Consider the following 230,686-nt stretch of genomic DNA (forward strand, 5'->3'; position numbering starts at 1 on the left):
CTCCGGCTCCGGACGCCGATTGAAAATGAAACGTGCAGCCTCCTTCGTGGAGGCTGCACGTTTTTTCGGAGATTGCCGGATCAGTGGAAGATCGTCTTGACGATGATGTCCGTCGCACCCTGATGGCGCGTGGTGTAGTCCTTGGCGATGCGGCTGGTCTTCTGGAGGAACTCTTCGTTGTCGCGCAGGGGGACGAACCACGCCCGCAGCTGCTCGTAGTCGGTGACCGAACGCGCCGCGCCGAGCGTCACCAGATCGCGGGCCTCCTTGAATTTCTGGTAGTTGGGGCCGAATGCCACCGGAAGGCCGAACGTCGCGGCTTCGAGCGTATTGTGGATGCCGACGCCGAATCCGCCGCCGATGTAGCTCCATGTGGCGTAGCCGTAGACCGATGCGAGGATGCCCACGGTGTCGAGGATCAGCACCTGGCGCGACCCGTACGAGGTGCGGGGCGTGCATTGCGTGTAGCGCAGCGCGCCGCCCTTGACCTCGGACATCAGGTGCGCGATGCGCCCCTCGTCCATCTCATGAGGCGCGACGACGAATTTCACGCAGGGATTGTCGTTGATAAGCCGGATCAGCAGCTCTTCGTCGGGCTCCCACGTGGAGCCTGCGACGAACAGCCGGTCGTCGGCCTTGAAGCGTTCGATGACATCTATCTGCTTGGCCGTCCGGGCGATCTCGGCGACGCGGTCGAAACGCGTGTCGCCGGCCACCAGCACGTTGTCGAATCCGAGCGTCGCCAGTAGTTTTTTCGACTCCTCGTTCTGCACGAACATCACGTCGAACGACTCCAGCGCCTGCCGCCACATGCCGCCGTAGGGGCGGAAGAAGACCGAATTGCGCCGGAAGATGGCCGACACGACGTAGGTGCGGACCTTGCGGCGGCGCAGTTCGCGCAGCAGGTTGAGCCAGTATTCGTATTTGACGAAGATTGCGATTTCGGGACGGGCGATGTCGAGGAACCGGCGGGCGTTGCGCGGCGTGTCGAGCGGCAGGTAGAAGATGTAGTCGGCGCCCTTGTAGTTCTTGCGGATCTCGTAGCCCGAGGGCGAGAAGAAGGTGACGAGGATCTTGTATTCGGGACGGGTCTTGCGGATCTGTTCGATGATGGGGCGTCCCTGCTCGAACTCCCCGAGCGAGGCGACATGCACCCAGACGATCCGGGCGGAGGGGTCGATTGCTTCCCGCATGCGGCGGAAAAGGTCTTTGCGGCCTTCGAGCCAGAGCCGGGCCTTCTGATGACGCGGCGCTACGAGGCGTATGGCCCATACATAGAGAAGCAGACCGAAATTATAGAACCACATCGGTATTTACGGTGTTGAGGTTTTCAGTTTCTTGTTCCCTGTGCTCCGGCCGTTCGCGGCTCAGCGTCAGGAAGTTCTTTTTTCAGTCCGGCAAAGATAGCACAATTTGTCGGAACTGCAAAATTACCAGTTGTATTCCAGCGCATTTTCGATCAGCTCGACGCGGATCGTTCCGTCGGGAAACGCCTCGGCCGCAGCCAGGTCGAACTGCACTTCGCCCTCCCAGCCCGTCGTGCGCAGGTAGCATTCGGCGGCGCGGCTCAGGGCCCGGAATTTCCGCTGCGTGGCGGCCGCTTCGGGCGGCGTGAGCGATCCCGCCCGACGGGTTTTGACCTCCACGAAGTGCAGCACGCCCTCTTTCAGGGCCACGATGTCCAGTTCGTAGCGGCCCTGCCGCCAGTTGAGGGCGCGGATGTCGTACCCCTCGCGGCGGAGGTGTTCGGTCGCGGCCCGCTCGCCGGCCTGTCCCGTTTCGGCCGTCGTCGTCAATGGATGATGCGTTGAATGGTGTTGGCGCGCTCCATGGCGTTTTTCAGCCCCTCGGCGTCGTCGCGTTCGAGCATCCGGCGCATGATCTGCAACTGGTGGATGTGCTCGCGCAGGACATCCAGCACGTTGTACTTGTTTTGCAGCAGGATCGGCACCCACGTCGCCGCGGAACTCTTGGCCAGACGCACCGTGCTCTCGAAACCGCCGCCCGCCAGGTCGAAGATGTGGCGCTCCTCGCGCTCCTTTTCGAGCACCGTGAGGGCCAGCGCGAACGACGTGACGTGCGAGATGTGCGAGACGTAGGCTGCGTGCAGGTCGTGTTCCTCGGGGTCCATGTAGACTGCCGGGCAACCCAGCGTGCGGAAGATCCGCTCGACGACCGCCAGCGCGTCCTTGTCGCTGCGGACGGTGTCGCACAGCACGACGCTGCGCCCCGTGAAGGCGCCCCGCTGAGCGGCTTTCGGGCCGCTGTACTCCGTGCCCCACATCGGGTGTGCGGCGACGAAGCGCCCGCGGTGCGCGTGCATCGAGATCACCTCGCACAGCTCGCTTTTGATCGAACCCATGTCCATCACCACCTGCTTGTCGTTCACGCGGTTGAGGGCCTTGACGGCCATCAGCGGAATGGTGTCGGCGGGGGTGGCCAGCACCACGAGGTCCGCCTCGGCGACGCCCTCTTCGAACGTCACCATGCGGTCCGCCAGCCCCAGTTGCAGGGCTTCGGCGGCGTGTTCTTCGGAGTTCTCCACCCCGAGTATCTCCTCCGCGAGTTCGTGGTCGCGCAGGGCCAGGGCGAACGAGCCTCCGATGAGGCCCATGCCCGCAATCAGTACTTTCATAGCGGATATACCTATTTATAATAAAAAAGAGAGATCGCCGCCGGGTTCGACCTCGAACGTTTCGACACCCTTGCGGAACATCCGCATCGGGCGTTTGCCGATCAGCTCCAGTTTCCCGTTCTCCAGCCGCAGCATGCACCCTTCGCGCAGTCCGGCCACCCAGCGGCGCGGATTGGCCTCGATGTACTCCAGAATGCGCTGATCGCGCGTCTCGCCCGCGTGTCCCGCGGGGTTGGCGTCGAGGTAGTGGGGGTTGATCTGGAACTTCACGGCCCCGATGGCCCCGAACGATTCGGGCTCCACGATGGGCATATCGTTGGTGGTGCAGATCGTCGGACAGCAGACGTTGCTGCCGGCGGACCATCCTACGTAGGGGGTTCCGGCCTTGATTTTGCGGAGGATGGCCTTCATCAGCCCCTGCTGCTGCATCTTTTTGGCCAGGGCGAAGGTGTTGCCGCCGCCCACGCAGACGGCTTCGGCCGTGCGGATCAGCGCGGCGGGGTCTTTGGCCCGGTGGACCGAGCGGACGCGGATGCCGAGTTCGGCGAAACGCGCCTGCACCTTCTTCTCGTATTCGGCGTAGGAGAAGGTGACCGCGGCATAGGGCACGAAGACCGCTTCGCGCACCCCGTCGAGAAACCGGCCTATTTCGGGCAGCGGATAACGCAGATATTCTTCGCCGGCATTGGTCGAATTCGAGATCAGAAGCAATTTCATAAGGATATGGTTTTGAACGTATTAATTAAAATTTTGTGCTAAATGTCGAAAAAGTTGTGAATAAAAAATCGGGCCGTTTTGTCAAAAGTAATAAAAAAAGTGTTACTTTTGCGCAAAATTGCTCTGGAAATGTATATGAACTATTTCCAAATAATTGTTTAACTAAAAAATTAAAATTATGTCAGAAGTTCAATCAAAAGTTGTCGAGATCATCGTCGACAAACTGGGTGTCAAGGAGTCGGAGGTAGTACCCGAAGCAAGCTTCACCAACCACCTGGGCGCAGACTCGCTCGACACCGTAGAGCTGATCATGGAGTTCGAGAAGGCTTTCGATATCCAGATCCCGGATGAGGACGCTGAGAAGATCGCTACCGTAGGTGACGCCATCAAGTACATCGAGGAGCACAAGAAATAATTTTTTCTTTTAGAATTTCGTTCACGGCCAACAAAGCCTTAAATTTATGACGGGAAGAAGAGTAGTTGTTACGGGCATCGGTACGATCAACCCGCTCGGTAATAATATAGAGGAGTTTTTTTCGAATCTGGAGAAGGGAGTCAGCGGTGCCGCACCGATTACTCATTTCAATGCCGAAAAGTTTAAGACCCAATTCGCTTGTGAAGTAAAGAATTACGACCCGGCTCAGTATTTCGACCGCAAGGAGGTTCGCAAATACGACCTGTTCACCCAGTATGCCCTGATCGCCGCCACGCAGGCCGTGGAGGATTCGGCCCTCGATCTCGACAAGGTCGATAAGGAGCAGGTGGGTGTCATTTGGAGCTCGGGCATCGGAGGAATCAAATCTTTCTTCGATGAGTGTCTGGGCTGGGCCGCCGGGGACGGAACCCCGCGGTTTAGCCCATTCTTTATTCCCCGCATGATCTCCGACATCGCTGCCGGTTTCATCTCCATGAAGTACGGCTTCATGGGGCCGAACTACTGCACCGTGTCGGCCTGCGCTTCGTCGAACCACGGCATCATGGCCGCTTTCGACGCCATCCGCTACGGCAAGGCCGACGTGATGGTGGCGGGCGGTTCGGAGGCTGCGGTCAACGAGCCTTCGGTCGGCGGCTTCAACTCCATGCAGGCGCTTTCGACGCGCAACGACGATCCGCAGCACGCTTCGCGTCCTTTCGACAAGGACCGCGACGGATTCGTGATCGGCGAGGGCGCCGGGGCGCTGATCCTCGAGGAGTATGAGCACGCCAAGGCGCGCGGTGCGAAGATCTACTGCGAGGTCGTCGGCGGAGGCGCTTCGGCCGACGCCTACCACTTCACGGCTCCCCACCCCGAGGGCAAGGGTGCCATGAAGGCGATGCGCGACGCCATCAAGGACGCCGGCATCAAACCCGAGGACATCGACTATGTGAACGTGCACGGAACCTCGACCCCCGCGGGCGACATTCCCGAGCTGAAAGCCGTAGCGGGCGTTCTGGGCGAGCACGTGTACGATGTCAACATCTCCTCGACCAAGTCGATGACGGGCCACCTGCTGGGTGCCGCCGGAGCCGTCGAGGCCCTGGCCTGCATCTTTGCGATGACGCACGGCGTGGTGCCCCCCACGATCAACTGCGAGAACCTCGATCCCGGGATCGACCCGAAGCTGAACCTGACGCTCAACAAGGCGCAGAAACGCGATGTGAAATGCGCGCTGAGCAACACGTTCGGATTCGGCGGTCATAACTCGACGATCATTTTCCGCAAGCTCTAACCCCGTTGACGACCCGTTGCCGTGATTGATTTTCTATTGCGTCCGCTGCGGCGGAATTACGGGCGTGACCGGGCGTATTACAGAATTGTCGATGATCTGTTCGGATTCATTCCGCACAACATCGAACTTTACAAGCTGGCTTTGATTCACAAGTCAGCTTCTTTGGTTTTGGAGGACGGCCGTTCGATCAACAATGAGCGCCTGGAGTATCTGGGCGACGCGGTGATCGAGGCCGTGACTTCGGACTATCTCTTCATCGAATACCCCGACCGCGACGAGGGGTTCATGACCCAGCTGCGGTCGAAGATCGTCTCGCGCCAGTCGCTCAATGCGTTGGCGGTGAAACTGGGGCTGGATGTCCACGTGATCTCGAACGGCGGGGCGGGCATCTCTCAGAAGCATATCTACGGCGACGCCTTCGAGGCGATGATGGGGGCGGTCTATCTGGATCAGGGGTATGAGTTCGTCAACCGCCTGCTGATCAACGATATTTACCTGCGGTTTCTGGATTTGGAGGAGCTTACCGAGTCGGAGACCGATTTCAAAAGCCGCCTGATCGAGTGGAGCCAGAAGAACCGCCACCGGATCGAGTTCCGCACGGAGCACGACAAGGAGTATGCGTCGAACCACCCGGTGTTCTGCTGTACGGTGCTGATCGACGACATGGAGGTGGGGCACGGCGCCGGGGAGTCGAAAAAGGAGGCCGAGCAGCATGCGTCGTTCTCCGTGGCGCAGTATCTGAGCGACGAACAGTGCGCTTCGCTGTTGGACAAGGTCGATCGTCTGAGAGCCCATGAAAAATATTCGCGATAAAATGGCCGCACGGGGTGTGGAGGCTTTGGACGATGCCGAGCTGCTGACCCTGCTCATCGAGGACGGGCAGGCGGCCCGGGCGTTGCTGGAGGCTTACGACGGTTCGCCGGCGCGTATCGCCGGGGAGTCCGAAGCCCGCCTGCGCATGGTCGGCGGACTGGGTCTGAAACGGGCGCGGATGCTGCTGGCGGCTGCGGAGTTCGGACGCCGCGCGGCAGCGGACCGAGCTGCGGAGGCTGATTCCGTGGCGACGAGCGACGACGTGGTGCGGCTGTTCCGGCCGCAGCTGCAACGCCTCGCCCACGAGGAGTGCTGGGTGGTTTACCTCACTTCGTCGAACCGCATCATCGAGCGTCAGCGCGTGAGCCAGGGCGGGGTGACAGGCACGGTGGTCGATCACCGGCTGATCGTCAAACGGGCGCTGGAGCTGCTCGCCACGCAGTTGATCCTGATCCACAACCATCCTTCGGGCACCCCCGAGGCGAGCGGGCAGGACAAGGCGCTGACCGAGCGGGTCGCGCGCGCTGCGGAGCTGTTCGACATCCGCCTGCTGGACCACATCATCATCGCCCGCGAGGGGGATTTCTCGTTCCGCCGCGAAGGGTTGATGGGGCGGTAGGTCTCCCGGGGGGGGTAAAATAAACGGCGGTCTTACAAAGACCGCCGTTCGGTTTTCGGGAGGAAAGTCCGTCAATAGAAAATCCGGTGCGTTTCGGTCTCCTTGTAGCCTCGTTCGGAAAGGATCGTTTCATTGTCGCCTTTTCGCTGGAAACACTCTACCTCCTGAGACCAGATGACCTCGGTGATCCGTCCATCGACCTGCTTCCATTCGATCCGCTCGTTCAGGGCTCTGAAACTGATAATTGATCCGTCGGGTAATGGCTCGACCGAGAACATGCTCTCGTCCGGATAGCTGTTCGTCAGATGGGCGCTGCGTTTGCCCAGCCGCCCGATTCCGGAGAGTACCGCTCCCATGGAGAAGTCGGTGTCCTCGATGTCGGGGCATACGTCGAACAGGAGCGCATTGAGGTCGAGGTTGCACAATGCGGGCGTGTTGGGCCGGTCGGTGTGGTATTCGAATTCGTAGCTGAAATCGAGGTCCTGCTCCCGGTAGATGTCGAGACCGGTGAGGTCGTTGCCGCTCCAGCGGCAGACCGTGCGCGGGTAGTAGTGGGTTTCGTCGCCCTCGTAGGTGCACTCCTTGCAGTAGCCGTTGCCGTCGTAGGCGAAGGTCCAGCGTTCGGGACCGTCGTCGCTGTGGGCGGCGACGGCGCGCCCTGCATCGTCGAGCGTGACGGTGTACGATTCCTTTTCGGGCGATTCCGTCGTTTCGGCGGACAGTTTCAGGGTCTTAGCGTCGGGATAGCTGATCCGGAGGACCTCATCCATGGCGTTGTCCGTGTTCTCCGGAGTGTCGTCCCATTCGTAACTCGTGAGACGTCCGGCATCGTCGTATGCGAAGTGGCTGGTCGAAGTCCATCGCTCCGGGTCCGAATCGCCGCTGTTTCGGATTGTCTGCTGGCGGCTTTCGATACGTGTTATCCGGTTGGCCGGCATCGGTTCGACGGGGTTGTCCGTACCCTCCTGCGTGACGGTGATCTCGATCTTCGACGTGCCGCAGTTGATGACGATTGTCGCCGTGCGGGACTCCTCGGAATCGTTGGGCTGGAGGGTGATTTTCAGCGTGTAACTGCCTGCGGCGTCGCCGTGGTCGGGCGAGATTCCGATCCAGTCGGGGGCTTCGGCGCGGGTCTTTTCGGCGATTGTCGAGGTCCATGCCCCTTCGGTGGTGAAGGTCACGCCCCGGGCGGTCTGCGTGTCGTCGGCCGTGACGGTCTGTTCCAATTGCCGGGTGTCGGGGACTTTGATCTGCCCGAAATCGCCCGAATAATCGTTGTCTTTGTCGCTGCATGACGCGAGCAGCGCGGCGGCCATGAAGGCCATGAAGAATTTTGCTGTTTTCATTTTTATTTTGTTAAAGGAGTTGTTGCTTTTCCGCTAACAAAAGGCGCAGGCAAAATTCCACATCCACGGGTGAGGTATTGGACGACCTAAACAGTAGAATGATGGAATATGCCCACGCTGAAAAACAGCGAGAGCATCAACCTTTATTCCTTACTGCTTAGCGAAAGTGTCCAATTTTCACCCCGTAAGAAAAAAGCCGATGCGCTTTTTATCGTCGTATGTCGGCGGCCCTCACAGGCTGCCGACACAAATATAGAAATAAAATCCGTACCGGCGAGGGCTTTTTCCATTTATTTTGTACTTTTGTAATTCGGTAAATCAGTAAAGTAAAACAGATTGCGATGACTCAGGAAGAACTTTTCAAGAAACTTGTCGCCCATTGCAAGGAGTACGGCTTCGTATTCCCTTCGAGCGAGATATACGACGGACTCGGCGCCGTGTACGATTACGGGCAGAACGGCGTGGAGCTGAAGAACAACATCAAGCGCTATTGGTGGGATTCGATGGTCAAACTGCACGAGAACATCGTCGGCATCGACGCCGCGATCTTCATGCACCCCAAGACCTGGGAGGCTTCGGGACACGTCGCGGCGTTCAATGACCCGCTGATCGACAACAAGGATTCGAAGAAGCGCTACCGTGCCGACGTGCTGGTCGAGGAGTGGCTGGCCAAGCAGGACGAGAAGATCGAAAAGGAGGTCGAGAAGGCCCGCAAGCGTTTCGGCGCCGATTTCGACGAGGCCAAATACCGCGAAACGTCGCCCCGTGTGGCGGAGACCGCGGCCAGACGCGACGAGGTGCACAAGCGGTTCGCCGATGCGCTGAACGCCAACGACCTCGCGGAACTGCGCCAGATTATCATCGACTGCGAGATCGCCTGTCCGATTTCGGGCACCCGCAACTGGACCGAGGTGCGGCAGTTCAACCTGATGTTCTCGACGCAGATGGGCTCCACGTCCGAGGGCGCGAGCACCATTTACCTGCGTCCCGAGACGGCGCAGGGTATCTTCGTCAACTTCCTGAACGTCCAGAAGACCGGCCGCATGAAGATTCCGTTCGGCATCGCGCAGATCGGCAAGGCTTTCCGTAACGAGATCGTGGCCCGTCAGTTCATCTTCCGCATGCGCGAGTTCGAGCAGATGGAGATGCAGTTCTTCGTGCGCCCCGGGACCGAGATGGGGTGGTGGAACGAGTGGAAGAACACCCGCATGGCCTGGCACCGTGCGCTGGGCTTCGGCGACGACAACTACCGCTTCCACGACCACGACAAGCTGGCGCACTACGCCAACGCCGCCACGGACATCGAGTATAACTTCCCGTTCGGCTTCAAGGAGGTCGAGGGCATCCACTCGCGGACGGATTTCGACCTGGGCAGCCATCAGAAGTTCTCCGGCAAGAAGATCCAGTATTTCGATCCGGAGACGGGCGAAAGCTATGTCCCCTATGTGGTCGAGACCTCGATCGGCGTGGACCGCATGTTCCTGCAAGTGATGTCGGCGGCCTACACCGAGGAGCAGCTCGAAGGCGGCGACTCGCGCGTCGTGCTGAAATTCCCGCCCGCACTGGCCCCGATCAAGGTCGCCGTGCTGCCGCTGGTCAAGAAGGACGGCATGCCCGAGGTGGCGCAGAAGATCGTCGATCGGCTCAAATACGACTACAACGTCGTTTACGACGAGAAGGATTCCGTCGGCAAGCGTTACCGCCGTCAGGACGCCATCGGCACGCCGTTCTGCGTGACGGTTGACGGACAGACGCTGGAGGACGGCACCGTGACGGTCCGCCACCGCGACACGATGCAGCAGGAGCGCGTCAAGATCGAAGAGCTGCATGCGATGGTCGATGAGGAGTGCTCCTACCGCAAGCTGTTCAAAATGCTGAATCTCTGATTTGGGCCGCATTCTTGCCATAGACTACGGGACCCGGCGCACGGGGATTGCCGTGAGCGATCCCCTGCGCCTGATCGCCGGAGGTCTGGAAACGGTCCCGACGAAGGAGCTGGAGGCGTGGCTGGCGAAATATTTCGCCCGGGAGGACGTTAGTACGATAGTTGTGGGAAAACCCTCGCGGATGGACGGCACGCCCTCCGAGACGTGGAGGTTCATCGAACCGCTGGCCGGACGCCTGCGGCGGGCATGGCCCGACAAGGAGGTGGTTTTCTACGACGAACGCTTTACCTCGGTGATGGCCCACCGCACGATGCTCGAAAGCGGCATCGGCAGGATGGCCCGCCGCGACAAGGCGTTGGTGGACAAAATATCTGCAACGATCATATTGCAGAGTTATATGGAATTTAACAAATGATCTATCCGATTGTAATTTACGGGGATGAGGCGCTTCGCAAACGCTGTGAAGAGATAACGCCCGACTACCCCGACGTGAAAAAACTGGCCGAGGATATGTTCCTCACGCTCGAAGAGGCCGAAGGAGTCGGCCTTGCCGCTCCCCAGATCGGCAAGAACATCCGTCTGTTCATCGTCGATTGCACGCCGTGGGGCGAGGAGGACCCCTCGTGCGCCGACTACAAGCGTGCTTTCATCAACCCCGAGATTTACGCCTATTCCGAGGAGAAGAGGACCTACAACGAGGGATGCCTCTCCTTCCCCGGCATCCATGCCGACGTGTCGCGGTCGCTGGCGATCCGCATGCGTTATCTGGACACCGATTTCGTCGAGCACGACGAGGAGTTCACGGGGCTCAAGGCGTGGGTCATCCAGCACGAGTACGACCATATCGAAGGCGTGGTCTTCACCGACCGCATCGCCCCGCTGCGCCGCCAGCTGCTCAAAGGAAAACTGTTGAATCTGGCGAAGGGGAAATACCGCTGCGCCTACAAAACCAAATAATGCGATTATGAAAAAAATCTTTACGCTGGCATTCGCGGCCATGATGTTCGTCGGATGTGTCAAGTCTCCGCTCGTGGGAGGCATCTATACCGATGTGAAGGACGGGCTCGCCGTTACGGGCAACGCCGGGTCGAGCAAGGTGGGCACCGCCGAGGCCAAGGGCTATGTGGGCGTCGTCGCTCTGGGCGATGCGAGCATCCAGGCCGCAGCCCGCGAGGCCGGCATCACGCGCATCCACCACGTAGACTATCAGGCCAAGTCCTATGTCGGGGTCTACACGATCTACACGATCATCGTCTACGGTGACTAAACTCGGGCTGCTGGCTGCGTTTTGCGCCGTCGGGGGCGTGCTGACGGCCTCGGGGCAGAACATCCGCAGCCACTACGTCTCGAAGGCCGAGAGCGACGGCGTGATTTACCACACCTTTCCGGTGACGCTCTTCGAGAGCCGGGAGGCGGGCGACCTGACCTTCGACATCACCTATAAGGAGCACCGCGGCGGCCGTGCGACGATCAATTTCACGTGCCGCATGGCGCAGGCCGTTCCGGTCGATTCGGTGCGTTTCGTCTCGGGACGGGTGGTGCTGGCGGGGCCTGTGGAGAAGCTCTACCTCGAACCGGAGAAGAAGGGGTGGAAACACCGCTACACTTTCGACGCCGACGGGTCGCTGCTCTGCGGATTCTTCGACGAGGGGGCCGAGCCCGAAGTGACGCTTTATGCCGGGGAGCGGCCTTATGTCTATCGGGCGAAGCGTTCGGCGTGGCGCAGTTACGCCCCGATCGGATATAAGATTTTCGAGATGATCCATGTGAACGAGAGGCGCTGAGCGCCGCCGGTGACAAAATGAAATCCCGGAAACCTCGAAGGTTTCCGGGATTCGTTTTATCCGGTATCCGGCTTAGAACTTGTAGGCCGCGCCGATATTGATGATGATCGGGTTTTTCCAGTACTGGTGGGTTTGGATCATCCATTTGAATCCGGCTGAAATATCCCAGTTGCGGGCTACGGCGAAGTCCGCACCGCCGCCGAGATTGATGCCGCACGACCAGTCGCCGATGTCATTGGCGCTCAGACCGGCCTGCGGGTAGAGCGTCCACGAGTCGGAGATCTGGAACAGGTACTGCACGTCGGCGCTGATGTCCACCGAGCAGTATTTCTTGCAGAGGGCGGTGATTGCCGGCTGGATGCGCCATGTGTCGGTGAAACTGTAACGGGCCTTGGCTCCGATGCCGAAGATGGCGCCGTCAGCACCTGTGTTGGTGTAAATTCCGATCTGAGGGCCTACTGCCCAGTTTCCTTTGTCCTGCGCCGACACTGCCGATACTGCGAACAGCGCGACGATCGCCGAAAATAAGAACTTTTTCATTTTTCCGTTTTTTATATGAATAGACGTTATTCAAACTGTTTGCCAAACAAAAATAGAAAATTTTCCCATAACGACCAAACATATTCAACGAACCGCGGGGTTTTGCCGACGAAAAGAAAACCCGCAGCCGTCGCGCTGCGGGTTTTCCGAAATCGTACCGGGCTGTTCCCGGCATCGGACCGTTATTTCTGGTTGAGCGCTGCGTGTGCGGCTGCCAGACGTGCGATGGGCACGCGGAAGGGCGAGCAGCTCACGTAGTTCAGACCTGCGTAGTGGCAGAACTCCACCGACGACGGCTCGCCGCCGTGCTCGCCGCAGATGCCGCATTTGAGCGTCGGGCGCGTGCCGCGGCCCTTGAATACGGCTTCGCGGATCAGCTGGCCCACGCCGTTGCGGTCGAGGATCTGGAACGGGTCGTTCTTCAGGATGCCTTTCTCCAGGTATACGGGCAGGAATTTGCCGATGTCGTCGCGCGAGAATCCGAGGGTCATCTGCGTCAGGTCGTTGGTTCCGAACGAGAAGAACTCGGCGACCTCGGCGATCTGGTTGGCCGTCACGGCGGCGCGCGGAACCTCGATCATCGTGCCGACCATGTAGTCGATCTTGTCGTTGCGCTCCGAGAACACCTGTTCGGCCGTCGCGTCGATGATGCTCTTCTGATAGCGCAGCTCCTTGTGGTTGCCCACCAGCGGCACCATGATCTCCACGTGCACGGGCATGCCCGTAGCCTTGACGTTCATGGCAGCCTCGATGATGGCGCGGGCCTGCATCTCGGTGATCTCGGGATAGGTGTTGCCCAGACGGCAGCCGCGGTGTCCCAGCATGGGGTTGAACTCGGCCAGCGACTCGACCTTGGCGACGATCTTTGCCAGGGGCACGCCCATCTCGGCGGCCATCTCCTTCTGACCTTTCTCATCGTGGGGCACGAACTCGTGCAGAGGGGGATCGAGCAGGCGGACCGTCACGGGGTATCCGTTCATGGCCTTGAACAGCCCCTCGAAGTCGCCGCGCTGAATCGGCAGCAGCTTGGCCAGCGCCACGCGGCGTCCGGCCTCGTCGTCGGCGAGGATCATCTCGCGGAACGCCTTGATGCGGTCGCCCTCGAAGAACATGTGCTCCGTGCGGCAGAGGCCGATGCCCTCGGCGCCGAACGCGAATGCCTGTGCGGCGTCCTTCGGGGTGTCGGCGTTGGCGCGGACCTTCATGACGGAGTATTTGCCGGCGAGCTCCATCAGCTTGCCGAAATCGCCGCTCAGGTCGGCGGCCTTGGTGGCCACCTGGCCGAGGTAAACCTCGCCCGTCGAGCCGTTGAGCGAAATCCAGTCGCCCTCCTTCACCGTGAATCCGTTGACCTGGATCGTGCGGGCCTTGTAGTCGATCTGCAACTCGCCGGCGCCCGATACGCAGCACTTGCCCATGCCGCGGGCCACGACGGCTGCGTGCGAGGTCATGCCGCCGCGTGCGGTCAGGATGCCTGCCGCGTCGAGCATGCCTTTCAGGTCCTCGGGCGAGGTCTCGATGCGCACCAGAATGGCGCGTGCGCCGTTTTTGGCCAGCACCTTTTCGGCGTCCTCGGCGAAGAACACCACGGGACCCGTCGCGGCGCCCGGCGATGCGGGCAGACCCTTGGTGATGACCTGTGCGCTGGAGATGGCCTTCTTGTCGAAGACGGGGTGGAGCAGTTCGTCGAGCTTCGCGGGCTCGCAGCGCAGCACGGCGGTCTTCTCGTCGATCAGACCCTCGCGGAGCATGTCCATGGCGATCTTGACCATCGCGGCGCCCGTGCGCTTGCCGTTGCGGCACTGCAACATCCAGAGCTTGCCGTCCTGAATCGTGAACTCGATGTCCTGCATGTCGGTGAAATACTGTTCCAGGTGGTGCTGGATGTCGAACAGCTCCTTGTAAACCTCAGGCATCACCTCTTCGAGCGAGGGGTATTTCGCCTTGCGCTCCTCTTCCGAGACCTTCTGAGCCACGGCCCAGCGCTTCGAACCCTCGATGGTGATCTGCTGCGGGGTGCGGATGCCGGCCACGACATCCTCGCCCTGGGCGTTGATGAGGTATTCGCCGTTGAAGAGGTTTTCACCCGTCGCGGCGTCGCGCGAGAAGGCCACGCCCGTCGCGGAGTTGTTGCCCATGTTGCCGAATACCATGGCCTGTACCGATACGGCCGTGCCCCACTCGGCGGGGATGTTGTTGAGCTTGCGGTAGAGGATGGCGCGCTCGTTCATCCACGAACCGAACACGGCGCAGACGGCGCCCCAGAGCTGGTCCCACGGATTGGTCGGGAAGTCCTCGCCGGTCTGCTTCTTCACGGCGGCCTTGAAGCTCTTCACCAGCTCCTTCAGGTCGTCGGTCGTCAGGTCGGTGTCGTTCTTGACGCCCTTCTTCTCTTTCTGCTCTTCGATGATGACCTCGAACGGATCGTGATCCTCCTTCGAGACGGGCTTCATGCCCAGCACCACGTCGCCGTACATCTGTACGAAGCGGCGGTACGAGTCCCATGCGAAACGCGGGTTGCCCGTGCGCTTGGCTACGGCCTCCACGGCCTGGTCGTTCATGCCCAGGTTGAGGATGGTGTCCATCATGCCGGGCATCGAAGCGCGGGCTCCGGAGCGGACGGAAACGAGCAGCGGCATCTCCTTGTCGCCGAATTTCATGCTGGTCAGGTTCTCGATGTTCTTCATCGCCTTCTCGACTTCGGGGCGGAGCAGTTCGATGACGGCCTCCTTGCCGTGTTTGTAGTACTCCGCACACACTTCCGTGGTGATGGTGAATCCCGGGGGAACGGGGATGCCGATCAGGTTCATCTCCGCGAGGTTGGCACCCTTGCCGCCGAGCAGTTCACGCATTTTGCCGTTTCCTTCGGCCTCTTTGTTGCCGAAGGTATAGACCCGTTTTACGTCTGCCATAGTTTTTTGATTTTTTTTAATTGGTATGTGTATGTAAATTTTTTTCTAACACGTTTCCCCGGAACTTAAAAAATAGCGGTAACGCCGCCGCGACCGCAACCCGAAAATTTTATTTTCGTCCGAGGGATTGCGAAAATACGAAAACTTTTCGAAATTTCCAAAAAAATCTACCGGATGTATACGAACACCGGGAGGGAATATCCGTAACCGCCCCGGTAGACCCCTCGGGAGTAGGTTGCGAGGGGGTTACCGCTCTTTTGGTCAACCAGATAGCGGCGTGCGAAAACGTCGCCTTCGGAAGTCCGCAGCGCCGTGTCGGCCCAGATCCGGTCGCGCATCCGCCATTTCCGGGCGCTCCGGACATTGCCGTGGCCCGATTTTTCGGCCCGCAGGGTTCTGTCGCGGAGTCCGTGGCGGGGTGTGAAAAATGATCCCGTGCGGCCCATGACGAGCAGTTTCGCATGCGGGCGCTCCTCGCGCAGGTCGCCGATGAGCCACCGGGCCGTGCGCGGGTCGGAGCACAGCACCAGCCCCACGGTGTCGCGTCCCAGCTCGCCCTCGACATAGAGGTAGCCGCGGCCCGATTCGTCGTAAACGGGGTAGAAGAGGTCTCCGTAATAGAGCAGCGCAAAATCCATTCCGTCGAGCGAATTGAGCGTGCGGTGGAGGTAGGAGTAGTCGCCCCGGCAGGCTGCCGAGAGGTCGCGCACGACCTGCTCGTTCTCCACGCCCCACAGCGCCACGATCGGCAGGGCCATCGAGTCGATGACGGCCGCCGTGTTGCGGATCTTGCGTTCGTAGCGCGCCGCAGTCCACCGCAGGCGGCCTTCGGGCGTGTAGTCGGAATCGTCGTAGAAGAGCGCCGGAACGGTGTCGTAGAGGCGGTCTACGTCGTAGTAGGCGACGCCCACGGGACGCTGGCCGAGGGCGCCGCAGCATGCGGCACAGAACAGAGCGGTGAAAATCGGGCGGCGCATTGTCATAACCGGATGTCAGAGGGGTTTTTCGGGCATGAAATCGCGGGGCGAACGGCCCAGAAACTTGGCGATCTCGTTGATATGGTGCGGACTGTACTTGATGTCGCATTTCGGGCTTTCGGCCTGTCCAATGAAACTTTTGGATACCCCGATTCCAAAGGCAAGCATTGACTGGGAGATGTTCTGTCGTTTCCTCTCCTTGCGAATGGCGTCAATTATATATTGGTCGATAGGATGTATCACAGGCATGTTTTTGATTCTGTAAAGCTAAAAAACATGCCATTATTGCCGATTGTGTATACATAATCGATGCTTAGTTATAACTAAGCGCCGTATTTCTCGTCTGCCCCTCCCTCGGCTCCCCTGAAAGAAAAGCCCTGCGGAAAACCGCAGGGCCCGGTCGGAGAGAGTTTTCTCCGGTGTTATCGGATGCCGTATTTGCGCAGGATTTTCCGGATGTGCGGCAGCCGTTCGCGGATCATACGGTCGTATCCCAGGTCGGAGCCGTGGTCGCAGTCGATGGTTCCTTCGCAGTCTTTGCCGTAGTACCACTCGCCGTCGAGGAAGTAGACGTTGTCGTATTGTTTCGCCAGCCGACGCATCATCCGGTCGGCGGTGTCGATCCGCTCGCGGTGGAACCGCGCGGCTTTGTTGTTGAAGTTGCCCGCCTCGTGCCAGTGGGTCTGCATGAAGATCAGCGGTTTGTCGGGGTGCGCCTCGACGAGCGCCGCGACGAACGCGTCGAGCCGCTCGCGGATCAACTCCGGGGAGGGGTTCGAAAAGGCGTCAAAGAGAAAGGCGTCGGCGTCGGTTTCGGCGAGCAGCCGTGCGAATTCGGGCTGGAGCTTGCTGTTGCCGCTGTACCCCAGATTGACGAACTCGATGCCTGTCATGCGGCTCATGCGCGCCGGATAGGCCATGCCCGGACGGCTGGCCGAGGCTCCGTGGGTGATGCTCGACCCGAAGACGATGACGCGGTGCTTGTAGGGCGATGCGAGCGGCGTGACGGTGGCGTCGTCGTCCACGCCGATTTCCAGCGTCAGCAGTTCGCTCCACGTCGGCAGGTAGAGCATGCACTCCCGGGGCTGCCGGTCCATGTGCTCGACGATGGTGCCGGAGTGCCGGTCTTCCAGTCCGGGGCGCGCTGCGCCGGCCATCGTCCAGATTCCGTCCCGGCGGATGTAGAGGTCCATGCCGCGCTGCATGACCGGGGTCATGTTCCAGCCGTAGCTGCGCGGGGCCGTGGTCCAGCGGGCCTCGATGGAGCGGCTGTCGGTGGTGAAGAGCACGGCCACGCCGGCCGGATAGCCGCAGTAGCGGCGGATGGTGGCGTTGTCGAAATGGTAACGGGCCGTATCGACCCGGTAATAGGGATTTCCCTCCATCGGGCAGGTGCGGCCGATGAGGGTCAGCGTCGAAGCATCGACGTACTTGCGGGCTGTGGCGGTGTGCAGGCAAAGCACTCCGGCGGCGATCAGTGCGAGGTGTTTTATCATGATGGGTTCAGTTAGGTTATTTCTCGATCACTCCCGAGCCGACCAGTTCGTCGCCGTCGTACCAGGCGGCGAACTGCCCCGGGGCGATGCCCCGCTGGGGTTCGTCGAAGAGGATATACATGCCGTTCGGGCGCATGTGGAGCGTGGCTCCCTGCAAGGGCTGGCGGTAGCGGATGCGCACGGAGAACCGGGCGTTCGTGCCGGGCGCCATTTTGCGCGAGGGGTTGACCCAATGCACCTCCTCCGGGACGATGTGCAGCGCCGGACGCCACAATCCCGGGTGTGCGTCGCCCTCGCCGACGTAGATCGCGTTCTGCGCCACGTCCGTCCCGATGATGAACAGCGACTCCTTGCGTCCCCCGATGCCGAGGCCCTTGCGCTGACCGACGGTGTAGAAATGGGCGCCGTTGTGTTCGCCGATCTTCTTGCCGTCGCGCACGGTGTAGTGCCACGGTTCGGCCTGCGCGGCCAACTGGTCGTCCGAGGGCTCCGAACCGTCGGCAGGGGCGGCCTCGCGGCGGAATTTGGGCCATGCGGGGAGTATCTCGTGCACATTGCCCCTTTTGCGGGCGAGTTTCTGTTGCAGGAAGGTCGGCAGGTCCACCTTGCCGACGAAACAGATGCCCTGCGAATCCTTGCGTTTGGCTGTGGCGAGCTGCTGCTCGGCGGCTATGCGCCGCACCTCGGGCTTCAGCAGGTCCCCGACCGGAAACAGCGCATAGCGCAGCTGCTCCTGCGAGAGCTGGCAGAGAAAATAGCTCTGGTCCTTGTTAGGGTCGCTGCCGGCCAATAGTTTATAGACCGTGCGGCCGTCGGGCAGCACTTTTTCCGCCTTGCGGCAGTAGTGGCCCGTGGCGACGTAGTCGGCCCCGAGTTTGAGCGCTTCGCGCAGGAAGACATCGAATTTGATCTCCCGGTTGCACAGCACGTCGGGATTGGGCGTGCGCCCCCGTTCGTATTCGGCGAACATGTACTCGACGACCCGTGCGCGGTATTCGTCCGAAAGATCGACCACATGCAGGGCGATGTCCAGCTTCTTGGCCACCAGTTCGGCGAAAACCCGGTCGTCGTGCCACGGACAGTCGCCTTCGAGCGTGCCTGTGGTGTCGTGCCAGTTGATCATGAAGAGCCCGATGACCTCGTGTCCCTGCTGTTTCAGCAGCCAGGCCGCCACCGACGAATCGACGCCGCCCGAAAGTCCGATCACTACCCGTGCCATTCTATTCCAGTGTCAGAAGTCCTTCGGGCAGCACGAGGTGCATCGTGCGGGCCTCGAAGTCGATGTGTGCGATGAACTCCTCGGCGGCGGGGACCAGCACCTGCCGTCCGCCGATCTCCAGTTCGAACAGCGGATTGACATCGCTGTCGTAATAGTCCGAGACGGTTCCTTTGAATTTTTCCGGCGTTCCGGTCTCCTTGGCCTCGACGGCAAAGCCGATCAGGTCTTCGAGATAGAACTCGTCGTCCTCGCCCTCCTCTTCCGGTTCGATGCGGAATTCGAGTCCCAGCAGCTCCTGGGCCCGGCGTTCGGTGTCGAAATCGGCGAACGTGGCGGTGGCTCCCGACTGGCCGCGGCGTTCGAAATGCTCGCACCAGAGCGGCACCTCCAATGCGTCGATGGTGACCATCAGCGGGGTGTCGGTCGTGAAATCGTCGGGGAAAGCGGGGTAGAGCGAGAGCATCACTCCGCCCTCGGTGCCGAAAAGTTTGTTGATTCTGCCTGCGGGAACAGTCATAGGATTGAGAATTACGGTGTAAAAATACAAAAAAACGATAAACCGCCCAAGGGACGGTTTATCGTTTTTTTATCGGAGCGGGAAACATCTGCGGCCCCCGCCCTCCTGCGGCGCCTTATTCTGCGGCGGGAGCTTCCGGAGCGGCCTCCTCGGCGGCAGCTTCGGTCTCGGCAGCGGCTTCAGCAGCAGCCTCGCGGGCAGCGGCCTCGGCGGCAGCCTTCTTCTCGGCGATTGCGGCGGCGCGCTCCTCCTTGATCTTGGCCTCGGCAGCCAGACGAGCTTTCTCGGCCGACTTGGCGTCGGTCGCCAGCTTGTTGGCCTTGGCTTCGATCTTACCGGCTTTGGCTTCCAGCCACTTGTTGAAGCGTGCTTCGGCCTCGGCCTCGGAGAACGCACCCTTGGCGACACCGCCCAGGAGGTGTTTCTTGTACATTACGCCCTTGTAGGAGAGAATAGCCCGACAAGTATCCGTAGGTTGTGCGCCTTTCTGTAACCAATCCAGGGCTTTCCCGAAGTCCAGGTCGATCGTAGCAGGATTCGTGTTGGGGTTGTAGATGCCCAACTTTTCGATGAATTTACCATCACGTGGCGCTCTGCTATCTGCGGCAACGATGTGATAGAAGGCATAGCCCTTCTTACCGTGACGTGCCAGACGAATTTTAACAGCCATTTGCTATAAAATTTTGTTATAAGTTATTAAAAACGCTCACCCATTCGGGCTTTTAAGCCTGCAAATGTAGGGAAAATATTCCGCCCGGCAAAATAAATGCTGCAAAAATGCGCATTTTGCGCCTGCAAATCTGCGGTCGGGATGTCGGATGCCGCGGAAAAATGAAAAACTTTTCCTATCTTTGCATCCGCAATTCGCATGGATATGCGTCGTGTGCGTTGGTTCCGTAGCTCAGTTGGATAGAGCAACAGCCTTCTAAGCTGTGGGTCGAGCGTTCGAACCGCTCCGGAATCACATCCGGAAAACTTTCGGCCGGGGCCGGAAGTTTTCTTTTTGCCGTCGTTTTCGATTGTCGATAAATTATCGTACTTTTTGGGTGTCGAAAACAACTGACTATGGGACGGGCGAAAGAAAACTTCAACGATGTGAATTTCAAGGATGAATCGGGCGATTTCGTGCCATTCGGAACCCGATTCGACGTGCTGCGCAATATCTTCTGGAATATTATGGACGGACATGCGCTGGTCCGGGAATCCGTGCATTGCCGCTACTCGATCGAGGCCCGGGGAAAGCGGTGTTATCTGGTCGAGGAATATAAGACCGGAGGAATTTCCGGACGCTACGAAATCCTGAACTGCACCTATGGAGAGCTGAAATGCAGAATAAACCGCAAACTGCCGGAGTGATCTGCCGTCATTCCCTCTCTTTGGCCGACGGACTGAGAAAACCGCACGGTGCGATGATTTCGTCCATGCGCTGAATCATGCGTGCCACGGCGTCGATGAACTGCGCGGCGTTCTCATAGACGGTTACGATGAGCCGTCCGTTTTCCTCGATGCTTTTGTAGCTGATTTGCCGGTACCAGGCGAGTTTCTCGGCCATGCCGTCCGCATACGACGGATTGTCCGTCATGCCGAAGTGTTCCCAGTAGAAGACCGTGTTCGTCCGTTTGTTCCGGATCGTGAAATCGGGGTATCGGGTTTGCCCCCGGGCGGTCAGCGGACGTTCGTAATAGACATCGAAATGCCGGACGGCCAGCAGCCGGTTCATAATGTACAGTTCGGCCTTCGAACGTACCGTCACGCCGTTCGACGCTTTGAACGATTTGGTCTGCGGCAGGAACCCGGGGGCGGCGTCGGGATGCGAGGTCGCTTCGTTCCGGTCGTTTTCGGTCGTCTTTTCGGGAACGCTCTTCTCTGCGGGAAAGAATCTCCACTGATACCTCGAATGGCAGGAGGTGTCAACCTCGTAATTTTTGATGAACTGCCGCATCAGGCCGCAGTCGTGCATTTTCCGCAGGAAACGGCTGAATTCTGTCGAATCGGGGATCGACTGCCGGAATTCAGGCTTGTTCTTTACGTAATCGTAAATGTCCGAAGCCCTCGCAGGTTCTTTCTCCTGCCGGAACTCGAAATACTCCGCGATGCGGCGTTTCAGTTTCAGAAGCAAACCGGTTTCGGGTGGTAGCGGTTCCATATATATTCGTTCGGGATTTGTTTGCGCGGCAGGGTCCGCCGCTTTCCGGCGTTCGTGCGGGCTGGGACGATATGGATAAAAAAAGCAGACCGGACGAATCTCCGGCCTGTTTTTTCGGGAAAGAGGGCCGCCGAAGCCGCTATTTGAGGTATTTGTCGAGATACATTTTCAGTTCGCGCGGCATGACGGGCTTGGTGATGAATCCGTTGCATCCGGCCTCCTCGGCGGTGCGCCGGTCGGTGTCGAAGGCATAGGCCGTCTGCATGATGACGGGCAGTTCGGTCGTGCGGAGGCGGATCTCTTTCAGCGCTTCGATCCCGTCCATCACCGGCATCTTGATGTCCATCAGCACGGCGTCGGGATGCTCTGCGAAAGCGTACTCCACGGCTTCCTTGCCGTTTTTGGCCCACAGCAGATCGTACTCTTTTTTGAGGATTATTTCCAGCAGCTTGTAGTTGCTCTCGACATCTTCCGCAATCAGGATCAGCGGTTTACGTTCTGATGTATTGTTGTCGCTCATTTCGCTTAGTGTTACGATTATCGCAAATATAGCAATTTTTTCACAATCCCTTGCGCGTTACCGGTAAAATGTGCCCTTGAAGTGTGCCGTATTGCCGCATCCGTCCCTCACCGAGAGCTGCACGTCGTGCCTGCGCCGCTGCGGCGGGGCGTCGAAAAAGTGGACGAGCGTGCCCTTCACGGGGAACCGGTCGCAGGGGACCCATTCGCCGTCGATGCGCAGCGTCCACGAGGCGATGCCCGAGAAATTGTCGGCGGCGCGGAAACGCAGGCTTTCGGATTTCGAGAGGTCGGCGCCCTCGGCGAAGAGGGGCCGGACCGCGGGTGCGAGCGTGTCGGCCACCGCGACCAGGTCGCCCGTGGCGTAGGTCGAGGCCGTCACGGCGCCGTTCGCATAGGAGCCTCCGACCCACGCCAGCCGGCCTTTGCGGTTGCGCACGGCCAGCGCGGTCCGGAATTGCAGCCGCCGCGGTACGCGGGTGCGGACGGTGACGGCTGCGGGATGCCGCAGCGGTGTGTCGGGGCTGAGGAACCGGTAGGCGGGCGAGAGCACCACGACGCCCGAATCGGCCTGCGGGGTCTCGCGGCGTTCGGGTTTCACGAATATAGGTTCGTAGAGCGCCCCTTCGGGGATGCTGGTCCGGGCTTCGCGTCCGACCTGCACGAGCGAGGTCCGGTCGGGGTAGAGGGCGACGGCCGCCGTGTCGGCTTCGGCCCGGAAACTCTCCGAGCGTCCGCGGACCGTGAATTCCAGCGCCGAGCGGTTGCCGCAGTCGTCTTCGGCCTCGATACGGATGCGGCGCAGCTGCCCCTCGGCCGTGCGCACCACGCCGCGCTCCTCCATCACCGGGTAGAAACAGCCGGGCGAACCGGCCAGCCGGGCCAGGCGGATCACTTCGTTGCGCGATGCGGGTTGGAGCGAATAGCAGCTCACGGCGTCGCAGCAGCGCGACAGGTCGTGGGTGAAGCCGTCCATGCGGTATTCGAAATAGGGGACGCCGTCAACCGAGGCCGTGACACGCCAGATGCCGAACGTGTTGTGCACGCCGTTGCGGCGGTCGGTGACCTCGGCCACGAAATAACCCTTGCGTCCCGCGCCGACGGGCTCTTCGCGCGTCAGGCGGTAGCGGCCTTCGGCTTCGCGGACCACGGCGTAGCTCTCCATACGGCTGCGCACCGGAACGCCTTGCAGGGTGTCCACCTCGACGTAGTGCAGACGCATGATGCGGGGCGGCAGGTCGTCTTCGGGGCGGATGACCCCCTCGCGGACGACGTTGTAGAGCCGCTGCGTCGGGGTGTCGCGGATCTCGAAGTGGAGGTGCGGGCCCATCGACGAGCCGCTGTCGCCCGAGAATCCGATCACGTCGCCCTGCTTCACGGGCCACGTCCCGGGACCGAAGAAGAGGTTGACGCCGTTCGCCCGGCGGGCCGTGCGCTCCTGCCGGACGTGCTCCTCGATGTCGTCGCGGAAGCGCTGCAAGTGGCCGTAAACGGCTGTCGTGCCGTTGCGCAGCGTGAGGTAGACGGCTCTGCCGTAGCCGCCCGCCGCGAGGCTCACGCGCGAGACGTAGCCGTCGGCGACGGCCACCAGAGGTTTGCCCTCCGCGCCGTCGGTCTTGATGTCGATGCCCGCGTGGAAATGCCCTGGGCGCATCTCGCCGAAATTGGCCGAGTAGAGCCGTGCCACGTCGCGTATGGGATAAATGTAATCGCCGGGATCGAGCCGCTGGGCCTGCGCCCCGGCACCGATCGCGCTGAACAGCAGGACGGTCAAAAATCTTCGCATGTATCTGTCTCCCTCACCATTGCCGAGGCGGCTTCGAGCACCGCCTCGTATTCGTATCCGAGCGAAAGCCCGTAGCGTATCAGTTTCGTTTTCAGTTCGTAGGGCGTGGCGGCCCGCACCGTCCGCGCCTTGCGGGCGAGCATCTGCGCCAGGCGTTCGCCCATGTCCGCGCCTTCGGCCTGCGCCAGCGCCGCGTCGATCAGCTCCCGGCGGATGCCCTTGCGTTGCAGCGCCGTGCGGATCTTGTATGCGCCCCAGCCGCTCAGCCGCAGCTTTTCGCGCACGAAGGCTTCGGCATAGCGGCCGTCGTCGATGAAACGGTCGCGGACGAGTTTTCCGAGCACCTGCTCGGCGTCCCGTTCGGCCAGCCCCCAGCCGCGCATCAGCCGCCGGGCGTCGCTCTCCGACTTCTCGGCCCGGGCGCAGAGCCGCATCAGCGCGGCGAGCGCTTGTTCGGGGGTCTTGTCGCGTCGTTTTTTCACTTCAGCCGGCAGCATATCATGCGGGGTTTGTCGAAAAGGTCCCTATGGACCGCGATGTCGGTATATCTTTCGCCCTCCAGCATGCGGACGATTTCGTCCGCGGCGTGTTCGTAAATCTCGAACCAGAGCCGTCCGCCGGGTACGAGCATCCGCCGCCCTGCCTGCGCGATGGCCCGGTAGAAGCGGATGCGGTCATCGTCCGGGACGAACAGCGCCACGGCGGGTTCGTGGTCGCGGACGTTGGGGTGCATCTCCGCGCGGTCGCTTTCGGGCACATAGGGCGGGTTCGACACGATCGCGTCGAAACGCTCCGGGAATGCCTCCGCCAGTCCGCCGAGCGCGTCGGCCTTGCGGAGCGTGACCCGGGCGTCGAGCGTCCGGAAATTCTCCGCGGCGACGGCCAGCGCGTCGTCCGAAATATCGGCCGCGAAAATCTCCGCGTCGGGAAGCCCCAGCGCCAGCGATGCCGCGATACAGCCGCTTCCGGTCCCCACGTCGAGAATCCTCCGGGACCCGCGCTCGCCGCGCAGCACCCGGTCCACCAGCTCCTCGGTTTCGGGGCGCGGAATCAGCACCCCCGCGCGCACGGCGAAGCGGCGCCCGTAAAATTCGGTGTGTCCGACGACGTATTGCAGCGGCTCTCCGGCCGCAAGACGCTCCGCGACCTCCTCCGACCGCTCCGCGGCGAACTCCGCCCCGGGATCGGTCAGCAGCGCCGACAGCGGGATTCCCGCGAGCTCTGCGACGGTGTTGCGGGCTATTGCGCGGGCTTCGCGCTCCCCGTAGAGGGGCACGAGGCGTGCGGTCAGTCGGTTGACGGCATCGCGGCGGGTCATCGGCGGATGAAGTTGGCCAGGGCGATGGCCACGGCGGCCTCGACGACCACCGCACCGCGCAGGGCGACGCAGGTGTCGTGGCGGCCGCGGATTTCCAGCGGCTCCACCCGGCCGGTGGCCTCGTTGTAGGTCATCTGTTCGCGGCTGATGCTCGGCGTGGGCTTCAGCGCCGCGCGGACCACGATCTCGTTGCCGTTGGTGATGCCGCCGTTGATGCCGCCGGCACGGTTCGTCGCGGTCGTGCCTTCGCCGTCCGTGAAGCAGTCGTTGTTCTCGGAGCCGCGCAGACGCGAGCCCGCGAATCCGCTGCCGAACTCCACCCCCTTGACCGCCGGAACGGCGAACAGCAGGTGGGCGATCATGCTCTCCGCCGAGTCGAAGAACGGCTCTCCCAGCCCCAGCGGAACGCCCTGCACGCGGCATTCGACGACTCCGCCCACTGAATCGCGGTCGGCGGCCGCTGCGCGCAGCACCTCGTCGAATCCCGCCGGGTCGGTGCATCCGCCGATCTCGGTGAGCCGTGTGGCGAAGCGCACCCCGGCGGGCAGTATCTTTTTGGCGACGACCCCCGCGGCGACCAGCCCCAGCGTCAGGCGGGCCGAGAAGTGGCCTCCGCCGCGCGGGTCGTTGAACCCGCCGAACTTGTGACGGGCCACCAGGTCGGCGTGCGAGGGGCGGTAGTGGAGCACGACGTTGGAGTAGTCCTGCGACCGGGTGTTGGTGTTGGCGAACTCGACGGTCAGCGGGGCTCCCGTCGTGCGGCCGTCGTAGATGCCCGAGACGATTTGCGGCAGGTCCGGTTCGCGGCGCGGCGTGGTCCCGGGGGCTCCGCTGCGGCGGCGTGCGAGGTCTTCGGCGAAATCGGCCTCCGAGAGGGGTATTCCGGCCGGAACGCCGTCCATCGAGACGCCGATCTGCGCTCCGTGCGACTCACCCCAGAGGGTGAGCCGGAAATTGTGTCCGAATTGGTTCATGGGCAAACGGGTTTAATACCGGATGTGTTCGAGGTCCTCGAAGAATCCGGGATAGCTTTTGGCGACGCTTTCGGCCCCCTCGATCGTGATCTCGCCGTCGGCGCGCAGCGCTGCGACGGCCAGCGACATGGCCATGCGGTGGTCGCCGTGGCTCCGGGTGTGCGCTCCGTGCGCCTGTCCGCCGCGTATGCGCATCAGGTCCTCTTCCGAGGTATCGACCTCGATGCCCAGCTTGGCGTATTCGTCGCGGATGGCCTCGGCGCGGTTGCACTCCTTGTATTCGAGGCGCGAGGTGCCGCGGATCTCGCTCACGCCGTCGGCCGCTGCGGCGAGCGCGGCGAGCGCCGGAAAGAGGTCGGGGCAGTTGGTGGCGTCGAACTCGAAGGCGCGGAGCGGACGGTGCTGCACCGTCACCGACTCCGGCTCGTTGATGACCGCCGCCCCGGCGCGCACCAGCGCCGTGCAGATGGCCGTGTCGGCCTGCTTGGAAAGCATCGAGACGTTGCGCACGGTGACCTCTCCCGCCGTGGCGCCCGCCACCAGCAGCATGGCCGCGGCGCTCCAGTCGCCCTCGATGCTGAAATAGGTCGAACGGTAGTGCTGGCGTCCCGGGATGTAGAACTCCTCGTAGTCGCGCTGGCTGATCTCCACGCCGAAGCGGGCCGCCGTGTCGAGCGTCATATCTAAATAAGGTGTCGATACTGCGCCGTGTACGTGCAGCGTCGTGTCTTGTCCGGCTTTGGGCAGGGCCAGCAGCAGCCCCGTGATGAACTGCGACGAGACCGATCCGTCAACCTCGACCTCCCCGCCGCGGATCGGGCCGCGGACCTCGACCGGCAGGTAGCCGTCGTTGTCGCGGACCGTCACGCCCAGCCGGCGCAGCGGTTCGAGCATCATTCCCATCGGGCGGCGCAGCAGCGAATCGCGCCCCTCGATGACGATGGGCGTGGAGCAGAGCGATGCCAGAGGGGTGAAGAGGCGTGTCGCAAGCCCCGATTCGCCGACATCGAGCCGGCTGACCCTGGGGTCGAGCCCCCCTTGGATGGAGAGCGTCGTGGGGTCCGCCTGACGGACCCGGGCGCCCAGCGCCTCGATGCAGCGCAGGGCCGAGCGGGTGTCGTCGCAGAATTCGAGGTTGCGCAGCACCGAAACCTCCTCCGAAAGCAGCGCCGCCGCGAGGGCGCGCTGGGCATAACTTTTCGAACAGGGCGGCGTCAGTGTGCCTTTGACGCGGCCCGGGCCAGCCGTTTTGTCCATAATTACTCCTTCGTCTCCTGTCCTTTGCGGTTTTTCATCTCCTGGGTGAGCTGGTGGCTCTTCTTGAGCTCGAAATGCTGCCCGAGGTAGACCTTGCGGACCATCGGGTCGGCGGCCAGCTCCTCGGCCGTACCGGTTTTCAGAATCTTGCCCTCGTAGAGCAGGTAGGTGCGGTCGGTGATGGCCAGCGTTTCATCGACGTTGTGGTCGGTGATGATCACGCCGATGTTCTTGTGTTTGAGCGTCGCCACGATCGACTGGATGTCCTCCACGGCGATCGGGTCCACGCCGGCGAACGGTTCGTCCAAAAGGATGAAGGCCGGGTTGATGGCCACCGCGCGCGCGATCTCCGTGCGCCGCCGCTCGCCGCCCGAGAGCTGGATGCCGAGGCTCTTGCGCACCTTTTGCAGGCGGAACTCCTCGATCAGCGCCTCGACCCGTTCGGCCTGGTACTCCTTCGAATAGGAGGTCATCTCCAGCACCGCGCGGATGTTGTCCTCGACCGAGAGGCGGCGGAACACCGACGCCTCCTGGGCCAGATAGCCCACGCCTAACTGGGCGCGGCGGTAGACCGGGAAATCGGTCAGCTCGGTGGCCTCTCCTTCGTCGCTTTCGAGGAAGATGCGTCCTTCGTTGGGCTTGATGAGTCCGACGATCATGTAGAACGTAGTGGTCTTGCCGGCTCCGTTGGGGCCCAGCAGTCCGACGATCTCGCCCTGGTTGACATCGATTGACACGTGGTCCACGACCGTGCGGGCCTTGTATTTTTTTACGAGTTCACTGGTGTAAAGACGCATTGCGTATCGGCGATAAAATTTTTTACAAAGTTATGCTTTTTTCCGAAAAGTTTTTTATCTTTACATTGAATTTTCCGATTTATAAAAGATTAAAGCAGACAAACGGCGAAATGAAACAATTCGATTCATCCCTGTTGCATGACAAGCTGAAAGAGTATTTCGGCTTTTCGTCGTTCAAGGGGAACCAGGAAGCGGTGATCCGCAACGTGCTGGAAGGCAAGGATACCTTCGTGCTGATGCCCACGGGCGGCGGCAAGTCGTTGTGCTACCAGTTGCCGGCGCTTCTGATGGACGGGGTCGCCATCGTCATCTCGCCGCTGATCGCCCTGATGAAGAACCAGGTCGATGCGATGAGGACCTTTTCGGCCGAGTCGGGGATCGCGCATTTCCTCAATTCGTCGCTCAACAAGACCGCCGTGGCGCAGGTCCGCGCCGACGTGCTCGCCGGGAAGACCAAACTGCTCTATTTCGCCCCCGAGTCGCTCACCAAGGAGGACAACGTGGCGTTCCTGCATAAAATAAAGGTGTCGTTCTACGCCATCGACGAGGCGCACTGCATCTCGGAGTGGGGCCACGATTTCCGCCCCGAGTACCGCCGCATCCGACCGATCATCAACGAGATCGGCACGGCGCCGCTGATCGCTCTCACGGCCACGGCCACGCCCAAGGTGCAGATGGACATCCAGAAGAACCTCGGGATGTCCGACGCTTCGGTCTTCAAGTCGTCGTTCAACCGTCCGAACCTCTACTACGAGATCCGTCCCAAGCGCAACGTCGATCACGACATCATCCGCTTCATCAAGCAGAACGAGGGCAAGAGCGGCATCATCTACTGCCTGAGCCGCAAGAAGGTCGAGGAGCTCACCGAACTGCTGGTGGCCAACGGCATCCGCGCGCGGGCCTACCACGCCGGGATGGACGCCGCGACGCGCGCCGCCAATCAGGACGATTTCCTGATGGAGCGCGTCGAGGTGATCGTCGCCACGATCGCCTTCGGCATGGGCATCGACAAGCCCGACGTGCGCTACGTCATCCATTACGACATCCCCAAGTCGCTGGAGGGGTATTATCAGGAGACGGGCCGCGCCGGCCGTGACGGCGGCGAGGGTCATTGTCTGACCTTTTACAGCTACAAGGATATTCAGAAACTCGAAAAGTTCATGCAGGGCAAGCCCATCGCCGAGCAGGAGATCGGCAAACTGCTGCTGCTGGAGACGGTCTCCTATGCCGAGAGTTCGATGTGCCGCCGCAAGACGCTGCTGCACTATTTCGGCGAGGACTACACCGAGGACAATTGCGGCAACTGCGACAACTGCCGCGACCCGAAGCCGAAGATCGACGCCCGTGCGGCGCTCAAAATGGCCCTCGAAGCCCTGCGCGACATCGGCGACAAGTTCAAGGCCGATTATCTCGTCAACGTGCTGGTGGGCAAGACCACGGCGCTGATCAAGAGCTACGGCCACAACAAGTCGAAATGGTTCGGGGCCGGCGCCGACCACGACGCCCGCTTCTGGGGCGCGGTGCTGCGGCAGGCGCTGATTCTGGGGCTCGTGGACAAGAACATCGAGAATTACGGCCTCATTTCGATCAACAAGAAAGGCGAGGGGTATATCGCCCTGCCGTTCCCGGTGACCGTGACCCTCGACCACGATTACGACGAGGAGGAGAAGGAGGCCGAGTCCGTAACCCCGATGGGCAAGGGCGGAGCCGCCGACGAGGAGCTGTTCTCGATGCTCAAGGACCTGCGGAAGAAGGTGGCCAAGCAGCACGGGCTGCCGCCGTTCGTCATCTTCCAGGACCCGTCGCTGGAAGACATGGCCGTGCAGTACCCGATCACCATCGAGGAGATGCAGAACATCACGGGCGTGGGCGTGGGCAAGGCCCGCAAGTTCGGCGAGGAGTTCGTCAAACTCATCAAAGCCTACGTCGAGGAGAAGGAGATCATCCGTCCGCAGGACATGGTCGTCAAGGGCGTGGCCAGCAAGTCGGGCAACAAGATCTTCATCATCCAGTCGATCGACCGCAAGATGGATTTCGAGGACATCGCACGGGCCAAGGACCTCGATTTCGACGAACTGCTCACCGAGATCGAAGGTATCGTCAATTCGGGTACGAAACTCGACATCTCCTATTACCTGAAGGGGTTCATGGACGAGGACAAGATCGAGGATATTTACCTCTATTTCAAGGAGGACGCCGAGAGCGATTCGCTCGACGCGGCCATCGAGGAGCTGGGGGCGGACTATACCGAGGAGGAGATTCGCCTCGTGCGCATCAAGTTCATGTGCGAACAGGGAAACTGATCGGACAGCATACAACCTATATTTAGACGCCTATGAACAAGAAAACTTTTACTTTAGCCGTGATTTTTCTGATTTGCGCGCTGGGGTGGCTCGGAGCCAATGTCTATTGGCGCGTGACGCGCTCCAACTGCGTGAATGTGTTCGATCTGGTCGTGGGCGTGCTGTTCGTCGCGGCCGGAATCGGAATGGTTTACAACGAAATGAAAAAGAAAAGGTGCCGCCATCTCGACGAGGTGAACCGGCATCAGATTCCGTAGCCGGATGCGTGCGATAGACCGTTTTCAGGCGATTATGGCCGCTGTTTTCTTCGTCGCTGCGGTCACCGCGTCGTGGCGTGTGGCCGTCGCCGGCGGCCGGGACATCTGGTATGTTCCGCTGCTGTTGGCCGTCGCCTCGGCCCTGATGACCCTCGGAGCGCTCCGGCACCGGAAAAACAGACATGCTCAAAACGAGGATTGATATGAAGAACAATCTTATGCAGCTCGTGCGCCTGGTGGCGATGGTGCTGGCTGTCGCGGGCATCATCTATGCCCTCGAATTCATGGAGCGCGGCATTGCCGTGTGGTTTTGGATCACGCTGTTGGGCGTGGGATTCGTGGGATTGCTCTATACGTTCCGCCTGACGCAGCGGCGTGCGGCCCGTGCCCGGCGCGAGCAGGAGCGCCTCGAAAAGAAGCGCAGCCGCCGCAGGAGACGCTGAGGCACTCCGCAGGACGGATTTTCGGGGGCGTATGGCGATGACGGCGGCGACGGTTCGTGCTTCCGGTGCCGCAATGACGCCTTTGACTGTCGGAAAGTTTTGCCGGACTCTGTGCGATTCGGTTTTGTCCCGTCCGGTTTTTTGCTACCTTTGTATCCTGTTTGAAAGGAATTATGACAGAAGTAAGGGCTAAAAAGGCGCTGGGACAGCATTTTCTCACCGACCTGAACATTGCGCGCAAGATCTGCGACTCGCTTTCGGGCGGCACCTCCTCTGCGCCGTGCCCGGTGCTGGAAGTGGGGTGCGGCATGGGCGTGCTGACGCAGTTTCTGCTGCGCCGCGGCGATATAGTGACGTGGGGAGCCGAGATCGACTCGGAGAGCGTCGCCTACCTCCACGCACACTACCCGGAGTTCTCGCCGCGGCTGATCGAGGGCGATTTCCTGCGGATGGACCTCCGCGAACGCTTTCCCGAAGGGCTGCGGATCATCGGCAATTTCCCTTACAACATCTCGTCCCAGATTTTTTTCAAGGTGCTGGAAAACCGCGACCTCGTGCCCGAATGCGTCGGCATGATTCAGAAAGAGGTCGCCGTGCGGCTGGCCGAGCCTCCCGGATCGAAGGAGTACGGCATCCTCTCGGTGCTCTTGCAGGCGTGGTACGACATCGAATATCTCTTCACCGTCAACGAGACGGTTTTCAATCCGCCCCCGAAGGTCAAGAGCGCCGTCATCCGCCTGCGCCGCAACGCCACGGAGCGCCTGGGGTGCGACGAGCCGCTGTTCGTCAAGGTGGTGAAAGCCTCCTTCGGCCAGCGGCGCAAGATGATCCGCAACTCGCTGAAATCCGTGTTCGGCGACTTCGGCGGTGCCGAACATCCCTTCTTCACCCGGCGCGCCGAGCAGCTCTCGGTGGCCGATTTCGTGGAACTTACGAATTGGGTTGCCGCGCACCGGCAATAACCGTCACCAAATCCTCTTTCGCCAGATATTTCCGGGCCAGCCGTTGTACGTCGGCGGGCGTCATTTGCCGGATGCGGCGGATGTTTTCGCCGATCACCGTGTTGTCCGTGCCGCAGAGGATGTTCTCGATCGTCACGTCGGCGATGCCGAACGGTCCGTCGAGAATGCGCATCATCTCGCCCGTCATCATGTTCTTCACCAACGCCAGCTCCTCTTCGGGCATCGGCTCCGTGCGGAGGCGTTCGATCTCCTTGCAGATCTCCTGCAAAGCCTCCTGCGTGACGCCGGTTCCGACCTGCGCCGCCACGGCGAAATAGCCCTCGCGCTCGAAATTGACCATCGCGGACACCACGCCGTAGGTGTATCCGTGCTCTTCGCGCAGGTTCTGCATCAGCCGCGACCCGAAGTATCCGCCCAGTGCCGTCGCCACGACCTGCATGCCCACGAAATCGGGATGCTGGCGCGGGAACAGCAGGCGTCCCAGCCGCAGCGACGACTGCACCGCTCCGGGATGCTCGACGAACGCCGTGTGCGTGGTCTCGGGCGCCGGGAACCGGATCGCCGTTTCGGCCTCCCCGTGGGGGAGCTGCGCCGCGAGGGCCCCGACGGCCTGCAATTCGTGCTCCCCGATGCGGCCGCTGCATACGACGAAACAGTTTTCGGCGGTGTAGAACCTCCGGTGGAAATCGGCCACGGCTTCGCGCGTGAGGTTGTCGTATTCGCGTTCGTCCGACGAGATGCCGTAGGGGTGGTGCGCCCCGAACAGCGCCCGGGCGAAGGCTTCGCGGGCCTCGACATCGACTTTCGTGCGGTCGATCGCCAGCCGTTGTTTGCGTTTGGCGGCGTAGGTGCGCAGCTCCTCTTCGGGGAACACGGGGCGGAGCAGAATCTCTTCCGCCACGGCGAGCGTCCGGTCGAAGAATTTCGAGAGGGTGGCGAAATTGATATAGGCGTAGTCGCGGTCGATGTTGACATCGTACCACGAGCCGTAGTAGTCGAGTTGTTCGGCGATCTCGCGGGCCGTCATGTTGCGCGTGCCTTCGGCGAGCAGATTGGCCGCCGCCGATGCCGAGAAGGGCACCTGCTGGAGGGCCGATCCGGCCCGAAAGACGAACGAGATGCGCAGCACTTCGAACTCCTCCGAAGCGAGCGTGTAGAGGGCGACGCCGTTGGGCAGCAGCGTCTTTGCGGCTTCGGCGACCTCGACCTCCGAGGGGGTTATGCGGGGTTGTGTCATTTTTTCGTGTTGTAAATGAGTGTGGAACTGTTTTCGGGCCGGAACGTGCGGCTGCTGAACGAACGGATGTCGTCGTCGCCGACGGCGCGGTAGAGGCCGACCTCGCGGTTGATCAGGGCGAGGTCGCCCAGCATCTCGTAGAATCCGAGGTTCATCGCCTTGTTCATGACGTTCAGTTCGCCGAAGAGCGTGTTGGCTTCGAACTTGTTCTTGACCTTTTCGATCTCGCGGGCGGCCGCGGATGCGGTTTGCAGGGTTTCGATCTCCTCGCGGAACGCCGCTTCGGCCTCTCCGGGCGTCACGCCCGGAAGTAGCTGGCCCGTGAAGACGAACAGCCCCGGGTCCACGTCGCCCGTGACATAAGCGTTGACGCTCGACAGCAATCGGCGTTCCTTGACCAGATGCGTGTAGAGCCGCCCCGAGTCGCCTCCCGCCAGCAGGTCCGAAACCAGGTCGGCCGTGTAGAATCCGGCGTCCGTGCGCCCGCCCATGTGGTAGGCCACGGTGACGGTCGGCGCCGGCACGTCGCGTTCGACCTCCTCGCGGCGCGCTTCGGTCTGTGCAGGTTCCTGCGGGATCGGCGCGGCGTCGGCCGGGCGGTCGGCGAGGGGTGCGAACCACTTTTCGGCCAGTTCCAGCATCCGTTCCTCCTCGATGTCCGCCGAGATCGACAGCACGGCGTTCGACGGACGGTAGTGGGTGCGGTAAAAAGCCTCCACATCCTCCAGCGTGGCTTCGGCGATATGGTCCGTCGTGAGGCCGATAGCCGCCCAGCGGTAGGGATGGACTTTGTAGGCCAGCGCCCGCAGCAGCATCGTCTGGTCGCCGTAGGGCTGGTTGAGGTAGCGTTGGCGGAACTCTTCGATCACCACCTTCTTTTCGGCTTCGAGCTTCGCGGGGGTGATGTCGAGCCCCTCCATGCGGTCGCTTTCCAGCCAGAGGGCCGTTTCGAGGTTGTCCTTCGGGAGCGTGATGTAGAAATCGGTATAGTCGTTGTTCGTGAAGGCGTTGTTGTCGCCCGAGGCCATCTGCACCGGGAGGTCGAAGTTGGGGATTTCGCGCGTGCCGCGGAACATGAGGTGTTCGAACAGGTGGGCGAATCCCGTGCGCCGGGGATCTTCGTTGCGCGCTCCGACCTTGTAGAGGATGTTCACGGCGGCGAGTTTCGAGGCCCGGTCGCGGTTGACGACGACGGTGAGGCCGTTCGGCAGTATTTTTTTAGTGTATGGAATCATAATGTGCAAAGGTAATAAAAATACCGGACGGAGGACAGGCTCAAATTGCGTGCAGTTTTGCAAGACATACCAGCAATATGAAGTGTCGTTACGACACCAAAAGTACAAAAAAGCGGGAACGAGGGCAAAACCGGGTTGCGTGCGGTTCGTCAAAACGTCCCGACCGGTAAAAGTGCCGTTACGGCACCAAAGGTAATAAAAATACCGGACGGAGGACAGGTTCAAATTGCGTGCAGTTTTTCAAAAAGCAGCGGCGGGGAGCACAAGTGACGCCTCATTGTTTTCAGAAAAATGGATTCGGTGACTATGAAGAAGTTTGGGATGTAGAGAATCCATCGCTCCCGCCGCTGCATGTTTTTCATTCATGACCGGCAGAAACGAGAAGAGTGCTGCCGACAGTCTGGCTCCTGCGGCTCTGGTAAGCCTGTAAACCCTTCGCATCAGCACGCACCCTTAGGTACGATCATTGTGGGTTTACAAAAATTTACCAGATTTCAGGAGCCCCAATACAATCGTCTTTTATATCCGATTATTCAAGAACGGTTGCGGATAACGGAATATCGCGCGGACAAAGTTAACAATTTTTCCGGACATGAACGCTGCTGATCCGAAAGTCTTATTTTTAGGTCCGTATTTTGCGTCGGACTCCGGTTTCCGGTGTGCGCTCCGGGTTAACGCGCTATCGGATAGAACGTTCGTCAACTCAGTGATTTTCCGCGACTTTTCTGTTAGCTAAATAACAGATTGATTGTTATTTCAATAACATTCGAAAAGGTAAAAATTTACACTTTTTTGTGAAAAAATCGACATCGTTTTTCGGTCGAAATTCGTATCTTTGCATCGCTCGTTTGTCCGGGCTGTGTCTGAATCGTTAGGAAATGCACACAAATATCATCTAAAATTTCAACAAAAATGGCAGAAAAGAAATTTATCACCTGTGATGGTAACTACGCTGCGGCCCATGTGGCTTATATGTTCTCGGAAGTCGCAGCCATCTATCCCATCACGCCGTCATCGACGATGGCCGAACTCGTGGACGAGTGGGCTGCCCAGGGACGTAAAAATATTTTCGGCGAGACCGTCAAGGTCGTTGAAATGCAGTCGGAGGCCGGCGCTGCCGGCGCCGTGCACGGATCGCTGCAAAGCGGTGCCCTGACTTCGACTTTCACGGCCTCGCAGGGCCTGCTGCTGATGGTCCCCAACATGTATAAGATCTCGGGCGAGCTGCTCCCGGGCGTGTTCCACGTTTCGGCGCGTGCGCTGGCCGCACAGTCGCTGTCGATCTTCGGCGACCATCAGGACGTGATGGCCACGCGCCAGACCGGATTCGCCATGCTGGCCACCTCGTCGGTGCAGGAGGTCATGGACCTCGCCGGCGTCGCACACCTCGTGTCGCTGAAATCGCGCGTGCCGTTCCTGCACTTCTTCGACGGCTTCCGCACGTCGCACGAGATTCAGAAAATCGAGCTCATCGACGAAGCCGCGCTGACGGCCATGCTCGACCGCGACGCCCTGAAAGCGTTCCGCAACCGGGCCCTGAACCCCGAGCACCCCGTGACCCGCGGTACGGCCCAGAACCCCGACATCTACTTCCAGACGCGCGAGGCTTCGAACAAGTTCTACGACGCCGTGCCCGACATGGTGGCCGACACCATGAAGGAGATTTCGAAAATCACCGGCCGCGACTACAAGCCGTTCGTCTATTACGGTGCCGAGGATGCCGAGAACATCGTCGTTGCGATGGGTTCGGTGACTGAGACCCTCAAGGAGACGGTCGATTATCTGACAGCCAAAGGCGAGAAGGTGGGTGTCGTCACCGTACACCTCTACCGTCCGTTCTCGGTGAAATACCTGATGGCGGTGCTTCCCGAGAGCGTGAAGCGCATCTGCGTGCTCGACCGCACGAAGGAGCCGGGAGCCAACGGCGATCCCCTCTACCTGGATGTCGTCGAGGCGTTCGCAACCTGCCCGTGCGACAAGAAACCGCTCATCATCGGCGGCCGCTACGGACTTTCGTCGAAGGACACCACCCCGGCGCAGATGCTGGCCGTGTTCGAGAACCTGAAGATGAACGAGCCCAAGAATCAGTTCACGGTGGGTATCGTGGACGACGTGACGTTCCGTTCGCTGCCCGTCGGCGAGGAGATCTCGCTGGCGAAGCCCGGCACGTTCGAGGCGCTCTTCTTCGGTCTGGGCGCCGACGGTACGGTGGGTGCCAACAAGAACTCGATCAAGATCATCGGCGGCACGACCGACAAGTACTGCCAGGCTTATTTCTCCTATGACTCGAAGAAATCGGGCGGTTACACCTCGTCGCACCTGCGTTTCGGCGACCTGCCCATCACGTCGCCCTATCTGGTGACCACCCCCGACTTCGTGGCCTGCCACGTTCCCTCGTACGTTGACAAGTACGACGTGCTGAAGGGCCTGAAGGCCGGCGGTTCGTTCCTGCTGAACTCGGTGCACGACGCCGAGACCACCTGCGCGACGCTGCCCGACCACATGAAGGTCTTCCTCGCCAAGAACAAGATCAACTTCTATATCATCAACGCCACGAAGATCGCCGCCGAACTGGGTCTGGGTTCGCGTACGAACACCATCATGCAGTCGGCGTTCTTCAAGATCGCCAACGTCATCCCGTTCGACAAGGCTGTCGAGGAGATGAAGAAGGCCATCCTCAAATCCTACGGAAAGAAGGGCGAGGACATCGTCAACATGAACTATGCGGCCGTCGATGCCGGCGGCAACGCCGTCGTGAAGATCGACGTTCCCGCCGAGTGGGCTTCGATCGAGGACAAGGGCTTCGAACACGCTTCGAACGCCTCGTATCCGGAGTTCGTGCGCAAGATCGTCGAGCCGATCAACGGCCTGAAAGGCGACATGCTGCCCGTTTCGGCCTTCAACGGCCGTGAGGACGGCACGTGGGACAACGGCACGGCCGCCTACGAGAAGCGCGGCATCGCCGTCAACGTTCCCGAGTGGAAGATCGAGAACTGTATCCAGTGCAACCAGTGCGCCTATGTCTGCCCCCACGCCGTGATCCGTCCGTTCCTCGCCACCGAGGAGGAGGCCGCCGCTTCGGGCGTGGATTGGAAGCAGGGCCTGGGCGAAACCAAGGAGTACAAGTTCCGCATCCAGATCTCGCCGCTCGACTGTACGGGCTGCTCGAACTGCGTCGATGTCTGCCCCGCCAAGGAGAAGGCGCTCGTCATGCGTCCGCTGGAGGAGCAGATGCCTCAGCAGAAGAACTGGGACTACATCACCAAGCATATCGGTTACAAGCAGGTCGTGGACAAGACCAAGTCGGTCAAGAACCTGCAATTCGCACAGCCGCTGTTCGAGTTCTCGGGCGCCTGCGCCGGCTGCGGCGAAACCCCTTATATCAAGGCTATTTCGCAGCTCTTCGGTGACAAGATGATGGTCGCCAACGCCACGGGATGTACCTCGATCTATTCGGGTTCGGCTCCCTCGACGCCCTACTGCACCAACGCGGAGGGCCACGGTCCCGCATGGGCCAACTCGCTCTTCGAGGACAACGCCGAGTTCGGTTTGGGCATGCACGTCGGTGTGGAGAAACTCCGCGACCGCATCCAGCTGGCGATGGAGGATGCCATTGCCAACTGTGCGAAGTGCTCCGACGAGCTGAAAGGCGTGATGAAGGAGTGGATCGAGAACCGCGGTTCGTCGGCCAAGTCGGCCGAGGTTACGGCGCGTCTGATTCCTCTGATGGAGGCTTGCGGCTGCGACGCCTGCAAGAAGATTCTCGAACACAAGGAGTGGCTCGTGAAGAAGTCGCAGTGGATCATCGGCGGCGACGGCTGGGGCTACGACATCGGTTACGGCGGTGTGGATCACGTGCTGGCTTCGGGTCAGGATGTGAATATCCTCGTCGTGGACACCGAGGTTTACTCCAACACCGGCGGCCAGTCGTCGAAATCGACCCCCGTGGGCGCCGTCGCCAAGTTCGCATCGAGCGGCAAGCGCATCCGCAAGAAGGACCTCGGCGCAATGGCCATGACCTACGGTTATGTCTATGTGGCCCAGGTTTCGATCGGCGCTTCGCAGCAGCAGCTGTTCAACGTGCTGAAAGAGGCCGAGGCTTATCCCGGACCGTCGCTCGTGATCGCCTACGCTCCGTGTATCAACCACGGCATCAAGGGCGGCATGACCCGCACGCAGACCGTCGGCAAGGAGGCTGTGGCCTGCGGTTACTGGCACCTGTGGCACTACAACCCGATGCTCGAAGAGCAGGGCAAGAATCCGTTCGTGCTGGATTCGAAGGAGCCCGACTGGTCGAAGTTCCGCGAATTCCTGATGAAGGAGGTTCGTTATACGTCGCTCCAGAAGGCATTCCCCGCCGAGGCCGACGAGTTGTTCGCCGCTGCCGAGGAGAACGCCAAGTGGCGCTACAACGGTTATGTGCGTCTTTCGAAGATGGAGTTCTGAGACCTCCGTTGAGTGATAAGTGCGAAAGCCGCGGCAGCAATGCCGCGGCTTTTTTTCGGCTCCGCAGCCGGTTTTCGGATTCCGGCGAAAAGGTTCGTGATGAAAACACTCCGGTTCGTGATGTCTTTCCCCCCCCCGATTGAATTTATTTGCCCGTAATATCTCTTGGAGGTATTTTTGCCGGGCAAATTGAATTCTAATACACCTTATTATGAAAAGACTTTTCACACGCGCAGCGATGCTGCTGACCGTTGCCGCGACGGCATTTACCTTTACCGCATGCAACGACGACAATGACGGTCCCGAACCGTTCAAATCCGAACTGATCGGCAGCTACAAACCGACTCCCGTCACGATGACCATTCCCGATGTGGTCGATGATCCTTCGGATTTTTATTTCATCCTGCTCCCGACGTGGTCCGATCCGGAGAATATCCCTGGCATCGACATGTCGGAGTCGATGGGGATGCCTGCCGGTTCCTTCGTTATGCCGATGAATACGATTTGCGGTTTGATTCAGAGTATGGCATCTGCCATCGTCAAAGGCGGTTTGGATCAGTTGGACCTCGGCAACGACGGTTCGTTCGGCGCGAATTACTACGATCTGGTCATCAAAACGGACGGAAGCGGGGAGCCGGATATCATCAGCTCGCTGATGGACCCCACTTTCGGGACCGAACTGAAAACTTTCCCCGGTGCCGCTACTGCCGAACTGCTTCCCGAAGGGGCGCTGGGCTATTACACGAAGAATTCCCGCTTCTATTTCACGATCAGCAAGGATTTCCTGAAAGGAGTGTCTGCCGAACTTGACGTGCTGTCGATCGTTGACGAGATGATCAAAACCTATAAGCTCGATATCGTCTCGACGGACGCTTATTACGGAATTCCTTTGAAATACAGCGTCAAGGACGGCGTGACCAAACTCTATGTCGATCGTGCGATGATCCTCTCTTTCCGCGGGGTGCTCGATATGGTGTTCTCGCTGCTCGGTGACGATGCCGCGTTCATGGGCGTCAAACTCGGAGATATCGTCAATAAGGTTCTCGATAACACGACGGAACTGGAGATAGCTCTTCCCCTGAAGCGTATCTGATCGGCCGCCTGCCGATACGGTAACGGTCCGGATTTTCCGGGCCGTTTTTTGTGCCGTTCGGACCGATGATTTGGACGCCGGCCGGAAAATTGCTATCTTTACTGCTGAAACGCGTTTGGCGTATAAATTGCTCGGAACGGAGAATAACTTATAACGATATGATGAAAAAGATTTTCGCAGCCGCCGTGCTGCTCGGAACGATGACCGCCTGCGGCGGCTCGCAGCAGAAAGCCCTGCCGTTGGAGGGTACCCAATGGAAACTCGCCAGGATGGAGGCCATTCCCGCGAAGGCCGTCGCCGCCGAGGCCGATTTCTTCACCCTGGAATTCAACGCTGCCGATACGATGGTGGCCGGACGCACCAACTGCAACCGTTTCTTCGGCAAATACGAGCTGAAAGGACAGAAGTTGTCGTTCGGAAATCTGGGCATGACCCGGATGGCCTGCCCCGACATGCAGTACGAAGATGCTTTCGTGAAGATGCTCGACGAAGTGGACAGCTATGCGATCGAAGGTTCGGAGCTGAAATTCTACGACGACAAGAAGGTCGTCGCCGAGTTCCGCGCCGTGCCCGCCCCGGCCAAGAAGTAACCGTCCGGATTCGTCCGGCGAATGAACTCGCCTCCGGTCATTCCGGAGGCGGGTTTTGGTTTTGCCTAACAGCCCCGAAAAGGAAACGGCCTCCCGATTTCGGGAGGCCGTTTCCTTATGCTCTTGACGCTGTGCTTATTCGCTCAGCGGAGATACGCTTACATACGATTTGCCTTCGCCTTTTTTGCAGAACTCCACGGTTCCGTCTACGAGAGCGAAGAGCGTGTGGTCCTTGCCCATGCCTACGTTTTCGCCGGCATTGTGTACCGTTCCGCGCTGACGAACGATAATGTTGCCCGCCTTTGCGAACTGACCGCCGAACAGTTTGATGCCGAGTCGCTTGCTTTCCGACTCACGGCCGTTCTTCGAACTACCTACACCTTTCTTGTGTGCCATGTTGATTCAGTTTATAAAGGTTTATGCAACGATTTCCTCGACGAGAATCTGGGTGAGGTACTGGCGATGGCCGTTGCACTTCTGGTATCCCGTGCGACGTTTTTTCTTGAACACCAGAACCTTGTCATCTTTCAGATGCTTCAGGATCTTGCACTTCACTGCGGCGCCTTTCACTACAGGTGCGCCGACTTTGACCTGACCGTCGTTGTCTGTGAGCAGGACCTTGTCGAAACTTACGGACGAATTTTCCTCGCCCGGAAGACGGTGGACATAAAGTTTCCGACCTTTCTCAGCCTTAAATTGCTGACCTGCAATCTCTACTATAACGTACATTGAATTCGGTTATGTATTTGAACATAAATTCGGAGTGCAAATATACGCATATTTATCTTATAAACAACACGTCCGGCAATTTTTTTTGTCCGCACGGCGTTCTGGCACGATTTTGGGCGTGCCATTCCCGGCCGGCAAAGCCGGCATGACGCCCATGCACCGAATATTGATCGTATCCGAAGAGGAGTTTCTGAGCGATGTGATCCGCCTGTCGCTGGCCGACATGCGGACCGACGTGCGCTGTGTGTCGGGGGTGGCCGCGATGGAACGTCTGTCGCGGCGCATGCTTTTCGACCTGGTGATCGTCGTGGGTACGTCGCTTTTCTTTTCGGGCTGCGACGTGGTCCGCCTCCTGCGTCCTCCGGGACTGCGGAGGCCGTTGGTCTACGTCGTGGCGTGGCAGCAGGCCGAGCAGTCGGTGCTGAGCCTGCTGGAATGCGGCGTCGATCAGTATCTGACCTTTCCCGTGAGCTTGCAGCGGCTGCGGACGAAGGTCGCCAACGAATTGGACCGCCAGTTATGACCGAACGACTTCTGATCGCCTATACGGCGCTTGCGGCACTCGCTACGGCCGCATTGCTCGCGGCATTGTGCATCTCGGAGCTTCGCTCCCGCCGCCGGAGCGGCCGCGATACCGTGCTGAGAAGCAGATACCTGCGCATTCTGATGCTTTACCTGCTTTCGGGCGCGGGTCCCGTGCCGCGCTTCCCGATGATCCGCCGTGCCGGGGCGCAGCGCCTGCTGGCCGAGACCGTCGCCGGACTGACGGGCGTGACCTGCGGACTCGATGCCGCGCCTCTGCGGCGCGTCGTCGCGGCATACGGCCTCGACCGCTGGCTGCTGGGCCGCATCCGTCTCGCCTCCGGATGCCGCCGGGCCCGCGGGCTGATGCTGCTGGCCCGTCTGCCGCTCGACGAAGCCGTGGCGGCCCGGGCGGCGCGTTACGTTCGGAGCCGCAACCGCTGGGTCCGCTTCCAGGCGTTGATGGTGCAGCTGTCGGCCGACCCTTCGACGGCCCTGCGGCTGATGGCCGAATATCCCGCGCCCTTTTCGGCCTGCGAGGTGGGGGAGATTCTGATCCTGCTGCGGCGCGGTATGCTGCCGATCGCCTACGGACCGCTCGTGGAGTCGCCCTGCCGCAACCTGCGGATCGTGGGGCTGGGCATCGTGCGGCAGTTCGGCATCGAGGAGGCCGAGCGGCAGTTGCTGCGGATCGTCGCCGGGGACGACGCGCCGGAGCTGGGACGCGAGGCGCTCTATACGCTCTGCACCCTGCGGCGTCCGCTGACGCGCCGCCGCGTCGGCCGCCGCCTGACCGCCATGAGCCCCGCCGAACGCAAGGCCCTGATGCGCTACATGGCTGCCGAAGGGTACTCTCCGGGACTTCTCCGCCGGCTTTTCGACGCCCGTGAACGCAACTACTGCGAATCGCTCGTGCAATCCTATAAACGTTCCCTGGCATGAAACTTTTTCTGCTTCTGTTTTTCGTCGTCGCGGCGGGGTGCGCCTGTGCATTGCTGCTGGCCGTCCTGCGGGCGCGGGACCGGCGTCTGCTGGTCGCCGCTGCGCGCACCGCGTACAGCGACGCTCCCGACGGCATCGGCATCTCGGTCCTTTGCAGCGGCGTGACCGACCCTGCGCAGCTCGAAAACCTGCTTTCGTCCGAATACTCCCGCTACGAAGTGGTCGTCGTGCTCGACTCCCGGCGTCAGGCCGCGGAGTTCGGGGCGCTGGTCGCCCGCTACCGCATGATCCGCGTCGAGTGGACCTTCGCGGGGGAGCTGGAGGTTACGGGGGTGCGGGCGCTGGGGCGTTCGCGCAAGCGGTGCTTCCGGCGGCTGGTGCTCGTCGATCGCGTGTTCGACGGTGCTGCGGGCGATCTCGACGCGGCCGCCGCCGTGGCCACCTACGATTACCTGCTTCCCGTCGGCAGGGGGCAATGCCTGCTTCCCGGGACCGTCGAACGCCTCGTCGCGGAACTGGGCTCCGAACCGCCCGGATCGCTCGACCTCGTGCGCTCGCATCTGGGCGAACCCGCCGCGCTCCTGAGCCGCGAGGCGCTGGTCGCCGCGGGCGGCTTCGGAATGCGGCCTCTGCGGGGGATTCCCCGCAGCCGGCGGCGGATTCTTTGGGAACCGCTGCTGGCGCCGTCCGAAGCCCGACGGAGCCTGCCCCGGAGGTGGCTTTTCCTGCCGGCGCTGCTGCTGGCCGCAGCGTTCGGCCTGTCGGTCGCCGCAGGACGGTGGACGGCTGCGGCCGCCGTCGTGACCGCCGCGCTGGTGTGGGCTGCCGCCGCATGCGTCTCGCGGGCCGTCTCCGGAGAGGCTTGGTCCGGACTCCGGCGTTTCATACCAATACGGCGTATTTTCCGTTACTATTAAGGACCCGAAATATTTCACCATATCATAAATTCTTGTTACCTTTACCATGGCAATAAAAGTATCCGACCCCAAAATAAGAGTTTCGATGATTAACGACAAGGTGAGAATGTATCTGCTGCCGCCTCTGTTCAACGCAGCGGTCCGAGCCGGAGCTTCGATAATGAACGTATACAAGAACCTCGACGATTACGATATAAGCCTCAAGGAAGATAAAACCCCGATCACGGTGGCCGACCGCGTGGCTCACAAGACCATCCGCGAATACCTCGGCACCACGCGCATTCCGGTCCTTTCGGAGGAGGGCCGGGAGATGCGCTACGAAGAGCGCCGCAACTGGGAGCTTTACTGGCTGGTCGATCCGCTGGACGGCACGGTCGAATTCATCAAGGGCAACAACGAATTCACGGTGAACATCGCCCTGATGGAGAACAACGTCTGCATGGGGGCGGTTATTTATGTTCCCTATTTCGAAAAGATGTACGTGGCGGGGCGCGGCGGGGGCGCCTTCCTCAAAGAACACGTCGCGCCCGACGCGGCAGCGGCCTTCACCTACGACGAGATCGTGCAGGACTGGACGCCTCTGCCGCTCGCATCCGAGATGAACCACGGACATCCGGTCGTGGCCGTGTCGCGGTCGCACCAGACCCCCGAGACTCACGAGCACATCGCACGCCTGCGCGAAACGCACCCCGATCTGGAGATCGTGGAGCAGGGGAGTTCCTACAAATTCTGCCTGCTGGCCGAGGGACGGGTCGATTACTACGTCCGCACGACGCACACCTACGAATGGGACACCGCGGCCGGGGAGCTGATTCTCGCCGAAGCCGGCGGAAGCACGCGCACGCTGCCCGGCGGCGGGGAGCTGCTCTACAACGAACCGGACCTCCGCAACCCGTGGTTCGTCTGCCGGTCGAAATTCTGCAAGCTGTGAAAAACGAGGAGCCCGGGCGGGGCTCCTCTCCTGTTTCCGCGCGAGGCGCTATTTCCCCGCCTCGTGGGACTCGATGTCGCACGCTCCGCAGTTGCCCGAACAGCCCGCGGGCTGCCCGTCGGCGCAGTCTGCGCTGCCGTCCGCCTCGCGGGTTTCGTGCACGGCGCATTTGATGCCCAGCCGCTGCATGTTCTTGTTGGTCGATATTTCGGAGTCGATGTGGTGGCCCTTGATCATCAGGGTCAGCGACATGCCGACGACGAACAGCCCGACGGCCGCGACGGCACACAGTATGACGATTAACCAGGTTGGCATGGGATTCTGTTTTTTAGTGCCCGAAATTTGGGGTTTCCGGGACAAATGTATACATTTGTAAGATAAATTGCAAAAATGTTGCCCGTACGTTCGGGACCGGGCGTATGGAGCGCAACCCAATAATGTTGTATCTATGAAAATCGTGATAGCGGGTGCGGGCGAGATGGGCAGCCACCTGGCGCGGATGCTCAGCGGAAACGGCCACGACATCACCGTCATCGACGGCGATCAGAAGTTGCTTTCCGAAGTGAGCAGCCTGGCCGACGTGATTACGGTCGAGGGCGATTCGACGATCTTCGCCGTGCTGCGCAAGGCTTCGGTGCGCAAATGCGACCTGTTCATCGCCGTCAACCACGAGGAGAACGCCAATGTCGTGGCGGCGATGCTGGCCAAGAAGCTCGGGGCCAAGAAATCCATCGCCCGCATCGACAACAACGAATACCTCGAACCCAACAACAAGGAGATGTTCATCGACATGGGCATCGACTACCTGTTCTATCCCGAGAAGGTCGCGGCCCGCGAGGTCATCAACCTGCTGGGACACACTTCGACCACGGAATACGTCGATTTTTCGAGCGGCAAGCTCTCGCTGGTGGTTTTCCGCCTCGAACCGGCCTCGCCGCTGGTGGGGCAGGTGCTCACGGGCTTCGCCGACGAAACGCCGCTGAGTTACCGTACGGTGGCCATCACGCGCGGCGGACAGACGATCATCCCCCGCGAGGGCGAGCAGTTCATGGAGGGCGACACGGTCTATGTCATCGCCCGGCAGGACGCCGTTCGGGAGGTGATGGAGTTCTCGGGAAAGTCCAACATCGAGATCAAGAACATGATGATCCTCGGCGGTTCGCGCATCGGCATCCGCATCGCCACGGAGTTGCAGGACGAGGTGAACATCAAATTGGTGGACTATAATGCCGACAAAGCCTACCGGCTGGCCGAGATGCTCGACAAGACGCTGATTATCAACGAGGATGGGCGCAATACGGAGGCCATGATGGAGGAGGGGCTCGCCAATATGGACGCCTTCGTGGCCGTCACGGGCCGCAGCGAGACCAACATCCTGGCGGCGATGCTCGCCAAGCGTATGGGGGTCAAGAAGGTCATCGCGGAGGTCGAGAACATGAACTACATCAACCTCGCCGAGTCGATCGGCATCGACACGATCATCAACAAGAAACTGGTGACGGCGTCGAACATCTTCCGCTTCACGATGTCAACCGACGTGCAGGCCATCAAGTGCCTGACGGGCAGCGACGCCGAGGTGCTGGAGTTCATCGTGAAGCCCAACTCCCCGGCCACGAAGTCCCGGATCAAGGACCTCGGGCTGCCCGAGGATACGATCATCGGCGGCATCGTCCGCGGCGACAAGGTCTTCATCGCGGTGGACAACATGGAAATAAACCCCTACGACCGGGTGGTGGTCTTCGCCATGCCGGGTGCCGTGGGGAAAGTGGGATATTACTTTAATTAGAAATTAAGAATTAAAAATGGCCAATGCAGTCGCAGGCAAATTTTCAATTCTTAATTTTTCATTTTTAATTCTTAATTGCGTAGCGAAATGTCTTTCCGCAGTGTAATTCTCAGGGCGTGGTTTTCGCAGCGCGAACGGTCGATCGACCGGTTCCGCCGTCGGCCCGTCGAAACGCAGGAACGTATGTTCCGCCGGCTGTTGCGCCGGGGGCGGCTGACGGAGTTCGGCGACCGCTACGACCTGCGGCATATCCGCTCGGTGGAGCAGTTCCAGTCGCAGGTCGAGACCTTCGACTACGAGACCTTCAAACCCTACGTCGAACGGATGATGGAGGGGGTGCGGAGCGTCGCCTACCCGGGCCGGGTGTCGTTGTTCGCCCGTTCGTCGGGCACCACCTCGGACCGGAGCAAATATATCCCCGTGACGATGGAGTCGTTGTGGTGGAATCATACGCTGGGCATGCGCGACGTGGCGACGGTCTTTTCGGCCAACTATCCGAAGTCGCGGGTTTTCGAGGGCAAGACCCTGACGCTGGGCGGCTCGTGCAGCCGCGAGGGGCGCAACCTGGTGGGGGACCTCTCGGCGCTGCTGATCCACGAGACGACGTTTTGGAGCGGCTGGTTCCGGGCTCCGCGGACCGAGACGGCGATCATTCCGGATTTCGACGAGAAAGTCGAGGCGATCTGCCGCGAATGCGTCGGCGAACGGATCACGGCCTTTGCAGGCGTGCCGTCGTGGAATCTGGCGATGATGCGCCGCGTGCTGGAATACACCGGCAAACGGAATCTGCTGGAGGTGTGGCCCGATCTGGAGATGTTCGCCCACGGGGGCGTGGAGTTCGCGCCCTACCGGGCGTCGTTCGAGGAGCTGATCCCCTCGGAGCGGATGAAATACATGGAAACCTACAACGCCTCGGAGGGTTTTTTCGCTATGGCCGACGATCCTGCGCGCAGCGACATGCTGCTGATGCTCGACTACGGCACCTTCTTCGAGTTCCGCAGCGGGACGCAGATCGTGCCGCTGGAGGGCGTGGAGTGCGGGAAGGTCTACGCCGTGCTCATCACGTCGAACAACGGACTGTGGCGCTACGAGATCGGCGATACGGTGGAGTTCACCTCGACGAATCCCTACCGCATCCGTTTCGCGGGCCGCACGCGGCAGTATATCAACGTCTTCGGCGAGGAGCTGATCGTCGATAACGCCGAGCGCGCCCTGCTGGCGGCCTGCCGCAGGACCGGGGCCGCGGTGAGCGAATACAGCGTCGCGCCGTGCTACATGTCGCTGCGCGAACGCGGAGCCCACGAGTGGATCGTGGAGTTCGAACGTGAGCCTGACAGCCTCGAACGTTTCGCCGGGGTGCTGGACGAGGAGCTGCGGGCCGTCAATTCGGACTACGACGCCAAGCGCCGGACCACGCTCGAACGCCAGCGTCTGACGGTGGCGGAGCGCGGGACGTTCCTCGCGTGGATGCGTGCGCGGGGCAAGAACAAGGTGCCGCGGCTCGTGAACGACCGCCGTGTAGCTGACGACCTGGCGGCTTTCCGGGCGGAGCCGGCGGGAACGGAGAGATAAACAAATACCTATACTACTATGTACATAGCCATAGCCGGAAACATCGGGAGCGGGAAAACCACGCTGACCCAGATTCTCACGAAGCGCTACGACGCCAAGTGTTATCTCGAAGAGTGCGACAACCCCTACATCGGCGATTTCTACGAGGACATGAACCGCTGGGCGTTCAATCTCCAGATCTCGTTCCTCGGGAGCCGCATCCAGCAGACGATGGACATGCTGGCCGACTGCCGTTCGGGGGTGATCTTCCAGGACCGCACGATCTACGAGGATGCGCACATCTTCGCCGACAACCTGCATGAAATGGGGCTGATGGCCACGCGCGACATCGAGACCTACATGAAAATCTTCCGGCTGGTGACTACGCTCATCCCCAAGCCCGACCTGCTGATCTACCTCAAGGCGAGCGTTCCGACGCTCATCTCGCAGATCCGCAAGCGCGGCCGGGAGTATGAGATGAATATCGACGAGTTGTATCTCAAACGCCTGAACGACAAATACAACCATTGGATCGACCACATTTACGGGGGCGAGGTGCTCGTCGTGGACAAGGATCATGAGGATTTCGTGTCGAATCCGGACGTGCTGGAGAAGATCTGTGCGCGGCTCGATGCGATCAAGGCCCGAAAACGCTGAGGATGACGCTGCCTGCGAAATTCGTCGAACGGGTTCTGTACGACCTGGGTGAGGCGGAGGGACGCGCCCTCTGCGCCGCGCTCGACGGGGTACCGCCGGTGTCGGTGCGGGTCAATCCCGTGAAAGCGGCTCCCGGTGCGTTGCCCGCGCTGGAGATCGCCGGACAGGTGCCGTGGTGCCGCGACGGGCGTTACCTTGCCGTGCGTCCGTCTTTCACGCTCGACCCCGATTTCCACGCCGGGGCCTACTACGTGCAGGAGGCTTCGTCGCAGTTCGTGGGACACCTGTTGGAGGGCGTGCGGACCGAAGGGGTCCGCATCCTCGACTTGTGTGCGGCTCCGGGCGGCAAGACGACGCTCTACGCCTCGCTGGCCGGGCCCGGCGGACTGGTCGTCGCCAACGAGATCGACCGCCGCCGCGCCGCCGTGCTGGCGGACAACGTGCGCAAGTGGGGCACGGGCAACGTGGCCGTCACGACCTGCGAACCGCGTATGCTGGGCGACTTCGAGGCGTGGTTCGACATCGTGGCCGTGGACGCCCCCTGCTCCGGCGAGGGGATGTTCCGCAAAGACTGCGAGGCCCGCGGCGAATGGAGTGAGGGGAGTGTGAAACTCTGCGCGGCGCGTCAGGACGGCATCCTGCGCGAGGCGTGGCGGGCTCTGAAGCCGGGCGGAACGCTCGTTTACAGCACCTGCACGTTCAACCGCGACGAGGACGAGGGGGCGTTGGAGCGGATGCTCGCATGGGCCGGCGACGAGGTCGCCGAATCGGACGAGATCGCCGTGGAGGATGCGTGGGGCATCGTCTGCGGGCGTGTCGGGGCGTTCCGGACGTTCCGGTTCTATCCCCACAGGGCCTGCGGCGAGGGATTCTTCGCCGCCGTGGCCCGCAAGTCGTTCGACGCCGGGGGGCGTGCACGCACGCCGAAGGCGCGGCGCACGGTATTTGCGGCGGCGGATAGGAAGACCTCCGCCGAACTGGCCCGCTGGGTCCGGGAGCCGGACCGGATGTGTTTCGCGCAGGTCGCCGACACGTTCTATGCGTGGTATGCGGCGCAGTCCGACGCCGTGCGGGCGTTGTCCGAGGCGCTGCCCGTCATTTGTTCGGGCGTGGCGCTGGGGCAGGTCTTCAAAGGGACGCTGAAACCCGATCCCGCGCTGGCTCTCTTCGACGGGCTGAACCGCGGGGCGGTGCCCGTCGCGGAGCTGGACGAAGCGGAGGCGCTGCGCTACCTGCGCAAGCAGGAGATCGCCGCCGCAGGGCTGGCCGAAGGGGTGAATCTCGTCTGCGCGCGGGGGCGTGCGCTGGGATTCGCCAAGCGGATCGGCGCCCGGGTGAACAACATGTATCCCAATTCGTTGCGAATCATAAAACAATAGATATGGCCGAAAAACTTTATTATTCGATGGGCGAGGTGGCCGAGATGTTCGATGTCAATACGTCGCTCATCCGCCACTGGGAGTCGCAGTTCAGCATCCTCCGCCCCAAGCGCAATAAGAAAGGCAACCGCCTCTTCTCGCCGCAGGACGTTGAGAATCTGAAGCTGATCTACCATCTGGTCAAGGAGCGCGGCATGACGCTCGAAGGGGCCCGCAAGGCGCTCCGCAAGGGGCCTGCCGGGAGCGGCGTGGACCGCGACGCCGAACTGATGGAACGTCTGCAACACATCCGCGCCCTGCTGGTCGAGGTCCGCGAGGACCTGAAAGCCGGGGAGGGGGAGATCGTGGCCGATACGGACGACGCCGCTGAGGACGGGACGCCGGAGGCCGCTCCCGTGCGCCGCCGTGCCAAGGCTGTGGTGAAGATCGACGAATCGACGGGCGGGGAGCTTTCCGATGACGGACAGGCCGCTGCCAAACGCACCGTCCGCAAGCCCCGCCGCAAGAAGGAGGAGGTCGAGCACAAGGAGCTGTTCGCGTTCTACGAACAATCGTTGTTTTAAGGAAAAACCTATGAAGATCAGTCAGATAACCGAAGTCATCGAACGCTTCGCCCCGCTGGGCTGGCAGGAATCGTATGACAATGCCGGACTTATCGTCGGGCGTCCCGACGACGAGGTCCACAAAGCCCTGCTGGCCGTGGATGTCACGGAAGAGGTGCTGGACGAGGCCGAAGCCGAGGGGTGCGACATCGTGCTGACGCACCATCCGATCGTCTTCCATGCGCTCAAGCGTTTCAACTCCGCGGACCCCGTGCAGCGGTGCGTCGAGCGGGCCATCCGCAGCCGGATCGCCCTCTATGCCTGCCACACCAACCTCGACAGCGCCCCCGGAGGGATGAGCTGGCGGCTGGCCGGGATGCTGGGCGTCGGGAACCTCGAAGTGCTGCAACCCGCGGAAGTCGGCGGAGGCGTGGGGTTCGGCGTGGTGGGTGATCTGCCCGAAGCCGTCGATACCGTGGAGTTCATGCGGTTCGTCCGGCGGAAGCTCGGAGTGAAGGTCGTCAGACACAGCGACGTGGCGACTCCCGAGGTGCGCCGCGTGGCGGTCTGCACCGGTGCCGGGGCCTCGCTGATCGGCGACGCACGCCGCGCCGGAGCCGGAATCTACATCACCGCGGACTTGAAGTACAACGACTTCATGACACCCGATAAGGCCCTCACGGTAGTGGATATAGGCCATTTTGAGAGCGAATATTGCGTAATTGAGCTATTATTTGATATTTTATCGAAAAATTTATGTACCTTTGCGGTTCGCAAGAGTGAACACTCTCGCAATCCGGTGAATTATCTGGTGCAAGTCTAAACTATACAGTACATTATATGGCAACACAAAAGAAGACGGCCGAGGTTGATTACTCGATGCAGGAGAAGATCCTGGCGCTCTACGAGCTGCAAAAGATCGACAGCAAGATCGACGAGATCAACAAGGTGAAAGGTGAACTGCCTCTTGAAGTTCAGGATCTCGAAGACGAGATGGCCGGGATGAAGACCCGCATCGAGCACATCAACGCGGAGATCGAGGAGCTCAACACGCTCTCCAAGCAGCGCAAGCGCGAGGTGGACCAAGCCAAGATCATGATCGGCAACTACAAGGAGCAGCAGAACAACGTGCGCAACAACCGCGAGTTCGACGCCATCACCAAGGAGATCGAGTATCAGGAACTCGAAATCGAGCTGGCCGAAAAGCGTCTGAAAGAGTATGCTGCCGGTGTGAAGGTCAAGAAAGCCCAGCTGGAGGAGGCCGAGGCGCTCTCGAAGGAGCGCACCGCGGACCTCGGGGCCAAGAAGGCCGAGCTGGAGGGCATCGAGGCGGAAACCGCGCCGCTGGTGGCGGAGTATTCCGTGCAGGCCGACGGCGTCAAGGAGAAGATCGACGAGCGGCTGCTCGCCGCCTACGAGCGCATCCGCCGCAACGTCCGCAACGGACTGGCCGTGGTGACCGTGAAGCGCGATGCCTGCGGAGGGTGTTTCAACCGCATCCCGCCCCAACGTCAGGTGGACATCCGCCAGGGTAAGAAGATCATTATCTGCGAGTACTGCGGCCGTATTCTGGTGGCCGATCCCGAAGAATCGCAGGAATAGGGATTGCAGCGACGGCGAAAGGCTTCCGGTTTTCCGGGAGCCTTTCGTTCGTTTTTAAGAATTTTTGTAAATGGAAGAATGTTAATTTATTAACATTGAAATTTCTTCCGACTTTTGCAAATAATCCTTAACTTTGCGGAGTTGTAATGCCCCGACTTAAACTATCGCCATGAAAATAGCTATTGCCCAGTTGAATTACACGATCGGAGATGTGGACGGCAACGCATCGAAGATCATCGACTCGATCAACAAAGCGAAAGCACAGCGCGCCGACCTGGTGATCTTCGCCGAACAGGCCGTGAGCGGAACCCCTGCCTTCGACCTGCTGCGGAAAACGACCTTCCTCGAATTGTGCGAGGACGCATTGGTCGAGATCGCCTCGTGCTGCGACGGCATCGCCGCCATCGTGGGATTGCCGATCCTCACGAACAACGGCACGATCAGCGCCGCGGCGCTGATCCAGGACCGCAAGGTGCTGCGCTACGTCGGCAAGAAATACATCACGGCGCGCCGCGAGATGGGCTTCCTGACCCCCTCGAAGGGCTTCGAATACGCCACCATCAAGGGCCACAAGTGCGCCATCATCGTGGGCGACGATCTGAGCCGCGAGCACGATTTCGACCAGTCGGTCGAAACCGTCATCTCGATCAACGCCCGCAAGTACGGCAAGGGAACCATGACCTACCGGTATGAAATGATGCGCCATCTGGCGTTCGTCGAGGGCAAGAACCTCGTGCTGGTCAACCAGGTGGGCGGTTCGACCGACATCGTGTACGACGGTACGTCGGGGGCGATGAACGGCCGCGGCGAAGTGGTGCTGATGATGAAGAATTTCGAGGAGGATTTCCAGATCTTCGACACCGAGGCCGCTGCGGAGCCGATCGCTCTCCCCTCGACCTACAACGACCGCACGCGGCTGGTTTACGAGGCGGCCCGCTGCGGACTGCGCGATTTCTTCCGCAAGAACGGCTACAAAAAGGCTTCGATCGGCCTCTCGGGCGGTATCGACTCGGCCGTGGTGGCCTGCATCGCCGCCGATGCGCTGGGCGCGGAGAATGTCCGGGCGCTGCTGATGCCCTCGCCGTTCTCCTCTTTCGAGTCGGTGGAGGACGCCAAGGAGCTGGCCCGCAACCTCGGCATCGAATACAACGTCATTCCCATTTCCGAAATCTATACCAGCGTGGTGAACACCCTGAAACCCGTCATCGGCGGCACGGAGTTCGACGCCACGGAGGAGAATATCCAGACCCGCATCCGCACGGTGTTGCTGATGGCCTTGCAGAACAAGACGGACTACATCCTGCTGAACTCCTCGAACAAGAGCGAGAACGCGCTGGGACTCTGCACCCTGTACGGCGACACGGCGGGGGCGTTCAGCCCCACGGGCGACCTCTACAAGAGCGAAATGTACGACGTGGCCCGCTACATCAACCGTACGCAGGGCAATCCGATTCCCGAAAGCATCCTGACGAAAGAACCCTCCTCGGAACTCCATCCGGGGCAGAAGGACAGCGACATCCTGCCGCCCTACGAGGTGGTGGACGCCATTCTGACGCGCATGATCGAGGAGGGACAGCACCGCGAGGAGATCGTCAACGCGGGATTCGATTCGGAAGTCGTGGAGAAGATCCACGCGATGATCATGCACAACGAGAAGAAACGCTACCAGTTCCCGCCCGTGCTGCGGTTGTCGTCGTGCACTTTCGGTCACGAGCGGCTGATGCCCCTGACCAATAAATACGGAGATTAGCGGCGTGGCGGAACTGATCGAACACAGCGGCGTGGTGGAACGTACGGAGCGCGGCGCGGTCCATGTGCGTATCACCTCCCGGAGCGCCTGCGGAAGCTGCAAGGCCCGTCAGGCGTGCGGATTGGCCGAGGCTCAGGAAAAGGTCGTCGTCGTGGCGACCCCAGAGGCCGCGTCGTTCGCGGCGGGCGATGCCGTGTCGGTCGGCGTGCGTCGAAGCGCAGGCATGCGGGCCGTCGTGCTGGCATACGTCGGCGCCCTGGCGGTGCTCATGGCGGTGCTCGTGGCGGCCATTGCCGGCATGGGGTGGAGTGAAGGCGCAGGCGCCCTCGCGGCGATCGCCGGCGTGGGCGTCTACTATTTCGTGCTGTGGCTCTTCCGCGCGAAAATCGAACACACAATTCAATTTACAATAACTAAAATCTGATGGAAGTATTACTTTACACGATCCTGACGCTGTGCGCGCTGGGCGTGCTCTCGGCGGTGATCCTCTATTTCGTGGCCCAGAAGTTCCGGGTCGAGGAGGACCCGCGCATCGACGAGGTGGAGAAGATGCTCCCCGGCGCCAACTGCGGCGGCTGCGGATTCGCAGGCTGCCGGGGTATGGCCGATGCGCTGGTCAAGCAGGATGACATTTCGTCGCTGTTCTGCCCCGTGGGCGGCGGCGACTGCATGAAGGCCGTGGCTGCGTACCTCGGAAAGGCCGCTGCCGAGAAGCAGCCCGAAGTGGCGACCGTCCGCTGCGGCGGTACGTGCGAGAAGCGTCCCCGGACGAACGATTTCGACGGGGCCAAGTCGTGCGCCGTGGCTTCGTCGCTCTATGTGGGCGAGACGGGCTGTGCGTTCGGCTGCCTCGGATTCGGCGACTGCGTCGCGGTCTGCGCCTTCGACGCCATTCACATCAATCCCGCGACGGGGCTTCCGGAGGTCGATCCCGACAAATGTACGGCCTGCGGCGCCTGCGTGAAGGCATGTCCGAAAATGATCATCGAACTGCGCAAGAAGTGGCCCAAGAACCGCGCGGTTTACGTGTCGTGCGTCTCGAAAGACAAGGGTGCCGTGGTGATGAAAGCCTGCAAGGCCGGGTGTATCGGCTGCGGCAAGTGCGTGAAGGTCTGCGCCTTCGACGCCATCACCGTGGAGAACAACCTCGCCTACATCGACCCGCAGAAGTGCAAGCTGTGCTGCAAGTGCGTGAACGAGTGCCCCACGGGCGCCATCCGGCTGGTCGGCATGGACCCGCTGCCCAAGGCCCCGAAGGCCGCCCCTGCGGCTCCGGCTGCCCCTGCGGCTCCCAAGGCCGAAACGGCCCCTGCGGCGGAGAAACCTGCGGCTCCCGCGGCCCCGAAGGCCGAGGCTGCGCCTGATACGAAAGTTCCGTCGGAGTCGTGATTTTCCGCTGTAAGCGGACTTAAGTCCCCTCCGAAGAGGGGATTTAGGGAGGGTCGGAATAAAGACGCCGCCTTGGCGGCGAATGGTAAAACCCTCCGGTCCGGAAAAGTGGAACGAAAACAAATTCGGTTTTAGAAACGTAAAAACGAACCAATAATATATGAAGACATTTCCAATGGGCGGAGTCCATCCGTCGGAAAATAAGCTGAGCTGCGCCAAACCGATCGAGGTTCTGCCGCTGCCCGAGGTGGTGACGATTCCCCTCGCGCAGCACATCGGGGCTCCCGCCGTGGCCAAGGTCGCCAAGGGCGACAAGGTGCTGACGGGACAGCTCATCGCCGAAGCCGGCAGCTTCATGTCGGCGAACATTCACTCCCCGGTGTCGGGAACGGTCACGGCCGTGGATATGGTTCCCAACGGCCAGGGCCTGCGCCAGATGATGATCACGATCAAGCGCGAGGGCGACGAGTGGGCCGAGGGCATCGACCGCTCGGAGACGCTGGTGAAGGTCTGCCCCCTCTCGGCGCAGGAGATCGTCGCCAAGATCAAGGACGCCGGTATCGTCGGCATGGGCGGCGCGACGTTCCCTACGCACGTGAAGCTCTCGGTGCCTCCCGGTAAGAAGGCCGAGTGCGTCATCATCAACGGCGTGGAGTGCGAACCCTATCTCACTTCGGACCATCGCACGATGCTGGAGCACGGCGAGGAGCTGGTGGTCGGCGTGACGATCCTGATGAAGGCCGTGGGCGTGGAGAAAGCCTATATCGGCATCGAGAACAACAAACCCGACGCCATCGCGCACCTGAAGCAGATCGCGGAGGGATACAAGGGTATCGAGGTGGTGCCTCTGAAAGTGAGGTACCCGCAGGGCGGTGAGAAACAGCTCATTGCGGCCGTCACGGGCCGTCAGGTGCCGCCCCCGCCCGCGCTGCCCATCGACGTGGGCGCCGTGGTGTGCAACGCTTCGACGACCGTGGCCGTCTACCGCGCCGTGCAGAAGTCGATGCCGCTGATCGAGCGCGTGGTGACCGTCACGGGCAAACGTCTGAAGGAGCCCAAGAACCTGCTGACCCGCATGGGTACGCCGGTTTCGGCATTGCTGGAGGCTGCCGGGGGTGTTCCCGACGAGCCTGCGAAGGTGATCAACGGCGGTCCGATGATGGGTCGTGCGATGGTCAACCTCGACTCGCCCGTCACGAAGGGGTGTTCGGGAATCACGGTCCTTTCGGGCCGCGAGGCCGTGCGCCGCGAAGCCGCGCAGTGCATCAAGTGCGCCAAGTGCGTGTCGGCCTGCCCGATGGGTCTGGAACCCTATTACCTCTCGAAAATGACGCAGAAGAAGGGATGGGACGTGCTGGAACAGCAGATGATCACCTCGTGCATCGAGTGCGGATGCTGCCAGTCCACGTGCCCCTCGTACCTGCCGCTGCTGGACTGGATACGTCTCGGAAAACAGACCGTGATGGGAATTATCCGCGCACGCGCTGCCGCAGCGCCGAAAAAATAAGGGTGGATTTCCGTTCCGAAGATTCCGGCCCGGCGGCCGCTTGCGGCCGTAAGTCCCTCCCGAGGGAGGGGTTTAGGGTGGGGCAGGATTTGTAAACGCGGCTGCAAGCCGCGGGATGATGCCTCGGGAATGGCAGGAACGGTCCGATAATACGAAGAATGTAAAATTATAGTATAACTTATGGCAAACAAACTCATTGTAGCTCCTGCGCCGCATGTCCAGACCTCGCAGTCAACGGCACGGATCATGCGCGACGTGGTGATCGCGCTGATGCCTGCGCTGGTCGTCTCGACCGTGGTGTTCGGAGCCGACGTGCTGCGCGTTACGGCCCTTTCGGTGGCGGCGTGCGTGGCGTTCGAGTACCTGATTCAGAAATTCCTGGTCCGCGGCGCGGTGACCGTCACCAACTGGTCGGCCGCGGTGACCGGCGTGCTGCTGGCCTTCAACCTTCCGGCGTCGATTCCCTGGTGGATCGTCGTGATCGGCGCGTTCGTGGCGATCGCCATCGCCAAGATGACTTTCGGAGGTCTCGGCAAGAATCCTTTCAATCCTGCGTTGGTGGGCCGCGTGTTCCTGCTGATCGCCTACCCGGTGCAGATGACCACCTTCCCGATGCCGGTGAACGGCGCGTTCGACGCCCTTTCGGGCGCCACGCCGCTGGCCGCCGTGAAACAAGGGGTTTTGGACTCCGGGGCCGTAGGCACTCAGGAATTGCTGCTGGGTAACATCCCCGGTTCGATGGGCGAGGTGGCCGCGCTGGCGCTGCTGTGCGGCTTCGTCTACCTGCTGTGGCGGCGCGTCATCACGTGGCATATTCCCGTGACGGTACTCGTGACGATGGCTGTGTTCGCATTCATTGTGGCTTGTTTCAAAATTGATTCGGCTTTTCAATACGCTAGTGTGGATGAATTGAAGCTTCATGCGGTAATGTCTGATATGTCGTTTTTTGACTATTATCTGTCGTTTCTGAAACCTTATGCGCCTTATTTCGGCTTTGCTTTGTTCCACGTGCTGGCTGGAGGTGCGGTCCTCGGAGCCGTGTTCATGGCGACGGACTATTCCACGTCGCCGATGACCGTCAAAGGCGGGGTGATCTTCGCCGTGGGAATCGGCGCGATCACCATGTGCATCCGTCTGTGGGGCGCCTATCCCGAGGGCATGTCGTTCGCCATCCTCATCATGAACGCCTGCGTGCCCCTGATCAACAAGTATGTCAAACCCAAGCGCTTCGGCGTGAAATAACGGAGGTGGCAGTATGAAAAGCACACTTTTGAACATGACGGCCGTCCTCTTCGGCATCACCCTCGCGGCTTCGGCGGGAGTGGGCGTCGTCAACATGATTACCGAAGAGCCGATCGCCGCGGCCAAGGAGGCGGCGACGAAGGCGGCGCTTACGGAGGTACTCCCGGCGTTCGATGCGACGGAGGCCGAGGAGCTGACGATCGACGAAATGCCGATTACGGTCTATACGGCCACCAAGGAGGGCGCCGTGAGCGGATATGCCGTGCAATCGATGACTAAGCAGGGATTCGGCGGCGTGGTGCGCCTGATGGTGGGCTTTACGCCCGAGGGCGAGGTGGTGAACGTCAACGTGCTGGAGCAGACCGAGACCCCGGGTCTGGGAACCAAGATGGCCGACGAGGGCAACGTCCTGCTCGCCAGCGTCAAGGGACAGAAACTCGAGGAGAAGAAGCTCGTGAACGGCAAACTGGCCGTGAAGAAGGACGGCGGCGATGTCGATGCGCTGACCGCTGCGACCATCTCTTCGCGCGCCTATGTCGATGCGATCAACCGTGCATGGATGGCTTATAAGAGCGTCGTGACGGGCGAAGCCCCGGCGGACGCGGCATCCGGAGCGACGGCAGCGGCCGCCGCCGAACGAACCAACGGGCCTGAGGCTCAGGAAGGAGGTCAAAATGAATAAGTTGCAGATTATTTTGAGCGGTATCGTCAAGAATAACCCGACGTTCGTGCTGGTGCTGGGCATGTGTCCCACGCTGGGAACGACCACTTCGGCCGGGAACGGCATGGGCATGGGGCTGGCGACGATGGCCGTGCTGATCATGTCGAACCTCGTGATCTCGCTCATCAAGAACATCATTCCCGACAAGGTCCGCATTCCGGCGTTCATCGTCGTGATCGCCTCGTTCGTGACTATCATCCAGATGCTGATGCAGGCTTTCGTGCCGGCGCTGTACGATGCGCTGGGCGTCTTCATCCCGCTGATCGTGGTGAACTGCATCATCCTGGGACGCGCCGAGGCGTTCGCCTCGAAGAATTCGCCGTTCGACTCCGCGCTGGACGGCGTGGGCATCGGTCTGGGATTCACGCTGTCGCTGACGGTCGTCGGCGCCGTGCGCGAGATTCTCGGCAGCGGGGCCATCTTCGGCGTCAGCCTCGGAATCGCCGACTACACGCCGCTGATCTTCGTGCTGGCTCCCGGTGCATTCCTGGTGCTCGGATACCTTATGGTCTTGTTTAACAAATTAGCCAAGAAATAGTTATGGAGATTTCCTATTTTGCAATCATCATCGGCGCCATCTTCGTCAACAACGTCGTGCTGGCGCAGTTCCTCGGCATCTGCCCCTTCCTGGGCGTGTCGTCCAAGGTCGAGACCTCGATGGGCATGGGAGCCGCCGTAACCTTCGTGATGGCCATTGCGGCCGTCGTGGCGTGGCTGATCCAGACCTATGTGCTTGTGCCGCTGGACATCGTCTACATGCAGACGATCGTCTTTATCCTCGTGATCGCGGCCCTCGTGCAGATGGTCGAGATCATGCTCAAAAAGATGTCGCCGTCGCTCTATCAGGCGTTGGGTATCTTCCTGCCTCTCATCACGACCAACTGCGCCGTGCTGGGCGTTGCGATCCTGATGATCCAGAAGGAGTTCAACCTCTTGCAGAGCGTCACCTACTCGGTGGCCACGGCCCTGGGCTTCGCACTGGCGCTGGTGCTCTTCGCCGGCATCCGCGAGCGTCTCGATTTCGAGGACGTTCCCAAGGCGTTCAAGGGCATTCCCATCGCGCTGATCACGGCCGGAATTCTGGCTATGGCGTTCATGGGATTCTCCGGTCTGGTCTGATTCCGACGGTTGCGGCGCCGGTCGCCGCATATTCCCCGAATTTCCGAACGGGCCTGCCCGGCAGGTTCCGCCCGTTTTCAAGCAGGGTTGCAGCTTCGAAAGCTGCAACCCTGCTCGCATATGGCCGCTGTTGGTCGGTACGGAACGGCTCCGATCGGCCTGCGCGGCGGGTTCTCCGCCTCCTTTCGGCATGGCCTCCTCTATGGATACGACAAGCCCCGGGGATCGTCGGTTTTGAGAACCTGCGAATCCCCGGGGCGATTTGCCGTCGGCGCGTTTATTCGGGCTTCGAATCTCTTCGGGCCGCGACGGATATTTCGGGCGGCCCGAAGAGCAGGGGCCGAATCCCGGATCAGAGGCGCGGCGATGCGGCCTGATTCGACGGATAGCCGTCATTGACCAGCGGCCAGCCGTCGGTCCAGTTCACCCGGTCGAGCATCAGGGTGCGGCTGCTCGGGCTGTTGACCCAGTAGGCGTGGTAGAGGAGCCAGTCCGTGCCGTCGCGGTCGGTTACGATCTCGGCGTTGTGCCCCGGTCCGGCGAAGGCTCCGTTGCCCTTCAGGACTGTTTCGTAATGGTTCGAGAGCATCTCCTCGCCGTTGCGGTCCACATAGGGGCCGAAAAGATTCTCGGAGCGTCCCACCACGACCGAATAGGTGCTGTTCAACCCGGAACAGCAACTGCCGGTTGAGGCGAAGAGGTAGTAGTAGTTTCCGCGTTTGTGGATGTATGTGGCCTCGAAAGCCGTGCCGGCGACCGGCTGAATGGTCGAGGTGTCCAGCGTGAGCCCGTCGTCCGACAGCCGGGCGCCCCAGATGCCGCGGAAACTCCCCCAGAAGAGGTATTTCGCGCCGTCCTCCTCGATGAAGAACGGGTCGATCGAGTTCAGACAGCCGATCTCCTTGCTGATGAACAGCTTGCCGTGGTTGATCCAGGGTCCTTCGGGCGTCTCGGCCTCGGCGACGCCGATGCCGCAGTCCTCGATGCCGCCCCACGAGGAGAGCGAATAGTAGAGCAGATAGCGGTCGCCGACATAGTTGATGTCGGGGGCCCATATCTCGCCGCCCTCCGTGAAGTCGGGGCGCGTGGCCTCGGAGAAGACCGTGCCGCACAGCGTCCAGTTGACCAGGTCGCGCGATTTCATGATCGGCACGTTGCGGACGGCCTCCGTCGCATAAAGATAGAACGTGTCGCCGTCGCGGATGACCGTGGGGTCCGGCATCTTCTGTGTCGTGACCGGGTTTTTGTAGGTGGACGGGTCGTATCTGTCGCCGGATGCCTCGTCGCACGAGGTGATTGCCGCCAGAGAAAGGGTCAGAAAGAGAAACAAATCGGTTCGCATAGGAATATTTTTATGGTTTTTTGTTATTTCAATCGTCCGCATACGGTCGCGCCCTGCATGGCGTCGCCGTCCGGAAGGCTGAGGCTGGCCGTGCGCCGCCTTTTTCCGTCCGACAGCGATACGTTCAGCGCGGACGCGCACGGCGAGGAGGCCGCAATGCGTTTCGTGCGCAGGTCGATCGCTACGACGGCGGGGGCATCGACGCGGAGCGTCAGTCCTCCGGCCCCGACGCTCCCGGGCCTGCGGAACACCGCGCAGACCGTGCGGCCGTATTTCACGGCCTGGCAGGCGTCGTCGTTGCGCAGGAGCTCCACCGGGCGTTTGGCTGCCGTGCGCGCCGTCTGCTTCGCATTCCGGCAGGGCAGGATCGCATAGGCATAGCTGCCGGCCGTGTCGCAGCGGTGCTCCACCCAGCATTTGAAGATCCGGGCCGAGTCCGCGCGGTCGCGGTAGAAGGGGTCGATCGGGTCCCATTTGCCGTGTTGCATGGCGGTCGAGAGCCGCACCTCCTGTTCGTCGAGCAGGAGATAGCCGCGTCCGTCGTGGTGAATCCACTGCACCTCTCCCGGCCGGAAACTGCGCCCGGTCGGTCGCTCCTCCGGAATACTGAGCCTGCCGCCGGAGGTTCCCGCGACGACCTCGCCGCGCAGCCGGTTCTGTTCCAGCGTCGTGAAGAGCTCCCGCGGCGGCGCGTCGTTCCGGATGCCGGCGCCCACCGCCACGACGATCTCTTCGAACAGGAAGTTCGATTTGACGGCCCGGAGGCTGTCGCGCCGCAGCTCCATCGTCGTGCAGAGCAGGCCGTCGGCGGCCAGACCGCCGACCCACCGGGAGCGGTTCCGCTTTTCGTCGGCGTCGTCGCTGCACTTGATCGGAGCACCGTCGTCGTAGGCCGTGGTTCCCGGGATGCGCCGCCAGTCCCAGCAGGCGAAAATATTCTCGTATTCCGCCCCGTGTTGCATGGTCAGCAGCGCACCGTCGGCCGAGAAATTCGCCAACAGGTTCTCCCGGTTGGTCATCTCGAATCCGACCGTGCGTTCGGAGTGCATCCGCACGGAGGCGTACCATCGTTTCGAACGGTGGATGCCGCAGTCCGAACGCCAGTAGTAGCTGCTGCCCGCAGCCTCCCGGCTTCCCGGCCGGAGATTCCGCTTTGCGATGCGGGCGAACTCCCGGCTTCCGGGACGCCCCGTCGCCGCCATGTTCCGGGCCGTTACGGCCAGCGACAGCGCTTTGCCCCGTCCGGCGTCGATGAAGACCTGACGGCCGCAGAAGCTCGGGTCCATCGTGCCCTGCCAGACGCTTCGGCAGATGCCGTCGGTCAGCAGCCTCCGCACGATGTCGTACTGCTCCGCCGGGAAGGCATAGGGCGAACCCTCCAGCACCCGGAACCAGAACGAGATGCTCTCGGCGTAGGCCAGTCCGTAGTTGCCGAACTGAATTTGCGGACCGTGCTGGTGGAACGACCAGTCCGGCTGGATGCCTTCGCCCGTGGTGAGCCGGATCTCCTCGGCGATAGCGTCGCGGGCCCGCTGCACCAGCTCCCCGTCGTCGGTCAGCAACCCCTTCATGAGGTTGTTGCCTGCGAGCCAGACCTTGTTCTGGCCGGTGCGTCCGAACTGCGACCGTTTCAGAATCCGCAGTCCTCCTGCGATCTCTTCGGGGGTCGCTTCGTCGCCGAGCATCAACAGAATGGCGGTCAGCTTTTTCGGAACGCCGATTTCGTTGTGCCACCAGTTCGGACACCGGGGGTCAATCCGCAGCCAGAGCCCGATGCCGGCATGGAGCACGTCGCGCAACCGCTGGCTGCGGTAGCTCTCCGAACCGGGGTCCGCCCAGAGTTTGGCCAGGGCGTAGAGCCGCGTCAGGTGGAGCGTCGGCTGCCAGCGTCCGCGGGTGCGGTCCGCGTAGTCGATGTCGCTCCAGCGCCCCTGCTCGTCGATCAGGCCGAGCAGACGCCGTACCTCCTCCGCCGGAAGATGTACGGACATGTAGAGCTGCAACAGCAGCACGTCGTTGGCGCGGCCGCTGTCCGAGCACTCGATGAAGCGTTCCGCGAGCTGCCTGTCGGGGGCGTACGATGCTGTCGAGGCCCGGACGAACGCCGCACGGAGGGCGTCCAGGGACCCGGTGCCGGCATGAACGGCGGAACAGGCGAGCAGAGCGGCGTATGTCAGAAAGCGTTTCATGATCCGCCGGTCAATCGTAATGGGCGGGGTCGCTGTCCTGCCATTCGTTCACGCCGTCGTGCATGCGGTTGCGGAACGTCAGCGTGTCAATCACCTCCGTCGAGGTTCCGTCCCCGTTGGGATAGCGGTAGTGCAGGAAGATCTTGCGGTCCTGGAGCAGGCGGGCCCGGTTGTAACCGGACCCCAGATCCTCGACGGAGATCGAAGACGACGAGACCGTGACTTTATCCCCGTCGAGCGTCAGCCGCAGCGATCCCTGTTTGGTGCCGTTTCCGATGTAGTCCGTTTCCACGGCGTCGGGAGCCACCGTGGTCAGCGTATAGACGGCGTGGGTGCCCTCCTGACTCGGGATCGTCGTCGGATAGACCTTGGTCGCCGTTATCTGTCCTGCCGCATTGACCGTGTGCATCTTTCCGCCGTGGTAGTAGTGCCCGAAAAGCATGTTTTCATAGCGCACGGCGACTACCTGATAGGATTTGGCGATCAGCACGGTGTCGGCATCGGCGCTCGTGAGGCGGAATCCGATGGCGTAGTACGGATCGTGGCTCATGTTCGGATCTGCGAGCAGAGCCTCCGGATCAGCCGTTACGGTGACCGTGCCCGTATGCCGGCCGCGCGGAATCGAGATCTTCCGGTCGTCGCTGACCGTAAAATACTCCCGCGGCAGCGGCGTCAGCCGGCCGATGCCGCTCGCTTTTACGGCCTCGGTGACATAGGACTGGCTGATGCCGGAGACCGTGACGGCTCCGCTCATCGCCTGCCATGCCGTGAACGGCGATGCGGCTCCGCTGTAAGGCGAGAGGTCGCCATCGACCAGATCGTCGTCGAGGACGTAGTAGACCGAACGGTCGCGTTCGTTCTCTATCACGCCTCCGAGTACCGAACCGATCTCGAACGACATCTCCTCGCCCACGATGAACGAGCGCAGATCGTACTGATAGGCGACATAGACGCCGCTGTGGTCGTAATCCTCGACATAATCGTCGTAACAGCCCGAGCAGAAGAGTGCGAGCAGGAGCGGCAGCGCTGCAATTCTATTTTTCATAATGCGTTGTTTTTTATTCCCAGTTGGACCATCCTTCGTTCTGCACCATCTTTTCCATGCGGATCATCTCCGTGTAGGGGATGGGCACCCATAATGATTGGTAGCTGCGCTTTTCGACCTCGACGCGGTTGATCTGCGCGGCGGAGATGACCGGCTTGCTCACCGAGCCGTTCAGTGCGGTGGCGTCCGTCGCCCAGCGGCGCAGGTCGTAGAAACGCTGCCCCTCGAAGCAGAGTTCGATGCGGCGTTCGTTGCGCACGAGCTTCTCGAACTCCTCGGGGCCCGCGGCGGCGCATTCGTCGAGATAGGGGTCCGCCGTCGCCCCGACGCCCGGCATTCCGTCGTTGGTGGGGCGGCTTCGCAGATAGGCGAGGACCTGCTTGGGGGTGTAGCCGTAGAGTTCCGTCATCGGGCCCGACACCCGGTTGGCCGCCTCGGCGAACGTGAGGCACATCTGAGCCCAGCGGATGAAGAAGATCGACTTGGGCATGGTCTGGATCGACTCGTCGTTGCCGTTCCACCCCAGGTAGAGGTACTTGCGGATGTAGTAGTTGGTCATCGAATTGTTGATGCCTCCGGCCTCGTCGCGTCCGCCGACCGAGGTGTCGAAGGTGTACATCACTTCGCCGTTGCCGACACGGCAGACATCCGCCCCGTTATGGAATATAGCGCTGTAAAAGCGCGAATCCCGGTCGGCATAGGGCCGGAGCGGATCGTAATTCGACAGGGGATGGTCGATCGGATAGCCGTTGGCCGCCGGGAAGGCATCGACCAGCTCCTGGGTGGGGCCCAGGCTGCCGGTCCCGAGAAATCCGGCCGGGTAGAAGAGCTTCTCCAGCGTGCTGCCTTTCGAATAGTCGGACGACCAGATGATCTCGGGACTGTTGGGATCGGTCCAGGCGAACGCCGCTGCGGGATCGAATCCGTGGGCTCCGTCCTGCGTGAGTTTGAAATCCATCACTTCGGCGGCGTATTTCGCCGCATTCTCCCAACGCGAAAGGTCGTTGTCGGGGTTGAACGCCGGAGAGGCCCATTGCAGGTAGACCAGCGCCTTCAAGGCTTTGACGGACAGCTGGTCGAAACGATGCCAGCGGATCGCCCCTTCGAGGTTCGTATTGGTCGTGAGCCAGTCGCGGTTGGCCTCCGGGAGGTATTCGAGCGCCCGGTCGCAGTCGTCGAGAATCTGCTTCACGCACTCCTCGTAGGTGGCGCGTTCGAACGAGCCGGCGTCGGCGTTGAAGACATCTATGGCCTCGGTGACGATCGGGAATCCCAGCAGCCGTCCGTCGGTGCCCCGGCCTCCCCATTTGCGCAGCAGGTCGTACTGCCACCAGGCCCGCAGGGCGTAGGCGTCGCCTTGCAGGTTCTTCTGCAACATCCTGTTCTGCTCCTCGTTGATCATATAGCGCGTGGTGAGGCCCAGATCGTTGTCCAGAAACTTGTTCACATACATGATGCCCTGGTAGTCGCGTATCCAGTAGGTCTTGAACGGGTCGCTGGCGGGCGTTCCGGTGCCGAGGGCGAAGCTGCGCATCGCATGGTTCCGCTCCGTTATGACCAGGTCGTCCGTCGCACCGTCGAGATAGAGATACTCCGCTTTCGTGTAGGCCGTAGGCAGCAGGTCGTAGCTTTTTTCGACGAAACCGCGGATCATGGAGGGGTATTCATTCAGATTTTCGTCCGTATAGTGGCCGTTGGGCAGCGGATCGAGGAAGTCGGAGCATCCGGCCAGCGCCAGCAGGGCTGTCAGCCCCCAAATTGTATTTTTCATGATCGGAAACATTTAGAAAGAGAGTTTGAACCCTGCCGTGAAGGTGCGGTAGAGCGGATACTCGGTCACTCCCGAGTTGATGTTTTCTGGATCGACATCCTTGATTCCGCTGATGGTGCAGAGATTGGCGCCGCGCAGGAAGACGCGCAGCCCCTTGAAGACCGACTGGCTGCGGAAGCGGAGGTTGTAGCCCAGCTCGACGTTCTGAATCTTGAAGTATCCGCCGTCGCGCAGCCAGAACGAGGAGTTCTGGAAGTTGTTGTTCGACTTGACGTAGGCCAGGCGCGGATAGTCGCCGCCGATGTTGTCGCGCACGAAGGTCGAATAGTTGTCGGTTCCCCAGCCGTTCCAATACCAGCTGTTGGTCAGCGCCGTGTCGAATCCGGCCCGGCCCGTTCCGACGATCGTCAGGTCGAAATTCCGGTAGCGCAGGTTGATGCTCACCGAGTAGTTCACTTTGGGCGTCGTGTTGCCGATCACCCGCGTGTCGTTGCTGTCGATGAGTCCGTCATCGTTCAGGTCGGCGTATTTCAGGTCGCCGACCTGCACTTCGTCGTCGAAGAGCTGCCGGGGCGAGGTGTCGATCTCCTCCTGCGAGGTGAACTTGCCCAGGCAGACATAGCCCCGGTAGGAACCCGTCGCCGATCCCGTGACGCGCTGGTAATCGTAAACCACGTTTTCGGAGTAGCGCAGGTATTTGCCCTTGAGCGTCGAGATGCTGCCGCCTACGGTGTACTCCACCTTGCCGATCCGGTCGGACCAGTAGAGCGCGGCCTCCCAGCCCCGATAGCGGATGTCGTTGTAATTCTCGTAGGTGCCGATGCCGTCCATGCCGTAGAGTTTCGGCAGTACGGAACTCATGTTGGTGATGATGCCCTCGCGCTTCGTGTTGAAGTAGTTGACCTCCAGCGAGAGCCGTTTCCGCAGCAGCAGCACGTCGATGCCCGCGGTTATCTCCTTGCGTTTCTCCCAGGTCAGGTCGGGATTGCCCAGCCGCGAGATGGTATTGATGTAGGACTGGTAGCGGTTCGAGGAGCCCAGCCATTGGTAATTCGTCGTGTAAGACCCGAAATTGATTCCCTTGCTTTTCACGTAGTAGTCCTCGTAGAGGTCCTGCGAGCCGAACGTGTCGTAGCCGATCACGCCCGCCTGACCGCGCACCTTGAGGTAGTCGATCCATTTCACGTCCTGCATGAATCCCTCTTCGGATATGACCCAGCCCACGCCGAACGATGGGAAAACCCCGAAGCGTTTCCCCGGCCGGAACATCGACGAACCGGCGTAGTTCACGACGGCCTGAAAGAGATACTTCTCCCGGAACGCATAGTCCAGAGAGCCGATCAGCGCCAGCTGGCGTTCGCGGTAGGAGTTTCCCGAGCGCTCGACCGTCTCCAGATAGAAGACCGCCGCCGCGCCGACCCGGTGGTCGTCGTTCCGGTAGTCGTAGCTCAGCTTTTCGTGCAGGAAGAGCCCCTGATGGGTCCATTTGCCCATGATGGACTTGCCGGAGACCTGCGCCCCTTCGTGCGGGGTCTTGATGGTCGAACCGGTCGATTGGTCGTAGATCACCGCCGTGTAGTCGGGATTCTTGCCGATGCGGGTCATGTTGAAGAGGTCGAGCGCCGCATAGGACTGGAACTTCAGCCCCTTGAGCAGGGCGTGCAGATCGTAGGTCAGTGTGGTCGCAACGGTGCCCGACCGTCCTTTCTCCGTGAAGAAGCCGTTTTCGGTGAGTGCGGCGTAGGGGTTGGTTCCGTAGTTCTGGCTGACGCCGTAGACGACGTTTCCGGTCGTCTCGTCGCGCGAGACGATCAGCGGAAATTCCACCGCGGGCGTGCGCACGGCCCCGACGAACGCATTGTCGAACTCCGCGGCGGAAGCCGCTCCGCTGTTGCCGTAGCGCGGGGAGCGGCGGAAGCTCAGGCCGCCGGCGAATCCGAAGTCGATCTTCAGGTCCCGCGTGATGGCGGCGTTGAGGTGCGTGCGGACGGTCAGCCGGTTGAAGTCGGCCGTGCTCCCGACCTTGAAGATGTCCCCTTCGCCGGCATACCCCAGGTAGGTGCTGTATGCGAGCCGTTCCGATCCGCCGTCGAACGAGACGTTGGCCTTGTAATAGGGTTTCGTGTCCTTGAACATCAGACTGCGGTAGTCGGCGTTCGGCGCCGTGAGGCTGTTCGCATCGCGGAGCGTGAACCCTTCGATCGTTTCGTTGGAGTAGAGCGGCGCGTATCCGCTGTTGATGCGCGCCTGATTCTGCAGCTGCGCGTATTCGACGCCGTTGACCCACTCGGGACTGCGGTCCACCACGCTCACGCCGCTTTCGAACCCCACGCGGATGCGCCGTTCGCCGGGATGTCCGCGGCGGGTGGTGATGTTGATTACGCCGCCGCTGGCGCGCGATCCGAAGAGGGCCTTGTCGGCGATGTCGCGGACGAACGTCATGGATTCGATCTCCTCGGGATCGAGTTGCAGCTGCGAAAGGTATATCGGCATGCCGTCAACGACGAACGTCGGCGTGAATCCCCGGCTGGTGATCGACCCGCGGAGCGACTCCTCCCCGTAGTGCAGCCCCGGCATGCCGCTCCGCTCGGTGACCGTCAGTCCGTCCACGACGCCTGTGAAGGCGTTGCGCAGGTCGTTTGACGGATATTTGTCCAGGTCGTTTTCGTAATAGGCCGCGGTGCTGCTCGTCGAACTGCGCTTGTCGAGCGTGCGGGCGAAAGGCATGTCCAAAGTCTGATAGATACGCAGGACGCGCCGGGCGCGAATCGCGGAGTCCGTCCGAATCGCGGAATCGGACATCGCGGCGACGCGGTTTTCCGCCTCTTCCGGATGCGGAGCGCCTTGAATCGTTCCGATGACGCATACCGTCAGGATGCCCCATAGGTATATGCAGGTGTTCTTCATGATGTGGTTCTACCAAATTTCGTTGTTGACAAAGTTCTTCATCTTGTTGGCCTCCTCCGTGGGGAACGGGATGTAGTACATGGCATCCTTCCACGATGACTGCCGGTTCTGCGGAATCGCACGGCGCGTGTAGATGCGGCCTTTCGGATACTGTTCCGAGACATCGGTTTTTTCGATGTACATGCCCGTCAGGGTCGCGGTCATCTTTTGCGGGGCGATCATCCAGCGGCGGATGTCGTGGTAGTAGTGGTGGCCTTCGAAGGCCAGTTCGACGCAGCGTTCGTTGCGGATGCGTTCGCGCAGCAGCGGTGCGCTGCCCGTGAATTTGTCGAGCACGTCGGGCATTCCTATCCGGTTGCGCACCTTGTTCACGGCCTCCAGCGCCGTCAGCGAAAGGCCGCCGGCCGTGCCCTGCGGTCCGGATACCTCGTTCACGGCTTCGGCGTAGTTGAGGTAGAGCTCCGCCATGCGGATCAGCGGGTCGGTGTGCTCGGTCCTCGATGCGGTGCCCGATCCGTAACCGCCGTTCCACCACTTGTTTATGTAATAGCCCGTATTCGAATATCCCGTGGATTTGCTGTCCATCGAGCCCCATGCGATTCCGAACTGGCGCGACTGGCTGTTGATCACCGTCATCGGATAGGTTCCCGTCGAGGGGTCGTAGTGGATGTTGATCCCGGTCGGACACATCGACACGACGCTGCCGTCGTGGACGACCGTCAGATCCAGACGCGGGTCGCGGTTCGAGTAGGGGTCCTGTTCGTCGTAGTGTCCCTGGGCGATCGCCTCCTGACGCTCGGCCTCGGTCTCCAGCGGGTCGCCCCAGACGGTCTCGAAAAGATCGACGCAGTTCTGCGTCGGGCACTCTCCGCTGGATTTGGAGAAATTCGCCTGCGGATAGGCGAAGACCGCCGACCAGACATCCGTCTGGTAGTAGCTGCCGCTTCCGTAGTTCCAGGCCCAGATGTGTTCGTTGGTGTAGGCGGCGCCCCAGAAGTTGCTGGACCACTCGCTTCCCGGAACCAGGTCGTAGCCGTACTCTTCGGCGATGCGGATGGCTTCGCCGCAGGCTTCGGCGGCATCCTCCCAGTCGCTCTGGCCGTGCAGGTTGTTCAGCTTGCTGGCCGCATAGAGCAGTGCGCGGGCTTTCATCGCCTTGGCCGCCACGCCGTTGGGATAGGCCATGTCGGAACTCGTCAGATGGCCTTCGGTTCCGGGAGCGGCATCCCGGCGCACCTTGCCGGCGGAGACGAAGCACTCGTAGGCGCGGTCGAAATCCTCGGCGCACCGCGAATAGGTTTCCCAGGCCGTCAGACGCGCCATGTCCCACTCGTCGTTCTCGTCGAGCGCCTTGTCGAGATAGGGCATGCCGCCGAAGATCCGGCACAGCGTGAAGTGGGCGTATGCGCGGACGAAATAGGCTTGTCCGAGCAGGTCGTCCTTGTTCTCCTGTTTGACGTTCTGCACGCGGCCGATGTTCTCGATGCACTTGTTGCAGACGCGGATGATGCGGAACATCGAATAGGAGATCGCCCGTCCGGCCGTCGAAGTCGTGAATTCCGCGGCGTTCTCGCCCATCGTCCCCGACTTGATCTGCTGGCAGCGCAGCAGGCGGCCGGCGTCGCTCAGATCGGTGAACTGATACCAGGTGTAGCGGCGGGCGTTCATGTCGAGATAGAGCGGATAGGCACAATGGATTCCCGTCGGTGTCGTGTAGATATTGTAGTAGTAGGACTTGAAGTTGTCCCATACGGTGAACACCTGATCCTCGTCGAGACCCATCTCGGGGTTGATGTCCAGGTAGTTGCATCCCGAGACGCTCAACGTGAGGGTCGAAAGAATGGATATGATCGCTTTTTTCATGCTCTTTTCTTGGTTAGAATCTTAGAATCCGATTTTTACGCCCAGTTTGACGCTGGTCATCATGGGGTAGAAGCCCGTGGTGAAGGTGGTGCTCTTGGGGTCGCCCTCGATCAGGTCGGAGAGCGTCAGCAGGTTGGTGCCCGTCAGATAGAGGCTCAGGTTGCGGAATCCGGCGCGTTGCAGCACCCGTTTCGAGCGGAACGTGTAGCCCAGATAGACCTCTTTCAGACTGATGTAGTCGGCCTTGCGCCACGTGCGGCCTTCGAGCATCATCGTCGAGCCGGCGCCGGTGGTTCCGGCCCACGAGTACATGGGGTGGCCGGACGAGCCGCCGAAGACCAGCGTGGCGTGGTTGGCATCGGGATTGGTTGGGCTCCAGTTGTCGAGCTGCGACTTGGAGGCGCGGTAGTCGCCCTTCGTGAACTCGATCTCCCAGCTGTTGTTGTAGTTGACGTACTTGCCGAAGTCGGCGGTCCACAGCATGTTGAATTCGAGCCCCTTGTATTCGAATCCGCCCCGGAACGAGCAGCTGACCGGCGGATACTGGCTACCGGCGATGGCGTGCAGGTCCTGCGAGTTGAGGGAGCCATCGACCGCATAGTCCAGGTATTTGTACGATCCGATATTGACATACAGCCAGTTGTCCGAGTAGGCGGGGTAGTTGTGGATGTCGTTGACGTTTTCATAGTACCCCGAATCCACGACGCTCATGCCGCCGGTCTGCCCCATGTAGGCTTTGCCGGCCACTTTCTGATAGTCGGGGGCGTAGGGTGCGTCCTCGTAGTTGGTGATGCGGTTCTCGTTGAGCGACAGCAGGGCCGTCAGGTGGTAGTTGAAGCCCGATTTCGTCCGGTCGTTCCAGCCCAGTTCGATGTCGATGCCGTGCTTCTTCATGCTGCCCCGGTTCACGACCTTGTACTGCGTGCCGACGAGCATCGTGACGTTGGGTTCCACCAGCATGTTCGTGCGCTTCTCGTCGAAGAGGTCGAGGTTGAGCGTCAGCCGGTTGTCGAGCCACCCCATCTCGATGCCCAGGTCGCGTTTGCGGGCCTCCTCCCATTGGGCTTCGAGGTTGGCGCTCTTGTCTTCGGTGATGTTGCCGCTGCTGTCGCTGACGTAGCTCGTGTAGTAGAGCCAGCGTTCGGCCGCGCTGTCGCTTCCGACCAGACCGTCGGAGTAGCGGATCTTCATCTTAGACCACCAGGGCATCGCCTCTTTCCAGAAACGCTCCTGCGAGGGCACCCAGCCTATGGCCACCGAAGGGAAGAAGCCGTAGCGGTTCTTCGGCGAGAACTGCTCTGAGCCGGTGTAGCCGATGTTGCACTCGAAGAGGTATTTGTGCTTGTAGTCGTAGGTGGCGCGCGCCACGAGGCCCTGCGAGTGGTAGGGGAAATCCACGACCTTGGCGTTCTCGCGCTGGTTGAAGAGCGCCAGCGCCGTCACGGTGTGGTCGCCGAAGGTGCGGTTGTAGTTGAGCGCCGCCTCCCAGTAGAAGGTCGTATAGTAGTTGTCCTGCATGACTCCCGTCGTGACGGAGTACGGATCGCGCTCGTACACGTAGTCGCTTTGCGTGGACAGCACCCATGGATTGCCCTCGCCCGAGTCGTAGGCGTCCCAGTCGATGTAGTACATCGGGTTCGCGCTGCTCGCCTCCTGGGAGACACGCGAATAGTAGGTGCTCAGCGAGACGTTGGCCTTCAGCGAGAGCCCCTTGGTGATGAAGTCGAGTTTCTGCTCGAAAACGAGGTCCGTATAGAGTTTGTTGCTCGTCGTCTGCTGGTAGTCGCCCGTCGAGAGCGTCGTCTTGGCATTGCCGTAGAAACTGCCTTTCGAACTGGCCAGCCGCTCTCCCGAGGCGTCGGGGTAGTCCGGGTCGGAGACCATATCCAGCATCCAGGCGGGGTAGTAGGCCGGGAACATCATCGGCGAGGCCGAATACATCATGTTGAAGAGCCCCGAGACCGAAGCCCCCGTGGGGGCCTGACGGATGCTCAGCACGCCGCCGACCTTCACGGAGAGCCGGGTGCTCTTCGTTACGTCGAAATCGAAGTTCGAACGGTAGTTGATGCGGTCGTAGCGGAAGTTGGCTGCGGTCCACTCCGAGAAATCCTTGAAGATCGAACCCTCGTGGTTGTAGCCGAGCGACAGGAAGTATTTGACGCGCTGCGAGCCGCCCGAAACGTTGTAGTTGGCCGTGATCGTCTGGGCGCATGTGCGCATGGTCAGGTCGAACCAGTCGGTGTCGGGGTAGCGGATCGTGTTGATCTTCGACGACGGACGGGCGTATTCGTCGATCTGCCATTGGGGAATCAGCGATCCGAAGCTCTGCGTGTTTTTCAGCGCCACGTTCAGCAGCTCGGCGGTTTTCGCGGAGCTGACGTGGTCGGGGATGTTCGTCGGGAAATCCAGACCGTAGGAGAGCGAGATGTTCATCTTGGGTTTGCCGGTGTTTCCGGAGCGCGTGGTGACGATGATGACGCCGTTGGCGCCCTTCGCTCCGAACACGGCCGTCGCCGAGGCGTCTTTCAGCACCGAGATCGTGGCCACCTCGTTCGGATCGAGGTCCGAGAAGCTGCGCTCGATGCCGTCAACCAGCACGAGGGGGTCCGAGCCGTTCCAGCTCGATACGCCGCGCACGTAGAGCTGCACGTCGTTGTTGCCGGGCTGGCCGCTCGTCTGAATGCTCGTGATGCCCGAAAGTTTGCCGGTGATGGCCTGCGTGATGTTGGCCGTTCCCGAATTGACCAGTTCGTCGGTGCCGACCTGGGAGATGGCGCCCAGGACGCTCTCCTTCTTCTGGACGCCGTAGCCTACGACGACGACATCATCGACCTGCTGAGTCTGTTCGACAAGCGTTACGGTCAGGGGTTTCCCCCCCCCTATCGCGCTGATCTCCCGGGATTCGTAACCCAGGAACGAGACTTGCAGCGTCGCACCCTGGGGAACCGTCAGTTGGAAATTCCCCTGCGCGTCGGACACCGTGCCTGCTGATCCGTTCTTCACCAGAACGGTCGCCCCGGCGATCACGAAGCCTTTGGAATCGACGACCCGACCGCTGACCCGAATTTTCCGTCCCGAATCCGCCGATGGCTGGGCCGAGGCGGGCAACAGCAGCAGCATGCAAAGAACAATACACAGACATCGCAATCCGCCCGACAATACAGCGGTGGATAAATTTTTCATGCTCGGTTGTATTTTAGGTTTGTAGGAAATCGAGAACCTGCCGGCAGCCCCCTCTTGCGGACTGCCGGCGGTTCTGCAATGAATGTTATTTTATTTGCCAGATCGAGATCGCGTTCTCGGCCGGAACCGTGTTGCTGCGGCCGTATCCGCTCAGGAAGATCCAGCCGTTGTAGGGACCTTCGGCCTCGGTGCGCTCTGTTTTCGACGAGTAGCTGGTGTGGGTCGCGTCGGAGCAGCGGATGCGGAACCAGAGTGCGCCGTTCTCGATGTCAACGGGGATCGTCGCCGTCTCGCTGATGTCTATGTAGCGGTAGGGGCTGCTGAAAGCCGCCGTCTCGTTGGGCATCGCATAGGTCGCGTCGAAGTACATGTTCTTCGAGTTCTGGCCGCTCGTGCCCAGCCACGGGAACGACGAGATGCTGGTGGGTGTCCACACACCGTCGCCGGCAGACCATTCGACGACCCAGAAACGGGGCATCTTCGAGCCGTTCATGGCCACGGAGTAGCGGATGTTGATCTGTGCGCCGGCACCCATGTTCTCGACGGGCACGTAGATCAGCAGGTGGTCGTCGTTCCAGATCTTGTTGAAGCTGTACGCCGTTCCGTCGTTGCTGATCTTGAAGGAGGCCGTATAGCTGTTGCCTCCGACCGTCGCGTTGACCTGCTGCCAGGCCGCGACGGCTCCGGTACCCTCCGGCAGGTCGGCTTTCATGCGTCCGTCCGCGGCGAAGTTCGGATTGTAGGTCTTCCAGGGCACCGTGTCGTCCATCGTCCACTGAGCCAGCAGCCGTTTGTTGGCGTCCTGCGTGACGGTGATCGTCACGTCTTCGATCGCGTCGTCGTAGACATGCAGGGTCAGCCGGCCTTCGAGCGGTTCGTAGAGCTCGTTGTCGCGGGCCGTGAGGGCGACCTCCACGGGAATCAGGCTGCTGCGTCCCGAAGAGGGCTCGACGGTGAGCCAGTCGAGATTCTCGCCGGTGATCTCCCAGCGGCGGTTGCACTGAACGGAGAAGGTGAAGGGGGCTTCCGGCGCGTTGGCGAACGCGACCTGCCCGTCCTTGATCCCCGAGACGATGAGCAGCGGCGTCGGATCGACGGCCTCCTGCGAGACGTTCACCACGAGCGGCTCTTCCAGCCCCTCGCCCGTGAACGTGATCGTACCGCTGCGCTCGTCGCCTTCGTTCGGGGTCGGGGTTACGACGATCTCGGTCTCCTGCTTGCGTGCGCCCTCCAGCGGAGCGACTTCGGCCCAGCCGTCGAGGCCCGATGTCGAAGCCTGCCACGCGATGTTGCTGTAAACCGTGAAGGTTACGGGCGCGGCGTCGGTGTAGCTGAACCGCAGCGTCTTGTCGTCCGGCAGCCCGGAACGGAGCGTAATTTCCGGAACGATCGGGAACGCCTCCTGCACGATCGTCACCCGGCGGGTGGTGGCGCCGGCATAAACGGTCAGTATGCCGCTGCGCTCCAGGTCGTCGTTGACCGAGGGGGTGAGGAGCACGGTGCTCGGATATTTCGAGCCGCCGTTCATCTGCGACACTTCGAGCCAGTCGAGGTTGCTTTTGGCGATGGACCAGGTCTTGTTCGAGACGATGCTGAACGCCAGGGGCTCCTCGGAATCGTAGGCGAAACAGATCTCGTCCTGAAGATTGCGGACCTCCACCGAATCGGCCGCCTCGACCTCGGGGTCGGAGGAGCACGAACTCATCGACATGCCCGCGGCCCATGCTGCGAGCAGAAGCAATCGGGATATGCGTGTTTTCAGGGAAATCATGGCTTATGGTGTTTTGGTTGGTTATTCCGAATGGGTTTCGCTGCGGCGTTGCGGAGGATCACATCTTCACGATCTCCGAAGCGGCCAGCAGGAAGGCGCCGACGCCGTAGCCTTCGGTCTGATCCGGCTTGGTGATGCGGGGCCGGGCGCCTACGGGCTGCACGTACTCCATGCGGCCATCTTCGCGGACATAGGAGCAGAGCGTTTTCCACGACCGTTTGGCGGCCTTGCGGTAGACCTTCCCTTTCAGGATTCCGTGGTTGACGCCCCATGCCAGGCCGTAGGTGAAGAATGCCGATCCGCTGTTCTCGGGCGTCGGATAGACCTCCGGATCGAGCAGGCTGGGGCGCCAGGAGCCGTTTTCGTCCTGGCAGGCGAGGAGCGCATCGGTCATTTCGAGGAACAGACGCCGGTAGAAGTCGTACGACGGATCGTTCTCGGGAACGGTCTCCAGCAGGATCGCCAGTCCGGCGTACACCCAGCCGTTGCCGCGGCTCCAGAAGACTTTCCGGCCGTTGGGTTCGCGCATGTCCATGAAGCTCGCATCGCGGTAGAAGAGACGCTCTTCCGTATCGTAGAGCTTGCTGGTCGTCGCGTAAAATTCGGCATTCATGAATTTCAGGTACTTGGGGTCGCCGGTGATGCGGGTCAGCTGTGCGTAGACCGGGGGAGCCATGAAGAGCGCGTCGCACCAGCTCCAGCGCTTCTGCCCGTCTTTGGCCTTGATGTGGAGCTGCGTTTTGGCCGGATGGTCAACCACCAGATCGGCGCGCTCCTTCACGGGTGCCAGCATCGCCGGGTCCCGGTATTTCTCGTAGAGCAGCAGGTAAGCCTGCCCCACGCAGATGTCGTCGGCATGATACGGACGGGTGTCCATGCTCCAGCCGGTGCGGCGGCCGATCTCCATGACGAAATCCTCGCAAGGTTTGTAGCCCGAGGTCTCGCCCCAGACCACCATGCCGCGGTAGAGGGTTCCGTTGACCCAGTTCTGGTCGCGGCGCGTGCCGGATTTCGAGGAGATGTATTTGCCGAAGTTGTCGATCTGCCATTGCGCCACGCGATTGGCGATCTCTATGTCGGCTTTCCGGCCGGCTGTGGATACGTGGGGGATGCCGGCGAAGAGAGCGGTAAGCATCAGCAAGGAAAAAATTCTTCTGTACATGGTCTGTTTTTTTGGGTTGTAAGTTAATCGTTTACGGTTTGATCGTCTGCGGTCAGTCGCGGGGTCTGCCGCCGGGTATCGGTTCGGGTTTCTGCCACTCGGACTGCATCGTGTAGGGCATCCGGAACAGATCGCCGCGCTCGTTGCAGAAATAGAGCCGGGAGATGCTCATGTTGTCGGGGTCTCCGTCGGCCCAGAAGGCGTAGAAATCCGGATGCGCGTGGACCGGACGCCGGGCGTAGGAGTGGTTGCGCGGACTGTCGTGGGTCAGCGCCCGCACCCGTTGCCAGCTCTGGCCCTTGTCGCGGCTGCGCCACATCACCATCTCGCCGCCCGTGCCCCAGTATTGAGGACCGGCATCGGTCGGAGCGATGACGGTCCAGACATCGTCGTCGTCGATCCAGATGCTGCCGCTGTCGTAGCAGTGCGTCGAGGTCGTCAGGTCCCGGAAGTGCCACTGCCGGCCGTCCCAGTGGGCCGTCTGCCAGCTTCGGACCCCGCCGGCCGGGCCGGTCAGGTAGTTGTCGCTGGTCAGATAGAGGATCACGGGGTTGCCGTCGGAACCGAAGTTGATGTCCTTGATGTAGCAGTTGCGGCGTTCGGACTGGAAATCCCGGATCAGCGAGATGTCGTTCCGGCGCGTGACGGGGAGCGCGACCCGGCGTCCGTCCGCCGTCGTCCACGTCCGGCCCCAGTCCTCCGACTGAATGTAATAGATGTTCGTCCGCGTGTCGCAGTTGCCGTCGATGTGGCGGTTGAAGCAGCACATCAGCTTTTTGCCGCAGAGCGTCGAGAACTGGTAGTGTCCCGATTTGGTTTCGCCCGGCTCCATGATGGAGGCCAGGGATCGGTAGTCGGTCCACTCGACGCCGTCGGGGCTCGACTGGTAGAAGAGCCGCCGCTTGCCGTCGTAGCGCGTGAAGAAGAGGAAGAAGCCTTCGTCCGGGTGGTAATGTACCTGCGGATAGGCCATGATGCTCTCGTTGACGTAGTCGAAGGCGGAGATGTCGTAGGGTTTCCGGCTGCGGTAGCGGATGCCCGGGCGGGTGTTGCCGCGCCCGGCGACGAAAATCCAGACGTACCCCTCCTTGTCGATCTGGATCGTGGGGTCGTCGTGCGGATCGTGCACGTTGTTCACGCCCTTGTCGCAGACTACGACGGGGCGGCGCAGCATGCCCGTCTTGTGGTCGTAGCAGCCGACCGTGCAGAGCAGGTATTTGCGGTCGGCGGCCGGGGTTCCGCCGTAGACGAAGAAGGTCTTGTCCGCCTCCGCCGCGTAGACGGCGACCGGGATGTGCTTCATCGTATAGGTGCCGAGGCCGCCCGAATATTTGGGGCCGAATCCCGACCGGGCCTGCCCGATGGTGAACCAGATGCCGCGATAGCCTTCGGCCTCGGTGCCGGTGAGCGACCGGGGTTCCTGCGCGCCTGCATGCCAGCAGAACATCAGGGCGAAAACCGCGAAATTCAAAAATCTTTTCATGGAGGTTTTTTATTTGTTATCGTATCGCAAAATTATTCGCCCCGGACGGAACTTTCTGTCGAAGGAGTCTTAAAAAGTTTCGTAAAACCGCGAATACGCGCATGTCAGGGCCGGAAATTACGACCGGGAGGCGTATTCCCTCGGCGACATGCCGAATTGCTGTTTGAAACAGTAGGAGAAGTGCGATTGGGTGGAGAATCCCAGCATGTCGGCGATCTCGTTGAAGCGGTATTCGCGGCTGCGCACCATCTCGGCCGCACGGTTCAGGCGGTAGATCAGGATGAAGCGGTTCAGGGAGACGCCCGTCAGCGACTTGATCTTGCGGAACAGGCTGGCGCGGCTCATGCACATGGCCGTACAGACGGTGTCGGTGCTGAGCGAATTGTCCGAAATGTTCTCGTCGATGATTCCGCAGAGCTTGTCCATGAAGGTCCTGTCGGCGGCCGACAGATGGATTTCCCCGTTCTCCGGTTCCGCCTCCTGCGGCCTGCGGGCCTGCGAAAGCAGCATGTCGCGCAGCCGTTTGCGCGAAGTGAGGAGGTTGTCTACGACCGTCTGCAACAGCTCCGGACTGAACGGCTTGGTCATATAGACATCGGCCCCTTCCTGGTAGCCCGTGATTTTGTCCTGGTCGGAGATCTTGGCCGTGAGAATGACGACCGGAATGTGGCTCAGAGCCAGGTCGTGCTTGATGCGGTGGCAGAGTTCGTACCCGTCCATCTGCGACATCAGGACATCGGTGATCACCACGTCCGGCATCTCGTCGTGGATCAGCGTGAGCCCGTCGGCGCCGTTGTCGGCCGTCAGCACGCGGAAGCGGTGCGCGAAGATCATCTTGCAGTAGTACAGCAGCTGCAAATTGTCCTCGACGATGACGATTTTCGGGAGCGTTCCGACCTCCGCTCCGTCCGGTTCCGGTGCGAAATCGGGGACGATGGGTGCGGCGGAGCCGAGTCCGTTGATGAATTCGGCCGGGGTCGCCGGCTCGGCCGTCAGCTCGTAGAGCGATTCGTCCACGGGGATGGCGAACGTGAAACGCATCCCGCCCTCGGGGCGCACCTCCGCCGCGATGCTTCCCTTGTGCACCAGCAGCAGCTGTTTGACGTAGTGGAGCCCGATTCCCGTGCCGGCCGTGCTTCGTTCGCTGTGGGTCAGCCGTTTGTAACGTTCGAAAATGCGGGAGACATCCTCTTCGCTCATTCCGATGCCGTTGTCCGTTACGCTGACCGTCAGATACTGCGCCGCCGGGACCGCTTCCGCAAGTGCCGCCGGGAGTTCCGTTTCGAGGGAGATGCGCACCTCCACGTGCCCCTCCTTCGGGGTGTATTTCAGGGCGTTGGAGACCAGGTTCGACAGAATCTTGCCGAACTTGTCGATGTCCACGGCGACGACGAGCCGTTCCGCAGGGAGATCCAGATCGACCGTGATCTCTTTCTCGCGGGCATAGCAGGTGAAGCTGTTCATCAGCCGCCGGACGTGGGGCAGAATGTCCTGCCGGCAGACCGAGAGGGGCAGCGTGTCGTTTTCGATGCGGCTCAGCGCGAGCGTCTGATCGACCAGATCGAGCAGTTTCTGGACATTGTAGTTGATCAGGCCGATCAGCTCCCGCATCCAGTTCTTGTCGGTCACTCCCGGCAGCATGTTGACCGGGCCGTAGATCAGCGACAGGGGAGTCCGCAGTTCGTGGGAGATGTTCGTGAAGAAGTTGATCTTCATGTTGGTGAGCTCCTCCTCCCTTTTGAGTTTCGTGCGCGCCAGCTCCAGTTCCATCTTCTGCCGCTTCCGGTGCAGATAGAGCCGGTTGGCGAAGCCCGTGCCCCCGATTATGACGAGCGCATAGACGAGAAAGGCGTACCACGTCAGCAGCGGCGAGGGCCGGACGACGATCTCCAGCCGCCGCGGCTCCTCGTTCCAGAACCCGTCCGGATTCCGCGCCTTCAGTTCGAAGACGTAATGCCCTGCCGGCAGGTGGGAGTAGTTGGCCATGCTCAGGTTCTCGACGTATTGCCATTCGTTATCGACATTGCGGCCGCACAGCCGGTAGGCGAAACGGATCTTCTCCGGCGAGAGGAACGCCACGGCCTCGTAGCTGATGTCGATGTTGCGCTGCTTGTGCCCGAGCACGATGCGTTCGGTGTCGTTGAGCGGCTTCGTCAGAGGGCCCGTTTTCGAAGGCGTCAGGGCCACGCTGTTGACCCGGATCTCCCGGAGCACCAGCGGTACGGGCTGCTGCGAGATCTTCGACAGAATGCGCTGCGGCGAGAACTGGGCCAGTCCCGTGTTGCCGCCGAAGTAGAGCGCCGTCGGCGATGAGAGGCTGCAATGCGGGCAGAACTGCTGGGTCTGCAACCGGTCGGACTGGAAGTAGGTGATGACGTGCTCGAAGGCGGGCGAAATGAGCGAGAGTCCGTAGGAGGTGCTCACCCATACGTTTCCGATGGCATCCTCGGTCATGTCGGAGATCTCGTTGCTGGCCATTCCGCTGTGGAGCGTGTACGAGCGGAAACCCTGCCGGGGATCGTAGCGCACGACCCCGTCGAAGCGGGTGCCGATCCACAGCGAGCCGTCGCTTCTCCGCAGCAGGCACGACGGGCGGCGCAGCGCCCCGGCCGTCATGCTGTCGGTCGGCTGGAGGTAGAGGCTGCTGCTGAAATCGCGCGTGCTGACGGTGAAGATGCCCCGGCCCGATACGGCGGCCAGCAGTCTGTCGCCGTCGAGCGGGATGATGTCCTGCACGTCGCAGCCGGCGAAGAGCCGGCCCGCCGGAGCGTCGTCCTTCCATACGAAAATGCCCTTTTCGGTCGCGGCCCACATCCGTTTGCCGGAGTCTTCGCAGAACCGGTTGACCGTGGCGCGCTCCGCCAGCAGCGTGTGTCCGGTGATGCGGCTGCGATCCGTCGTGCAGACCACGATGCGGTCGTTGATGTTGATCCACAGCCGTTCGTCCGAGCCCGTATGCAGTGATTCGATGCCGTTGCTGGCGATCCGCGACATGAAATCGCAGTTCGAGACGGTGTACCACAGCGCCGGAGCGTCGGGATTGTAGGCCAGCAGCCCCTTGTAGCGGCTCCCGATCCACAGCGTGCCGTCTTTCCGGGCGGAGACGGCGTTGATGTATTTGCCCTGCGTCAGCCGCGCAAGGCGGGAGGCGGAGTTGAAGTTCTTGCGCTGCGAGTGCCTCACCGCGTAGCCCCGGTCTCCCGTGCCGATCCAGATGTTGTTCTCCGAGTCGCTGAACCCGCACCGGAAATCGCTCGTATGGCTCAGATGGAACCGATAGGCGATGTTGTATTCGGCGACGCCGTTCGGGACGTTGAACATGTGGATGTTGCTGCCCTGGGTGCCGATGTGGACCGTTCCGGACCGATCCGGAAAGAGCATGGTCACGCAATGGCCGGACATCCGGTTCGCGCAGCGCGTCAGGGCGGGGTCGGCCGCGGCCTGACGCGTCTCGGGATCGAGTACGAAGATTCCCTGCTGCAACCCGAACCAGATGCGGCCGAGCGTGTCGCGGCAGCTGCTCCGGAATTCCGTCGCGCGGGGCAGGGCGGCCGAGTCGCAGAGGTTCAGATCGCGGTCGTAGCGGAGGAGTGCGGAGCGCTTGCCGGGCAGCCCGCCCCACAGATGCTCTTTTCCGTCGGATTCGAGCACGGCGGGGCAGTGGCGGGGAGCGTGTTTCCGTTGCAGGACCGTGCGGTCCGCGGCGTCCACGAGCACCATGCCGCCCGTGCCGTAGCAGACGATCCGGGAGCCCAGCGGAACGATGCCGTGCAGCCCGCTGCCGCGCAGGACGCTCTCGAATCCGTCGTGCCCCGAATCGTAGGTGCTGATGCCGCTGTCGGAGACGATCCACAACACGCCGGAGTCATCGACGTGAAGGGCATGGACCCGGTTGTCGGGAAGCGAATAGGGCTCTTCCGATTCGTGCTGATAGTAACGGTACACCTGGCCGTTGTAGCGGCAGAGCCCGTTGTTGGTGGCGATCCACACGTACCCGACCTGATCCTGCACGAATCCGTTGATCGTCAGATTGGGCAGATGCCGGATGAGCTGCGGCCCGGCCTGCGCCTCCGTGCGGAACAGACCCGAACACAGCAGGGACAGTACGATTGCTGCTTTCGAAAGATAAAGGTTTCCCATTCGTAATCGGATATTGAAAATCGGCGGATATCGTACTCAAATATAACGAAACCGAACGGAATATGCCGATTTTCAGGAAAGAGAAAGTTTTTCGACGAAGAGGGCGGGCGCCGGATCACAGCTCCCGGGCCAGCTTCGTCCGGAACGTCACGCTCTGTCCGGCCGGAACCGTCGCCTCGTAGCCCACGATGCTGACGGTCGGAAGCGGCGTTTCATAATCGGTCGAGGGTTCGTCGGGGAAACTTCTGTAAGTGACCGGCGTCTCTCCGGCTTCGGCCGCGAGGAACATCGTCTTTCCGTTGGTCGCCGTCAGCACGATCCGCGTCTCTTCGACCGTCGGCGCGGTCTCCGTCACCAGCGTCCAGCGGATTCGCGCCTCCTTGTCGGCGCGGGCCGTCACCTCGTCGATGATCAGCAGATAGTCGTTGTTGACGATTTTGCCCGTCCGGACCACCGAGGCGGCCTCGTCCGCGAAGACCGGCGACAGGTTGAGCGTCCCGCCCTGTTCCGTCTCGGTGTCGATGACGGACACGATCGGGGCGAAGCCGTCAACCAGATGTTTCGAGTCGTTTATCGTCAGCGTGTTGTGCTGCCGGTTGTTCAGTTTGAATACGTCCCACCGCAGGGAGTTCTGCGTCATGTCCCATGTCGGGCCGTTGCCGATGTTGACTTCGAGGGTCGTGTAGTTTTCGCTGCCGAGATCCGTGGCCCAGCGTACGTTTTCAGCGTCGTAGACGAACGAACCGGCATCCATGTGACCGTGGCTCGTGGAGGCTTTGCCGCCTTTCAGCCCCAGGAAACGGTCCGTTTCGTCCCAGGCCCAGCCGGTGCGGACCAGCACGACCGGGGTTTTGCCGTTGCCTGCCCATACCTTGTCCGACGGCGGCGGCACCGTGCCCGGATTCAGCCGGCTGACGAACGGCATCACCATCGGCAGCAGCCGCTTTTCGGCGCACGAACTGCGGTGAGGCTGGATGTCCAGCATGCGGAGCTCGTAGTGCAGCAGGGAGACATCGCCGAGTTTGTCGGCGAAGTACCACATCGGGAGCTCCGTATAGGCGGCCGAGCCGTTGTCCGAGTAGTTGAAACTGCCGTTCCGGCCGATCATGTGGAGCATGTAGTTCCCCGTGCGGGAGAAGCCGGGGGAGGTGCTCAGTCCGTTGTCCGTCCCCACGGTGCTGTCCAGGAGCGCCATCATCAGGCACTCGAAGGTCGTGCCGTAGCCCCAGTAGCTGTAACCTTCGGGGTAGTTGCCGTCGGGGGCGTACATCTCCAGCAGGATGTTGAGGTTCGAGTCGATGCTCTTCTCGATCAGCGCCGCGGCGCGTGCGGGGCAGGTTTCGTAGATGGCCAGCGCCCCGCAGACCATGCCGCAGTTGCAGACCTGATTCCAGTTGCTGCCGGACTCGTAGAAATTGAGGTTCCAGACCTTGTCCTCGGCGGGCTGGAAGGCGTACTCCTGCAATGCACGTTCGGCATTGGCCCGGGTTTCGGGCTTCAATTCATGGTAGAGCCAGTCGTAGCCCAGTCCCACGGCCACCGACAACTCGGCAACGTCGAGGAAATGCCGTTTCGCGTTCCAGCTTTCGAAATCGCAGACTGTGTTGATGTCCCGTTCCGCATGTTCCAGATATTTCGTGTCGCCCGTGATCCGGTAGGCGTAGGCGCAGGTGAAAATGCGTTGGAGAGCCTCCCGGGCGACGGTGAGAATGCGTTTGCCCGAGGCGTCGAGCTCGAAGGCCAGTTCGCTGTCCGACATGCCCCATGCGTCGGCCACGACCATGCACTCGGTGTGCATGCGGGCCAGCAGCGATGTCGGGTCGGCGACGGCCAGCTGGGCTTTCAGCGTCTCGAAATCCGAGGAGTCCATCAACAGGCGGGGATGGTTCCCGGCGGTCAGCCGGCGGCTGTCGAAACGTCCGAAATAGCTCTTGCCGTACAGGAATTTCATGCCTCCGCGCACGATATATATGCCGTATTCGCTGCTCGCCAGATTGTCCGGCAGCGTGACGAGCAAACCGTCTCCGGTCTGTTCGTATTGCATCGTATAAGTATTGTGCGAAATGCCCGTGTCGATGAACTGCACGATGTCGCCCGATTCGTATCCGCTGCCCGGAAGCTCGATTCGTTTGTTGGCGTAACTGTCGTAGAAACGCTCCAGTTCCGCGATGTCCGCTATGGAAAACGACTTTTCCGGGGCGGCGGTGTCGTCGGCGCAGGCGGAGATTCCCATGCAAAACATTCCTGCGGTCAGCAGAGATTTCACGAGCCGCTGCGGAAATATACTTTTAATGGCATTCATTTTTGATGATGTATTTTGGTTTGGTATGCAAATTAACTGTAATTCCCGGAGTATTTTTGTCGATCGCATATCAAAAATTTACGATTTTCGCGTGCCGTTTTCACGAATCGTCCCTCCCGGCGCGGGCGGCATTTGCAATTCCCGGGGCGTATCGGGCCGATTCCGCATCGACCGTGCTTGTTTTGCATCCGTCTTGCCGTATTATTGCAGGATAATCAAAGAAGTGACAGCAATATGGCAACCGTAAAACCTAAATTCCGGCCCTCGACCGTCGATGGCAAGGAGGGCACTCTGTTCTACCGGATCATCCACAACCGCCGGTCCCACCGCATCCGCACCGGCTATAAACTCTTCCCCTCGGAGTGGGACGAACGCTCGGGAGGCATTCTCATCCCGCCGGGCTCCGATGAAGGGCGTAAAAACTACCTCGCCGTGCTGCAAGACCGCGTCGCCGGGGATACCGACCGGCTGAACCGGATCATCGCCTCTTACGAGCAGGAGCTGAGAACCTATACGTACGCCGACATTCTGGCGGATTATTCGGCCCCGGAGGGCGCCGATACGCTGTTCGGATTCATGAAGGAGATGATCGGCCGGCTGCGCCGGCAGGGACGGATACGGACCTGCGAGACCTACGATACGACCCTGCGCAACTTCACCCGTTTCCGAAAAGGACGGGACATGCGTTTCGGGGAGATCGACTCGGAGATCATGGTCGCGTATGAACTGCATCTCAAAATGACGGGCGTGAGCAAAAACACCTCGTCCTTCTACCTCCGCATCCTGCGGGCGGTGTACAACCGGGCCGTGGAGGAGGGTTTCTGCACGCAGCGGCATCCGTTCAAACACGTCTACACCGGCATCGCCAAGACCGCGAAACGGGCCCTGGCGCTCGATGCGCTCCGGCGAATCCGCGACATGGAACTGGCGTCCCGCCCTCAGATGGACTATGCCCGGAACATGTTCCTGCTGAGTTTCTACCTGCGCGGGATGTCGTTCGTGGACATGGCCTACCTGAAAAGGGAGGACCTGCAAAACGGCATGCTCACCTACTGCCGGAAAAAGACCGGGCAGCGGCTTTCGATCCGCTGGGAGCCCTGCATGCAGCAGATCGTGGAGCGCTATCCCAACGGAAATCCGGCCTACCTGCTGCCGATTCTTGTCCGCAGCGACTCCGACGAACGCCGGCAGTATAAGAATGTCGGACACTTGATCAACCGCAACCTGCGGAAACTCGGCCGGGAACTGGGGCTGGCCGTTCCGCTCACCATGTACGTCGCGCGCCACACGTGGGCGAGCGTCGCCCGCAGCCGGAATATCCCGCTTTCGGTCATCAGCGAGAGCATGGGCCACGATTCGGAGGCCACCACGAGGATTTATCTCGCTTCGCTGGATACGGCCGTCGTGGATCAGGCGAACCGGTTGGTTATAAATTCGTTGTCGGAAGAGGATCTGGGATGAGAGATCGAATCTCCTTTTAAGAGATATGCTTTCGCAGGCAAAGGTAGGCAAAAAATCGTTACGATCAATATCCGGGCTTATAATTTTGAAGTCCCGATTGCAAAAACGTTCGCATAAAAGGGCGATTGTTGACCCAAAAACGGCCTGAAAAAATCATTAACGGCCATCCTTACAGTGCTTACAATCCGTAAGTATATCTCTTAAAAGGAGATATTAAAGGTTTTATTAACTCAAACTTAGGCTTATGAGAAAATTTGTACTACTCATTATGATCGTTTTGAGTGCAGGTGCATTGGCCCTGGCGCAAAATAAACGGATCTCCGGTACGGTCAAGGGTGTGGACGGCAGGCCGATCGCCGGCGCTACCGTGCTCGTAGAGGGGACCTCGATCGGAACGACCACCAATGCCGACGGCCGCTTTTCCGTGCAGGCTCCCGCCGACGGCACGCTGGTCGTTTCGTTCATCGGCTATGCCTCGAAAAGTGTGAACATCGCGGGGAAAACGCGCCTCGACATCGCGCTGAAGGAAGATACGCATGCCATCGACGACGTGATCGTCGTCGCTTACGGTACGGCCAAGAAGGAGTCGTTCACGGGTTCCGTCGCCGTCGTCAAGGGCGAGGAGCTGGAACACCGCAAGGTTTCCAACGTCACCAAGGCGCTGGACGGTCTGGCTCCGGGCGTGCAGGTCACTTCCGGCTCCGGACAGCCCGGATCGGGCACGACGGTCGCCATCCGCGGCTTCGGCTCGATCAACGCTTCATCGACGCCGCTCTACGTCGTGGACGGCATTCCCTACGACGGAGCCATCTCGGCCATCAACCCCGACGACATCGCCAGCATCAGCATCCTGAAAGACGCTTCGGCGTCGGTGCTCTACGGTGCCCGCGGCGCCAACGGCGTCGTGCTCATCAACACGAAGAAAGGCAATCGCAACGAGACGAACGTGGAGCTGAAAATCAACGTGGGCGTCTCTTCGCGGGCCATTCCCCGCTACGAAACGGTCGGGGCCAGGGATTTCATGGAGATCATGTATTCGGCCTTCTACAACGACTACGGTAGCAATGCCGTCGCGCAGATGGCATCGGGCTCGAAACGCATTTTCGGCAGCAATGAGATGTACAATCCCTACGACGTTCCCCTGGCGCAGCTCTTCACCGCCGACGGCAAGGTGTGCGACGATGCGAAACTGCTGTGGGACGAAGACTGGCTCGATGAAGTGACCGACAACGCCGCGCTCCGGCAGGAATACGGCGCCAGCGTTTCGGGCGGCAACGAGAAGACCCAGTATATGTTCTCGCTGGGTTACCTGAACGAGGACGGCGTGCTTAAAACGACCAACTTCGAACGCTATTCGGGGCGTCTGAACGTCGAAACGCAGGCGAAGCCCTGGTTCGCGGCGGGCATGGGCGCGAACTTCGCCCGCAATTCGACCAACTCCTCCCAGACCTCTGCGAGCGCTACTTCCAACGTGTTCTTTTCGGCGCAGATGATGGCCCCGATCTATCCGGTCTACCAGCGCGATCCCGAGACGGGCGACTATCTGCGCGACGCGAACGGCCGGAAGCAGTTCGACTACGGATCTTCGCGTCCTTCGGGCCAGCAGACCAACTTCAACAGCATCGCCACGCTCTACGACGACAAATATGCGCAGACCTCCTATTCGCTTTCGGCTCGCGCGCATATGGATTTCATGGGCATCGGCGACCACTGGAGCGAGGGGCTGAAATTCCAGCTCAACTTCGGCACCGACTACTACAACTCGCAGTCCATGACCTATTATAACCCCTTCTTCGGGAACGCCGAGTCGGTCGGCGGACGTATCCAGAAAACGAACACCACGTCGCTCGGCTATACGTTCAACCAGCTGCTCTCCTATAACCGCACGTTCGACCGGCACAATATCGACCTGCTTCTCGGACACGAGTACTACGCCTATACGACCTCGGACCTCTCCGGCCACAAGACCGGGCTTCCCGGCGGCGGCATCTACGAACTGGATGCGGCGGCCGTCATCGTCGGCACGGGCAGCTCGACGGACGAAGACCGCATCGAATCGGTCTTCTCGCGCATCGGTTACAGCTACGACGACAAGTACTATCTCTCCGGAAGCTGGCGCACCGACGGTTCGTCGCGCTTCGCCCGCAGCACCCGCTGGGGCAACTTCTGGTCCGTGGGAGCTTCGTGGCGCATGTCGCAGGAGGCGTTCATGCGCGACATCTCGTGGCTGAACAACCTGACGCTGAAATTCTCCTACGGCGTGCAGGGCAACAACAGCGTGGGTTCCTACTATGCCTATCAGGCGCTGTATGACACCGGCTCTCCGAATGCCACGCTTCCCGGTGCGACCATCAACGACGTGGCCAACGAGGACCTGACCTGGGAGTCGAACCACAATCTCAACGTCGGTCTCGAAGCCCGCCTGCTGGACCGTATCGACCTGAGCTTCGAGTTCTACAACCGGAAGACGACCGACATGCTGCTGAGCTATCCGCTCGCCTCCTCGTCGGGCTTCGACAGCTACTACCGCAACTCGGGCGAGATGCGCAACCGCGGTATCGAATTCGCCGTCACGGGACGGATCTTCGACCGCCGGGATTTCCAGTGGAGCGTGACGTGGATGGGATCGACCGTCAGCAACAAGGTGCTCAAACTGACCGAGGACGGCAAGGACATCATCGGTTCGACGCAGATCATCCGCGAAGGCGAAACGCTCTACTCCTACTACGTGGCCCGTTCGGCCGGAGTCGATCCGATGACCGGCGAGAAGATGTATTGGGCGACGGACAAGGACGGCAACGACTACATCACCAAATCGACGACCGTGGCCCAGGCGAACCGCGTCATCGCCGGAAGCCGCATTCCCGATCTCTACGGGTCGCTCTCCACGTCGCTGCGCTGGAAGAACCTCGATTTCTCGATCTCGACGAACTATTCGATCGGCGGCAAGAACTACGACGGCGTGTATTACGAATTCATGAGCTGCTACTACACGGCACAGGCCAAACACAAGGACATGCTGCGTGCATGGCGGAAGCCGGGCGACGTGACGGACGTTCCCAAATACACGATCGGCGAAACCCCCATCGTCACGGACGACAAGCTGGTCGATGCCTCCTATTTCTCGATCAAGAACATCACGCTGGGCTATACGCTGCCCCGGCGGTGGACTTCGAAAATCGGCTTCAAGGCGGCCCGTGTCTCGGCTTCGGTGGACAACCTCTGCATCTTCACGCATCTGAAGGGCATGGACCCGCAGTATTCGCTCACCGGCGGCACTTCGTACGCCTATGCTCCGACGCGCACCGTATCGTTCAATCTCGATCTCAAGTTCTAATTAAATTCGGACAACCATGAAAAAAATACTCTATATTCTTATCATAACGGGTTGCGCCGCACTCCTTTCCGTGTCCTGCTCGAAGGATATGCTGGATACGGCTCCGGCCGGTTCGCTTTCGGGTGCGGAAATATTCGGGGACGCCGGCAAGGCCCAGAGCGCCGTGGATGGCATTTACCGGCTGATGTACACCAACGGCTGGAGCGTTAACTGGTCGCCGGAACATCCCGGACTGGCCGGCTTCACGCTGGTCCGTTCGCTGATGGGCGAGGACCACTTCCAGTACAGCCAGGGCAACGGCTGGTTCTATTTCGACTATTCGTTCGGCGTAGCTTCCGACTGGACCCACACTTCGGGGCGTCAGTACGGCACGTGGAACATGTTCTATACGTTCATTTCGCAGGCGAACTACATCCTCGACAACGAAGAGGCCGTCAAGGACGACGCCGAATGGCAGAATGTGCTGGGACAAGCCTATGCGATCCGCGCCTATTCCTACTATTGTCTTTACGAGTCGTTCTGCCAGGGCAACTATACCGAAAACAAGGACAAGCCCGGAGTGCCCGTCTATACGAAGGGAACGAACAAGGAGACCGAGGGCGTGGGCCGGGGTACGATCGAAGGGCTCTTCACGCAGATCAACGGCGATTTCCAGCGTGCGGTGGATTATCTGGCTTCGGCCGGAATGCCGCAGGCGCACAGCTCGCACATCGACCTCTACACGGCCTACGGATTGTGGGCCCGGGCTTCGCTGGGGCAGCAGAATTATCCACAGGCTGCGACCTGTGCCGAAAACGCCTTGAAGAAAGACGGACTGAAACGGGTCGCCACGCTTTCGGAGCTGGGGCAGTTCAACAACCGTTCCGTCGGCGACGTGCTGTGGGCTTTCGAATACATCGCCTCGCAGGCCGCTCTGTTCGGCAGCTTCGTTTCGCACATGGCCATCGACGGAACCTACGGCAGTTCGGCTCCGCAATGTTTCGACGACTGGCTCTACGAGGAGGGCATGACCGATGCGGACGAACGCCGTGCGTGGGCCACGCTGCCTGCCGAAAGTCCGCTGGTGGCCGATGATTCCGATTTCAAGGACGCCGAAATTCACTGGCAGACCAAGTTCGGTTATCAGAATGCCTCGACGGGCGTCGCCGACATCATCAACCTGCGGGCCGAAGAGATGCTGTTGACGCTGGCCGAATGCAAGTGCCGCGCCGAAGACTACGACGGGGCCCGGAGCTTGTTGCAGGAGCTTTACGACAAGCGTTACAGCGAGCCGCGCGACATATCCGGTCTGGCCAACTCGGCGAGTGTGAGCCTCGATACGCACGCGCAGCCTCAGACGCTCCTCGATGAGATCCTGCTCCAGCGCCGCATCGAGCTCTGGTGCGAGGGGATGGGCCGCACGCCCGACTTGAGGCGTCTGAATCTCGCATACACGCGGACGGAGACGCAGCCGAGTGCCGTTTCGAAGAAGGCCAACGACCCCAGTTTCATCCTGGCCATTCCGCAGAAGGAGTTCGACACCAATTCGGCGCTCGACCTGTCGAAAGACCAGAATTAGCCCCTCTATTGTTCCACGACACAATCCGATAATGCTATGAAAAAGATAAAAACACTGTTTCTGCTTTCCGCACTCTCCCTTGCGGCCGCCTGCTCCGACGATACGGAGATGACCACGTATGCCGGCCGCGGCGACGAGGCTTTCTTCGGCGACACTGCGTACAGCTATACGGTCAGCGCCGAGCTCGAAGACGCCTATTCGATCGAGGTGCTGCGCGCCACGCCTGCGGGCAATGCGTCGGTGTCCGTCGCCGTCGCTGTGGCGGACGCGGCCGTCGCTTCCGCCTTCACGGCGCCCGCGACCGTCGAGTTCAAGAACGGGGCATATGCCGCGCCGCTGAAAATCTCGTTCGACCGCGCGAAACTGACGATCGGCAAGGAGAATGTCGTCACCGTCACCCTGCAATCCGAAACCGATCTTCCCTACGCCACCGAATGTTCGCTGACGGTGACGAGGGATTATACGTGGAAAAATTACGGAAAGGGCGTCTATACCTCGCCCATCCTCTCCGGTATGTTCGGACAGACCGTTTCCTGGGAGCAGCCGATCGAGGTCGCCGAGGAGAACGCCTCACTCTACCGCCTGCCGGGATTGTACCACAATGCCGGCACGAGATATTCCGTCGCCGGTTATAACATGCAGTTCACCTGGGACGGAGGCGCCGCGATCGCTTTCACGGTTCCCGCGGACGCAGATGGCTGCGTGACGATCCCGTCGGGATTCTCTCATCCGAGTTACGGCATGGTGTCGCTCTATATCGACCCGTCGCCCGAATATTCGGGCTACGACAGCGCGAGCCGGACTTTCACATTCAACTGCTGCGGACTGGTGCCCTATGGCGGCTCTTTGGCCCAGTTGACAGATTGGGACGATGATACTTTCGTATTGAGCGAATGAATGCGATACATGAACATTTCTTACCATAAGCGATAAAATAAAAAGTTCAAGATTTATCGGAAATGTTCATCCGGAGGGGCGCCGTGACGGTCAGCCCCTCCTTTCGCATCCGGGGCCGTCCGCATCCGTCGGGAGGGGCGGCGGACGCGTCGGAATCCGGTCCGGCGAAAAAAGAACGTCCGTTTCTTCGTTTGTTTCGGGCAAATAGTTATTTTTGCAGTTATTAAACTATAATCCCGTACTTTAATGGAGAATATCATACAACTTCACGACCGGAAATTCAGGATCATGATTCCCGCCGCGAAAATCGACGAGGCCGTGGAAGCCGTGGCGCAGCGCATCAACGCCGACTACGCCGGAAAGGAAACCCCGCTGTTCCTGGGTATTCTGAACGGTTCGTTCATGTTCATGAGCGACCTGATCAAGAAGATCGAGTTCCAGAACGAACTTTCGTTCGTCAAACTGGCGTCGTACGACGGAACCAGCTCGACGGGCTGCGTCAAGAGCCTGATCGGCCTGAACAACTCGATCGAAGGCCGCCACGTCATCATCGTCGAGGACATCGTGGATACGGGCGAGTCGATCGAACACATGATTCACGATCTGGAGGCCCGCAAACCCGCGTCGATCGAGGTCTGCACGCTCTTCTTCAAACCCGGATCGTACCGCAAGACGCTGCCCATCAAGTACCGCGCTATGGAGATCGGCAACGAGTTCATCGTGGGCTACGGGCTGGATTACGACCAGTTGGGCCGCAGTCTGAAAGACATTTACGTCGTGACGGAGTGATGGCTGTGACAGTCGATAACGAATTGCTCGACGGCGGGCGCCTGCTGCCGCTGGTCGAGGATTTCTACACCATTCAGGGCGAGGGTTTCCACGCCGGGAAGCCGGCCTATTTCATCCGCCTCGGCGGGTGCGACGTGGGGTGCCGCTGGTGCGACGCCAAGTACACGTGGAATCCGAAACTCTATCCCCCGACCGATGTCCGGACGGTGATCGACCGGGCGACGGCGTGTCCGGCGCAGGCCATCGTCATCACGGGCGGCGAGCCGCTGCTCTATCCGCTGGGCGTGCTGACGGAGACGCTGCACGCGAAGGGGCTGGAGATCTTTTTGGAAACCTCGGGATCGCATCCGTTCAGCGGCGTTTTCGACTGGGTGTGCCTTTCGCCCAAGCGTCAGCAGCCCCCGCTGGAGGAGGCTTACGGGCGGGCCGACGAGCTGAAAGTGATCGTCGAATCGGAGGCCGATTTCGAATGGGCCGAGCGGAACGCCGCGCGTGTGGGCGAAAAATGCCTGCTTTACCTGCAACCCGAATGGAGCGTCGCCGAACGGGTGATGCCCGCGATGGTCGAGTACGCCAAGGCGCATCCCCGGTGGAATATCTCCATTCAGACGCATAAGTATATGCACATACCGTAGATGAAAATTCAGTTCGGACGCAGATTCTGGATCGCCGCCACGGCGGCTATCGTCGTCTTCACCGTTTTCATGGTGGGGCGCAACGCCCTGCATGCCGTGAAGATCAAACGCCAGATCAACCTGCTGACCCGCGAGCAAGCCTACTACACGGAGAAGATCGGACAGGACAGCGCCTTGCTCGAAAGGCTGAAATACGACGATTATCTGGAGGAGTACGCCCGCGAGAATTACCGCATGCAGCGGCGCAACGAACACGTATATATTATGAAGGAATAGAGAAGGCAGCCCCGCGGGGCTGCCTTTGCCGTCAGTAATGTTCGAACCCGTGCCACTCCAGCGGCTCGGGTTTTCCGTTGCGGAGCCACACGAGACCCGGTGCGGCGGTGATGCGGCCGATGGGGTGGAGGGGGTTTCCGAAGCGGGCCGCGAACTCCGCGGCGAGGCGTTCGGCGGCCTCGGGAGCCGCGGTGAGCAGCAGTTTGTAGTCCTCGCCCGCGCAGGCCGCCGTGCGGACATCGGCGCCCGGAGCGACGGGGATGCGTTCGACCTCCACCTCGGCGCCGACCCCCGACCGGTCGAGGATGTGCCGCAGGTCGGAGGCGAGACCGTCGGAAAGGTCCATCATGGCGTGCACCTCCTGCCGGGTCCCGAACCAGAGGCCCTCGGCGACCTGCGGCTGCGGGTTGCGGTGCACGGCGGCCAGCGGGGTGTCGCTGTGTCCGGCGAGGATGTCCCGGAGCCCGGCTCCCGAGGCGCCCAGCTCGCCTGCGGCGAAGATCACGTCGCCGGGGCGCGCGTCGCTGCGGCGTTTGAGGTTCGCCGAAGGGGCGCGGCCGATGGCCGTGACGTTGATCGTGATGCCCGACTCCGAACGGGTCGTGTCGCCTCCTATGAGGGCCGTGCCGAACGTTTCGGACAGCTCCCGGTAGCCCTCCATGAACTCCGCCGCCCATGCGCCGGCGGCGTCGGCCGGAAGGGCGATGGAGAGGAGCGTGGCGACGGGGCGGGCGCCCATCGCGGCGACATCGCTGAGGTTTACGGCAAGGGATTTGCCTCCCAGCTCCCGGGCCGTAGTGGCGGCGCGCAGGAAGTGGACGCCCTCGGTCAGCAGGTCGGCGGTGAAGACCAGCGATTCGCCGCCGCCCAGGGGCAGCACGGCGCAGTCGTCGCCGATGCCTTCGAACCCGTTGTCGGGGAGGGAGGCGAAGCGGGTGCGTATCTGCTCGATAAATCCGAATTCGGTCATGTGTATTTCATGTTGTTACGGGCAAAGGTACCGAAATTTGCCGAAAATAGCTATCTCCGGCAGCGCCGAAGATACTCCCGCTCGGCAATGTTCAAATAAATTTGACATTGCCCTTGCTTATTCGTATCTTTGCGGAGGTTTGACAGACCGCAAGTTAGGGACAAAAACAGCAGAAAACATGAAAATATTGATTCTCAACGGCCCGAACCTCAATTTGCAGGGGCGGCGCGACACCGGAGTTTACGGATCGCAGACTTTCGAATCCTATTTCGAAGGGCTGAAGGCACACTATCCGGAGGTGGAGTTCGCCTATTTCCAGTCGAACATCGAAGGCGAACTGATCGACGCCGTGCAGCAGGCCGACGGCCGCTACGACGGTGTGGTGCTCAACGCCGGCGGTTACACGCACACCTCCGTGGCGCTGCGCGACGCCGTATCGGCGGTGTCGGTGCCGGTGGTCGAGGTGCATATCTCGTCGATCCTCGCCCGCGAGGAGTTTCGCCATGTTTCGCTGCTGGCCCCCGTGGCCGCGGGGTCGATCATGGGATTCGGACTGAATTCCTATCGGTTAGGTGTCGAGGCGTTGCTGCTCGGTAAGCGATAAGCGGTTCTGCTGTCATTCCGAGCGAACGACAGCGAGCGTGGGAATCCGGATAGGTGTCGTAACTTTCCGGCTTTTGCCGCAGATTGCCGCGGCATCTGGCGATGCCTCGCAATGACGTCCGGCTGAGAGCCGGATACTGGAAAGAGCCTCTGAGATCAAAAGCAAAAAAGATTAAAAGAATAAAATATTACTCTCTATGTATCGCATGAAAAAGACCAAGATCGTCGCCACCATGTCGGATTTCCGCTGCACCGAGGAGTTCGTCTCGAAACTTTTCGACGCCGGAATGGACGTGATCCGTATCAATTCGGCCCACGTCTCGGAGGAGGGCGCCACCCGCATCGTCGAGATCGTGCACCGGGTCAATCCGGCCATTCCGATCATGATCGACACCAAGGGCCCCGAGATCCGCGTGACGACGATCGCCGACGAATACGGGAACAGCATCAATTTCCGCGCGGGCGACCGGGTGGCGGTGTGCGGTTCGGACGGTTCGGACCTCACCACCCGCAAGGTGGTCTACATGAATGTTCCCTCGATCGTGCGCGACATTCCGGTCGGGGCGCGGATGCTGATCGCCGACGGCGAACTGGAGATCCGCGTCGTGGGCAAGACGGACGAGGAACTCGACTGCGAATTCGTCGTGGGCGGCGCCATGCGGTCGCGCAAGAGCGTCAACGTGCCGGGCGTGTCGATCGACCTGCCGTCGGTGACGGAGAAGGACCGCCGCTTCATCGAGTGGGCCGTGAAGAACGATGTCGATTTCATCGCGCACTCGTTCGTGCGCTCGGCCCGCGACATCCGGGCCGTGCAGGAGATTCTCGACGCCCGCGGCAGCAACATCAAGATCATCTCGAAGATCGAGAACCAGGAGGGGCTGGACAACATCGACGAGATCATCGAGGCGTCGTACGGCATCATGGTCGCCCGCGGCGACCTCGGGGTGGAGCTCCCGGCCGAGGTGATTCCCAACACGCAGCGGCGCATCGTCGAGAAGTGCATCTGCGCCAAGCGTCCCGTGATCATCGCCACGCAGATGCTCTATTCAATGGTCAAGTCCCCGCGCCCGACGCGCGCCGAGGTGAGCGACGTGGCCAGCGCCATCTACGAGCGTGTGGACGCTGTGATGCTGAGCGACGAGACCGCTATGGGCGATTTCCCCGTGGAGTCGGTCGAAACGATGGCCCGCATCGCCCGCGAGATCGAACGCGACGAGACGCATTTCAAACCCATGATCGATATGGACATGGTTTCGGTGAACCACGAGATTACGGCCCAGCTGGCCCGTTCGGCCGTGCGCGCCTCCACGAACCTGCCGATCAAATATGTGGTGCTCGACACTAAGACGGGCCGCACGGGCCGCTATCTGGCGGCGTTCCGAGGCCGCAAGACCGTGATGGCCGTCTGCTATCAGCTCCATGCCCAGCGCATTCTGGCCCTGTCGTACGGCGTGGTGCCGATCCTCCGCAACCAGGAGCTTACGGACCGCTATCACTTCCTGGTCGATGCGCTGGAGTTCATCGACCAGTATAAGAAATTGCAGGACGAAGACCTGCTGGCCATCGTGGGCGGCAGTTTCGGTCCCGACGGAGGCGCCTCCTACGTCGAGATCGCCAACGTGCACAACATCCGCAAGCGCAACGAGGAGATCATCGCCGCACAGGGCAAGTAAAAACAGGACCGTTGGGGGGACAGCTCAGAGAGAAGGTCGCGCAGGGCGTGGCGTGGAGTATGGCCGAGAAGATCGGTTCGATGCTGCTGGCTATGGCCGTGCGGCTGGTCATTCTGCGCCTGCTGACGCCCGACATCCTCGGATTCATGTCCATCCCGTCGGCCGTGGCGACCATCCTGCTGGTGGTCGTGGACAGCGGCTTTTCGCAGAGTCTGATCCGCCACCGCGACCCCTCGCAGAGCGACTACAAGTCGGTATTCCTCTTCAATATGGCCGTGTCGCTGGCGCTCTACGCTGCGCTGATGGCGCTGATGCCCTTTGCGGCGCGCTGGTACGACATGCCCCAGATCGCGCGGATCGCTCCGGTGTTTTTCCTGCTGCTGCCGCTGAACGCCCTGTGCGCCGTGCAGAACACGATCTTCATCCGTCAGTTCCGCTTCGCGCTGTTGTCGAAGGTGACTTTCACGTCGTCGCTCGTGGGCGGATTCGCGGCCATCGGCTGTGCACTGGCCGGGTGGGGCATCTGGAGCCTCGTGGCCGAGCGGGTGATAACCGTCGGCGCGAGGACTGCGATCCTGTGGTGGCTGAGCGACTGGCGGCCCCGCGGGCGGTGCAGCGTGAAGCCCCTGCGCGAGATGGCGCCTTTCGGGTGCAGTCTGATGGTGACCGATCTGATTTCGAATTTCTACAACAAGATACCTCAGTTTTTCCTCGGAAAGCTCTATCCTGCGGCGACACTCGGATCGTATGACCAGGCGGTCAAGCTGAAGGACATGCCCGCGACGACTGGGATGCAGGCGGTGCAGAATGTCACCTTCCCGGCCTTTTCGAAGATCCGGGACGACGCCCCGAAACTGGCCGAAAGCTACCGTCAGGTGGTGATGGTCGTGGCGTATGTGATGTTCCCGATCATGGCGGGGATGTCGGCCGTGGCGCACGACATGTTCGCCGTTCTGCTGGGGGAGGGCTGGATGTCCACGGCGCCCTATTTCGAGGTGGTGTGTCTGGCGGGGCTCTTCTCACCGATCGCTGTGATCGCCTATAACATCCTGAAAGTCCGCTGCTCGGGGCCGCTGCTCGTGCGCCTCGAAGTGGTGAAGAAGCTGCTGATGACGGCGATCTTCGCCGTGACCATCCCCCGCAGCGTGACGGCCGTGGTGTGGGGACTGGTGGCCATTGCGTTCTGCGAAATGGCGGTCAATTTCCTCGCCACGACCCGTTTCACGACGCTCTCGTGCGCACGGTTCGCGCGGACGTTGCTGCCTCCGGCGTTGCTTTCCGCGGCGATGTACGCCGTCGTGCGGCTCACGGCGGCGGCGGTTCCCGGCAATGACCTGTTGCGGCTGGTCGCCGAGATCGCGGCGGGGGCGCTCTGTTACCTGCTGCTCTCGGCGCTGTTCCGGTTGGAGGCTTTCCGCGAGGTGGTCGCCATCGTGCGCCGGCAGCTGAAAAAGAAAGACCGCCCCGTTTAGGCGGTCTTTTCGTTTTCCGGATGGATGATGCGGGCTATTGGTAGACCTTCGGGGTGATGACGCCCCGAAGTACGACCAGTGCGTTCATGACCAATGCTTCGAGCTCGTTCTCCCCGGGGTAGACCTCGACGGGTGCGATGAAGCCGCAATGTTCGCGGATATACTCCACGATGGGTTCGTTGTAGGCGATGCCGCCCGTGAGCAGGATCGCCTGAACCTTGCCCGAAAGGGCTCCGGCCATGGCGCCGATCTGTTTCGAGATGTTGTAACACATGGATTCCAGCACCTTTTTGGCCCGCTGGTCGCCTTTTTCGATGCGTTCCATGACCTGAATGACCGAATTGGTCCCCAGGTAGGCCACCAGACCGCCTTTGCTCGAAATGAATTTCAACAGCTCCTCTTTCGTGTACTGTCCCGAGAAGCAGACCTTGATGAGCTCGCTCGACGGGATGCTGCCCGCACGGTCCGGGGCGAAGGGCCCGTCGCCGTCGAGGGCGTTGTTGACATCGACGATGCGGCCCTGTCTGTGCGCCGCGACCGAGATGCCGCCGCCCATGTGGGCCACGATCAGGTTCGATTCTTCGTAGGTCCAGCCCATGCGGCCGCAGTGCAGGCGCGCGATGGCCTTCTGGTTCAGGGCATGGAAGATCGGCTTGCGCGGGCACATCGGCATACCCGTGATGCGGGCTGCGTCGTCCATCTCATCGACCACCGGGGGATCGGCTATGTAGGCTTTCACGCCCGCCATGTGGGCGATCTGCGCCGCGAGCAGTCCCCCGAGGTTGCAGGCGTGCTTCATCGGGGCGTTGCGCAGGTCGTAGCGCATCCGGGAGTTGACCTCGTAGACTCCGGCAGGGATGGGGCGTATCAGTCCTCCGCGGCCGATCACGGCCGACAGATCTTTCAGGTTGAACGACTGTTCGCGCAGGGCCGAGAGGATCAGCCCCCGGCGCCAGTCGAGCTGGTCGATGACATTGGCGAATCGGGAGATCTCTTCGGTCGAGTGGCGCAAGGTCAGATCCAACAAAGGCCGCTCCTCGTCGTAGAGGGCGACCTTCGTGGATGTTGAGCCGGGATTTATCGCTAAAACTTTGTAGCCCATAAGTTCTCGGTTCGTTAATGGTTTGGGTTAGCCCCGTGTCCGGGTTTTATTTTTTCACTGCCAGGCAGGCCAGGGCGATGGAGAAGAGCTTGGTCTTGCTCGTGTCGCCGCGGGAGGTCAGCACGCAGGGGACCTTCGTGCCCATGACCATCGCCGCCAGTTCGCCGCCGCAGAGGTGCGTCACCGACTTGAAGAAGACGTTCGCTGATTCGATGTTGGGGAACAGCAGGCAGTCCGGATCGCCGGCCACCGACGAACCCTTGACCTTCTTGTGTTCGGCCACCTCCTTGTAGAGCGCCACGTCGAGCGACAGCGGGCCGTCAACGACGACCTTGCCCAGCTGGCCGCGGTCGGCCATCTTGGCCAGCAGCGCGCCTTCGGTCGAGGAGATCACGTTGGGGAGCAGCTGCTCCGAGGGGGCGATGCAGGCGATTTTCGGGGCCTCGATGCCCAGCAGGTTCGCCGTGCGGGCCAGGTAGCCGATCTGCACCATCTTCTGCTTGAAGTCCGGAAGCGGAATCACGGCAACGTCCGAAATGATGAGCAGTTTGTGGTAGCAGGGCATCTCGACGATCGCTACGTGGCTCAGCACGCCCTTCGGGGGGAACAGTCCGGCCTCCTTGTTGAGGATGCCGCGCATGTATTTGTCGGTCGATACGAGACCTTTCATCAGAACGTCGGCGTTGCCCGAAACGACCGATGCGACGGCCTGCTGGACGCATTTCACGTCGTTGGGTTCATCGACGATGTTGAAAGCCTTGATGTCGATGCCGTTCTCCTCGCAGACCTGTTTGATGACCTCCTTGTCGCCGAAGAGCGTGGGCTCCACGAGCCCCTCCTTGTAAGCCTCGTAGACGGCTTCCAGCGTATGCGAATCCTGTCCGTAAGCGACGGCCAGACGTTTTTTACCCCGTTTTCTCGCCTCTTCGACGATTTCGGTAAGATGCTGAATCATGGTTATGACGGTATTTAATGTGTTAAAGTTGAACGTTTATTTTACCAGGTTGTAGGTGTCCGTGGCGATCACCAGCTCCTCGTTGGTGGCGATGGTCGCTACCTTGACTTTCGAATCGGCGGCCGAGAGGATCTTGTTCACGCCCCGGGCGCCCTTGTTGGCCGCCGGGTCGAACCGGACGCCCATGAATTCCAGTCCGCGGCACACCTCCTCGCGCATCTCGCACGAGTTCTCGCCCACGCCGCCCGTGAAGACGATCAGATCCACGCCGCCCATTTCGGCCGCGTATTCGCCGATGAACTTCTTGATGCGGGCGTAGTACATGTCGCGCGCCAGAATCGCGCGGGGATTGCCCTCGTCGTAGGCCCGGTCGATGTCGCGCATGTCGCTCGAAATGTCTGTCAAGCCCTGCACGCCCGATTTCTTGTTCATCATCTCGTTGAGCTGGGCGTAGCTCATGCCCTCCTTCTCACCGATGAACGTGATGGCGCTGGCGTCCACCTGTCCGCAGCGGGTGCCCATCACCAGACCGTCCAGCGGCGAGAATCCCATCGACGTGTCGAACGACTTGCCGTCGAGGACGGCCGTCACCGAACCGCCGTTGCCGATGTGGCAGGTGATGATCCGCGAGTGGCGGAAATCCAGCCCGGCGAGCTCGGCGCCCACCTTGGCCACGTACTTGTGGCTGGTGCCGTGGAAGCCGTACTTGCGCACACGGTATTTCTCGTAGTAGGCGTGGGGCAGGGCGTACATGTAGTTCACCGCGGGGATCGACTGGTGGAACGAGGTGTCGAAGACCGTGACCTGCGGAACGCCCGGCAGCACCTTTTCGATCGAAAGCACGCCTTCGAGGTTGGCGGGGTTGTGCAGCGGGGCGATTTCGAACAGCGAACGGATCTTCTCCTTCGTATCTTCGGTGACGATGCAGCTCTCGGGGAAGAACTCGCCGCCGTGGGCCACGCGGTGACCGACGGCCTTCACCTCGTCGAGCGACGCGATCACGCCGTGCGCGGGGTCCGTCAGGGCGTCGAGCACGAGTTTGATACCCGTCGTGTGGTCGGGGATCGGCTGATGCAGTTCGAAATTCTCCTTGCCTACGGGTTTATGGGTCAGATCGCCTTCCGGGAGGCCGATGCGTTCTACGAGTCCTTTTGCGAGCAGCTTGCTCGACGACGGCTCCATGTCGATCACCTGATACTTGATCGACGACGAACCGCAGTTCAAAACCAGAATTACCATTTACCTTATTTTTAAGTTTTACTTTATTATGTATGCTTTTTCATTACCGGCCGGTGTTGTCGCCGCCGTCGGCGTCGTTTACAAGTCTGACCCCACCCCAAACCCCTCCCTCGGGAGGGGCTTGTCGCGGCGCGACCGGGATTTCGTCCGGGTTGTCAGCCGGGATTTCAACCGGGTTGCAGGTTATTTTTAATTCTTAATTTTTCATTTTTAATTACGTGCAATTTGCGCTCTGATCCACATCCCCAGCGCCGCGAAAGCGATGCACGTCACGACGCTCAGCGCGATATAGGCCGCCGCGGGGCCGTAATTCCCGGCGCGCAACAGCCGCACGGCGTCGGCCGAAAAGGTCGAGAAGGTGGTGAAGCCTCCGCAGAATCCTGCGACGAGCAACCATCCTGCCGCGGCCGACGAGATCGTTTCCAGCAGGATGCCGATCAGCAGCGATCCGACGGCATTGACCGCGAACGTTCCGGCGGGAAATCCCAGCAGCGTGTGTCCAGCCAGCAGCCATGCCGAAAGCATGTAGCGGACGACGCTGCCGGCGGCGCCGCCGAGCCCCACGGCCAAAAGTTCACGAATCATAAGCTAAATATAGGCATTATTTTACGATGCAGCAAATTTAAGTAAAAAATGCTAACGATTCGTTCTATTTTTTGCCCGAATAGGTGGAAAAATTATCGGAATTGCATCTCAGGAGTCCCGGGTCTGCCCGTCGCCCGAAACGACGTACTTGTAGGTCGTGAGTTCGGGAAGCCCCATCGGGCCCCGGGCGTGGAGCTTCTGGGTCGAGATTCCGACCTCGGCGCCGAATCCGAACTGGCCTCCGTCGGTGAAGGCCGTCGAGACGTTGACATAGACGCACGCCGCGTCGGTCCGCTGCGTGAACAGCCGCGCCGTCTCCGCATTCTCGGTGACGATCGCCTCGCTGTGGCGCGAGGAGTAGCGTTCGATGTGGGCCAGGGCTTCGTCGAGCGAACCGACGGTTTTGACCGCCAGTTTGTAGTCGAGGAACTCGGTGCCGAAATGCTTCTCCTCGGCGGGGCGGAGCAGGCTGGCGGGGTAGCGGCCCGCGAGAGCGGCGTAAGCCTCCGTATCGGTGTAGATCGTGACCCGTGCGGCGGCCATCGGGTCGCACAGTTCGGCCAGCTCCCCGAGGCGGCTGCGGTGGACGATGAGGCAGTCGAGAGCGTTGCAGACGCTCACGCGCCGCGTCTTGGCGTTGCAGATCACGGCGCGGCCTTTCGCCAGGTCGCCGTCCGCGTCGAAATAGGTGTGGACGATGCCCGCGCCGGTCTCGATGACGGGAATGCGGGCGTTCTCGCGCACGAAGCGGATCAGCCCGGCACCGCCGCGGGGGATCACCACATCGACGTAGCCCACGGCCCCGAGCAGCGCCGCCACGGCTTCGTGGTCGGAGGGCAGCAGGGTGAAGGCCGCCGGGTCGATGCCCTCGCTGCGGAGCGCTTCGTGGAGCAGGGCGGCGATGGCCTCGTTGGAGCGGCGGGCGTCGCTGCCGCCTTTCAGCACGCAGGCGTTGCCCGTCCTGAGACACAGCGAGAAGATGTCGGCCGTGACGTTCGGACGCGCCTCGCAGATCATTCCCACGACGCCGAACGGCACGCGGACCTTGCGGATCGACAGTCCGTTGGGGCGGGTCCACTCGTCGATCGTCGTGCCCTGCGGTGCGGGGAGCCCGGCGACGGCCTCCATGTCGGAGGCGATGCCTGCGATGCGTTCGGGCGTCAGCCGCAGCCGGTCGCGCAGGGGCGAGTCGGCGGTCATCGCCGCGAGGTCGAGGGCGTTGGCCTCCAGCAGGCTGTCGGCGTGTGTCCGGAGCAGCCGGGCGGCCGTCATGACGGCGCGGCCCAGCGTCGCGGCGTCGGTGCGGGCCAGTTCGGTTCCCGCGCGGCGGGCGGCGGCGAAGAGGGTTTCGTATTTCGTATCCATTTTATTCCAGATATAGGTAATCGCAGTGAATCAGCGGCTTGAGACCCTTGCGGCCCAGGTTGCGGCGGGCCGTGGCGCTGTCGCACGAGATGCGGCCCACGCCCAGCGGCGCGCCTTCGGGCGAGAGGATGCGCACGATGTCGTCGCGTTCGAACTCCCCCTCGACGGCGGTGACCCCCACGGCGAGGATGCTCGCGGCCTTGCTTTGCGAAATGGCCGCAGCGGCTCCGGCGTCGAGGTGCAGGGCCCCTTTGGCGAAGCCCTCGCTGCTGGCGATCCACTTCTTGACCCCCGAAGCGGGGCGGGGCGCCGCCTCGAAGCGCGTGCACACGACATCGCGGCCCGTGAGGACCAGATCGGTCAGGATGCCGTCGCGGCGGCCGTTGGCGATCACGACCTCGATGCCCTCGCCCGCGACGCGCGACGAGATGCGGCTTTTGGTCGTCATGCCCCCGCGGCCGCGCGAGGAGCGTGCGGTGTCGATATACTGCGAGAGGTCGCGGCCCGGAGCCACGCGGCGGATGACCTGCGACGCGGGGTCCGCGGGCGATCCGTCGTAGATGCCGTCGATGTTGCTCAGGATGACGAGCGCCTCGGCGTCCATCATCGCGGCCACGAGGCCCGAGAGTTCGTCGTTGTCGGTGAACATCAGTTCGGTGACCGAGATGGTGTCGTTCTCGTTGACGATCGGGACGACGCCCGCGGCGAGCATCGCCTCCATGCAGTTGCGCTGGTTGAGATACTGGCGCCGCGTGGAGAGGCTCTCCTTGGTGGTGAGCACCTGCCCGCAGACGATGCCGTATTCGTTGAAGAGGTCGTAGTAGCGGTTCAGCAGCTTCACCTGTCCGACGGCCGAGAAGAGCTGGCGCGCCGAGACTGTGTCGATGCGTCCGACCCGGGGTTCGAGGACGCTGCGGCCCGAGGCCACGGCCCCCGACGAGACGAGGATCACCTCGACGCCCGCGCGGTAGAGCCCTGCGATCTGGTCCACGAGCGCCGAGATGCGCGTGGTGTCGGGCCGTCCGTCTTCGCGGGTCAGCACGTTGCTGCCGATCTTGATGACGATGCGGCGGTATTTTTTGTTACAGTCCAACGTTTTTATAAGTTAAATGTTAAACGTTAAAGGTGAAAAGTTTACCGAAAGTGGAAAACCTGATCTCGGGGAACTGAATGCCCGGCGTCCGAAACCTTTCACCTTTCAACTTTCACCTGATTGTCAGGGTTCATATTTATATCCCACGCCCTTGACCGTCACGATGCGTTCGTCGCCGATCTTCTGGCGCAGCTTGCGGATGTGGACATCGATCGTGCGGTCGCCCACGACCACCTCCGTGCCCCAGATCTTGGCGTAGATCTCCTCCCGCGGGATCAGCCGCCCCGGCGACGAGCAGAGCAGGTCGAGCAGCGCGAATTCCTTGCGCGGCAGGGCGATTTCCCGCCCGTCGCGGATCACGGTGTAGCGGTCGCGGTCGATCGTGATGCCCGGGGCCGGCGGTGCGGCGGGGACCGCGTCGGCGTCGATGCGTTTGAGAATCGCCTGCACGCGGCTCACCAGCAGCTTCATCTTGATCGGCTTCGTGAGGTAATCGTCGGCTCCCACGCCGAAGCCCGCCAGCTGCTGCTGCTCCTCGCCCAGCGCCGAGAGGAAAACCACCATCGTGTCTTTCAGCACGGGGTTTTCGCGGATGGCTCGGCAGGTCTGCGCACCGTCCATCACCGGCATCATCATGTCGAGCAGAATCAGGTGCGGACGGCATTCGGCGGCCTTTTCGAGCGCCTCGGCGCCGTTCTGGGCCGTGAAAACCTCGTAACCCTCGCGGACGAGGTTGTAACGGACGAATTCGAGGATGTCGATCTCGTCGTCAACCAGCAGGATGCGATGACTCATAGTTGTCGGTTTCAGGTTCGGCGGACCCTCTTGCGGGGCCGTCGTGCGGATAACTCTGCGAAGATAGTGATTTTCCGGCGAAAAATCCAATAAATTGTCGTACCTTTGACCTTTCAAATATATCCGTATGACCAACGAAGCTGATTTCAGCACATTGGGCCTCAGCGAGCAGATGCTCGAAGCGGTCCGCGCAAAAGGGTTCGAAACTCCCACATCCATTCAACGACTCACGATTCCCCGCCTGCTCTCCGGCGGAAACGACATCATAGCACAATCCCAGACCGGCACGGGCAAGACCGCCGCTTTCGGACTGCCGATACTCCAGCAGACCGAACATTCGGCCGACGGGGTGCAGGCCCTCGTCCTCGTCCCGACGCGCGAACTGGCCGTGCAGGCCGCCGAAGAGCTCCTGAGCTTCAACGCCGGGCGGCGGCTCTCGATCACGGCCATCTACGGAGGGGCCGCCATGAGCGAGCAGCTGCGCCGTCTGTCGCGCGGCGTGGACATCGTCGTGGGGACCCCGGGCCGCGTGCTGGACCACATCCGCCGCGGCACGCTCAAACTCGACAAGGTCCGTTTCCTGGTGCTGGACGAGGCCGACGAGATGCTCGACATGGGTTTTCTCGAAGATGTCGAAGAGATCATGAATCATACGGGCGCCGACCGCCGCGTGCTGCTCTTCTCGGCCACGATGCCCGAACGGATCGTCCGGCTGTCGGAGGCTTACATGCGCGATACGGAGATGCTGCGCATCGAGTCGCAGCACCAGACCGCCGATCTGACGAACCAGATCTATTTCGAGGTGCGCGAGGCCGACAAGTTCGACGCTCTGACGCGCATCATCGACATCGAGCCGGATTTTTACGGCATCGTCTTCTGCCGCACGAAGATCGGCGCGGACGAGGTGGCGACGCGCCTCGCATCGCACGGCTACGCTGCCGAGGGGCTGCACGGCGACGTGTCGCAGGCCCAGCGCGAAAAGATCCTGCGCAAGTTCCGCGACCGGACGGTCAACATCCTGGTGGCCACCGACGTTGCGGCGCGCGGCATCGACGTGTCGAACCTTTCGCACGTCATCAACTACTCGCTGCCGCAGGATTCGGAGAGCTATGTCCACCGCATCGGCCGTACGGGCCGTGCCGGGCGCGAGGGCACGGCCATCACCTTCATTTCGGGCGCCGAGCTGCGGCGTTTCAATTGGATGATGCGCGACATCAAGGCCGACATCCGGCGCAAGACGCTCCCCTCGCCGCAGGACATCGTGGCGATGAAGCGCGCCAAGATCAAAGAGGAGCTGCGGGAGATCGTCGAGAGCGAGTCTTACGGCGACTATGCCGACTATGCCGCCGAGCTGCTCGAAACCTATGCGCCCGACGTGGCGCTGGGGGCTCTGCTCCGGCTGGCGTTCCGCAGCGAACTGGACCAGAGCAGCTATCCCGAAATCCGTTCGTTCTCGGTGGACCGCAAGGGCAGGACCCGGCTGTTCCTGACCCTCGGGACACGCGACGGCTATTCGGGCCGCAAGCTGGTCGAGATGCTCAAGCGCAAATGCGGGCTGCGCGACAAGCATATCGACGACGTGCGCCTCTTCGAGAATTATTCGCTGGTGAGCGTGCCGTTCAGCGACGCCGAGAGCGTCGTGAGCCGGCTCAACGCCTCGGGCGGACGCCGCCGCATCGCCCGGATCGACCGCGAGGATGCGGTCGCAGGGGCGAAACCGGAGCCGGGCGAATCCCGTCCCGAGAAGCGGAGCCGCCGCCGGGATGCGGAGCCTGCGCCGCAGGCCGCGGAACGGAGCCGCAGGGAGGCGGCCGAGGTCGCAGAGGAGGAGAGCCGTCCGAGAGAGAGCCGTCCGGAGGAGGAGACTCCGAAGGAGAGCCGCCCGGAGAAGCGGGGCCGGAAACGGGCTGCGAACGACTGGAACGTGCCCCCGGCGGGCGGCAACGAAGCCTTCGACTGGGAGGCTTTCCAGCGTTTCGCCGAGGCTGCGGCGTGGGAGAAGCCCCGGCGCGGCGGAACCCGAAGCGTGCGCCGCGGGGTGCGTCCCGTCACGACGGGGCGTCAGGCTGCGCCCAAACGTCTCGCCGCCAAGGACCGCAAGCGCTGACGGCGAACCGGAAATCGCCGGAAAACCGCGCCGCCGCACCGGGATTCGGGAATTTCACTCTTCCGGATGGCGGCGTTGTTGCATCTTTTGGTGAAATCATTTCCGGATTCCGCATAAAATGGTTACATTTGCGAGATTTATAGACTCCCCGTATATATACGGGAACCAAAAATGCGTACTGAGATGGCTACTGAAAAACCGACACTTCCTGCTCCCGAAGAGCCTGTCAGCCCTGCGGCTGAAGATGTGCAAGCGACCCCTGCCGTGACTGCCGAAGTCCCCGAAACCCCGAATCCTGCCGCCGAGGCGCCTGCCGAAGCGGAAACCGCTCCTGTTGCGGAGACTCCCGCCGAAGCGGCCGCCGGGGAGACCGAACCTGCCGAGGCGCCTGCCGGGGCGGAAGAAGCCCCTGCCGAGGAGGCCGCTCCGAGGGCGAAGCGCACCCGCATCCAGCCTGCGGCGGAACCCGTGGCCGAAGCCGCCGAAGAGGCTGCGCCGGCCGACGTGCAGGTGGATTTCGCCGACGAGGAGGCTGCGCTCGCCGCGCAGAACGCCGGACTGGAGATCGAGGACGAAACGCCCGAGGAGGAGGCCGCCGACCGTCTGGCCGGGGAGACGCCCGACACCGCGGACAAGTTCGCCGGCAAAGGCAAGGAGGAGTTGGTGGCGCTGTTCGCCCGGATGCTCGAGGAGCAGCCCGTGCAGTCGATCCGCCGGGATGTCGAGGCGCTGAAAATCGCCTTCTACCGCATCCGCCGCGCCGAGGTCGAGGCCGCACGCCGCCGTTTCATCGAGGAGGGCGGCGCCGAGGAGGATTTCGCCCCGTCGGTGGACGGAGCCGAAGTGCAGCTCAAGGAGCAGTTCAAGATATACCGTCAGCGCCGCGACGCCTTCATCGCCAATCTCGAAGCCGAAAAAGAGGCCAATCTGAAGGTCAAGCAGGCGATCATCGAGGAGCTGAAGGAGCTGGTCAACTCGGACGAGACGCTCAACCATACGTTCAACAAGTTCCGCGAACTCCAGCAGCGCTGGAAGGAAACCGGCATCGTGCCTCAGCAGTATGTCAAGGATCTGTGGGAAACCTATAACCTCCACGTCGAGAATTTCTACAATTTCATCAAGATCAACAAGGAGCTGCGCGATCTCGACCTGAAAAAGAACTACGAGCAGAAGGTCGCCCTCTGCGAGCAGGCCGAGGCGCTGATCCTCGAACCTTCGGTGGTCGAGGCGTTCCGCAAGTTGCAGAAACTCCATGACGAGTGGCGCGAGACGGGTCCCGTGGCCAACGAATACAAGGAGGCGCTCTGGGAGCGTTTCAAAGCCGCGTCGAGCCGCATCAACAAACAGCATCAGGAGCATTTCGAGGCGTTGAAGGGCGAGCAGGTCCGCAATCTCGAACTCAAAACCGAGCTTTGTGTTGCGACCGAGGAGCTCGCGGCGCAGCCGCTGACCACCCGCAAGGAGTGGAACAAGGCCAGTGACCGTCTGCTGGAGATTCAGAAGACCTGGAAGACCATCGGATTCGCTCCCAAGAAGGACAACAACCGCATCTACGAGCGTTTCCGCACGGCGTGCGACCGATTCTTCGAGGCCAAGCGGCAGTTCTATGCCGGGATGAAGACCGAGATGGAGCACAACCTCCAGCTGAAAACCGAGATCTGCGAGGCCGCCGAGTCGCTGATGAACAGCGAGGAGTGGAAGAAGGCCACCGACGAACTGATCGCCCTGCAAGCCCGCTGGAAGCAGATCGGGGCGGTGTCGCGGCGTCATTCGGATGCCGTTTGGAAGCGTTTCCGAGCCGCCTGCGACAAGTTCTTCGAGCGTAAGGCGTCGCACTTTGCGAGCGTTGACGGCGAACACGAGGAGAATTTGCAGAAGAAACTCGCCCTGCTGGCCGAAATGGCCGAGGCCGACGTGAAGGCCGGCGGTTACGAGGTGATCCGCGAGTTCCAGCGCCGCTGGGGCGAGATCGGATTCGTGCCCATCAAGCAGAAGGACAGCATTCAGAAGAAATACAAGGCCGCCGTCGATGAGCTGTTCAACACGCTGCGCGGCTCGGAGCGCGACCGCTCGATGGGCCGCTTCCGCGAGAAGGTCTCGTCGCTCAAAGCGTCGGGCGACCGCCGTCTGCGCACGGAGCGCGAGCGTCTGTACAACAAGGTGCGCCAGCTGGAGCAGGAGATCGCCCTGCTGGAGAACAACATCGGGTTCTTCGCCAAGTCGAAGAACGCCGAGGCGCTGGTGGCCGACGTGCGGGCGAAGATCGGCCGCGCCCGCGAGGAGATGGCGGCGGCCATCGAGAAGGTGAAGCTGATCGACAAACAGGACCAGGAAGAACAGAACAACGAAAACAAATAGTCAATACAGTAATGAAACTCTCCAAACCCAAGTACATATTCGTAACGGGCGGTGTGGCATCGTCGCTCGGAAAGGGTATTATTTCGGCCTCGATCGCACGTCTGTTGCAGGCACGCGGCTATTCGGTGACCATTCAGAAGCTCGACCCCTACATCAACGTCGATCCCGGAACGCTCAACCCCTATGAGCACGGCGAATGTTACGTCACCGAGGACGGCGCCGAGACGGACCTCGACCTGGGACACTACGAACGCTTCACGAACCAGCCCACGTCGAAGGCCAACAACGTTACGACGGGCCGCATCTACAAGAGCGTCATCGAGAAGGAGCGCAAGGGCGAGTACCTGGGCAAGACCGTGCAGGTCATTCCCCACATCACCGACGAGATCAAACGCCGCATCCAGCTGCTGGCGCAGACCAAAAAATACGACGTCATCATCACCGAGATCGGCGGCACGGTGGGCGACATCGAGTCGCAGCCGTTCATCGAATCGGTGCGCCAGCTGCGCTACTCGCTGGGGCACAAGAACACGGCGCTGGTGCATCTGACGCTGATCCCCTACATGGCCGCTTCGGGCGAGATGAAGACCAAGCCCACGCAGCACTCCGTGAAGGCGCTGCTGGAGAACGGGCTCCAGCCCGACATTCTCGTGCTGCGCGCCGAACATACGCTGACCTCGGCGCTCAAACGCAAGGTCGCGCTGTTCTGCAACGTCGATGCCAACGCCGTGATGGAGTCGATCGACGTGCCGACGATCTACGAGGTGCCGATCAAGATGCACGAACAGCACTTGGACGAAGTGGTGCTGGACAAGCTGAACCTCCCGGCCGACAAGGAACCGGATATGGCCGCCTGGAGCGCTTTCGTGGGCAAGATCAAGCACCCGTCGAAGAAGATCGAAATCGCGCTGGTGGGCAAGTACACCGAGCTGCCCGACGCCTACAAGTCGATCAGCGAATCGTTCATTCACGCCGGGGCCGTCAACGACTGCAAGGTGAAGCTCCGCTATGTCAATTCGGAGAAGGTCACCGCCGAGACGGCCGCCTCGCTGCTGGGCAGGATGTCGGGTATTCTGGTGGCCCCGGGCTTCGGCAACCGCGGCATCGAGGGCAAGATCGAGGCCGTGCGCTTCGCCCGTGAGAACGGCATTCCGTTCCTGGGCATCTGCCTGGGCATGCAGTGCGCCGTGATCGAGTTCGCGCGTCACGTGATGGGACTTTCCGACGCCAATTCGAGCGAGATGGAGCAGGCGACGGCCCATCCGGTGATTGACCTGATGGAGGAGCAGAAGGGTGTGACGGCCAAGGGCGGCACGATGCGTCTGGGCGCCTATCCCTGTATGCTGAAGAAGGGTTCGAAGGTCGCTGCGGCCTACGGAAAGCTCAATATTTCGGAGCGTCACCGTCACCGCTACGAGTTCAACAACGACTATCTGGCGCAGTTCGAGGCCGCCGGCATGAAGGCCGTGGGCGTCAACCCCGACACCAATCTGGTGGAGGCCGTCGAGGTCGAGAACCATCCGTGGTTCGTCGGTGTGCAGTACCATCCCGAGTACAAGAGCACCGTGCTGAGTCCTTCGCCGCTCTTCGTGGCTTTCGTGAAAGCCGCGCTGGCCTATGCGGAGAAGAAGTAATTACCTCCTGAAAAGAAAAAAGGAACAGTATTTTAATGGATAAGAAATCAATTATCGGCATTGCCGTCGTGGCGGTCCTCTTTTTGGGATTCGCCTACATCAACAGCAAGCAGCAGAAGGAATATCTCGAAAAGAAAGAGGCGTATGACGCCTATATGGACTCGGTGGCCCGCGCGACGCGGCCCGCGGTTCCGGCTGCCGATTCGACGGCCATAGGCGAAGTGCAGCCCGGAGTGACGGCCGAGGAGGCTGCGGCCGCGGCGCGCGAACGCCAGGTGGAGACGCTGGGCGAGTCGCTGGCGAATGCCCGCGAGGCGGAACCCGAGGAATTCACGGTGGAGAACGACGTGATAGCGGTGCGTTTCTCGACCCGCGGCGGCCAGATCACGGGCGTCACGCTGAAAGACTACACCAAGTACGCCCCGCGCGGCGAACGCAACCAGCAGATCGAGCTGATGGACCCCGCGACGGCGCGTTTCGGACTCTCGTTTTACGTGAAAAACGGGCTGAGGAACATCCCGGTCAACACGCTGGACTATGTGTTCACGGCCGAGCCGGAGACGACGGCCGCCGACGGTGCGGAGAGCGTCGTGGTTGCGATGCGTCTTCCGGTCGCCGAAGGGTCGTATCTGGAGTATCGCTACACGATTTATGACACGAAGTCGCCCGAACGCGACTACCTCGTGGATTTCGACGTGCGGCTGGTGAACATGGCCCGCGAGATGGCCAACCAGACCCAGATTCAGATTGACTGGGCCAACACCACCTACCAGAACGAGAAGGGTTTTCAGAACGAGAACATGTACACTACGCTGGCTTACCGCTTCCCGGGCGAATCGTCGATCGAGGAGCTGGGCATGAGCGACGGCGCCAAGTCGAAGAACATTTCGACGCAGGTGTCGTGGGTGGCGTTCAAGCAGCAGTTCTTCTCGTCGGTGTTCATCGCTCCGGAGAACGTCTCCTATGCGAACCTGGCTTTCGATACGGCGGCTCCCGAATCGTCGCTGCTGAAAACCTTCACGGCGCAGATGGGCGTGCCCTATACGCCGCAGACCGAAGGGTATGATTTCGCCTTCTATTTCGGCCCCAACAAGTACTCGATCCTCAAGAAGGTGGACGATTCGAAGGGCGCCGAGATCCATCTCGAACGGCTCGTGCCGCTGGGATGGGGCATTTTCGGATGGGTCAACCGCTGGTGCGTGATTCCGGTCTTCGACTTCCTGCGCAACTACATCGGCAGCTTCGGCATCATCATCCTGATTCTGGTGGTGCTGGTGAAGCTGGTGATCTCGCCGCTCACCTACAAGAGCTATGTCTCGATGGCCAAGATGCGCCTCATCAAACCGCAGGTCGATGAGCTGAACAAGAAATACCCCAAGCAGGAGGATGCGATGAAAAGGCAGCAGGCGACGATGGAGCTCTACAAGAAGGCGGGCATCAATCCCATGGGCGGCTGTATCCCGATGCTGATCCAGATGCCGATTCTGATCGCCATGTTCCGCTTCTTCCCCGCCTCGATCGAGCTGCGCGAGCAGCCGTTCCTGTGGGCCGACGACCTCTCGTCGTACGACAGCGTGCTGAACCTGCCCTTCTCGATCCCCTTCTACGGAGATCACGTGTCGCTGTTCGCCCTGCTGATGGCCCTGTCGCTGTTCGGATACTCCTATTTCAGCTATCAGCAGACCGCCTCGTCGCAGCCCCAGATGGCCGGCATGAAGTTCATGATGGTCTACCTGATGCCGATCATGATGCTCTTCTGGTTCAACAGCTATTCGAGCGGTCTGTGCTACTACTACCTGCTTTCGAACCTCTTCACCATCGGGCAGACGCTCGTCATCCGCCGCATGGTCGATGACCAGAAGATACACGCCATCATGCAGGCCAATGCCGCGAGGAAGTCGAAAGGCAAGAAATCGAAATTCCAGCAGCGTTACGAGGAGCTTCTGCGTCAGCAGGAGGCCCAGCAGCGCGCGAAGCGAAAATAGGCGGTGATCCGCTTTCGATCCGGGCCGGAACGGATTCCTCGACGGGAATGCGGCTCCGGCCCTGTTTTTGCCCGAGAGGGCGTAAGATGGAGACGAAAATGAAAAAAGGGTTGATTTTCGGGCTGCTGCTGGCGGCCGCGATGCCGCTTGCGGCGCAGGAGTTGGGGGCGGAATATCGCCTGAAGCGGGTGATTCCGGTCGAAGGACGGCAGGGAATCGCCGCCGATTCGGCCTATTATTATGTGTCGGGCAGCACGGCGCTCTACAAGTACGACAAGCAGGGGCGGCTGGCGGCCCGGAACGAACGGCCCTTCGAGGGGCTGCCGCTGGCGGCGAACCATATCGGCGACATCGACGTCTGGAACGGGGAGATTTACGCCGGGATCGAGACCTTTGAGGACGGCCGCGGGGAGAATATCCAGGTCGCGGTGTACGATGCCAACACGCTGGAATGGAAACGTTCGATCGACTGGGAACCCGCGTCGGGACAGGTCGAGGTGTGCGGACTGGCCGTGGACCGCGACGGCGGCATGGTCTGGATGGCCGACTGGGTCGATGGGCGCTATGTCTACGGATACGATCTTTCGACGGGCCGATACGTGCGCAAGGTGCACCTGCGTCCCGTGCCGCAGTGGCAGTAGGGGATTTTCATGGCCGGCGGACGGATGCTGATCTCGGCCGACGACGGGGATGCCGATCTCGGTGAGCCGGACAATCTCTACATCGCCGATCTGCGCGACGGAAAGTCCTGCGCTACGGTGCTGCCGTTCCGTTCGATGGACGATTTCCGGCGGGCGGGCGAGATCGAGGGGCTGGCGGTCGATCCCGCGACGGACGATCTGCTGGTGCTGGCCAACCGGGGTGCGCGGATCGTGCTGGGGATGCCGCGGGGATTCTATCCGGGCTACGACCGGGAGATTCACGAGATTTACGTCTACGAAAAGGTGAAATAGATGAATATGGAAAGGCCCCTCCCTGAGGGGCTTTTTCGATTCCGTGCCGGAAACTGCGGCCCCAGGACTCGCTGGCTTCGAAATTTTTTCAGTTTTTTCGCCGATTTAATCGCCTCATTCCGAATATTCGTTACACGAGGGTAACCTACTGATCGGCAGGTGCCTTCTTGCATATCCGAAACCGTTGCCTTACCTTTGCGGTAAATAATGGTAATCATATTACTAAAAGTAACTGATGTTCATTTCTAAATTGTTAAGGCGATGAAAAAGATTTTATGGATCGTGTCGCTCCTGGCAGGCGGCGGCGTGTTCGGAGCGCAGGGCGATGCGGCGCTGCTGAAAGGTGAGGTGAAGACGTACGACATGGACGGGTTCCGGCTTCATGTCTACCTGACGCAGGATGCGTTGGGCGATGCGACGACCGTCGTCGAAGGCCGCGACGGACTGGTGATACTGGAAATGCCCCTCTTCAAAGAGAACCTGAAAGAGTTTGCCGGATACCTGAAAGGACTGGGAAAACCCGTCGTGAAGGTCGTGGCCGACTATCATGTGGGCGGCGTGGCCGATTATGCGCCCGATCAGGTCGTGCTGGTCGAGGGAATGTCCGAATTTGCGAAAGGGGCCGTTTACGGCGGCATGCTCGAAGGCTTCAAAGCGGCGTTCGGCGATGCGATAGACCTGCGTGAACACGCGGGGCACGAAGAAGTGCCGGCCGAAGGCCGCCGGATGTGGGCCGGGGTTGCCTTCGATTTCTCACGGGGTGCGTCGTCCGATTTTCCGGCTTCGAGCGTGGTGATCGGGGGGCAGGTTTGCTACACGCATTTCGCTCCGGCGAAGGCCCACTTATCCCCGCTCCAAATCACGGGACCGGAGGCGGTCGATGCGCAGCTTGCGGCGCTGAAAGCCGCTGCGGCGTCGGGCTGTACGCTCTTCGTGGGAGGGCACGGCGCACCCGCAACGCCGGCCGAGGTGGAGTTCCAGATCGCTTATCTCGAAAAACTGAAATCCCTCGTCGCGGAGAATGCCGATGCCGGAGCGCTTGCGGCCGCACTCTCCGCAGCCTGGCCCGGACTGCCGGGCGATCCGGCGGCATTGGCGGCGGTGTTGTACCGCTGAAACGAAAAGGGCTTCCGACGGAAGCCCTTTTTCGTGTGTCGTCATTTGCCGAATCCCGCCGAGACGAAGATCAGCACGTCGGGCAGGACGGTTTCCCAGTAGCGCCACGTGTGGCCGCCGTCGCGCATGCGGTATTGCAGGGGGATGTTCCGTTCGCGCATGAGCGAGTAGAAATCGACGTTGCATTTCCAGAGGAAGTCGTCGTCGCCGCAGTCCACCCACCAGCGGACCGAGCGCACACCGTCGAGCTTGTCGTCGGGCATTTCGCGCAGCATCGCCACGGGCGAGTTGTCGGCGACGGACTGTTTGAATGCGTCGTCGTAGTTGCGCGGGCCGGGCAGGGCGTCCAGAAGGCCGCTCATCGGGCAGGCCGAGCCGAAGACTTCGGGGTGGCGCAGGGCGTAGACCGCCGTGCCGCCGCCGCCCATCGAGAGCCCCGAAATGGCCCGGTGGGCCTTGTCGCCGACGATGCGGTAGTGCTTTTCGACGGCGGGGATGAACTCCTCGAAGAAGAACTGTTCGTAGCTCCAGCCCGGAACGTCGAAATAGCCCATGTGCCGGCCGGTGTAGTTCTTGCCCTCGCCTGCGGCGTCGGGCATGACGACGATCATCGGCCGGGCCATGCCCGAAGCGACGGTTTCGTCGGTGATGCGGCGCATGTAGCCCTTCTGGGTCCAGTCGGTGTGGCAGCCGCTGGCGCCGTGCAGCAGGTAGAGCACCGGGTAGCTCTCTCCGGAGCGGTCGTAGCCGTCGGGCAGGTAGACCGTGCAGCTTTTCTCGACGCCGAGGATCTTGCTCGGGAGGGTGTAGACTTCGGTGCGGCTCTGGGCCCCGGCCGTCAGGGCCGCGGCGAGCGCGATCAGGGTGGTGGTCAGCAGTTTTTTCATGGCTTATTCTACGTAGAGTACCAGCCCTTTGAGGTATTCGCCCTCGGGATGGTAGATGTTGATCGGGTGGTCGGCGGGCTGGGTCAGCTGGTGCAGGATGCGCACCTTGCGCCCCGCGATGGCCGCGGCCGAAAAGACCGTCGTGCGGAACAGCTCCTTGGACACCGCCTGCGAACAGGAGAAGGTGAAGAGGATGCCGCCGGGGCGGATTTGCGACAGCGCCCGGGCGTTGAGCCGCTTGTAGCCCTGCATGGCGTTGCCCAGCACCTTGTGGTGCTTGGCGAAGGCCGGCGGGTCGAGGATGATGAGGTCGTATCGGTCGCCGATGTCCTTGAGGTACTCCACGGCGTCGGCGGCGACCTCCGAGTGGGCCGCGCTGTCGCCGAAGTTGAGCTGCATGTTCTCGGCGGCCAGCGCCACGGCGCGCTCCGAGGAGTCCACCGAGCAGACCTCTTTGGCGCCGCCCGAAAGAGCGTAGACCGAGAAGCCGCCCGTATAGCAGAAGGTGTTGAGCACCGTGCGGCCCTTCGCATAGCGTTTCACCAGTTCGCGGTTTTCGCGCTGGTCGAGGAAAAATCCTGTCTTCTGTCCCTTCTCCCAGTTGACGAGGAAGCGCTCGCCGTTCTCCGTGACGACCTGCGAGGAGTGCTCCGCGTGGCCCCACAGGTAGCCGTCCACGGCCCCGAGGTCGGCCTTGAAGGGGAGCGTCTGCGACGATTTGTCGTAGATGGCCGTGAGCCGGCCGCCGTAGACCGTGCGCAGCGCTTCGGCGATCTGCTGCCGGGCGTGGTACATGCCTACCGAGTGGCATTGTACGACGGCCGTCGTGCCGTAGATGTCCACCACCAGCCCCGGCAGGGAATCCCCTTCGCCGTGGACGAGGCGGTAGCAGGTCGTCGCGGGGTTGTCCGTGAGCGAGAGCGTGCGGCGCACGTCGTAGGCCACGGCGATGCGGCGGTTCCACCACGCCTGGTCGATGGGCTCCCGCTCGAACGAGAGCACGCGCACGGCGATCGAGCCCACCTGGTAGTGGCCCTGGGCGATGAACTCGCCCGGACGGGTGTAGACCTCGACGAGGGCCCCTTCGGCGAAATCGGACTCCTCCTCGGCCTCGATGTGGTCGATGGCCCCCGAGAAAATCCACGGGTGGCGGCGCAGGAGCGACTCCTCCTTGCCGCGGCGCAGGTAGATCTTAGGTATCATTTGCGGATCGGTTTTTTCGGTGTGCGCAGCAGCTGTTCGTAGATGCGGATGCAGACCCAGGCATCGGTGGCGGCGTAGAGCTGTTGTTTGTCGGTGAGGGTCGCGGCCTCCCAGTTGCTCAGCCGCTGGGCTTTCGAGACGCGCTGGCCCAGCACGATGGCCGAGAGTTTGCGCAGGCTCTTCTCCCCGATGCCCCATTGAGGGGCCAGGGCTTGCAGATCGACGAAGCCCCCGTCGCGGAAGTGGCGGATCTGGCGCAGCGAACGCAGGTCGCCCGCCACGTCGGCGCCGATTTTGAGCACATCGCTGCTTTCGAGCAGTTGCAGGATGGGTTTGGCCAGCGGAATCCGGTTGAGCCGGAAGAGGTAGCAGACCGTCGGCGTGGAGAGTTGCAGCAGCGACACGCGGAACGTCACGCCGGGGCGGAACGAGGGGCGCGTCTCGGTGTCGAAGCCGATCAGCGGCTCTCGGGCGAGGCGCTTGCAAGCCTCGGCGATGTCGCGCTCGTGCTCGACGAGGCAGATCTCCCCCCGGAACTCGATGGCCGGAAGCAGGGCGGTCTGCTCATTGCTGATCTTATCAATGAAGTTGTTTACAGTGGTCATGCGGTGAAAATTCCCACAAATTTACGGAATTATTTTCACAAATCTTGCCCGTCGTACGACTAATTTGCCCGGCCGAGGCTGTCGGGATCGCCGGAAAGTGCGAGCCTGCCGTCCGGCATCGTTCGGATCTCTCCCTTGTCGAGCAGCGTCCGGAGTTCTCCGGCCAGCCGTTCGGGCGTGCAGGCCATGCCGTCGGCCAGCTGCCGCGGGTCGGCGGGGGAGTCGGCGAGGCGTTGCAGGAGCTTTTCGCGCAGGGCGGCGGAATCGGGATCGGCATCCCCGGCGGCTTTGCGTCCGGCGGCCTTGGCGGCCCGCTTGCGCGCGAGGCACACGTCGCAGACCCCGCAGGGCGCGGGATCGCCCTCGCCGAAATAGCGTTCCAGCACCGCGCTGCGGCATTCGTCGTCGTTGTCGGCGTAGGCGACCATCTGTTCGAAACGTTCGCGCATCAGCTGCTGCCGCAGCCGGTAGGTTTCGGGGGCGATGTAGAGGTCGGCGCGCGGAAGGCGCTCCTCGTTCAGGAAGAGGATCGGCGAGCGGTTCGACGGGATGTAGCGGATGACGCGCAGCTGCCACAGCCGTTTCAGCAGCTCCTTGACCCGCTCGACGGTGTAGCCGCTCCACGTGGCCAGCTCGCCTTCGTCGATGGGCCGGAACTCGGTGAAGACCCCGTTGTAGAGCCGCAGCAGGGTGCGGATGAAGTGGTCGAGCTCGTCGCGCTGCACGCGGAGTTTGTACAACTCGTCGCGGCTGACGCAGAACATCACCCGCGCGGGGTTGTCCTGCGCGTCGGTGAGGGTCATGTAGCCGTTCTGCTGCAACAGTTTCAAGGCGCTCAGGACCGTCCCCGAGTAGAGGTGCTCGCGGGCGCAGAAGTCGTGGATGTTGAACAGGAACGACGCTTCGCCGCCGTCGCCGACGCCCACTTGCAGGTAGGAGCAGACCGATTCGTAAATGTCTTTGACCTTTTCGAGCGGGGGGAACTCCTGTTCGAAGCGCCGCGCGATGCGGTCGCTGTCGTCCGAAGCCACCAGCAGCAGGGCGTAGGCCCGCTGTCCGTCGCGGCCCGCGCGGCCCGCCTCCTGGTAGTAGCTTTCGAGCGAGTCGCACATGGCGTAGTGGACCACGAACCGCACGTCGGGTTTGTCGATGCCCATGCCGAAAGCGTTCGTGGCGACCATCACGCGGACCTTGCCCGAGAGCCACTCCTCCTGCCGCAGCGCCCGTTCGGCGTGCCCCAGTCCGCCGTGGTAGGCCGCGGCCGGGATGCCCTCCTGCCGCAGGAATTCGGCGGTCTGCTCGGTGCCCTCGCGGGTGCGCATGTAGACGATGCCCGAGCCGGGAACGTTGTGCAGCAGCCGCAGCAGCTGGCCGTTCTTGTCGTCGGTGCGGCGGACGCTGTACGAAAGGTTGGGGCGAGCGAAACTGCTGCGCAGGATGTGCGGCTCGGCGAATTTGAGGTGGCGCATGATGTCCTCGGCCACCGGTTTCGTGGCCGAGGCGGTGAGCGCCAGCACGGGGACTCCGGGGAGCTTTTCGCGCAGTTCGGCGATGCGCAGGTACGAGGGGCGGAAGTCGTAGCCCCACTGCGAGATGCAGTGGGCTTCGTCAACGGCCAGAAGCGAGACGTTCATCCGCACGACGCGCAGGCGGAACGCCTCGGTGGCCAGTCGTTCGGGCGCGACGTAGAGGAATTTCACGTCGCCGTAGACGCAGTTGTCCAGCGCGATGTCGATGGCCCGGGGCGAGAGGCCCGAATGGATCGCCACGGCCGGGATGCGCCGTGCCCGGAGGCGATCGACCTGGTCTTTCATCAGGGCGATGAGCGGCGTGACGACGATGCACACGCCTTCGCGGGCGAGGGTCGGAACCTGATAGGTGAGCGACTTTCCGCCGCCCGTGGGCATCAGCGCCAGCGTGTCGCGTCCTTCCATGACGGAGCGGATGATCCGCTCCTGCACGGGACGGAACTCCGTGAAGCCCCAGTAGCGTTTCAGCGTGTCGTATATCTTGTCCGAAGCGGGTTCCATGATACAAAGATAGTGAAAAGCGGGACGGGAGCAAAAAAACGGAACGTCCTTTCGGGACGCTCCGCAGTGAAAATTTGCCGTGCGGTCTATCCTTTCGACGGGTAGGTCGCGTTGTAGATATTCAGCAGGTTACGATCGTCATATGTCCAATATTGTACGGGACGGACAATATAGCCGGTCAATTTTTGGGTAAGTGCAGAAAGCGACAAGATTTTATCATTGTACTTTACTTTATTGTTTTCGCCGACCGTAGCTTTTATGTTGTTGTTGCGTACGAACACCAATTCTGCCCCAACGGGAATGCCCATTTTGTCGAAATCAAACCGGGGATTGCGTTTGGCTTCCGGCTGATCGGCGGTGGCCTGTTCGGTCACATCCTCGATTTTCATCAATTCCAGCAGGACGATGGCTTGAATGGGGTCGATCCGGAAAAATTCGCGCGACATGTTGATTCGGTCGCGGGTGAATGCCGTGTGGAATGCATCTTCCACGGCTTTGCAGTCGGTGACCTTACAAGCATATTCGATCACGAACGGAGTGGGAACGCCCGACGGCGAAGAAAGCGATTTTTTGCGTTTTTCGACGCTTTCCCGTGCAATACCGATTTTTACCAGTCCCGGCATGGATGGATTCGACATTACATAGACGAATCCATCTTTGGTTTTACTTTTCATAGCATTTAGGTTAATCATATAAATATGAAACGAGTTTTCCGTTTTCGAAACGGTAGTAATCATACTTGTTATATCCATAGATCAGGGCAGACCCGGCCCGGATTTCCCGATAAATTTCGACACGTACTCCGTGAACCAAACTTTCTTGTATCCGAGCGATAAAATCTTTATCTTTGATTTCGAAGAATACTTCTTTGGGCATTCCCAATTCGATTTTTTCATCTTCGATACATTGCGCGTAATGGGGACCGTATTTTTTTATCAGGGCTTGTCTTTTTCGTTGCTTTTCTAATTCAGCTTGTTGCTTAGCTTGTTCGGCTTGTTGTTTAGCTTGTTCGAGTCGTCGTTTTTCTAATTCGGCCCGCTGTTTTCTATATTCATACCATGCAAATGGAACTTTTAAGATGTGATTGATTGTTTTGAGATAAATTTTAGTGCCAGCTTCGGTGGTTAAGAAGATGCTCCCGGAACTCCCTATTCCACAGTCTGTAAATACCCATTTGGAGCCGGATGTTGACTCGACTTCTGCATTATCATAGAGCCTGAAGAATGATTTTAACCAGTCCGAATCGGGTTGGAAGATCAAAACATCGTTTTCCGTCGATATTTTTTGAGGCGAGATAAAATTGTTGGTAAGTCCCGTAACTTTGTCTTTTAAGGTGAGGATCGGATAATAGGAAGGCAATCGTGAATTAATCCAGTCTTCTTTGTATTGTTCCGGGACCTGGTCATCCACAAATTTATGGAATGGAATTATGTCAACAATCGTATATGTTTGAGGCTTTTCAAAGAAATAATGAAATATGAAAGCAAAATCAGTTGTTTCGATTCGATATAGATATTTATTTCGATCAACTTCAAGAGTTTGACCTATGACATTTTTGAAGGGACTTTCCGATAGTTCTTTTTGGGAAAATGCCATTGTTCCGCTGAACAGCAGAAAATATTGAAGCAATAGAATTTTTTTCATAATACGTATTGTTTAGTGGGTTAATGGTTTTCCAACACCAAACAATAAAAAACGCGGGCTAAACTTTTATTTGCCCTCTGAGGTCTTAGGATACCTATGCTGCCAAATAAATGAGTAAAGCCCACGTGTGGAACGTGAGCGTTTACGCTTTACTCTTGGCAGCTTCGAGAAATTTCCTAAGTTTCAGAGAAGCAAGATTAAAGCTAACGCTTTTTATTGTCGTATGTCAGCAGCCCTCACAGACCGCTACGGCAAAGATAAGCGGTTTTTGGAAATTATGCAATCCGTAATTGAAAAAAGCAGAAACGAAAAGAAAATTAGGCGTTTTTGGGAATTTTTTATACTTTTGCGAAGTGTCCGGGCGTTAGACGGATGGCCGGCGGGCATGCGACCGTTGTATCGGGAAAAGCCGGCTGTTTCGCGGAGTGCGGAATCGAGAAAGGATGAAAATGAAGAAAGGCATAGCGTTGCTGCTGACGGCCGTCTACCTGTTGGCGACGGCCGGAACGGCCGTGCTCTCCCTGACCTGCGGGTGCGCGGAGCGCAAGGCCCATGCGGAGCATGTGTGCCTTTCGGAGTGCCGGCACGACGTTCCGGACCACGAGGTCGTGCGTGCGTGCTGCGGCTGCGAACTCCATTCGACCGAGATAGAACTCTATATCTCCCAGAACTCCGGCGACGACGAACGCCATATTCGCTGCACGGTCATAGACCTGCCTCCCGCACTCGCCGCCGAGTGCCCGTGTCCGGCCCATGTTCCTTTCCTGCGCAAAAAGGTCGCCGAACGGCGTCCGCCTTTCGTGCAGGAGGCCGTGCTTCTTCCCGTGGGCTTCCGCGCCCCTCCCGTATCGGCTTGAAACTCCCTTCGGGACCGATGCCGCGTGCATCGGTCCGCAATCAGTTTTAACCGATAACGGAATTTTTCCATGAATTTTTACAGAATCTCATTCTTTACGCTTTCGGCCCTCGCCGTTTGTGGTACGCTGAACGCCCAGGATTTGCGGGGCGTGGTCCGCGATGCGGACAAACAACCTTTGATCGGAGCTTCGGTCTACTGGGCCGGAACGACGATCGGCGCCGGCACCGACGCGCAGGGCGCTTTCCAACTGCACCGGGTGAAGGGCTACGACAAACTCGTAGCCTCCTACCTGGGCTATATCAACGACACGATCCGCGTCGAAAACGGCGTCGATAAGGTCGAATTCACCCTCCGTTCGGAGGGCGTGGCTCTCGAAGATGTCGTGGTCGAAGGGAACCTCAGTGGCAATTTCGTCAAGCGCGACGGCATTGTCAAGGGCGAGATGATCTCGTTCGCGGGTCTCTGCAAGATGGCCTGCTGCAATCTGGCCGAGTCGTTCGAGAACTCGGCGTCGGTGACCGTCGGTTACAGCGACGCCATTTCGGGCGCCCGGCAGATCAAGATGCTGGGGCTGGCCGGGACCTACACCCAGATCCTCGACGAAAACCGTCCGATCATGCGCGGCCTGAGCGCTCCCTACGGCCTGAGCTATACGCCCGGCATGTGGCTCAACTCGATTCAGGTGTCGAAAGGCGTGGCCTCGGTCACGGCGGGCCACGAGGCCATCACGGGGCAGATCAACCTCGAACACCGCAAGCCCACGGACGACGAACGGCTCTTCGTGAACCTCTATCTCGACGACGAGCTGCGTCCCGAGGCCAACATCTCGACGGCGTTTCCCGTGACCAAAGACAAGAAGCTGTCGAGCGTCATCCTGCTCCACGGCTCGACGGACACCGACGCACGGAAGATGGACCACAACCACGACCATTTCCGCGACCTGCCGAAATCCGACCAGATCAACGTGGCCAACAAATGGCTCTACTCGGCGGACAACGGCACGCAGGTGCGCTGGGGCTGGAAATTCGTGCAGGAAAACCGCCTGGGCGGCATGCTCGATTTCAAAAACACCGCCGCCATGCGCGAGGATATGGCGCAGAACTGGGACTGGGAGGCCGAGGACAAACCGATGCCGCTCTACGGATCGCATATCCGCAACCGCAACGCCAACGGCTATATTAAAATAGGTATGCCCGTCGGTCCGTCGGTCTACGACCCCGATGAACAGGACGAGATGCGTTCGAACCTGGCGTTCGTGGCCGACTTCGACCACTTCGACGAGGATGCCTATTTCGGGCTCAACACCTACGAGGGCAATCAGAACGCCGCGGCGCTGAACCTGATGTACAACCACTATTTCACCTACCGTTCGTCGCTGATCGTCGGCGTGCAGGCGCATCTGGACTACTACCGGGAGCGTCTGGTCAACCCGACGCCGTGGATTCCGGGAACGGCGGCGGGCGATTTCGACTTCGACCGCGACGAGCAGGAGGCGGGGGCCTATGCCGAATACACCTATGCCGTCAAGGACAAATTCTCGATCGTGGCGGGCATCCGCGGCGATTACAACGCCTATTACGACCGCTTTTTCGCAACGCCCCGCGGGCATCTGAAGTGGAACATCTCCTCCTCGACGACGCTGCGCGCCTCGGCCGGTCTGGGATACCGCTCGACGAACGTCATCACCGACAATATCGGCGTGCTGGCCACGGGCCGGAAGATCGCGTTCCTCGGCGACGAAGCCTCCGGAACGTCCGATTTCGAGAAGTTCGACCGCATGGAAAAGGCCCTGACCGTCGGCGGAAGCCTGACGCAGACCTTCTCGCTGGCCGGACGCGACAACGCGACGCTGAGCTTCGACTATTTCCGTACGCAGTTCTACAACTCGGTGGTCGCCGATCAGGAGTACGACCCGGAGGCGATCGTCTTTTACAACACCGATGGACGTTCGTTCACCGACACCTATCAGATCGACTTTTCGTGGACGCCCGTCGAGCGGCTCGACATCTTCGCCACGTTCCGCTACACGGACAGCGAAATGACGATCAAGCGTCCCGGCGGCGGCTCGGCCCGCGTGGAACGTCCGCTGGTGAGCCAGTACAAGACGCTGTTGAACATCCAGTATGCCACGAAGTTCCGCCGCTGGGTGTTCGACGCCACGGCGCAGCTGAACGGTCCGGCGCGCATCCCGACGCAGGATGGAGATCTGGCGAACGACAGTTATTCGCCCCGTTACCCGATGTTCTATGCGCAGGTGAGCCGCAAGGTGGGCAAGTTCGACATCTATGCGGGCTGCGAGAACATCGCCGACTACCGGCAGAAGGACCCGATTCTCAATGCGCAGAATCCCTACGACTACAAGTTCAACTCGATGAACGTCTGGGGGCCGCTCATGGGCCGCAAGTTCTATGTCGGGCTGCGGTTCAACCTCTATTGACCCGCGTGAAAGACGTCATGTAAAACCTTAAAATAGAAAGTAAAGATGAAAAAATTCGTATTGTTCTGCCTGGCTCTGGCGATGGGCGTCGGCGTGTGCGCGGCAGCCGGGAAGCCCGCCGCAAAGAAAATCGTGACCACGGTGTTCGTGACCGACATCGACTGCGATCACTGTGTGAAGAAGATCATGAACAACGTTCCGTCGCTCGGCAAGGGCATCAAGGACGTGAAAGTGGACCTGCCCAAAAAGGAGGTCACGGTGGTTTACGACGGCACGAAGAACGACGATGCGAACATCGTGAAAGGCTTCGCATCGCTCAAAGTGAAGGCCGAACCGAAAAAAGCCGCAGCCGAAAAATAGCCGCGGCAGGGGTTGTTATCGAAGCAGGAGGGTCCATTCGGGCCCTCCTGCCGTTTGACTGGGCGGGCGTTCGGTTCGTGGCGCCACGCAGGTTGAGCAGCGGCAGAAAAATGCGTCGTCCGTAAGGCGGGCGTCTTACGCCGCTATTCCATCGGGCAGACCCGGATTTCGGTCAGCCCCTCGGTCGCGCGCACCAGCCGGTCGATGTCGGTCTTTTCCTCCACCTCGCCGTAGTGGTAGGGGTAGAAGATCGCCGGGCGGAGCGCCTTCACGGCCTCGGCGGCCTGCTCCACGGTCATCGTATAGGGCTGGTTCACGGGCAGGAACGCGATGTCGATGTCGCGCAGCGCCCGCATTTCGGGCGTCGGCTCCGTGTCGCCCGCGATGTAGATGCGCGTGCCGCCGACGGTGAGGATGTAGCCGCAGTCCTCGCGCTCTTTGGGATGGAATTGCAGGTGTCCCGGAGTGGTGTTGTAGGCCGCCACGGCCTCGACCTTCACCCAGTCGCGCGGCGTGGCGATGCTGCCCGGGCGCATCGTGTAGCAGTTCATTTCGAAAGCCTCGGCCGACGTGCGGTCGCAAAGGATTTCCGTGTCGGGCGCGAGCAGTTTCTCGACCGCCGCCACGTCGAGGTGGTCGTAGTGCGAGTGGGTGATGAGCACGATGTCGGCCTTCGGCAGCGCGGCGTAGTCGGCGTTGGCGCCGACGGGATCGACGTAGATGTATTTGCCGCCCGCGGAGATTGACAGCGAGGCGTGTTTGAAAAAGGTGATCGTGAACCGGGTGCCGTCGCGTGCCGTGAGCTGGTCGGACGGATACTCGGGGGCCTTCGAGGGACCGCATCCGAAGAGTGACAGGATTGACATAAGCGTAATTGCGATTGGTTTGCTGTTTTTCATCGTTTCGTGGGGCGGAGCCGCTGTCCGGCCCGTATTCCGGTGCACGGACGATCGGCCGTTTGTGTACCTCCGCATGGATAAAGATACGAATTTGCTGCGAAACGGCCAAATCGGAGGTTTCGGAGGCGCGACGACACTTTTATTTGTCGGAAAGTTCTGCCGGTCCGGCATGATTTATTATCTTTGCAATGAATTAATGCGATTTTTTTCGTTCCCGACGCAGTATATTGCCGGCGGGACCGTTTATTAAGGGAAATTAATCAAACATACGAGATGAATAAACTTTTTGCAACGATTGTATTGGCGGCCTTCGCGCTGTCGGGCTGTATCAAGGAGGATGACAGCTACAAGGAATTACTGCCCCTGCAACCGGGTATGAATATCTACAATATGACGATGACGCAGAATGCCGTCGCCATGCAGCCGGCCAATGCGGGCATTCGGCTGGCCCTGCTGCTGGCCGAGGCCGCGAAGCAGTATCCCGAGACCGAACTCAAGGACGTGGACCTGACCAAACTGAAGATCGAGGGCAACTCCAATTCGGTCATCAGCCTGCTGTTCACCGCGGGAGCGAAGATCGAACGGCAGGATGACGGCAGTTATGAAATCACTTATAACGAGGATTACCAACAGCCTGATGGTTTCTATCTGAAAGGCTCGGTGCTGGTCAGGACCAACGGTGCCGAGCAGCTGAAAGACGCTCAGGTCGATAAGGTATGGCAGGTGGAGATCCAGGACGATCTGAAAGTGCTTTCCAGGTCGAACTACGGGACCCAGACGGTGCATATGGAGGGCGGTTCGACGACGCTTTATAGTAATGGCGACGGTTCGTATACCATTGCGGTGCGCGGTCTCAGCGCCAACATCGACCAGAGCACGGTGCATTCGAATTGGTCTGCCGACTTTACGCTGAGCGGAGCGAATGCCGACCTCGTCTATTCGGAGTGCAGAGGCAAGGATTTCAAGATCAGCGAGGGACGTGCCGAGGGTTCTTCCATCTATGTAGGCACCGACAGTTCGAATCTCAGAATGAGCTATTACCTCAGTTCCGGCAGCGTTTACCGGAGCGGACAGATCATCGAGGGTACGCAGGAGTGCAGCTTCGAGTCCTTTAATTACGACACGGCGGCTTATCCTTCGCCCGATGTGAGGTACGTATGGTCGAACGACGGCAATCAGTTGTATCAGAAAATTTATTACAACGGCTACGTCTATCCGAAGAACTGATATTCCGATGCGAAAACGGCGGCGGCTCTGAAAAGGGCCGCCGTTTTTTTATGCCTTGCGGTCGAGCCGCATGACCGACGGGATGGAGAAGCCCGTCAGCCCGAGTGCGCAGATGATACCCCCGGCGATGACGAACGTATGCGTCAGTCCCACGTGCTCGGCGAGGAATCCCGTGCCGAGCAGTCCGAGGGCCGCGGGCAGCAGTCCGAAACTGCGGTAGAGCGACATGACGCGCCCCAGTACCCCGGATTCGATGCGGGTCTGGACCACGGAGACGAACGAAGCGTTGAAGACGCTGCTGGATACCCCGGCCGCTGCCGTGAAGAGCGCGAACCAAAGGAATCCCGAGGGCGACAGAAGCCCGGACAATGCGAACGAGAGGCCCACGATCAGATACATCAGGTTGACCAGCACGATGCGGCTGACCCGGTAGGTGCGTGCGCCCATGACGGCGCCGCCCAGAAGCGCTCCGCCGCCCCAGACGATTTCGATCAGGCTCATTTCGTAGGTCCCGCCCCCGAAATGCTGGAGCGTCATCAGCGGAAACATCACCCCGACGGGCATGATGAAGAACCAGACGGCGATGGAGAGTGTGAAGAACCAGCCCATGCCCGGGATGGCGTGCATGGCTGAGAAGCCCTCGCGGAACTCCCGCCACAGGTCGGGTTTGCGGGTCGTGTCGCGCGGCGGGTTGGGGATGCGGACGAAGAGCAGCGACGTGCAGGCGAGGGCGGCTCCCGCAACGTCCAGCAGCAGGATGTTGCCGATCGAGGTGAGGTTGATCAGCAGCGCCCCGAGGGCCGGACCCGCGATGCTCGACAGCGAGGCGATGATCTGGTTGACTCCGGCGATGCGCGTGAGCTGCGACTGCGGGGCCAGCAGCGGGACCGAGGCTTGCATGGCGGGCATGTGGAAGGCCGAGCCCGCCGAACGGCAGGCCATCAGGATGTAGATGTGCCACATCTCGGCAGCCCCGGCCCAGAACAGCGCCGCCAGCGCCAGCGTGCAGAGGGCGATGAAGCTGTCGGCGAGAATCATCGTGCGCTTGCGGTCCCAGCGGTCGATGTAGACCCCGACGAAGAGGCCCAGCAGCGACTGGGGCAGCATGCCGGCGATGGCCGCGAATGCCAGCACCTCGGCCGAGCCGGTTTCGAGGCTCATCCAGAAGATGATCGAGTAGGCCACGATCTCGCTGCTGAGGATCGACGCCAGCTGTCCGCTCCAAATGACGGCGAATGTCTTTTTCCAGGTCTCCATCGTGAATCCGTTTGATACCGAAAAAAGGCGGACACCTCCCCGGTGTCCGCCGCTAAAACCCTTCCGGGGAAGGATTATTTAACTGCTTTAACTATTGCCTCGAATGCCTTCGGTTCGTTCATCGCCAGGTCGGCCATCACCTTGCGGTTGAGGACGATGCCTTTGGCGTTGAGCTTGCCGATGAATTGCGAATAGGTCATTCCCTGGGCGCGGACGGCGGCGTTGATACGCGTGATCCACAGCGAACGGAATGTCCGCTTCTTGAGGGCGCGGTGTGCATAAGCGTAGCACAGACCCTTTTCGACCGTATTTTTCGCAACGGTCCAAACGTTTCCCCTTGAACCAAAGTTGCCTTTGGCAAGTTTCAAAACTTTCTTTCGACGTGCGCGTGACGCAACTGCGTTTACTGAACGTGGCATATTGTAAAGTTTTTTGAGAGCTCACAGCGATACGGTTCTCCCGTATTCTTCGGGGCTGTTCTGCTCCGATTAATAAATTCCGCCGGTTAATTACTTAACGAGCAGGTTCTTGATTTTGGCCTCGTCGGCCGCAGAAACGATACCCGAATAGCAGAGGTTACGCTTCTGTTTCGTCGTCTTTTTGGTCAGGATGTGACTGTGATAAGCGTGTTTGCGCTTGATCTTTCCTGTGCCGGTGAAGGTAAAACGCTTCTTCGCAGCGGCATTGGTTTTCATTTTCGGCATTGTCGTAAATAGTTAATTAGTTAAACTTAGCCTGCAAAAGTACGAAATTATTTGCACTCTGCAATCGAATCGCCGAAAAAATCGTATATTTGAATGATAAAACCCTTCGCCGGACCGCCGTGCGGCGGATTTCTTCGCCGGGACCGGATGACCGGGACCCGGAGGAGTGCCGAGGGGCGGTTGTATCTGTGTAAAAACGAATGGGATATGGAGACGGAGTGGGATCTTATCGTGCGATTGTGCGTGGCGGGGCTTTGCGGAACGGTCATCGGGCTCGACCGCGAATACAGGGTGAAGGATGCGGGATTCCGCACCCATTTTCTGGTGGCGCTGGGCAGCGCGTTGATGATGATCGTCTCGCAATACGGCTTCGAAGGCTTCCTGGCGACCCACGACGGGCTGCGGCTCGACCCCAGCCGCATCGCGGCGCAGGTGGTCAGCGGCATCGGATTCATCGGCGCCGGCACGATCATCATCCACCGTCAGCTAGTGCGCGGACTGACCACCGCGGCGAGCCTTTGGGCTACGGCGGGCATCGGGCTCGCGGCCGGAGGGCACATGTATGTCGTCGCCGGGGCGGCCACCGTGCTGACGCTGTTCGGACTCGAAGTGCTGACGCTTTTCTTCGGCGGGCTGGGACGCCGCCGCACGATGATCGTCTTCTCGGCGCAGAAGAAAGAGTTCATCGACGCGATGTTCGCCCGTCTCGAAAGCAAGGACTATTCGGTCATCTCCTATGAAGTCGAGACCCAGCGCACCTCCGACGGGGTAGTACACCGCGCCACGATCGTCATCCGCGCCAAGGGACAGGCCAGCGAGGAGGGCTACATCGATCTGCTGCGCGAAAATCCCGACATCACCGTCGAACGGGTCGTCTGACGGATGCCGAATCGGCGGATGCGCCTGCGGACGTTGCGCCGAGGCGAATCCCGGAGCGTCAGTAGTAGCGGCCCGCGCATTCCAGAATGCTCTCCCGGGCCATGTCGTTGGGATTCGTGCCGGGAACTCCTTCGGGAATCTCTTCGCCTGCTTTTGCGAACAGTTCCGTCCAGAACTGCGGCATCGTGCCGTCTGCGGCCCGGAAGTTCATCGGCCGCGCCGTGAAAAGTCGGCTGCCGTCCTGCGCAAGATAACTCGCCCACACCAGTTCGCTGCAATACATTTTGCCGTTGTCCGGACGGAAAGAGTAGTCGTAAGGCTGCCCGAGGTATGTGCGGGCCCGTGCGACCGCGGCCGTGACGCCCGTCGTGTCGCGCAGACGCATCACCGTGACCGCAGGCCGTCCGTCGATCCGGGCCGAGCGGCCGAGGAAATCCGCCAGTGCGGTGAGCCGCACGCCGCCGTCGCTTGTGGCTTCCAGTACGGAATCGGCCCCCGCGGCAGGAACGGCGATTCCCACGTGCGAGTAATTCAGCCGCTGCGCTTCACCCGTCGCAGCGGTGATCGCCTCGGTCATCTCCGAGGTTTTCCCGACCTGGAACAATAGATCGCCCGGGTGCAGTTCGGGTGTCGGACGGCCGCAGGAAACAGCCGAAAAAAGCATACCTATATATAATAAAGACTTCATGCCGATAGCTTTGAGTTGCCGTTGCAAAGATATTAAAAAACTTTCACAACTAACTCGCTGATCCATAACCGGGTGAAGGAGGATTGTCGAAATTGTCGAAAAAAAGTCTTCGAATTATTTGGAATTTGCCGGGAAAAGCCCTTATCTTTGCACCCGCTTCGAGAGAGAAACACACCTCGGAAGCGACGAAAAGAGGTTCTGAAAAATTTTGAAAAAAGTTCTGAAAAGTTTTGGAGATTCAGAAAAAAGACTTACCTTTGCACCCGCTTCGATGAGGAGCGATAAGCAAAAAGGTTCTGAAAATTTTCTGAAAAATTTTTTCGAAAAGTTTTGGTGGTTCAAAAAATAACACTTATCTTTGCACCACTTTCCGCTGAAAAATTCAGCGGTCGGAACTGGGAGAGAGGATCGAAGGATCGGCTCTCCGGACAAGACGAAAGAAATTGTTCTTATAGTAATATATTGAACAGCGTTCTTTGAAGTATTTGAGCAGCTAAAAGTTTTTCCACTCTCGCAAGAGAGTGATTTCAAACAATACCTTTGAGATTAGAGCTAAAGATTTATAACGAAACATTTTTTACAATGGAGAGTTTGATCCTGGCTCAGGATGAACGCTAGCGGCAGGCCTAACACATGCAAGTCGAGGGGCAGCGGGATTGAAGCTTGCTTCAATTGCCGGCGACCGGCGCACGGGTGCGTAACGCGTATGCAACCTACCCATAACAGGGGGATAACACTGAGAAATCGGTACTAATATCCCATAACATCATGAGGGGCATCCCTTATGGTTGAAAACTCCGGTGGTTATGGATGGGCATGCGTTGTATTAGCTGGTTGGTGAGGTAACGGCTCACCAAGGCGACGATACATAGGGGGACTGAGAGGTTAACCCCCCACATTGGTACTGAGACACGGACCAAACTCCTACGGGAGGCAGCAGTGAGGAATATTGGTCAATGGACGCAAGTCTGAACCAGCCATGCCGCGTGCAGGATGACGGCTCTATGAGTTGTAAACTGCTTTTGTACGAGGGTAAACCCGGATACGTGTATCCGGCTGAAAGTATCGTACGAATAAGGATCGGCTAACTCCGTGCCAGCAGCCGCGGTAATACGGAGGATTCAAGCGTTATCCGGATTTATTGGGTTTAAAGGGTGCGTAGGCGGTTTGATAAGTTAGAGGTGAAATACCGGTGCTTAACACCGGAACTGCCTCTAATACTGTTGAGCTAGAGAGTAGTTGCGGTAGGCGGAATGTATGGTGTAGCGGTGAAATGCTTAGAGATCATACAGAACACCGATTGCGAAGGCAGCTTACCAAACTATATCTGACGTTGAGGCACGAAAGCGTGGGGAGCAAACAGGATTAGATACCCTGGTAGTCCACGCAGTAAACGATGATAACTCGCTGTCGGCGATACACAGTCGGTGGCTAAGCGAAAGCGATAAGTTATCCACCTGGGGAGTACGTTCGCAAGAATGAAACTCAAAGGAATTGACGGGGGCCCGCACAAGCGGAGGAACATGTGGTTTAATTCGATGATACGCGAGGAACCTTACCCGGGCTTGAAAGTTACTGACGATTCTGGAAACAGGATTTCCCTTCGGGGCAGGAAACTAGGTGCTGCATGGTTGTCGTCAGCTCGTGCCGTGAGGTGTCGGGTTAAGTCCCATAACGAGCGCAACCCCTACCGTTAGTTGCCATCAGGTCAAGCTGGGCACTCTGGCGGGACTGCCGGTGTAAGCCGAGAGGAAGGTGGGGATGACGTCAAATCAGCACGGCCCTTACGTCCGGGGCTACACACGTGTTACAATGGTAGGTACAGAGGGCAGCTACCCAGTGATGGGATGCGAATCTCGAAAGCCTATCTCAGTTCGGATTGGAGGCTGAAACCCGCCTCCATGAAGTTGGATTCGCTAGTAATCGCGCATCAGCCATGGCGCGGTGAATACGTTCCCGGGCCTTGTACACACCGCCCGTCAAGCCATGGAAGCTGGGGGTGCCTGAAGTTCGTGACCGCAAGGAGCGACCTAGGGCAAAACCGGTGACTGGGGCTAAGTCGTAACAAGGTAGCCGTACCGGAAGGTGCGGCTGGAACACCTCCTTTCTGGAGCCTTGTTTCAAAGGTAGTTTAGCTGCTCACTTCAAAGAAACGTTACAACAGCACCGCTTTAGGCGTAGGTTCGAACCGAGTGCTGTTCTGAACGGACGAAAGTTCGTAACGTACATTGACATATTTGAGGAGATGAGATAGAGTTCCGACACGGAGTCAATAGGCCGTGTTGGAAGTTGTAAGAAAGTAAATAAGGGCGTATGGGGAATGCCTAGGCTCTTGGAGGCGAAGAAAGACGTGGTAAGCTGCGAAAAGCTCCGGGGATTTGCAAACAAGATTTGATCCGGAGATTTCTGAATGGGACAACCCGCCGGGTAGAAGACCCGGCATCCGGCAACGGAGGCCAACCCTCTGAACTGAAACATCTTAGTAGGAGGAGGAAAAGAAAGAAACATCGATTTCCTAAGTAGCGGCGAGCGAACGGGAAGCAGCCTAAACCGGTTTTGTTACGGCAAAGCCGGGGTTGTAGGACTGCAATATTCAATTGACAATGAACTGGAACGTTCTGGAAAGTTCGTCCATAGAGGGTGAAAGACCCGTACAGGTAAGTATGTCATGCGATAGCAGTATCCTGAGTAGGGCGGGACACGAGGAATCCTGTCTGAATCCGCCGGGACCACCCGGTAAGGCTAAATACTCCCAAGAGACCGATAGTGAACCAGTACCGTGAGGGAAAGGTGAAAAGAACCCCGAACAGGGGAGTGAAATAGAACCTGAAACCATACGCTTACAACCGGTCGGAGCGGCTTCGTGCCGTGACGGCGTGCCTATTGAATAATGAGCCTACGAGTTACTAATCACTGGCGAGGTTAAGTGCATGAATGCACGGAGCCGAAGCGAAAGCGAGTCTGAACAGGGCGGCCAGTCAGTGGTTGTAGACGCGAAACCTTGCGATCTACCCTTGAGCAGGTTGAAGGTTGGGTAAAACCAACTGGAGGACCGAACGAATAAGCGTTGAAAAGCTTCTCGATGACTTGAGGGTAGGGGTGAAAGGCTAATCAAGCTGGGAAATAGCTCGTACTCCCCGAAATGCCTTTAGGGGCAGCGTTGTAATTGAGAGTCTACTGGAGGTAGAGCTACTGATTGGATGCGGGGGCTTCACCGCCTACCAAATCCTGACAAACTCCGAATGCCAGTAGTATGATTTACAGCAGTGAGCGACCGGGTGCTAATGTCCGGTTACGAGAGTGGAACAACACAGACCAGCAACTAAGGTCCCGAAGAGTATACTAAGTTGATCTAACGATGTTTTGCTGCAGAGACAGCTAGGATGTTAGCTTGGAAGCAGCTATTCATTCAAAGAGTGCGTAACAGCTCACTAGTCGAGCGGCAAAGCGTGGATAATAAACGGGCATCAAGTATACCACCGAAGTTCTGGGCACGAGAGTGCGGTAGGGGAGCATTCCATTGACGTCGAAGCCCTTCCGTGAGGATAGGTGGAGTTTATGGAAAAGCAAATGTAGGCATGAGTAACGATAATGCGGGAGAGTAACCCGCACACCGCAAGACCAAGGTTTCCTGATCAACGCTAATCGGATCAGGGTTAGTCGGGTCCTAAGGGTAAGCCGAACGGTGATCTCGATGGACAATCGGTTAATATTCCGATACTGACATATGCCTCGATGGAGAGACGAAGGAACGTAAGTGACGCCGCCTGACGGAATAGGCGGTTAAAGGGCGTAGGTATAGGGACAGATTAAGAGTTAGTCCTTGCTGAAACCTGACAGTACGGAGCGGCTACGGCCAATCCGATAGTTCACCCAAGTCGACTTCCGAGAAAATCTTCTAAGTTTAAGCATATGTCACCCGTACCGTAAACCGACACAGGTGGTCGAGGAGAGTATCCTAAGGTGCTCGAGTGAATCACGGTTAAGGAACTAGGCAAATTAACCCCGTAACTTCGGGAAAAGGGGTCCCTACGCGAGTAGGGCGCAGCGAAGAGGTCCAGGCGACTGTTTATCAAAAACACAGGGCTCTGCAAATTCGAAAGAAGACGTATAGGGCCTGACACCTGCCCGGTGCTGGAAGGTTAAGAGGGGATGTCATCGCAAGAGAAGCATTGAATCGAAGCCCCAGTAAACGGCGGCCGTAACTATAACGGTCCTAAGGTAGCGAAATTCCTTGTCGGGTAAGTTCCGACCTGCACGAATGGTGTAACGATCTGGACACTGTCTCAACCGTGAGCTCGGTGAAATTGTAGTCCCGGTGATGATGCCGGGTACCCGCAACGGGACGAAAAGACCCCGTGAACCTTTACTATAGCTTAACGCTGAATTTGGGTACACAATGTGTAGGATAGGCCGGAGACTGTGAATCGGGCACGCCAGTGTTCGTGGAGTCAACGTTGAAATACGGCCCTTTGTGTACTTGGATTCTAACCCTGCGAAGGGGACACCGTTTGGTGGGTAGTTTGACTGGGGTGGTCGCCTCCAAAAGCGTAACGGAGGCTTCCCAAGGTACCCTCAGCACGAATGGTAACCGTGCGCAGAGTGCAATAGCATAAGGGTGCTTGACTGTGAGACCAACAAGTCGACCAGGTGCGAAAGCAGGGTATAGTGATCCGGTGGTTCTGTGTGGACTGGCCATCGCTCAAAGGATAAAAGGTACTCCGGGGATAACAGGCTGATCGCCGCCAAGAGCTCATATCGACGCGGCGGTTTGGCACCTCGATGTCGGCTCGTCACATCCTGGGGCTGGAGAAGGTCCCAAGGGTTCGGCTGTTCGCCGATTAAAGTGGCACGCGAGCTGGGTTCAGAACGTCGTGAGACAGTTCGGTCTCTATCTGTTGCGGGCGTAGGAAGATTGAGGGGTCCTGACTTTAGTACGAGAGGACCGAGTTGGACGAACCTCCGGTGTATCGGTTATGCTGCCAAGTGTACCGCCGAGTAGCCGCGTTCGGTTTGGATAAGCGCTGAAAGCATCTAAGCGCGAAGCCATCCCCAAGATAAGTCTTCCCTTGAGGGGCGTAGGAGACGACTACGTTGATAGGCTGCAGGTGTAAAGACAGTAATGTCAAAGCCGAGCAGTACTAATTACCCGAACGGCTTTCTTACAGCAATTCTTTATCTCATTTCCGCGATATGTCAACTCTTACCGGGTGCGACGGGTTATATCGAAAGGTATTCGCACGGCTTCGATACATTGAAGCACAGGTTCTTTTAGGTGGTTATAGCAGTGAGGTCCCACCTCTTCCCATTCCGAACAGAGAAGTTAAGCTCACTAACGCCGATGGTACTGCGGTTTTCCCGTGGGAGAGTAGGTAGCCGCCTCTTCAAGCCGGTCCCTGATAAAGGGGCCGGCTTTCTTCTTTCCTTATCGGGAGGGGCTGTTTTTCATCCCGGGATATAATCATCTCTGGTCTTGAAGGCGGTGCCGCCATTATATTGACAATCCCATCCCCTTTAAGTTCCTTTTCGTTGCTCATGTTCGGCAGAGCAAACAAGTTTGGCTTTCTCCTCGCTTAATCGCAACGTTGAGAAGGGGGACTTGTTTTCTTTTTGTGCCCGGAGGTTGGGGAATCGGATTATTCTTGCTATATTGGGCCGATGGATGATCGGTCCGATCGTGCAGTTGACGGCCGATGCCGCTGTCCTGACCTATGATTATGAGGTTCACCGGGACGGATGTATATTTTGAATTTTCAGACGATGATCGAAATTCCCGAATCGCAGACCGTGGCGCGGCAAGTCCGCGAAACGCTGGCTGGCCGTACCGTTACCGGTGTGTTCAACGCCACGCATCCCCATAAATTCACCTGGTATACGGGTGATCCGCTCGAATATCCGATGCTGCTGACCGGTCGGAAGATTGTCGGGGCTGAGGGTTGCGGGGCATTTGTCGATGTGCTGTTGGAGAACGACATGCACTTGGCTCTTTCGGACGGCGTGATCCTGCGGCTTTACGGATGCGAGGACCCGATTCCGGCGAAATACCAGTTGCTCGTTACCCTCGATGACGGGAGTTTTTTGGTGTGTACGGTGGCGATGTACGGCGGGATCAATGCCTTTCCGGGCGAGTCGGATAACCCGTATTATCAGGGTGCCCGGACGAAATGTTCACCGCTGGAGGAGCGGTTCGACGCTGGTTATTTCAGCCGGCTTTGGGCCGCGTCGAAGCAGAACCTCTCGGCAAAGGCATTCCTGGCCACGGAACAGCGGATTCCGGGGCTCGGGAACGGAGTTTTGCAGGATATTCTGTTCCGGGCGGGGATTCATCCCAAACGCAAACTCGCCACGCTGGGGGATGCCGATGCGGAGCGGCTTTTCAGGACGCTGAAAAGCGTGCTGCGGGAGATGACCGACCGCGGCGGGCGCGATACCGAGAAGGACCTCTTCGGGAAACCGGGCGGATATGCCGTACAACTTTCGCGCAACACCTGCGCGGAGCCGTGCCCGGTTTGCGGCGGACCGATCGTGAAGGAGGCTTATCTGGGCGGTGCCGTCTACTATTGCCCCGGCTGCCAGCCGTTGAAATAGGTGATTGAGAATCTGTATACGAAAAAACATCCGGAATTGTCCGGATGTTTTTGTAAAGTAGGGGCGGCTGTGCGGAATCGCCGCTGAATTATTGTTGTGCGGCGGTGTAAGCGTCGGCTTTCTCTTTCATGCGGGCCGCGCGTTTTTCGCTGTCGGGGTGCGAGGAGAACATTTTCTGCACCGTGGAGGCTTTGGCGCCTTTGGACAGTTCGACCAGCTTGTTGAGCGAATTGCTCATGCCGTAGGGGCTGAAACCGTGTTTCACGGCGAACTCGAAGCCGTATTCGTCGGCGGCATACTCCTGTTTCTGCGAGAACTGCGCATCGGTGAAGGCCGTTACGACCTCGCCCAGCTGCGAGTCGCTGAGCTTGGCCAGCGCGCTGCCTTCGGCAGCTCCGGCGGCGTTGCGCGCTGCGGAGGCGAGGTAGGCGTTTTTCATCGCGTGTTTCGTGTCGGCGTGCACCACGTGGCCGATTTCATGGCCGATGATCGACATCAGTTCGTCGTCGTCCATCAGGTCCATCAGGGCTGCGAAAACCCGGATCGAACCGTCTCCGCAGGCGAAAGCGTTGACATCCACCACGAGGTAGACCTTGAAGTTGAGCGGCAGGCCATCGACCTCGGTGATGCCTTCGGTAAGCCTTTTGAGGCGTGCGCCGTAACTCGTCGAATCGTCTACCACGGGGTTGTGGGCATCCATCCACTCGACCGATTCGCGGCTCAGACGGGCGATGTCGTCGTCGCTGAGCGTGATGGCTTTGGCAACGTCTTTGCCGGCGCTGAGGAGTTTTCCGGCATTGAGTTTCTTACCTCCGATTTTAAGTTGGGCCGAAGCGCCCGTCGGGTATGCCGCAACGAGGAGTGCGGCTGCGAACAGATAGAAAAGTTTGTTCATGGTGTAAATTATGTTTGGCGGCGCAAAGATACGAATAAGCCGAGAGAAAAGAGCAAGCTCGCTTGCATTTTTTCCAAGGCGGAGTATCTAAGGCGAAGCCAAACATACGGAAAAAACGGGTAGTTCTGATTTTATAGGCAAAAAAAGCGTCCCCGAAAACGGGGACGCTTCGAATTTTTGCGTACGGGGATTATCCCATGTATCCCTTGATGTAGTGGTGATGCGATCCCCAGCGCTCGAAAGCCGCCCGGTCGAGCTCCTCGCGGGCCGAGGGGTGCGCCACGCTGATCAGCAGGCGAGCACGCTCCTGCATGGTCTTGCCGTAGAGATCCACGGCGCCGAACTCCGTCACGAACCAGTGGATGTGGTTGCGGGTCGTCACCACGCCGGCGCCGTCGAGCAGCGTCGGGCAGATCTTCGATACGCCCTTGTTGGTGATCGAAGGCATGGCGATGATGGCCTTGCCGCCCTTCGAGAGCGAAGCTCCGTAAACAAAGTCGATCTGACCGCCCACACCCGACCAGAATTTCGTGCCCAGCGAGTCGGCCGAAACCTGGCCCGTCAGGTCTACTTGCAGGGCCGAGTTGATGGCCACGAAGCGGTCGTTCTGCGAAATGATGTAGGGATCGTTCGTATAGCCCACGTCCATCATCAGCACGCCCGGGTTGTCGTCGATAAAGTCGTAGACGCGCTGCGAACCCATCAGGAAGGTCGAAACCATCTTGCCCGGGTCGGTCTTCTTGGCTTCGCCGTTGATGACGCCCTTCTCCACCAGCGGCAGCACGCCGTCGGCGAACATTTCGGTGTGGATACCCAGATTCTTGTGGCCTCCCAGCTGGCTGAGCACGGCGTTCGGAATGGCTCCGATACCCATCTGCAACGTTGCGCCGTCTTCGATCAGCGCCGCGCAGTTCCGTCCGATGGCCGTTTCGACCTCGTTCGGCTCCGAGAACTTGGCTTCGATCAGCGGGGTGTCGTCCTGCACGAAGATGTCGATCTTCGACATCGGGATCATCGCCTGACCGAAGGCGCGGGGAACGTACTTGTTCACCACGGCGATCACGTGGTCGGCGCACTCCACGGCGGCCAGCGTAGCGTCCACCGACGTACCCAGCGACACGTAGCCGTGCTTGTCGGGCGGGCAGACCTGAATCATCGCCACGTTGCACGGAACGGCGCCGCAGCGGTACAGCTTCTGCGTTTCGCTCAGGAAGATCGGAATATAGTCGGCATGGCCGCTCTGCGTCACCTTGCGGACGTTGGCGCCCACGAAGAACGAGTCGAGTTGGAACACGCCCTCGAATTTGGGATCGGCATAGGGCGCCGGACCCTCGGTGTGGAGGTGATGGACGTGTACGTCTTTCAGTTCGCCGGCCTCGCCGCGCTTGCACATGGCGTTGATCAGACACTGGGGTGCCGATGCCACCGAGCTCAGGTGCACGTGGTCACCCGATTTGATGACCTTGACGGCCTCCTCGGGCGTGGTGAAATGGATGGGTTTAGTAGTCATTACTGCCAATGGATTGTAAGTAGTTAGTTTTATGGATTACTTGCGTTTCACTTCTACCTGTTCGTAGCCTTCGACGATGTCGCCGACACGGATGTCGTTGAACGATTCGATGTTCAGACCGCAGTCCTGTCCGACCACGACCTCCTTCACGTCGTCCTTGAAGCGTTTGAGCGAACCCAGTTTGCCCGTGTAGATCACGATGCCGTCGCGGATGACGCGGATCGGGGTCGAGCGTTGCAGCTTGCCTTCGCGGACCATACATCCGGCGACGGTTCCGACCTTCGTGATCTTGAAGATTTCGAGCACTTCGACCGATGCCACGATCTCCTCCTTCATCACGGGTTCCAGCATGCCTTCGATGGCGTCCTTGATGTCGTTGATGGCGTCGTAGATGATCGAGTAGAGGCGGATTTCGATCTCCTCCTTCTCGGCCAGCTTGCGCGCCGATGCCGACGGACGCACCTGGAAGCCGACGATGATGGCGTTCGAAGCGGCGGCCAGCAGAACGTCGGACTCGGAAATCTGACCCACGGCGGCGTGGATGACGTTGACCTGCACGGTCTCCTTCGAGAGCTTGATGAGCGATCCGGACATGGCCTCGATCGACCCGTCCACGTCGCCCTTGACGATGATGTTCAGCTCCTTGAACGAGCCGATGGCGATGCGTCGGCCGATCTCGTCGAGCGTCACGTGCTTCTGGGTCATGATGCCCTGCATGCGGGCCAGCTGTTCGCGCTTGTTGGCGATCTCGCGCGCCGAGCGGTCGTCGTCCATGACGTTGAACGTGTCGCCGGCCTGCGGGGCGCCGTTCAGACCGAGCACCTGCACGGGTGTCGAGGGACCTGCCGTCTCCACCTTCTTGCCGTTCTCGTTGAACATCGCCTTCACGCGGCCCGTGTAGGTTCCCGAGAGGATCACGTCGCCGACGCGGAGCGTACCGCTCTGCACCAGGATCGTCGAGACGTAGCCGCGGCCCTTGTCGAGCGTTGATTCGATGACCGTACCCTGCGCCTTCTTGTTGGGATTGGCTTTCAGGTCGAGCATCTCGGCTTCCAGCAGCACCTTTTCGAGCAGTTTGTCGAGGTTGATGCCCTTCTTGGCCGAAACCTCCTGGTCCTGGTATTTGCCGCCCCACGACTCCACGAGGTAGTTCATCTGCGAGAGCTGTTCCTTGATGTGGTCGGGGTTGGCGTTGGGTTTGTCGATCTTGTTGATGGCGAATACCATCGGCACGCCGGCGGCCTGCGCGTGGTTGATCGCCTCGATGGTCTGCGGCATGACGTTGTCGTCGGCTGCGACGATGATGATGGCAACGTCCGTGACGGCGGCGCCGCGCGCACGCATGGCCGTGAAGGCTTCGTGGCCCGGGGTGTCGAGGAACGTGATCTTCTGTCCGTTCAGCACCACGCTGTATGCGCCGATGTGCTGGGTGATGCCGCCGGCCTCGCCTTCGATGACGTTGGTTTTGCGGATGTTGTCCAGCAGCGAGGTCTTACCGTGATCGACGTGTCCCATGACCGTCACGATCGGCGGGCGCGGCACCAGATCCTCCTCCTTGTCCTCGCTGTCGTCGGCGATGGCCTCCTGAATCTCCACCGAGACGAATTCGGTCTTGTAGCCGAACTCCTCGGCGACGACCACGAGCGCTTCGGCGTCGAGACGCTGGTTGATCGACACCATCAGTCCGAGGTTCATGCAGGCCATGATGACCTCCGTCGGCGCGACGTTCATCATCGTGGCCAGCTCGCTGACGGTCACGAATTCCGTGACCTTGAGCGTCTTGCGCTCCATTGCCTCGCGTTCGAACTCCTCGTTCATGCGTTCGGCCACGGCTTCGCGCTTGTCCTTGCGGTATTTCGCACTCTTGCTCTTGGCACCCTTGGCCGTCAGGCGCGCCAGGGTGTCCTTTACCTGCTTCGATACCTCTTCGTCGCTCACTTCGGGGCGTACGATCGGTTTGGGGGCGTTCTTGCCCTTGTTACGGCGTCCTTCGCCCGGACGGGGCTGGTTGTTCTGTCCTCCCTGGCCGCTGCGGTTCTGGCCCTGGCCGCCCGGACGGTTGTTCTGCCCGCCCTGGCCCTGACGGTTGCCGCCGCCCTGCGCATTGCCCTTCGGGGCCTTGCTGACATCCACTTTTTCCTTTTGGAGCCGTTTGCGTTTGTGCTTGCCGCCGGCGACGAAGCCCGACACGTCCATCGTGCCGAGCACCTGCGGACCCGTGAGGGTCACGGTCTCCGGACGGAAGATATTGTCTTTCGGAGGCTCCGGCTTCGGAGCTTCCGGTGCGGATGCTGCGGGTTGGGGTGCCTCGGGGGCTTTCGGGGCCTCCTCCGCCTTGGGCTGCGGAGCCGGGGCGGGAGTTTCGGCCTTCACCTCGGGTGCCGGAGCGGCTTTCGGCGCTTCGGGAGCCTTCGGAGCCTCCTCCGCCTTGGGCTGCGGAGCCGGGGCGGGAGCTTCGGCCTTCACCTCGGGTGCCGGAGCGGCTTTCGGCGCTTCGGGAGCCTTCGGAGCCTCCTCCGCCTTGGGCTGCGGAGCCGGGGCCGCCTTGGCCTTGGGTTTGGGCGAAAGGTCGATCTTGCCGAGGAATTTCGGCTGCTGGATCTCGTCCTTTACGCTGATGACATTGCTTTTGATGACGACCTCCTTTTCTTCCTCGCGCTCCTGCTTTTTGGCTTCTTCGAGGGTGATGGTCGTCTGTTTCAGGGAGATGCGCTCACGGATCGAGTCGCGTGCGCCGGCAGCGCTGCGGTTCGCCCCGAACTCCTTCTCCAAAACGGCATAGGTGTCCGCATCGACCAGCGTATTGGGCGATCCGTCGCTCTTGATGCCCTTCTTTTGCAGGAAGTCCGTGATCGTGTTCAGACCGACGTTGAACTCCTTTGCAACCTGAATGAGCCTTAATTTTCTTTCGTTACCCATATTTTGTCTGTTTCTCTTTTTTCGGTTTGGATTATTCGAACTCGGCTTTCAGAATCTCGACGACCCTCTGCGCCTGTTCCATTTCGAGATCGGCGCGGGCGGCGATCTCCTCGACGGGCAGTTCCAGCACGCTTTTGGCGGTGTCGCAGCCGGCGGCTTTCAGGGCTTCGATGATCCATCCGTCGATTTCGTCGGCGAATTCGGTCAGCGCCACGTCCTCCTCCTCGATTTCGCGGTAAACGTCGATGTCGTAGCCGGTGAGCATCTTCGAGAGGCGGATGTTGAGACCTCCCTTGCCGATGGCCAGCGACACCTGGTCGGGTTTGAGGTAGACCGAAGCGGTCATCTTCTCCTCGTCGATGGTGATCGAGGAGACCTTGGCGGGGTTGAGCGAGCGCTGGATCATCAGCGACGGGTTGGCCGTGTAGTTCACAACGTCGATGTTTTCGTTACGCAGCTCCTTGACGATCGAATAGATGCGCGAACCCTTCATGCCGACGCAGGCTCCCACCGGATCGATGCGTTCGTCGTAGGACTCCACGGCGACCTTGGCGCGCTCGCCCGGGATGCGGACGATCTTCTTGATGGTGATCAGCCCGTCGAAAATCTCGGGGACCTCCTGTTCGAACAGCCGTTCGAGGAACTGGTTGGCCGTGCGCGACAGGATGATGCGCGGCTGGTTGTTGTTCATCTCCACCGACTTGACGATCGCCTTGATGGTGTCGCCCTTGCGGTAGAAGTCATTGGGGATCTGCTCGGCCTTGGGGAGGATCAGCTCGTTTTCCTCGTCGTCGAGGATCAGCACCTCTTTCTTCCAAACCTGATAAACCTCGCCCGTGACGATCTCGCCGACCTTCTCCGAATATTTCTCGTAGAGGCTGGCCTTTTCCAGATCGAGGATGCGCGATGCGAGGTTCTGACGCAGCGACAGCACGGCGCGGCGTCCGAACGACTGCAATTTGATCTCATCGGCATAGTCGTCGCCGATTTCGTAGGTCGGGTCGATGGCCTTCACCTCCGACACGGCGATCTGCGTGTTGGGGTTCTCGACGGCGCCGTCTTCGACGACCGTGCGGTTGCGCCAGATTTCGAGGTCGCCCTTCTCGGGGTTGATGATGACATCGAAATTCTCGTCCGTTTCATACTGTTTCTGCAACGCATGGCGGAAAACGTCCTCCAATACGCCGATCATCGTCGATTTGTCGATGTTCTTCAGCTCTTTGAACTCGGCAAAGTTGCTGATGAGATTGAGATTGTCCATTGTGTCGTTATCTTGTTTTCAGTTTCGTACTATTTGAAATCCAGCCACTCCTTCGTCCATTTGACCTCGGAGAAAGGGTAGGTGCGGGTGACCGTCACCAGTTGTTTTTTCTTTTTGCCCTCGACGGCCTGCTTCTCTTCGTAGGAGAGGGTGATGCCTTCCTCCGTCGCCTCGTCCAGCTTGGCCAGGATTTTGACGCCGTTCGTGAGCAGCACCTCCGCCGGCCGGCCGACGAGTTTGCGGTACTGGCGCAGGCTGCGGAGTTCCGAGCCGATGCCGGCCGACATGACCGTCAGCGAGAAATCCTCCTCCTCGCGGTCGAGTTCCGCCTCGATGGCGCGGCTCAGTTCCGCGCAGGCGTCGATGCCTACCGACGTGTCGCTGTCGATCGTCAGTTCGATGTCGTTGCCCGGCGTCGAGGTGCACTCCACCACGAACAGGTCCGTGCCTTCCAGGTGGCGTTCCGCCGCTTCGATTATTTTTTTCGTATCCGTCATAATAATTGTTCGTGCCTAAGTATGAAAGAAGGGGACTGACCGTCCCCTTACCTCCTGCTTCTGTCTTTCGACAGCGCAAATATACGAAAAAAAATCTATATACCAATATTCAAAGGCAAAATTTACTCCTCTTTCGATTTCGATTCGTAGGGTTTGATGATCCCGCGTTTCGAGGTGCGGATGAATTCGATCAGCGCGTCGCGTTCGGGGCTCTGCGGAATCTGCTTCTCGACCTCGTCGCAGCCGTTCAGGTAGTTCAGGCCGCTCTGGAAGAGGATGCGGCAGGCGTCGTGGATCTCGGCGATGCGCTCGGGCGTGAAGCCGCGGCGCGAAAGCCCGATCTTGTTGATGCCCGCGAAGCGCAGCGTGTCGTTGCGCACGATGACGTAGGGCGGAAGGTCCTGTCCCAGCAGGGTGCCGCCCTGAATCATCGAGTGCGCCCCGATGTGGGTCCACTGGTGTACGGCGGCGTGTCCTCCGATCACCACCCAGTCGCCGACGTGAACCTCGCCCGCGAGCGATACGCGGTTGGCGATCACGCAGTTGCTGCCGATGACGACATCGTGTCCCACGTGCACGTAGGCCATCAGCAGGTTGTTCGAACCGATGCGCGTGGTTCCCGTCGAGGCGGTGCCGCGGCTGATCGTGACGTATTCGCGGATGTCGTTGTCGTCGCCGATCTCGCAGGTCGTGATCTCACCGGCGAATTTCAGGTCCTGCGGCAGACACGAGACCGACGCGGCGGTGTGGATGCGGCACCGGTTGCCGATGCGTGCGCCGTCGTGGATCACGGCTCCGGGGCCGATCCAGCAGTCGTCGCCGATCACGACATCGCCGGCGATATAGGCGAAAGGCTCCACCGTGGCGTTCGCCCCGATCTTCGCGTCGGGGTGGACGTAGGCAAGGTTGCTTATCATCTCTTACTTTCTGTTTTTGACTACCTGCGCCATCATCACGGCCTCGCAGGCGAGCGTCTCGCCGACGAACGCCTTGCCCTCGACCACGGCGACGCCGCGGCGGATGGGTTCCAGCAGGTGGATTTCGAATTGCAGCGTGTCGCCCGGCACGACCTTGCGCTTGAATTTCACGCCGTCGATCTTCATGAAGTAGGTCGAGTAGTTCTCGGGGTCCTCCACGCCGCCCAGCACCAGAATGCCGCTGCACTGCGCCATAGCTTCGACGATCAGCACGCCCGGCATCACCGGCTCCTCGGGGAAGTGGCCCACGAAGAAGGGTTCGTTCATCGTCACGTTCTTGATACCCGCCACGTCGGTCTCGTCGCGGTGGAAGATGCGGTCCACCAGCAGGAACGGCGGGCGGTGGGGCAGCATGCGGCGGATGTCGTTGATGTCGTACAGCGCCGGTTTGCGGCAGTCGTAGGTGAAGCGGGGTTTTTCGCCGGCCTTGCGGATGGCATGTTTGAGCTGCTTCATGAACTCCGTGTTGGCGAAGTGGCCCGGGCGGGTGGCCCACACGCGGCCCTTGATCCGCACGCCCAGCAGGGCGAAGTCGCCCAGCAGGTCCAGTAGCTTGTGGCGCGCCAGTTCGTTGTTGCAGCGCAGTTCGAGGTTGTTCAGATAGCCCGACTTGATCTCGATGTCGGGTTTGTCGAAGAGCTTCTTGAGGTGCTCCAGCTGTTCGTCGGGCACGGGGTTCTCGACCACCACGATGGCGTTGTCGAGGTCGCCGCCCTTGATGAGGTTCATCTTCATCAGCGGCTCCAGTTCGTGCAGGAAGACGAACGTGCGGCAGGGTGCGATCTTGTTCGTGAAGTCGTCGCCGGGGTTGAAGGTGGCGTACTGGTTGCCGATGACCTTCGAGTTGTAGTCCACGTGCACCGAGACGGAGAATTCGTCGTCGGGGTAGAGGATGATCGCCACGCCCTTTTCGGGGATCGTGTAGACCATCTTTTCGGTCACGTGGTAGAACGTGCGTTCGGCGTCCTGATCCGTCAGTCCCGTTTCGGCGATGGCCCGGGCGTATTCGCGGGCCGATCCGTCGAGGATCGGGGTTTCGGGGGCGTCGATATCTATGACGGCGTTGTCCACGCCCAGCGTCCAGAGCGCCGACATGACGTGCTCGATGGTCGAGACGCGGTGTCCGCCGGCTTCGATGGTCGTGCCGCGCGAGGTATCGACGACATGGTCGCACAGGGCGGGGATTACGGGTTGCCCTTCGATGTCGGTGCGGCGGAACACGATGCCGGTGCCGGCTTCGGCGGGATTGATGGTCATGGTTACTTTCACGCCCGAATGAAGGCCCTTGCCCGTGAACGAGATCGGGGCTTTCAGCGTTTGTTGTTTGGTAGACATAAGCGGAATTTCTTGTATATTTCGCGCAAATATATTAAAAATTTCGGTAAAAAGCCTTATTTTTGCTCGAAATTCCCAACGACAGCAATGACCGAAAATCCGTGTGACAGCAAACCTCAGGCTCCCCGCCGGCCCCGGCTCCGGCTTCCTTTCGACAACCGCAGGGAAGATGCCGGAACGTGGGCTTACGACCATCGTATCGGGTTGTGCGTGACGCTGATAGCCTATCTGGCGCTGATGATCGTCTTCGTGTCGTCGAAGATCGTCGTCGGGGCCCGTTCCCACCAGCAGGGAATGTACGTCGATTTGCAGTCGCTCGCCGAGTTGGAGCAGGAGAAGGCGCGTCTCGAACGCGAGGTGCGCGAGCGCCGGGCTCAGGAGGAGATCGACTGGCGGAGCATCCGCAACCAGGCGTCGAACGAGAACGCCCTCAACGAAAAGCTCCGGGACGACCGCGGAACCAACGCCGCGGCGCTGAACCAGGCGGCGGCCGAGGCCGAGGCGCGGATGCAGGCCAACCGCGAGGCTTACGAACAGGGGCTGGCCGAGGAGCGCGCCATCCGCGAGCGCCGCGGCAGGGAGGACGGTTCGGAGCATCAGGACCGCAAGGTCAACCGCCGTGTGACGGTCTCCTTTTCGCTGACGAATCCCGTCCGCACGTCGCGCGGGCTGGAGGTCCCGGCCTACCTGTGCGAAGGCGGCGGCGACGTAGTGGTTTCGATTACGGTGAACCGTGCCGGCGAGGTCATCGGCGCGCGCGTAGTCGAGGGCGGCGACGAATGTATGCGCGAATCGGCGTTGCGGGCGGCGCGGTCTTCGCTGTTCAACATCGACGAGACGGCTCCCGCCAAGCAGACGGGAACGATCACCTACATCTTCATTCCCCAATAGTTTTTGATTTGGTAATTATATAATTACCAGAATACTGATGGTAGCCCCAATGAGGATTATTGCATCTATTGCTGCAAGGACGGCCGGTTCGCGCAGGACATGACTATGGAGCAGATGATCGACCCCTGCGCCAGTTCACCGATGAAATAAACAAGTGGCCGGGACAAAATATGACCGTAGAACAGACGAAAGAGATGATGCGCCGATTTTATCCCGATCTCAAACGCAGGAAAAACAAACTATGAGATATTGTTGTACGGTTTTATCCGTGTCGGATATAAACAAAGCCCGAAGTTTCTACGAAGACCTGTTCGGGTTGGAAGTTTGCCAGGATTATGGACGAAATGTCTTGTTCTCTTGCGGTCTGGCTTTACAGCAGGATTTCGATTGGCTCATTGGCATTCCCGAAGAACAAGTCTGTAAAAAGCCTCACAATGTTGAAATCGCCTTTGAAGAGCCTGATTTTGACGGCTTTCTGCAAAAACTGAATGGCAATCCGGCAATCGCATTCTTAGGTGGAGTCATCGAACATGATTGGGGACAACGTGTAATCCGCTTTTACGATTTGGATGGACATCTCATAGAAGTCGGCGAAGAAATGAAAATGGTCATAGAGAGATTCATCTCTAACGGAATGACTTTAGAAGAAGTTTCCAAAAGGATGGATGTTTCTGTTGATGACCTGCTGAAACTGTTGAAATACGACGTATAATCAGCTTGGCCAAAAAGACTGAGGGGATAATCGCAAACCGGGAAATGGCAGCTGAAATCAAAAGTGGGTGCAGAAAGAAACCGGGCTGTCTATGTTCCGCGCTTTTGCCGTCATTGCGAGGCATCACCCGCTTAAGAAGCGGGTTTCAGGGTGCGATGGTTTTTCAGAACACTCTTCGTCCAGTTCCGCGCTTTTGCCGTCATTGCGAGGCATCACAGATGCCGAGGCAATCTGACTGGACGTTGTGGCCTTACAACACTGCTATCGGATTCCCACGCTCACGTTCGTTCGCTCGGAATGACCTGTTGCCGTCCCTTAATTCCAGTTCTTAGCCGGGCAGGCGCAGAATCGGTTGGAAAGCGGTTGAGCGACTGTCCGCGTCCTAAAACCCGGCTCTTAGCCGGGCGGGCGCAGAATTGGTTGGAAAGCGGCTTGAGAGGCTGTCCGCACCCTGAAACCCGGCTCTTAGCCGGGATAATTTTGTCCCTTTTGTGAACTTTTCCGCTCAGGGGCGCGGACATTTCCGAAAAAAACGTAACTTTGCATCAGACCGGATTCTCTGTAATAACTATGCGCAAACTGCTCTTCATATTGCTGGCCCTCGCGGGCTGCCTGCTCTTCTCGGAGAGCCGGGAGAGCTTGCGCACCGTCCGAACGGCCCCCGTGGCGGAGCTTTCGGGCGGCAATGCGTCCGCCGACCAGTGGCTGTGCGAACGCATCTGCAATTCGGACCTGAACCAGCCCCGTGTTCTCCGGGAGGCGGAAGCCTCCCCGGCCGCACCCATGTTCCAGCGCGGAGGTCTCCATACGGCGGCACGCGCTGCATTGCGTTGCGTCGCATCGTGCGGCGGCACGGGAGTTGCCAAACTTATTTCAACCTACCGATCCAACGATCTCTCCGTCGGTCCGCATGCCGTGGACTATTACGTCTACCGCCTGCGCCGGCTCATTATTTAGCGTTCCGGATGCCCCGAACGGTTCCGTCCGTTCCGGAAAACGGAGTTGCAAACGTCAAATAATGAAAGAGATATGGATAAAATTAGAATATGCGAGGCGATGTACGCCTTGCCCGGGGAGGTTGTGGTGCGACGCCGCAAATCCCTCGTGCTGCCTGCCGCACTGTTCGTTGCGGGGGTGGTTTTGTTGGTTCTGAATCATGTTTACGGCGCAGAGTTGTCGAACAACATGCGTTCGGCGCTGGTTTTCCTCGGCGGATCGCTGGCGCTGGCGGGGATGATCACCCTCGCGGCGCGGTTTTTCAGCGCCGAAGGGGCGCCCTATTACCGTGCGGGGCGTTGTTACCTGCGCTACGACGAGCTCTATTTCGAGCGCGGATTGGCCGCAGAGGTCAGGGAGTGCGTCGCACAGGGAGATGCGGAGCGGCTTTTCGCCCTGCCTCACGCACAGGTGCCCGCCGTGGCCGTGGCCGTTTACCGGACGCCCGACAACCGCTTCGCGGCCATGCAGGCGTTCGAGTACGCCGACCTGGAGTACAGGCCGCTGACCGAACTGCGCATTGCCGACGGGCGCGAGATGCAAACAGTTAAAAATTAAAGATACGGAATGATAGACATCAGTGGTGAAAATGTAGTGTTGGTCGGAGCCTTGCTGCTCTTCGTGGCGGTGATGGCCGGTAAGGTCGCCTATCGTTTCGGCGCCCCGGCGCTGCTGCTCTTTCTGGGAGTGGGCATGTTGTTCGGTCTGGACTTCATCTCGTACCGTTCGGTCGATATGACGCAGTTCGTGGGCATGATCGCCCTCTGCATCATCCTCTTCACGGGCGGTATGGATACCTCTTTCCAGGAGATCAAGCCCATCATCGGGCCCGGCGTCGTGCTGGCCACGGTGGGGGTGGTGATGACGGCCGTGGTGCTGGCGGGCTTCGTGTGGCTCATCGCGCCGTGGATCGGATTGCAGATCTCCTTCCCGCTGGCCCTGTTGCTCGCCTCCACGATGTCTTCGACCGACTCGGCGTCGGTGTTCTCCATCCTGCGAAGCAAGAAACAGGGACTCAAACAGCACCTGCGCCCGCTGCTGGAGCTGGAGAGCGGTTCGAACGACCCGATGGCCTACATGATGACGATTCTGCTGATCAGCATCGTGACGAACACCTCGGGCGGCGTCGGTATGGGCATGAGCATCGTCTATTTCGTGATCCAGATGATCGTCGGCGCCCTGTCGGGCTACCTGATCGGCCGGCTGGCGGTGTGGACGATCAACAAGATCAACCTCGCCAACCACTCGCTCTATTCGGTGCTTCTGCTGGCTTTCATCTTCTTCGCCTTCGCCTTCACCGACCTCGTCAGGGGCAACGGCTATCTGGCCGTCTATCTGGCGGGTCTGGTCGTGGGCAATCACAAACTGACGCAGAAACGGTCGCTGACGGTCTTTTTCGACGGTTTCACCTGGCTGATGCAGATCGTGATGTTCCTCACGCTGGGACTGTTCGTCAACAGCGACGAGTTGTTCCGTTCCGAGGTGCTGATCCTGGGCTGCGCCGTCGGCGCGTTTATGATCCTCGTGGCGCGTCCCGTCACGGTCTTCGCGTGCCTGCTGCCTTTCCGGCGCTTCACCACCAAGGCGCGGCTTTATATCTCGTGGGTGGGATTGCGCGGCGCCGTGCCGATCCTCTTCGCCATCTATCCGATGATGGCGGATGTCGAGCAGGCCGGGCTGCTGTTCAACGTGGTGTTCCTCTCGACGATCATTTCGCTCGTGGTGCAGGGAACGACCGTGAGCGGCATGGCCAACCTGCTGGGGCTGGCCTACGAGGAGCGGGAGTCGGCGTTCGATGTCAACATGCACGAGGATATGAAGTCGGTGCTCACGGAGGTCGAGGTCAACGAGTCGATGCTCGACAGCGGGCACACGCTCAAAGAGATTACCCTGCCCGAGAACACGCTGGTGATGATGGTCTGCCGCAAGGGGGAGTATTTCGTGCCGCAGGGCAAGACGGAACTGCACCTGGGCGACAAGCTGCTGGTCATTTCGGACCGCGGCGAGGAGCTCGAATCCACCTATAAGGATATGGGCATCGACGACGTGATGAAGCTGGGCTGATCCACCTAAGAGGTGGGCTTTAGGCGCGGCGGGAATTTCGGGACGCTCTCCATCCGGTTCCGCGCTTTCACCGTCATTGCGAAGCATCGCACGCTTGAGTGGGTCTTAGGGGCGGAGGCCAGTTTCCTCGTTTCTTATGCTGATATGTGCTCCTAATCAATGGGCTACATAATTACAATTACAGCCGTTACATAGGGCACTCACCCTTGTAACGGCTGTAATTTGAACGGTGCAGGCGCGGAGATATGGATTAGGAAATGCGATTCCTTTCCTTCGCCCCTGAAAAGGGTTTTTAAGCCTTCCAGAGTTTCGACATCTCTTCGAGGGTCTTGCCCTTGGTTTCGGGGACCCACCGCCAGACGAAGACCGCCGAGGCGAGCGACATCAGCGCGTAGATGCAGTAGGTGCCGCCGACGCTCCAGGCGCTCAGCGACGGGAAGGTCGCCGACACGAGGAAGTTCGAGATCCACTGCGCCGCCACGGCGATGGCCACGGCCTGCGACCGGATGGTGTTGGGGAAGATCTCCGAGATGAGCACCCAGCAGATCGGACCCCACGACATCATGAACGACGCGGTGTAGAGGATGATGAACACCAGCGCCGCGATGCCGATGGTGTCGGAGAACGACAACGCCGCGAGGGCCGCCATGCCGATCATCATGCCCGCGGACCCGATGATGAGCAGCGGCTTGCGGCCCACCTTGTCAACGGTGAAGATCGCCACGACGGTGAAGATGATGTTGACGATGCCCATGACGACGGTCTGAAGCATCGAGGCGTCGCCCGAAGCGCCCATGTTCTCGAAGATGCGCGGGGCGTAGTAGAGCACGACGTTGATGCCGATGGCCTGCTGGAAGAACGACAGCAGGATGCCGATCAGGATCACGGCCGTGCCGTAGGCGAAGAGCTTTTCGCGCTTTTCGTGCACCGTGGCCTTGATGTCGTCGAGGATCGAGCGTGCCTCGGCCGTGCCGTTGATGCGTTCGAGCACGGCGAAAGCCTTGGCGTCGCAGCCCCTCAGGGCGAGGAACCGCGGGGTTTCGGGCACGAGCATGATCAGCAGGAAGAAGGCGCCCGCCGGGAAAGCCTCGGAGAGGAACATCCGCCGCCAGCCGATCTGGATCATGGCGGCCTGGATGGCTTCGCCCGTGTCGCCGAGTTGGTTGCGGATCAGGTAGTTGACGAAATAGACGACCAGCATGCCGAAGATGATGGCGAACTGGTTGCACGAGACGAGCGTGCCGCGGATCTTCGCCGGGGAGATCTCGGCGATGTACATCGGGCAGACGGCCGAGGCCAGTCCGACGCCGATGCCGCCGATGATGCGGTAGATGTTGAACGACACCAGCAGCGGAAGCGAAGCCTCGCCGTAGGGGAGGATGCCGCTCTCGGGCCGCCACGAACCGACGGCCGAGATGAAGAAGAGCACCGCCGCCATGACGAGCGAACGTTTGCGCCCGAAGCGCGAAGCCAGCAGCCCCGAGATCGCACCGCCGATGACGCAGCCGATCAGCGCGCTCGAAGCGGTGAAGCCGTGCATCCACGACGTGTAGGTGAAGTCCGCGGCGCTCCGGAAGAACTGGTCGAGGGCCTGTTCGGCGCCCGACACGACGGCCGTGTCGTAACCGAAGAGCAGTCCGCCGATGATCGCCACCAGAACGATGGAGAAGAGGTAGGCGCGGCTGCCGGTTTGTTGGTTTGAAGTCATAGGTTCGGAGTATTTTAAGGAGTTCCGGGGGTGCGGCCGTAATGCCGCACCCCCGGAACGATTAGATATACATATTTACGATCGCCTCGTAGAGCTCCTGCTTGCCGCTCCGCTGCACGGGTTCGTGCTTGCGGGCGTAGTCGGCGACCTGTTCGAGCGTGAGTCTGCCCTCCTCGAAGGCTTTGCCCTCGCCCTGGTCGTAGGAGGCGTAACGCTCGGCGAGCATCTTCTCGTAGGGCGAGTTGTCGAGGATGTCGGCGGCGATCAGCAGCGCGCGGGCCATCACGTCCATCGCGGCGATGTGGGCGATGAAGATGTCTTCGAGGTCCGTCGAGTTGCGGCGGGTCTTGGCGTCGAAGTTCGTACCGCCGCCCTGGAGGCCGCCGCCGCGGACGATGACCATCATGGCCTGCACCATCTCGTAGAGGTCGATCGGGAACTGGTCGGTGTCCCAGCCGTTCTGGTAGTCGCCGCGGTTGGCGTCGATCGAACCCAGCATCCCGGCGTCCACGGCGCATTGCAGTTCGTGTTCGAAGGTGTGGCCGGCCAGCGTGGCGTGGTTGACCTCGATGTTGACCTTGAAGTCCTTGTCGAGCCCGTGGGCGCGCAGGAAACCGATCACGGTCTCCGTATCGACATCGTACTGGTGCTTCATCGGCTCCATCGGCTTGGGCTCGATCAGGAAGTTGCCCTTGAAGCCCTTCGAACGGGCGTAGTCGCGGGCCATGCGGAGCATCGTGGCCATGTGCTCCTTCTCGCGCTTCATGTCGGTGTTCAGCAGCGACATGTAGCCCTCGCGGCCGCCCCAGAAGACGTAGTTTTCGCCGCCCAGCTCGATCGTGGCGTCGATGGCGTTCTTGATCTGCAACATGGCGCGGGCCGCGGCGTCGAAGTCGGGGTTGGTCGAGGCGCCGTTCATGTAGCGGGCGTGTCCGAAGACGTTGGCCGTGCCCCACAGCAGCTTGATGCCGGTTTCGGCCTGCTTCTGCTTGGCGTAGGCGACGATCTCCCGGAGGTTCTTCTCATACTCCTCGGGCGTGGCGGCCTCGTCCACGAGGTCCACGTCGTGGAAGCAGTAGTACTCGATGCCCATCTTCTGCATGAACTCGAATCCGGCGTCCATCTTGGCCTTGGCGCGCTCGACGGGACATGCCGCCGCGTTCCACGGGAAGGTCTTGGTGCCGCCGCCGAACTGGTCGCCGCCCTCGGCGCAGAGGGTGTGCCACCACGCCATCGAGAACTTGAACCAGTCCTTCATTTTTTTGCCCTTCACGACCTTCTCGGGATCGTAGTAGCGGAACGCCATCGGGTTTTTCGAATCCTTGCCTTCGAACTTGATCTTTTCCACCGTGGGAAAGTAGCTTGTTGTTGCCATAATAGTAGATGATTTTGAATTATGAATTTTGAATTTTTCTTTCGACTTCTGCGACCCATGCGCGGTATCCCGCTTCGAGGGCTTCGCGGTCGGCCGCGACGGGTTCCACGGCCTCCAGCCGGCGGAGCGAGGCGAAAGCCTCTTCGCGTGTCCTGTAAAGCCCGGCTCCCAGCGCCGCACCGCGTGCCGCTCCCAGCGCACCGTCGGTGTTGAACAGCTCGATGCGGGCTCCGGTGAGCGTCGCCAGCGTCTGCCGGAACAGCGGCGAGAGGAACAGGTTGGCCTGTCCGGCGCGGATGATGTCGGGCGAGAGCCCCAGCCCCCGCATGATGTCGATGCCGTAGCGGAACGAGTAGGCGATGCCCTCCTGTGCGGCGCGGAGGATGTGGGCCGTGGTGTGGCGGTTGAGGTCGATGTTGACGATCCCGGCCCCCGTGCAGCGGTTTCCGAGCACGCGCTCGGCGCCGTTGCCGAACGGAACGACCAGCAGTCCTTCGGAACCCGCCGGGACGCTTGCGGCCAGACGGTTCATCTCGGCGTAGTCCATCGTTTGCTGCGCGACGTTGCGGCGTATCCACGAGTTCATGATGCCCGTACCGTTGATGCAGAGCAGGATGCCGTAACGCGGTTTTCCGGGCGTGTGGTTGACGTGGACGAACGTATTGACGCGCGACTGCGGATCGGCTTTCGGGGTGTCCGTGATGCCGTAGACTACGCCGCTCGTGCCGCCCGTCGCGGCGATCTCGCCCGCCTCCATGACGTTGAGCGAAAAGGCGTTGTTGGGCTGGTCGCCCGCGCGGTAGGAGATGGGCGTGCCGGCCGGGATGCCCAGCTCGCGTTCCGTCGCGGCGTCGGTGTGCGCCTGAATGCCGATCGAAACGTCGGCGTCGGGGATCATCGCGTGGGGAATGCCGTACCGGTCGGCCACGAAGTCCGCGCGGCGCTCCTCCTTGAAATCCCAGAGAATCTGCTCCGAAAGGCCGCTTATGCTCGTGGACATCCGCCCCGAAAGACGGTAGGCGATGTAGTCGCCCGGGAGCATGAACTTGTGGATTTTCGCAAAGATTTCGGGTTCGTTGCGCTTCACCCACGCCAGTTTCGACGCCGTGAAGTTGCCCGGCGAATTGAGGGTGTGTTCCAGGCAGAACTCCCGGCCGATCTCTTCGAGGGCCTCGGCGCCGATCCCGACGGCCCGGGAGTCGCACCAGATGATCGACTTGCGCAGCGGTTCGCCCTCCTCGGAGAGCGCCACGAGTCCGTGCATCTGATAGGTGATGCCGATGGCCGCCACCTCGCGCATGGGGTGTTTCACGGCGATCTGCCGGATGCCTTCGCGGACGTAGTGCCACCACATTTCGGGGTCCTGCTCGGCCCAGCCGCTCCGGAGCGCCTCGATGGGCATCTCCGCCGCGGGGTTGGTGGCCGAAGCCACGCATTCGCCCGTCGGGATGTCCAGCAGCGACACCTTCACCGAAGAGGAACCTATGTCTATGCCTAAACTTTTCATGGCTGTATTTATTTTGTGGAGATTACTGAATTATATACCTACCGTCCGAAACGCCAATTTTGCTGCGAAGCAGCACTAAGCCCCCGCCTGAGGCGGGGGTTGGGGGTGGGTCAGATTTATATACGCCGCTACAGGCGGCGACAGCGGCGGTCGAAAGCGGTATGCTGTACATAATCAAATTAATACCTCCAATTGTTTATGAATCCCAGTTTCAGTTTGTCTTTCAGGGCCTTTTTGTAGGCGTTTTTATTGAACGTGTAGTATTGCGCGGGTTTGTGGGCCACGCCCTGCTCCTTTTCGGCGGTGGGGGTCAGGAAACCCGAGGCCAGTATTTTTTTGCGGAAGTTGCGGTTGTCGATTTCGATGCCCAGCACGGCGCTGTAAAGGTTCTGCAACGCCCGGATCGTGAATTTGCGCGGCAGCAGCTCGAAGGCCACCGGCGATTGCAGCATCTCGCGGCACAGCACCGTGAGGGCCGCCGAAAGGATCGCCTTGTGGTCCATGGCCAGCCGCTGAATCGAGTCCACATCGACCCATTGGGCCCCTTTGGCCGTCGTGTAGGCGATGGTGCGGCTGTCGAGCTTCACCAGCGCATAGTAGCCGACGGTGACCACGCGGTCGGTCTGGATGCCGTGGTAGCGGTTGATCCACTCCAGCTCCTCGCCGGCCACGCGCTTGGGGTCGGAGAAGATGTCCATCTGCTTCAGGTAGACGTTTTTGAGCCCCGTGGCCTCTTCGAGGACGCGATAGGCGGCTTCGGGCAGCGTCTCGTTTTCGAGGATCATGGCTCCCGGCAGTTTGAGCTTGTCGAGACGCGTGTCGGGCTTGTAGTAGCGCCGCTCGATGAGCAGCACTTTGAGCGATTTTCCGTTGAAGCCGAAGACGGCGCAGTCTACCGACAGCGATTGATTCATCTGGATGGACATGATGGTCGCGGGTTTAGGTTACGATGGTAAAATTATCCATTCGGAAAGGCAAATCCAAACTTATCGTCTTTCGTACGCTAACTATGCCGCTGCAAAGCGCCTGCCAGAGGGGCTGGGAGGCGATTGCGGGGCGGTCGTGTTAGGCCCGGAATTACGCTAACCGGAATCCCGCGTGTCGGGCTGCGGGATTCCGGCCGGCGCATGCGTTCGCGGACGGGACGGGGATCAGCGCTCCGCGTCGTAGTAGGAGGCCAGCGGGTAGAGGTTCGTGTGGAGCTCCCGGGCCAGGTTCAGATAGTCGGCGTAGGGGGTGTACTCCACCGACACGAGGCCCTTGTTCGAATCCGCCGTGCCGCCGTAGCCGTCGTTGTATTCGAAGTGCATCCACCCGGCGCAGTTGCGCGTCTCGAGCAGCCGCAGGCAGAAGTTCTGGTAGAACTCCCCGCGGTTCTTCTGCGTGCGCACGAGCCAGCCGCCGCCGTCGGTGTTCGAGTAGGCGCGGCCCTTGTAGTTGGCGTCGGCGCCCTTGACGTAGAACTCCGTGACGATGAAGGGCTTGTCGCCGCACCATGCGGCAAGGTCGGCCATGAAGCCGGGTTCGGGCTGCCAGCGGGCGTAGTAGTTGACCGACACCACGTCGCAGTAGCGGGCGCAGGCTTCGACGATCCCCTGCGTGTACTTGCTCCAGTCGTGGAGGCGCGATCCGAGGATCAGGTGCTGCAGGTCGGCCTTGCGGACGGCCTCGCTCGTGACCTTGAAATAGTGGTCGGCGACGGCCGAGCGGAATTTCTCGCGGTGGGCTTCGGTGACGGCCTCCGCCGAGGCGATGCCCTCCTGCGCCATGAACGCTTCGGCGAAGTCCCGCGCGCCCTTGTATTTGTCGGGCAGGGCGAGGAAGTGCTTCAGCTCGATGCCTTTCACGGCGTCGGCGTTCTCGTAGGCCACGAAGGGCAGCTCGTTGTCGAGGTAGTAGCCCACGAAGTGTTTGTCTCCGGCGAACAGGGCGCATTTCTCGCGGGCGAGGTTCTCGACGTAGCTCTGGAACGTGGGTTCGAACGCCAGTACGAGGCGGTTGTAGGTGCCGTCCTCGAAGGCGTAGCCCAGGTTGGCGGTCATGTCCCACATGAAGGTGCGCAGCAGGTAGAGGTTTTCGGCGTAGGCCATCTTGCGCTGGCCGGGGTTGAGCAGGTTTTCGCGCATGTCGTCCGGGAAGCGTTCGATGCGGTTCGAGCCGTAGGAGACGTAGTTGAAGCCGTAGGAGGCGAGCATCGCGCCCGTCTCGGCGCTCCATTTGGCGTTGCCGCCGAATTTGCTGTTGAATGCCGCCGTATGTTCGGCCGAGGTGCCGGGGCGCACGTGCTGCGTGCCGTGCAGGATGACGGCGCCGCCGTCCGGATCGAGGAAATACCAGCGTCCGCCGGCCTTGCCCACGCGGAAATAGCCCTCGGTGCCCGTCACGGAGACGGGTTCGTCGTAGTCGAGGCGTCCGCCCCATGCCGTTTCGACGTGCCCGTCCACCGGCGAGAACCAGTTCATGCCTTTGACCGTGCGGGTCTCCGCGGCGTCGGCCGTGGTCCACGGCCTGAAACTGCCGCTTTGGATCTTGCGGTATTCGACCGCCGTGTAGCTGTATTCGGGTTTGTCGCCGTGACCGGGTTTTCCGGAGGGTTCGCCGCCGGTCGTGTCATCGGTGCAGGATGCGGCCGCTGCGAGGCATCCGGCCGCGAAAAGGAAGGATCTGAAAAGTGTGTTCATTGCAAGTGCAGGTTAGGATATTGTTTTTATCGGATTTTCAGCAGGGCTTCGGCGTAGCGGCGCCCCAGTTCGCGCTGGCTCGCGGCCGAGAAGTGCGGGTCCGTTTCGTCTTTCATCGGCGCGAGCCCCTCGGCCGATACGCAGGCCGTGTGCGGGATGCGCAGGCTGCGGAGCATGGCGTTGAAGGGGGCCGTGCCCTCGGCGCGGTTCGTCCAGTTCCAGTGGGCGATTTCGCCGAAGACCACCGGCAGCGAGGGGTTGCCGAGCTCCGTGCGCAGGATTGCGACGAGGCGGCGGAGTTTGGCCCCGTAACGTTCGGGATGCGCCGAATCGGCCTCGCCCTGATGCCACAGCACGGCCGCGAAGTCGCCCCAGTCGCCTGCGGCGCGGATGCGTTCGACGGCTTTGGCCAGATAGTCCGTTTCGGAGCCGGGCAGCCACTCGTCGATCGACGAGCCGCCGCGGGCGTTGACCACGACGCCCACCGGGGCGCCCGTGACCTCCGCATAGCGTGCGGCGAAGCTCCCGACGGGGCCAATGCGCTGCATGCCGAGCTCCTTGCGGACGGTGGAGTAGCGGTTCATCGGCTCCGCGGCGCGTTCGAATCGGGCGGAGTCGTTGAAGAGGTAGACCCCGCGGAGCGTGTCGGCGGCCCCGGCGTCCATCGGACCCCGGCCCGCCATGTTCGACTGCCCGATGCAGAGCACGAGCCGCAGGCGCGGCAGCCGCACGAAGCAGACGCCGCCGGCCGTGAGCGTGTCGCCCGGCATGGGGCGGGGTTCTATGGCATGTCCGTCCGCGAGTTCGATGCGCGGGGTATGCGCAGCTCCGTGGGCCACGTAGACCGTGTCGGGACGGGCGCAGGCCGCGGCGGCGAGGCACAGGGCCGATGCCAGCAGGAGGGTGCGTTTCATGGGCGTCAGTGGTTGCGGTAGATGCGGATGGCGTTCAGCACGGGTTCGCCCTTGATGCGTCCGAAATCGACGCGCAGGCCCTGGCCGTCGCGCGCGATGACCTCCACTTTGCGGACCATCGCCCGCGAGAAGCCGACCTCGGCGGCGATCGAGAAGTTTTCGAGCACCTTGCGGCCGTTCACCGAAACGTCGAACCGGCGTCCCGTGTACTGTTGCTGGGCGCCGTCGGCCCCGAGGTTGTAGGCCAGCGCTTCGCGCTGCCGGGCGGCGTCGAGTTCGGCCCAGTAGAGGTAGACCGAGTAGGTGCCGTCGGGCACGTCGGCGCGGAACGACTCGATGCCGACGCGCTGGGTCTGGAACACGGGGTCGTTCTTCGTGCCGAGGATGTCGGACGCGCTTCCGAGCCATCCGGTTCCGGAGCGCCGCAGCGCCTCGCCGCCGACGTATCCCCAGCTGCCCGGGGTGTAGGGCTGTTCGGGAATCCACGCCAGACCCGCTTCGCGGTCGTCGAAATAGCGGGGCGAACCGAGCATGACGTTCAGTTCGGTGAACCGTTCGGGCGACGCCTGCGCCAGCCGGAATCCGACCGTCAGGACATCGGTGAGCGCCCCGGCCCGGGCCACGAGGCGGTTCTCGCCGTCTGCGAACGGCACGTCGAACATCGCCACGCCCCCTTCGGGACGTTTGGTGCCGACCTTGCGGCCGTTGACCGTCAGGGTCACCGACGGCTGGTTGGTGAAGACCGGAACGGGCTGTGTGCAGCGGCCCGAGCCGTCGTCCGCACCGCTGCGGTTCCGCCACTCGCGGTTGCCGATGACGAGCTGCGGGGTGCGGCTGAGCACGGTCTTGTAGAAAAGATAGGTGTCTTTCAGCTCGCGGTCGAGGCCCGTGACGCCCTTGTTGTTGACGTGGGGCACGACATCGGCGCGCGGCTCGGAGTAGAAGGCGTTGAGGTTCCAGAGCGACGAACCCGCGATGAAGGGGCGTTTGCGCATCTGTTCCAGGTAATGACGGTTGTAAACCAGCCCGTATTCCTGCGAGAAGTCGAACTGCTCGGGCGAAAACGAGTGCAGGCGCGGATCGACATCGGCGCCGTACTCGGTCACGATCAGCACCTTGTCGGGATACTGCGCGTGGAGCCGGTCGAGGATGCGCTCGAAGCCCGTGATGTCCTTTTCGTACCACCCCTGATAGAGGTTCCAGCCCTGAATCATCGGAATCTGCGTCAGGCGGGCGGCGGCGTACCGTTCCGGAGCGTTGTGGAAAGCGATCATCGTGTAGCGCGCGGGGTCCTCGCGGCGGATGGTCTCCTCCAGCGTGCGGGCCACGTGTTCGATAGCCTTGTAATACTCCTTCGTGCGGGTTTCGTCGGTGTAGGGCGGGTGCAGCAGCGTTTCGTTCATGTAGGCCCAGATCATCACCGAGGGGTGGTTGAAGTCCTGACGGACCATCTCGCGGACCATCCGCACCGAGTTTTCGAGGAACTCCAGGCTTTCGGTGACGGCGTTGACCACCGGAATCTCGACCGAGGCGACGATGCCCAGCCGGTCGCACATCTCCATCACCACGGGGTCCTGCGGGTAGTGCGACACGCGCAGGAAGTTGCCGCCCATCTCCTTGATCAGGCGCACGTCGCGTTCGTGCATCTCGTCGGGCAGCGCCCAGCCGCGGCCCAGGTAGTCCTGGTGGCGGCACGTGCCGACGAGCTTGCGCGGGCGGCCGTTGAGCGAGAAGCCCTTGTCGGGGTCGAACGAGAACCACCGCAGGCCCAGCGGGTTGGAAACCTCGTCCAGCACGCGGCCGTCCTCGGCCACGATGCGTGTCAGTACGCGGTAGAGGTTCGGTTCGTCGATGTCCCACAGCCGGGGCGAAGCGATCGTGATGTCGCGGCGGAGCTGTTCCGCGACGCTTCCGGCGGCGATTTCCGCCATGTCCTCCGCGCGGGCGGCCTCGCGGCCGTCGGGCGCGACGATGCGGTGCTCGACGCGCACCCGGACGGGTTCCGTGCCGCTGTTGGCCACCAGCGTCCGCACCTCGACCGCGGCCCGTTCGGCCGTGACCTCGGGGGTCGAGAGGTAGACGCCCGGCGATCCGAAGTCGGTCGGCGCCACGTGCACCTTGTCGGTCAGGAGCAGGCTCACGTCGCGGTAGATGCCGCCGAAGAAGGTGAAGTCGGCCGACAGGGGCGGAATGTCGGGGTCGTGGGCGTTGTCCACCTCGACGGCGAAGAGGTTTTCGCCGCCCGGGACGATGTATTTCGTGATGTCGAAGACGAAGCGCGTGTAGCCGCCCGTGTGCTTTCCGGCGTAATGGCCGTTGACGTAGAGCCGCACCACCTGATTGGCCCCCTCGAAACAGAGATACGCCTGCTTCGAGGCGGCGTCGGCCGGGAGGACGATCCGCTTGCGGTACCACGCCGGGCCGCGGTAGAATCCCGGAACGTCGTCTGCGGCGTCCTCGGCGTTCCACGTGTGGGGGATGTTCACCACCTCCCACGCCGAGTCGTCGGCCGCGGGCTGGAAGGCGTTGTAGGGCGATCCTTTGGTGAAACGCCAGGCGTCGTTGACCGTGTATCTGACCCGTGCCGCGGCCGAAGCGGCGGTCAGAAACAGCGTCAGGCAGAGAATGATTCGGATGTGTTTCATCGGTTTTCGGTTGATTGGAATTTGCATTCGAGGGGTTCGCCCGTATAGCGGACGGTCTGTTCCGCGGGTTCCGCTCCGGGGCGGAAGACCCGGATGCGGAGCGTCTGCTCCTGCGCCATGCCGGGGTAGGAGCCTTCGCGCGCGGAGATGCGCAGCGCGGCGTCCGCCTCGGACCAGCCGAGGGTGCAGCGGGCGTATTCGCCCCGCTCGTAGCCGTAGCCGTCCCCGGCGTCGTCGTAGAGCGTGAAGCGGGCGTCGGCCCCGGTGTAGACGCGGATTTCCAGCTCGGTGTCGGGACCTGCCATGACCGACTCTTTCGCCGCGCCCGTCGGCACGATCGAGCCGCCCCGGGCGTAGACCGGGAGTTCCGTGAGGCCGCACGCCCGGGTGATGCGCTCCCCGCCGCGGAAAGCCTCGCCCGTGAAGAAGTCGTACCACCATGCGCCGTCGTGGCGCGGCAGCAGCGTCGTGACCGGCTGGGTCCGGGCCCCGGCGGGCATCGGCTCGAAGACGGGGCGCACGAGCAGCGCGGGGCCGAACAGATAGGCTTCGTCGTAAGCTGCGACGGCGCGGTCTTCGGGGAAGGCCATGCCCGCGGCCGCGATGAACGAACTGCCGTTCGCCGCAACGTCGTAGGCCGTGGAGTAGACGTAGGGCGTCAGGCGGTAGCGCAGGTCGATGTATTTCGTCTGGTTGCGGTACCAGACGCTGCGTTCGTCGCCGAACTGCCACACTTCGCGCGGGACGTTGGTCCCGTGGGCGCGGAAGATCGGCAGGAAGGCTCCGAACTGGAACCAGCGGGCGTAGAGCTCCTTGTAGGCCGGGTCGGCCAGTCCGCGGGGGTAGATGCCGCCGTTGTCGGTGACGTAGAATCCGCCCGTGTCGAAGGTCCAGTAGGGGAATCCCGACGCCGCGAGGTTGACGCCCGCGGCCAGCTGGCGTTTCATCGTCTCCCACGAGGCGACGATGTCGCCCGACCACACGGCCGTGCCGTAACGCTGCTGCCCGGCGAATGCCGAGCGGGTGAAGAGCAGCGGACGGCGTTCGGGAGCCGCCGCGCGCAGACGGCCGTAGAGGTCGCCCGTCCACACCAGCGAATAGGTGTTCAGATAGCGGTGGAAAGCTCCCAGGTGGGTTTTTCCGGCCGATTTGGTCCGGGCCTCCTGTTTGCGCTGGGTGAATCCCTCGCGGAACGAGGGTTCGGTGGCGTCCATCCACCAGCCGTCGATGCCGGTGTCGAAGAGCCCCGTGCGGAAGTGGCGCCAGAAGATGTCGCGCGCCGCGGGGTCGTAGGCGTCGAAGACCTTGTATCCGGCCCACGTCCGTTCGTCGAACAGCGCTCCGGCAGCCTCCAGATCGCGGTACACGGCGGTTTCGGGGCCGAATCCCGGCCACACCGACACCAGCAGCCGCACGCCGTACTCCTCGTGCAGGCGGGTGACGGCGGCTCCGGGGTTCGGGTAGCGCACGGAGTCCCATTGGAGGGCGTTCCACCGGGGTTTTTCGCCCCAGTACTCCCAGTCCTGCACGATGATGTCGATCGGGATGTGCCGGCGGCGGTATTCGCTGACCACGCGGGTCAGTTCGTCGAAACTCTTGTAGCGTTCGCGCGACTGCCAGAACCCGAAGGCCCATTTCGGAAGCATCGACGCCGCGCCGGTCAGCGCACGGTAGCCGCGCACGCATCCTGCGGGATCGCCCCCGTAGACGAACCAGTAATCGACGGCGTCGCCCACCTCCGACGTGAATTCGAAAACGTCGCCTCCGTCGCGGAACTCCGAGGCCGAATAGTTGTCCCACAGCAGTCCGAAGCCGCGCGTGGAGACCAGATAGGGGTTGACGATGTCTTTGTTGGCCTGCAACAGCAGGACCGTGTCGCGTTTGTAGTTCAGGGCGCCCGTCTGGTACTGCCCCAGTCCGTACAGCGCCTCGTCGTCGGTCCCGGCGAACCGCTGGGTCACGGCGTAGCACGCCTCGCCGCCCACGGTGTCGGGACGGAGCGAGCGGGCGGTCTCCGCGAGCAGCAGGGCGTCCGTGCGGGCGTCGCGGAACGAGAAGAGGCCCCGCGTGCGGTCGAACTCCACCCGGAGCTGCGGCGTGCGGAACGCATAGCCGTGTTCGATGGCCTCGCGGCGCACCTCGACGGGAGCCGCGGGCACGGAATTCACGACCAGCCGCCGCGTCACGAGGGGCGATCCGGCCGGGCGGACGAGGATGCGCACGGTGTTTTCCGTGCGGAACTCGACGCGGTAGGCCATGCCCGCCTCGTCGAACGTGAAGGCGTTGCCGTCGCGCGAGGGACCGCCGCAGGCGGTGCAGACGGCGGCCAGCAGCAGGGTGGTGAGCAGGCGCATCATCGGCTGAGGGTGTAGTGGAAGCTCACGTCGCGCAGCTTCAGTTTGCCTTTGAACATCAGCGTAAAGCCCGGCGTCGTGGCGTAAAGCACGTTTTCGGGGGCCAGTTCGACCCGCACCCGTTTCCATGTGCCCGTGCCGTCGGTCTTGAACTTGGCGACGGTGGCGAAAATATCCTTGGGCTGACGCTCGGTGCGCGAGTAGAGGAAGACGAAATCGCCCGTCGGGGCGTCGTCGAAGTATTCGAATTCCAGATAGCCCGTGTGGGTGCGCGCCGCGATCAGCGACCGGACGGCCGTTTCGGGCAGGTAGACTTTCAGCTCGGGCGAAGCGTACCGGACGCCGTGCACGGCGTCGCTGCTGAAGCGCAGTTCCGATTCCGGAACATCCAGCGTGCGGTTTTTGAGCGTCTTTTCGAGCGCATCGACGGCCGCTTCGGCCGCGGAGAGCCGTTCGGCGGCCTCCGCATAGCTTCCCCGGGCGATCTCTGCGGCGGCTCGGTCCAGCAGGGCGTCGGCATCGGCCGTCTTGCGGCGTGCCGCGGCGAGGTATTCGCTCCGTTTGCGCAGGCCGAAGAGCCGTGCGGGAAGCGCGATGCCCGAAGCGTCCTCCGGCATCTCCTTGAACTGCGCGGCGTAATGCAGCGTCGTGCGCAGTTCGCGGTCGCCGTTCTCCACCGTGGGCTCGATCTCGTGCCCCTCGGTGTAGTCGCTCCACGAGGCGATGAACATCATGTCGAGGCTGTCGCGCGAAGCCATGCTGAACTCCCACATGCGTTCGTAGGTCCGGCCCCCGTCCCGCGGGATGTAGTAGAAATGCTGTCCGCCCCAGCCGGCGCAGCCGCGGTTGTCCATGCCCGGCATGACGAATCCCGACTTGACGGTGTAGGCCGGATCGGCGCTCATCCACACCGAGTCGCGGAACGGCTTCATGAACTCGATGAGGTCGTCCGGTTCGGCGTAGTGGTCCCAATGGGGGTGCGCGGCGTCCATCGGGCGCACGCGGGCCGGCAGCCACGCCGTGGGGATCATCCCCAGCTCCTTCCACGACTGGATCTCGGGGCTCCAGCGCACGGGAACGTAGCGGTTCTCTTCGAGCGTGCCCCACTCGGCCCAGCGGCGCAGCACGGCGGGCTGCGGCATGCCCTCGGGCAGGCGGACCTTCGAGGCGGCATAGGCGTATTCCTCGGGTTGGGCGCCCGGCCCGAAGAGGTAGAAGACCGGGCGTCCGCCGACGGTCGGGGCCGTCGGGCCCGACAGCACGTTGTCCACCAGATACTGGTAGCAGCGGGCGTAATGCTCGGTCTTGGCCTCGCGGGTGTCGATTTCGGGGTGCATGCGGGTGATCCAGTCGTAGTAGAGCCAGCCGTCGCACCAGTTGACGCCGATTTCGAAGCCGTACTTCGCGGCCACGGGCTGCATGGCTTTCAGCAGTTTGTCGTTCTCGTGGTCCATGAAACCCCATTCGATGAAGAATCCGTCGATGCCCGCGGCCTTGGCCGAGAGAATCTGGTATTCGATGTAGTCGGGGTCGAGGTTCGACTGCATGCCCGCCTGCGGATAAGCCACGGCGGCGATGTCGTGGCGCCCTGCGGCGTCCATGAAGTCGGCGTTGTAGCAGAGCGTTTTGCGCCCGGTTTTCGACTTGGCGGTTTCGGCGTGCATCTCCCAGCGGCCCAGTTTGCCGTCGTGGGCGCGCGTGTAGCGCACGCCGTGATAGTCGGCGTAGATTTTCTTGCCGTTTTGTGCCGGGGCTGCCGCCGGAAGCAGGAGCAGTGCCGCAGCGGCGAGTGAAATGCGTAACGGGGTCATCGTTTCGGTCTGTTCGGTTTATCGAAGAACGGAAAACCCTCCGGAGAATTGCTCCGGAGGAATTTCCGATTCTGAAAATGCGGTTACTCCTTGGGGAGTTTGACCGCGAAGGTGAATACGCGGGCGTTGGCGTTCGTGCCGATCTTCTCGCCGATCGCAACGAGTTTCATGAGGCCCACTTTGCCGCTGCCGGCCGAGGACTTCGCACCCGTTTTGAAGGCGATCACGGCGCCGATCAGCTCCTCTTTGCCCTTGATGTTTGAGGACTGGATGGTTCCGGCGTCGATGGCGGCGATGTCGGCGGCCGTGGCGCTCTCGAAGTCCACGTCCGTGAGCAGTTTGAACCGGGTGGCGTTGAGCCCGCCGAAACTGCCGATGTTCTGGCCGTTGTACGAGTATTCCGCGTTCTTGCCGTCGGCATTCTCCATCGAGTAGATGCGCACCGACTGGGCGTTGCCGTTCATGTAGTAGACCTTAACGTCGGCGTGCGACTGCAAGTCGGTGTTTTCCAGACACTCCTGCACGGAGTAGGTCTTCTGGTCGCCCAGCGAGAGCAGGCGTTTCGCCCCGCCGGCAGCTTCCGCACCGTCGCCCGCCGGAGCCGTGGCGACCGGAATATCCTCGACGTAGTACATGTTGACGCAGGCTTTGGTCGTCGCCGTGGTCGTGCGGCCCACATTGTCCGTGACGATCACCTTGACGCCCGACGTGGAGTTGGTGAAGAGCATCTTCTCGGCGTAGTTCAGCTCATTGAGCCTCTCGTAGGTCGTGGTCTTCACCGATGTCTCGGTCTTGCCCTCCACGCGGAACAGCTCGACCTTGACGACGCCGGCCTGCGACTCGATGGCGATCTCGACGGTTTTTTCCTCGTCCTTGTCGGCCGCGATCGTCGTTTGGGCGAAGGTCACGACGGGAGGCGGAACGGTCTTGTACTGGATCTGCATCGTCTCGATGCGCACCTGTCCGTAGTTGTCAACGGCCTTGACCTTGAAGCCTCTGTCGAATTCGTCGAACTCGATCATTTCGTCGAAGGTCCACGATTTCTGCTGATCTTCGTCGGTGAACGTCAGGCTCGTATAGGGTTCCTGCCCCGAGGTCTTCACGCGGGTGATCTCGATCGACTGCAACAGCGCCGAGGTGTTCACTTCGATGTGCGTGCGGGGCTTCTCGCCGCCGACGGTCTCGTCGTACGACCATTTTGCGGGCGTGAAGACGATCGAGGGGGCTTCCACAACGTCGATGATCGAGATCGGCATCTTCGCCTCGGCCTTGCGGCCCAGCAGGTCCACGGCCTCGATCACGGCCTCGGTGTAGTTCGACTCGTAGTTGATCTCCTCCGCGAGGCTGTAACTCCTGGCGTTGAAGAACTCGGTGACGGTGGTCACGGGAACCGTCTCCCCGTCCGAGGTGTTGATGCTGAGCGAGACGCTTTTGAGCCCTGCTTCCGATTTGACGATGGCGACGACCGGCAGGTTGTCCACCACGTTGAGGTCGGCTTCCAGCGTGTCGTAGGCGTAGGTGATGGTCGGTTCGGCGGCCGAAGGGTCGATTCCCTCGTCGTCGTTGCAGGCCGCGAACGACATGACGGCGAAAATCCCGGCCAGTATCGTGAATAATCTCTTGTTCATGGTTTTCGGTGTTTTAATGTTCGTCGTGTCCTATTTCCTGTAATAGCAGTAGGAGTCGAAGACGTGGATCACGCCGTTGGTCGGCATGATGTTGCAGCTCACGGACTTGCGCATAGGCGAGTTGCCGTTCGTGCCCGTGTCGTTCACGATGATCGCTCCGGCGTCGGCCATCCAGGGGTTCTTGCGCGTGAGCATGGTCATCAGACCCTCTTCGCCGCGGCGCAGCGTCAGCACGAAGATCGCCTCCACGGGAAGCTCTCCGTAGCCGCTGTAAAAACCGTCGATGATGTGGTAGCGCAGCAGGTTCTGCACGTCCTCCTTCGGGCAGTCGGTGATCTTCGACTTGTCGGGATAGGTGCTCACGAACGCCTTGACGGCCGTGTTGGTCAGCGCCAGGAAGGTGTATTCGCGGCCGGTCTGGGTGTAGTACTCCTTCATGCCGGCGTATTCGACGGCCGCCATGAACTCGCTGAAAATGTCCGTACGGGTTTCGAAATACTCCCACGCCGTCATCGGGATGTGGGGGTCGAGCACCGAATGGTCGTAGTCGGCGTCGGTTTGCAGTTTCATGTCGCCGCAGGCTGCGGTCAGCGCGACCGCCAGAAGCAACGACAATTTCTTGATTATGGGTTTCATGGTACAGGTCGTTTTGGAAATTATTTACTCGTTGCGTAGTAGCTGTTCTGCACCAGTTTCTTGTTCTGGTCCAGGTGGGAAAAATGGATCGGGAAGAGTTCGTTGCCGTCCTCCTGGCAGCCGTTGATCGGGCCCATGACGCTCTTCCAGCGGCCCGTGCGCACGAGGTCGAACCACCGGCGGCCTTCGCCGACCAGTTCGCGCTGGCGCTCGTCGAGGATGAAGTCCACGAGCTCCTCCTCGTCGGCGAAATCCGCGGCCGAAGGGGTTTCGAGACCGGCGCGCGTGCGGATCGGCTTCACCAGGTCGAGGGCCTCCTCCCACTTGCTCTGCCGGGCCTGCGCTTCGGCCTGCAACAGGATCATGTCCGAATAGCGGTAGATGGGGTAGCCCACTTCGCAGGTTCTGTTGAGCGTCGAGGAGATGTCGCCCGAGATGTATTTGCGCATCTCCCAGCCCGACTGGTAGTTCTTCGTCACCAGCGGGAAGCGCAGGTCCTTTTCCTGATCGTATTTGGCCAGCAGCGCCGGCGACATCACGGCGGCGCGGTTGCCCGAGCCCGTGAACCACTGGTACATGTAGCTGTAACCGTTGGTGCCCACCTCGTCCATGTTGAAATGCACGATGAAAATGAACTCCTTGGTGCTGTATTCGTCGTTCTCGGGGGTGTTGTCGCTGGCCTTGTTGTTCAGCTCCTCGGCGAACATCTTCTTCCAGGTGCTGATGTCGGTTTCGAGGGCCATGAACGACGCGTCGTTCTTCATCTTCTCGATGGTCTGGTCGGCCAGGCTGTATTCCTTGAGCCACATGTAGGTGTCGGCCATGATCGCCCACGCGCCGTAGACCGAGATGCGCTTGCGCTCCTTGTTCTTCGTGCGGTCGATCAGCGACTCGGCCTTTTTGGCGTCTTCGAGAACCACTTCGCGGAGGATGTAGTTCATGTCGGTGCGCTCGCGGTAGATCTCCTGACTGTACTCCTCGTTGGGCTCGGTGAACAGGGGCACGTCGCCCCAGACGCGCACGGCGTAGAGATAGGCCAGCGCACGCATGCCGTAAGCCTGTCCCAGCAGGTCGTTGCGGTCCGACACCGACGGCATATCGACGCCCGGCAGGTATTTGATGCAGAGGTTGGCCTGGTTGATGACCTGATAGAGGGCGGTCCACTTCGTGCAGTTGAGGTCGGTGGTCAGCTGGTTGTCGATGACGCGCTGCTGGGTGGCTGCCGTCGAAGCTCCGGGGGCGAAGTCATCCGAGCGGAATTCGCCCCAGTAGAAGTAGTTTTCGCGCATGGCCGAGCGGAAGAACCCGTAGATCTGGCTCACGCCGGCCTTGGCTTCGCGCGAAGAGGTCCACATCTGGTCGGCGGGGAGTTCGCTCACGGGCTGTTCGTCGAGGAACGACTCGCACGAGCTGAACCCCGAGGCCAGCAGGAGGGCTGCAAGTATGTATTTGATCTTTTTCATTGTTGTAAGCCTTTAGAATTTAACGTTTATACCTGCGCCGAATTCGCGTTTCATGGGGTAGCGGTAGGTGTCGCGGCCGATTTGCAGCGGGTTGGACGACGAGAACTCGGGGTCGTAGCCGCTGTAAGAGGTCCACGTCATCAGGTTGTTGCCGAAGATGTAGACTTGCAGCGCCTTGATGCGCAGCGATTTGATCCAGCGCTCCGGCAGGTCGTAGGACAGACGCACGTTCGACAGGCGGATGTAGTCGGAGTCCTCGACGTAGAACGAGTTGGCGTAGCGCGCGTTGTTGTACTCGTCGTTGTAGGGGCGCGGGTAGAGCGCCTGGTCGCCCTGGTGTATCCACATGTTGTTGATCACGTGGGGCGAAGGGGTCGTCGAGGTGTAGAGGAACATGTTGCGCTGGTGCTCGGCGTAGTTGTAGATCTGCCCGCCGAACGAGTAGTAGAACGACACGAAGAGACCGAAGTTCTTGTAGGTGAAGTTCGTGCTCAGGCCGCCGGTGTAGGTGGGCAGCGCGTTGCCGATGATCATGCGGTCGTTTTCGTCGATCACGCCGTCGCGCGAACCCGCGGACTCCTCCCAGTTGACATCGCCGCCGCGGAAGGGTTTGCCGTTGGGCAGTTTCTTCTGCACGTAGCTGCCGTTGTAAACCTGCCCGTCGAGCGTGTAGTGGCTGAACGAGCCGTTTTCGAAGACCGGCGTGAGCTGCTGCCACGTGTCGGGCGTGAAGGCGTTCGACTCGTCGTAGGGGAAGATGTTGATCTGCTTGTATCCGTAGAAGTCGCCGATCGAACCGCCCTCGGCCATCCACCAGAGGTCGTTTTCCAGATAGGGTTCGCCCTCGGCGAGTTTCTCGACGGTGTTCCAGTTGCGCGAGATGTTGAACGACGCGTTCCAGCGGAAATCCTTCGTGCGGACGAGGTCGCCGGCGATCGAGAACTCGAAACCGCGGTTGCTGACCTCGCCGACGTTCGTGCGCATGGTCGAGAATCCGGACTCCTTCGGGAGCTCGCGGTTGGCCAGCAGACCGTCGGTGTACTTGTCGTAGTAGTCGGCCGTGATGGTCAGGCGGCTGTTGAAGAAGCTCAGGTCAAGACCCACGTCCACCTGGCGGGTCTCCTCCCAGCGCAGGTTGTCCACGGCGAGACGTGCGGGATAGACGCCGCCCACGCCGTCGTAGATGTCGCCCGTGGCGTAGGAATAGAGGTAGTCGTAGTTGCCGATCTGCTCGTTGCCGGTGATACCCCAGCTGACACGGATCTTGGCGTCGTCGAGCGCGCGGCGCGAGAAGCTCATGAAATTCTCGTCCGAGAGGCGCCATGCGGCCGATACCGAGGGGAAGTTGCCCCAGCGGTTGCCTTTCGAGAAGCGCGACGAACCGTCGCGGCGGAAGGTGGCCTGGATCAGGTATTTCGCCTTGAAGTCGTAGGTCACGCGGGCGAAGAGCGACGCCATCGAGTGATTCGACTGCCAGGTGCCGGTCTCGTTCAGGGTGAGGTTGGCGGCGAAGGCGTTCATCGTGGGGATGAAGTCCGTCGAGGAGTTGATGCCCGACAGAACGGTCTGGTCGGTGCGCCACTGCTGCTCGCTGAAACCCACGAGGGCCGAGAAGTTGTGGTTGCCCCACTTGTTCTTATAGGTGAGGACGTTCTCGTTGAGCCAGTTCCAGTTGAGGTTGTCGGCGGCGTAGCCGCTGTTGCTCTTCTGCCACTCGTCGGTGATCATGCTCGGGTAGACGCGCTGGCGCTTGTTGAGATAGAGGTTGGCGTTGATGCTGGTCTGGAACGTCAGCCCCTTGGCGAGCTTCAGTTCGAAGCCCTGGTAGAGGTTGCCCTGATAGTATTCCGTGCGGTCGGTGGTGTATTTCACCTGTGCCAGCGGGCTCTTCTGGCCCTGGAATACGCCGGCCAGCGTGCCGTCGGGGTAGTAGAGGTTGAAATAGGGGCGGCGCGACAGCATCGCGGTCATCAGCTGCCCTTCGTTGATGCCGTTCTTCTGGGAGTAGCCCAGCGATACGCGGCTGTGGAGCGTCAGCCAGTTGGCGGCCGTGTAGTCGGCGTTGATACGGGCCGTCAGACGCTGGAAATTCGTGTTGGGGACGATACCGCGCTCGTTGTAGTAGCCCGTCGATCCGAAGTATTTCATCCGCTTCGTGCCGCCGGCGACGCTCAGGTCCACCTGGTCTTTCTGGGCCCACTGGAAAAGCAGGTCCTGATAGTCGTTGTCAACGTTGAACGCTGCGTTCAGCGAGTCGTTGATCAGCTGGTTGCTGGCGTTGTCAACGTAGCCCGTCGCGTTGTCCTTATGATAGGTGTCGCGCAGGATGTCGAACTTGCGGCGGTCGGCGCGCGTGGCCTGCGCGAGTTTGTGGGAGAGTTTGCCCCAGGTGTGGAGGTATTTCACGTCGATGCGCGGTGCTCCCTCCTGACCGCCCTTGGTCGTGATGAGGATGACGCCGTTGGCCGAACGCGAACCGTACATGGCGGCCGATGCGGCGTCCTTGAGGACCTCGATCGAGGTGATGTCGCCGGGGTTGATGCCGTCGATGTCCTCCATCGGGATTCCGTCCACCACGTAGAGCGGCTTCACGCCCTCGGCCGAGAAGGTCGAAATACCGCGGATGTTGATCTGCGAGCTTTCGCCCGGCTGTCCCGAACCTGCGGAGATCTGCACGCCGGCGACCTGTCCCTGCAACGCCTCGAAGACGTTCGCGGGGGCGCGGCGTTCGATGGATTCCGACGAAATGGAGGTGATGGAGCCCGTCACGTCGCGTTTGCGCATCGTGCCGTAGGCGACGACCATCACTTCGTCGATCTTCTGGGCGTCGGAGTCGAGCGCGACCTCCAGAAAATCGGCGTTCGCGGTGAGCGTCTTGGTCACATATCCGATGAAGGATACCTGGATGGACGCCCCGCGTTTCGAGAGCGAAAGCGAGAATTTGCCGTCTGCACCGGTCACCGTGCCGTTCGACGTGCCCGGCTCGACTACGGTCGCGCCGACGAGGGGCTGGCCGTCACCTTTGACAGTGCCCGAGAGGGTGAATTTCCCCCCCCCACTTTTCTGGGCGACGCCAAGTCCCGGTTGCAGCAGCGTTGCCGCCAGCAGGACGGTACACAGCCAATGAACTTTCGTCAATAGTTTCTTCATGATTGTAATTAGTTAGTTGGTTTTATGTTGTGAATGATTGTAGCGTGCCTGTCGCTTCCGTTCGCTCCGGGGGAACGGGTCCAAGGCAAAGTTATATAATTTTTTTGTTGGAAAATGCCGTGTGTGTGCGTGCACACACGGCTCCGGACCCATAACACCGGATGCCGTGCGGCGCGCGGAAAAACGTCCGAGATGTTTTCGGAGGCCCCTGATACCGTATTTTCGGGACTAAGTGTCCGGCGTATCCCGGCTTTCCGGCGGGCGGCCGTTTGGGGTATTTTTTACGCTAACTAATTTTCGGGATGCTTCTCTTCCGGCGGGGCTTCCCGCACGGAGCTGTTTTCTGCGGCTCAGGATTTCGTAAAGCCGTTCCATGTCGGTGTTCCGGCGCACGCGATCGGCCAGCAGGTCGTACTGCCGGTCCTTGTAGGCGCGGGCGTCGGGGAGCTCAGTCCGGGGAAGCCGTGCTGCGAAGGGGCGCAGCAGTCGGTCGATGAAAAGGGAATTGTCGGCGATCCCGTGCAGGTAGGTTCCCAGGCAGTTCCCGGCGACGCAGCCGTCGCTGGTTCCGTCGGCGAGGCGTGCGAGCGGTTCCGCCGCGTGTCCGGGGAGCGGAGCGGTGCGTCCCATGTGGATTTCGTAGGCCGATCCCGTGCGGTCGTCGTCGGGGAGGGTGAACCGGATTTGCCGGGTGACCTTCTCGCCGGCCAGCACGGTTTCGACGGGCAGCAGTCCCAGTCCCGGCATCGTTTCCGTGTCGCTTTCGATGCGGTGCGGATCGCGGATGGTGCGGCCCATCATCTGATAACCGCCGCAGATGCCCGCCACGGTGCGTCCCGCTTCGGCCAGCCGGACGATCTGGTCGGCCAGCCCCTTGCGGCGGAGTTCCGCCAGGTCGGCCATCACGCTTTTGGACCCGGGCAGGAAGACGATGTCGGCATCGTCGAGCGCTTCGGGCGAATCGGTGTAATAGAGGCAGACGCCGGGACGGCGTTCCAGCGTATCGAAATCGGTGAAATTCGAGAGGTGGCGCAGCAGCACGACAGCGATGTTGACTTTGCCGGGTTCGGCCCGGCGGTGGCGCCGGTCGAGCGCCACGGAGTCTTCGGCTTCGATATGCACGTCGCGCAGGTAGGGGATCACGCCCAGCACGGGGATGCCGCAGAGTTTTTCGAGCATCCGGCGGCCTTCGTCGAAGAGGCTGATGTCGCCGCGGAACTTGTTGATGAAGATGCCTTTGACCAGCCGGCGTTCCCACGCTTCGAGCAGCTGCATCGTTCCGTACACCGAGGCGAACACTCCTCCGCGGTCGATGTCGGCCACCAGAAACACGTCCGCCCCGGCGTGGGCGGCCATCGGCATATTCACGAGGTCCGCATCGCGCAGGTTCAGTTCGCTGATGCTTCCGGCGCCTTCGAGCACCACGGGGTTGTAGCGCGCCGCCAGACGGTCGTAGGCGGCGCAGACCTCGCGCCGCAGGGCATCCCGCCCGGGCCCGGTGCGGAAGAATTCGGCGGCGGAGCTGTTTCCGGCGACCCGGCCGTTGAGGATCACCTGACAGACCTTGTCGGTGTTGGGTTTCAGCAGCAGCGGGTTCATGTCCGTATGGCACTCCACGCCGGCGGCTTCGGCCTGCACGACCTGCGCCCTGCCCATCTCGCCGCCGTCGGCCGTCACATAGGAGTTCAGGGCCATGTTCTGGGCCTTGAACGGTGCGGGGTCGTATCCGTCCTGGCGGAAAATGCGGCAGAAAGCCGCGGCGAGCAGGCTTTTGCCCACGTCGCTGCCCGTTCCGGCGAACATCGCCGGATGCAGTCTTTTGTGTCGTTCGCTCATGTGCCGCTCTGTTTCGGGAGTCCGCCGGCCCGACGGGAACCGTGTAAAAAAAGACCATCGAGATCCGATGGTCTTTTTTTCGTGTGGAGAATACGATTCGTGAACCTATTCGCTAAAGCCCCTTATTATCAAGGTGATAAATATGTCAAAAGTCGCGTAGTAACGCATTTGTAACGGTTTCTTGTCTGCAATAGGCCGACTATTGTCAGTCAAGTGTCTGCTCGTTCATTACGAATACAAAGATAGAAAATTTTATTGATTTTTTATAGCTTAAAGTCTTTTTTCATTAACTGAATTATAAATTCTTATTTTATTGGATTGTATTCGCTTGACAGATTATGGGATAAATATCGCGATTTTCATCTTATTTCGTCTTTTTTATTATAACTTTGTATATCATTTTTAGTTAATAGAATAGATGACGAAGAGAATTGGGTATATAATAGATGAGATCCTTGATCAATATATGTACGCAGATCTAACTTTTCGTCCGTGGATCATTGGATTTAGTGGCGGGAAAGATTCTACTGTACTATTGACCCTTGTATGGTTGGCATTACGAAAAATCAAAGAACAAACAATAGCTCCTTTTCAATTAAGACGTCCTATATATGTCGTTTGTAATGATACAATGGTGGAGAACCCTATTATTGCGACTTATGTAGACGAAGTTTTAAATACGATTGAGATAAAGGCGCGAGAAGAAGATTTGCCGATATTTGTTCGGAAAACAGTGCCTAAACTTGAAGATTCATTTTGGGTCAACGTAATCGGCAAGGGCTATCCTGTTCCCAATACCGCATTTCGATGGTGCACAGAAAAGATGAAAATAAAGCCTACAGCACGATTTATTACAGAGCAAGTAGATGAATGTGGAGAGGCAATTATCTTAATTGGAACAAGAAAAACAGAGAGCGCAACACGAGCTCGCTCTATTAAAAAACATGAAATTCACGGGAAACGACTTACCAACCATACAATTCTTAAAAACACATATGTATATGCACCTATAAAGGAATTGATGTTGGAAGAAGTGTGGTATATTATTAATGCTATACCATCACCGTGGGGGTTCGATAATTCGATTCTATTCAATATTTATAAAGATGCAAGTGCCGATGATTATGAATGCCCTACTGTTGTAACGGACAAAAGTCATGGATCGTGTGGACAGAGTCGATTCGGATGTTGGACTTGTACAGTTGTCAAAGATGACAAATCCATGCGCTCTCTTATTCAGAATGGTCGAGAATGGATGCGGCCATTGTATGATTTTCGGTTACAGTTGGATCAAGAGAGAAATATTATAGAAAATAGAATGCCATTTAGACGCGATGGTAGGAAAGCGGTTAATGATATGGGTTCGTATGTATTTCGTTATCGAGCGAGTATCCTTGAACGGCTTTTGCAAATTCAATATGATTTGCAGCAAAAAGATCCCAATATAAAACTTATTACAGATCAAGAGTTGATCGCTATTCAGGTTAATTGGTATCGTGATTTTAATTTTACATTCCAAGTATCTGAGATATACAACAAGATATACAACACATCATTATATATGGAAGAAGTAAAAGTTAAAAATAAGTTAGAAGCAGATCTTATGAAAGAGGTTTGCAAGGATAACATTGAGGAGGGTGAACTGATCGAACAGTTGCTTTTACTTCAAAAAAGTAAATCTCTTATGCAAAGACGGCGTGGTTTGAAGAGCGAAATCGAATCGCGTATTGAGGAATTTGTAAAGAATAAAAAGAAATGATAATAAAGGAAATAGAACTTAATAATTTCCGTATCTATAAAGGAGTAAATACGATTGATTTAACTCCTGATGGAGATCGCAATATAATTATTGTGAGTGGAAATAATGGCTTCGGAAAAACAACATTTCTGATGTCATTAGTATGGTGTTTGTATGGCCGCCAAATGGATAAGGTCGATGATCTGTACCGCAAAGAAATTGAAGAAAAGGGCGGTTATAGTAAATATATTGGGAATAGCCTTAATATTCAAGCAAAAAAAGAAGGAGAAACCCGTTTCTCCGTTTCTGTTACATTTACAGATGTCGAAATTCCGGATGTCCCTTGTACGGATATAAAGATTACACGTTCGTACGATAGTGCAACAAACTATGACGATGAACTTGAAATATTTATAGATGGAAGAAAAAGCGATTTGTTTTCCGGCACAAAAGAAGATATTACGAAAGAAGAAGAAATCTTCATTCGAGATTATATTCTTCCTATTGAGATAGCGAAATTCTTTTTCTTTGATGCAGAAAAGATCGTTTCTTTTGCGCAAATCAATACTCCGGAGCAACGGCAAGATTTAAGTCGCGCATATTCGCAAGTTTTAGGGATTCAAAAATATGATGACCTGAAAAATGAATTGGAACGTATTCAAGATGACTATCGACGAGAATCGGCAAAACCGCAAGAACGGAAAGAGTTTACGGAGCTGATAGCTTCTATTGATTATGCTGAAAGCGAAATCAGCAGATTGTCCGATGAAATCTCTAATTTGGAAGATGATCGTATTTTACAGCAGCATGAATCAAAAGAATTGCAAACCAAGCTGATTCGAGAAGGAGACTTAATGACGCAGGAGGAATTGGAGCAATTGAATAAAAAACGAGACAATCTTTCTTCTGAAATGCATGAGGCAGAAGACGATCTGAAAGATCTTTATAATCTCATCCCTTTCGGATTGTCTGGAGGTCTCATATCGTCTATCCTTGATCAACTGAAAGAAGAAAAAGCGTACAAGCAAAATAAGTTACAGCTGGAAGGTGTGAATGACAAAACCGATGTTATTCTCAGCGATATAGAAAATGCAAAACGAGATTTCAATCATTCGATAGATATTAAGGTACGAGATTTTTATGAAAGTCAAATCAGAAAACTTATAAAAAAGTATTTTTATAACGATCTTGATAATAATCGTTTTGAGCATTTTACTATGCTACACGATTTTACTGGCATACAAGAGAATGATTTCGCTTCCCTTGTGTCAAAGATAAAGGAAAGTAAATCATCTTTCGATGATTTGCATGGAAAATATACAAAGGCAAAAGCGGAACTTTTTTCGATTGAAAGAAAAATAAGGGAAGCAGAAAAGAATGCAGAAAGCGATTATGTTCAAGAGTTAAGGAAGAAAAAGGAGTTGATAGATAGAAAAATAGAGTCTATTTATCGGGATATTGCGGCTAAAGAAAATGAAAAAGAAGAGCTTTCTGATAAGATTATTGCAAATAAGAAACAGAAAGAGATCTTGTCGAAAAAGATAGCGGTGTCTAATCAAAATAAAGCTGTTGATGATGAAGCTTCAAGGTTGATTAGGACGATTCAACAGTTCTTGATTAAGTTTAAGGAACCCGTTGGTTGAATTAAAATAAAGCATCTTTAACAAGACCAATTTTACGATGGTTACAGAAGTTGATGTATTGCAGCACGGTCATAGCAGCGATTTTTGCGGCAGTACGTGTAAACAGTCCGCCTGTCTGCTTTGCATAATTGCGTACCATCATGAATTGGTCGTTAAGTTGAGAGAAAACGGTTTCGATTCGCTTCCTGAAACGCCTGTAAGCCCACGAAGGATTTCTCCAATTCTTTTGGTTCAAGCGATACGGGACTTCAAGCTTGATATGAGCCGTTTCGAAAAGGTCTTGTTGCACCTCAGCACTTAAATACCCCTTATCTCCAAGCATAAGACAGTCGTGATAATCCCACTTTGCATCATCCAGATAATGTATATCATGAACATTTGCAGCCGTTATATCATAAGAGTGAATAACACCACTTATTCCACAGATAGCGTGGAGCTTATACCCATAGTAATACATTTGTTGGGAGGCGCAAAAGCCTTTGGAAGGTGCGCTTTGCGGATTATCATTTCCCATAACGCAACGCTTGGCTCGTGCCAGCTGGCATACTTTGACAGGCTTGGAGTCTATCACAAAGACATTTTCCCCACCGTCTATGCTCTTGGCAATATCCCTGCGGATGTCTTCTGCAAGACAAGCCGTGAGTTTGCGACGGACGTTGAACTGTCTTCTGGATATAAGGTTAGGGATATGTTCGGGAGATTCAGCCAATCTCTTAAAGAGGTTGTTCTCGCTGTCATAACCGAATGCTTCGGCTGTAAGAGAAAGAGCTATAACTTCCAAATCAGAAAAGGTGGGAATAACTCCACGGCGAGATACATTGCCATGTTCATTTACACGATTTCCTGCAAATTTCTTGCAGATGTCGTTGATTTTTGTGAATTTTTCGATGAAGTTGTGCATACGACGGTTTGAACTCAATAGTTTGGATGCTATTAAGTTACTAAAAACCAGAAATATGCACAACCTTTCATTTGTCATTTTACTAACTTTTTAATTCAACCAACGGGTTAAGGATGAAAAGAAAAAGGCTTTGGCCAAGAAACTTGAAGATAAGCTGAAGAAATTTCTCCATAAGACAAATCTTGTCGATCGGGTCGTTGTAGATATAAATGGCAATGGCGATGATGTCGATATAAATTTGTACGATGCAGATAGCCGAAAGATTGATAAAGGAAATCTCTCTATGGGGGAACGACAAATGTTTGCATCCGCTTTGTTGGGTGCGTTAGTTGATGAAACTGAAATAGAATTTCCGGTTTTCATTGATAGTCCAATGCAAAAATTTGACACAAGCCACACTCGAAATATTTTGACACAATTTTATCCGAACGTATCAAAGCAGGTCATTCTGTTCCCTCTTTTAATGAAAGAATTAACCGAGGATGAGTACAGATTGATACAGCCGATTGTAAGTAAAGCATATTTGATCGATAATCAAAAGAACGGTTCGCGATTTTTGCCGATACAACCGGATCAAATTTTTATGGAATATAAGAATCGGAATTATGCTAATTAATATAAGTACATCAAAAGCAAATCATGATGTTGTAACCCAATTGACTAAAAAGCTCACTGGGGGTACGAAGGAAAATGTGATCGCTCGCATTGCATTGGGTTATTCTTTGTCTACGGGGAAGCGTTTTACTCCACAAGAGTTCAATCTTTACGATTCTCAGGGTAAGGAGTATAAGGAACATATATTATTCGATGCGCAATTCAAAGATTTTTACGTTGCATTGATTTGTCAAGCATATGGTATAACTAAAAATGATGAATCTATACCCAAATACATCAAGTTGCACATCGATCATGGCCTTGAAAAGATCAATTACATTTTTGAGCATACTCCTCAATATACCTTTTTTGATTTTCTGACTGAATATTTGGGGAGAGGCATTGATGCTATTGAGGATGCTCCGGTATCCCTTGATCCTGTCGCAAACTATAATCAGCACATAGAAAAGAGCGAATTTGCTGGGCCTATCAATATCAAGGTCGGATATGATCCAAAGACAACCGAAGAAATCCAATTCTGCTTTAATAATTCAAAATTATATAATAATCAGCATATAGCTGTTGCGGGTAAATCCGGCTCTGGTAAAACTCAGTTTGCATTGGAGTTTTTGAGGCAACTATATATCCAAACGCAAGGACAGGTTAACTTCTTGTTTCTCGACTTTAAGGGATTGAGTGAGGATGACAGAAAGAAGATGGCCGATTTTTTCACTGCTACGCATACCCAATGTATAAATGCTCCGAATGCTCCATTCCCACTTAATCCGGTCTCGTTTATCGATAGTGTAAATGAGAAGAATAGATTGGTGGGAATCAATAAATTTGTAGATATAATTGCCAAATATTCAAATATAGGCAAAAAGCAACAGCAAATTCTTAAAGACGCTACAAAAGAGGCTTTTATCCAACATAAAGACGGGAAGCATCCGTCATTGAAAGAAATATATGATTTAGTCATAGAAGAAGTCGGAGATACGAGAGACACACTGACTGAGATAATGGAGCGGTTAAGCGAATATGAATTGTTTGCTTCCCAAGTCAACGATCCGAGCGTATTCCTGAATAATAACTATTACTTCTCTCTTTCGGGAGAGTTGGATAATACGGTTCGCTTCACTTCTGTATTTTTGATCATCAACTATATCTTCAATGTATTTACCAATATGGGAGGAACAGATGTTTCTTCGGATGGTAATAGGAGCATGAGGTATGTTTTAATGATCGACGAGGCTCACGATTTGTTCCGAGAAAAAAAGTCATTGGAAATCCTCGAAGTTCTTTTACGGAAAATACGATCATACGGTGTGTCGATAGTTTTGTTGTCTCAAGGTATTTCGGAATATAATCAGGGAAATTTTGATTTTTCGCAGGAATGTGAGACTGCATTTCTTTTGCCAATCAATGATTTGAATAATACCAAAGCTATTAATAAGTTCCTCGGATTGGCAGAGAAAGAAGGAGCAAAAGCCATGAGAAATTTAGAAAGTCTCTCAAATGGTCATGCCGTTTCAAATATTAAGGAGTATCCGAAAACAGAGGTTTTCAGAGTTGTTCAATATTGGCAAGAAAAGAATAAATAGATTATTTTTTATCTGCTTAACTATTTATAAATACAAATGTTTTGCGGATAGTTGTTGTATTATAACAATGAGAAGGAAGTATTTGTAAATACTTCCTTTTGTATAGGATAAAAAACTTTTTCGTATCTATCTGAATGACAGAATAAAGCAGAAAAAGGAGAAAGTTGCCGGCAACAATTTAGCGACTATGTAACTGCGTTGAACTGCCGTGCTTTGCAATTTGTCAAACAACTATATATCAAAAATCGGTAATAGCAAAAGATTTCTATACATATAATCCGATAAACAGTTTTTATTCATCATAGCATAAAGCTCTCTGCTTCACAAGAAGCGGGGAGCTTTTCTTTTTCGGATGGTAGCTCCGCCCCATTATAAAGCGAATAGCACAAGCACTATTCTTACTTTCTCGAATCTGCCTAATAATTCGTTTACCTCCATTTTGCTGTCTTTCCATCGTCCTGTGGCGTCGTTACGTTGCAGGTGCGAAAGTGTTTACGAGGTCTTCACGGATGTACAAGGTCGAGCCTTGCGGTTCGGCGGAAAATCTTCCCTGCGATGCGAGGTATTTTTCGTCGAAACCTTGTACGTCCTAACCTCTACACCGAAAAGCCCCTGAAACGAAACGACCAATACGACCGAAAGACGCATCAAAAAAATGTCGGATAAACGAGAGGCAGATTAGGATAAGAAACTCACTCCCTCCACTCTCAAATCCGCATCAAAATCCAAAAAGCAGCAGCCATATGAAAGCGATCAAGATTTTCAAAACAGCATTACGCGCCCTTGCAGTCGTCCCGTGTGCCCTTGTGCTTTGGACGGTGTATTTCATCGTCGGGATGATCGAAGCCCTGTTAAGCGGTGTGTTGCGAATCGTGTGGGGTATTGTCCTGTTCGGTGTCTCTCTCGCAACCGTCATCGGAGCTTTTGTTTGGATATTAACACTTTAATAAGATAGAACTATGTACGTAACGATTGAATCTTTCTTTTGTTGTTATTGCGACGAGGTGGCGGAGACTTTCCTCCGACTGATAGACACGATTCTTCTTGCCAGCAACGAAACCGAACTGCGACAAGGCATCGACAAGTTGAAATCCCAAATTCCGCTCGACGACTATTTCGTGTACGGCTTCGGCTCGCACCATCTGTGGGTACACCAGCGCAAGGTCAGCGACCCGACGCAGCTGTTCAGACACAGATTATTGAAAGCAGAATTTTAACCCTTTGAACCACTATGACAATGGAAACGAGAATGACGGTAAACGGCGTGTCGGTATGCCCGACGGGAGAGGAGCGACACGAATATTTCACCCCAGCCTTCGCCCGCAGGACGAAGAAGCGGTTTTGTCAATACGACTATCGACACACGGACGGCGAATTGTTCTCCTGCGTTGCTCCGACGTTGGAGGAGTGCCGCCGAAAGCGGAACGAGTGGTTGCAACGTAAAACGGGTAAGGAGGCAAGACGATGATAGCAGCAACGATATTACAGCAGATCGGCGGCAAACGGTTCGCCGCTATGACGGGAAGCCGCGATTTCATGGACTTGGGGGATGGGGTTCGCATGAACCTCTCCCGCAACAAGACTTCCGCCAACCGTCTGACCATAACGCTCGACAAGGAGACGGACACCTATCGGATGCGGTTCTACCGCATGACGGTCAGCAAACATTTCGAGGTCAAGACGAAAGACATCGCAGTTTACGAGGGCGTCTATTGCGATATGTTGGAGGAGATCTTCACCTCCGTAACGGGACTTTACACGAGATTCTAATCATTAACGAGTTGAAATTATGAAAACGACAGTAGCCAATTACGAAACATTGATCGTACTCTTCGCGGAGCCTATCCGCACGTTAGACAACATCTTCGACGACCCCGAAGCGTGGGGTGTAGCCTCGCTCAAAGAGTGGATCGACAGCTATGAAAGCTCGCGCTTCACGCAGACGGACGAGCGGACAGCGGTCATAACCTCCGAATACAACATGACCCATGTAAAGGAGTGGTTGGAGCAGCATACGCCCATTGACCGCCTCGTTTCAGCCTAATCTCAAATATCACCCATAATAAATACGGAAACCATGAAACCCATACAGAAATACACCAAGCAGGAGAAGTTAGCGGCGATATTGGAGTATAATCCGTGCCGCACGGAGCGTAACGCTGTTTTGCGTTACCTCCTCGCCGTCCGCAGGGACGATGCCGACGAAATCGCCTATTTTGAGGGTTTTGGCGATAGCGTACACCAGATTATTCTCAACGTACGCACCTATGAACGCGGATTGCTGTTCGGCTATACGACCAAGCAATTCGACGAATACGGTTGGCTTCGGGGTATGCTTCCGATTGTCGAGCGCATTGAGTTGGACGTGCATAATGCGATCCATATCGGGCAGTCCATCGACGGGACGTATGCCGTAGCGGTCGATTGGAGCACGGGCGGCGCAGGTGGCGGCAGCCATCCGTCGGTGTGGAACGAGCCGATAGCCGATTATAAGGAAGCTGTCAAAAACGGCATCGGGCAATTGGAGCGGCAATACACCTATGCGATGAAGCATAGTTCCGATAGCACCAACTACAACGCTAAGAAAATTCGCAAGCTCATCGCCAAGCTCGCCGAGGTCAAACAGCGGTATTTGGAGCCGAAACAACTATCTCTATTCGATCTCACATAAACCTATAAAAAGTGCATCATTTGCTACGATGCACTTTTTACTTATCTGTTATTGATGCGTACAAGATGTTTCATAAAAGAAGATGTTAATTCTAAAATAAACTCAATCTCTTCTTCTATTACATTGTCATCATGTTTCACATAAGAATTTTGATACTTTGAGAAATAATCAACTAATTTCTGAAACATATTACTTAATTCTTTGGAACCTCCTTTACTCTGAATAAATGCACCTAAATCTGCTATTTGATTTTCTAACGATTTCCCGTTGGCGAAAATTGATTTCAATAATAGTTCAAGGGAGAGTCTTAGATCATCTAACAGATTGCGTTCAAAAGCCTTATTGCCAAATTTCAGTAAAGCTGCTTCATATAATCTTAATGAATCAGGGAAGTCATTCAACCAGTGTCGCGTTTCATCAATTAGTGTTTCATTGACTGCTTCTGCATCCTTATTTAATTGTCCATATCGAGTTAATAACTGAACTTTTAGATTTTTTACTTCTACATTCTCCTTGAAAATATCATGCTCACACAGCTCTTTAATGATTTTGAATTGTTGTTCAGGCAAAAATCGATCAAGATTCTGTTTTAATGCTGCACGCTTATTAGGCGCAGAAATTGGCAAAGACGAATGCGGAATATCTACATCATAATCTGCGGCATAAGCGACACATAAATTCACTATTTCAGAAGTGGATAATCCACCATTTGTTGCACCTAAAATGTCTGATGCTTTTTGAATAAATACGTTAGGTATCATATTGTTTTGATTCATATTTGCAAAATTACAATAACTTTAATTAGTGAAGAAACATTACAATAACAATTTTGAGTAGCAAAGCCCTCCGACGCACAAAGCTATCGGAGGGCTTTTGTTGGGTTCGATTATTTAGTCTTTCTCTTCATTTTCGTTGTTGAACATGAACGATAGCTGTTCGCATTGCCCGAAGTTATCTTCGACATAGATGTCGATGGTCTGCTGATCCGACGACGCGGAGGTGTAGTACAGCCGAAACACCTCTTTCGTGAGCGGGTAGCGGTCATTGGGGAGGAACAGCGTGCCGTCGTCCATGCGGAGTTCGCCTTTGCCGTCGGGTTGGAAGTAGCGGATGGTGTACCGCGCTCCGTCGTATTCTCCCTCCCGAACGAGCATGCAGCGTATCTCGGCCGTTTCTCCACGCGCGATGCGCGTTTGCACGGGCATCGTTTCCAGTCGGAACGCATACGCCTGTTTTACGCCCAATCCATCGTCGCAGGCGGTCAGCAGCGTGCCGACTGCCGCGAGTGCGAGCACCAGAAATCCTTTTACCTTCTTCATGTCGTTTTCTCTTTACGGGTTTCACATCATTTGCCTATCGGGGTGTCGGGTTGGGGGATCGAATCCCACGCGGGCGGTGCGGGTATCTCGATGTCGTATTGCGGACGTTCGATATATCGTTCGTCTATCTCTTCATGCAGCTCGGCGCACCCCATGCACCCCGCCGCGACGACCAATGCCAGCAGGCCGTATCTGATTCTTCGTTTCATTGTCATTGTATTGTTATTAGTTCGCGTATTTCGGGGTCGAGGTTGCCCCTGTATTCGAAGTTGGGTTGCAGCTCGCATGCCCGACGGAATGCCGCCTTGCCCTCCTCGACGCGCCCCATGCGAGCGCAGGCTACGGCTTTCAGGTATTCGACCGTCGCCTCCTCTTTGAGTCGGCACAGCACCTCGTATGCCTGCTCGTCGTGCCCGAGCGAGAGCATCGCTACCGCCGTATTCCGATCTTCGTAAGGACGCAGGATGCGCAGCGCACCGTTGTACTCGCGTTCGTTCAGCAGCTCCACGCCTCGGGCATAGAGCGTGTCGGGTACGGTCGTGTGGATCGTGTCCTTGACCATGCCCACACGCCGCAGGTCGTACTTGAAGTTCACCGCCCGCAGCAGCGGATAAAGCCACTCGCGGATGTCGCGGTACTGCTTCGGGAAGCGTCGTCGCAGCTCCGCTTCGCGACGGTCGGGATTGCCTATCGTGCGTAGCAGACCGAGAATCGCGTCGCGTTCGGCGATCGTGCCATCCGCAGCGATAAGGCGTGCCAGCTCGTCCCAGTCTTCGGCCACCCACCGCACGCAGAGCAGCGTATCGACCTGTCGCCCGAAGCGCCGGCCGAAGCGTTGTTTGAGCGCCGCCGCACGTCCGCGCGCCAGCCGTTCGTTCTGCGCATAGCCGCCTTCGGGCGATGCCGAGGCCGTGAGGACGATGCTGTCCACATGGAACTCGCGTTGTTCGACCAGCTCCTCCATCAGCGATTCGATACGTGCGAGCTGCGCGGCGTTGTCGCCCAGCGTGTCGATGATCCGCACGTCGTTCACACGAAACGAAAGGTAGTTGCGGTCGTTCACTACGGCGTACTTCTCGATGATCTTCGTCACGTAGCGCGTCGTCGTATCGGCGAAGGAGAGCATCGACGAGATATGGTAGCGGAGCGTATCGAGGGGCGGCAGATCGTAGCGGCTGCCGTCGAGCGCTACGACCGCGCCGTGCAGCGTCAGCAGCATCGTCTTGCCCTCGCTGCGGGTCGGAACCTCCTGCGAATAGTAGTAGGACAGGTCGTGCGCACCCTCGACGATGGAATCGAGGCGCACGCCCTCAGGATAGGGATGTTTCACGAAGCGCTCGAACGCCCGCTGTTCGCCCGCAGCGTCGGGACGGAACAGACGGACGTACTGCGCGAACTGCCAGTAGTTGCGATCCTGCACGCGGCTGAACAGCCCGCCGCGTATGGAAAGCTCCTGCAAGGGTACGGCACCCTCGGCCTTATGCAGATGCGGCACGACCACGATGCTGCGGCAGCCGCCCTGCAACTCTTTGGGGAGTCTCACGACGAAATCGACCAGCACCTTGCCCTTGCGTTCGGGCAGCGTGCGCGACTTGGCCACCACGACCACCTCGTCGAGGCGGAAGTTAGCTACCGTCTCGCCATTCTCGTCCTTTGCCGCTTCAGCGATGTAGTAGGTCGTACTGTCGTGTTGCACGGTCATATAGTTCCGCTTCTCGGCGGGCTTCGGCGCAGCCTGCTCGCAGGGTGCGTACTCCGCGAGCGCGCGGCTTTGCCGCCGCTCCAGACGCGACGTTACCGCACAGCCTGCCAGCAGCACGGCCAGCAGGCCGACGGAGGTATGTTTCATCATTGCTTTCATCGTCGTCGGGGTTTAGAACAGGTAGGAAAAGGCCACCTCGATTTTCGAGGGCGCGAGGACGACGCGGCGGCAATGTTCGTAGCGGATCGCTTCGCAGGGCGACGGGTCGGGATGCCAGCGCAGGTCGTCCATGTAGTAGATGCTTACGCCGCCCTCCAACGTGAAGTTCCACCGCTTGGCCAGCATCCATGAGTAGCCGACCGAGGAGCCTATGCCCGTCGTCCAGCCGTTGTAGCGGGTGCGGCGGTTGCCGACCTTGTACTTGGCGAGGGTCGAGTGCAGACCCCAGAACAGCCCCACGTGCGGCTCGAAACGCCAGCAGTGCACGCCGATGGTCGCAGCGAGGACGTTGGCCCGCAGGCTCTCCGTAGAAATAGGATTCCAATAGCCCGACAACTCCACCGACCACTTCTGCGCCACGGCGACATCGACGCCCGCGTTGAGCGTTCCCGTCGCCCAGCCCAGCGCATTGACACGCACGGCGGTGTATTGGGCCGAGGCCGTGTGCGCCGCAAGGACGCACAGCAGCAGGATAAATAATTTTTTCATCTTCGCAGAATTTAATCGGTGGAGGTTGGAGTTCGGTTGTTCTTCATCTCGTCTTTCGAGACGGCATCGTAACCCGGAATAAGCGTCCGATTGGCGGTGGCGGTAAAATCATACGGGTTCTTGGTCGATACGACACGGCGTACAAGCGAACTTTCCGGATTGTCCCACCATGTCGTGACCAGCAGCCCTATCTTTCCCGATATGGAGCAGCGGCTTCCGGGCGCCACGATGAACGCCTGCTTGTCTCGGTCGATTCTGAATCCCGTATTGCTGACGAGAAGCACTTCGTCGAGCTTGGTGTAGATATAAACCCACTCCTTGACGAACTCGGTATAGAGTGTATCGTAGTACGAAGTCATCGGGTGCTGGTAGGGATTAGCGTCCGAGACTTTTCGCGTCAGGCCGCTGTCGGCATACCACCCTTTGAAGGCGAAACCGTCATTGGCGACGACGGGCATCGTCGGGCCGTCTTCGAGCGACAGAAGGCGCGTGTAGAACGCAGGGCCCGTCCACGTCTTGATCTCGCCGACGGCCGTAACGTCCTCCAATCGTCCGGCCGTATTATCGCGTCCCGACCAGTAGGTATAGACCGTCAGCATGTTGTAGAAATCCCGCGTGAAGGTCTTGGTGTAGCTGTATCCGTCCGTGTTGCTCACCGTGACCTCGTAAATCAAACGGGAGTTTTCCGTCGTATATACCGTTCCGGGATCATAGGCGATCGGTATTTCGTACACATCCGACGAACCGCCGAGGGGAACGGTGATGTCGGACGTGACGCTGTGTCCGCCGATCTGCAACGCTCCGCTCACACCCGCAACGAGGCGTATCTTGGCCGAAAGGTCGCCCGCCTTCTCCCGATCCATGACGGCAATCGACAGCCGCTTGCCGGTGGCGTAAATGCAGCGATCCGCCGTGCGTCCGAACTCGGCATCGGGCAGGTCGTCGGAGATCTTTACCTCGAAAGAGTGAATGCGTGCGTCGATTTCGTTATCTCCCTTGATGCGAATGTCGAGCGTCTGTACGGTATTGCGCCGCACGTCGAAGTTCGAGGTGTTGTTCTCGCCCAGATAGACGTCGTAGGTCATTTGCAGCCCGTCCTTCCGGGCTTTGATACGCACATAGGTCGCACCTTGCGGAGCGTTCGCGGCGCACTTCTGCTGCTGGGTCGTGATGGAGGGAACTTCGCCCCGACAGTTTTCAAATAGGTAGAACGTGCGAGTCGCCTTGCGGCCCTCCAAAGAGGACATTTGCAAGGGCTGCTCCACCACGAACATATCGCCGGCCTCCTCCTCTGCGAACAGCTTCGTCGAGGCGGCGGCATTTATCAGCTGCACGGATTGCAGCTTCAACGTATAGACGACCGACGATTCGATGGCGATGTTGCAGACCACTTTGGCGACGGCACGCCGCACGGTAATGACGGGATCGGACATTCGGTCTTCGACCGTGAGCGTCGTGCGCCCCGACATGGGCAGTGTTTCATACGACGTCGCGGAGGAGATCTTGCTCTCCAGCAGCCGTTCTTGGGACATCGCGCCCATGTCCCGATGGACATTCACAACGGCGTAGGCTTCATAGCGGCCGGGCAGCACGGAGCACTCCACCGTGCCGCTCTCGACGTAGAACTGTCGGTCGGGCAGCGCGCCGCGCGGATCGTAGAGGAAGAGATTGACGTCGCGCACGGTTCGCTCGTCCGTCGCACGGGTAACGTACTGCACGCCCTCCTCGCGTACTTGCAGCGAAAAGCGCACCTTATCCTTGCAGGACGGGCACTCCGCCATTTCGTCTTTGATACAACTGCTCATCATCGCGAGCAGCGGTATGATAAACAATAAGATTTTTTTCATGATGAATATGCTGATTAAAAGTTTCCGCCCCGACGCGGAGCCGGAGCGGAAACGGATTCGACTTACGGTTTAAGCTCCCAACTCGACCGTCTGCGTCACGGGCGACTCCCATTCGGCAGGTGTGATGGTCAGCGAGGCGTCGTGACCCGAGAGGCCGTTGATCGTGATGTCCACGCGGTAGTAGCCGTTTCGGCGAATCTCACCGCCCGACGCGCCGTCGAGCTCCACCTCGTAGGTCATCGACGACTGACCTGCGGCAGTCGAGAAGTCGCCGTCCATGTCGTAGGTCGCATTGATAGTCGCCTTCACGCGGCTGCCGACGTTGCGGGCGGGACTTTCGTACAGATAGAAGAGATTGCGATACTTGCCCGATGCTGTGTCCGAAGTCTGCGTCGTCGAGAAATTGAAAGCTCCCGGATCGGTCTTTGTCGGGAACACGGGGGTCTGCGTCGCACTATTGGAGAGCGTGATGCTGTTGATCCGCACGGCTCCCTGATAGAGCGACCCGAACTGCGGCGAGGGTGTAACCTGAACGGCTACTTTCGCCACGGTGCGTTTGAGCGTGATGGCCACATCGGTCGAGGAACCTGCGGCCGCGACGGCTTTCGAGGCGGAGCCCGACATCACGAAGCCGCCGGTGCGCTTGGCTTTCGTCGAAACATCGGCGAACGTGCCGTTGTACGAGGCTGCGTCCTGTTCCAGCATGGCGGTCAGAACATCGCTGCTATTGACCTGCGCCATGTCGAGGTTCGCCACGGCGTAGAACTCGCAGACCGTACCCGGCACGGCGTTCGGCAGGGCGAAAGTGGCCTTCTTGGCCGACAGCTCGGCCGCCGAAAACGAACGCTTGGCCAGCAGGTCGCCCGACGGGTCGATGACGAATATCGTAACCGTGTTGAGCGCCTTTTCCCACGTCTCGGCCGCAGCCGTAGAGCCGAAGAACGCACGGGTCGCAGGCTCCTCGTCGGTGAACGACACGGTGGCTACCGCGCCTTTCGAGGTTTCGTAAATTTCGTTGCCTTCCTTGTTGCACGAGACGAGAAGTCCCAGAGCGGCCGCAGCCGCCAAAAATAAGTTTTTCATACAATAAATTGGTTTTATGCTACTTGCGTAGCGGTTTAATAAAAAAATGTTCGTGTCAGTCGATGATGAACTTTACACCGATGCCGTACTGCGTGTGGAAATGCCCCGTGGAGCCGCCCCACAGGCAGCGTTCGCGGACGTTTACCGTCAGGGCGATGCGGTCTGCGAGGTAGGCTTCCATTTCGAGCGACACCGCGCCGCCGTAGATGAAAGCATCCTTGTTCGTGAGTCTCGCCCCGTCGAACAGGGTTTTGTCGCCCCAGTTCACGGTCTCGTAGCCTGCGAGTGCCGAGCCGCCGATGTAGAAGAAGAATATCTTGCGGGCGTCGGAAAGGAAGTTGTAGTAGAACCCTCCCTCGGCCGAGACCTGCACTGTCGGAATCCGCGTGCCCTTGTAGGGGTTGTAGCGTTGCAGGTACTCGCCGCCGAAAACCCACTTGTCGCCGCCTTTGGTGTAGGTCGAGAGCGCCGCCCCGACGTAGTAGCCCGCGTCGTTGCTATTGGCGTGCGAGTAGAACCCGTCGGCCATGCCGCCCCGAAGCTCGATGCCCCGCATCTTGGGGAGGCATCGCTGCGCGTCGGCTTGCCCGACGAACAGGACGAGCGACGCGACGAGAAAAAAACAGAACCGCTTCATGGTTACTGCACTTTGAGTTCGTCGATGACGCGGGCGCGCACGAGGTCTTCGTTTTCGACGATGAACGACTGATGACGGCCTCCGTTCTTTTCGTTCAGCTCTACGACGAAGCACTTGTCGTCGGGGATGGTGAACTTGTCGAACGTGAAGACGGTGCGCTCGTCCCGCTTTCCGGCCACGCGCGTGGCGTAGTTGTAGGCACGCAAGGGAAAGATGACCTGCTCCTGCATGGCGGTACGTTTGGCGACTTTCTTATCGACGATCTTGAACGTGATGAAGTCCACGTCGAAGGGCACGTTGGAGCCGTTGCGAATCTGCGTGTGGAAATAGAGCAGGCCGTTGTGGGTGTAGATGCCTTTGAGGAGGTATTGAATGCCGAAGCGCTTGCAGCCGATATGCTTCACTTCGCGCCTGTCCTGCTTGTGGATAGACTTCATAATCAGACGCACGAGCAGCGGCGATTCGCTCCCCAGCTCCGTGAGGTACACCTCCATCGCGTTGTTGGGGCGGTTCGCGGATTCGCCGTCGTGGATAAAGTCGCACATCTCGACGTTGAGCAGCAGCGGTTCGGCCGCATAGCGGACGTTGAACGTGTAGAACGAGCCGTCTTCGGTGATGACCGACATATTGGTCTCGGCGCGGAAATCGCGCACGGTAGCTTTCACGCGGATGACATTCTCCGCACCGTCGGCCTTGCCTGCGATCAGATTCGGCGAGCCGAGATCGACGTAGCGCACCGCAGCCGGAAAGATGACGTGCACGGTCTTGTCGTAGGTCACTTCCAACCCGTGCGGCGGAATCATGCGGTCGAAGGAGAGTTTGCGCGTGAGACCGTGATAGAGGCCGCCGTCCCGCTCCGCGTCGGGATAGACCTCCTTACAAAGCGATACCGCCTGCGTCTGTTCCGCTGCCTTGACAGTCTCGGTGTTGGTTACTTCCTGTGCGTTCGCCGCATCCGCGCCCAGCGCGAGGGCGAACATCATTACGAAATACTTTTTCATTTTACTGTGGATTTAGTGGCGGGGTTAAGAACCCCGATTTAATAAATGGTTGTTACTTGCTGATTATCGTCTTCTTTTTAATCCTCCGGCTGGTAAAGCATGACTTTATACCCGGCTTTCAGATGCACTTTGACAGTGCGCATCTTCTTGGCGATATATTGGCTCGTGCCCTGAATCAACCCTTTGCCGAGATCGGAGGCGAGCTGCGCTCCCGCGTCGGTGGAGATGTTGATGCTGCTGCCGAGCGACGACCCCATGTTGGCCGTCACCTCTTTGGCCGCGCTTACCTCCATCGAGTTGGGGATGAAGATGCCCTCCTGCCCATCGCTGTCGAAAACGGCCAGCTCGACGGGGATGATCGTTCCCCGATACTCCAACGAGGTAATGTCGATGCCGAGCCGCTCGCCCTGCACCCGTGCCGCGCCTACGACGACCGTGTTGCGGGGGATGCGCATGCCGGCTACCTGCATCGGTTCTGTGAGCCGCAGGCGGACAGTCTGCCCGTCGGTTACGGTCTGATTGCCGTGTACGCACGCAGGAATGGTATTGCGTCCGACAGCCGTCGAGGTTCCGACCGCCGTTTGAAATTCGAAATTCCGCTCGGCGGTCTGCGCCGTGATGAACTCGCTATCGGTCATGGACTGCGCGAGTGCGGAGACGATGCGTTCGGTCACCTGCCCGACGGGCTGCGCCACCGCCTTGCCGTTGCGCACCGTCTTTTTGTCCTCCTCCGTATCGGTTGCCGACGGCTGTTGCGTCGTGCCGCCTTGTCCGGCGGGCATATACTTGGCCGCCAATTCGTAGGACTTTTCGAGCAAGGCCACTTGATCGTCGAGCGTCGAGCCGGACGGCTCCGCCTGCCGCGCCATCATCGCTTCCAGTTCTTCGATGCGCTCGCGCAACTCCTCCTTTTCAGGGTCTTCGGCTGGTGTTTCGTAGAAATTGCCCAACGTGCGGTTGATGTCCTCGTAGGCCACAGCGGACGAACGTATCGTCCGTTGCGGGCGGGAACCTCCGCCGTAGGTGCGGGCGGGCTGCTGCGGTTCGGGATGGAGCAGATCGAACTCCTCCGACTGCGTTTCGGCTTTATCATCCTTATCCGAGAATAGCGCGGCGAGGTCGTTCATCTGCGCCTGCCGTTCTTTCTGCTTTTCCTCCATCTTCGCCTGCTCGTAGGCGGTACGTTTGTCGGCGATGATGCCAGACTGGGTGGGCAGAGGCATTTCGGTGTTGAAGCCGACACCTTGCTGCGACTCGGCCTTGTCCTTTTCGGAAGGTGCGAAGATCAGCCATATGGAGCCTGCGAAAAGCAGCCCCATAAGCGGGTACACGAGCATCTTGCGGCGTCGCTGCCGCTGCTCCTCCGTGAGCAGCCGGTCAGGCTTCGCCTCTTTCATGTCGGTCGTGGGATTTTTGTTTTGTTTCATAATCGTAGTGGTTGAAAAGGTGGATACTGTCCTGCTTCTGCGGCAGGTTGAATCGTTCGATATGTTCGATCTCTATTTGTCGTCCGTTTTCCCGTCCGATCTGGTAGAGCGCCGCCCCGAACGTAAAGAGGGCGCCGATGGCGAACAAGCTGAAAATGACGAGTACGACGATGATCTTCGTGCGCTCGGGGAGTGCCGCGAGCCATACCCGCAACCGCTCGTCCTGCCTCTCTGCCCACTCGTTCAGACGTTCGATTAGCTTTTTCATAGGCTTATCTCTCCAATGTTTGCAGGTCACGGTTTTCCAGAATCGTGAAGCCTTCGATGGTAAATCCGTTGGGGTTGTCGTCCGAACGTGAAGCGTTCAGCAGGCGGCACGACGTTACGAGGCTGCGCTCCGTTACGTTGCTCTCGCGGATAATCATCTGCCGCGCGTAGGTGTTTACGTGATAGGGATAGCGGTCGAAATCGCACACCACCGAATCGACCTGCAACACCTGATTGATGTTGCCCGCGATGATGCGGTTGTAGTAGCCCTTCTCGGAGAAGTCCAAATAGTAGTTATAGACGCTCTTGTCGGCCAGCAGCAGGGCGCGTTTGATATTGTGTTCGATAGCGCTCTTTTCGGGCGAGAGCGTGAAGAACAGCTCGTGAAAGCGGCGCACGTGCTCGCGCGCTTCGGCGGGCCGGTTCTGCGCGAGGTCTTGCGAGAGAGCGAGCATCAGCGACTTGCCGCCGTCGAGTACGTAGATCTTCTCGCGCTGCCGTTCGGCGAAGCGGTAGGCACTCCCGACGGAGAACACCGCCACCAGAGCGCACAGCGCAATGAAGACGATACCGAACAGGCGTATCTGCCTGAACGATGTCTCGATATTTTTCAATGACTTAAATTCCATATTGTTCGATTATTTTCGTTTGAATAATTTTCCGGCGGTATGGTTCCACGCGGCCTTGCTCGCGCGTCCCATCAGCCTGCCCGAATGTCCTGCGACATTGCCTGCGGCAGCTCCGACAACACCGCCCGCCAGACCTGCGCCCCGTCCTGCGAGCTGCGTAACGGCACGCCCGTAGCTGCCTGCGCCTCCGGCTTGGATGATCCACCCCGCGACGGTCGGAATCGTGAAATACCCGATGATGCCGATAATCAGGAAGACGATATAGACGCCGTTGGAGGCTTCGAGCGAGAAGTTCGGATTGTTCTGCAACTCTGAGATGTCGTTTTGCAGCATCAACACCTGAATCTTCGCCAAAATGGTACTGAACAGGTCGGCGACGGGCAGCCACAGGTACACTTGTACATAGCGGCAAACCCATTGCGTGAGCGTGGAGTGAAAGCCGTCCCAGACGGAGATAGCGAACGCTATCGGGCCGAGAATCGACAGGACGATCAAAAAGAACGTCCGCAGCGTGTCGATCAGCAGGGCGGCAGCTGCAAAGAGCAGTTCCAGCACCTCGCGGAAGAAGTCGCGGATACCTTTCTTCATGTTGTACATCCCGCGCTCGATATACATGCCGGCCATCGTGATCATATCGCCCGGCGACCAGCCTAACTCTTCGAGCTGACGGTCGAACTCCTCGTTCGAGACGAGGTAGGCCGTTTCGGGGTTGCGCATCATCGCCTCGTATTCGAGTTTGTCTTTCTGCTCGCGGTAGCGGTTCATGTCGAGCGTCTGCGATTCGAGCATCCGGTTCGTACCTTGTACGACGGGGCTTAACACCCCGTTGATCGTGCCGAGAACGATGGTCGGAAAGAACATGATGCAGAAGCCGACGGCGAAAGGCCGCAGCAGCGGATATACGTCGATGGCTTCGGCGCGGGCGAGCGACTGCCACACGCGCACGGCCACGTAGAACAGCGCACCCAGCCCCGCGATGCCTTTGGCGACACCCGCCATGTTGGAGCAGAGCGGCATCATCTCCGAATAGAGCGAGCGCAGGATGGTGTGCAGGTTGTCGAACTCTATGGTCATCAACATCATAATCGTTACGGATTAAGGGTTACCAATAGCGTTCGTTGCGGCTGCCGTAGAGTGCCAGCACCCTGTCCATGTCGTTCTTCTTGCGCGCTCGCAGGTAGCTGACCGAAATGTTCTTGTTGGTGTAATACATCACCAGATTGCGGTAGCGCCGTACGCTGTTGTAGCACCTGTCCACCACGTCCATACGTTCCTTGTCACTCATCGAGAGCGTCGTGATGTTCACGACCTCCTTCATCTCTTTGAGGACGTTGTTGCTCTCTTCCAAGAGCTTCGTATAGCCGAATGCGATGGCCGACAGCTCTTCGGGCGTGTAGTTCTCATCGCGCAGCATAAGCTGGAAATTCGTTACGTAGATTTCTGAGATTTCGCCGACCATCAGAATCGTGTTCCTGACCTTGACAGCATCTTTGACGAGGTTGTTCACCGATTTCAGGGCGTCGTAATACTTCTTGCCCTGCTCGAAAATCTTGGCGGTCTCTTTGAATCCGTCCAACGTGTTTTTCGCCGTCGTCGATGTCTGCACGATCTGTTTGGTGGTGTTGATGATGCCTTGCGCGAGATTGCCCGGATCGCTGACGACCCATTGCGCCTGCGCCGTGCCCGCCAGCAGCAGACATGCGCTGACAAGCAGGATTATTTTCTGTTTCATTCTCTTATGGATTTAGCGGTCGTTATTGTTTTTCGCTCGCGCGGGTGTAGTCGCCGTGCGGCGAGAAGGTCAGCACGTCCGTCGCCTCGTTGTAGGCAATGTCGATGCGGTATCCCGTGTTGATGAAGAGGTTCCCTTCCTCCTCGCGCAGCAGGTAGGTTTCGGGCTTCAGACGGCAACGGATGCCGCGGCGCTTGAACACCGTGACCTTGTAGGCGTCGCCCTCGCGGTAGATCAGTACGTCGGGCTTGCCCTGTACGCTGACCCAGTTGCCGCAGAGCTTACCGCAGTCGGTCTCTTTCGTTTCGATGCAGGCTTGCAGCATCACGGCCGCCAAACCCACTAAATAGCCGCTCAACGTGAGCAGCCGTTGTTTATTCACGCTCATACGCTTTCTTGTTTGGATGATTGGTTACTGTTTGTTTCTGCGCCGCTCGGCGAGCTGCCGGATCGCCGCCTCGATGTCGCCGCCCAGCTTCTCGGCAAGGGCATAGACCTCCATCTTCTCGGTCTCCTCGGTCGTGTAGGCGTAGGCTAAGTACCCAGCGCCTTTTCATATTTCTATGATAGGTTTCCGGGCACTCGCCCCCGAACCGGACTTACAAGTCACCCTGTATCCGGCTCTCCACTAATTAATTCAGTCTGATCCGTCGGTCGGGGTCTATCTTTGCATGGCACTTCGAGCAGACGGCCAGCGTTTTGCGACGCCGTGCGATCATGTTCTTCTCCCAGTCGGATTTACCTTTCAGGTCTTTAAGTTTGCGGACATGGTGCATTTCGAGTTTGTCCGTTGCACCGCATAGTTCGCATACTTGGAGTTTCAGCCTTTCCATTAGGCTGTTACGACCGCCGGTTATTGTAACTGTCCGCGGGATCGTGTCGCATGAGGTAGCCCCTGCGATTTTTTTGCGTTTGAAACCGTCGTGATAGAATGATTGGCAGAGCATTTTACCCTTACTGTTCTCATATGCCACTTTGAACGTCCCGCCCTTTTTGTACTTGAACAGGATTTTCTTTACAGACGACTTGTACTTTCTTGCGAAAGTCTTGTACATACTGTACGACATGATGTGATAGAAAGAGTTGATGACGTGGCTGTTATTGGCTATCGAGTAGTAGTTGTAGAATCCCCGGATCTCGGCGTTGAACTGGCTGACTATTTCCAAGTCATCCAAATCGATCATGTACGTTCTGACGATGGATTTCCATACCTCTTTACCGTTTTCAACCGCTATTCTCGCAGCTTTATAGTCAAAGAGTTTCTTTCGCATCGTTTCATAATTCAGATACAAGACCGGGACGTGTCCGAGCGAACGGATTGTTCTGCCGTTAATATCCTTGCGTAAATCATTGCTCCTACGAATAAAAATGTCGAATCCGAGGAACTTGGCGGGTTTCTGAGCATTGGTTATCAGTGTTTTTTCGTCTGACAGTTCCAGCTTAAGAGCCTCTTTCAAATAGTTTTTAATGTCCTCTTTTACTGTTTTGCAGTCTTCCAGACTACCGATAACCCCAATCAGAAAATCATCAGCGTACCGTACATATTTCAATCGTTTGATACTGCTGTCCATTTCATTACGCGCGGGGAACTTGTTCCTTTCCTCCCGTAGCCGCTTGATTTCAGCGGTCATCTGTTCTCTTACCTTTTTATCTTTCTCATTATTCAGTTTCTTAGCTAGTCGGTATCTCCGCTGCTCGTAGAGCTTGTATTGACTGTTTCCTTTCCGTATTTCCCCCTTGTTGAACCGATTGATGTATTCCCGGATGTACTTGTCTAACTTGTCGAGGTAGATATTCGCCAGTATAGGACTGACAATACCGCCCTGCGGTGTTCCGCTGTACGTTCTGTGGAACACCCAATCTTCGATGTATCCGGCGTTAAGGAATTTGCGGATAAGCCGTAAAAACCGCTCGTCGGCGATGCGTTCCCGTAGGATGGCAATTAGCACATCATGGTCGATGTTATCATAAAAGCCCTTTATATCGCCCTCGATAAACCACTTTACGGCTGTGAATGACTTTTGTACGCTGATAAGTGCGGTATGGCAACTGCGTCCGGGTCGGAACCCGTGCGAAGTATGCTCAAAACTGCCCTCGTAAATCGCGCTTAAAATCATCCTTACCACTTCCTGCACCAGTTTATCGTCAAAAGAAGGTATGCCGAGCGGACGTTTTTTCCCGTTTTTCTTCGGGATGTACGTCCTTTTGGACGGAGCTGGTTGATAAGTCTCGTTTTTCAGACTTTCAATCAGTTGTTCAATGCGTTCAATGCTCATTCCGCTGATGGTTTTACCGTCGGCTCCTGCCGTCATGTTGCCCGGTTTTGCGTAAATGCGCTCGTAGGCCACATAAAACATTTCCGCATTAAACAGCACTCTATACAGCCGCTCAAACTTGTAGCTTGAATTACCGCTGTGTTTAGACAGACTGTTTAACACATTTTCTGGATTTCTCATGTCTCACACATTTTCCGTTAAATAGTTAAACTTAATTAGCTGTTCCCCTTCGCCATGTACAGGGCGTTACCCTGCTCGGACTACTATGGGAACTCCGTTGCCATGCCGGATATTCATAGGTCTAAAATCTAATAGCCTTGCGGCGTTCCGGTTTAGGCAATCCCCGTTTAGGAACTTGACAACTGCTTGGCGCGATAGATTGTCGGATACGACTTTCGTCCTTTACTACTTATGGTAGTTGCCCTGCGGTCAGTTCATGCTACGCCTGCTACTTCTCATCAGTGTAGTACCGCAGTGTGACGTAAATAACTATCTTCCGTCACCGCCCAAGGATACGACTGCTCGGACTATCGTTCAACCAATGCAGGCTTTATCCTCATATCTATCGTTTTAACTTGCCATTCGGTCGCAGCCTGATAGTTGGCTGACTTATGGCTTTACCGACATGCTGCACTCCCTGTCCGGTTTCCCTTTCAGATAAGTCGGTTGTTAATGGGCCTATAAACTCACGCCCAGTCGCCTGCCACAGCGACATTTGTCAAATCCCCTTACGGGCGCACGAGGTATTCCTCGGCACTCACTTCGGTGGCGTAGACCGCCGACTGCGTGTCGCCCAGCCCGATCCACACCTCCTTGTAGAACCGCGACGGGTGGTTGGCCATGTTGATCGAGAGAATCTGTCCCTTCTCCTTGTCCGTCAGTCCGAGCAGCGCCTGAATCTGGTCGAACTTGTTCATGTATTTGCGCTGGTCGAGCAGGATTTTACAGTCGGAGTTGTTGATGATGCTCTCCTTGACGATCGGCGAGGCGATGATGTCGTCCACCTCCTGCGTCACCACGACGGCCTCGCCGTAGAACTTGCGGACGGTCTTGTAGAGGTACTTGATGTAAGAGGCCATGTTCGCCGAAGCGATGGCTTTCCACGCCTCCTCGATAAGTATCATCTTGCGGATGCCTTTCAGACGGCGCATCTTGTTGATGAACAGCTCCATGATGATAATCGTCGTTACGGGGAAGAGAATCGGGTGGTCTTTGATGGCGTCGATCTCGAAGACGATGAACCGCTTCTGCAACAGGTCTAACTGCTTGTCGCTGTTGAGCAGGTAGTCGTATTCCCCGCCGCGATAATAGGGTTCGAGGACGTTGAGAAATCCCGCGATGTCGAAATCCTTCTCCCGCACCTGCTTCTTTTCCAGCACAGCGCGGTAATCGGTCTTCACGAACTCGTAGAACGTATTGAACGACGGGATGACAGCGGTGTCGCGCTTGATGCGTTCGATGTAGAGCGCGACGGCGTTCGAGAGGGCGACCTCCTCCGCACGGGTGGCTGGCTCGGTGTCCTTCTTCCACAGCGTCAGCAGCAGCGTCTTGATGCTCTCCCTCTTTTCGATGTCGAACACCTTGTCGTCCGTGAAGAAGGGGTTGAACGATATGGGATTCTCGTCGGTATAGGTGTAGTAGATGCCGTCCTCGCCGCCCGTTTTGCGGCGGATCATCTCGCACAACCCTTGATAGGAGTTGCCCGTGTCGATCAGCACGATATGCGTTCCCTGCTCGTAATACTGCCGCGTGAGGTGGTTGGTGAAAAACGACTTGCCGCTGCCCGACGGTCCCAGCACGAATTTGTTGCGATTGGTCGTAACGCCGCGCTTCATCGGCAGGTCGGAAATATCGAGATGCAGCGGTTTTCCCGTAAGCCTATCGACCATCTTGATGCCGAAGGGCGAGAGCGACGAGCGGTAGTTGGTCTCCTCGGTAAAAAGGCAGACCGCCTGCTCGATGAAGGTATAGAACGATTCCTCGGCGGGAAAATCGGCCTCGTTGCCCGGCATGGCCGCCCAAAAGAGCGTCGGGCAGTCCACCGTGTTGTGGCGCGGGGTACACTCCATCGCCGCGAGCTGCGACCCCGCGTCGTTCTTGATGCGTTTGAGCTCCTCCCGGTCGTCCGACCACGCCATGACGTTGAAGTGGGCGCGGACGGACGTGAGACCGAGGCTGTGGGCTTCGTTCAGGTACTCGTCGATCCACTCCTTGTTGATCTGGTTGGAACGCGAGTAGCGCGAAAGCGACTGCATGTTGCGGGCACTCTTCTCGAACCGCTGCAAGTTCTCCTCGCTGTTGTCGATCAGCACGTACTGGTTGTAGATATGATTGCACGAAAGCAGCAACCCGACGGGCGAGGCGAACGACAGGCGGCAGTCGCTTCGGTCGGTAGAGAGCTTTTCGTAGCGGGTGTCGGTCGCCACCGACGAGGGCATATCCTCTGCGTCGGAGAGCGTATGCAGGCACAGGATATTATCGCCGATGCGCATCTCGTCCGGTGCGAGGGCGATGTCCTGCAAGCAGGCAGTGTTCTCCGGTGAAAGAGAAAAGTATTTCTCGATCAGTCCGGCTTCGGTCGCCGAGCCGGTAATCTCGTCCGACATCAGGCGGCGCAGGCGGATGAAGCCCGAATCATTCATGATGCGCTCGAACTGCTCCGTCGCCTCGATGAACTTGGCCGCAGCGTCCTTGTCGTGAATCTCTTTCGGGATGATATGTCCCCGACAGAGGGTGCTCCAGTTGCTCTGCCGGCGGCTGCGCTCTTTGGTCGTCTTCGTCAGAAACAGATAACACGTGTGGTCGAGGTAGGGTCGTTCGTTGAAATGCCGCTCGAACGAACGCGACAGGAAGCTCATCTCTTCCTTTTGCAGTTCGGGCTTGTACTCCTCACGCACAAACCAATCCTGCTTGTGCACGATACTGAAATCGGGCAGCACGCGGATCGCCTTGCACCACGCGGCATGGATCGCCTCGTACTCGGCGGAGGTTACGGTGTACAGCTCCGGCAGCTCCACCGCGAAAGCCACCGTGATGTCGGCGTCTTTGGAGAGGATGCACCCCTCCTCGACTGCCAGCAGCGGGAATTTCGATTCGAGCGTCGCAGCTTTAAGTGTATTTCTCATTCGTTGCTTTTTTACGGGTAAATAATCGGGAGATGCGGCGGCGGTTCAGAAGGTATCGGGGACGGCTGCGCTGCGCGCCTAACTTCATCAGTCCGTGTTCGCCGTACCGGGCATTCAGGGCGAATGTCTGCCACACCAGAACGGAGGCCGACACCGCCCCGAAGCCGATACAGAGCCATTGGTCGATGCCGACCATGTACAGGATGACGAACAGGACGAACAAGGCGAGCAGCCCTCCGCAGAAGATGAAGAGGTACTGCGCCTTCAACCCTTTGAACTCTACCGAACGGCCGATCCCCTTGTTGATAGGGTACTCTGCCATCGTCTGTCGGATTAGAGGAAGAACGAACGCAGAATCGTCGCCGCCACGATAAGAAAGATACACGCGCCGAACCACGAGGCGGCGGTCTTCGACGTGTCGGGATCGCCCGACGAGAATTTGCCGTACACTTTGACGCCGCCGATCAATCCCACCACTGCGCCGATGGCGTAGATCAGCTTCGTCGCGGGGTCGAAATAGCTCGTTACCATACTCGTGGCTTCGTTGATGCCCGAAAGGCCGTTGCCCTGCGCAAAGGCCGAGGAGGCAGCCAGCAGAAGGGCTGCCGAAAAAAGAAGATGCTTCTTCGTCATAGATTGTTCTTCGATTGTGCCGGATGGGTGGATAGTCCGCCCGGCGGGTTGATACTGATTTTTACTTGTGGATTTAGTGGCCTGTTTTGTCGTGAGACAGCTACCCGTACTCTTTCTCTTTCATCGCTCGTTCGTTTTTAATCGTTATACAAAATCCCGAATGTCGAACCCGTCCGTATTGTCCGGCGCATCGGTAATGTTTTGGGGGCGGACTGCTACCGCCTCCACGTCCCCTTCCATTAAGATCGGCTGGCTTAAATAGCAGTCCATTAACCTCGATATTTTTTCTCCGACAGCGGCCGAGCCGCTGACCAGACGGTCGTACAGCTCCGTGCCCTCTATCTGCTCGAAGACCCGTCCCGCTTCTCTGCGCTCCGCATCGGTCGCCGAGGCATCGGAGGCGGTTCTGACTGCCCGGTCGATCTGCTCGAAGCTTACGCCGGAGGCATAACCAGCAGAGCGTACTGCAAGCGGCATCTCTTCATCCGCACCTACCGCCTCGTCGTCTTCGTATTCGAGCGGAACGTCGGGGATTTCCAGATGCTCGAACGCCGCGTCCAGCTCTTCGTCGGTGAGGCGTGCGGGGCTTCGCCTTTCGGCTTCGGGGGCAAATGTAGGCGCTTTTTCCGCCGCTGATTCCTTTTCTGCGGGCGTGATGGTTTGTGGCATCGGAATGATAGGCTTTGGCGTCGTCGGCTTCATGCGGAAACTGCTCTTGCCAACAATATCCGGTACGTCGTCCCCGCGTTTCGGCGGCGCGACATCCGTCTGCGGCGCGGGGCGTCCCGACTGCCGCTTCTCCCAGAGCAGATACGCCGCCAGCCACACGCCATAGCCCGCGAGCAGGCATACCAACAGTGTTTCCATAGGCTAAAAGATGGAGCGGTTATGCTCGTTGTACAATTCGGTGATTTCGGCCTGATAGGTCTCGAAATGGTGCGCCAGCACGTTGTCGATGTAGCTGAACAGCGACACTTCGTCCTTGCCGATGACCCGCAGGATAAGTTGTATCCGCTCGTGGTACTCCTTGCGGATATAGACCGTTTTGCCGATGCGTGCGGGGATGGCCGCCTCTTTCAGAAACAGCGAGCGGTAATCCGTCTCCCTGCTTTTGGGTTTACGGCGGCGAGATTCTTCCCGCTGTATCGGCTCCGGTTCCGGCTCATCGTTGCCGGAGGGTAGTTCCGTAGCCCGCGCCGACGGCGGAATCGTCAAATCGTCCTGCCGGAATGAGTTGATGATGAAGTTCTCGTCGATCTCTTCGATATTCGGTTTCTTCGCCATGTCTCTATCGTTTTATGATGTTCAGTATTTCATCGACGAGTGCATCGAGGTTGCTGCCCCGCACGAGGGACTTGTCCGCAGGAAAGAGCGTTGAACGGAATACCGCTTTGCGCTCCGTAGCCGCTTCCTTGCGGAATCGCTTGCTGTCCGGCAGAAAGGTTTTCAGAATGGGCAGCGCCAATTCGGCGCAGATTTTCTCATAGGCGGCATACAGCTCCGTCTTTTCTCGCCCGTCCACCATGTTCCACAGTAGATGCAGTCCCTTGATGGCGGTTTTGCCGGTGCTTATCATGTGCTCGTTGATGACGGTGGCGAACTGCATGGAACTCGTCATGACCACTCGGTCGGCGGCAATCGGACAGAAGATATAATCCATCGCAGCGATGGTCTTCACGACGCTCGGATTGTTGATCGTACCCGGCAGGTCGAAGAAGACGAAATCCAGCGGGACACCCGATTCGGCAAGGCGCGCCGCCGCGTCCGCCGCATCGTTCGGCTTGCTGCACACCACCGGATAGGCTTTCTTCGCAAGGCGTTTGAACTGCTCGTAGGCCATTGCCTTGTAGTGGTTGTCTTTCATCGTCATGTCCATATCCCGCTTGCGCATATCGTGGATGCTGTACTGCGGGAAGTCGCAATCGACTACTGCGACGTTGTACCCCTTGACATAGTGCAGGTAGCTTGCGACCAGCACCGTGATGGTCGTTTTTCCGGCTCCTCCCTTTTGCGTGGAAAAAGCTACATAGGTTGGCTTGTTCATACCGTTGTAAATTTTAATTGTTATACATAGAGTTATCCGTTTCTGCGAACGTTTGTTTCTACCGTTAGACGGATGGCCAGCCGTAAGTGCGGACAGATGTTCCGCCCAACAGCCCAACGGCCCGACATCGGTTGGTTGCAACATTGGGCCGTCAGTAGCAATCGTCCTTGCGACGTATGTTCGTCGGGCGAATCTGCCGATTGTCCGTCGGCCTGTACCGCTCAATCACCGTTCGTCGCGACCGACCGTCATTCGTTGGTTCGTATGACAAATAAACAAGGAAAAATCGCAGTTTTTATCGCTCTGAAAGTGGATGATAGCTTGTGGCGTCGGAATGACAGCCTTTGGCGTTTTCGGCCTCGGAAAAGCCGTCCCGGAAGCCTCTATCTTTGCTCCCAAGCGACAGGGCGTACCATGCGGCTTCATGCTGCGGTCGAAATCGGTTCTCCCGCAATCCGTCCCCGGACGGATTTTTATGTTCGTCGGAACATAGCAAGGTGTCCTTTGAGTTACTCAAAGGGTTTCGGGTAACTCCGAAACATACCTTGCCCTTGCAGGGGGCGGGACTGTCCCTCCGAAGTCGGGCAGCCCTGATCTCGAACCTGCGGTCGGTAAAGGCGTGGTGGCTTATGTCGCGCAACCACTAAATCCACATAAGTATGAACGGTAAGAAACGAAACGTCGGGGGCAAACCGCCCAAACCCGACAAGGCCAGCCACCAAGTGATGGTGCGCTTCAACGACGAGGAATACGCCCGATTCCTCGCCATGTACGAGCAGTCGGGCGTGTACGCGAAAGCGGTTTTTATCAAAGCCCGCGTTTTCGGTGCGGAGTTTCGCGTGCTGAAAGTCGATAAAACGCTCGTCGATTATTACACCCGCCTCTCCTCACTGCACGCCCAATACCGTGCCGTCGGCGTGAATTACAACCAAACCGTGAAGGAGTTGAAGAGCCGCTTTTCGGAGAAAAAGGCAATGGCTCTGCTCTACAAATTGGAAAAAATGACCGTCGAGCTGGCAGGATTAAGCCGTCAGATCCTCGCCTTAACGAATGAATTTCAGCAGCGATGGTTGCCAAAATTAACGTAGGAAGCTCGCTTTACGGGGCATTGGCCTACAATGGCGAGAAGATCAACGAGGGGCAGGGGCGGCTGCTTGCCACGCACAAAATCTTCGATGAAGGGACGGGGCGCCTCGACATTCGGCGGGCGGCGGAGGACTTCGCCCGTTACCTGCCGGAGCAGGTGCGCACATTGAAACCGGTGGTGCATATCTCTCTGAATCCGCACCCCGATGACTGTCTGACCGATACGGAACTGACGGCCATCGCCGAGGAGTACCTCGCACGGCTCGGTTACGGCGACCAGCCTTACGCGGTGTTCAAGCACGAGGACATCGACCGCCACCACCTGCACATCGTAACTATCAATGTGGGGGAAGACGGGAAGCGGCTCGACAGAGATTTTTTGTACCGGCGCAGCAAGAACATTACCCGCGCGTTGGAACAACAGTACGGGCTGCATACTGCCGAGCGCAAGCGGCAGACGCAGGCCGAACCGCTCCGCGCGGTGGATGCGGCGGCAGGCGACGTGAAGACGCAAATCGGGAGCGTCCTGAAAGGCATATCCGGCAGGTACAAGTTCCAGACGCTCGGAGAGTACCGCGCCCTGCTTTCGCTATACAATCTTACCGTCGAGGAATGTCGCGGCGAGGTGCGCGGCAGGGAGTATCGCGGCTTCGTCTATTTCGCGACCGACGACCGGGGCGAGAAAATCGGTACGCCGATCAAAGCCTCCCGCTTCGGCAAGCGGTACGGATACGAGGCGTTCGAGCGGTGGTGCGCCGCAAGCAAGGAGCAGATCAAGGAGCGAAAACTCGGCGACATGACCAAAGCGACGGCGATGGCCACCTTACGCCGCACGAAAGACCGCGCGGAGTTCATCGCTCTGCTGAAAGCCAAAGGTGTAGACGTCGTGCTGCGCGAGACCGACATGGGACGTATCTACGGTGCGACGTTCATCGACCACCGCACGGGATGCGTGCTGAACGGCTCCCGTCTGGGCAAGGAGCTTTCCGCAAACGCCTTACAGGAACACTTCGCACCTCCGGCGGCGGGCATACCGCTCCCGATCGTCCTCTTGCAGCAAACGGATACGGCGGACGTACCGACGCAAGCGTCCCTTTACGACGACGCAGCGGGCGGCGGTTTGGGGCTGTTTACTGTTGATACGCAGGGTGCGGACGCCGAGGAGGAAGCCTTCATGCGTGAGATGCAGCGACGAAAAAAGAAAAAAAAGAAAAACAGAAAACTTTAAGAATTATGCAACAAGAAGATGATTTGAGGGCATTGGCGAAAATCATGGATTTTCTGCGTGCCGTAAGTATATTGTTAGTCGTGATGCACGTCTATTGGTATTGTTACGAGGCGATCTTCGCGTGGGGCGTGAATATCGGTGTGGTCGATAGAATCCTGATGAACTTCGACCGAACGGCGGGATTGTTCCGCTCCATACTCTACACGAAGCTCTTTGCCGTCGTGCTGCTCGGTCTCTCGTGCTTGGGTACGACCGGAGTGAAGGACGAGAAGATAACGTGGCCGCGCATCGGTACGGCACTTACGGCGGGTTTCGTGCTCTTTTTCCTGAATTGGTGGCTGTTGGCTCTGCCGTTCCCGCTCATGGCGACGACATTGCTCTACGTCGCAACGACGACCGCAGGGTACGTCTGTCTGCTGATGGCAGGGTTGTGGGCGAGCCGCCTATTGAAGCACGACCTCATGGACGACCCGTTCAATAACGAGAATGAATCCTTCATGCAGGAGACGCGTCTGCTGACCAACGAATACTCCGTGAACTTGCCCATGCGCTTTTACTACAAAAAAAAGTGGCATAACGGCTGGATCAACATTGTGTTGCCGCAGCGTGCCTCCATCGTGTTGGGTACGCCGGGCAGCGGAAAATCCTATGCCGTGGTCAATTCCTATATCAAGCAGCAGATCGAAAAGGGATACTGTCAATACATTTACGATTTCAAATTTTCCAGCCTCTCGACCATTGCCTACAACCACCTCCTGAACCACTTGGACGGGTATACGGTAAAGCCGAAATTCTATGTAATCAATTTCGACGACCCGCGACGGTCGCACCGCTGCAACCCCATACACCCCGACTTCATGGAGGATATTACCGACGCTTACGAGAGTGCCTATACCATCATGCTCAACCTCAATAAGACGTGGGTGCAGAAGCAGGGCGACTTTTTCGTCGAATCGCCGATCATCCTCTTCGCAGCAATTATTTGGTATCTCAAAATTTACCGAAACGGGAAATATTGCACCTTCCCGCACGCCGTCGAGTTCCTGAACCGTCGTTACGAGGATATTTTTCCGATTCTCTCCTCGTATCCCGAACTCGAAAACTACCTCTCGCCCTTTATGGACGCATGGCTCGGCGGGGCGGCGGAGCAGTTGCAGGGGCAGATCGCATCGGCGAAAATCCCGCTCTCGCGTATGATCTCGCCGCAGCTTTACTGGGTCATGTCCGACAGCGATTTTACCCTCGACATCAACAACCCGCAGGAGCCGAAGATCCTCTGCGTCGGCAACAATCCCGACCGTCAGAACATTTACGGCGCGGCTCTCGGCCTGTATAACTCGCGCATCGTGAAACTCGTCAATAAGAAAGGCAAACTCAAATCCTCGATTATCATCGACGAGCTGCCGACCATCTATTTCAAGGGGTTGGACAACCTGATCGCCACTGCCCGCAGCAACAAGGTCGCCGTGCTTCTGGGCTTTCAGGATTTCTCACAGCTTGTCCGCGACTATGGCGACAAAGAGGCCAAAGTCGTGATGAACACCGTCGGCAATATCTTCTCCGGTCAGGTGGTAGGCGAAACGGCCAAGACGCTTTCAGAACGCTTCGGAAAGGTCTTGCAGCGGCGGCAGAGCATAACCATCAACCGCAACGACAAGTCCACATCCATCAATACGCAGATGGATTCGCTCATCCCGCCCTCGAAGATTTCCTCTCTGACGCAGGGGATGTTCGTCGGCTCCGTAGCCGATACGTTCGACGAGCGGATCGAGCAAAAGATTTTCCACTGCGAAATCGTCGTGGACGCCGAAAAGGTGAAGCGGGAAGAGAAAGCCTACAAACCCATACCCGTCATTACCGATTTCACGGACGAGGAGGGCAACGACCGCATGAAAGAGCAGATTCAGGAGAACTACAATCGGATCAAGGCCGACGTGAAACGGATTGTCACCGACGAGTTGGAACGCATCAAGAACGATCCGGCGCTGGCGCATCTGTTGCAGCAGAAATAGCCGGAACTGAAAAACGGAGGGGCGTCGATTATTCGTTACCCTCCGTTTCTTTTTGCAGTTTGGCGATAGCCGCCTTCGCGTTGTCCTGAAAGAACTGCCGCCACTGCTTGTCATTTCTCAAGGTGATATGCCATTCGTCCTCCAACACGCTTATCGCCCGTTTGCGGATTTCCACCAACTCGTTTTCTGTCGGGAACCTGCCGGAATACTCCCGATGTTCCCGGATACACGAGCGGATATAATCCCGCAGTAACATCTTCTCGTAACTATCGAGGCGGGAAAAACGCCTGCTTTCCGAAAAGACAGGCATATTATCCACGTCTGCATCGTCGAAGACAGATTCGTCGTCATAGTACATGGCTATACCTCCTCCTTTGGGGAATTATCGTGTTGCAGGCGGAAGAACGTCTTTTGCCGCTCGATCTCTTCGCGCAACTCCTCCTCGGTGGGCATATAGAGCATATATTTCGAGGCAAACAGACGGTCGTTGTCGTGCAACACGGAGTAGCGGGCGATGTCCTCATCCGTTTCCGAGCATAAAACGATGCCGATGGTCGGGTTGTCTCCCTCGCCGCGCACTCGCTCGTCGTACATCCGCACGTACATATCCATCTGCCCGACGTCTTGGTGCGTGATGGTCGTCGTTTTGAGGTCGATCAGCACGAACGATTTAAGAATGTAGTTGTAGAACACGAGGTCGATAAAATAATCTTTCTTCTCGGTGCGGACTAATTTCTGCCGCGCGACGAACGAGAAGCCTTTGCCCAATTCGAGCAGGAATTTTTGCAGGTTGCCGATGATGGCTCCTTCTAATTCCGTTTCCGTAAAATCACTGTTGGGCGAAAGGCCGATGAACTCCGCGACGGTCGGGTTCTTGATGAACTCCATGCGGTCTTTATCGAACGGAGCGGTCAGTGCTTTCATCTCGCCCTCGACCGTATCTTTGTGCTGCGAGAGCAGCAACCGTTCGTAATACTGCGAACCGATATTGCGGTCGAGCGTGCGGTAGCTCCACATCTGTTCGGCGGCCTCTTTCAAATACCACGTGCGGGCATTGACGTTGGAAACACTCAACAACCGCTTGTAATGCGACCATGTCAAAATTCCCCACGCTGTGGGGAGTTTTTCGGGAAAGGCGAGATAGAACTGTCGAAAATAGTACAACGAGTTTACTGAAAACCCTTTGCCGAACTCCGCTGTAAGTTCTTTCGAGAGCGATTTCAACAACTGCGAACCATAATCGGCGCGGTCTTTACCCTGCTGCTCCTGCTCCACGATGCGCTTGCCCATCTGCCAATAAGCCTCGACCATCGCCGAGTTAATGGCGGTGTATGCCTTTTGACGGGCTTGTGTTACGATGCGTTTGATTTCGCCGATGAAATCCGCGTTATATAACAATATGCGATCTTCGTTTTTCATCCGGAATGAATTGATTTACAAAGGTAGCGAAATTCTCGATAAGTTTAATGCTCGGACAACCGCTGAATGAAGAAAGCGCAAATAAGGTGTCAGACGTGTCGTCGAATTTCAAGGTATGGATAAACAAGAACCACGACAGGATTCAAAAGGCAACCAAGAATAGGACACATCCTTATTTCCTGAGATACAACAGAATATGGTAGCACAAGCACAAAATAAGGGCGGTCATCATTGGCCGCCCTTATTTTCAGATTCCGTCGCTCACGCCCAAATCACGTCGAGGCGTAACATGATACCCAACGCAGATGCGATGCGAATAAACGAGGAGAGTTGCAAATCGGTTTCTCCTTTTTCGATACGATTGATGTAGGTGCGTTCCCGTCCCACACGTTCGGCAAGTTCCTTTTGCGTCATACCGAGTTCTTTGCGCCGCTCCCGCAGCATTTCGCCATAATACCATGCACGAGCCTTTGCATCGAACTCCTCCCGTTCCGGAGTGCCGACCTCGCCAACCTCTTTGCCGAGTACCGTTTCGGCCTTTACGAACCCCTGTTTCTTGCTGAAATCCGTCTGCCGGAGTTTCTGCAATTCCTCTGCTGTTAATCGGTTGTTTGTCGTACTCATAGCAATTTCCTTAAAATGTTGATAGCCTTTGTAATCTCTTTGTCGTAATCCTTTGTGCTTTTCTTCACAAAGCCGTTCAGTAGGATAACGCTCGATGCGAGGCTGATATTCTCATTGTCTGCCGAAAACAGGATAACCCGAACTTCATTATCAACCGAAACACGCAACTCGTAAAAATCAGTATTCATCAATTTCTTCACGAACTTGGTCGGTATCGGCCGTACGGTTCCTAAAATTGATACCGCATAGCGCAGTTTTTCACGGGTGCGAGGGCTCTAACTCTGTTCAAAATCAATGTATTCCGGCGAAAATATCAAATTTCGTTTCATTCTTATCGTTATTTCTACAATGTAAAAGTAATTAATTAGTTACACTTGTACAAATCTGTTACAAGAAATGTGCCTATTTACTCCGTATTTTTCTCTGCACGGGTTCTTTTGCGATGCGACACCGCCGAGCATTGTCCGGATTATCGGGAGTGATTTTCAAATTTCACAGGCGGGACGCCTTGCAACCAATCTGTTCGGGCGTGAAATTCTCGTATATTACCGACAATGAAGCAAGTAAATTATTGAACGCCACAAGATAGATAAATTCCAATTCACTCATTGTTGCCCTCCTTTCGATACCAGCATCAGTTGGTTGAGACGGTCAGGAAACCAATATGCGTCGCTATCTAAAAAGACAATGCCGAATCCTCGTTTTTGGGATAACGATGCGGGCACAGAAAACTATCCGGCTTGCAAAATCCCAACACTTCATGAGGACAGAACGCTACCCTATAATCGTTGGTAAACATAATCGTATCACCGACGGCTAAATCGTTATTTGTGCTTATCACGTCCCAGAGATGAACGTAAATCATCTTACCGTGTTTCGCTTCTAATTCAGCTTTCCAATGTAGAAATTATAACTTCGATTCATAACTAATGTGCTATCTGATAAATCATCGGTTCTTTCGGCACGTTGTAAATCCAACTGCCACAACGTACCAGCAAGGCATCCTTGCCATAGAACATCTTTTTCATGCCAGTAATGCTGCCAGTAATGTAATAGGGAAACTGGTCGATTTTAAGACGTTCTCCGTCTGCTTTGTACTGGGTTTTCGTTCTCATTTATTTAATTCATCCATGTTACAATGTTTCTCGGCATATTCTTCTGCTTGCGCTCTGCTGTCGGCTTTGATTTTGAACTCGCCCCTGAACACGTACTGAACAGGAACGGTATAAACTTGTTTTTTGTCGCTCATTACTTCAGGTTTTGCTGCCTGACAATATCAGGAGATTTTACGAATATCTTCATTGGAATATATTTCTACTATACTCTCCTTTACTCTACTATGGGGTGCTGAAACACCGAAATTTCGCCGTAATTTATTGATTTTCATATAATTTCGGCGTATCATAATTACGTAAAGTCGGAATATGTCATTTTGATAGACATATCCGGTTCTCTTATTATCGCAGGAGATACGAAAACGCGGGACAGATTGCTGTCCCGCGCAGTTGGAAACAAGGGTTATTTGCGGCGCTCGCGTTCCTTTTCATCGTCGCGCTGCATCCGCAGGTTCAGTCGCTCACGCATCTTGTCGAGAAAGTACGTCCGGCTGTCGTTCTTGCGGCGTTTCATATCCAAATAGGCGTCGTAGCAATTACGAACGTTGATCTCCAGCCCGAACCGCGAGCTGAAGAGAGCGATCAACTCGTTGATCGACGCTTCGCCGTCATTGATGCAGCGCATTTCCTGCAAACCGTAGATCAGTTCGACCAATTCGACGAGTGTTCCCGTCCAGCGGATACGCGGTACGGATGGCTTGGGTTGACCGCCGTAACGGGCGAGCAGCTCCAGTTCGGTATCGATATATCCGATTGCGATCTGTACCGTAGGATCGAACGGGCGTATCGCTGTCATGTCGATACGTTGCGGATCGTCGAGCCAAGCATCCAACCGGATGCGGGTATGCTGCAAGGTCCTGAACAGTTCGATGTCCTGTTCTGTGGTTTCATAAAGTTTATGCAGGGTCCGGGCTAATTGCGCCAGACGAACCTGTCGTTGACCCGCATCCGTAACGGGCTCGGCCGCCATACGGAACAGCAGATCTTCGCTGATATGTCTTGTCATGTTTTTCTGTTTTCGAGTAAATAAATCCGTTCATACACCGTTTTTCGACAAATTGCCGAGGTGGGGATTTGTTTCTCTGAACAGATGCGGGAAAAAATTTAGTTGTTAGCTAATAACGAGCACGTGTACGCTTTCTTCCGTTCCGACTTGCATCTCGGATGCGCTCGCGACACCTGCCCGTTGCATTTCCTTGTGCTTAAACAATCGTTTGTGTTGTTCCTCCAACTCCGGGAAATGTCGTTTGATGAAATCCCTGAAGGAACAATCGTTCAAACCGAAGCGGTGGGCGATAGATTTTAACGACTCGGGCGTAGTTTCGTAGACACGGATCGCCTCGACGTACTTCTCCATGCTGCGGCGCGACACCATGCGTCCGTTGGCGTCCTTTACCATTCCTTGCCTTGCGTACAGCTCCGGCTCGTGCTCTTTGAGGTAGCTGCGGAAACATTCCGCATGCAATCCGTATATCGCAGCGACTGCGGCCGTCGATAAATTATTCTCTTTCAAATGTCGGATCGCGCCGGCGTATTTGGCTTTCGTCGCGGGGTTGTATTTGCGTGTTTTCGACCAATCCACCGGGCGCCCCTCCTCGCAGGGGATATTCTTTCGCTCGCAGATCGACTCCCTGTGCCACTTTTGCAGATAGGCATAAAAGCCCTTCTTGGACACGTTCGTCTGCCGGGCGATGCGGGCGGCCGACTGCGGGGTCGTGCGATAGAGCCGCAGCGCTTCGGCATATTTCTGCACGATGGCCGGCGACGGAGCGTGCGTGCTTCCGCGGCCGGTGATCTCTCCTTTACGCTGCTGCCCGACGGCCTGTTTCCGAATTCCGATGCGTCGGGCTACGAGTTCCTTGTGATAGAAGAGCAGATGCTGCTCCAGTCCCGAACAGGAGACCCCGCACGACTCGGCGGCTTCCCGTACCGTGACGTAACGGTCCGCTCGCAACAGTTCGACTGCATCGGCATACTGCTCCCGACAACAGCGTCGGCTCCCGCGAGTCAGACGGTCGTCGTAGCCTAAGCGCAGGCGTTCCGCCTCGCGCCGCTCGAGCACTCCCGGATAATGCGTCCGCAACTGGCGGGCGAGCCCCGAACCGTCCACGCCGAAACGGCCGGCGAACTCCGAGAGGTTCTTTTCGAGATGTTCCATGCGTTCGCATGCCTCGATCGCTTTCCGGTATTTGGCTCGGGTAGCGGGACGCTGCCCGCGTAAACCGCCCATCTTGATATGGAGGGCTTGTTCGCTATCGCACGCGATGTCATACCGGGCGAGCATTAAGTGGCGGTGATATTTACCGATATGACCGCTCAACCCCGACGGTGTAAGACCGCAGATTCGGCATATTTCGCGGCACGACAGTCCGGTGCTGCCGTACAGCTCCACAGCCTCGCGGTATTTCGTCTCGCTTCGAACCGTGGGTCTCGGCGGACAAGTTTTCTTATTTGCAGAATCGACTGTCATTTTCGGGATTTCATTCGATCGGTTCCTTCCACGCCACATCGCCACGTTCTGCGTTTGTTCAGGAGCAGCCCGACGAGAAACAGATTCGTAAGCGTCAGCCCTGCAACGAATGCCGTGAATACAGAGAAGAACTGTCGCAGCAGCAGGAATATCCCCGCAACGACGATTATTCCGGCGGCAAATCGGGCCAGCAGTGAAATCACGGCTGAACAGACAGGGACAAGTATCTCAGCCTGAGCGTCATGTTCGTAAGATTCGTACATAACTATCGATTTTCAGTATTACGCGGCATACCTGTCGATCTGCTGCGGACAATTTCATTCGAGCGAAAAAAGCGCAGGACCCGATCTGCTTCGTTATAGCAAGAGTCCACCAGACCTTCGGTTCGACAGACCGAGCCCCGCAATTATCAATAGCCTTCGCCGTCGGATGCCCGTTCTCCGGTTTTGCGACTCAAGGCTCCCCATACATACCAGATGTAGGCCACCACGAAGGGAATGAACAGTGATACCCACGCCATCGTCTTGAGCGTGAAGAGGCTCGACGAGGAGTTCGAGATCGTCAGCGACGACTGCATGTCCGTCAGCGAGGGATAGTAGGCCGTGCCGTTCCACCCGGCCAGCAGAAGCAGCGACAGCACCGTGAGGACCGTGCCGGCACCTCCGAACCAGATGGCCTGCCGCTTGCCGTGCCATCCCAGAAAGAGACTCCACAGCACAGCTGCCACGCCGACAAGCAGTATAACTGCCACATAGGGCATATCCATGAGGTTGTGCAGGTATTTGCAGGGTTCGACGGAGATGATCTCCGCGGCGTTCGCCGTCCATCCGTCAGCGACGAGCAATCCTGCGGTCCAGATGACGAAGTGCAGGACGAACAACGGGCCGAAGATCCGCACACCGCGACGTGCACGCCGTAGAATCGCCTCGTCGTCGATTTGGTGCATGAAGTATTGGCATGCAAGCGTCTTGGTAAGCATCACCAGCGCCGCACCCAGCAGGACGTTGCGCCACTCGGCGATGGCTTCGAGCCCGTGCCACGGCGTCGCCCATTGCGAGATGACCGCCGCGCCGCCCTGATTGGCGAGGTTGAGGCGATCGACCGTGAATTCCGCTCCCGTGAAGAAGGTCCCCACGGCGGTGCCGATCAGCAGCGGCCCCAGAACGCCGTTAATCAGCAGAAAGGCGTTGAAAGTCCGCTCGCCGAAGACGTTGGCGGGTTTGCGGCGGTATTCGTAGGCCACGGCCTGCAGCACGAAGCAGAAGAGAATGGCCATCCAGACGTAGAACGCCCCGCCGAACGACGTGGAGTAAAAGAGCGGGAACGAGGCGAAGAACGCGCCGCCGAATGTCACCAGCGTGGTGAAAGTAAGTTCCCATTTGTGGCCCAGCACGCCGGTCAGCAGGTTGCGTTCGCGCTCGTTGCGCCCCAGCGCGTAGAGCAGCGCCTGTCCGCCCTGCACGAACATCAGGAAGACCAGCAGGGCCCCAAAAAGCGAAATGATGAACCACCAGTAGTGTTGGAGCAGTGTGATCGTATCCATGAATTAGTCGTTTTTAGGTCCTATCTTGATCTGCCGGAACATGATGCTCAGCTCGGCGACGAGCAGCGCGGTGAAGAGCGCCAGGAAGAGGAAGAAGGTCACGGAGACCGATCCGCTGGGGATCTTCGAGGCCGCGACGCCCACGGGCATCAGGTCCTGAATGGCCCACGGCTGGCGTCCGATTTCCGTGACGATCCATCCTGCCTGCGAAGCCAGATAAGCCAAAGGAATGGACCACACGGCCACCCGCAGCAGCCAGCGTTTGTCGGCGAGGCGGTCTTTGCGGTTGAGCCACCAGACGACGCCCAGCAGCAGGATGAAGAAGCTGCCCGCGCCGACCATCACGCGAAACGAGTAAAAGAGTATCGGAACATTGGGTATCAATTGCTGCGGGGAATCGATATGCCCGTAACCGAAGTAAGCGAAATACTCCCGAAGAAACTCTTGCCCCGCTTCCGTCGCAGGATTGAAGCGGCAGCGTACCTCGTCGGCCGTCGTCGTATCGCCCGCAACGAGTGCTTCACGGTAGCGGGGCATCTCGGCGATGGCCACGCGACCGCGCTGCATCTTTTCCTCGGCGGACAGGATGCCGCGCTGTTCGTTGCCGTCGATCAAATCGTAGATACCCGGTACATAGGCCTCCTTGTCTCCGAAACTCATCCATGAGAGCAGTTTGGGAATGCCGATTTGGAAGCGGAACGCCTCGCCGTTGACCGGGCGGCCGTGGGGTTGCAATAAACCCACGGCGGTGAGCGACGCTCCTTCCTGCCCTTCGTAGAGGGCTTCCATCGCGGCCAGCTTCATCGGCTGCACATGCGCTACGATAGCCCCCGAGCGGTGCCCTGTCACCGCTGCGGCCAGCGCGAAGACAAGGCCGAAAGCCGAGGCGACGGCGATGCTCTTGCGGGCCATCCGCTGTTCGCGCCGGCGCAGCAGGTACCATGCCGAGACGCCCACGACGAACAGCGCCGCGAGCACGAACGACGAGGTGACGGTATGGAAGAACTTGTTGACAGCCACGGGCGACAGCGCCACAGTCGAGAACGAGGTCATCTCGTTGCGAACGGTTTCGAGGTTGAAAGTGCACCCCACGGGATATTGCATCCACGAGTTGGCTACCAGAATCCACCACGCCGATAGGTTTGCCCCGATAGCTGTGAGCCACGTAGCCGCGAGGTGGAAGCGTTTGGAGACCTTTCGCCAGCCGAAGAACATGACGGCGATGAACGTGGATTCGATAAAGAAGGCCAAAATGCCTTCGACGGCCAGCGGAGCGCCGAAGATGTCGCCCACGAAGTGCGAGTAGTTGGACCAGTTGGTGCCGAACTCGAATTCGAGAATCAGCCCCGTGGCGACGCCGATGGCGAAATTGATGCCGAAGAGGCGCATCCAGAAAGAACTTGGTGGTGCGTTTCCAGAACGCATCGCCCGTGCGGACGTAGCAAGTCTCCATGATGGCGATGATAAAACTGAGACCGAGGGTCAGCGGCACGAAGAGCCAGTGGTAGGCGGCCGTCATAGCAAACTGCGCACGCGACCAATCGACAGTGGATAAGTAGTCTGTCATGATAATAGTTGTTATAGGTTTTTCCTCTCGTATATGTATTTCTATATTTTCTTAACTTCGGCAGCCCGGAGCCCTGCCGATCAGAAAGGTCTGTCCGCGTGCGAGGTATCTGGAAAACCGAAGTGCGGCGCTGGCGGCATGCCGCCATTTAGGGATAACCGGTCTCCCATACCGAGGCGGAAGCAGGGAGGAACGGCCCCGTGCCGCCGCGGGATGCCATAGAGGCGATACCCGCCGGCACCGCCGCCCGAAAGAGACGGGCGTTCGGAATGGCGCGTGCAGCCTGCAAGCAGGACAGGCATCGTAGTGCGGAAAGGCAGGAGGCTGGTAACGGTTTCGGTCATAGACATTTTAAGGTCGGGTGCGGTTATTAGTGTCTGCCTTCAGGAGGTCAGTTCATAAAGAAAATGTTTCCGGCGCTGCACGTCGTCTTTTCCTGAGAGAGGGTCTGGAAAGAAAAAGACCTTCAGCACGGCGAACATGATGAACAGCTTGGCGAGAATGATAAGCCACAAGGTGCGCCCCAGCTTCATTTCCCGGAAGCCGTCGATGTAGAAGCGGAGGATGGATGTAAAAAACATAATTGGCAGAGAGTGTCGGTATTATTCGAAGGTTTTGCGATAACGCAGGAATCGGCCCCGGTGCCGGCCGGAGACTTCAGGGTCGCCCCACGGCGCCCCGCTCCGGACCGGACCGAAACCGAATAGGTTCGGGTGTCAATCGTACTCCACGCGGATGAAGGTTCCGTTCGAGGAGTAGACCGCCTTCGCGCCGCCTTCCGTCGTGATCTTGTATCCGCCCGTCTCCCGCTCGGCCTCGGTAATACGTCCGCCGGGAAAGCGCCGTGCGAGGTCTTCGGTAATAGTCTGCGGGACGATGCCTGCTGGCACGAACGAGTATTCGCACTCCACTTTCTTCCAGTCGCCCGTTGCGTGGAAGTCGATCTCCGTGCCGTCGGAGAGCTTCACCTCGTATTCCCGGCGGCCGTCGTCGCGGTCCCGCTCGGCATATACGCAGCGCTCGGCGGGGAAATAGGTCTCGATAAACGCCTTCGCCTTGGCAGGCAGACGCCGGTAGGGGATGCGCATCGACGCGCACTCGGTAAAGAGCAGCACGCCGGCCACGAGCGCCGCCGCGATCATCGCGTAATGTTTCATCGTCAGTTTCGGTTTCATGTGTTTCCGGGTTTTCCGTTCGCCGGTTCGATCTCCGGCCCGTGTTTCTCAATGAAGACGCTCCGCACCTTCGGACGCCTGCCGGACGGCCCCGTGCGTCATATTTCGGCCTCGTCTCCTTCTCTGCGGCAGACGTCGTCCGGTGCGAAGCGTCTCTTCGTTTTCGATCAGTATCTCTCCTCCCGGACGAATGTCCCGTCCGCGGAGTAGATCAGCTCCAGCCCGCTGCCGATCGTGACCTCGTAGCCGCCCGGGGCGCGTTCGATCTTGTAGATTCCTGCGTCGGGATAACGGGCGGCCAAGTCCGAGACGATCCGTTCGGGCGCGATGCCCGCGGGCAGCAGCGAGAACTTGCAGTCCACCTCCGTCCATTGGCCCGCAGCATCGAACTCGATCTCCGTGCCGTTCGAGAGCACGGCCTTGTACTCGCGGCGGCCGTCGGCCCGATCCCGCTCGGCATAGGTGCAGCTCTCGGCGGGGAAGTACGTCTCGATGAAGGCCCGCGCCGCCGAGGGCAATTTACCGTAGGAGATGCGCTCCTCGTCGTCGCATCCCGTCATGGTCAGCAGTCCGGCGACGATCGCCGCCAAGACTGCCGTATATTTCCCGATTCTTTTCATCGTCGGGCGACGTTCAGAGCACCCGGCCCTCGGCCGTGATGCGCAGTTCGATCTCCTGCTTGCCGCACTCCAACTCCACGAGGTAGTATTCCGCATCGGGCGTCTGAACGTACTCGATGTCGTCGATGGTGTACGAGGCATACTCGGCAGGGATAGCCGCCGTGACGGCCTCGGGAAGCTCGCTGCGGTGGATGTCCCACTCGGTGTAGACCCAGGCGTTCTGGCCGTTGAAGTAGACGTTCTTCTCGCGTCCCTCGTGCCAGATCTCCACCTCCAGCAAGCCGTCTTCACGGTCGTACTCCATGATCTGCGCGCCGGGGTATTTCTGGGCGATGAACTCCGCTGCCGTCGCGTTCACCATCCCGCCGTTGCCCTGGCCGTGGTTGCCGCCGCCCGTATTGCCGCCTGTATTACCACCCGTATTGCCGCCTCCGGGCTGCTTGAGCGAGAGCGTGCCGTCGGCGGTGATGTCCACCTTCACGTCGCCCTGTGCAGACTCCAGGTCGAAGCGCCAGAACTCCTTGTCGGGGGTCAGGTAGTGGTCGATGTCGTCGATCCAGTACGAGGCGTACTGGCTGTTCTGCAACGCCGTCATCACCGGCTGCGGAACCTCCGTGCGGTGTACCTCGGTCTTGGTGTAGAGCCACGAGTCGCTGCCGTCGAACAGCAGCTCGCGCGGCGTGCGGCCGTCCACGATATCCACCTCGGTCATGCCTCTCTCGTGGTCGATCTCCGTGATGCGGGCGTTCGGGTAGTTCTGACGGATATACTCCTCGATGCCCGTGGCCGGTTTCGAGGGGATGTAGTCCCCGTAGTCGTAGTCGGGGGCCGCGTCGGCGATCTTCTTGACCAGCACGCCGTCGGGCGCATAGTAGAGGTCCACCTCCGTCTTGTTTCCGTTCTCGCGCTTCTCCACCTCTACGACGTAGATCGTCTCCACGCCCTCGCGTTCGAGCTTGTCTACGTCGTCCACCTGCCACGGCGCGGCGGCGTATTCGCTCCCGTTAAAGGCCGTCTGCACGGCTTCGGGAAGCGCCGCGAAAGGAATATCCGTCTCGGTCATGTACCACGCACCGCCGTTGTCGAACCAGGCCGACAGTTCGGCAGCTCCGGCGGCACGGGCCTCGGCGAGCGAGAAGTCGGCCACCACGTAGCCCTGTTTGGTCTGCCATACGACGTTCGTCGCAGCGGGGTATTTGGCCTTCAGGGCCGCCTCGGCCTGGGTGCTCACCGCAGGCGGCTGGGGTCCCGGAAGTTCATCCGCAGGGTTGTTCTTATCGCAGCTCGCAAGGGGAAGCGTTCCCGCAAGCATCGTCAGAAGAAAAAGATTCGTTTTCATACCTTTACAATTTAGTTTATCTTGATTTGAATAATTAAGGGTCTCGGATTACCGTCACGGCCTTTTCAGCTCCTCGGTATCGGCAGGCTCGAAGTTCCACTCCCGGTCGAGCGTCAGCGTCGCCCGATTGTCGAGTCTTATTCTCGTCGTGCGTTCACCGCGGTCGATGTCCGTGATCCGCGCTCCGGGATAGAGCTCCCCGATCCTGCGGGCGACCTGCGGCGGAACGGCCTGCCGGGGCGCCTGCCCGTAGCGGCAGTCGATCCGCTTCCATGATCCGTTGCGGCGGAACTTCATCCGCACGCCGTTGGTCAGCACCACCTTGTACTCCACCTCGAAGAACTCCCGCTCGCGCAGGGCATAGGCCACCCCGGCCGCCGGGCGGAACGACTCGATGAACCGCTGCGCCGCGGGCGGCAGCTGTCCGAAAGCGACCGCACGGTCGTTGTCGGTCAGCATCCCGACCGAGAGGATCAGCAGCAGCGGGCAGAGCACGAGCATCGTCTTTTTCATGGTTCCCGGACGTTTCATGGTGCAAATATCAGGAGCGATTCTGTCGCGAATCTGTAATTCCGGTCCCGAGGCGAAAAAATCTTTTTCGGCCGGGCCCGGCAAGCCCTGCGGCGCATGAGGGCCGCACCGTGCGGAGGCGATGCCGTCCGTCCCGGAAGCCGTATCCCGCTCTTCATGATTCATGGCTGCATTTTCTCGCTCCATTCCCTTTAAGCCAATTATCGCCGGCGTTATATAAGGCCGAATGATTTCATTCTGTTATACAGCGTGGATTTGCCGATGCCCAGCAGCTTCGCCGCGTTCGTTCTATGGTTGCCTGTCTGTTTCAGAGCCTCTATGATGCGCTCTTTCATCCCCGCCTCCTTTTCCATGACGGCAGAGGCCGCCTCCGCCCGCTCCTTTTCGCGCCTTTCGTTCTCTTCGTCCCGGAGCCGTCTGTTTTGCTGTTCGAGCAGTCGATTGTGGGATTTTATCGCATCCGGGCGGCTGCGTCGCACGAAACCTCCCACGCTGTTATACTGAAGTCCGAGTTTGCGGGCGATGGATTTCAGAGGTTCGGTCGTCGTTTCGTACAACCGGACCGCTTCGGCGTATTTTTCCGCACTGCGGCGCAAGACCGTTTTCCCGTTGTCCAGTTTTGTCTTGCCGAGCAGAGCGGCCAGCTCCGGCTCATGCTCGTACAAATATTCCCGAAACGTCTCCGGATGCAGTCCGAATTCTGCGGCGGCCGCGGCGGTCGGCATTCCGCCCGCTCTGAGCCGTTCGATCGCCGGGGCATATTTCTCCGCCGTACTTTTGAGGTAGCGTTTTTGCGAGGACAGATCTATACAATCGGCCGTATCCGGCACCGTGCCCCCGCGTCTTTCGAGCATCAGGTTCCGGTGCCACGTCCGCAGGTGGTGGCGCAACCCGCTTTCAGAGACGTTCGTGCTTTTCGCGATTTGAGCGGCGGTCAGCGCTGTCGTGCGGTAGAGCTCCACGGCCCGGCGGTATTTTTCCACGGCCGACGCCGAGGGCGCATGTATGCCGCCGCTCCGCCGGGGCGTTCCCGGACGGCCCGCCTGCGGGCTGCTTTTTCTGCTGGCGCGTCTTTGGACGACCAAATCCTTGTGATAAAAAAGCACATGCTGCCGCAATCCGCTATACGACACTCCGCACACCTGGGCCGCCTGCCTTACCGTGATGCTGCCCGTGCGCAGCAGCTCTACCGCTTCGGCATATTTGACCACGCTCTGGGGACGCACGCCGCGCGGCTGGTTGTCGTTCAATCCCCGCCGCCATCGCTCTATCTCCCGAAGCACGGGTATATCGGGGAAATGGGCACGCAGCTGGTTGGCCAATGCCGTGCCGTCGAGACGGAACTTACGGGCGATCTGCGAAATGTTGTATTCGAGGCAGGAGCTGTCCCGGCATGCTTCGACGGCCTGCCGGTACTTGCGGTATGCGGAGGGCGACTGTCCGAACGCTTCACGGAGCCTGACGGCAGCCGCATCGGTGTTTCCGGCATCGATGCCGTAGCGGGCAAGGAGCAGATCCCGGCGGTGATGATGCAGATAGGAGGTAAACCCGCCCAGCGACACACCGCACAGCGCGCATATCGCCCGGCACGAAAGTGTCGTGGCCGCATAAAGCCTTTCCGCAGCGCCGTACTTGGCCTTTGTCTCGGTCGTGGGGCCGTGCTTACGGGCGTTTGTTTTCGTTGGTTTCTCGGACATATCGGGCTGCTTTGGAAAGAATGCCGGACAGGAAGGTCCGGTTATCGGCTCGTTGTTTTTTATTTTCGGTTCTCTGAACGGAAGGAGGTCTTCGCACATCAGGGCCACACGATGCGGAAGCGGTGCCGTCCGTCCCGAAAGTCGTACTCCGCACGCAGGCCGTAGCAGTTGCACACGGCCCGGACCAGCGCGAGACCCAGTCCGGTCGAGCCCTCCCGTTTGGAGCCCTGGTAGAAGCGCTCGAAGATCCGGTCGCCGTCCAGCCTCCGCTCTCCGTCGTTCTCCACCACGAGCGTCGTACCCTCCGTATATACGTCGATAAAGGCGCCGCAGGCGCTGTGGATATAGGCGTTGCGCACCAGATTGGAGACAAGCACCTCGGCCAGCGTTTCGTTCATCAACACAGTAAAACGCTCCGGCAGGCGCACCCCGGCGTGCAGGCCGCGCCCCTCGAAGAGCTCCCCGCAGAGCGCTACCTGCTCGCGGCACACCCGGGCGAGGTCCACCTGCACGCAATCCGCGAACTGGTTGTTGTCGATCTTGGCGAGCAACAGCAAGGTCTTGTTCAACCGCACGGCATGGCTCAGCGTCCGCTGCATCGACACCACGTGTCCCACGGCCTCCTTCTCCAGCGCGGCATGGTCCAGCAGCCAGTCCAGGCGTGCCCGAAGCACGGCCAGCGGCGTCTGCAACTCGTGCGAGGCGTTGCCGATGAACTGCTTTTGCTGCTCGAAAGCCTCCTCCGAACGTTTCATGGTCTGATGGACAGCGGCATAGAGCCGCCGGAACTCGTCGATCGAGGATGCTTCGGGAAGCGCCTCGTTCCGGCCACCTAGGGTATATCCGTCCAGCCATTGCAGCAGCCGGTAGACCGGGCCAAGGCTCCGGTTGAACATGCCCAGGACGATCAGCAGCAGCATGGCGTAGAGATACACCACCCATTGCAGGATTGACGCCAGCAGGTCGGTCTTCTCGAAGGTCGGCATCGACACGATCAGCTCGTAATACGCTCCGTCGCCGCTGCGGAAGATCGTCGTCAACAGACGCGCCGGCTCCCACTCCTGCTGCTCGGCGATATAGACCTCGGCATCGCGGAAGACATAGCCCGTCTGCTTGGAGGCATAGTCCTCGCTCACGCGCGTGAGCGTGTAGCTGTTGTTGTTCCCGTCGCGCTTCTCGGGAAGAGGATGGTCCGAAAGCATGCGCATAATGATCATCTCCGAGTATTTCTCCAGCACGTCGTCCGTGTCGTCGTTCACCTGGTCGATCATCGCATAGTAGAACACCGCGGCCCACAGAGCCATCAGGGGCAGCAGCGAGAGCGACAGACGCAGCGCGATACGTGTGATCAGCTTCATCTCCCAGGGTTCCTTTACCGCTCTGCGAGCAATTTGTACCCGAAGCCGTAGACCGAGGCGATCTCGATGCTGCCGCCCGCCTCGGCGAGCTTGCGTCGCAGGTTCTTCATCTGCGAATAGACGAACTGGAAGCTGTCGGCCTGGTCGGCATGGTCGCCCCACACCGCCTCGGCGAGCGCGGCCTTGTCCACCATGTGGCCCGGACGCTGCATGAGATAGCTCAGGATGTCGAACTCCTTTTTGAGCAGCGTCAGCTCACGGCCCTCGACCTCCACGCGCCGGCCCTCGGGGTCGAGGCGCACGTTGCCCAGCACGATACCCCGGCGAGAGTCGCCGCGGCGCCTCGAGCTCTTCGAGGATCCGAAGGCCGCTGCCGTCGGGAAGCATGATGTCCAGCAGGATGCAGTCGTACTCGTAAAGACGCAGCTTCAGCGTCGCATCCCCGAAGGTCTCGGCCTCCTGAACGACGTAGCCCGCACGGCGCAACTCCTCGCTCATCAGGCTGCGCAGCGACGGCTCGTCCTCTATGATCAAAACTTTCATCCCTCGTAATCGTTTTAAAATATCCGGTCGGTCTGGCCCGCAAGCCCTGCCGGCCGGCAGTTTTCCTTTTCCCGGGAAATGCCACAGGAGTATCCTCCTGCCGTTTGAAAGAGTTTCGCACCCTGCGTCATCTCTCCCGTCGCGTATAACCTATTCGGTCGTGGCGATGACGGCGGTGCAGGTCGCTCTCGAAGCCGTCGTGTTCCTCCGCGGGATACCAGTGGAAGCGCTCGCTGAGCCATTCGGCCAGCCGCAGCAGCCACCGTGCCCTCGAAGAGGGCCGGGCGGAGTTTTGGGGTGAAGTCTCGGAGTGCATGGCGGCTCAGGTCAAAAGGTCGTTCCGTCGGCCCCGATGCGCAGGTCCACCGTCCGCTGGCCGTCGGCCAGCGCCGCTAAGTAGTATTCCCGTTGCGGGGTCCGGATATATTCCAGGCTGTCCGCCTCGCAGCGCGACCACGGGTGGGCGGCAAGCCGCACCCGGACAGGCTCCGGAAGTTCCGAGGGCCGGAGCTGCCACGAGGTGCTCACCCAGCAATAGAGGCCCTCGTCGTCATCGTAGAACAGCACGTTCTTCCAGCGGCCCTCATGCCGGATGCCTACGTGCAGGAAACGGCATTCCATGCCCTTTTCCGAACGAAGCCGCGACCATACGATCTCCGAGTCCGGGTAATGCGTCCCGATGAACGCCGCCACCGGGGCGCTCACGGCATCCGCGGCGTCCGGAACGGATGCGGCCGGAGTATTCTCCGTGTCCGCAGGGTCCGTTGCAGCCCGGCAGGCGTGTATGGGGTTTGTCTTGTCCATAGGAGGTTGTATTTATGTTTATCAGTCGTCGTAGTCGATCACGTTGAACTTCGCGTCGAAGGTGACCTCCACGCCGCCCGAAAGCTCGATCTCCCATGTGTAGGGGTTGCGTTTGATCTTGCGGATGAACTGGCCTGCAAAGAGCCGGTTCGAAGCCACGAAATCGGCGATCTGCTTGGGAACGATGGCCGCGGGAACCGGAGCGTACTTGCGCTCGACGCTTTCCCACGATCCGTCGGCGCGGAAGTCCACCTCCGTGCGGTCGGTGTACGTCACCTCGTACTCGACGGTCATAATCTTATGGTCGGCGACGATATAAGCCAGCGTGAGGTCCTTGAAATGAGTCGTCAGGAACGTCTGAGCAGCCTGCGGCAGGCGGTCGAAGGCAATAGGCTCTTCACGGCCGTCGGCATGGGCCGACAACCGACCTCCGAATACCAGAACGGCAATAAAAAGTAATTTTGCGATCGTTTTCATAACTAAATGGTTTTAGGTTAATAATCCAAATTCTCGTGGGTTCCGGAAAGTCCACGCTGCAAAGGTCGCAAACGATTTCGGAGCGAATCTGAAACCAAGGCGCAGGGAGCATGCGCCCGAACCCGATGATCGAGCGTAAACTTCGCAAAGTCCGTTCGCATCCACCCGTAGCGGTATATCCACTCGTTGGCCTCGATGATCCGGCGGCGACAGCGATAACACCGGAAATGTTTCATCCCTCCCAAATAGGAATTTATCGAAGCTGCGAATTTCGGCGCCTGCTGTTTTCGGCAACGAGCGCGATTGACATCGAGCATCTGCCGGAAACGGCTGACCACACGATGGCTCGGATAGATCCGTCCGGGCTTGACATAGCCGCCGACGAACAATACGCCCCGGTCGGCGCGCTGCAAGTGAATTTTACGGGGATGAAGCGTCAGATGCAACTCCTCGCGCAGAAAATCGCGGATCACGGGAATCAACGATTTCAAATAACCGGCATCCTCGTGCACGATATAAAAATCATCCACATAACGGCCGTAATGACGCACTTTCAGCTCCCGTTTCATCCACTGGTCGAAGCGATCCATGTAGATATTGCTGAACAACTGCGAAGTCAGATTGCCGATGGGAAGACCGCAGTCGGGCGCAGCGTGAAAAAGACTTTTGCTCGGAGGGAAATCGGCCCACACCTTTCGCGATCCGCGCACGATGCAGTTTTGCGTCGCATCGTGGAAAATCACCCGTTCGAGCAGATAGAACAGCAGCTCCGAATCGAGCATGTAACGTCCGGCCGGCTGCGCGGCGCAATATGCCGTCCAATGACGTTCGAGATAACTGCGCAGCATGGCGTAGAGGATCTTGCGGTCGATAGAGAAAAAGTAGCCCTGCACGTCGAGTTTGAGCACCCAGCACGGCCGCGAATAATTGCGCGAACAACTGCGGATATGATGATCGAGCCGCCGAATGGCGTAAAGCGTCCCCATCCCTTTTCGGCACGAATAGGAGTCGGCGATGAAGGTCCGCTCGAAAAGCGGAGCGATCTGGTCATGGATCAGACGGTGAACGATGCGATCCCGGAAATTCGCTCCGAAAATCTCGCGTTTGATCTCCAACTCCGTCAACAGGAAACAAATGCTGCGCGAAGGATTATACCGACGCGAGACGATGTCGTCGTAAAGCTCCAGCAGCTCGTGCTCCATATTCAGCTCGTAGCGGAGCTGATTGACCGTATTGCGTTTGCCTTTCCGGACATCGAAATACGCTTGGAATAGGGTATCCAAAAGATCGTAGTTCATAATTCTGCGTTCTTAAAAAGAGGGTTTGCCTGTTCTCGCGCACACGCTACGGACACAACGCACGGAATACAAGTTCGTCTTGTTGTTGTTCGTCACCGATGAACCGGTAGGCGTAACGCTCATGTAGAACGCGTTGGGGTAGCTGCCGGCGTAGTAGTAGCTGTTGTCGGTCGTAGCCGACCAGTAATAGCCGTTGACGTTAGCCGGGTTGCTACCGTTGCCGGCAAGAGGAAAACTCGAAGCAACCGCTGTGAGCTCGGGCGACGAAACGGCGAAAACCATACGCGGGGCATGGTCTCGGACCGAGTCATCGCGCCGACTCCGCCGGGAAAACCGGCGAAACATTACCGAAGCTGAAAAGCCGGAAGCTGCACCCTCATCCGCAAAGGGACGGGGGCGCTTCCGAAACTCCGGCGGGTTACTGAACAGGCATGGCTCGCTCCGCATGCACCTCGCGGGATGACGCGGATTCCGGCACGAAACCCTCTGTAATCGCATATCAATCATCCTAAAAATTCTCAAAACTCAAAAAAAACACGCACAGGCGGCAGCTATAAAAGAGGGTTTGCCTGTTCTCGCGCGCACGCTACGGACACAACGCACGGAATACAACCAAGTCCTAGAGTTGTACTTCACCGATGAAGCGGTCGGCGTAACGTCCAGGTAGTACGCCCAGGAGCCGTAGGCGTCGGCGTAGGGCGTAGCCGACAAGTAATAGCCGCTGACGTCAGCCGGGCTGCTACCGTAGCCGGCAAGAGGAAAACCCGAAGTAACCGCTGTGAGCCCGGGCGACGAAACGGCGGCGGGAGCGAAGCCCGCACCGCAGGAAGAGTCATCGCGCCGACTCCGCCGGGAAAACCGGCGAAACATTACCGAAGCTGAAAAGCCGGAAGCTGCACCCTCATCCGCAAAGGGACGGGGGCGCTTCCGAAACTCCGGCGGGTTACTGAACAGGCATGGCTCGCTCCGCATGCACCTCGCGGGATGACGCGGATTCCGGCACGAAACCCTCTGTAATCGCATATCAATCATCCTAAAAATTCTCAAAACTCAAAAAAACACGCACAGGCGGCAGCTATAAAAGAGGGTTTGCCTGTTCTCGCGCACACGCTACGGACACAACGCACGGAATACAAGCCCTCCCCGTAGTACGCCAACGCGGAACCGGTAGCCTTAACGTCCAGGTAGTACGAGCCGCGGACAGAGCCGCTGTAGTAACTGCGCTCAGCCGACCAGTAATAGCCGTTGACGTTAGCCGGGTTGCTACCGTTGCCGGCAAGAGGAAAACTCGAAGCAACCGCTGTGAGCTCGGGCGACGAAACGGCGGCGGGAGCGAAGCCCGCACCGCAGGAAGAGTCATCGCGCCGACTCCGCCGGGAAAACCGGCGAAACATTACCGAAGCTGAAAAGCCGGAAGCTGCACCCTCATCCGCAAAGGGACGGGGGCGCTTCCGAAACTCCGGCGGGTTACTGAACAGGCACGGCTCGCTCCGCATGCACCTCGCGGGATGACGCGGATTCCGGCACGAAACCCTCTGTAATCGCATATCAATCATCCTAAAAATTCTCAAAACTCAAAAAAAACACGCACAGGCGGCAGCTATAAAAGAGGGTTTGCCTATTCTCGCGCACACGCTACGGACACAACGCACGGAATACAAGGCCGTCCCGTAGGCCTCCACCGAGGAATCGGTAGCGGTAACGCTCAGGTAGTACCCGCCGCGGACACCGACGCCGTACAAGCTGGGCGTAGCCGACAAGTAATAGCCGTTGACGTTAGCCGGGTTGCCACCGTTGCCGGCAAGAGGAAAACCCGAAGTAACCGCTGTGAGCCCGGGCGACGAAACGGCGGCGGGAGCGAAGCCCGCACCGCAGGAAGAGTCGTCGCGGCGGCTTCGTCGGGGCGACCGACGAAACAGTACCGGAGCCGAAAAGCAGCGGGCGTCGCCGACCCGAAAAGGGACCGGAAACGCCCGCTGAAACTCCGGCGGGTTACTGAACAGGCACGGCTCGCTCCGCATGCACCTCGCGGGATGACGCGGATTCCGGCACGAAACCCTCTGTAATCGCATATCAATCATCCTAAAAATTCTCAAAACTCAAAAAAACACGCACAGGCGGCAGCTATAAAAGAGGGTTTGCCTGTTCTCGCGCACACGCTACGGACACAACGCACGGAATACAAGCCTTTGCCGTAGGTCGTCACCGATGAACCGCTAGGGAGAAGGCCCAGGT

Annotated in this window: 201 protein-coding genes, 1 tRNA gene, 3 rRNA genes and 4 pseudogenes (1 of these 209 running past the window's edge); 84 read left to right on the forward strand and 125 right to left on the reverse strand. The window is 59.1% G+C overall.

All coding sequences use genetic code 11. From position 1 onward, the window contains the following. Positions 1–23 carry the final stretch of a histidine-type phosphatase gene (locus NQ519_RS11035; RefSeq protein ID WP_019151102.1) on the forward strand. It extends 1,285 nt beyond the left edge of the window, so the window shows 23 of its 1,308 coding nt (coding positions 1,286–1,308); its start codon lies beyond the left edge, outside the window; its stop codon occupies positions 21–23. Positions 24–80: 57 nt separating this feature from the next. Here NQ519_RS11035 and NQ519_RS11040 read toward each other — a convergent pair whose 3' ends face one another. From NQ519_RS11040 to pepE, 4 genes are all read right to left on the reverse strand, one after another. Then, entirely contained in the window at positions 81–1,307 is a 1,227-nt protein-coding gene (locus NQ519_RS11040) for a 3-deoxy-D-manno-octulosonic acid transferase (RefSeq protein ID WP_019151101.1), read from the reverse strand. A gap of 123 nt (positions 1,308–1,430) precedes the next feature. Continuing rightward, positions 1,431–1,796 carry a YraN family protein gene (locus tag NQ519_RS11045; RefSeq protein WP_019151100.1) on the reverse strand — a complete coding sequence of 122 codons (366 nt, stop codon included), beginning with the start codon at positions 1,794–1,796 and terminating at the stop codon, positions 1,431–1,433. Then, on the reverse strand, positions 1,793–2,635 hold the full coding sequence (locus tag NQ519_RS11050; RefSeq protein WP_019151099.1) for a prephenate dehydrogenase: 843 nt from the start codon (positions 2,633–2,635) through the stop codon (positions 1,793–1,795). Before NQ519_RS11050 ends, NQ519_RS11045 begins: the two co-directional genes overlap by 4 nt. Positions 2,636–2,650: 15 nt before the next feature. Next, positions 2,651–3,352 carry a dipeptidase PepE gene (gene pepE, locus NQ519_RS11055; protein ID WP_019151098.1) on the reverse strand — a complete coding sequence of 234 codons (702 nt, stop codon included), beginning with the start codon at positions 3,350–3,352 and terminating at the stop codon, positions 2,651–2,653. A gap of 178 nt (positions 3,353–3,530) precedes the next feature. Here pepE and NQ519_RS11060 point away from each other — a divergent pair, with 178 nt between their 5' ends. From NQ519_RS11060 to NQ519_RS11075, 4 genes are read left to right on the forward strand one after another with little or no spacing between them, the layout of a single operon-like run. Then, positions 3,531–3,767 (forward strand): acyl carrier protein, encoded by a 237-nt coding sequence (locus NQ519_RS11060; protein ID WP_018694937.1) that lies wholly within the window; start codon positions 3,531–3,533, stop codon positions 3,765–3,767. Between the two features lie 46 nt (positions 3,768–3,813). Then, positions 3,814–5,061, forward strand: coding sequence for a beta-ketoacyl-ACP synthase II (gene fabF / locus NQ519_RS11065; protein WP_019151097.1), 1,248 nt, complete (start codon positions 3,814–3,816; stop codon positions 5,059–5,061). A gap of 36 nt (positions 5,062–5,097) precedes the next feature. Then, a complete protein-coding gene (rnc, locus tag NQ519_RS11070) occupies positions 5,098–5,874 on the forward strand; it encodes a ribonuclease III (protein ID WP_019151096.1) in 777 nt (258 codons plus the stop codon). Between the two features lies 1 nt (position 5,875). Further along, complete coding sequence (locus tag NQ519_RS11075) at positions 5,876–6,493, forward strand: JAB domain-containing protein (RefSeq protein WP_019151095.1); 618 nt, start codon at positions 5,876–5,878, stop codon at positions 6,491–6,493. A gap of 71 nt (positions 6,494–6,564) precedes the next feature. On the opposite strand, the gene NQ519_RS11080 is transcribed toward NQ519_RS11075, so the two are convergent. Next, complete coding sequence (locus NQ519_RS11080) at positions 6,565–7,839, reverse strand: BACON domain-containing protein (RefSeq protein ID WP_227901120.1); 1,275 nt, start codon at positions 7,837–7,839, stop codon at positions 6,565–6,567. Between the two features lie 341 nt (positions 7,840–8,180). On the opposite strand from NQ519_RS11080, the gene NQ519_RS11085 reads away from it, so the two are divergent. Genes NQ519_RS11085 through NQ519_RS11105 form a run of 5 tightly spaced genes read left to right on the forward strand, consistent with a single transcriptional unit; the run spans position 8,181 to position 11,509 of the window. Then, positions 8,181–9,725, forward strand: coding sequence for a glycine--tRNA ligase (locus NQ519_RS11085; RefSeq protein ID WP_019151093.1), 1,545 nt, complete (start codon positions 8,181–8,183; stop codon positions 9,723–9,725). A gap of 1 nt (position 9,726) precedes the next feature. Then, positions 9,727–10,140, forward strand: a complete 414-nt coding sequence (gene ruvX, locus NQ519_RS11090) for a Holliday junction resolvase RuvX (protein WP_019151092.1) — start codon at positions 9,727–9,729, stop codon at positions 10,138–10,140. After that, positions 10,137–10,682: a peptide deformylase gene (def, locus tag NQ519_RS11095; RefSeq protein ID WP_019151091.1), complete on the forward strand. Its 546-nt coding sequence runs from the start codon at positions 10,137–10,139 to the stop codon at positions 10,680–10,682. The genes ruvX and def overlap by 4 nt, the downstream gene beginning before the upstream one ends. A 7-nt stretch (positions 10,683–10,689) precedes the next feature. After that, the gene (locus NQ519_RS11100; protein ID WP_019151090.1) at positions 10,690–10,992 is read left to right on the forward strand and encodes a TRL-like family protein; all 303 of its coding nucleotides are present in this window, start codon (positions 10,690–10,692) and stop codon (positions 10,990–10,992) included. Then, positions 10,985–11,509, forward strand: a complete 525-nt coding sequence (locus NQ519_RS11105) for a hypothetical protein (protein ID WP_227901119.1) — start codon at positions 10,985–10,987, stop codon at positions 11,507–11,509. Before NQ519_RS11100 ends, NQ519_RS11105 begins: the two co-directional genes overlap by 8 nt. A 72-nt stretch (positions 11,510–11,581) precedes the next feature. Here the strand turns inward: NQ519_RS11105 and NQ519_RS11110 are convergent, their stop codons facing one another. From NQ519_RS11110 to NQ519_RS11145, 8 genes are all read right to left on the reverse strand, one after another. Beyond that, entirely contained in the window at positions 11,582–12,049 is a 468-nt protein-coding gene (locus NQ519_RS11110) for an outer membrane beta-barrel protein (RefSeq protein WP_019151088.1), read from the reverse strand. Between the two features lie 182 nt (positions 12,050–12,231). After that, positions 12,232–14,961 (reverse strand): pyruvate, phosphate dikinase, encoded by a 2,730-nt coding sequence (ppdK, locus tag NQ519_RS11115; protein WP_019151087.1) that lies wholly within the window; start codon positions 14,959–14,961, stop codon positions 12,232–12,234. Positions 14,962–15,128: 167 nt separating this feature from the next. Continuing rightward, positions 15,129–15,938, reverse strand: coding sequence for an endonuclease/exonuclease/phosphatase family protein (locus NQ519_RS11120; RefSeq protein WP_019151086.1), 810 nt, complete (start codon positions 15,936–15,938; stop codon positions 15,129–15,131). A gap of 15 nt (positions 15,939–15,953) precedes the next feature. Next, complete coding sequence (locus NQ519_RS11125; protein ID WP_019151085.1) at positions 15,954–16,187, reverse strand: helix-turn-helix domain-containing protein; 234 nt, start codon at positions 16,185–16,187, stop codon at positions 15,954–15,956. 173 nt (positions 16,188–16,360) lie between these two features. After that, complete coding sequence (locus NQ519_RS11130) at positions 16,361–17,434, reverse strand: SGNH/GDSL hydrolase family protein (RefSeq protein ID WP_019151084.1); 1,074 nt, start codon at positions 17,432–17,434, stop codon at positions 16,361–16,363. A 16-nt stretch (positions 17,435–17,450) separates the two neighbouring features. Beyond that, positions 17,451–18,653 carry a tRNA 2-thiouridine(34) synthase MnmA gene (gene mnmA, locus NQ519_RS11135; RefSeq protein WP_026076599.1) on the reverse strand — a complete coding sequence of 401 codons (1,203 nt, stop codon included), beginning with the start codon at positions 18,651–18,653 and terminating at the stop codon, positions 17,451–17,453. A 1-nt stretch (position 18,654) separates the two neighbouring features. Further along, entirely contained in the window at positions 18,655–19,170 is a 516-nt protein-coding gene (gene rimM, locus NQ519_RS11140) for a ribosome maturation factor RimM (RefSeq protein WP_019151082.1), read from the reverse strand. Between the two features lie 115 nt (positions 19,171–19,285). Then, positions 19,286–19,840 (reverse strand): 30S ribosomal protein S16, encoded by a 555-nt coding sequence (locus NQ519_RS11145; protein WP_083871078.1) that lies wholly within the window; start codon positions 19,838–19,840, stop codon positions 19,286–19,288. 220 nt (positions 19,841–20,060) lie between these two features. On the opposite strand from NQ519_RS11145, the gene NQ519_RS11150 reads away from it, so the two are divergent. Beyond that, a tRNA-Arg gene (locus NQ519_RS11150) sits at positions 20,061–20,134 on the forward strand. A 101-nt stretch (positions 20,135–20,235) separates the two neighbouring features. Beyond that, the gene (locus tag NQ519_RS11155) at positions 20,236–20,526 is read left to right on the forward strand and encodes a hypothetical protein (protein ID WP_019151080.1); all 291 of its coding nucleotides are present in this window, start codon (positions 20,236–20,238) and stop codon (positions 20,524–20,526) included. A 7-nt stretch (positions 20,527–20,533) separates the two neighbouring features. Here the strand turns inward: NQ519_RS11155 and NQ519_RS11160 are convergent, their stop codons facing one another. The 8 genes from NQ519_RS11160 to lptB all read right to left on the reverse strand — a co-directional run bounded on the left by NQ519_RS11160 (position 20,534) and on the right by lptB (position 27,967). Next, positions 20,534–21,316 carry a hypothetical protein gene (locus NQ519_RS11160; RefSeq protein WP_083871075.1) on the reverse strand — a complete coding sequence of 261 codons (783 nt, stop codon included), beginning with the start codon at positions 21,314–21,316 and terminating at the stop codon, positions 20,534–20,536. A gap of 139 nt (positions 21,317–21,455) precedes the next feature. Beyond that, a complete protein-coding gene (locus tag NQ519_RS11165) occupies positions 21,456–21,836 on the reverse strand; it encodes a response regulator (protein ID WP_019151078.1) in 381 nt (126 codons plus the stop codon). A 57-nt stretch (positions 21,837–21,893) separates the two neighbouring features. Next, positions 21,894–23,621 (reverse strand): M23 family metallopeptidase, encoded by a 1,728-nt coding sequence (locus NQ519_RS11170; RefSeq protein WP_026076598.1) that lies wholly within the window; start codon positions 23,619–23,621, stop codon positions 21,894–21,896. Next, positions 23,606–24,118: a regulatory protein RecX gene (locus tag NQ519_RS11175; protein WP_019151076.1), complete on the reverse strand. Its 513-nt coding sequence runs from the start codon at positions 24,116–24,118 to the stop codon at positions 23,606–23,608. Before NQ519_RS11175 ends, NQ519_RS11170 begins: the two co-directional genes overlap by 16 nt. Continuing rightward, positions 24,100–24,939 (reverse strand): peptide chain release factor N(5)-glutamine methyltransferase, encoded by an 840-nt coding sequence (gene prmC / locus NQ519_RS11180; RefSeq protein WP_019151075.1) that lies wholly within the window; start codon positions 24,937–24,939, stop codon positions 24,100–24,102. Before prmC ends, NQ519_RS11175 begins: the two co-directional genes overlap by 19 nt. Next, positions 24,936–25,913: a chorismate synthase gene (locus NQ519_RS11185; protein ID WP_019151074.1), complete on the reverse strand. Its 978-nt coding sequence runs from the start codon at positions 25,911–25,913 to the stop codon at positions 24,936–24,938. The genes prmC and NQ519_RS11185 overlap by 4 nt, the downstream gene beginning before the upstream one ends. A gap of 12 nt (positions 25,914–25,925) precedes the next feature. Further along, on the reverse strand, positions 25,926–27,170 hold the full coding sequence (gene aroA / locus NQ519_RS11190) for a 3-phosphoshikimate 1-carboxyvinyltransferase (RefSeq protein ID WP_019151073.1): 1,245 nt from the start codon (positions 27,168–27,170) through the stop codon (positions 25,926–25,928). A gap of 2 nt (positions 27,171–27,172) precedes the next feature. After that, positions 27,173–27,967, reverse strand: coding sequence for an LPS export ABC transporter ATP-binding protein (gene lptB, locus NQ519_RS11195; protein ID WP_019151072.1), 795 nt, complete (start codon positions 27,965–27,967; stop codon positions 27,173–27,175). Between the two features lie 110 nt (positions 27,968–28,077). On the opposite strand from lptB, the gene recQ reads away from it, so the two are divergent. The 5 genes from recQ to rsmA all read left to right on the forward strand — a co-directional run bounded on the left by recQ (position 28,078) and on the right by rsmA (position 31,932). Beyond that, positions 28,078–30,270, forward strand: a complete 2,193-nt coding sequence (recQ, locus tag NQ519_RS11200) for a DNA helicase RecQ (RefSeq protein WP_026076597.1) — start codon at positions 28,078–28,080, stop codon at positions 30,268–30,270. 59 nt (positions 30,271–30,329) lie between these two features. Then, positions 30,330–30,527, forward strand: coding sequence for a hypothetical protein (locus NQ519_RS11205; RefSeq protein ID WP_227901118.1), 198 nt, complete (start codon positions 30,330–30,332; stop codon positions 30,525–30,527). A gap of 34 nt (positions 30,528–30,561) precedes the next feature. Next, positions 30,562–30,729: a hypothetical protein gene (locus NQ519_RS11210; RefSeq protein WP_019151069.1), complete on the forward strand. Its 168-nt coding sequence runs from the start codon at positions 30,562–30,564 to the stop codon at positions 30,727–30,729. A 1-nt stretch (position 30,730) separates the two neighbouring features. Further along, the gene (locus tag NQ519_RS11215) at positions 30,731–30,970 is read left to right on the forward strand and encodes a hypothetical protein (protein WP_019151068.1); all 240 of its coding nucleotides are present in this window, start codon (positions 30,731–30,733) and stop codon (positions 30,968–30,970) included. A gap of 173 nt (positions 30,971–31,143) precedes the next feature. Further along, the gene (gene rsmA / locus NQ519_RS11220) at positions 31,144–31,932 is read left to right on the forward strand and encodes a 16S rRNA (adenine(1518)-N(6)/adenine(1519)-N(6))-dimethyltransferase RsmA (protein ID WP_019151067.1); all 789 of its coding nucleotides are present in this window, start codon (positions 31,144–31,146) and stop codon (positions 31,930–31,932) included. Here the strand turns inward: rsmA and NQ519_RS11225 are convergent. Next, positions 31,901–33,169 (reverse strand): M16 family metallopeptidase, encoded by a 1,269-nt coding sequence (locus NQ519_RS11225; RefSeq protein WP_019151066.1) that lies wholly within the window; start codon positions 33,167–33,169, stop codon positions 31,901–31,903. The two genes, rsmA and NQ519_RS11225, sit on opposite strands and share 32 nt — an antisense overlap. Continuing rightward, a complete protein-coding gene (locus NQ519_RS11230) occupies positions 33,166–34,404 on the reverse strand; it encodes a M16 family metallopeptidase (RefSeq protein WP_019151065.1) in 1,239 nt (412 codons plus the stop codon). Before NQ519_RS11230 ends, NQ519_RS11225 begins: the two co-directional genes overlap by 4 nt. A 912-nt stretch (positions 34,405–35,316) precedes the next feature. Between NQ519_RS11230 and nifJ the strand changes: the two genes are divergently transcribed. The 3 genes from nifJ (at position 35,317) to NQ519_RS11245 (ending at position 40,533) form a co-directional block, all read left to right on the forward strand. Continuing rightward, the gene (nifJ, locus tag NQ519_RS11235) at positions 35,317–38,850 is read left to right on the forward strand and encodes a pyruvate:ferredoxin (flavodoxin) oxidoreductase (protein ID WP_026076596.1); all 3,534 of its coding nucleotides are present in this window, start codon (positions 35,317–35,319) and stop codon (positions 38,848–38,850) included. 211 nt (positions 38,851–39,061) lie between these two features. Beyond that, entirely contained in the window at positions 39,062–39,943 is an 882-nt protein-coding gene (locus NQ519_RS11240) for a hypothetical protein (protein WP_019151063.1), read from the forward strand. A 158-nt stretch (positions 39,944–40,101) separates the two neighbouring features. Continuing rightward, complete coding sequence (locus tag NQ519_RS11245) at positions 40,102–40,533, forward strand: META domain-containing protein (RefSeq protein WP_019151062.1); 432 nt, start codon at positions 40,102–40,104, stop codon at positions 40,531–40,533. Between the two features lie 135 nt (positions 40,534–40,668). On the opposite strand, the gene rpmA is transcribed toward NQ519_RS11245, so the two are convergent. Then, positions 40,669–40,929: a 50S ribosomal protein L27 gene (gene rpmA / locus NQ519_RS11250; protein WP_015546708.1), complete on the reverse strand. Its 261-nt coding sequence runs from the start codon at positions 40,927–40,929 to the stop codon at positions 40,669–40,671. Between the two features lie 21 nt (positions 40,930–40,950). Beyond that, on the reverse strand, positions 40,951–41,262 hold the full coding sequence (rplU, locus tag NQ519_RS11255; protein ID WP_019151061.1) for a 50S ribosomal protein L21: 312 nt from the start codon (positions 41,260–41,262) through the stop codon (positions 40,951–40,953). A gap of 154 nt (positions 41,263–41,416) precedes the next feature. Here rplU and NQ519_RS11260 point away from each other — a divergent pair, with 154 nt between their 5' ends. The 4 genes from NQ519_RS11260 to NQ519_RS11275 all read left to right on the forward strand — a co-directional run bounded on the left by NQ519_RS11260 (position 41,417) and on the right by NQ519_RS11275 (position 44,574). Then, on the forward strand, positions 41,417–41,785 hold the full coding sequence (locus tag NQ519_RS11260; protein ID WP_026076595.1) for a response regulator: 369 nt from the start codon (positions 41,417–41,419) through the stop codon (positions 41,783–41,785). Next, on the forward strand, positions 41,782–42,726 hold the full coding sequence (locus NQ519_RS11265) for a hypothetical protein (RefSeq protein WP_019151059.1): 945 nt from the start codon (positions 41,782–41,784) through the stop codon (positions 42,724–42,726). The genes NQ519_RS11260 and NQ519_RS11265 overlap by 4 nt, the downstream gene beginning before the upstream one ends. Next, positions 42,723–43,643 (forward strand): hypothetical protein, encoded by a 921-nt coding sequence (locus tag NQ519_RS11270; RefSeq protein WP_019151058.1) that lies wholly within the window; start codon positions 42,723–42,725, stop codon positions 43,641–43,643. The genes NQ519_RS11265 and NQ519_RS11270 overlap by 4 nt, the downstream gene beginning before the upstream one ends. A gap of 85 nt (positions 43,644–43,728) precedes the next feature. Then, on the forward strand, positions 43,729–44,574 hold the full coding sequence (locus NQ519_RS11275) for a 3'(2'),5'-bisphosphate nucleotidase CysQ family protein (RefSeq protein WP_026076594.1): 846 nt from the start codon (positions 43,729–43,731) through the stop codon (positions 44,572–44,574). Between the two features lie 48 nt (positions 44,575–44,622). Here NQ519_RS11275 and NQ519_RS11280 read toward each other — a convergent pair whose 3' ends face one another. Further along, positions 44,623–44,889 (reverse strand): hypothetical protein, encoded by a 267-nt coding sequence (locus tag NQ519_RS11280; protein ID WP_026076593.1) that lies wholly within the window; start codon positions 44,887–44,889, stop codon positions 44,623–44,625. Between the two features lie 133 nt (positions 44,890–45,022). Between NQ519_RS11280 and trkA the strand changes: the two genes are divergently transcribed. From trkA to rsxA, 15 genes are all read left to right on the forward strand, one after another. After that, entirely contained in the window at positions 45,023–46,360 is a 1,338-nt protein-coding gene (gene trkA / locus NQ519_RS11285; protein WP_019151055.1) for a Trk system potassium transporter TrkA, read from the forward strand. An 87-nt stretch (positions 46,361–46,447) separates the two neighbouring features. Further along, positions 46,448–47,932, forward strand: coding sequence for a GH3 auxin-responsive promoter family protein (locus NQ519_RS11290; protein ID WP_019151054.1), 1,485 nt, complete (start codon positions 46,448–46,450; stop codon positions 47,930–47,932). Between the two features lie 18 nt (positions 47,933–47,950). Further along, positions 47,951–48,568 carry a deoxynucleoside kinase gene (locus NQ519_RS11295; protein ID WP_019151053.1) on the forward strand — a complete coding sequence of 206 codons (618 nt, stop codon included), beginning with the start codon at positions 47,951–47,953 and terminating at the stop codon, positions 48,566–48,568. A gap of 2 nt (positions 48,569–48,570) precedes the next feature. Further along, a complete protein-coding gene (locus tag NQ519_RS11300; protein WP_019151052.1) occupies positions 48,571–49,947 on the forward strand; it encodes a methyltransferase RsmF C-terminal domain-like protein in 1,377 nt (458 codons plus the stop codon). A 2-nt stretch (positions 49,948–49,949) separates the two neighbouring features. Beyond that, positions 49,950–50,510, forward strand: a complete 561-nt coding sequence (locus tag NQ519_RS11305) for a MerR family transcriptional regulator (RefSeq protein ID WP_019151051.1) — start codon at positions 49,950–49,952, stop codon at positions 50,508–50,510. A 10-nt stretch (positions 50,511–50,520) separates the two neighbouring features. Beyond that, complete coding sequence (locus NQ519_RS11310; RefSeq protein ID WP_019151050.1) at positions 50,521–51,312, forward strand: Nif3-like dinuclear metal center hexameric protein; 792 nt, start codon at positions 50,521–50,523, stop codon at positions 51,310–51,312. A 17-nt stretch (positions 51,313–51,329) separates the two neighbouring features. Then, positions 51,330–52,091: a zinc ribbon domain-containing protein gene (locus NQ519_RS11315; RefSeq protein ID WP_019151049.1), complete on the forward strand. Its 762-nt coding sequence runs from the start codon at positions 51,330–51,332 to the stop codon at positions 52,089–52,091. Between the two features lie 169 nt (positions 52,092–52,260). Continuing rightward, positions 52,261–53,841: an NAD+ synthase gene (locus NQ519_RS11320; RefSeq protein ID WP_019151048.1), complete on the forward strand. Its 1,581-nt coding sequence runs from the start codon at positions 52,261–52,263 to the stop codon at positions 53,839–53,841. 34 nt (positions 53,842–53,875) lie between these two features. After that, positions 53,876–54,265 (forward strand): SoxR reducing system RseC family protein, encoded by a 390-nt coding sequence (locus NQ519_RS11325; protein WP_227901117.1) that lies wholly within the window; start codon positions 53,876–53,878, stop codon positions 54,263–54,265. Beyond that, complete coding sequence (locus tag NQ519_RS11330; RefSeq protein ID WP_019151046.1) at positions 54,265–55,230, forward strand: RnfABCDGE type electron transport complex subunit B; 966 nt, start codon at positions 54,265–54,267, stop codon at positions 55,228–55,230. Before NQ519_RS11325 ends, NQ519_RS11330 begins: the two co-directional genes overlap by 1 nt. 160 nt (positions 55,231–55,390) lie before the next feature. Continuing rightward, positions 55,391–56,737, forward strand: coding sequence for an electron transport complex subunit RsxC (gene rsxC, locus NQ519_RS11335; protein ID WP_026076592.1), 1,347 nt, complete (start codon positions 55,391–55,393; stop codon positions 56,735–56,737). A 180-nt stretch (positions 56,738–56,917) separates the two neighbouring features. Continuing rightward, positions 56,918–57,979 carry an RnfABCDGE type electron transport complex subunit D gene (locus NQ519_RS11340; RefSeq protein WP_026076591.1) on the forward strand — a complete coding sequence of 354 codons (1,062 nt, stop codon included), beginning with the start codon at positions 56,918–56,920 and terminating at the stop codon, positions 57,977–57,979. Between the two features lie 13 nt (positions 57,980–57,992). Beyond that, positions 57,993–58,661: an RnfABCDGE type electron transport complex subunit G gene (locus NQ519_RS11345; RefSeq protein ID WP_173390139.1), complete on the forward strand. Its 669-nt coding sequence runs from the start codon at positions 57,993–57,995 to the stop codon at positions 58,659–58,661. Then, positions 58,654–59,238: an RnfABCDGE type electron transport complex subunit E gene (locus NQ519_RS11350; protein ID WP_026076590.1), complete on the forward strand. Its 585-nt coding sequence runs from the start codon at positions 58,654–58,656 to the stop codon at positions 59,236–59,238. Before NQ519_RS11345 ends, NQ519_RS11350 begins: the two co-directional genes overlap by 8 nt. Positions 59,239–59,240: 2 nt before the next feature. Then, positions 59,241–59,819 (forward strand): electron transport complex subunit RsxA, encoded by a 579-nt coding sequence (rsxA, locus tag NQ519_RS11355; RefSeq protein WP_019151041.1) that lies wholly within the window; start codon positions 59,241–59,243, stop codon positions 59,817–59,819. Between the two features lie 352 nt (positions 59,820–60,171). Here the strand turns inward: rsxA and NQ519_RS11360 are convergent, their stop codons facing one another. The 12 genes from NQ519_RS11360 to NQ519_RS11415 form a co-directional block, all read right to left on the reverse strand. Beyond that, positions 60,172–61,161, reverse strand: coding sequence for a family 43 glycosylhydrolase (locus NQ519_RS11360; protein WP_019151040.1), 990 nt, complete (start codon positions 61,159–61,161; stop codon positions 60,172–60,174). A 23-nt stretch (positions 61,162–61,184) separates the two neighbouring features. Beyond that, positions 61,185–63,350 carry a polysaccharide lyase family 8 super-sandwich domain-containing protein gene (locus tag NQ519_RS11365; protein ID WP_019151039.1) on the reverse strand — a complete coding sequence of 722 codons (2,166 nt, stop codon included), beginning with the start codon at positions 63,348–63,350 and terminating at the stop codon, positions 61,185–61,187. Between the two features lie 10 nt (positions 63,351–63,360). Further along, positions 63,361–64,395, reverse strand: a complete 1,035-nt coding sequence (locus NQ519_RS11370) for a DUF1735 domain-containing protein (protein WP_019151038.1) — start codon at positions 64,393–64,395, stop codon at positions 63,361–63,363. Positions 64,396–64,408: 13 nt separating this feature from the next. Continuing rightward, positions 64,409–66,166 carry a RagB/SusD family nutrient uptake outer membrane protein gene (locus tag NQ519_RS11375; RefSeq protein WP_026076588.1) on the reverse strand — a complete coding sequence of 586 codons (1,758 nt, stop codon included), beginning with the start codon at positions 66,164–66,166 and terminating at the stop codon, positions 64,409–64,411. 12 nt (positions 66,167–66,178) lie between these two features. Then, complete coding sequence (locus NQ519_RS11380; protein WP_019151036.1) at positions 66,179–69,073, reverse strand: SusC/RagA family TonB-linked outer membrane protein; 2,895 nt, start codon at positions 69,071–69,073, stop codon at positions 66,179–66,181. Between the two features lie 9 nt (positions 69,074–69,082). Further along, a complete protein-coding gene (locus NQ519_RS11385) occupies positions 69,083–70,936 on the reverse strand; it encodes a RagB/SusD family nutrient uptake outer membrane protein (RefSeq protein ID WP_019151035.1) in 1,854 nt (617 codons plus the stop codon). Between the two features lie 21 nt (positions 70,937–70,957). Then, positions 70,958–74,056: a SusC/RagA family TonB-linked outer membrane protein gene (locus NQ519_RS11390; RefSeq protein ID WP_227901116.1), complete on the reverse strand. Its 3,099-nt coding sequence runs from the start codon at positions 74,054–74,056 to the stop codon at positions 70,958–70,960. Positions 74,057–74,204: 148 nt separating this feature from the next. Continuing rightward, positions 74,205–75,890 carry a BACON domain-containing protein gene (locus tag NQ519_RS11395; RefSeq protein ID WP_083871073.1) on the reverse strand — a complete coding sequence of 562 codons (1,686 nt, stop codon included), beginning with the start codon at positions 75,888–75,890 and terminating at the stop codon, positions 74,205–74,207. A 58-nt stretch (positions 75,891–75,948) separates the two neighbouring features. Then, positions 75,949–77,052, reverse strand: coding sequence for a glycoside hydrolase family 88/105 protein (locus NQ519_RS11400; protein WP_044118752.1), 1,104 nt, complete (start codon positions 77,050–77,052; stop codon positions 75,949–75,951). A 52-nt stretch (positions 77,053–77,104) separates the two neighbouring features. Beyond that, positions 77,105–78,535 carry a BNR-4 repeat-containing protein gene (locus tag NQ519_RS11405; RefSeq protein ID WP_019151029.1) on the reverse strand — a complete coding sequence of 477 codons (1,431 nt, stop codon included), beginning with the start codon at positions 78,533–78,535 and terminating at the stop codon, positions 77,105–77,107. Positions 78,536–78,652: 117 nt separating this feature from the next. After that, positions 78,653–82,675: a hybrid sensor histidine kinase/response regulator transcription factor gene (locus NQ519_RS11410; protein WP_227901115.1), complete on the reverse strand. Its 4,023-nt coding sequence runs from the start codon at positions 82,673–82,675 to the stop codon at positions 78,653–78,655. Positions 82,676–82,790: 115 nt separating this feature from the next. Then, positions 82,791–84,977: a heparinase II/III domain-containing protein gene (locus NQ519_RS11415; RefSeq protein ID WP_019151027.1), complete on the reverse strand. Its 2,187-nt coding sequence runs from the start codon at positions 84,975–84,977 to the stop codon at positions 82,791–82,793. Here NQ519_RS11415 and NQ519_RS11420 point away from each other — a divergent pair. The 8 genes from NQ519_RS11420 (at position 84,967) to NQ519_RS11455 (ending at position 93,930) form a co-directional block, all read left to right on the forward strand. Beyond that, complete coding sequence (locus tag NQ519_RS11420; protein ID WP_129651800.1) at positions 84,967–85,224, forward strand: hypothetical protein; 258 nt, start codon at positions 84,967–84,969, stop codon at positions 85,222–85,224. The genes NQ519_RS11415 and NQ519_RS11420 overlap by 11 nt on opposite strands. Continuing rightward, positions 85,212–86,438 carry a site-specific integrase gene (locus NQ519_RS11425; RefSeq protein ID WP_019151026.1) on the forward strand — a complete coding sequence of 409 codons (1,227 nt, stop codon included), beginning with the start codon at positions 85,212–85,214 and terminating at the stop codon, positions 86,436–86,438. The genes NQ519_RS11420 and NQ519_RS11425 overlap by 13 nt, the downstream gene beginning before the upstream one ends. A gap of 244 nt (positions 86,439–86,682) precedes the next feature. Next, complete coding sequence (locus NQ519_RS11430) at positions 86,683–89,775, forward strand: SusC/RagA family TonB-linked outer membrane protein (RefSeq protein WP_083871072.1); 3,093 nt, start codon at positions 86,683–86,685, stop codon at positions 89,773–89,775. A gap of 16 nt (positions 89,776–89,791) precedes the next feature. Then, positions 89,792–91,333: a RagB/SusD family nutrient uptake outer membrane protein gene (locus NQ519_RS11435; RefSeq protein ID WP_019151024.1), complete on the forward strand. Its 1,542-nt coding sequence runs from the start codon at positions 89,792–89,794 to the stop codon at positions 91,331–91,333. A 36-nt stretch (positions 91,334–91,369) separates the two neighbouring features. Next, positions 91,370–92,230 carry a hypothetical protein gene (locus tag NQ519_RS11440; protein ID WP_019151023.1) on the forward strand — a complete coding sequence of 287 codons (861 nt, stop codon included), beginning with the start codon at positions 91,370–91,372 and terminating at the stop codon, positions 92,228–92,230. A 246-nt stretch (positions 92,231–92,476) separates the two neighbouring features. Beyond that, complete coding sequence (gene hpt / locus NQ519_RS11445) at positions 92,477–93,019, forward strand: hypoxanthine phosphoribosyltransferase (protein WP_019151022.1); 543 nt, start codon at positions 92,477–92,479, stop codon at positions 93,017–93,019. After that, positions 93,019–93,654 (forward strand): 7-carboxy-7-deazaguanine synthase QueE, encoded by a 636-nt coding sequence (locus NQ519_RS11450; protein WP_019151021.1) that lies wholly within the window; start codon positions 93,019–93,021, stop codon positions 93,652–93,654. Before hpt ends, NQ519_RS11450 begins: the two co-directional genes overlap by 1 nt. Beyond that, positions 93,655–93,930: an FtsB family cell division protein gene (locus tag NQ519_RS11455; RefSeq protein ID WP_019151020.1), complete on the forward strand. Its 276-nt coding sequence runs from the start codon at positions 93,655–93,657 to the stop codon at positions 93,928–93,930. A gap of 31 nt (positions 93,931–93,961) precedes the next feature. On the opposite strand, the gene thiL is transcribed toward NQ519_RS11455, so the two are convergent. Continuing rightward, a complete protein-coding gene (gene thiL, locus NQ519_RS11460; protein ID WP_019151019.1) occupies positions 93,962–94,900 on the reverse strand; it encodes a thiamine-phosphate kinase in 939 nt (312 codons plus the stop codon). 178 nt (positions 94,901–95,078) lie between these two features. Here thiL and aroQ point away from each other — a divergent pair, with 178 nt between their 5' ends. From aroQ to NQ519_RS11475, 3 genes are all read left to right on the forward strand, one after another. Then, on the forward strand, positions 95,079–95,504 hold the full coding sequence (gene aroQ, locus NQ519_RS11465) for a type II 3-dehydroquinate dehydratase (protein ID WP_019151018.1): 426 nt from the start codon (positions 95,079–95,081) through the stop codon (positions 95,502–95,504). Between the two features lie 196 nt (positions 95,505–95,700). Beyond that, positions 95,701–97,176, forward strand: a complete 1,476-nt coding sequence (gene pyk, locus NQ519_RS11470; RefSeq protein ID WP_019151017.1) for a pyruvate kinase — start codon at positions 95,701–95,703, stop codon at positions 97,174–97,176. Between the two features lie 11 nt (positions 97,177–97,187). Beyond that, a complete protein-coding gene (locus tag NQ519_RS11475; protein WP_019151016.1) occupies positions 97,188–98,648 on the forward strand; it encodes a lipopolysaccharide biosynthesis protein in 1,461 nt (486 codons plus the stop codon). A 34-nt stretch (positions 98,649–98,682) separates the two neighbouring features. Here NQ519_RS11475 and buk read toward each other — a convergent pair whose 3' ends face one another. The 7 genes from buk to NQ519_RS11510 all read right to left on the reverse strand — a co-directional run bounded on the left by buk (position 98,683) and on the right by NQ519_RS11510 (position 105,782). Then, on the reverse strand, positions 98,683–99,750 hold the full coding sequence (buk, locus tag NQ519_RS11480; protein ID WP_026076585.1) for a butyrate kinase: 1,068 nt from the start codon (positions 99,748–99,750) through the stop codon (positions 98,683–98,685). A gap of 46 nt (positions 99,751–99,796) precedes the next feature. Continuing rightward, the gene (locus NQ519_RS11485) at positions 99,797–100,705 is read right to left on the reverse strand and encodes a phosphate acyltransferase (RefSeq protein WP_019151014.1); all 909 of its coding nucleotides are present in this window, start codon (positions 100,703–100,705) and stop codon (positions 99,797–99,799) included. 36 nt (positions 100,706–100,741) lie between these two features. After that, positions 100,742–101,944: an acetate/propionate family kinase gene (locus tag NQ519_RS11490; RefSeq protein WP_026076584.1), complete on the reverse strand. Its 1,203-nt coding sequence runs from the start codon at positions 101,942–101,944 to the stop codon at positions 100,742–100,744. Positions 101,945–102,154: 210 nt separating this feature from the next. Continuing rightward, positions 102,155–102,529 carry a fluoride efflux transporter CrcB gene (gene crcB, locus NQ519_RS11495; protein WP_019151012.1) on the reverse strand — a complete coding sequence of 125 codons (375 nt, stop codon included), beginning with the start codon at positions 102,527–102,529 and terminating at the stop codon, positions 102,155–102,157. A gap of 108 nt (positions 102,530–102,637) precedes the next feature. Further along, the gene (locus tag NQ519_RS11500; RefSeq protein ID WP_019151011.1) at positions 102,638–103,894 is read right to left on the reverse strand and encodes a glutamate-5-semialdehyde dehydrogenase; all 1,257 of its coding nucleotides are present in this window, start codon (positions 103,892–103,894) and stop codon (positions 102,638–102,640) included. Between the two features lies 1 nt (position 103,895). Continuing rightward, complete coding sequence (proB, locus tag NQ519_RS11505; protein WP_019151010.1) at positions 103,896–104,987, reverse strand: glutamate 5-kinase; 1,092 nt, start codon at positions 104,985–104,987, stop codon at positions 103,896–103,898. Between the two features lie 123 nt (positions 104,988–105,110). After that, positions 105,111–105,782, reverse strand: coding sequence for a response regulator transcription factor (locus NQ519_RS11510; RefSeq protein WP_019151009.1), 672 nt, complete (start codon positions 105,780–105,782; stop codon positions 105,111–105,113). 127 nt (positions 105,783–105,909) lie between these two features. On the opposite strand from NQ519_RS11510, the gene NQ519_RS11515 reads away from it, so the two are divergent. From NQ519_RS11515 to NQ519_RS11540, 6 genes and pseudogenes are all read left to right on the forward strand, one after another. Next, on the forward strand, positions 105,910–107,889 hold the full coding sequence (locus NQ519_RS11515; protein WP_019151008.1) for a DEAD/DEAH box helicase: 1,980 nt from the start codon (positions 105,910–105,912) through the stop codon (positions 107,887–107,889). A 183-nt stretch (positions 107,890–108,072) separates the two neighbouring features. Then, entirely contained in the window at positions 108,073–110,247 is a 2,175-nt protein-coding gene (locus NQ519_RS11520; RefSeq protein WP_044118795.1) for a DUF349 domain-containing protein, read from the forward strand. Between the two features lie 11 nt (positions 110,248–110,258). Then, complete coding sequence (locus NQ519_RS11525; protein ID WP_019151006.1) at positions 110,259–111,881, forward strand: CTP synthase; 1,623 nt, start codon at positions 110,259–110,261, stop codon at positions 111,879–111,881. Between the two features lie 35 nt (positions 111,882–111,916). Further along, the gene (gene yidC / locus NQ519_RS11530; protein ID WP_019151005.1) at positions 111,917–113,866 is read left to right on the forward strand and encodes a membrane protein insertase YidC; all 1,950 of its coding nucleotides are present in this window, start codon (positions 111,917–111,919) and stop codon (positions 113,864–113,866) included. Positions 113,867–113,964: 98 nt separating this feature from the next. Beyond that, a pseudogene (locus tag NQ519_RS11535) lies at positions 113,965–114,819 on the forward strand (YncE family protein). Between the two features lie 261 nt (positions 114,820–115,080). Next, positions 115,081–115,935 carry a hypothetical protein gene (locus tag NQ519_RS11540; protein WP_019151002.1) on the forward strand — a complete coding sequence of 285 codons (855 nt, stop codon included), beginning with the start codon at positions 115,081–115,083 and terminating at the stop codon, positions 115,933–115,935. A gap of 41 nt (positions 115,936–115,976) precedes the next feature. Here the strand turns inward: NQ519_RS11540 and NQ519_RS11545 are convergent, their stop codons facing one another. The 6 genes from NQ519_RS11545 to NQ519_RS11570 all read right to left on the reverse strand — a co-directional run bounded on the left by NQ519_RS11545 (position 115,977) and on the right by NQ519_RS11570 (position 122,304). Continuing rightward, positions 115,977–116,822, reverse strand: a complete 846-nt coding sequence (locus tag NQ519_RS11545) for an alpha/beta hydrolase (protein ID WP_019151001.1) — start codon at positions 116,820–116,822, stop codon at positions 115,977–115,979. A 3-nt stretch (positions 116,823–116,825) separates the two neighbouring features. Then, the gene (locus NQ519_RS11550; RefSeq protein WP_019151000.1) at positions 116,826–118,025 is read right to left on the reverse strand and encodes a class I SAM-dependent rRNA methyltransferase; all 1,200 of its coding nucleotides are present in this window, start codon (positions 118,023–118,025) and stop codon (positions 116,826–116,828) included. After that, positions 118,022–118,630, reverse strand: a complete 609-nt coding sequence (locus NQ519_RS11555; protein WP_019150999.1) for a 3'-5' exonuclease — start codon at positions 118,628–118,630, stop codon at positions 118,022–118,024. The genes NQ519_RS11550 and NQ519_RS11555 overlap by 4 nt, the downstream gene beginning before the upstream one ends. Positions 118,631–118,689: 59 nt before the next feature. Beyond that, positions 118,690–120,660 carry a RecQ family ATP-dependent DNA helicase gene (locus NQ519_RS11560; protein ID WP_019150998.1) on the reverse strand — a complete coding sequence of 657 codons (1,971 nt, stop codon included), beginning with the start codon at positions 120,658–120,660 and terminating at the stop codon, positions 118,690–118,692. Between the two features lie 86 nt (positions 120,661–120,746). Then, the gene (locus NQ519_RS11565) at positions 120,747–121,334 is read right to left on the reverse strand and encodes a GIY-YIG nuclease family protein (RefSeq protein ID WP_026076582.1); all 588 of its coding nucleotides are present in this window, start codon (positions 121,332–121,334) and stop codon (positions 120,747–120,749) included. A gap of 10 nt (positions 121,335–121,344) precedes the next feature. After that, positions 121,345–122,304, reverse strand: a complete 960-nt coding sequence (locus NQ519_RS11570) for a hypothetical protein (protein WP_218915858.1) — start codon at positions 122,302–122,304, stop codon at positions 121,345–121,347. A 443-nt stretch (positions 122,305–122,747) separates the two neighbouring features. Between NQ519_RS11570 and NQ519_RS11575 the strand changes: the two genes are divergently transcribed. From NQ519_RS11575 to NQ519_RS11585, 3 genes are all read left to right on the forward strand, one after another. Then, on the forward strand, positions 122,748–123,161 hold the full coding sequence (locus NQ519_RS11575) for a hypothetical protein (protein ID WP_019150995.1): 414 nt from the start codon (positions 122,748–122,750) through the stop codon (positions 123,159–123,161). Between the two features lie 69 nt (positions 123,162–123,230). Continuing rightward, positions 123,231–125,600, forward strand: coding sequence for a TonB-dependent receptor (locus NQ519_RS11580; RefSeq protein WP_019150994.1), 2,370 nt, complete (start codon positions 123,231–123,233; stop codon positions 125,598–125,600). A 45-nt stretch (positions 125,601–125,645) separates the two neighbouring features. After that, on the forward strand, positions 125,646–125,960 hold the full coding sequence (locus NQ519_RS11585; RefSeq protein ID WP_026076581.1) for a heavy-metal-associated domain-containing protein: 315 nt from the start codon (positions 125,646–125,648) through the stop codon (positions 125,958–125,960). Positions 125,961–126,103: 143 nt separating this feature from the next. Here the strand turns inward: NQ519_RS11585 and NQ519_RS11590 are convergent, their stop codons facing one another. After that, positions 126,104–126,826, reverse strand: coding sequence for an MBL fold metallo-hydrolase (locus tag NQ519_RS11590; RefSeq protein ID WP_019150992.1), 723 nt, complete (start codon positions 126,824–126,826; stop codon positions 126,104–126,106). 306 nt (positions 126,827–127,132) lie between these two features. On the opposite strand from NQ519_RS11590, the gene NQ519_RS11595 reads away from it, so the two are divergent. Next, a complete protein-coding gene (locus tag NQ519_RS11595; RefSeq protein ID WP_227901114.1) occupies positions 127,133–128,086 on the forward strand; it encodes a hypothetical protein in 954 nt (317 codons plus the stop codon). A gap of 48 nt (positions 128,087–128,134) precedes the next feature. Here NQ519_RS11595 and NQ519_RS11600 read toward each other — a convergent pair whose 3' ends face one another. The 3 genes from NQ519_RS11600 to rpmI form a co-directional block, all read right to left on the reverse strand. Further along, on the reverse strand, positions 128,135–129,343 hold the full coding sequence (locus NQ519_RS11600) for an MFS transporter (protein ID WP_019150989.1): 1,209 nt from the start codon (positions 129,341–129,343) through the stop codon (positions 128,135–128,137). Positions 129,344–129,417: 74 nt separating this feature from the next. Beyond that, positions 129,418–129,762: a 50S ribosomal protein L20 gene (gene rplT, locus NQ519_RS11605; RefSeq protein ID WP_010265672.1), complete on the reverse strand. Its 345-nt coding sequence runs from the start codon at positions 129,760–129,762 to the stop codon at positions 129,418–129,420. Positions 129,763–129,852: 90 nt separating this feature from the next. Continuing rightward, the gene (rpmI, locus tag NQ519_RS11610; RefSeq protein ID WP_019150987.1) at positions 129,853–130,047 is read right to left on the reverse strand and encodes a 50S ribosomal protein L35; all 195 of its coding nucleotides are present in this window, start codon (positions 130,045–130,047) and stop codon (positions 129,853–129,855) included. Positions 130,048–130,254: 207 nt separating this feature from the next. Here rpmI and NQ519_RS11615 point away from each other — a divergent pair, with 207 nt between their 5' ends. After that, a complete protein-coding gene (locus NQ519_RS11615; RefSeq protein WP_019150986.1) occupies positions 130,255–130,926 on the forward strand; it encodes an MgtC/SapB family protein in 672 nt (223 codons plus the stop codon). Between the two features lie 58 nt (positions 130,927–130,984). Here the strand turns inward: NQ519_RS11615 and NQ519_RS11620 are convergent, their stop codons facing one another. Then, positions 130,985–131,614, reverse strand: coding sequence for a YiiX/YebB-like N1pC/P60 family cysteine hydrolase (locus NQ519_RS11620; RefSeq protein ID WP_026076580.1), 630 nt, complete (start codon positions 131,612–131,614; stop codon positions 130,985–130,987). A 579-nt stretch (positions 131,615–132,193) separates the two neighbouring features. On the opposite strand from NQ519_RS11620, the gene NQ519_RS11625 reads away from it, so the two are divergent. From NQ519_RS11625 to NQ519_RS11640, 4 genes are all read left to right on the forward strand, one after another. Next, positions 132,194–133,721 (forward strand): 16S ribosomal RNA (locus tag NQ519_RS11625). 186 nt (positions 133,722–133,907) lie between these two features. Further along, positions 133,908–136,780 (forward strand): 23S ribosomal RNA (locus NQ519_RS11630). A gap of 105 nt (positions 136,781–136,885) precedes the next feature. After that, a 5S ribosomal RNA gene (gene rrf / locus NQ519_RS11635) occupies positions 136,886–136,999 on the forward strand. The 16S, 23S and 5S rRNA genes sit together here, the layout of an rRNA operon. Before the next feature lie 375 nt (positions 137,000–137,374). Beyond that, positions 137,375–138,202: a formamidopyrimidine-DNA glycosylase gene (locus NQ519_RS11640; protein WP_019150983.1), complete on the forward strand. Its 828-nt coding sequence runs from the start codon at positions 137,375–137,377 to the stop codon at positions 138,200–138,202. Between the two features lie 88 nt (positions 138,203–138,290). On the opposite strand, the gene NQ519_RS11645 is transcribed toward NQ519_RS11640, so the two are convergent. The 7 genes from NQ519_RS11645 to NQ519_RS11675 all read right to left on the reverse strand — a co-directional run bounded on the left by NQ519_RS11645 (position 138,291) and on the right by NQ519_RS11675 (position 147,596). Beyond that, a complete protein-coding gene (locus NQ519_RS11645) occupies positions 138,291–139,097 on the reverse strand; it encodes a M48 family metallopeptidase (RefSeq protein WP_019150982.1) in 807 nt (268 codons plus the stop codon). Positions 139,098–139,287: 190 nt separating this feature from the next. After that, a complete protein-coding gene (locus NQ519_RS11650; protein WP_019150981.1) occupies positions 139,288–140,607 on the reverse strand; it encodes an acetyl-CoA hydrolase/transferase family protein in 1,320 nt (439 codons plus the stop codon). 36 nt (positions 140,608–140,643) lie between these two features. Further along, positions 140,644–143,526, reverse strand: coding sequence for a translation initiation factor IF-2 (infB, locus tag NQ519_RS11655; protein ID WP_259810563.1), 2,883 nt, complete (start codon positions 143,524–143,526; stop codon positions 140,644–140,646). A gap of 31 nt (positions 143,527–143,557) precedes the next feature. Next, positions 143,558–144,787, reverse strand: a complete 1,230-nt coding sequence (nusA, locus tag NQ519_RS11660) for a transcription termination factor NusA (protein WP_019150979.1) — start codon at positions 144,785–144,787, stop codon at positions 143,558–143,560. Between the two features lie 29 nt (positions 144,788–144,816). Beyond that, the gene (rimP, locus tag NQ519_RS11665) at positions 144,817–145,284 is read right to left on the reverse strand and encodes a ribosome assembly cofactor RimP (protein ID WP_019150978.1); all 468 of its coding nucleotides are present in this window, start codon (positions 145,282–145,284) and stop codon (positions 144,817–144,819) included. Positions 145,285–145,406: 122 nt separating this feature from the next. Beyond that, positions 145,407–146,201 (reverse strand): acyl-ACP--UDP-N-acetylglucosamine O-acyltransferase, encoded by a 795-nt coding sequence (gene lpxA / locus NQ519_RS11670; RefSeq protein ID WP_019150977.1) that lies wholly within the window; start codon positions 146,199–146,201, stop codon positions 145,407–145,409. A 3-nt stretch (positions 146,202–146,204) separates the two neighbouring features. Next, a complete protein-coding gene (locus NQ519_RS11675) occupies positions 146,205–147,596 on the reverse strand; it encodes a bifunctional UDP-3-O-[3-hydroxymyristoyl] N-acetylglucosamine deacetylase/3-hydroxyacyl-ACP dehydratase (protein WP_019150976.1) in 1,392 nt (463 codons plus the stop codon). 87 nt (positions 147,597–147,683) lie between these two features. Here NQ519_RS11675 and NQ519_RS11680 point away from each other — a divergent pair, with 87 nt between their 5' ends. The 6 genes from NQ519_RS11680 (at position 147,684) to NQ519_RS11705 (ending at position 152,259) form a co-directional block, all read left to right on the forward strand. Continuing rightward, on the forward strand, positions 147,684–148,487 hold the full coding sequence (locus NQ519_RS11680; RefSeq protein WP_019150975.1) for an energy transducer TonB family protein: 804 nt from the start codon (positions 147,684–147,686) through the stop codon (positions 148,485–148,487). A 63-nt stretch (positions 148,488–148,550) separates the two neighbouring features. After that, positions 148,551–148,637, forward strand: a complete 87-nt coding sequence (locus tag NQ519_RS11685) for a zinc ribbon domain-containing protein (RefSeq protein WP_227901158.1) — start codon at positions 148,551–148,553, stop codon at positions 148,635–148,637. A 4-nt stretch (positions 148,638–148,641) separates the two neighbouring features. Further along, positions 148,642–149,199 (forward strand): VOC family protein, encoded by a 558-nt coding sequence (locus NQ519_RS11690; RefSeq protein ID WP_227901113.1) that lies wholly within the window; start codon positions 148,642–148,644, stop codon positions 149,197–149,199. Between the two features lie 570 nt (positions 149,200–149,769). Then, positions 149,770–150,156 (forward strand): hypothetical protein, encoded by a 387-nt coding sequence (locus tag NQ519_RS11695; protein WP_019150973.1) that lies wholly within the window; start codon positions 149,770–149,772, stop codon positions 150,154–150,156. 72 nt (positions 150,157–150,228) lie between these two features. Continuing rightward, positions 150,229–150,753, forward strand: a complete 525-nt coding sequence (locus NQ519_RS11700) for a hypothetical protein (protein ID WP_227901112.1) — start codon at positions 150,229–150,231, stop codon at positions 150,751–150,753. A gap of 9 nt (positions 150,754–150,762) precedes the next feature. Next, positions 150,763–152,259 carry a potassium/proton antiporter gene (locus NQ519_RS11705; protein WP_026076577.1) on the forward strand — a complete coding sequence of 499 codons (1,497 nt, stop codon included), beginning with the start codon at positions 150,763–150,765 and terminating at the stop codon, positions 152,257–152,259. A gap of 292 nt (positions 152,260–152,551) precedes the next feature. On the opposite strand, the gene xylE is transcribed toward NQ519_RS11705, so the two are convergent. From xylE to NQ519_RS11775, 14 genes are all read right to left on the reverse strand, one after another. Next, positions 152,552–153,967 carry a D-xylose transporter XylE gene (gene xylE / locus NQ519_RS11710; RefSeq protein WP_019150970.1) on the reverse strand — a complete coding sequence of 472 codons (1,416 nt, stop codon included), beginning with the start codon at positions 153,965–153,967 and terminating at the stop codon, positions 152,552–152,554. A 61-nt stretch (positions 153,968–154,028) separates the two neighbouring features. Further along, positions 154,029–155,342, reverse strand: a complete 1,314-nt coding sequence (gene xylA / locus NQ519_RS11715) for a xylose isomerase (protein ID WP_026076576.1) — start codon at positions 155,340–155,342, stop codon at positions 154,029–154,031. 19 nt (positions 155,343–155,361) lie between these two features. Then, positions 155,362–156,849: a xylulokinase gene (locus tag NQ519_RS11720; RefSeq protein ID WP_026076575.1), complete on the reverse strand. Its 1,488-nt coding sequence runs from the start codon at positions 156,847–156,849 to the stop codon at positions 155,362–155,364. A 179-nt stretch (positions 156,850–157,028) separates the two neighbouring features. Beyond that, a complete protein-coding gene (locus tag NQ519_RS11725) occupies positions 157,029–157,775 on the reverse strand; it encodes an NUDIX hydrolase (RefSeq protein ID WP_019150967.1) in 747 nt (248 codons plus the stop codon). A 225-nt stretch (positions 157,776–158,000) separates the two neighbouring features. After that, positions 158,001–159,530: a hypothetical protein gene (locus NQ519_RS11730; protein WP_019150965.1), complete on the reverse strand. Its 1,530-nt coding sequence runs from the start codon at positions 159,528–159,530 to the stop codon at positions 158,001–158,003. Positions 159,531–159,556: 26 nt separating this feature from the next. Next, positions 159,557–160,444, reverse strand: coding sequence for a sialate O-acetylesterase (locus NQ519_RS11735; protein WP_019150964.1), 888 nt, complete (start codon positions 160,442–160,444; stop codon positions 159,557–159,559). A gap of 5 nt (positions 160,445–160,449) precedes the next feature. After that, positions 160,450–163,089, reverse strand: coding sequence for a glycoside hydrolase family 2 TIM barrel-domain containing protein (locus NQ519_RS11740; RefSeq protein ID WP_019150963.1), 2,640 nt, complete (start codon positions 163,087–163,089; stop codon positions 160,450–160,452). Then, complete coding sequence (locus tag NQ519_RS11745) at positions 163,086–165,446, reverse strand: glycoside hydrolase family 31 protein (protein WP_019150962.1); 2,361 nt, start codon at positions 165,444–165,446, stop codon at positions 163,086–163,088. The genes NQ519_RS11740 and NQ519_RS11745 overlap by 4 nt, the downstream gene beginning before the upstream one ends. Continuing rightward, positions 165,443–167,254, reverse strand: coding sequence for a glycoside hydrolase family 71/99-like protein (locus NQ519_RS11750; protein WP_019150961.1), 1,812 nt, complete (start codon positions 167,252–167,254; stop codon positions 165,443–165,445). The genes NQ519_RS11745 and NQ519_RS11750 overlap by 4 nt, the downstream gene beginning before the upstream one ends. Before the next feature lie 83 nt (positions 167,255–167,337). Continuing rightward, entirely contained in the window at positions 167,338–168,882 is a 1,545-nt protein-coding gene (locus NQ519_RS11755; RefSeq protein ID WP_026076574.1) for a hypothetical protein, read from the reverse strand. Positions 168,883–168,912: 30 nt separating this feature from the next. After that, positions 168,913–169,518, reverse strand: a complete 606-nt coding sequence (locus NQ519_RS11760) for a fasciclin domain-containing protein (protein WP_019150959.1) — start codon at positions 169,516–169,518, stop codon at positions 168,913–168,915. A 20-nt stretch (positions 169,519–169,538) separates the two neighbouring features. Next, positions 169,539–170,981, reverse strand: a complete 1,443-nt coding sequence (locus tag NQ519_RS11765; protein ID WP_019150958.1) for a RagB/SusD family nutrient uptake outer membrane protein — start codon at positions 170,979–170,981, stop codon at positions 169,539–169,541. A gap of 12 nt (positions 170,982–170,993) precedes the next feature. Beyond that, a complete protein-coding gene (locus tag NQ519_RS11770) occupies positions 170,994–174,131 on the reverse strand; it encodes a SusC/RagA family TonB-linked outer membrane protein (RefSeq protein WP_019150957.1) in 3,138 nt (1,045 codons plus the stop codon). Between the two features lie 228 nt (positions 174,132–174,359). Beyond that, entirely contained in the window at positions 174,360–175,967 is a 1,608-nt protein-coding gene (locus NQ519_RS11775; protein ID WP_227901111.1) for a cobyric acid synthase, read from the reverse strand. A gap of 418 nt (positions 175,968–176,385) precedes the next feature. Here NQ519_RS11775 and dndC point away from each other — a divergent pair, with 418 nt between their 5' ends. Next, on the forward strand, positions 176,386–177,726 hold the full coding sequence (dndC, locus tag NQ519_RS11780; RefSeq protein WP_019150955.1) for a DNA phosphorothioation system sulfurtransferase DndC: 1,341 nt from the start codon (positions 176,386–176,388) through the stop codon (positions 177,724–177,726). Further along, positions 177,723–179,348: an AAA family ATPase gene (locus NQ519_RS11785; RefSeq protein ID WP_227901110.1), complete on the forward strand. Its 1,626-nt coding sequence runs from the start codon at positions 177,723–177,725 to the stop codon at positions 179,346–179,348. Before dndC ends, NQ519_RS11785 begins: the two co-directional genes overlap by 4 nt. A 1-nt stretch (position 179,349) precedes the next feature. Here NQ519_RS11785 and NQ519_RS11790 read toward each other — a convergent pair whose 3' ends face one another. Then, positions 179,350–180,327, reverse strand: coding sequence for an IS982 family transposase (locus NQ519_RS11790; RefSeq protein ID WP_009598283.1), 978 nt, complete (start codon positions 180,325–180,327; stop codon positions 179,350–179,352). A 52-nt stretch (positions 180,328–180,379) separates the two neighbouring features. Here NQ519_RS11790 and NQ519_RS11795 point away from each other — a divergent pair, with 52 nt between their 5' ends. The 8 genes from NQ519_RS11795 to NQ519_RS11830 all read left to right on the forward strand — a co-directional run bounded on the left by NQ519_RS11795 (position 180,380) and on the right by NQ519_RS11830 (position 185,115). Beyond that, positions 180,380–180,865, forward strand: coding sequence for a hypothetical protein (locus NQ519_RS11795; RefSeq protein ID WP_227901109.1), 486 nt, complete (start codon positions 180,380–180,382; stop codon positions 180,863–180,865). Further along, on the forward strand, positions 180,855–182,444 hold the full coding sequence (locus tag NQ519_RS11800) for a DndE family protein (protein WP_019150954.1): 1,590 nt from the start codon (positions 180,855–180,857) through the stop codon (positions 182,442–182,444). The genes NQ519_RS11795 and NQ519_RS11800 overlap by 11 nt, the downstream gene beginning before the upstream one ends. 743 nt (positions 182,445–183,187) lie before the next feature. Beyond that, complete coding sequence (locus NQ519_RS11805) at positions 183,188–183,391, forward strand: hypothetical protein (RefSeq protein ID WP_019150953.1); 204 nt, start codon at positions 183,188–183,190, stop codon at positions 183,389–183,391. A gap of 12 nt (positions 183,392–183,403) precedes the next feature. Further along, the gene (locus NQ519_RS11810) at positions 183,404–183,661 is read left to right on the forward strand and encodes a hypothetical protein (RefSeq protein WP_019150952.1); all 258 of its coding nucleotides are present in this window, start codon (positions 183,404–183,406) and stop codon (positions 183,659–183,661) included. A gap of 20 nt (positions 183,662–183,681) precedes the next feature. Then, positions 183,682–183,912 (forward strand): DUF3873 family protein, encoded by a 231-nt coding sequence (locus tag NQ519_RS11815; RefSeq protein ID WP_083871063.1) that lies wholly within the window; start codon positions 183,682–183,684, stop codon positions 183,910–183,912. After that, entirely contained in the window at positions 183,909–184,214 is a 306-nt protein-coding gene (locus tag NQ519_RS11820) for a hypothetical protein (protein WP_026076572.1), read from the forward strand. Before NQ519_RS11815 ends, NQ519_RS11820 begins: the two co-directional genes overlap by 4 nt. Positions 184,215–184,233: 19 nt before the next feature. Then, entirely contained in the window at positions 184,234–184,488 is a 255-nt protein-coding gene (locus NQ519_RS11825; protein WP_019150950.1) for a DUF6956 domain-containing protein, read from the forward strand. Between the two features lie 33 nt (positions 184,489–184,521). After that, positions 184,522–185,115, forward strand: coding sequence for a hypothetical protein (locus NQ519_RS11830; protein WP_019150949.1), 594 nt, complete (start codon positions 184,522–184,524; stop codon positions 185,113–185,115). A 41-nt stretch (positions 185,116–185,156) separates the two neighbouring features. Here the strand turns inward: NQ519_RS11830 and NQ519_RS11835 are convergent, their stop codons facing one another. From NQ519_RS11835 to NQ519_RS11940, 22 genes and pseudogenes are all read right to left on the reverse strand, one after another. Further along, complete coding sequence (locus tag NQ519_RS11835; RefSeq protein WP_026076571.1) at positions 185,157–185,876, reverse strand: hypothetical protein; 720 nt, start codon at positions 185,874–185,876, stop codon at positions 185,157–185,159. A gap of 129 nt (positions 185,877–186,005) precedes the next feature. After that, on the reverse strand, positions 186,006–186,434 hold the full coding sequence (locus tag NQ519_RS11840) for a DUF3872 domain-containing protein (protein ID WP_019150947.1): 429 nt from the start codon (positions 186,432–186,434) through the stop codon (positions 186,006–186,008). A 26-nt stretch (positions 186,435–186,460) separates the two neighbouring features. Beyond that, the gene (locus NQ519_RS11845; RefSeq protein WP_044118639.1) at positions 186,461–186,643 is read right to left on the reverse strand and encodes a hypothetical protein; all 183 of its coding nucleotides are present in this window, start codon (positions 186,641–186,643) and stop codon (positions 186,461–186,463) included. A 2-nt stretch (positions 186,644–186,645) separates the two neighbouring features. After that, positions 186,646–188,286 (reverse strand): tetratricopeptide repeat protein, encoded by a 1,641-nt coding sequence (locus NQ519_RS11850; RefSeq protein WP_019150945.1) that lies wholly within the window; start codon positions 188,284–188,286, stop codon positions 186,646–186,648. A gap of 21 nt (positions 188,287–188,307) precedes the next feature. Next, the gene (locus tag NQ519_RS11855; protein WP_019150944.1) at positions 188,308–188,844 is read right to left on the reverse strand and encodes a DUF3575 domain-containing protein; all 537 of its coding nucleotides are present in this window, start codon (positions 188,842–188,844) and stop codon (positions 188,308–188,310) included. A gap of 11 nt (positions 188,845–188,855) precedes the next feature. Beyond that, positions 188,856–190,691 carry a DUF4906 domain-containing protein gene (locus tag NQ519_RS11860; protein WP_083871038.1) on the reverse strand — a complete coding sequence of 612 codons (1,836 nt, stop codon included), beginning with the start codon at positions 190,689–190,691 and terminating at the stop codon, positions 188,856–188,858. A 69-nt stretch (positions 190,692–190,760) separates the two neighbouring features. Beyond that, on the reverse strand, positions 190,761–191,774 hold the full coding sequence (locus NQ519_RS11865) for a FimB/Mfa2 family fimbrial subunit (protein WP_019150941.1): 1,014 nt from the start codon (positions 191,772–191,774) through the stop codon (positions 190,761–190,763). A gap of 55 nt (positions 191,775–191,829) precedes the next feature. Further along, positions 191,830–192,411 carry a conjugal transfer protein TraO gene (locus NQ519_RS11870; RefSeq protein ID WP_019150940.1) on the reverse strand — a complete coding sequence of 194 codons (582 nt, stop codon included), beginning with the start codon at positions 192,409–192,411 and terminating at the stop codon, positions 191,830–191,832. A gap of 2 nt (positions 192,412–192,413) precedes the next feature. Further along, positions 192,414–193,412, reverse strand: coding sequence for a conjugative transposon protein TraN (traN, locus tag NQ519_RS11875; RefSeq protein WP_019150939.1), 999 nt, complete (start codon positions 193,410–193,412; stop codon positions 192,414–192,416). A gap of 77 nt (positions 193,413–193,489) precedes the next feature. Next, positions 193,490–194,839, reverse strand: coding sequence for a conjugative transposon protein TraM (gene traM, locus NQ519_RS11880; protein WP_026076568.1), 1,350 nt, complete (start codon positions 194,837–194,839; stop codon positions 193,490–193,492). Continuing rightward, the gene (locus NQ519_RS11885; protein WP_019150937.1) at positions 194,790–195,107 is read right to left on the reverse strand and encodes a TraL conjugative transposon family protein; all 318 of its coding nucleotides are present in this window, start codon (positions 195,105–195,107) and stop codon (positions 194,790–194,792) included. The genes traM and NQ519_RS11885 overlap by 50 nt, the downstream gene beginning before the upstream one ends. A 4-nt stretch (positions 195,108–195,111) precedes the next feature. Beyond that, positions 195,112–195,735: a conjugative transposon protein TraK gene (traK, locus tag NQ519_RS11890; RefSeq protein ID WP_026076567.1), complete on the reverse strand. Its 624-nt coding sequence runs from the start codon at positions 195,733–195,735 to the stop codon at positions 195,112–195,114. 9 nt (positions 195,736–195,744) lie between these two features. Next, positions 195,745–196,803: a conjugative transposon protein TraJ gene (gene traJ, locus NQ519_RS11895; RefSeq protein WP_026076566.1), complete on the reverse strand. Its 1,059-nt coding sequence runs from the start codon at positions 196,801–196,803 to the stop codon at positions 195,745–195,747. 34 nt (positions 196,804–196,837) lie between these two features. Beyond that, positions 196,838–197,467 carry a DUF4141 domain-containing protein gene (locus NQ519_RS11900; RefSeq protein WP_019150934.1) on the reverse strand — a complete coding sequence of 210 codons (630 nt, stop codon included), beginning with the start codon at positions 197,465–197,467 and terminating at the stop codon, positions 196,838–196,840. 22 nt (positions 197,468–197,489) lie between these two features. Then, on the reverse strand, positions 197,490–197,855 hold the full coding sequence (locus NQ519_RS11905; protein ID WP_019150933.1) for a DUF3876 domain-containing protein: 366 nt from the start codon (positions 197,853–197,855) through the stop codon (positions 197,490–197,492). Positions 197,856–198,099: 244 nt separating this feature from the next. After that, entirely contained in the window at positions 198,100–199,923 is a 1,824-nt protein-coding gene (locus tag NQ519_RS11910) for a reverse transcriptase domain-containing protein (RefSeq protein ID WP_026076564.1), read from the reverse strand. A 560-nt stretch (positions 199,924–200,483) separates the two neighbouring features. After that, positions 200,484–202,868: pseudogene (locus NQ519_RS11915) on the reverse strand (TraG family conjugative transposon ATPase); the annotation flags it as partial. Next, on the reverse strand, positions 202,852–203,190 hold the full coding sequence (locus tag NQ519_RS11920) for a DUF4133 domain-containing protein (protein ID WP_019150929.1): 339 nt from the start codon (positions 203,188–203,190) through the stop codon (positions 202,852–202,854). The gene NQ519_RS11920 and the pseudogene NQ519_RS11915, both read right to left, overlap by 17 nt. An 11-nt stretch (positions 203,191–203,201) precedes the next feature. Beyond that, positions 203,202–203,501, reverse strand: a complete 300-nt coding sequence (locus tag NQ519_RS11925) for a DUF4134 domain-containing protein (RefSeq protein ID WP_019150928.1) — start codon at positions 203,499–203,501, stop codon at positions 203,202–203,204. A 144-nt stretch (positions 203,502–203,645) separates the two neighbouring features. Further along, positions 203,646–204,368: a hypothetical protein gene (locus NQ519_RS11930; protein WP_019150927.1), complete on the reverse strand. Its 723-nt coding sequence runs from the start codon at positions 204,366–204,368 to the stop codon at positions 203,646–203,648. 3 nt (positions 204,369–204,371) lie between these two features. Then, complete coding sequence (locus NQ519_RS11935; RefSeq protein WP_019150926.1) at positions 204,372–204,785, reverse strand: DUF3408 domain-containing protein; 414 nt, start codon at positions 204,783–204,785, stop codon at positions 204,372–204,374. Positions 204,786–204,789: 4 nt separating this feature from the next. Further along, entirely contained in the window at positions 204,790–205,545 is a 756-nt protein-coding gene (locus tag NQ519_RS11940; RefSeq protein ID WP_019150925.1) for a ParA family protein, read from the reverse strand. A gap of 659 nt (positions 205,546–206,204) precedes the next feature. Between NQ519_RS11940 and mobA the strand changes: the two genes are divergently transcribed. Genes mobA through mobC form a run of 3 tightly spaced genes read left to right on the forward strand, consistent with a single transcriptional unit; the run spans position 206,205 to position 209,871 of the window. Beyond that, the gene (gene mobA, locus NQ519_RS11945) at positions 206,205–206,633 is read left to right on the forward strand and encodes a conjugal transfer protein MobA (protein WP_019150924.1); all 429 of its coding nucleotides are present in this window, start codon (positions 206,205–206,207) and stop codon (positions 206,631–206,633) included. Further along, complete coding sequence (mobB, locus tag NQ519_RS11950; RefSeq protein WP_227901108.1) at positions 206,612–207,859, forward strand: conjugal transfer protein MobB; 1,248 nt, start codon at positions 206,612–206,614, stop codon at positions 207,857–207,859. The genes mobA and mobB overlap by 22 nt, the downstream gene beginning before the upstream one ends. Positions 207,860–207,861: 2 nt before the next feature. Beyond that, the gene (gene mobC / locus NQ519_RS11955) at positions 207,862–209,871 is read left to right on the forward strand and encodes a conjugal transfer protein MobC (RefSeq protein WP_026076563.1); all 2,010 of its coding nucleotides are present in this window, start codon (positions 207,862–207,864) and stop codon (positions 209,869–209,871) included. 28 nt (positions 209,872–209,899) lie between these two features. Here the strand turns inward: mobC and NQ519_RS11960 are convergent, their stop codons facing one another. The 24 genes and pseudogenes from NQ519_RS11960 to NQ519_RS12070 all read right to left on the reverse strand — a co-directional run bounded on the left by NQ519_RS11960 (position 209,900) and on the right by NQ519_RS12070 (position 228,451). Continuing rightward, positions 209,900–210,229 (reverse strand): hypothetical protein, encoded by a 330-nt coding sequence (locus NQ519_RS11960; protein WP_019150921.1) that lies wholly within the window; start codon positions 210,227–210,229, stop codon positions 209,900–209,902. Between the two features lie 2 nt (positions 210,230–210,231). Beyond that, on the reverse strand, positions 210,232–211,290 hold the full coding sequence (locus NQ519_RS11965; protein ID WP_019150920.1) for a PDDEXK nuclease domain-containing protein: 1,059 nt from the start codon (positions 211,288–211,290) through the stop codon (positions 210,232–210,234). A 261-nt stretch (positions 211,291–211,551) separates the two neighbouring features. Beyond that, complete coding sequence (locus NQ519_RS11970) at positions 211,552–211,914, reverse strand: helix-turn-helix domain-containing protein (protein ID WP_019150919.1); 363 nt, start codon at positions 211,912–211,914, stop codon at positions 211,552–211,554. Next, positions 211,911–212,171: pseudogene (locus NQ519_RS11975) on the reverse strand (type II toxin-antitoxin system RelE/ParE family toxin); the annotation flags it as partial. The gene NQ519_RS11970 and the pseudogene NQ519_RS11975, both read right to left, overlap by 4 nt. 669 nt (positions 212,172–212,840) lie before the next feature. Continuing rightward, a complete protein-coding gene (locus NQ519_RS11980; RefSeq protein ID WP_019150917.1) occupies positions 212,841–213,029 on the reverse strand; it encodes a hypothetical protein in 189 nt (62 codons plus the stop codon). Further along, complete coding sequence (locus NQ519_RS11985; RefSeq protein ID WP_019150916.1) at positions 213,026–213,163, reverse strand: hypothetical protein; 138 nt, start codon at positions 213,161–213,163, stop codon at positions 213,026–213,028. Before NQ519_RS11985 ends, NQ519_RS11980 begins: the two co-directional genes overlap by 4 nt. A 269-nt stretch (positions 213,164–213,432) precedes the next feature. Continuing rightward, positions 213,433–214,035, reverse strand: coding sequence for an RteC domain-containing protein (locus NQ519_RS11990; protein WP_019150915.1), 603 nt, complete (start codon positions 214,033–214,035; stop codon positions 213,433–213,435). A 105-nt stretch (positions 214,036–214,140) separates the two neighbouring features. After that, positions 214,141–215,313, reverse strand: coding sequence for a hypothetical protein (locus NQ519_RS11995; protein WP_019150914.1), 1,173 nt, complete (start codon positions 215,311–215,313; stop codon positions 214,141–214,143). A 182-nt stretch (positions 215,314–215,495) separates the two neighbouring features. Beyond that, on the reverse strand, positions 215,496–215,762 hold the full coding sequence (locus NQ519_RS12000) for a hypothetical protein (protein ID WP_019150913.1): 267 nt from the start codon (positions 215,760–215,762) through the stop codon (positions 215,496–215,498). Between the two features lie 146 nt (positions 215,763–215,908). After that, positions 215,909–217,042: a cytochrome d ubiquinol oxidase subunit II gene (locus tag NQ519_RS12005; protein ID WP_019150912.1), complete on the reverse strand. Its 1,134-nt coding sequence runs from the start codon at positions 217,040–217,042 to the stop codon at positions 215,909–215,911. Between the two features lie 3 nt (positions 217,043–217,045). Beyond that, positions 217,046–218,561: pseudogene (locus NQ519_RS12010) on the reverse strand (cytochrome ubiquinol oxidase subunit I). A 431-nt stretch (positions 218,562–218,992) separates the two neighbouring features. Next, positions 218,993–219,190 (reverse strand): DUF4492 domain-containing protein, encoded by a 198-nt coding sequence (locus tag NQ519_RS12015; protein ID WP_019150910.1) that lies wholly within the window; start codon positions 219,188–219,190, stop codon positions 218,993–218,995. Positions 219,191–219,325: 135 nt separating this feature from the next. Beyond that, a complete protein-coding gene (locus NQ519_RS12020; protein ID WP_019150909.1) occupies positions 219,326–219,784 on the reverse strand; it encodes a PepSY-like domain-containing protein in 459 nt (152 codons plus the stop codon). A gap of 167 nt (positions 219,785–219,951) precedes the next feature. After that, a complete protein-coding gene (locus NQ519_RS12025) occupies positions 219,952–220,404 on the reverse strand; it encodes a PepSY-like domain-containing protein (RefSeq protein WP_019150908.1) in 453 nt (150 codons plus the stop codon). A gap of 13 nt (positions 220,405–220,417) precedes the next feature. Further along, the gene (locus tag NQ519_RS12030; protein WP_019150907.1) at positions 220,418–221,743 is read right to left on the reverse strand and encodes a PepSY-like domain-containing protein; all 1,326 of its coding nucleotides are present in this window, start codon (positions 221,741–221,743) and stop codon (positions 220,418–220,420) included. A gap of 54 nt (positions 221,744–221,797) precedes the next feature. Continuing rightward, positions 221,798–222,256: a PepSY-like domain-containing protein gene (locus tag NQ519_RS12035; RefSeq protein ID WP_161603984.1), complete on the reverse strand. Its 459-nt coding sequence runs from the start codon at positions 222,254–222,256 to the stop codon at positions 221,798–221,800. Between the two features lie 230 nt (positions 222,257–222,486). After that, a complete protein-coding gene (locus NQ519_RS12040; RefSeq protein ID WP_083871032.1) occupies positions 222,487–223,971 on the reverse strand; it encodes a helix-turn-helix domain-containing protein in 1,485 nt (494 codons plus the stop codon). A gap of 98 nt (positions 223,972–224,069) precedes the next feature. Beyond that, the gene (locus tag NQ519_RS12045) at positions 224,070–225,329 is read right to left on the reverse strand and encodes a sensor histidine kinase (RefSeq protein ID WP_019150904.1); all 1,260 of its coding nucleotides are present in this window, start codon (positions 225,327–225,329) and stop codon (positions 224,070–224,072) included. A gap of 14 nt (positions 225,330–225,343) precedes the next feature. After that, positions 225,344–225,643: a winged helix-turn-helix domain-containing protein gene (locus NQ519_RS16275; RefSeq protein WP_371173659.1), complete on the reverse strand. Its 300-nt coding sequence runs from the start codon at positions 225,641–225,643 to the stop codon at positions 225,344–225,346. Further along, complete coding sequence (locus NQ519_RS16280; protein WP_371173658.1) at positions 225,585–225,872, reverse strand: response regulator transcription factor; 288 nt, start codon at positions 225,870–225,872, stop codon at positions 225,585–225,587. Before NQ519_RS16280 ends, NQ519_RS16275 begins: the two co-directional genes overlap by 59 nt. 127 nt (positions 225,873–225,999) lie before the next feature. Continuing rightward, complete coding sequence (locus NQ519_RS12055) at positions 226,000–226,188, reverse strand: hypothetical protein (protein ID WP_147513186.1); 189 nt, start codon at positions 226,186–226,188, stop codon at positions 226,000–226,002. Positions 226,189–226,199: 11 nt separating this feature from the next. Beyond that, positions 226,200–226,676 (reverse strand): hypothetical protein, encoded by a 477-nt coding sequence (locus tag NQ519_RS12060; protein ID WP_019150903.1) that lies wholly within the window; start codon positions 226,674–226,676, stop codon positions 226,200–226,202. Between the two features lie 21 nt (positions 226,677–226,697). Next, positions 226,698–227,153, reverse strand: a complete 456-nt coding sequence (locus tag NQ519_RS12065) for a PepSY-like domain-containing protein (protein WP_044118636.1) — start codon at positions 227,151–227,153, stop codon at positions 226,698–226,700. Positions 227,154–227,170: 17 nt separating this feature from the next. Beyond that, a complete protein-coding gene (locus NQ519_RS12070) occupies positions 227,171–228,451 on the reverse strand; it encodes a reverse transcriptase domain-containing protein (RefSeq protein WP_019150901.1) in 1,281 nt (426 codons plus the stop codon). Between the last annotated feature and the right edge of the window lie 2,235 nt (positions 228,452–230,686).

Source organism: Alistipes senegalensis JC50 (assembly GCF_025145645.1).
Taxonomy (GTDB): domain Bacteria; phylum Bacteroidota; class Bacteroidia; order Bacteroidales; family Rikenellaceae; genus Alistipes; species Alistipes senegalensis.

Excerpts from the sequence above, each read along its gene's own strand:
- NQ519_RS11410 (WP_227901115.1), bottom strand. The coding sequence starts at position 82,675 with ATGGGAAACCTTTATCTTTCGAAAGCAGCAATCGTACTGTCCCTGCTG.
- mobA (WP_019150924.1), top strand. The coding sequence starts at position 206,205 with ATGAACGGTAAGAAACGAAACGTCGGGGGCAAACCGCCCAAACCCGAC.
- NQ519_RS11870 (WP_019150940.1), bottom strand. The coding sequence starts at position 192,411 with ATGAAGCGGTTCTGTTTTTTTCTCGTCGCGTCGCTCGTCCTGTTCGTC.
- NQ519_RS11185 (WP_019151074.1), bottom strand. The coding sequence starts at position 25,913 with ATGAACCAATTCGGACACAATTTCCGGCTCACCCTCTGGGGTGAGTCG.
- NQ519_RS11695 (WP_019150973.1), top strand. The coding sequence starts at position 149,770 with ATGCGCAAACTGCTCTTCATATTGCTGGCCCTCGCGGGCTGCCTGCTC.
- NQ519_RS11905 (WP_019150933.1), bottom strand. The coding sequence starts at position 197,855 with ATGAGCGTGAATAAACAACGGCTGCTCACGTTGAGCGGCTATTTAGTG.
- crcB (WP_019151012.1), bottom strand. The coding sequence starts at position 102,529 with ATGATTCGTGAACTTTTGGCCGTGGGGCTCGGCGGCGCCGCCGGCAGC.
- NQ519_RS12005 (WP_019150912.1), bottom strand. The coding sequence starts at position 217,042 with ATGGATACGATCACACTGCTCCAACACTACTGGTGGTTCATCATTTCG.
- NQ519_RS11305 (WP_019151051.1), top strand. The coding sequence starts at position 49,950 with ATGGCCGAAAAACTTTATTATTCGATGGGCGAGGTGGCCGAGATGTTC.
- NQ519_RS12015 (WP_019150910.1), bottom strand. The coding sequence starts at position 219,190 with ATGTTTTTTACATCCATCCTCCGCTTCTACATCGACGGCTTCCGGGAA.
- NQ519_RS11385 (WP_019151035.1), bottom strand. The coding sequence starts at position 70,936 with ATGAAAAAAGCGATCATATCCATTCTTTCGACCCTCACGTTGAGCGTC.
- rsxC (WP_026076592.1), top strand. The coding sequence starts at position 55,391 with ATGAAGACATTTCCAATGGGCGGAGTCCATCCGTCGGAAAATAAGCTG.
- NQ519_RS12040 (WP_083871032.1), bottom strand. The coding sequence starts at position 223,971 with ATGTCCGAGAAACCAACGAAAACAAACGCCCGTAAGCACGGCCCCACG.
- nusA (WP_019150979.1), bottom strand. The coding sequence starts at position 144,787 with ATGGACAATCTCAATCTCATCAGCAACTTTGCCGAGTTCAAAGAGCTG.
- NQ519_RS11790 (WP_009598283.1), bottom strand. The coding sequence starts at position 180,327 with ATGACAAATGAAAGGTTGTGCATATTTCTGGTTTTTAGTAACTTAATA.
- rimM (WP_019151082.1), bottom strand. The coding sequence starts at position 19,170 with ATGACTGTTCCCGCAGGCAGAATCAACAAACTTTTCGGCACCGAGGGC.
- NQ519_RS11310 (WP_019151050.1), top strand. The coding sequence starts at position 50,521 with ATGAAGATCAGTCAGATAACCGAAGTCATCGAACGCTTCGCCCCGCTG.
- NQ519_RS11680 (WP_019150975.1), top strand. The coding sequence starts at position 147,684 with ATGACCGAAAATCCGTGTGACAGCAAACCTCAGGCTCCCCGCCGGCCC.
- NQ519_RS11570 (WP_218915858.1), bottom strand. The coding sequence starts at position 122,304 with ATGAAAAAAATTCTATTGCTTCAATATTTTCTGCTGTTCAGCGGAACA.
- NQ519_RS11730 (WP_019150965.1), bottom strand. The coding sequence starts at position 159,530 with ATGAACACACTTTTCAGATCCTTCCTTTTCGCGGCCGGATGCCTCGCA.
- NQ519_RS11440 (WP_019151023.1), top strand. The coding sequence starts at position 91,370 with ATGAAAAAGATAAAAACACTGTTTCTGCTTTCCGCACTCTCCCTTGCG.
- NQ519_RS11350 (WP_026076590.1), top strand. The coding sequence starts at position 58,654 with ATGAATAAGTTGCAGATTATTTTGAGCGGTATCGTCAAGAATAACCCG.
- NQ519_RS12025 (WP_019150908.1), bottom strand. The coding sequence starts at position 220,404 with ATGAAAAGAATCGGGAAATATACGGCAGTCTTGGCGGCGATCGTCGCC.
- ppdK (WP_019151087.1), bottom strand. The coding sequence starts at position 14,961 with ATGGCAGACGTAAAACGGGTCTATACCTTCGGCAACAAAGAGGCCGAA.
- NQ519_RS11230 (WP_019151065.1), bottom strand. The coding sequence starts at position 34,404 with ATGATTCCATACACTAAAAAAATACTGCCGAACGGCCTCACCGTCGTC.
- NQ519_RS11160 (WP_083871075.1), bottom strand. The coding sequence starts at position 21,316 with ATGGAACCGCTACCACCCGAAACCGGTTTGCTTCTGAAACTGAAACGC.
- mobB (WP_227901108.1), top strand. The coding sequence starts at position 206,612 with ATGGTTGCCAAAATTAACGTAGGAAGCTCGCTTTACGGGGCATTGGCC.
- NQ519_RS11995 (WP_019150914.1), bottom strand. The coding sequence starts at position 215,313 with ATGCTCGCCCGGTATGACATCGCGTGCGATAGCGAACAAGCCCTCCAT.
- traK (WP_026076567.1), bottom strand. The coding sequence starts at position 195,735 with ATGGAATTTAAGTCATTGAAAAATATCGAGACATCGTTCAGGCAGATA.
- traM (WP_026076568.1), bottom strand. The coding sequence starts at position 194,839 with ATGAAACAAAACAAAAATCCCACGACCGACATGAAAGAGGCGAAGCCT.
- NQ519_RS11395 (WP_083871073.1), bottom strand. The coding sequence starts at position 75,890 with ATGATTTCCCTGAAAACACGCATATCCCGATTGCTTCTGCTCGCAGCA.
- NQ519_RS11550 (WP_019151000.1), bottom strand. The coding sequence starts at position 118,025 with ATGATACCTAAGATCTACCTGCGCCGCGGCAAGGAGGAGTCGCTCCTG.
- lpxA (WP_019150977.1), bottom strand. The coding sequence starts at position 146,201 with ATGATAAGCAACCTTGCCTACGTCCACCCCGACGCGAAGATCGGGGCG.
- NQ519_RS11270 (WP_019151058.1), top strand. The coding sequence starts at position 42,723 with ATGAAACTTTTTCTGCTTCTGTTTTTCGTCGTCGCGGCGGGGTGCGCC.
- NQ519_RS11755 (WP_026076574.1), bottom strand. The coding sequence starts at position 168,882 with ATGAACAAGAGATTATTCACGATACTGGCCGGGATTTTCGCCGTCATG.
- pepE (WP_019151098.1), bottom strand. The coding sequence starts at position 3,352 with ATGAAATTGCTTCTGATCTCGAATTCGACCAATGCCGGCGAAGAATAT.
- rplT (WP_010265672.1), bottom strand. The coding sequence starts at position 129,762 with ATGCCACGTTCAGTAAACGCAGTTGCGTCACGCGCACGTCGAAAGAAA.
- fabF (WP_019151097.1), top strand. The coding sequence starts at position 3,814 with ATGACGGGAAGAAGAGTAGTTGTTACGGGCATCGGTACGATCAACCCG.
- NQ519_RS11340 (WP_026076591.1), top strand. The coding sequence starts at position 56,918 with ATGGCAAACAAACTCATTGTAGCTCCTGCGCCGCATGTCCAGACCTCG.
- NQ519_RS11125 (WP_019151085.1), bottom strand. The coding sequence starts at position 16,187 with ATGCCTGTGATACATCCTATCGACCAATATATAATTGACGCCATTCGC.
- NQ519_RS11585 (WP_026076581.1), top strand. The coding sequence starts at position 125,646 with ATGAAAAAATTCGTATTGTTCTGCCTGGCTCTGGCGATGGGCGTCGGC.
- NQ519_RS11290 (WP_019151054.1), top strand. The coding sequence starts at position 46,448 with ATGTCTTTCCGCAGTGTAATTCTCAGGGCGTGGTTTTCGCAGCGCGAA.
- rpmI (WP_019150987.1), bottom strand. The coding sequence starts at position 130,047 with ATGCCGAAAATGAAAACCAATGCCGCTGCGAAGAAGCGTTTTACCTTC.
- NQ519_RS11980 (WP_019150917.1), bottom strand. The coding sequence starts at position 213,029 with ATGAGAACGAAAACCCAGTACAAAGCAGACGGAGAACGTCTTAAAATC.
- rpmA (WP_015546708.1), bottom strand. The coding sequence starts at position 40,929 with ATGGCACACAAGAAAGGTGTAGGTAGTTCGAAGAACGGCCGTGAGTCG.
- NQ519_RS11700 (WP_227901112.1), top strand. The coding sequence starts at position 150,229 with ATGGATAAAATTAGAATATGCGAGGCGATGTACGCCTTGCCCGGGGAG.
- NQ519_RS11405 (WP_019151029.1), bottom strand. The coding sequence starts at position 78,535 with ATGAAAAGATTTTTGAATTTCGCGGTTTTCGCCCTGATGTTCTGCTGG.
- NQ519_RS11375 (WP_026076588.1), bottom strand. The coding sequence starts at position 66,166 with ATGAAAAATACAATTTGGGGGCTGACAGCCCTGCTGGCGCTGGCCGGA.
- NQ519_RS11240 (WP_019151063.1), top strand. The coding sequence starts at position 39,062 with ATGAAAAGACTTTTCACACGCGCAGCGATGCTGCTGACCGTTGCCGCG.
- NQ519_RS11705 (WP_026076577.1), top strand. The coding sequence starts at position 150,763 with ATGATAGACATCAGTGGTGAAAATGTAGTGTTGGTCGGAGCCTTGCTG.
- aroA (WP_019151073.1), bottom strand. The coding sequence starts at position 27,170 with ATGGACAAAACGGCTGGCCCGGGCCGCGTCAAAGGCACACTGACGCCG.
- NQ519_RS11815 (WP_083871063.1), top strand. The coding sequence starts at position 183,682 with ATGGAAACGAGAATGACGGTAAACGGCGTGTCGGTATGCCCGACGGGA.
- xylE (WP_019150970.1), bottom strand. The coding sequence starts at position 153,967 with ATGACTTCAAACCAACAAACCGGCAGCCGCGCCTACCTCTTCTCCATC.
- NQ519_RS11565 (WP_026076582.1), bottom strand. The coding sequence starts at position 121,334 with ATGAAAAGTAAAACCAAAGATGGATTCGTCTATGTAATGTCGAATCCA.
- NQ519_RS12070 (WP_019150901.1), bottom strand. The coding sequence starts at position 228,451 with ATGAACTACGATCTTTTGGATACCCTATTCCAAGCGTATTTCGATGTC.
- NQ519_RS11885 (WP_019150937.1), bottom strand. The coding sequence starts at position 195,107 with ATGAAAAAGCTAATCGAACGTCTGAACGAGTGGGCAGAGAGGCAGGAC.
- NQ519_RS11120 (WP_019151086.1), bottom strand. The coding sequence starts at position 15,938 with ATGCGCCGCCCGATTTTCACCGCTCTGTTCTGTGCCGCATGCTGCGGC.
- NQ519_RS12035 (WP_161603984.1), bottom strand. The coding sequence starts at position 222,256 with ATGAAAAAGACGATGCTCGTGCTCTGCCCGCTGCTGCTGATCCTCTCG.
- rplU (WP_019151061.1), bottom strand. The coding sequence starts at position 41,262 with ATGTACGTTATAGTAGAGATTGCAGGTCAGCAATTTAAGGCTGAGAAA.
- NQ519_RS11425 (WP_019151026.1), top strand. The coding sequence starts at position 85,212 with ATGGCAACCGTAAAACCTAAATTCCGGCCCTCGACCGTCGATGGCAAG.
- infB (WP_259810563.1), bottom strand. The coding sequence starts at position 143,526 with ATGGGTAACGAAAGAAAATTAAGGCTCATTCAGGTTGCAAAGGAGTTC.
- NQ519_RS11330 (WP_019151046.1), top strand. The coding sequence starts at position 54,265 with ATGGAAGTATTACTTTACACGATCCTGACGCTGTGCGCGCTGGGCGTG.
- NQ519_RS11265 (WP_019151059.1), top strand. The coding sequence starts at position 41,782 with ATGACCGAACGACTTCTGATCGCCTATACGGCGCTTGCGGCACTCGCT.
- NQ519_RS11935 (WP_019150926.1), bottom strand. The coding sequence starts at position 204,785 with ATGGCGAAGAAACCGAATATCGAAGAGATCGACGAGAACTTCATCATC.
- NQ519_RS12000 (WP_019150913.1), bottom strand. The coding sequence starts at position 215,762 with ATGTACGAATCTTACGAACATGACGCTCAGGCTGAGATACTTGTCCCT.
- hpt (WP_019151022.1), top strand. The coding sequence starts at position 92,477 with ATGGAGAATATCATACAACTTCACGACCGGAAATTCAGGATCATGATT.
- NQ519_RS11370 (WP_019151038.1), bottom strand. The coding sequence starts at position 64,395 with ATGAAAAATAGAATTGCAGCGCTGCCGCTCCTGCTCGCACTCTTCTGC.
- NQ519_RS11215 (WP_019151068.1), top strand. The coding sequence starts at position 30,731 with ATGAAGAACAATCTTATGCAGCTCGTGCGCCTGGTGGCGATGGTGCTG.
- NQ519_RS11170 (WP_026076598.1), bottom strand. The coding sequence starts at position 23,621 with ATGCGAAGATTTTTGACCGTCCTGCTGTTCAGCGCGATCGGTGCCGGG.
- NQ519_RS11845 (WP_044118639.1), bottom strand. The coding sequence starts at position 186,643 with ATGAAACGAAGAATCAGATACGGCCTGCTGGCATTGGTCGTCGCGGCG.
- lptB (WP_019151072.1), bottom strand. The coding sequence starts at position 27,967 with ATGCGTCTTTACACCAGTGAACTCGTAAAAAAATACAAGGCCCGCACG.
- NQ519_RS11910 (WP_026076564.1), bottom strand. The coding sequence starts at position 199,923 with ATGAGAAATCCAGAAAATGTGTTAAACAGTCTGTCTAAACACAGCGGT.
- NQ519_RS11080 (WP_227901120.1), bottom strand. The coding sequence starts at position 7,839 with ATGAAAACAGCAAAATTCTTCATGGCCTTCATGGCCGCCGCGCTGCTC.
- NQ519_RS11345 (WP_173390139.1), top strand. The coding sequence starts at position 57,993 with ATGAAAAGCACACTTTTGAACATGACGGCCGTCCTCTTCGGCATCACC.
- NQ519_RS11970 (WP_019150919.1), bottom strand. The coding sequence starts at position 211,914 with ATGAGTACGACAAACAACCGATTAACAGCAGAGGAATTGCAGAAACTC.
- NQ519_RS11940 (WP_019150925.1), bottom strand. The coding sequence starts at position 205,545 with ATGAACAAGCCAACCTATGTAGCTTTTTCCACGCAAAAGGGAGGAGCC.
- NQ519_RS11840 (WP_019150947.1), bottom strand. The coding sequence starts at position 186,434 with ATGAAGAAGGTAAAAGGATTTCTGGTGCTCGCACTCGCGGCAGTCGGC.
- NQ519_RS12065 (WP_044118636.1), bottom strand. The coding sequence starts at position 227,153 with ATGAAAACGATCGCAAAATTACTTTTTATTGCCGTTCTGGTATTCGGA.
- NQ519_RS11515 (WP_019151008.1), top strand. The coding sequence starts at position 105,910 with ATGACCAACGAAGCTGATTTCAGCACATTGGGCCTCAGCGAGCAGATG.
- NQ519_RS11620 (WP_026076580.1), bottom strand. The coding sequence starts at position 131,614 with ATGAAGTCTTTATTATATATAGGTATGCTTTTTTCGGCTGTTTCCTGC.
- NQ519_RS11060 (WP_018694937.1), top strand. The coding sequence starts at position 3,531 with ATGTCAGAAGTTCAATCAAAAGTTGTCGAGATCATCGTCGACAAACTG.
- NQ519_RS11965 (WP_019150920.1), bottom strand. The coding sequence starts at position 211,290 with ATGAAAAACGAAGATCGCATATTGTTATATAACGCGGATTTCATCGGC.
- NQ519_RS11085 (WP_019151093.1), top strand. The coding sequence starts at position 8,181 with ATGACTCAGGAAGAACTTTTCAAGAAACTTGTCGCCCATTGCAAGGAG.
- NQ519_RS11735 (WP_019150964.1), bottom strand. The coding sequence starts at position 160,444 with ATGAAACGCACCCTCCTGCTGGCATCGGCCCTGTGCCTCGCCGCCGCG.
- def (WP_019151091.1), top strand. The coding sequence starts at position 10,137 with ATGATCTATCCGATTGTAATTTACGGGGATGAGGCGCTTCGCAAACGC.
- NQ519_RS11595 (WP_227901114.1), top strand. The coding sequence starts at position 127,133 with ATGAATAAACTTTTTGCAACGATTGTATTGGCGGCCTTCGCGCTGTCG.
- NQ519_RS11990 (WP_019150915.1), bottom strand. The coding sequence starts at position 214,035 with ATGACAAGACATATCAGCGAAGATCTGCTGTTCCGTATGGCGGCCGAG.
- NQ519_RS11925 (WP_019150928.1), bottom strand. The coding sequence starts at position 203,501 with ATGACGAAGAAGCATCTTCTTTTTTCGGCAGCCCTTCTGCTGGCTGCC.
- NQ519_RS12045 (WP_019150904.1), bottom strand. The coding sequence starts at position 225,329 with ATGAAGCTGATCACACGTATCGCGCTGCGTCTGTCGCTCTCGCTGCTG.
- NQ519_RS11650 (WP_019150981.1), bottom strand. The coding sequence starts at position 140,607 with ATGACTACTAAACCCATCCATTTCACCACGCCCGAGGAGGCCGTCAAG.
- NQ519_RS11155 (WP_019151080.1), top strand. The coding sequence starts at position 20,236 with ATGGGACGGGCGAAAGAAAACTTCAACGATGTGAATTTCAAGGATGAA.
- NQ519_RS11675 (WP_019150976.1), bottom strand. The coding sequence starts at position 147,596 with ATGTCTACCAAACAACAAACGCTGAAAGCCCCGATCTCGTTCACGGGC.
- dndC (WP_019150955.1), top strand. The coding sequence starts at position 176,386 with ATGACGAAGAGAATTGGGTATATAATAGATGAGATCCTTGATCAATAT.
- NQ519_RS11765 (WP_019150958.1), bottom strand. The coding sequence starts at position 170,981 with ATGAAAAAGATCAAATACATACTTGCAGCCCTCCTGCTGGCCTCGGGG.
- NQ519_RS11900 (WP_019150934.1), bottom strand. The coding sequence starts at position 197,467 with ATGAAACAGAAAATAATCCTGCTTGTCAGCGCATGTCTGCTGCTGGCG.
- NQ519_RS12060 (WP_019150903.1), bottom strand. The coding sequence starts at position 226,676 with ATGGACAAGACAAACCCCATACACGCCTGCCGGGCTGCAACGGACCCT.
- NQ519_RS11390 (WP_227901116.1), bottom strand. The coding sequence starts at position 74,056 with ATGCTGCTGCTGTTGCCCGCCTCGGCCCAGCCATCGGCGGATTCGGGA.
- NQ519_RS11930 (WP_019150927.1), bottom strand. The coding sequence starts at position 204,368 with ATGGAAACACTGTTGGTATGCCTGCTCGCGGGCTATGGCGTGTGGCTG.
- NQ519_RS11725 (WP_019150967.1), bottom strand. The coding sequence starts at position 157,775 with ATGTCCATCCAGATGAATCAATCGCTGTCGGTAGACTGCGCCGTCTTC.
- NQ519_RS11555 (WP_019150999.1), bottom strand. The coding sequence starts at position 118,630 with ATGACCACTGTAAACAACTTCATTGATAAGATCAGCAATGAGCAGACC.
- rsxA (WP_019151041.1), top strand. The coding sequence starts at position 59,241 with ATGGAGATTTCCTATTTTGCAATCATCATCGGCGCCATCTTCGTCAAC.
- NQ519_RS11450 (WP_019151021.1), top strand. The coding sequence starts at position 93,019 with ATGGCTGTGACAGTCGATAACGAATTGCTCGACGGCGGGCGCCTGCTG.
- NQ519_RS11575 (WP_019150995.1), top strand. The coding sequence starts at position 122,748 with ATGAAAATGAAGAAAGGCATAGCGTTGCTGCTGACGGCCGTCTACCTG.
- buk (WP_026076585.1), bottom strand. The coding sequence starts at position 99,750 with ATGGGCTACAAAGTTTTAGCGATAAATCCCGGCTCAACATCCACGAAG.
- NQ519_RS11360 (WP_019151040.1), bottom strand. The coding sequence starts at position 61,161 with ATGCGAACCGATTTGTTTCTCTTTCTGACCCTTTCTCTGGCGGCAATC.
- NQ519_RS11435 (WP_019151024.1), top strand. The coding sequence starts at position 89,792 with ATGAAAAAAATACTCTATATTCTTATCATAACGGGTTGCGCCGCACTC.
- NQ519_RS11645 (WP_019150982.1), bottom strand. The coding sequence starts at position 139,097 with ATGAACAAACTTTTCTATCTGTTCGCAGCCGCACTCCTCGTTGCGGCA.
- aroQ (WP_019151018.1), top strand. The coding sequence starts at position 95,079 with ATGAAAATATTGATTCTCAACGGCCCGAACCTCAATTTGCAGGGGCGG.
- NQ519_RS11165 (WP_019151078.1), bottom strand. The coding sequence starts at position 21,836 with ATGAGCGACAACAATACATCAGAACGTAAACCGCTGATCCTGATTGCG.
- NQ519_RS11210 (WP_019151069.1), top strand. The coding sequence starts at position 30,562 with ATGGCCGCTGTTTTCTTCGTCGCTGCGGTCACCGCGTCGTGGCGTGTG.
- traN (WP_019150939.1), bottom strand. The coding sequence starts at position 193,412 with ATGAAAAAGTATTTCGTAATGATGTTCGCCCTCGCGCTGGGCGCGGAT.
- NQ519_RS11855 (WP_019150944.1), bottom strand. The coding sequence starts at position 188,844 with ATGAAAAAATTATTTATCCTGCTGCTGTGCGTCCTTGCGGCGCACACG.
- NQ519_RS11770 (WP_019150957.1), bottom strand. The coding sequence starts at position 174,131 with ATGAAGAAACTATTGACGAAAGTTCATTGGCTGTGTACCGTCCTGCTG.
- NQ519_RS11820 (WP_026076572.1), top strand. The coding sequence starts at position 183,909 with ATGATAGCAGCAACGATATTACAGCAGATCGGCGGCAAACGGTTCGCC.
- NQ519_RS12055 (WP_147513186.1), bottom strand. The coding sequence starts at position 226,188 with ATGCACTCCGAGACTTCACCCCAAAACTCCGCCCGGCCCTCTTCGAGG.
- NQ519_RS11110 (WP_019151088.1), bottom strand. The coding sequence starts at position 12,049 with ATGAAAAAGTTCTTATTTTCGGCGATCGTCGCGCTGTTCGCAGTATCG.
- NQ519_RS11320 (WP_019151048.1), top strand. The coding sequence starts at position 52,261 with ATGAAAATAGCTATTGCCCAGTTGAATTACACGATCGGAGATGTGGAC.
- NQ519_RS11985 (WP_019150916.1), bottom strand. The coding sequence starts at position 213,163 with ATGAGCGACAAAAAACAAGTTTATACCGTTCCTGTTCAGTACGTGTTC.
- NQ519_RS11415 (WP_019151027.1), bottom strand. The coding sequence starts at position 84,977 with ATGAATGCCATTAAAAGTATATTTCCGCAGCGGCTCGTGAAATCTCTG.
- rsmA (WP_019151067.1), top strand. The coding sequence starts at position 31,144 with ATGACAGAAGTAAGGGCTAAAAAGGCGCTGGGACAGCATTTTCTCACC.
- NQ519_RS11500 (WP_019151011.1), bottom strand. The coding sequence starts at position 103,894 with ATGGATACGAAATACGAAACCCTCTTCGCCGCCGCCCGCCGCGCGGGA.
- NQ519_RS11720 (WP_026076575.1), bottom strand. The coding sequence starts at position 156,849 with ATGAAAAGTTTAGGCATAGACATAGGTTCCTCTTCGGTGAAGGTGTCG.
- NQ519_RS11295 (WP_019151053.1), top strand. The coding sequence starts at position 47,951 with ATGTACATAGCCATAGCCGGAAACATCGGGAGCGGGAAAACCACGCTG.
- NQ519_RS11380 (WP_019151036.1), bottom strand. The coding sequence starts at position 69,073 with ATGAAGAACACCTGCATATACCTATGGGGCATCCTGACGGTATGCGTC.
- rimP (WP_019150978.1), bottom strand. The coding sequence starts at position 145,284 with ATGACGGATACGAAAAAAATAATCGAAGCGGCGGAACGCCACCTGGAA.
- NQ519_RS11920 (WP_019150929.1), bottom strand. The coding sequence starts at position 203,190 with ATGGCAGAGTACCCTATCAACAAGGGGATCGGCCGTTCGGTAGAGTTC.
- xylA (WP_026076576.1), bottom strand. The coding sequence starts at position 155,342 with ATGGCAACAACAAGCTACTTTCCCACGGTGGAAAAGATCAAGTTCGAA.
- yidC (WP_019151005.1), top strand. The coding sequence starts at position 111,917 with ATGGATAAGAAATCAATTATCGGCATTGCCGTCGTGGCGGTCCTCTTT.
- NQ519_RS11520 (WP_044118795.1), top strand. The coding sequence starts at position 108,073 with ATGGCTACTGAAAAACCGACACTTCCTGCTCCCGAAGAGCCTGTCAGC.
- NQ519_RS11075 (WP_019151095.1), top strand. The coding sequence starts at position 5,876 with ATGGCCGCACGGGGTGTGGAGGCTTTGGACGATGCCGAGCTGCTGACC.
- NQ519_RS11225 (WP_019151066.1), bottom strand. The coding sequence starts at position 33,169 with ATGACACAACCCCGCATAACCCCCTCGGAGGTCGAGGTCGCCGAAGCC.
- NQ519_RS11640 (WP_019150983.1), top strand. The coding sequence starts at position 137,375 with ATGATCGAAATTCCCGAATCGCAGACCGTGGCGCGGCAAGTCCGCGAA.
- NQ519_RS11050 (WP_019151099.1), bottom strand. The coding sequence starts at position 2,635 with ATGAAAGTACTGATTGCGGGCATGGGCCTCATCGGAGGCTCGTTCGCC.
- pyk (WP_019151017.1), top strand. The coding sequence starts at position 95,701 with ATGTATCGCATGAAAAAGACCAAGATCGTCGCCACCATGTCGGATTTC.
- NQ519_RS11420 (WP_129651800.1), top strand. The coding sequence starts at position 84,967 with ATGGCATTCATTTTTGATGATGTATTTTGGTTTGGTATGCAAATTAAC.
- NQ519_RS11260 (WP_026076595.1), top strand. The coding sequence starts at position 41,417 with ATGCACCGAATATTGATCGTATCCGAAGAGGAGTTTCTGAGCGATGTG.
- NQ519_RS11455 (WP_019151020.1), top strand. The coding sequence starts at position 93,655 with ATGAAAATTCAGTTCGGACGCAGATTCTGGATCGCCGCCACGGCGGCT.
- recQ (WP_026076597.1), top strand. The coding sequence starts at position 28,078 with ATGAAACAATTCGATTCATCCCTGTTGCATGACAAGCTGAAAGAGTAT.
- NQ519_RS11825 (WP_019150950.1), top strand. The coding sequence starts at position 184,234 with ATGAAAACGACAGTAGCCAATTACGAAACATTGATCGTACTCTTCGCG.
- NQ519_RS11800 (WP_019150954.1), top strand. The coding sequence starts at position 180,855 with ATGCTAATTAATATAAGTACATCAAAAGCAAATCATGATGTTGTAACC.
- trkA (WP_019151055.1), top strand. The coding sequence starts at position 45,023 with ATGAAAATCGTGATAGCGGGTGCGGGCGAGATGGGCAGCCACCTGGCG.
- NQ519_RS11760 (WP_019150959.1), bottom strand. The coding sequence starts at position 169,518 with ATGAAACCCATAATCAAGAAATTGTCGTTGCTTCTGGCGGTCGCGCTG.
- NQ519_RS11590 (WP_019150992.1), bottom strand. The coding sequence starts at position 126,826 with ATGTCAATCCTGTCACTCTTCGGATGCGGTCCCTCGAAGGCCCCCGAG.
- NQ519_RS11525 (WP_019151006.1), top strand. The coding sequence starts at position 110,259 with ATGAAACTCTCCAAACCCAAGTACATATTCGTAACGGGCGGTGTGGCA.
- NQ519_RS11365 (WP_019151039.1), bottom strand. The coding sequence starts at position 63,350 with ATGAAACGCTTTCTGACATACGCCGCTCTGCTCGCCTGTTCCGCCGTT.
- NQ519_RS11750 (WP_019150961.1), bottom strand. The coding sequence starts at position 167,254 with ATGACCCCGTTACGCATTTCACTCGCCGCTGCGGCACTGCTCCTGCTT.
- NQ519_RS11785 (WP_227901110.1), top strand. The coding sequence starts at position 177,723 with ATGATAATAAAGGAAATAGAACTTAATAATTTCCGTATCTATAAAGGA.
- NQ519_RS11805 (WP_019150953.1), top strand. The coding sequence starts at position 183,188 with ATGAAAGCGATCAAGATTTTCAAAACAGCATTACGCGCCCTTGCAGTC.
- NQ519_RS11850 (WP_019150945.1), bottom strand. The coding sequence starts at position 188,286 with ATGATGAAACATACCTCCGTCGGCCTGCTGGCCGTGCTGCTGGCAGGC.
- NQ519_RS11100 (WP_019151090.1), top strand. The coding sequence starts at position 10,690 with ATGAAAAAAATCTTTACGCTGGCATTCGCGGCCATGATGTTCGTCGGA.
- NQ519_RS11560 (WP_019150998.1), bottom strand. The coding sequence starts at position 120,660 with ATGGAACCCGCTTCGGACAAGATATACGACACGCTGAAACGCTACTGG.
- NQ519_RS11545 (WP_019151001.1), bottom strand. The coding sequence starts at position 116,822 with ATGAAAAAACTGCTGACCACCACCCTGATCGCGCTCGCCGCGGCCCTG.
- NQ519_RS11835 (WP_026076571.1), bottom strand. The coding sequence starts at position 185,876 with ATGATACCTAACGTATTTATTCAAAAAGCATCAGACATTTTAGGTGCA.
- NQ519_RS12030 (WP_019150907.1), bottom strand. The coding sequence starts at position 221,743 with ATGAAAACGAATCTTTTTCTTCTGACGATGCTTGCGGGAACGCTTCCC.
- nifJ (WP_026076596.1), top strand. The coding sequence starts at position 35,317 with ATGGCAGAAAAGAAATTTATCACCTGTGATGGTAACTACGCTGCGGCC.
- NQ519_RS11245 (WP_019151062.1), top strand. The coding sequence starts at position 40,102 with ATGATGAAAAAGATTTTCGCAGCCGCCGTGCTGCTCGGAACGATGACC.
- NQ519_RS11485 (WP_019151014.1), bottom strand. The coding sequence starts at position 100,705 with ATGATTCAGCATCTTACCGAAATCGTCGAAGAGGCGAGAAAACGGGGT.
- NQ519_RS11490 (WP_026076584.1), bottom strand. The coding sequence starts at position 101,944 with ATGGTAATTCTGGTTTTGAACTGCGGTTCGTCGTCGATCAAGTATCAG.
- NQ519_RS11300 (WP_019151052.1), top strand. The coding sequence starts at position 48,571 with ATGACGCTGCCTGCGAAATTCGTCGAACGGGTTCTGTACGACCTGGGT.
- NQ519_RS11830 (WP_019150949.1), top strand. The coding sequence starts at position 184,522 with ATGAAACCCATACAGAAATACACCAAGCAGGAGAAGTTAGCGGCGATA.
- NQ519_RS11400 (WP_044118752.1), bottom strand. The coding sequence starts at position 77,052 with ATGTACAGAAGAATTTTTTCCTTGCTGATGCTTACCGCTCTCTTCGCC.
- NQ519_RS11810 (WP_019150952.1), top strand. The coding sequence starts at position 183,404 with ATGTACGTAACGATTGAATCTTTCTTTTGTTGTTATTGCGACGAGGTG.
- NQ519_RS11280 (WP_026076593.1), bottom strand. The coding sequence starts at position 44,889 with ATGCCAACCTGGTTAATCGTCATACTGTGTGCCGTCGCGGCCGTCGGG.
- NQ519_RS11145 (WP_083871078.1), bottom strand. The coding sequence starts at position 19,840 with ATGGCTGTTAAAATTCGTCTGGCACGTCACGGTAAGAAGGGCTATGCC.
- NQ519_RS11600 (WP_019150989.1), bottom strand. The coding sequence starts at position 129,343 with ATGGAGACCTGGAAAAAGACATTCGCCGTCATTTGGAGCGGACAGCTG.
- NQ519_RS11175 (WP_019151076.1), bottom strand. The coding sequence starts at position 24,118 with ATGCTGCCGGCTGAAGTGAAAAAACGACGCGACAAGACCCCCGAACAA.
- NQ519_RS12020 (WP_019150909.1), bottom strand. The coding sequence starts at position 219,784 with ATGAAACCGAAACTGACGATGAAACATTACGCGATGATCGCGGCGGCG.
- NQ519_RS11540 (WP_019151002.1), top strand. The coding sequence starts at position 115,081 with ATGAAAAAGATTTTATGGATCGTGTCGCTCCTGGCAGGCGGCGGCGTG.
- mnmA (WP_026076599.1), bottom strand. The coding sequence starts at position 18,653 with ATGGCACGGGTAGTGATCGGACTTTCGGGCGGCGTCGATTCGTCGGTG.
- thiL (WP_019151019.1), bottom strand. The coding sequence starts at position 94,900 with ATGACCGAATTCGGATTTATCGAGCAGATACGCACCCGCTTCGCCTCC.
- NQ519_RS11430 (WP_083871072.1), top strand. The coding sequence starts at position 86,683 with ATGAGAAAATTTGTACTACTCATTATGATCGTTTTGAGTGCAGGTGCA.
- NQ519_RS11275 (WP_026076594.1), top strand. The coding sequence starts at position 43,729 with ATGATTAACGACAAGGTGAGAATGTATCTGCTGCCGCCTCTGTTCAAC.
- NQ519_RS11775 (WP_227901111.1), bottom strand. The coding sequence starts at position 175,967 with ATGAGCGAACGACACAAAAGACTGCATCCGGCGATGTTCGCCGGAACG.
- NQ519_RS11615 (WP_019150986.1), top strand. The coding sequence starts at position 130,255 with ATGGAGACGGAGTGGGATCTTATCGTGCGATTGTGCGTGGCGGGGCTT.
- NQ519_RS16280 (WP_371173658.1), bottom strand. The coding sequence starts at position 225,872 with ATGAAAGTTTTGATCATAGAGGACGAGCCGTCGCTGCGCAGCCTGATG.
- NQ519_RS11580 (WP_019150994.1), top strand. The coding sequence starts at position 123,231 with ATGAATTTTTACAGAATCTCATTCTTTACGCTTTCGGCCCTCGCCGTT.
- NQ519_RS11960 (WP_019150921.1), bottom strand. The coding sequence starts at position 210,229 with ATGTACTATGACGACGAATCTGTCTTCGACGATGCAGACGTGGATAAT.
- NQ519_RS11740 (WP_019150963.1), bottom strand. The coding sequence starts at position 163,089 with ATGAAACACATCCGAATCATTCTCTGCCTGACGCTGTTTCTGACCGCC.
- NQ519_RS11315 (WP_019151049.1), top strand. The coding sequence starts at position 51,330 with ATGGCAACACAAAAGAAGACGGCCGAGGTTGATTACTCGATGCAGGAG.
- prmC (WP_019151075.1), bottom strand. The coding sequence starts at position 24,939 with ATGACCCGCCGCGATGCCGTCAACCGACTGACCGCACGCCTCGTGCCC.
- NQ519_RS11130 (WP_019151084.1), bottom strand. The coding sequence starts at position 17,434 with ATGATAAAACACCTCGCACTGATCGCCGCCGGAGTGCTTTGCCTGCAC.
- NQ519_RS11860 (WP_083871038.1), bottom strand. The coding sequence starts at position 190,691 with ATGAAAAAAATCTTATTGTTTATCATACCGCTGCTCGCGATGATGAGC.
- NQ519_RS11510 (WP_019151009.1), bottom strand. The coding sequence starts at position 105,782 with ATGAGTCATCGCATCCTGCTGGTTGACGACGAGATCGACATCCTCGAA.
- NQ519_RS11745 (WP_019150962.1), bottom strand. The coding sequence starts at position 165,446 with ATGATGCGCCTGCTCACCACCCTGCTGCTGGCCGCCGTCTGCACCGCC.
- NQ519_RS11040 (WP_019151101.1), bottom strand. The coding sequence starts at position 1,307 with ATGTGGTTCTATAATTTCGGTCTGCTTCTCTATGTATGGGCCATACGC.
- NQ519_RS11865 (WP_019150941.1), bottom strand. The coding sequence starts at position 191,774 with ATGAAAAACTTATTTTTGGCGGCTGCGGCCGCTCTGGGACTTCTCGTC.